Annotated in this window: 212 protein-coding genes, 17 pseudogenes, 2 riboswitches and 1 other annotated feature (2 of these 232 only partly in view); of the genes and pseudogenes, 129 read left to right on the top strand and 100 right to left on the bottom strand. The window is 33.0% G+C overall.

What is annotated here, in order from left to right:
- The 4 genes from ACLBWW_RS19420 to ACLBWW_RS19405 form a co-directional block, all read right to left on the bottom strand.
- Positions 1 to 836: the 5' portion of a GerAB/ArcD/ProY family transporter gene (locus ACLBWW_RS19420; protein ID WP_048546933.1), read on the bottom strand. 268 nt of this gene lie to the left of the window's left edge; 836 of the gene's 1,104 nt are visible here — the first part of the coding sequence; its start codon is at positions 834 to 836; its stop codon lies beyond the left edge, outside the window.
- Positions 823 to 2,331: a spore germination protein gene (locus ACLBWW_RS19415; protein ID WP_098222252.1), complete on the bottom strand. Its 1,509-nt coding sequence runs from the start codon at positions 2,329 to 2,331 to the stop codon at positions 823 to 825. Before ACLBWW_RS19415 ends, ACLBWW_RS19420 begins: the two co-directional genes overlap by 14 nt.
- A gap of 843 nt (positions 2,332 to 3,174) precedes the next feature.
- Positions 3,175 to 4,218: a Fic family protein gene (locus ACLBWW_RS19410; RefSeq protein WP_048546935.1), complete on the bottom strand. Its 1,044-nt coding sequence runs from the start codon at positions 4,216 to 4,218 to the stop codon at positions 3,175 to 3,177.
- A gap of 1,635 nt (positions 4,219 to 5,853) precedes the next feature.
- Positions 5,854 to 6,177: a hypothetical protein gene (locus ACLBWW_RS19405; protein ID WP_048546936.1), complete on the bottom strand. Its 324-nt coding sequence runs from the start codon at positions 6,175 to 6,177 to the stop codon at positions 5,854 to 5,856.
- Between the two features lie 445 nt (positions 6,178 to 6,622).
- On the opposite strand from ACLBWW_RS19405, the pseudogene ACLBWW_RS19400 reads away from it, so the two are divergent.
- Positions 6,623 to 6,915 (top strand): annotated as a pseudogene (locus ACLBWW_RS19400) (ArsR/SmtB family transcription factor).
- Between the two features lie 181 nt (positions 6,916 to 7,096).
- On the opposite strand, the gene ACLBWW_RS19395 reads toward ACLBWW_RS19400, so the two are convergent.
- Positions 7,097 to 8,221, bottom strand: a complete 1,125-nt coding sequence (locus ACLBWW_RS19395) for an alpha/beta fold hydrolase (RefSeq protein WP_048546938.1) — start codon at positions 8,219 to 8,221, stop codon at positions 7,097 to 7,099.
- Positions 8,222 to 8,368: 147 nt separating this feature from the next.
- On the opposite strand from ACLBWW_RS19395, the gene ACLBWW_RS19390 reads away from it, so the two are divergent.
- Positions 8,369 to 8,944 carry a TetR/AcrR family transcriptional regulator gene (locus ACLBWW_RS19390; protein ID WP_048546940.1) on the top strand — a complete coding sequence of 192 codons (576 nt, stop codon included), beginning with the start codon at positions 8,369 to 8,371 and terminating at the stop codon, positions 8,942 to 8,944.
- A gap of 288 nt (positions 8,945 to 9,232) precedes the next feature.
- Positions 9,233 to 10,609 (top strand): lytic polysaccharide monooxygenase, encoded by a 1,377-nt coding sequence (locus tag ACLBWW_RS19385; RefSeq protein WP_447614171.1) that lies wholly within the window; start codon positions 9,233 to 9,235, stop codon positions 10,607 to 10,609.
- A 194-nt stretch (positions 10,610 to 10,803) separates the two neighbouring features.
- Here ACLBWW_RS19385 and ACLBWW_RS19380 read toward each other — a convergent pair whose 3' ends face one another.
- Together ACLBWW_RS19380 and ACLBWW_RS19375 are read right to left on the bottom strand one after the other, a co-directional pair.
- Positions 10,804 to 12,213 carry a phosphatidylinositol-specific phospholipase C gene (locus ACLBWW_RS19380; protein ID WP_048546946.1) on the bottom strand — a complete coding sequence of 470 codons (1,410 nt, stop codon included), beginning with the start codon at positions 12,211 to 12,213 and terminating at the stop codon, positions 10,804 to 10,806.
- Between the two features lie 418 nt (positions 12,214 to 12,631).
- On the bottom strand, positions 12,632 to 13,201 hold the full coding sequence (locus ACLBWW_RS19375) for a hypothetical protein (protein ID WP_002065511.1): 570 nt from the start codon (positions 13,199 to 13,201) through the stop codon (positions 12,632 to 12,634).
- Positions 13,202 to 13,845: 644 nt separating this feature from the next.
- Between ACLBWW_RS19375 and ACLBWW_RS19370 the strand changes: the two genes are divergently transcribed.
- The 13 genes from ACLBWW_RS19370 to ACLBWW_RS19310 all read left to right on the top strand — a co-directional run bounded on the left by ACLBWW_RS19370 (position 13,846) and on the right by ACLBWW_RS19310 (position 26,934).
- Complete coding sequence (locus ACLBWW_RS19370; RefSeq protein ID WP_048546949.1) at positions 13,846 to 14,688, top strand: metallophosphoesterase; 843 nt, start codon at positions 13,846 to 13,848, stop codon at positions 14,686 to 14,688.
- 208 nt (positions 14,689 to 14,896) lie between these two features.
- A complete protein-coding gene (locus ACLBWW_RS19365) occupies positions 14,897 to 15,148 on the top strand; it encodes a hypothetical protein (RefSeq protein ID WP_000548621.1) in 252 nt (83 codons plus the stop codon).
- Between the two features lie 177 nt (positions 15,149 to 15,325).
- Complete coding sequence (locus ACLBWW_RS19360; RefSeq protein ID WP_048546950.1) at positions 15,326 to 16,051, top strand: ABC transporter ATP-binding protein; 726 nt, start codon at positions 15,326 to 15,328, stop codon at positions 16,049 to 16,051.
- Entirely contained in the window at positions 16,048 to 17,067 is a 1,020-nt protein-coding gene (locus tag ACLBWW_RS19355) for an ABC transporter permease (protein WP_098200171.1), read from the top strand. Before ACLBWW_RS19360 ends, ACLBWW_RS19355 begins: the two co-directional genes overlap by 4 nt.
- 24 nt (positions 17,068 to 17,091) lie before the next feature.
- Positions 17,092 to 17,745: a TetR/AcrR family transcriptional regulator gene (locus ACLBWW_RS19350; protein WP_048546954.1), complete on the top strand. Its 654-nt coding sequence runs from the start codon at positions 17,092 to 17,094 to the stop codon at positions 17,743 to 17,745.
- Between the two features lie 4 nt (positions 17,746 to 17,749).
- Positions 17,750 to 18,718 (top strand): YbgA family protein, encoded by a 969-nt coding sequence (locus ACLBWW_RS19345; RefSeq protein ID WP_098049441.1) that lies wholly within the window; start codon positions 17,750 to 17,752, stop codon positions 18,716 to 18,718.
- A 216-nt stretch (positions 18,719 to 18,934) separates the two neighbouring features.
- A complete protein-coding gene (locus tag ACLBWW_RS19340) occupies positions 18,935 to 20,080 on the top strand; it encodes an acyl-CoA dehydrogenase (RefSeq protein ID WP_048546959.1) in 1,146 nt (381 codons plus the stop codon).
- Positions 20,081 to 20,095: 15 nt separating this feature from the next.
- A complete protein-coding gene (locus tag ACLBWW_RS19335; protein WP_048546961.1) occupies positions 20,096 to 21,433 on the top strand; it encodes an acetyl-CoA carboxylase biotin carboxylase subunit in 1,338 nt (445 codons plus the stop codon).
- 26 nt (positions 21,434 to 21,459) lie between these two features.
- Positions 21,460 to 21,675 (top strand): acetyl-CoA carboxylase biotin carboxyl carrier protein subunit, encoded by a 216-nt coding sequence (locus tag ACLBWW_RS19330; protein WP_001987345.1) that lies wholly within the window; start codon positions 21,460 to 21,462, stop codon positions 21,673 to 21,675.
- Between the two features lie 21 nt (positions 21,676 to 21,696).
- Entirely contained in the window at positions 21,697 to 22,608 is a 912-nt protein-coding gene (mvaB, locus tag ACLBWW_RS19325) for a hydroxymethylglutaryl-CoA lyase (RefSeq protein ID WP_048546963.1), read from the top strand.
- Between the two features lie 4 nt (positions 22,609 to 22,612).
- Entirely contained in the window at positions 22,613 to 23,401 is a 789-nt protein-coding gene (locus ACLBWW_RS19320; protein WP_048546966.1) for an enoyl-CoA hydratase, read from the top strand.
- Positions 23,402 to 23,403: 2 nt separating this feature from the next.
- A complete protein-coding gene (locus tag ACLBWW_RS19315; protein WP_075306983.1) occupies positions 23,404 to 24,945 on the top strand; it encodes an acyl-CoA carboxylase subunit beta in 1,542 nt (513 codons plus the stop codon).
- A gap of 48 nt (positions 24,946 to 24,993) precedes the next feature.
- The gene (locus ACLBWW_RS19310; protein WP_048546970.1) at positions 24,994 to 26,934 is read left to right on the top strand and encodes an AMP-binding protein; all 1,941 of its coding nucleotides are present in this window, start codon (positions 24,994 to 24,996) and stop codon (positions 26,932 to 26,934) included.
- A 442-nt stretch (positions 26,935 to 27,376) separates the two neighbouring features.
- Here ACLBWW_RS19310 and ACLBWW_RS19305 read toward each other — a convergent pair whose 3' ends face one another.
- Complete coding sequence (locus ACLBWW_RS19305; protein WP_000358738.1) at positions 27,377 to 27,574, bottom strand: hypothetical protein; 198 nt, start codon at positions 27,572 to 27,574, stop codon at positions 27,377 to 27,379.
- Positions 27,575 to 27,890: 316 nt separating this feature from the next.
- On the opposite strand from ACLBWW_RS19305, the gene ACLBWW_RS19300 reads away from it, so the two are divergent.
- Both ACLBWW_RS19300 and ACLBWW_RS19295 read left to right on the top strand, forming a co-directional pair.
- A complete protein-coding gene (locus ACLBWW_RS19300; protein WP_000237380.1) occupies positions 27,891 to 28,106 on the top strand; it encodes a hypothetical protein in 216 nt (71 codons plus the stop codon).
- A gap of 45 nt (positions 28,107 to 28,151) precedes the next feature.
- Complete coding sequence (locus ACLBWW_RS19295) at positions 28,152 to 28,409, top strand: hypothetical protein (RefSeq protein WP_447614170.1); 258 nt, start codon at positions 28,152 to 28,154, stop codon at positions 28,407 to 28,409.
- A gap of 17 nt (positions 28,410 to 28,426) precedes the next feature.
- On the opposite strand, the pseudogene ACLBWW_RS19290 reads toward ACLBWW_RS19295, so the two are convergent.
- Positions 28,427 to 28,483, bottom strand: a pseudogene (locus ACLBWW_RS19290) (exosporium leader peptide-containing protein); the annotation flags it as partial.
- 197 nt (positions 28,484 to 28,680) lie between these two features.
- Complete coding sequence (locus ACLBWW_RS19285; RefSeq protein WP_048546974.1) at positions 28,681 to 29,049, bottom strand: FtsB family cell division protein; 369 nt, start codon at positions 29,047 to 29,049, stop codon at positions 28,681 to 28,683.
- 798 nt (positions 29,050 to 29,847) lie between these two features.
- Between ACLBWW_RS19285 and exsK the strand changes: the two genes are divergently transcribed.
- The 5 genes from exsK to ACLBWW_RS19260 all read left to right on the top strand — a co-directional run bounded on the left by exsK (position 29,848) and on the right by ACLBWW_RS19260 (position 32,629).
- A complete protein-coding gene (gene exsK / locus ACLBWW_RS19280; RefSeq protein WP_000535565.1) occupies positions 29,848 to 30,162 on the top strand; it encodes an exosporium protein ExsK in 315 nt (104 codons plus the stop codon).
- Between the two features lie 117 nt (positions 30,163 to 30,279).
- Entirely contained in the window at positions 30,280 to 30,819 is a 540-nt protein-coding gene (locus ACLBWW_RS19275) for a GNAT family N-acetyltransferase (protein WP_180236373.1), read from the top strand.
- Positions 30,820 to 30,870: 51 nt separating this feature from the next.
- Positions 30,871 to 31,431, top strand: coding sequence for a hypothetical protein (locus ACLBWW_RS19270; protein ID WP_098068015.1), 561 nt, complete (start codon positions 30,871 to 30,873; stop codon positions 31,429 to 31,431).
- On the top strand, positions 31,424 to 32,164 hold the full coding sequence (locus tag ACLBWW_RS19265) for an alpha/beta fold hydrolase (RefSeq protein ID WP_098067836.1): 741 nt from the start codon (positions 31,424 to 31,426) through the stop codon (positions 32,162 to 32,164). The genes ACLBWW_RS19270 and ACLBWW_RS19265 overlap by 8 nt, the downstream gene beginning before the upstream one ends.
- Before the next feature lie 6 nt (positions 32,165 to 32,170).
- A complete protein-coding gene (locus tag ACLBWW_RS19260) occupies positions 32,171 to 32,629 on the top strand; it encodes a DinB family protein (protein ID WP_048546986.1) in 459 nt (152 codons plus the stop codon).
- Positions 32,630 to 32,687: 58 nt separating this feature from the next.
- On the opposite strand, the gene ACLBWW_RS19255 is transcribed toward ACLBWW_RS19260, so the two are convergent.
- The 3 genes from ACLBWW_RS19255 to ACLBWW_RS19245 form a co-directional block, all read right to left on the bottom strand.
- Positions 32,688 to 33,704 (bottom strand): D-alanyl-D-alanine carboxypeptidase family protein, encoded by a 1,017-nt coding sequence (locus ACLBWW_RS19255; protein ID WP_098977429.1) that lies wholly within the window; start codon positions 33,702 to 33,704, stop codon positions 32,688 to 32,690.
- Positions 33,705 to 33,885: 181 nt separating this feature from the next.
- Positions 33,886 to 35,043, bottom strand: a complete 1,158-nt coding sequence (locus ACLBWW_RS19250; protein ID WP_097890895.1) for a sensor histidine kinase — start codon at positions 35,041 to 35,043, stop codon at positions 33,886 to 33,888.
- Positions 35,033 to 35,728, bottom strand: a complete 696-nt coding sequence (locus tag ACLBWW_RS19245; RefSeq protein ID WP_046959467.1) for a response regulator transcription factor — start codon at positions 35,726 to 35,728, stop codon at positions 35,033 to 35,035. The genes ACLBWW_RS19250 and ACLBWW_RS19245 overlap by 11 nt, the downstream gene beginning before the upstream one ends.
- A 192-nt stretch (positions 35,729 to 35,920) precedes the next feature.
- Between ACLBWW_RS19245 and yqeK the strand changes: the two genes are divergently transcribed.
- The 7 genes and pseudogenes from yqeK (at position 35,921) to ACLBWW_RS19210 (ending at position 42,654) form a co-directional block, all read left to right on the top strand.
- Positions 35,921 to 36,529 carry a bis(5'-nucleosyl)-tetraphosphatase (symmetrical) YqeK gene (gene yqeK, locus ACLBWW_RS19240; RefSeq protein WP_098977430.1) on the top strand — a complete coding sequence of 203 codons (609 nt, stop codon included), beginning with the start codon at positions 35,921 to 35,923 and terminating at the stop codon, positions 36,527 to 36,529.
- 13 nt (positions 36,530 to 36,542) lie between these two features.
- Positions 36,543 to 37,217 carry a DUF3885 domain-containing protein gene (locus ACLBWW_RS19235; protein ID WP_098641864.1) on the top strand — a complete coding sequence of 225 codons (675 nt, stop codon included), beginning with the start codon at positions 36,543 to 36,545 and terminating at the stop codon, positions 37,215 to 37,217.
- Positions 37,217 to 37,954: a phosphorylase family protein gene (locus tag ACLBWW_RS19230; protein ID WP_116442988.1), complete on the top strand. Its 738-nt coding sequence runs from the start codon at positions 37,217 to 37,219 to the stop codon at positions 37,952 to 37,954. The genes ACLBWW_RS19235 and ACLBWW_RS19230 overlap by 1 nt, the downstream gene beginning before the upstream one ends.
- 15 nt (positions 37,955 to 37,969) lie before the next feature.
- A complete protein-coding gene (locus tag ACLBWW_RS19225; RefSeq protein ID WP_098077165.1) occupies positions 37,970 to 38,605 on the top strand; it encodes an SDR family oxidoreductase in 636 nt (211 codons plus the stop codon).
- 102 nt (positions 38,606 to 38,707) lie between these two features.
- A complete protein-coding gene (locus ACLBWW_RS19220) occupies positions 38,708 to 39,556 on the top strand; it encodes a GNAT family N-acetyltransferase (RefSeq protein ID WP_098222237.1) in 849 nt (282 codons plus the stop codon).
- A gap of 108 nt (positions 39,557 to 39,664) precedes the next feature.
- On the top strand, positions 39,665 to 40,039 hold the full coding sequence (locus ACLBWW_RS19215; protein WP_048547003.1) for a hypothetical protein: 375 nt from the start codon (positions 39,665 to 39,667) through the stop codon (positions 40,037 to 40,039).
- A gap of 199 nt (positions 40,040 to 40,238) precedes the next feature.
- Positions 40,239 to 42,654, top strand: a pseudogene (locus tag ACLBWW_RS19210) (M4 family metallopeptidase).
- Positions 42,655 to 42,952: 298 nt separating this feature from the next.
- On the opposite strand, the gene ACLBWW_RS19205 reads toward ACLBWW_RS19210, so the two are convergent.
- The gene (locus ACLBWW_RS19205; RefSeq protein ID WP_098706602.1) at positions 42,953 to 44,179 is read right to left on the bottom strand and encodes an AraC family transcriptional regulator; all 1,227 of its coding nucleotides are present in this window, start codon (positions 44,177 to 44,179) and stop codon (positions 42,953 to 42,955) included.
- Positions 44,180 to 44,748: 569 nt separating this feature from the next.
- Here ACLBWW_RS19205 and ACLBWW_RS19200 point away from each other — a divergent pair.
- The 10 genes from ACLBWW_RS19200 to ACLBWW_RS19155 all read left to right on the top strand — a co-directional run bounded on the left by ACLBWW_RS19200 (position 44,749) and on the right by ACLBWW_RS19155 (position 57,769).
- Positions 44,749 to 46,410 carry a SpaA isopeptide-forming pilin-related protein gene (locus ACLBWW_RS19200; protein ID WP_088110296.1) on the top strand — a complete coding sequence of 554 codons (1,662 nt, stop codon included), beginning with the start codon at positions 44,749 to 44,751 and terminating at the stop codon, positions 46,408 to 46,410.
- 92 nt (positions 46,411 to 46,502) lie between these two features.
- Entirely contained in the window at positions 46,503 to 47,306 is an 804-nt protein-coding gene (locus ACLBWW_RS19195; protein ID WP_176542090.1) for a class C sortase, read from the top strand.
- Positions 47,307 to 47,459: 153 nt separating this feature from the next.
- Positions 47,460 to 49,412 (top strand): MSCRAMM family protein, encoded by a 1,953-nt coding sequence (locus ACLBWW_RS19190; RefSeq protein WP_447614169.1) that lies wholly within the window; start codon positions 47,460 to 47,462, stop codon positions 49,410 to 49,412.
- A 185-nt stretch (positions 49,413 to 49,597) separates the two neighbouring features.
- Complete coding sequence (locus tag ACLBWW_RS19185) at positions 49,598 to 50,158, top strand: class I SAM-dependent methyltransferase (RefSeq protein WP_097890881.1); 561 nt, start codon at positions 49,598 to 49,600, stop codon at positions 50,156 to 50,158.
- Positions 50,159 to 50,428: 270 nt separating this feature from the next.
- Entirely contained in the window at positions 50,429 to 50,908 is a 480-nt protein-coding gene (locus ACLBWW_RS19180; RefSeq protein WP_097890879.1) for an SRPBCC family protein, read from the top strand.
- Positions 50,909 to 50,987: 79 nt separating this feature from the next.
- A complete protein-coding gene (locus ACLBWW_RS19175) occupies positions 50,988 to 54,158 on the top strand; it encodes an ATP-binding cassette domain-containing protein (RefSeq protein WP_098152288.1) in 3,171 nt (1,056 codons plus the stop codon).
- 421 nt (positions 54,159 to 54,579) lie between these two features.
- Entirely contained in the window at positions 54,580 to 54,885 is a 306-nt protein-coding gene (locus tag ACLBWW_RS19170) for a PadR family transcriptional regulator (RefSeq protein ID WP_000338007.1), read from the top strand.
- Positions 54,882 to 55,412 carry a hypothetical protein gene (locus ACLBWW_RS19165; protein WP_048547017.1) on the top strand — a complete coding sequence of 177 codons (531 nt, stop codon included), beginning with the start codon at positions 54,882 to 54,884 and terminating at the stop codon, positions 55,410 to 55,412. The genes ACLBWW_RS19170 and ACLBWW_RS19165 overlap by 4 nt, the downstream gene beginning before the upstream one ends.
- A complete protein-coding gene (locus ACLBWW_RS19160) occupies positions 55,393 to 56,838 on the top strand; it encodes a serine hydrolase domain-containing protein (protein WP_447614168.1) in 1,446 nt (481 codons plus the stop codon). The genes ACLBWW_RS19165 and ACLBWW_RS19160 overlap by 20 nt, the downstream gene beginning before the upstream one ends.
- A gap of 121 nt (positions 56,839 to 56,959) precedes the next feature.
- Positions 56,960 to 57,769: a MerR family transcriptional regulator gene (locus ACLBWW_RS19155; protein WP_097890873.1), complete on the top strand. Its 810-nt coding sequence runs from the start codon at positions 56,960 to 56,962 to the stop codon at positions 57,767 to 57,769.
- Positions 57,770 to 57,865: 96 nt separating this feature from the next.
- Here ACLBWW_RS19155 and ACLBWW_RS19150 read toward each other — a convergent pair whose 3' ends face one another.
- Complete coding sequence (locus ACLBWW_RS19150) at positions 57,866 to 59,092, bottom strand: MFS transporter (protein ID WP_098047560.1); 1,227 nt, start codon at positions 59,090 to 59,092, stop codon at positions 57,866 to 57,868.
- Between the two features lie 221 nt (positions 59,093 to 59,313).
- Here ACLBWW_RS19150 and ACLBWW_RS19145 point away from each other — a divergent pair, with 221 nt between their 5' ends.
- Complete coding sequence (locus ACLBWW_RS19145; protein WP_048547024.1) at positions 59,314 to 59,889, top strand: NUDIX hydrolase; 576 nt, start codon at positions 59,314 to 59,316, stop codon at positions 59,887 to 59,889.
- Positions 59,890 to 59,931: 42 nt separating this feature from the next.
- On the opposite strand, the gene ACLBWW_RS19140 is transcribed toward ACLBWW_RS19145, so the two are convergent.
- Complete coding sequence (locus ACLBWW_RS19140) at positions 59,932 to 60,648, bottom strand: SDR family oxidoreductase (protein WP_048547026.1); 717 nt, start codon at positions 60,646 to 60,648, stop codon at positions 59,932 to 59,934.
- Positions 60,649 to 60,801: 153 nt separating this feature from the next.
- On the opposite strand from ACLBWW_RS19140, the gene ACLBWW_RS19135 reads away from it, so the two are divergent.
- The 7 genes from ACLBWW_RS19135 (at position 60,802) to ACLBWW_RS19105 (ending at position 67,680) form a co-directional block, all read left to right on the top strand.
- On the top strand, positions 60,802 to 61,140 hold the full coding sequence (locus tag ACLBWW_RS19135; protein WP_048547027.1) for a winged helix-turn-helix transcriptional regulator: 339 nt from the start codon (positions 60,802 to 60,804) through the stop codon (positions 61,138 to 61,140).
- A 232-nt stretch (positions 61,141 to 61,372) separates the two neighbouring features.
- Positions 61,373 to 62,236 (top strand): serine/threonine protein kinase, encoded by an 864-nt coding sequence (locus ACLBWW_RS19130; protein WP_098131697.1) that lies wholly within the window; start codon positions 61,373 to 61,375, stop codon positions 62,234 to 62,236.
- A 53-nt stretch (positions 62,237 to 62,289) separates the two neighbouring features.
- Entirely contained in the window at positions 62,290 to 63,042 is a 753-nt protein-coding gene (locus tag ACLBWW_RS19125; RefSeq protein WP_048547030.1) for a class I SAM-dependent methyltransferase, read from the top strand.
- A 194-nt stretch (positions 63,043 to 63,236) separates the two neighbouring features.
- Positions 63,237 to 64,031: a VOC family protein gene (locus tag ACLBWW_RS19120; protein ID WP_048547032.1), complete on the top strand. Its 795-nt coding sequence runs from the start codon at positions 63,237 to 63,239 to the stop codon at positions 64,029 to 64,031.
- A 116-nt stretch (positions 64,032 to 64,147) separates the two neighbouring features.
- Positions 64,148 to 64,900, top strand: coding sequence for an aminoglycoside phosphotransferase family protein (locus ACLBWW_RS19115; RefSeq protein WP_048547034.1), 753 nt, complete (start codon positions 64,148 to 64,150; stop codon positions 64,898 to 64,900).
- A 117-nt stretch (positions 64,901 to 65,017) separates the two neighbouring features.
- The gene (locus tag ACLBWW_RS19110) at positions 65,018 to 65,818 is read left to right on the top strand and encodes an ABC transporter ATP-binding protein (protein ID WP_098047566.1); all 801 of its coding nucleotides are present in this window, start codon (positions 65,018 to 65,020) and stop codon (positions 65,816 to 65,818) included.
- Positions 65,803 to 67,680 carry a hypothetical protein gene (locus ACLBWW_RS19105; protein WP_098047567.1) on the top strand — a complete coding sequence of 626 codons (1,878 nt, stop codon included), beginning with the start codon at positions 65,803 to 65,805 and terminating at the stop codon, positions 67,678 to 67,680. The genes ACLBWW_RS19110 and ACLBWW_RS19105 overlap by 16 nt, the downstream gene beginning before the upstream one ends.
- 76 nt (positions 67,681 to 67,756) lie before the next feature.
- On the opposite strand, the gene ACLBWW_RS19100 is transcribed toward ACLBWW_RS19105, so the two are convergent.
- Positions 67,757 to 68,704: a phosphotransferase enzyme family protein gene (locus ACLBWW_RS19100; protein ID WP_098047568.1), complete on the bottom strand. Its 948-nt coding sequence runs from the start codon at positions 68,702 to 68,704 to the stop codon at positions 67,757 to 67,759.
- A 192-nt stretch (positions 68,705 to 68,896) separates the two neighbouring features.
- Here ACLBWW_RS19100 and ACLBWW_RS19095 point away from each other — a divergent pair, with 192 nt between their 5' ends.
- Positions 68,897 to 69,985, top strand: coding sequence for a helix-turn-helix domain-containing protein (locus tag ACLBWW_RS19095; protein WP_447614167.1), 1,089 nt, complete (start codon positions 68,897 to 68,899; stop codon positions 69,983 to 69,985).
- Between the two features lie 14 nt (positions 69,986 to 69,999).
- On the opposite strand, the gene ACLBWW_RS19090 is transcribed toward ACLBWW_RS19095, so the two are convergent.
- On the bottom strand, positions 70,000 to 71,691 hold the full coding sequence (locus tag ACLBWW_RS19090; RefSeq protein ID WP_447614166.1) for a M3 family oligoendopeptidase: 1,692 nt from the start codon (positions 71,689 to 71,691) through the stop codon (positions 70,000 to 70,002).
- A gap of 17 nt (positions 71,692 to 71,708) precedes the next feature.
- On the bottom strand, positions 71,709 to 72,647 hold the full coding sequence (locus ACLBWW_RS19085; protein ID WP_048547045.1) for a DMT family transporter: 939 nt from the start codon (positions 72,645 to 72,647) through the stop codon (positions 71,709 to 71,711).
- 127 nt (positions 72,648 to 72,774) lie between these two features.
- On the opposite strand from ACLBWW_RS19085, the gene ACLBWW_RS19080 reads away from it, so the two are divergent.
- From ACLBWW_RS19080 to ACLBWW_RS19060, 5 genes and pseudogenes are all read left to right on the top strand, one after another.
- Positions 72,775 to 74,166: an aminotransferase-like domain-containing protein gene (locus tag ACLBWW_RS19080; protein ID WP_048547047.1), complete on the top strand. Its 1,392-nt coding sequence runs from the start codon at positions 72,775 to 72,777 to the stop codon at positions 74,164 to 74,166.
- A gap of 91 nt (positions 74,167 to 74,257) precedes the next feature.
- Positions 74,258 to 74,568, top strand: a pseudogene (locus ACLBWW_RS19075) (helix-turn-helix domain-containing protein); the annotation flags it as partial.
- A gap of 63 nt (positions 74,569 to 74,631) precedes the next feature.
- Positions 74,632 to 75,594, top strand: coding sequence for a helix-turn-helix transcriptional regulator (locus ACLBWW_RS19070; protein ID WP_048547049.1), 963 nt, complete (start codon positions 74,632 to 74,634; stop codon positions 75,592 to 75,594).
- A 74-nt stretch (positions 75,595 to 75,668) separates the two neighbouring features.
- A complete protein-coding gene (locus ACLBWW_RS19065; protein WP_048547050.1) occupies positions 75,669 to 76,301 on the top strand; it encodes a type 1 glutamine amidotransferase family protein in 633 nt (210 codons plus the stop codon).
- A 368-nt stretch (positions 76,302 to 76,669) separates the two neighbouring features.
- Positions 76,670 to 76,873 carry a hypothetical protein gene (locus ACLBWW_RS19060; RefSeq protein WP_048547052.1) on the top strand — a complete coding sequence of 68 codons (204 nt, stop codon included), beginning with the start codon at positions 76,670 to 76,672 and terminating at the stop codon, positions 76,871 to 76,873.
- Positions 76,874 to 76,900: 27 nt separating this feature from the next.
- On the opposite strand, the pseudogene ACLBWW_RS19055 reads toward ACLBWW_RS19060, so the two are convergent.
- Positions 76,901 to 77,143: pseudogene (locus ACLBWW_RS19055) on the bottom strand (hypothetical protein).
- 110 nt (positions 77,144 to 77,253) lie between these two features.
- Here ACLBWW_RS19055 and ACLBWW_RS19050 point away from each other — a divergent pair.
- The 5 genes and pseudogenes from ACLBWW_RS19050 to ACLBWW_RS19030 all read left to right on the top strand — a co-directional run bounded on the left by ACLBWW_RS19050 (position 77,254) and on the right by ACLBWW_RS19030 (position 80,646).
- Entirely contained in the window at positions 77,254 to 78,180 is a 927-nt protein-coding gene (locus ACLBWW_RS19050; protein WP_048547054.1) for an alcohol dehydrogenase catalytic domain-containing protein, read from the top strand.
- A 217-nt stretch (positions 78,181 to 78,397) separates the two neighbouring features.
- Positions 78,398 to 78,565, top strand: coding sequence for a hypothetical protein (locus ACLBWW_RS19045; RefSeq protein ID WP_048547055.1), 168 nt, complete (start codon positions 78,398 to 78,400; stop codon positions 78,563 to 78,565).
- A 214-nt stretch (positions 78,566 to 78,779) separates the two neighbouring features.
- Entirely contained in the window at positions 78,780 to 79,277 is a 498-nt protein-coding gene (locus ACLBWW_RS19040) for a DUF421 domain-containing protein (protein ID WP_048547056.1), read from the top strand.
- A gap of 238 nt (positions 79,278 to 79,515) precedes the next feature.
- Positions 79,516 to 80,145 (top strand): class I SAM-dependent methyltransferase, encoded by a 630-nt coding sequence (locus ACLBWW_RS19035; RefSeq protein WP_098641855.1) that lies wholly within the window; start codon positions 79,516 to 79,518, stop codon positions 80,143 to 80,145.
- Positions 80,146 to 80,363: 218 nt separating this feature from the next.
- A pseudogene (locus ACLBWW_RS19030) lies at positions 80,364 to 80,646 on the top strand (hypothetical protein).
- A gap of 116 nt (positions 80,647 to 80,762) precedes the next feature.
- On the opposite strand, the gene ACLBWW_RS19025 reads toward ACLBWW_RS19030, so the two are convergent.
- Positions 80,763 to 81,173 (bottom strand): hypothetical protein, encoded by a 411-nt coding sequence (locus tag ACLBWW_RS19025; RefSeq protein WP_001013790.1) that lies wholly within the window; start codon positions 81,171 to 81,173, stop codon positions 80,763 to 80,765.
- Positions 81,174 to 81,679: 506 nt separating this feature from the next.
- On the opposite strand from ACLBWW_RS19025, the gene ACLBWW_RS19020 reads away from it, so the two are divergent.
- Positions 81,680 to 82,192 carry a hypothetical protein gene (locus ACLBWW_RS19020; RefSeq protein ID WP_000197227.1) on the top strand — a complete coding sequence of 171 codons (513 nt, stop codon included), beginning with the start codon at positions 81,680 to 81,682 and terminating at the stop codon, positions 82,190 to 82,192.
- Between the two features lie 439 nt (positions 82,193 to 82,631).
- Positions 82,632 to 84,125 (top strand): UDP-N-acetylmuramoyl-L-alanyl-D-glutamate--2,6-diaminopimelate ligase, encoded by a 1,494-nt coding sequence (locus ACLBWW_RS19015; RefSeq protein ID WP_098633813.1) that lies wholly within the window; start codon positions 82,632 to 82,634, stop codon positions 84,123 to 84,125.
- 140 nt (positions 84,126 to 84,265) lie between these two features.
- Here the strand turns inward: ACLBWW_RS19015 and ACLBWW_RS19010 are convergent, their stop codons facing one another.
- Positions 84,266 to 84,967 carry a class I SAM-dependent methyltransferase gene (locus ACLBWW_RS19010; RefSeq protein ID WP_098630512.1) on the bottom strand — a complete coding sequence of 234 codons (702 nt, stop codon included), beginning with the start codon at positions 84,965 to 84,967 and terminating at the stop codon, positions 84,266 to 84,268.
- Between the two features lie 230 nt (positions 84,968 to 85,197).
- On the opposite strand from ACLBWW_RS19010, the gene ACLBWW_RS19005 reads away from it, so the two are divergent.
- Positions 85,198 to 85,368 carry a DUF2197 domain-containing protein gene (locus ACLBWW_RS19005; protein ID WP_000551050.1) on the top strand — a complete coding sequence of 57 codons (171 nt, stop codon included), beginning with the start codon at positions 85,198 to 85,200 and terminating at the stop codon, positions 85,366 to 85,368.
- A gap of 66 nt (positions 85,369 to 85,434) precedes the next feature.
- Positions 85,435 to 85,691: a binding site (T-box leader), on the top strand.
- Between the two features lie 83 nt (positions 85,692 to 85,774).
- A complete protein-coding gene (gene lysS, locus ACLBWW_RS19000; protein ID WP_048547069.1) occupies positions 85,775 to 87,328 on the top strand; it encodes a lysine--tRNA ligase in 1,554 nt (517 codons plus the stop codon).
- A 60-nt stretch (positions 87,329 to 87,388) separates the two neighbouring features.
- On the opposite strand, the gene ACLBWW_RS18995 is transcribed toward lysS, so the two are convergent.
- A complete protein-coding gene (locus ACLBWW_RS18995; protein ID WP_048547071.1) occupies positions 87,389 to 87,817 on the bottom strand; it encodes a cell wall hydrolase in 429 nt (142 codons plus the stop codon).
- A gap of 141 nt (positions 87,818 to 87,958) precedes the next feature.
- Here ACLBWW_RS18995 and ACLBWW_RS18990 point away from each other — a divergent pair, with 141 nt between their 5' ends.
- From ACLBWW_RS18990 to ACLBWW_RS18980, 3 genes are all read left to right on the top strand, one after another.
- A complete protein-coding gene (locus ACLBWW_RS18990) occupies positions 87,959 to 88,801 on the top strand; it encodes an acetamidase/formamidase family protein (RefSeq protein ID WP_098633811.1) in 843 nt (280 codons plus the stop codon).
- A 126-nt stretch (positions 88,802 to 88,927) separates the two neighbouring features.
- The gene (locus tag ACLBWW_RS18985; protein WP_098077243.1) at positions 88,928 to 89,635 is read left to right on the top strand and encodes a response regulator transcription factor; all 708 of its coding nucleotides are present in this window, start codon (positions 88,928 to 88,930) and stop codon (positions 89,633 to 89,635) included.
- On the top strand, positions 89,632 to 90,615 hold the full coding sequence (locus ACLBWW_RS18980; RefSeq protein ID WP_098077246.1) for a sensor histidine kinase: 984 nt from the start codon (positions 89,632 to 89,634) through the stop codon (positions 90,613 to 90,615). Before ACLBWW_RS18985 ends, ACLBWW_RS18980 begins: the two co-directional genes overlap by 4 nt.
- Positions 90,616 to 91,075: 460 nt before the next feature.
- Here ACLBWW_RS18980 and ACLBWW_RS18975 read toward each other — a convergent pair whose 3' ends face one another.
- On the bottom strand, positions 91,076 to 91,702 hold the full coding sequence (locus tag ACLBWW_RS18975) for a DUF6518 family protein (protein ID WP_098077249.1): 627 nt from the start codon (positions 91,700 to 91,702) through the stop codon (positions 91,076 to 91,078).
- Between the two features lie 368 nt (positions 91,703 to 92,070).
- Between ACLBWW_RS18975 and ACLBWW_RS18970 the strand changes: the two genes are divergently transcribed.
- Positions 92,071 to 92,970 (top strand): LysR family transcriptional regulator, encoded by a 900-nt coding sequence (locus ACLBWW_RS18970; RefSeq protein WP_098077252.1) that lies wholly within the window; start codon positions 92,071 to 92,073, stop codon positions 92,968 to 92,970.
- A 72-nt stretch (positions 92,971 to 93,042) separates the two neighbouring features.
- Here ACLBWW_RS18970 and ACLBWW_RS18965 read toward each other — a convergent pair whose 3' ends face one another.
- A complete protein-coding gene (locus ACLBWW_RS18965; RefSeq protein WP_048547080.1) occupies positions 93,043 to 94,032 on the bottom strand; it encodes an aldo/keto reductase family protein in 990 nt (329 codons plus the stop codon).
- 500 nt (positions 94,033 to 94,532) lie between these two features.
- On the opposite strand from ACLBWW_RS18965, the gene abc-f reads away from it, so the two are divergent.
- The 6 genes from abc-f (at position 94,533) to ACLBWW_RS18935 (ending at position 101,375) form a co-directional block, all read left to right on the top strand.
- The gene (gene abc-f / locus ACLBWW_RS18960; RefSeq protein WP_048547868.1) at positions 94,533 to 96,161 is read left to right on the top strand and encodes a ribosomal protection-like ABC-F family protein; all 1,629 of its coding nucleotides are present in this window, start codon (positions 94,533 to 94,535) and stop codon (positions 96,159 to 96,161) included.
- Positions 96,162 to 96,181: 20 nt separating this feature from the next.
- Positions 96,182 to 96,775, top strand: coding sequence for a GNAT family N-acetyltransferase (locus ACLBWW_RS18955; RefSeq protein ID WP_048547082.1), 594 nt, complete (start codon positions 96,182 to 96,184; stop codon positions 96,773 to 96,775).
- A gap of 375 nt (positions 96,776 to 97,150) precedes the next feature.
- Entirely contained in the window at positions 97,151 to 97,651 is a 501-nt protein-coding gene (locus ACLBWW_RS18950) for a DUF3267 domain-containing protein (protein WP_048547085.1), read from the top strand.
- A 304-nt stretch (positions 97,652 to 97,955) separates the two neighbouring features.
- Entirely contained in the window at positions 97,956 to 98,726 is a 771-nt protein-coding gene (locus ACLBWW_RS18945) for an ABC transporter ATP-binding protein (protein WP_048547087.1), read from the top strand.
- Complete coding sequence (locus ACLBWW_RS18940) at positions 98,701 to 100,635, top strand: ABC transporter permease (protein ID WP_447614165.1); 1,935 nt, start codon at positions 98,701 to 98,703, stop codon at positions 100,633 to 100,635. Before ACLBWW_RS18945 ends, ACLBWW_RS18940 begins: the two co-directional genes overlap by 26 nt.
- 68 nt (positions 100,636 to 100,703) lie before the next feature.
- Positions 100,704 to 101,375, top strand: a complete 672-nt coding sequence (locus ACLBWW_RS18935) for a lipoprotein BA_5634 family protein (RefSeq protein WP_048547090.1) — start codon at positions 100,704 to 100,706, stop codon at positions 101,373 to 101,375.
- A gap of 74 nt (positions 101,376 to 101,449) precedes the next feature.
- Here ACLBWW_RS18935 and ACLBWW_RS18930 read toward each other — a convergent pair whose 3' ends face one another.
- On the bottom strand, positions 101,450 to 101,791 hold the full coding sequence (locus ACLBWW_RS18930; protein WP_048547092.1) for a DUF3914 domain-containing protein: 342 nt from the start codon (positions 101,789 to 101,791) through the stop codon (positions 101,450 to 101,452).
- Between the two features lie 276 nt (positions 101,792 to 102,067).
- Between ACLBWW_RS18930 and ACLBWW_RS18925 the strand changes: the two genes are divergently transcribed.
- From ACLBWW_RS18925 to ACLBWW_RS18895, 7 genes are all read left to right on the top strand, one after another.
- Complete coding sequence (locus tag ACLBWW_RS18925) at positions 102,068 to 103,309, top strand: esterase/lipase family protein (RefSeq protein WP_048547094.1); 1,242 nt, start codon at positions 102,068 to 102,070, stop codon at positions 103,307 to 103,309.
- Positions 103,310 to 103,396: 87 nt separating this feature from the next.
- Positions 103,397 to 104,440 (top strand): homoserine dehydrogenase, encoded by a 1,044-nt coding sequence (locus ACLBWW_RS18920; protein ID WP_048547095.1) that lies wholly within the window; start codon positions 103,397 to 103,399, stop codon positions 104,438 to 104,440.
- A 160-nt stretch (positions 104,441 to 104,600) separates the two neighbouring features.
- A complete protein-coding gene (pdxR, locus tag ACLBWW_RS18915; protein WP_098047591.1) occupies positions 104,601 to 106,049 on the top strand; it encodes a MocR-like pyridoxine biosynthesis transcription factor PdxR in 1,449 nt (482 codons plus the stop codon).
- 4 nt (positions 106,050 to 106,053) lie between these two features.
- On the top strand, positions 106,054 to 106,968 hold the full coding sequence (gene ddlB, locus ACLBWW_RS18910; RefSeq protein ID WP_447614164.1) for a D-alanine--D-alanine ligase: 915 nt from the start codon (positions 106,054 to 106,056) through the stop codon (positions 106,966 to 106,968).
- A gap of 72 nt (positions 106,969 to 107,040) precedes the next feature.
- Positions 107,041 to 107,146, top strand: a riboswitch (TPP riboswitch).
- 122 nt (positions 107,147 to 107,268) lie between these two features.
- Entirely contained in the window at positions 107,269 to 107,958 is a 690-nt protein-coding gene (gene tenA / locus ACLBWW_RS18905) for a thiaminase II (RefSeq protein ID WP_098720958.1), read from the top strand.
- A gap of 300 nt (positions 107,959 to 108,258) precedes the next feature.
- Positions 108,259 to 108,588 carry a heterocycloanthracin/sonorensin family bacteriocin gene (locus ACLBWW_RS18900; RefSeq protein ID WP_098067871.1) on the top strand — a complete coding sequence of 110 codons (330 nt, stop codon included), beginning with the start codon at positions 108,259 to 108,261 and terminating at the stop codon, positions 108,586 to 108,588.
- Between the two features lie 368 nt (positions 108,589 to 108,956).
- Positions 108,957 to 109,436 carry a homoserine dehydrogenase gene (locus tag ACLBWW_RS18895; protein WP_170956998.1) on the top strand — a complete coding sequence of 160 codons (480 nt, stop codon included), beginning with the start codon at positions 108,957 to 108,959 and terminating at the stop codon, positions 109,434 to 109,436.
- Between the two features lie 263 nt (positions 109,437 to 109,699).
- On the opposite strand, the gene ACLBWW_RS18890 is transcribed toward ACLBWW_RS18895, so the two are convergent.
- Positions 109,700 to 110,146, bottom strand: a complete 447-nt coding sequence (locus ACLBWW_RS18890; RefSeq protein ID WP_431121800.1) for an exosporium protein D — start codon at positions 110,144 to 110,146, stop codon at positions 109,700 to 109,702.
- A 404-nt stretch (positions 110,147 to 110,550) separates the two neighbouring features.
- The gene (locus ACLBWW_RS18885) at positions 110,551 to 111,279 is read right to left on the bottom strand and encodes a collagen-like protein (protein WP_431121797.1); all 729 of its coding nucleotides are present in this window, start codon (positions 111,277 to 111,279) and stop codon (positions 110,551 to 110,553) included.
- An 846-nt stretch (positions 111,280 to 112,125) separates the two neighbouring features.
- On the opposite strand from ACLBWW_RS18885, the gene ACLBWW_RS18880 reads away from it, so the two are divergent.
- The 6 genes from ACLBWW_RS18880 (at position 112,126) to ACLBWW_RS18855 (ending at position 116,044) form a co-directional block, all read left to right on the top strand.
- On the top strand, positions 112,126 to 112,281 hold the full coding sequence (locus tag ACLBWW_RS18880; protein WP_180226228.1) for a hypothetical protein: 156 nt from the start codon (positions 112,126 to 112,128) through the stop codon (positions 112,279 to 112,281).
- A gap of 440 nt (positions 112,282 to 112,721) precedes the next feature.
- Positions 112,722 to 113,318, top strand: coding sequence for a hypothetical protein (locus ACLBWW_RS18875; protein WP_000122592.1), 597 nt, complete (start codon positions 112,722 to 112,724; stop codon positions 113,316 to 113,318).
- Between the two features lie 554 nt (positions 113,319 to 113,872).
- Positions 113,873 to 114,025, top strand: a complete 153-nt coding sequence (locus ACLBWW_RS18870; RefSeq protein ID WP_157639288.1) for a hypothetical protein — start codon at positions 113,873 to 113,875, stop codon at positions 114,023 to 114,025.
- A gap of 220 nt (positions 114,026 to 114,245) precedes the next feature.
- The gene (locus tag ACLBWW_RS18865) at positions 114,246 to 114,440 is read left to right on the top strand and encodes a hypothetical protein (RefSeq protein ID WP_080000129.1); all 195 of its coding nucleotides are present in this window, start codon (positions 114,246 to 114,248) and stop codon (positions 114,438 to 114,440) included.
- Positions 114,441 to 115,319: 879 nt separating this feature from the next.
- Positions 115,320 to 115,544 (top strand): hypothetical protein, encoded by a 225-nt coding sequence (locus ACLBWW_RS18860; RefSeq protein ID WP_000390479.1) that lies wholly within the window; start codon positions 115,320 to 115,322, stop codon positions 115,542 to 115,544.
- 74 nt (positions 115,545 to 115,618) lie between these two features.
- Positions 115,619 to 116,044 (top strand): phage holin family protein, encoded by a 426-nt coding sequence (locus tag ACLBWW_RS18855; protein ID WP_098259292.1) that lies wholly within the window; start codon positions 115,619 to 115,621, stop codon positions 116,042 to 116,044.
- Between the two features lie 67 nt (positions 116,045 to 116,111).
- On the opposite strand, the pseudogene ACLBWW_RS18850 reads toward ACLBWW_RS18855, so the two are convergent.
- From ACLBWW_RS18850 to ACLBWW_RS18840, 3 genes and pseudogenes are all read right to left on the bottom strand, one after another.
- Positions 116,112 to 116,210 (bottom strand): annotated as a pseudogene (locus tag ACLBWW_RS18850) (WXG100 family type VII secretion target); the annotation flags it as partial.
- 226 nt (positions 116,211 to 116,436) lie between these two features.
- Complete coding sequence (locus ACLBWW_RS18845) at positions 116,437 to 116,937, bottom strand: YxiF family protein (RefSeq protein WP_098577025.1); 501 nt, start codon at positions 116,935 to 116,937, stop codon at positions 116,437 to 116,439.
- An 83-nt stretch (positions 116,938 to 117,020) separates the two neighbouring features.
- Positions 117,021 to 117,092 (bottom strand): hypothetical protein, encoded by a 72-nt coding sequence (locus ACLBWW_RS18840; protein WP_304362916.1) that lies wholly within the window; start codon positions 117,090 to 117,092, stop codon positions 117,021 to 117,023.
- Positions 117,093 to 117,481: 389 nt separating this feature from the next.
- Here ACLBWW_RS18840 and ACLBWW_RS18835 point away from each other — a divergent pair, with 389 nt between their 5' ends.
- Together ACLBWW_RS18835 and ACLBWW_RS18830 are read left to right on the top strand one after the other, a co-directional pair.
- Entirely contained in the window at positions 117,482 to 119,869 is a 2,388-nt protein-coding gene (locus tag ACLBWW_RS18835) for an RNaseH domain-containing protein (RefSeq protein ID WP_098132802.1), read from the top strand.
- A 9-nt stretch (positions 119,870 to 119,878) separates the two neighbouring features.
- Positions 119,879 to 120,331 (top strand): annotated as a pseudogene (locus ACLBWW_RS18830) (N-acetylmuramoyl-L-alanine amidase C-terminal domain-containing protein); the annotation flags it as partial.
- Between the two features lie 69 nt (positions 120,332 to 120,400).
- Here ACLBWW_RS18830 and ACLBWW_RS18825 read toward each other — a convergent pair.
- Together ACLBWW_RS18825 and ACLBWW_RS18820 are read right to left on the bottom strand one after the other, a co-directional pair.
- Positions 120,401 to 120,756, bottom strand: a pseudogene (locus ACLBWW_RS18825) (SMI1/KNR4 family protein).
- Between the two features lie 32 nt (positions 120,757 to 120,788).
- A pseudogene (locus tag ACLBWW_RS18820) lies at positions 120,789 to 121,151 on the bottom strand (hypothetical protein); the annotation flags it as partial.
- A 179-nt stretch (positions 121,152 to 121,330) separates the two neighbouring features.
- Between ACLBWW_RS18820 and ACLBWW_RS18815 the strand changes: the two are divergent.
- Positions 121,331 to 121,857: pseudogene (locus ACLBWW_RS18815) on the top strand (replication-relaxation family protein).
- A gap of 230 nt (positions 121,858 to 122,087) precedes the next feature.
- On the opposite strand, the gene ACLBWW_RS18810 reads toward ACLBWW_RS18815, so the two are convergent.
- Both ACLBWW_RS18810 and ACLBWW_RS18805 read right to left on the bottom strand, forming a co-directional pair.
- Positions 122,088 to 123,008 (bottom strand): CPBP family intramembrane glutamic endopeptidase, encoded by a 921-nt coding sequence (locus ACLBWW_RS18810; protein WP_098222194.1) that lies wholly within the window; start codon positions 123,006 to 123,008, stop codon positions 122,088 to 122,090.
- A 386-nt stretch (positions 123,009 to 123,394) separates the two neighbouring features.
- Positions 123,395 to 124,771 carry an alpha/beta hydrolase family protein gene (locus tag ACLBWW_RS18805; protein ID WP_098132799.1) on the bottom strand — a complete coding sequence of 459 codons (1,377 nt, stop codon included), beginning with the start codon at positions 124,769 to 124,771 and terminating at the stop codon, positions 123,395 to 123,397.
- A gap of 411 nt (positions 124,772 to 125,182) precedes the next feature.
- Here ACLBWW_RS18805 and ACLBWW_RS18800 point away from each other — a divergent pair, with 411 nt between their 5' ends.
- The 7 genes from ACLBWW_RS18800 to ACLBWW_RS18770 all read left to right on the top strand — a co-directional run bounded on the left by ACLBWW_RS18800 (position 125,183) and on the right by ACLBWW_RS18770 (position 134,163).
- Positions 125,183 to 125,311: a hypothetical protein gene (locus tag ACLBWW_RS18800; protein ID WP_255256211.1), complete on the top strand. Its 129-nt coding sequence runs from the start codon at positions 125,183 to 125,185 to the stop codon at positions 125,309 to 125,311.
- 120 nt (positions 125,312 to 125,431) lie between these two features.
- Positions 125,432 to 125,962 (top strand): hypothetical protein, encoded by a 531-nt coding sequence (locus tag ACLBWW_RS18795; RefSeq protein WP_000800120.1) that lies wholly within the window; start codon positions 125,432 to 125,434, stop codon positions 125,960 to 125,962.
- Between the two features lie 147 nt (positions 125,963 to 126,109).
- Positions 126,110 to 126,385 (top strand): hypothetical protein, encoded by a 276-nt coding sequence (locus tag ACLBWW_RS18790; protein WP_001176329.1) that lies wholly within the window; start codon positions 126,110 to 126,112, stop codon positions 126,383 to 126,385.
- Between the two features lie 418 nt (positions 126,386 to 126,803).
- A complete protein-coding gene (locus ACLBWW_RS18785) occupies positions 126,804 to 127,040 on the top strand; it encodes a hypothetical protein (RefSeq protein WP_048547111.1) in 237 nt (78 codons plus the stop codon).
- A 35-nt stretch (positions 127,041 to 127,075) separates the two neighbouring features.
- The gene (locus ACLBWW_RS18780) at positions 127,076 to 127,243 is read left to right on the top strand and encodes a hypothetical protein (protein ID WP_447614179.1); all 168 of its coding nucleotides are present in this window, start codon (positions 127,076 to 127,078) and stop codon (positions 127,241 to 127,243) included.
- A 190-nt stretch (positions 127,244 to 127,433) separates the two neighbouring features.
- Positions 127,434 to 130,250 carry an AAA domain-containing protein gene (locus tag ACLBWW_RS18775; protein WP_098132798.1) on the top strand — a complete coding sequence of 939 codons (2,817 nt, stop codon included), beginning with the start codon at positions 127,434 to 127,436 and terminating at the stop codon, positions 130,248 to 130,250.
- A gap of 442 nt (positions 130,251 to 130,692) precedes the next feature.
- Positions 130,693 to 134,163 carry a chitobiase/beta-hexosaminidase C-terminal domain-containing protein gene (locus tag ACLBWW_RS18770; RefSeq protein WP_098132796.1) on the top strand — a complete coding sequence of 1,157 codons (3,471 nt, stop codon included), beginning with the start codon at positions 130,693 to 130,695 and terminating at the stop codon, positions 134,161 to 134,163.
- 50 nt (positions 134,164 to 134,213) lie between these two features.
- Here ACLBWW_RS18770 and ACLBWW_RS18765 read toward each other — a convergent pair whose 3' ends face one another.
- Together ACLBWW_RS18765 and ACLBWW_RS18760 are read right to left on the bottom strand one after the other, a co-directional pair.
- Positions 134,214 to 134,759 carry a hypothetical protein gene (locus ACLBWW_RS18765; protein ID WP_048547116.1) on the bottom strand — a complete coding sequence of 182 codons (546 nt, stop codon included), beginning with the start codon at positions 134,757 to 134,759 and terminating at the stop codon, positions 134,214 to 134,216.
- A 240-nt stretch (positions 134,760 to 134,999) separates the two neighbouring features.
- Positions 135,000 to 135,284, bottom strand: coding sequence for a hypothetical protein (locus ACLBWW_RS18760; protein WP_053078541.1), 285 nt, complete (start codon positions 135,282 to 135,284; stop codon positions 135,000 to 135,002).
- A gap of 483 nt (positions 135,285 to 135,767) precedes the next feature.
- On the opposite strand from ACLBWW_RS18760, the gene ACLBWW_RS18755 reads away from it, so the two are divergent.
- The 3 genes from ACLBWW_RS18755 (at position 135,768) to ACLBWW_RS18745 (ending at position 137,440) form a co-directional block, all read left to right on the top strand.
- A complete protein-coding gene (locus ACLBWW_RS18755; protein ID WP_447614163.1) occupies positions 135,768 to 136,538 on the top strand; it encodes a DUF3959 family protein in 771 nt (256 codons plus the stop codon).
- Between the two features lie 142 nt (positions 136,539 to 136,680).
- Positions 136,681 to 137,097 carry a DUF3995 domain-containing protein gene (locus ACLBWW_RS18750; RefSeq protein ID WP_431121778.1) on the top strand — a complete coding sequence of 139 codons (417 nt, stop codon included), beginning with the start codon at positions 136,681 to 136,683 and terminating at the stop codon, positions 137,095 to 137,097.
- A 139-nt stretch (positions 137,098 to 137,236) separates the two neighbouring features.
- Positions 137,237 to 137,440: a hypothetical protein gene (locus ACLBWW_RS18745; protein ID WP_048547121.1), complete on the top strand. Its 204-nt coding sequence runs from the start codon at positions 137,237 to 137,239 to the stop codon at positions 137,438 to 137,440.
- 247 nt (positions 137,441 to 137,687) lie between these two features.
- Here ACLBWW_RS18745 and ACLBWW_RS18740 read toward each other — a convergent pair whose 3' ends face one another.
- On the bottom strand, positions 137,688 to 137,900 hold the full coding sequence (locus ACLBWW_RS18740) for a hypothetical protein (RefSeq protein ID WP_048547123.1): 213 nt from the start codon (positions 137,898 to 137,900) through the stop codon (positions 137,688 to 137,690).
- A gap of 229 nt (positions 137,901 to 138,129) precedes the next feature.
- Here ACLBWW_RS18740 and ACLBWW_RS18735 point away from each other — a divergent pair, with 229 nt between their 5' ends.
- From ACLBWW_RS18735 to ACLBWW_RS18710, 6 genes are all read left to right on the top strand, one after another.
- Positions 138,130 to 139,134 (top strand): DUF1835 domain-containing protein, encoded by a 1,005-nt coding sequence (locus ACLBWW_RS18735; protein ID WP_447614162.1) that lies wholly within the window; start codon positions 138,130 to 138,132, stop codon positions 139,132 to 139,134.
- A 149-nt stretch (positions 139,135 to 139,283) separates the two neighbouring features.
- Complete coding sequence (locus ACLBWW_RS18730) at positions 139,284 to 139,676, top strand: hypothetical protein (protein WP_098222533.1); 393 nt, start codon at positions 139,284 to 139,286, stop codon at positions 139,674 to 139,676.
- 158 nt (positions 139,677 to 139,834) lie between these two features.
- Entirely contained in the window at positions 139,835 to 141,070 is a 1,236-nt protein-coding gene (gene cypA, locus ACLBWW_RS18725) for a cytochrome P450 (protein WP_048547128.1), read from the top strand.
- Between the two features lie 267 nt (positions 141,071 to 141,337).
- A complete protein-coding gene (locus tag ACLBWW_RS18720; protein WP_098128320.1) occupies positions 141,338 to 142,621 on the top strand; it encodes an MFS transporter in 1,284 nt (427 codons plus the stop codon).
- Positions 142,611 to 143,240 carry a Vat family streptogramin A O-acetyltransferase gene (locus ACLBWW_RS18715; RefSeq protein WP_098222536.1) on the top strand — a complete coding sequence of 210 codons (630 nt, stop codon included), beginning with the start codon at positions 142,611 to 142,613 and terminating at the stop codon, positions 143,238 to 143,240. The genes ACLBWW_RS18720 and ACLBWW_RS18715 overlap by 11 nt, the downstream gene beginning before the upstream one ends.
- Positions 143,241 to 143,313: 73 nt before the next feature.
- Positions 143,314 to 143,469 carry a DUF1540 domain-containing protein gene (locus tag ACLBWW_RS18710; RefSeq protein WP_000046089.1) on the top strand — a complete coding sequence of 52 codons (156 nt, stop codon included), beginning with the start codon at positions 143,314 to 143,316 and terminating at the stop codon, positions 143,467 to 143,469.
- 102 nt (positions 143,470 to 143,571) lie between these two features.
- On the opposite strand, the pseudogene ACLBWW_RS18705 reads toward ACLBWW_RS18710, so the two are convergent.
- Positions 143,572 to 143,975 (bottom strand): annotated as a pseudogene (locus tag ACLBWW_RS18705) (PadR family transcriptional regulator).
- Between the two features lie 218 nt (positions 143,976 to 144,193).
- Positions 144,194 to 144,715, bottom strand: coding sequence for a DinB family protein (locus ACLBWW_RS18700; protein ID WP_098067886.1), 522 nt, complete (start codon positions 144,713 to 144,715; stop codon positions 144,194 to 144,196).
- 256 nt (positions 144,716 to 144,971) lie between these two features.
- On the opposite strand from ACLBWW_RS18700, the gene ACLBWW_RS18695 reads away from it, so the two are divergent.
- Positions 144,972 to 145,274: a hypothetical protein gene (locus tag ACLBWW_RS18695; RefSeq protein WP_000717613.1), complete on the top strand. Its 303-nt coding sequence runs from the start codon at positions 144,972 to 144,974 to the stop codon at positions 145,272 to 145,274.
- A 568-nt stretch (positions 145,275 to 145,842) separates the two neighbouring features.
- Here ACLBWW_RS18695 and ACLBWW_RS18690 read toward each other — a convergent pair.
- From ACLBWW_RS18690 to ACLBWW_RS18635, 12 genes and pseudogenes are all read right to left on the bottom strand, one after another.
- Positions 145,843 to 146,787 carry an acetyl-CoA carboxylase carboxyltransferase subunit alpha gene (locus ACLBWW_RS18690; RefSeq protein WP_000052085.1) on the bottom strand — a complete coding sequence of 315 codons (945 nt, stop codon included), beginning with the start codon at positions 146,785 to 146,787 and terminating at the stop codon, positions 145,843 to 145,845.
- Between the two features lie 32 nt (positions 146,788 to 146,819).
- Positions 146,820 to 147,266: a MarR family winged helix-turn-helix transcriptional regulator gene (locus tag ACLBWW_RS18685; protein ID WP_000817662.1), complete on the bottom strand. Its 447-nt coding sequence runs from the start codon at positions 147,264 to 147,266 to the stop codon at positions 146,820 to 146,822.
- A 597-nt stretch (positions 147,267 to 147,863) separates the two neighbouring features.
- On the bottom strand, positions 147,864 to 148,601 hold the full coding sequence (locus ACLBWW_RS18680) for an ABC transporter permease (protein ID WP_000609080.1): 738 nt from the start codon (positions 148,599 to 148,601) through the stop codon (positions 147,864 to 147,866).
- A 15-nt stretch (positions 148,602 to 148,616) separates the two neighbouring features.
- Entirely contained in the window at positions 148,617 to 149,360 is a 744-nt protein-coding gene (locus tag ACLBWW_RS18675) for an ABC transporter permease (protein WP_048543663.1), read from the bottom strand.
- Positions 149,357 to 150,283: an ABC transporter ATP-binding protein gene (locus ACLBWW_RS18670; protein ID WP_002160127.1), complete on the bottom strand. Its 927-nt coding sequence runs from the start codon at positions 150,281 to 150,283 to the stop codon at positions 149,357 to 149,359. The genes ACLBWW_RS18675 and ACLBWW_RS18670 overlap by 4 nt, the downstream gene beginning before the upstream one ends.
- A gap of 37 nt (positions 150,284 to 150,320) precedes the next feature.
- A pseudogene (locus tag ACLBWW_RS18665) lies at positions 150,321 to 150,446 on the bottom strand (class II lanthipeptide, LchA2/BrtA2 family); the annotation flags it as partial.
- 139 nt (positions 150,447 to 150,585) lie between these two features.
- Positions 150,586 to 151,218, bottom strand: a complete 633-nt coding sequence (locus ACLBWW_RS18660; protein ID WP_048543661.1) for a hypothetical protein — start codon at positions 151,216 to 151,218, stop codon at positions 150,586 to 150,588.
- Between the two features lie 750 nt (positions 151,219 to 151,968).
- Positions 151,969 to 153,237 carry a helix-turn-helix domain-containing protein gene (locus ACLBWW_RS18655; RefSeq protein ID WP_001020458.1) on the bottom strand — a complete coding sequence of 423 codons (1,269 nt, stop codon included), beginning with the start codon at positions 153,235 to 153,237 and terminating at the stop codon, positions 151,969 to 151,971.
- 622 nt (positions 153,238 to 153,859) lie between these two features.
- Positions 153,860 to 155,716, bottom strand: a complete 1,857-nt coding sequence (locus tag ACLBWW_RS18650; protein WP_447614161.1) for an alpha/beta fold hydrolase — start codon at positions 155,714 to 155,716, stop codon at positions 153,860 to 153,862.
- Positions 155,717 to 155,774: 58 nt separating this feature from the next.
- On the bottom strand, positions 155,775 to 156,341 hold the full coding sequence (locus ACLBWW_RS18645; protein ID WP_141501801.1) for a TetR/AcrR family transcriptional regulator: 567 nt from the start codon (positions 156,339 to 156,341) through the stop codon (positions 155,775 to 155,777).
- Positions 156,342 to 156,525: 184 nt separating this feature from the next.
- A complete protein-coding gene (locus tag ACLBWW_RS18640) occupies positions 156,526 to 157,731 on the bottom strand; it encodes a M20 family metallopeptidase (RefSeq protein WP_372469824.1) in 1,206 nt (401 codons plus the stop codon).
- Between the two features lie 88 nt (positions 157,732 to 157,819).
- A riboswitch (SAM riboswitch) is annotated at positions 157,820 to 157,922 on the bottom strand.
- A 75-nt stretch (positions 157,923 to 157,997) separates the two neighbouring features.
- Positions 157,998 to 160,307, bottom strand: coding sequence for an AAA domain-containing protein (locus tag ACLBWW_RS18635; protein ID WP_141500212.1), 2,310 nt, complete (start codon positions 160,305 to 160,307; stop codon positions 157,998 to 158,000).
- A gap of 111 nt (positions 160,308 to 160,418) precedes the next feature.
- On the opposite strand from ACLBWW_RS18635, the gene ACLBWW_RS18630 reads away from it, so the two are divergent.
- Together ACLBWW_RS18630 and ACLBWW_RS18625 are read left to right on the top strand one after the other, a co-directional pair.
- On the top strand, positions 160,419 to 160,811 hold the full coding sequence (locus tag ACLBWW_RS18630; protein ID WP_001145281.1) for a VOC family protein: 393 nt from the start codon (positions 160,419 to 160,421) through the stop codon (positions 160,809 to 160,811).
- Positions 160,812 to 161,547: 736 nt separating this feature from the next.
- Positions 161,548 to 162,207, top strand: a pseudogene (locus tag ACLBWW_RS18625) (hypothetical protein); the annotation flags it as partial.
- A 123-nt stretch (positions 162,208 to 162,330) separates the two neighbouring features.
- Here ACLBWW_RS18625 and ACLBWW_RS18620 read toward each other — a convergent pair.
- A complete protein-coding gene (locus tag ACLBWW_RS18620; RefSeq protein WP_240514569.1) occupies positions 162,331 to 162,747 on the bottom strand; it encodes a hypothetical protein in 417 nt (138 codons plus the stop codon).
- A 563-nt stretch (positions 162,748 to 163,310) separates the two neighbouring features.
- On the opposite strand from ACLBWW_RS18620, the pseudogene ACLBWW_RS18615 reads away from it, so the two are divergent.
- A pseudogene (locus ACLBWW_RS18615) lies at positions 163,311 to 163,442 on the top strand (DUF6241 domain-containing protein); the annotation flags it as partial.
- Between the two features lie 603 nt (positions 163,443 to 164,045).
- Here the strand turns inward: ACLBWW_RS18615 and ACLBWW_RS18610 are convergent.
- From ACLBWW_RS18610 to ACLBWW_RS18585, 6 genes and pseudogenes are all read right to left on the bottom strand, one after another.
- Complete coding sequence (locus tag ACLBWW_RS18610) at positions 164,046 to 164,351, bottom strand: monooxygenase (protein WP_048543651.1); 306 nt, start codon at positions 164,349 to 164,351, stop codon at positions 164,046 to 164,048.
- Between the two features lie 255 nt (positions 164,352 to 164,606).
- Entirely contained in the window at positions 164,607 to 165,356 is a 750-nt protein-coding gene (locus ACLBWW_RS18605) for a class I SAM-dependent methyltransferase (RefSeq protein ID WP_048543649.1), read from the bottom strand.
- 370 nt (positions 165,357 to 165,726) lie between these two features.
- Positions 165,727 to 166,233 carry a GNAT family N-acetyltransferase gene (locus tag ACLBWW_RS18600; RefSeq protein ID WP_048543647.1) on the bottom strand — a complete coding sequence of 169 codons (507 nt, stop codon included), beginning with the start codon at positions 166,231 to 166,233 and terminating at the stop codon, positions 165,727 to 165,729.
- Between the two features lie 253 nt (positions 166,234 to 166,486).
- Positions 166,487 to 166,603: pseudogene (locus tag ACLBWW_RS18595) on the bottom strand (ABC transporter ATP-binding protein); the annotation flags it as partial.
- A 247-nt stretch (positions 166,604 to 166,850) separates the two neighbouring features.
- The gene (gene cypD, locus ACLBWW_RS18590) at positions 166,851 to 170,048 is read right to left on the bottom strand and encodes a bifunctional P-450/NADPH--P450 reductase (RefSeq protein WP_447614160.1); all 3,198 of its coding nucleotides are present in this window, start codon (positions 170,046 to 170,048) and stop codon (positions 166,851 to 166,853) included.
- 505 nt (positions 170,049 to 170,553) lie between these two features.
- The gene (locus tag ACLBWW_RS18585) at positions 170,554 to 172,032 is read right to left on the bottom strand and encodes a DHA2 family efflux MFS transporter permease subunit (RefSeq protein WP_048543643.1); all 1,479 of its coding nucleotides are present in this window, start codon (positions 172,030 to 172,032) and stop codon (positions 170,554 to 170,556) included.
- 457 nt (positions 172,033 to 172,489) lie between these two features.
- Between ACLBWW_RS18585 and ACLBWW_RS18580 the strand changes: the two genes are divergently transcribed.
- Complete coding sequence (locus ACLBWW_RS18580; protein ID WP_048543642.1) at positions 172,490 to 173,083, top strand: hypothetical protein; 594 nt, start codon at positions 172,490 to 172,492, stop codon at positions 173,081 to 173,083.
- Between the two features lie 274 nt (positions 173,084 to 173,357).
- Here the strand turns inward: ACLBWW_RS18580 and ACLBWW_RS18575 are convergent, their stop codons facing one another.
- The 3 genes from ACLBWW_RS18575 to ACLBWW_RS18565 form a co-directional block, all read right to left on the bottom strand.
- A complete protein-coding gene (locus ACLBWW_RS18575; RefSeq protein ID WP_048543640.1) occupies positions 173,358 to 174,008 on the bottom strand; it encodes a YwbE family protein in 651 nt (216 codons plus the stop codon).
- A gap of 286 nt (positions 174,009 to 174,294) precedes the next feature.
- Entirely contained in the window at positions 174,295 to 174,681 is a 387-nt protein-coding gene (locus tag ACLBWW_RS18570; RefSeq protein WP_048543638.1) for a DUF1259 domain-containing protein, read from the bottom strand.
- A 285-nt stretch (positions 174,682 to 174,966) separates the two neighbouring features.
- Positions 174,967 to 175,128, bottom strand: coding sequence for a hypothetical protein (locus ACLBWW_RS18565; protein ID WP_000441003.1), 162 nt, complete (start codon positions 175,126 to 175,128; stop codon positions 174,967 to 174,969).
- 371 nt (positions 175,129 to 175,499) lie between these two features.
- On the opposite strand from ACLBWW_RS18565, the gene ACLBWW_RS18560 reads away from it, so the two are divergent.
- The gene (locus tag ACLBWW_RS18560; RefSeq protein ID WP_048543636.1) at positions 175,500 to 175,853 is read left to right on the top strand and encodes a hypothetical protein; all 354 of its coding nucleotides are present in this window, start codon (positions 175,500 to 175,502) and stop codon (positions 175,851 to 175,853) included.
- Positions 175,854 to 175,957: 104 nt separating this feature from the next.
- Positions 175,958 to 176,335, top strand: a complete 378-nt coding sequence (locus tag ACLBWW_RS18555) for a hypothetical protein (RefSeq protein ID WP_048543633.1) — start codon at positions 175,958 to 175,960, stop codon at positions 176,333 to 176,335.
- 367 nt (positions 176,336 to 176,702) lie between these two features.
- On the opposite strand, the gene ACLBWW_RS18550 is transcribed toward ACLBWW_RS18555, so the two are convergent.
- The 6 genes from ACLBWW_RS18550 to ACLBWW_RS18525 form a co-directional block, all read right to left on the bottom strand.
- Positions 176,703 to 177,362, bottom strand: coding sequence for a serine/threonine protein kinase (locus tag ACLBWW_RS18550; RefSeq protein ID WP_048543632.1), 660 nt, complete (start codon positions 177,360 to 177,362; stop codon positions 176,703 to 176,705).
- A 327-nt stretch (positions 177,363 to 177,689) separates the two neighbouring features.
- Positions 177,690 to 178,634 (bottom strand): acetyl-CoA carboxylase carboxyltransferase subunit alpha, encoded by a 945-nt coding sequence (locus ACLBWW_RS18545; protein ID WP_000052085.1) that lies wholly within the window; start codon positions 178,632 to 178,634, stop codon positions 177,690 to 177,692.
- A 32-nt stretch (positions 178,635 to 178,666) separates the two neighbouring features.
- Positions 178,667 to 179,113 carry a MarR family winged helix-turn-helix transcriptional regulator gene (locus tag ACLBWW_RS18540; protein ID WP_000817662.1) on the bottom strand — a complete coding sequence of 149 codons (447 nt, stop codon included), beginning with the start codon at positions 179,111 to 179,113 and terminating at the stop codon, positions 178,667 to 178,669.
- 418 nt (positions 179,114 to 179,531) lie between these two features.
- The gene (locus ACLBWW_RS18535) at positions 179,532 to 180,014 is read right to left on the bottom strand and encodes a hypothetical protein (RefSeq protein WP_048543670.1); all 483 of its coding nucleotides are present in this window, start codon (positions 180,012 to 180,014) and stop codon (positions 179,532 to 179,534) included.
- Positions 180,015 to 180,105: 91 nt separating this feature from the next.
- Positions 180,106 to 180,546, bottom strand: coding sequence for a hypothetical protein (locus tag ACLBWW_RS18530; protein ID WP_306472325.1), 441 nt, complete (start codon positions 180,544 to 180,546; stop codon positions 180,106 to 180,108).
- Between the two features lie 478 nt (positions 180,547 to 181,024).
- Entirely contained in the window at positions 181,025 to 181,213 is a 189-nt protein-coding gene (locus ACLBWW_RS18525; RefSeq protein WP_000272493.1) for a DUF4177 domain-containing protein, read from the bottom strand.
- 680 nt (positions 181,214 to 181,893) lie between these two features.
- Here ACLBWW_RS18525 and ACLBWW_RS18520 point away from each other — a divergent pair.
- Positions 181,894 to 182,226 carry a DUF1904 family protein gene (locus ACLBWW_RS18520; protein ID WP_048544830.1) on the top strand — a complete coding sequence of 111 codons (333 nt, stop codon included), beginning with the start codon at positions 181,894 to 181,896 and terminating at the stop codon, positions 182,224 to 182,226.
- A 261-nt stretch (positions 182,227 to 182,487) separates the two neighbouring features.
- On the opposite strand, the gene ACLBWW_RS18515 is transcribed toward ACLBWW_RS18520, so the two are convergent.
- Entirely contained in the window at positions 182,488 to 182,811 is a 324-nt protein-coding gene (locus tag ACLBWW_RS18515) for a PepSY domain-containing protein (RefSeq protein WP_048544829.1), read from the bottom strand.
- 20 nt (positions 182,812 to 182,831) lie between these two features.
- Positions 182,832 to 183,302 carry a lipoprotein gene (locus ACLBWW_RS18510; RefSeq protein WP_048544827.1) on the bottom strand — a complete coding sequence of 157 codons (471 nt, stop codon included), beginning with the start codon at positions 183,300 to 183,302 and terminating at the stop codon, positions 182,832 to 182,834.
- Positions 183,303 to 183,479: 177 nt separating this feature from the next.
- On the opposite strand from ACLBWW_RS18510, the gene ACLBWW_RS18505 reads away from it, so the two are divergent.
- The gene (locus ACLBWW_RS18505; protein WP_048544826.1) at positions 183,480 to 184,154 is read left to right on the top strand and encodes a response regulator transcription factor; all 675 of its coding nucleotides are present in this window, start codon (positions 183,480 to 183,482) and stop codon (positions 184,152 to 184,154) included.
- On the top strand, positions 184,151 to 185,524 hold the full coding sequence (locus ACLBWW_RS18500) for a sensor histidine kinase (protein WP_048544823.1): 1,374 nt from the start codon (positions 184,151 to 184,153) through the stop codon (positions 185,522 to 185,524). Before ACLBWW_RS18505 ends, ACLBWW_RS18500 begins: the two co-directional genes overlap by 4 nt.
- A 178-nt stretch (positions 185,525 to 185,702) precedes the next feature.
- Here ACLBWW_RS18500 and ACLBWW_RS18495 read toward each other — a convergent pair whose 3' ends face one another.
- The 3 genes from ACLBWW_RS18495 to ACLBWW_RS18485 all read right to left on the bottom strand — a co-directional run bounded on the left by ACLBWW_RS18495 (position 185,703) and on the right by ACLBWW_RS18485 (position 189,052).
- On the bottom strand, positions 185,703 to 185,918 hold the full coding sequence (locus tag ACLBWW_RS18495) for a hypothetical protein (protein ID WP_001104093.1): 216 nt from the start codon (positions 185,916 to 185,918) through the stop codon (positions 185,703 to 185,705).
- A gap of 325 nt (positions 185,919 to 186,243) precedes the next feature.
- Complete coding sequence (locus tag ACLBWW_RS18490; protein ID WP_098222048.1) at positions 186,244 to 187,689, bottom strand: L,D-transpeptidase family protein; 1,446 nt, start codon at positions 187,687 to 187,689, stop codon at positions 186,244 to 186,246.
- A gap of 940 nt (positions 187,690 to 188,629) precedes the next feature.
- Complete coding sequence (locus ACLBWW_RS18485; RefSeq protein ID WP_098069109.1) at positions 188,630 to 189,052, bottom strand: hypothetical protein; 423 nt, start codon at positions 189,050 to 189,052, stop codon at positions 188,630 to 188,632.
- Positions 189,053 to 189,154: 102 nt separating this feature from the next.
- On the opposite strand from ACLBWW_RS18485, the gene ACLBWW_RS18480 reads away from it, so the two are divergent.
- Complete coding sequence (locus tag ACLBWW_RS18480) at positions 189,155 to 189,445, top strand: hypothetical protein (RefSeq protein WP_048544815.1); 291 nt, start codon at positions 189,155 to 189,157, stop codon at positions 189,443 to 189,445.
- Positions 189,446 to 189,615: 170 nt separating this feature from the next.
- On the opposite strand, the gene ACLBWW_RS18475 is transcribed toward ACLBWW_RS18480, so the two are convergent.
- The 11 genes from ACLBWW_RS18475 to ACLBWW_RS18425 all read right to left on the bottom strand — a co-directional run bounded on the left by ACLBWW_RS18475 (position 189,616) and on the right by ACLBWW_RS18425 (position 202,415).
- Positions 189,616 to 190,611, bottom strand: a complete 996-nt coding sequence (locus tag ACLBWW_RS18475; RefSeq protein ID WP_001046585.1) for a D-cysteine desulfhydrase — start codon at positions 190,609 to 190,611, stop codon at positions 189,616 to 189,618.
- Between the two features lie 311 nt (positions 190,612 to 190,922).
- On the bottom strand, positions 190,923 to 192,155 hold the full coding sequence (locus ACLBWW_RS18470; RefSeq protein ID WP_098048353.1) for a DUF4073 domain-containing protein: 1,233 nt from the start codon (positions 192,153 to 192,155) through the stop codon (positions 190,923 to 190,925).
- Positions 192,156 to 192,663: 508 nt separating this feature from the next.
- Positions 192,664 to 193,809, bottom strand: coding sequence for a hypothetical protein (locus ACLBWW_RS18465; RefSeq protein WP_098048352.1), 1,146 nt, complete (start codon positions 193,807 to 193,809; stop codon positions 192,664 to 192,666).
- On the bottom strand, positions 193,806 to 195,143 hold the full coding sequence (locus ACLBWW_RS18460) for a F390 synthetase-related protein (RefSeq protein ID WP_098152509.1): 1,338 nt from the start codon (positions 195,141 to 195,143) through the stop codon (positions 193,806 to 193,808). The genes ACLBWW_RS18465 and ACLBWW_RS18460 overlap by 4 nt, the downstream gene beginning before the upstream one ends.
- Positions 195,136 to 195,987: an MBL fold metallo-hydrolase gene (locus ACLBWW_RS18455; RefSeq protein WP_098079600.1), complete on the bottom strand. Its 852-nt coding sequence runs from the start codon at positions 195,985 to 195,987 to the stop codon at positions 195,136 to 195,138. The genes ACLBWW_RS18460 and ACLBWW_RS18455 overlap by 8 nt, the downstream gene beginning before the upstream one ends.
- Entirely contained in the window at positions 195,984 to 196,970 is a 987-nt protein-coding gene (locus ACLBWW_RS18450) for an NAD-dependent epimerase/dehydratase family protein (protein WP_098132394.1), read from the bottom strand. The genes ACLBWW_RS18455 and ACLBWW_RS18450 overlap by 4 nt, the downstream gene beginning before the upstream one ends.
- Positions 196,967 to 198,130, bottom strand: coding sequence for an ATP-grasp domain-containing protein (locus ACLBWW_RS18445; protein WP_141500211.1), 1,164 nt, complete (start codon positions 198,128 to 198,130; stop codon positions 196,967 to 196,969). Before ACLBWW_RS18445 ends, ACLBWW_RS18450 begins: the two co-directional genes overlap by 4 nt.
- On the bottom strand, positions 198,120 to 199,109 hold the full coding sequence (locus ACLBWW_RS18440; RefSeq protein ID WP_048544797.1) for a beta-ketoacyl-ACP synthase III: 990 nt from the start codon (positions 199,107 to 199,109) through the stop codon (positions 198,120 to 198,122). Before ACLBWW_RS18440 ends, ACLBWW_RS18445 begins: the two co-directional genes overlap by 11 nt.
- 501 nt (positions 199,110 to 199,610) lie before the next feature.
- Positions 199,611 to 200,444: a CPBP family intramembrane glutamic endopeptidase gene (locus tag ACLBWW_RS18435; protein WP_048544795.1), complete on the bottom strand. Its 834-nt coding sequence runs from the start codon at positions 200,442 to 200,444 to the stop codon at positions 199,611 to 199,613.
- Between the two features lie 109 nt (positions 200,445 to 200,553).
- Positions 200,554 to 201,348: a MerR family transcriptional regulator gene (locus tag ACLBWW_RS18430; protein ID WP_098048348.1), complete on the bottom strand. Its 795-nt coding sequence runs from the start codon at positions 201,346 to 201,348 to the stop codon at positions 200,554 to 200,556.
- Positions 201,349 to 201,494: 146 nt separating this feature from the next.
- Positions 201,495 to 202,415, bottom strand: a complete 921-nt coding sequence (locus ACLBWW_RS18425) for a class I SAM-dependent methyltransferase (protein WP_098152505.1) — start codon at positions 202,413 to 202,415, stop codon at positions 201,495 to 201,497.
- Positions 202,416 to 202,619: 204 nt separating this feature from the next.
- Between ACLBWW_RS18425 and ACLBWW_RS18420 the strand changes: the two genes are divergently transcribed.
- Together ACLBWW_RS18420 and ACLBWW_RS18415 are read left to right on the top strand one after the other, a co-directional pair.
- Positions 202,620 to 203,213, top strand: coding sequence for an ATP-binding protein (locus ACLBWW_RS18420; RefSeq protein WP_141497595.1), 594 nt, complete (start codon positions 202,620 to 202,622; stop codon positions 203,211 to 203,213).
- 150 nt (positions 203,214 to 203,363) lie between these two features.
- Complete coding sequence (locus ACLBWW_RS18415; protein WP_447614159.1) at positions 203,364 to 204,482, top strand: LPXTG cell wall anchor domain-containing protein; 1,119 nt, start codon at positions 203,364 to 203,366, stop codon at positions 204,480 to 204,482.
- Between the two features lie 64 nt (positions 204,483 to 204,546).
- Here the strand turns inward: ACLBWW_RS18415 and ACLBWW_RS18410 are convergent, their stop codons facing one another.
- Positions 204,547 to 205,218 carry an ABC transporter ATP-binding protein gene (locus tag ACLBWW_RS18410; RefSeq protein WP_000202604.1) on the bottom strand — a complete coding sequence of 224 codons (672 nt, stop codon included), beginning with the start codon at positions 205,216 to 205,218 and terminating at the stop codon, positions 204,547 to 204,549.
- Positions 205,218 to 206,282 carry an ABC transporter permease gene (locus ACLBWW_RS18405; RefSeq protein ID WP_048544788.1) on the bottom strand — a complete coding sequence of 355 codons (1,065 nt, stop codon included), beginning with the start codon at positions 206,280 to 206,282 and terminating at the stop codon, positions 205,218 to 205,220. The genes ACLBWW_RS18410 and ACLBWW_RS18405 overlap by 1 nt, the downstream gene beginning before the upstream one ends.
- Positions 206,283 to 206,467: 185 nt before the next feature.
- On the opposite strand from ACLBWW_RS18405, the gene ACLBWW_RS18400 reads away from it, so the two are divergent.
- Complete coding sequence (locus ACLBWW_RS18400) at positions 206,468 to 207,091, top strand: ArsR/SmtB family transcription factor (RefSeq protein ID WP_000803873.1); 624 nt, start codon at positions 206,468 to 206,470, stop codon at positions 207,089 to 207,091.
- Between the two features lie 69 nt (positions 207,092 to 207,160).
- On the top strand, positions 207,161 to 208,420 hold the full coding sequence (locus ACLBWW_RS18395) for an MFS transporter (RefSeq protein WP_447614158.1): 1,260 nt from the start codon (positions 207,161 to 207,163) through the stop codon (positions 208,418 to 208,420).
- 116 nt (positions 208,421 to 208,536) lie between these two features.
- Here the strand turns inward: ACLBWW_RS18395 and ACLBWW_RS18390 are convergent, their stop codons facing one another.
- The 5 genes from ACLBWW_RS18390 to ACLBWW_RS18370 all read right to left on the bottom strand — a co-directional run bounded on the left by ACLBWW_RS18390 (position 208,537) and on the right by ACLBWW_RS18370 (position 212,893).
- Entirely contained in the window at positions 208,537 to 209,007 is a 471-nt protein-coding gene (locus tag ACLBWW_RS18390) for a DinB family protein (protein WP_000821004.1), read from the bottom strand.
- A 201-nt stretch (positions 209,008 to 209,208) separates the two neighbouring features.
- The gene (locus tag ACLBWW_RS18385; RefSeq protein ID WP_098048342.1) at positions 209,209 to 210,585 is read right to left on the bottom strand and encodes a sensor histidine kinase; all 1,377 of its coding nucleotides are present in this window, start codon (positions 210,583 to 210,585) and stop codon (positions 209,209 to 209,211) included.
- Position 210,586: 1 nt separating this feature from the next.
- Positions 210,587 to 211,264, bottom strand: a complete 678-nt coding sequence (locus ACLBWW_RS18380) for a response regulator transcription factor (protein ID WP_088110328.1) — start codon at positions 211,262 to 211,264, stop codon at positions 210,587 to 210,589.
- A gap of 181 nt (positions 211,265 to 211,445) precedes the next feature.
- Positions 211,446 to 212,285 carry a YitT family protein gene (locus tag ACLBWW_RS18375; RefSeq protein ID WP_000747489.1) on the bottom strand — a complete coding sequence of 280 codons (840 nt, stop codon included), beginning with the start codon at positions 212,283 to 212,285 and terminating at the stop codon, positions 211,446 to 211,448.
- A gap of 338 nt (positions 212,286 to 212,623) precedes the next feature.
- Complete coding sequence (locus ACLBWW_RS18370; RefSeq protein WP_048544779.1) at positions 212,624 to 212,893, bottom strand: 2TM domain-containing protein; 270 nt, start codon at positions 212,891 to 212,893, stop codon at positions 212,624 to 212,626.
- Positions 212,894 to 213,167: 274 nt separating this feature from the next.
- On the opposite strand from ACLBWW_RS18370, the gene ACLBWW_RS18365 reads away from it, so the two are divergent.
- Positions 213,168 to 213,422, top strand: a complete 255-nt coding sequence (locus ACLBWW_RS18365; protein WP_048544777.1) for a SunI/YnzG family protein — start codon at positions 213,168 to 213,170, stop codon at positions 213,420 to 213,422.
- A 177-nt stretch (positions 213,423 to 213,599) separates the two neighbouring features.
- Here the strand turns inward: ACLBWW_RS18365 and ACLBWW_RS18360 are convergent, their stop codons facing one another.
- Complete coding sequence (locus tag ACLBWW_RS18360; RefSeq protein WP_098132389.1) at positions 213,600 to 214,241, bottom strand: ATP F0F1 synthase subunit alpha; 642 nt, start codon at positions 214,239 to 214,241, stop codon at positions 213,600 to 213,602.
- Between the two features lie 469 nt (positions 214,242 to 214,710).
- On the opposite strand from ACLBWW_RS18360, the gene ACLBWW_RS18355 reads away from it, so the two are divergent.
- The 5 genes from ACLBWW_RS18355 to ACLBWW_RS18335 all read left to right on the top strand — a co-directional run bounded on the left by ACLBWW_RS18355 (position 214,711) and on the right by ACLBWW_RS18335 (position 219,032).
- Entirely contained in the window at positions 214,711 to 215,211 is a 501-nt protein-coding gene (locus ACLBWW_RS18355; protein WP_048544774.1) for a hypothetical protein, read from the top strand.
- Positions 215,212 to 215,496: 285 nt separating this feature from the next.
- Positions 215,497 to 216,600, top strand: a complete 1,104-nt coding sequence (locus ACLBWW_RS18350; protein WP_086406982.1) for a tetratricopeptide repeat protein — start codon at positions 215,497 to 215,499, stop codon at positions 216,598 to 216,600.
- Entirely contained in the window at positions 216,597 to 216,884 is a 288-nt protein-coding gene (locus ACLBWW_RS18345; RefSeq protein WP_048544770.1) for a hypothetical protein, read from the top strand. The genes ACLBWW_RS18350 and ACLBWW_RS18345 overlap by 4 nt, the downstream gene beginning before the upstream one ends.
- Before the next feature lie 645 nt (positions 216,885 to 217,529).
- Positions 217,530 to 218,561 carry a S66 family peptidase gene (locus ACLBWW_RS18340; protein ID WP_048544768.1) on the top strand — a complete coding sequence of 344 codons (1,032 nt, stop codon included), beginning with the start codon at positions 217,530 to 217,532 and terminating at the stop codon, positions 218,559 to 218,561.
- Positions 218,562 to 218,636: 75 nt separating this feature from the next.
- Complete coding sequence (locus ACLBWW_RS18335; RefSeq protein ID WP_048544767.1) at positions 218,637 to 219,032, top strand: DUF3224 domain-containing protein; 396 nt, start codon at positions 218,637 to 218,639, stop codon at positions 219,030 to 219,032.
- A gap of 234 nt (positions 219,033 to 219,266) precedes the next feature.
- On the opposite strand, the pseudogene ACLBWW_RS18330 reads toward ACLBWW_RS18335, so the two are convergent.
- The 8 genes and pseudogenes from ACLBWW_RS18330 to ACLBWW_RS18295 form a co-directional block, all read right to left on the bottom strand.
- A pseudogene (locus ACLBWW_RS18330) lies at positions 219,267 to 219,404 on the bottom strand (enoyl-CoA hydratase); the annotation flags it as partial.
- A gap of 72 nt (positions 219,405 to 219,476) precedes the next feature.
- Complete coding sequence (locus ACLBWW_RS18325) at positions 219,477 to 219,986, bottom strand: DUF4303 domain-containing protein (RefSeq protein ID WP_098069122.1); 510 nt, start codon at positions 219,984 to 219,986, stop codon at positions 219,477 to 219,479.
- A gap of 143 nt (positions 219,987 to 220,129) precedes the next feature.
- Positions 220,130 to 221,377, bottom strand: coding sequence for a DUF1015 domain-containing protein (locus ACLBWW_RS18320; RefSeq protein ID WP_098222040.1), 1,248 nt, complete (start codon positions 221,375 to 221,377; stop codon positions 220,130 to 220,132).
- Between the two features lie 15 nt (positions 221,378 to 221,392).
- Positions 221,393 to 222,565, bottom strand: a complete 1,173-nt coding sequence (locus ACLBWW_RS18315; protein ID WP_060486445.1) for a 3-phosphoglycerate dehydrogenase family protein — start codon at positions 222,563 to 222,565, stop codon at positions 221,393 to 221,395.
- A gap of 12 nt (positions 222,566 to 222,577) precedes the next feature.
- Entirely contained in the window at positions 222,578 to 223,660 is a 1,083-nt protein-coding gene (gene serC / locus ACLBWW_RS18310) for a 3-phosphoserine/phosphohydroxythreonine transaminase (RefSeq protein WP_262720876.1), read from the bottom strand.
- A 210-nt stretch (positions 223,661 to 223,870) separates the two neighbouring features.
- Complete coding sequence (locus tag ACLBWW_RS18305) at positions 223,871 to 224,062, bottom strand: DUF378 domain-containing protein (RefSeq protein ID WP_000670803.1); 192 nt, start codon at positions 224,060 to 224,062, stop codon at positions 223,871 to 223,873.
- Between the two features lie 89 nt (positions 224,063 to 224,151).
- On the bottom strand, positions 224,152 to 225,219 hold the full coding sequence (locus ACLBWW_RS18300) for a glycoside hydrolase family 113 (RefSeq protein ID WP_098222037.1): 1,068 nt from the start codon (positions 225,217 to 225,219) through the stop codon (positions 224,152 to 224,154).
- A gap of 363 nt (positions 225,220 to 225,582) precedes the next feature.
- Complete coding sequence (locus ACLBWW_RS18295) at positions 225,583 to 226,461, bottom strand: CPBP family intramembrane glutamic endopeptidase (protein ID WP_048544756.1); 879 nt, start codon at positions 226,459 to 226,461, stop codon at positions 225,583 to 225,585.
- A 361-nt stretch (positions 226,462 to 226,822) separates the two neighbouring features.
- On the opposite strand from ACLBWW_RS18295, the gene ACLBWW_RS18290 reads away from it, so the two are divergent.
- The 3 genes from ACLBWW_RS18290 to ACLBWW_RS18280 form a co-directional block, all read left to right on the top strand.
- The gene (locus tag ACLBWW_RS18290; RefSeq protein WP_262720875.1) at positions 226,823 to 228,148 is read left to right on the top strand and encodes an erythromycin esterase family protein; all 1,326 of its coding nucleotides are present in this window, start codon (positions 226,823 to 226,825) and stop codon (positions 228,146 to 228,148) included.
- Positions 228,149 to 228,501: 353 nt separating this feature from the next.
- Positions 228,502 to 229,080, top strand: coding sequence for a sensor domain-containing protein (locus ACLBWW_RS18285; protein WP_048544752.1), 579 nt, complete (start codon positions 228,502 to 228,504; stop codon positions 229,078 to 229,080).
- Positions 229,081 to 229,194: 114 nt separating this feature from the next.
- Positions 229,195 to 230,686, top strand: the 5' portion of a protein-coding gene (locus ACLBWW_RS18280) for a response regulator (protein ID WP_447614157.1). 296 nt of this gene lie beyond the right edge of the window; 1,492 of the gene's 1,788 nt are visible here — the first part of the coding sequence; its start codon is at positions 229,195 to 229,197; its stop codon lies off the right edge, out of view.

Raw genomic sequence — 230,686 nt, 5'->3', positions numbered from 1 at the left:
ACAATCAAATAGTAAGCGATATATATAATTTCTAATCGTTCTATGAATGAAAAACGAACCCCTTTTAACAAATGAAATACTGGCCAAATTACGTCTTTTATCCCCTCCGGACTAAAGTATATATAAGAAAGAATAGTCACATATAGATAGAAAAACATGGTTCCAGTATTCGCTATTAGTATTCCTTTTATGGCTTTTTGTTTTTTTTGTAAGAACGGATAAATAAAATATGCAATTTCTAAGCCAGCATAAGGGGTAATTGTTTCTTTTGTTGCCTTTACAATAGGGTATAATCCATCTTTAATAATAGGTAGTAGGTGTAAAGGGTTGTAGTTACTCTTTAGTGAAAAAAGAAGAAATAGTGGCATCCAAGTAGTGAAGAAGAAAACAAGCATAGAATAACTAGTAAGAGCCCTTAACCCACTCAGGGCCAAAATAATAAAAGGTAATAGTAATAATATGGTGATTTGATAAGCAGGAGTGGAAGGGAATATCCATACTTTTACAATATCAGTTGCTTTTAATAAAGTATTAAAGCCAACAAAAAATAGATAAAAGGCATATAAAAGAAAAAGAATTGTCCCTATCCATTTACCAAAGTATGTTTTTAAGATTTGTGAGAAATTTTTATTAGGATTTTTTTGTAACATTAATATAATAAATACGCCGATTATAGAAGTAGTTATCCATCCAAGGATGATAGATATCCAACCATCTGTTCCAGCCGTAGTAGCAAGTGGACTTGGCATAATTAACATACCTGATGCAAGTTGCAGTGAATGGATGAAAACAATAAATTCAAATAAAGTTATGTTTTGAAATTTAAGATTCCCCATGCGAACCACCTTCTTTTTTCTTTTTTTGTTTCGGCTGTCCTGTACTCGAGCGGGTGGTGATCATAGAAATAGGAAATCTTACAAAAGAATCTTTTAACTCTTGAAGCCGAAATGGTGCTATTGGCAATCCGTATGGTGAACCATACGAAGTTAGTGAAACAAAATGAGCAAATAAAAGCATTAATCCACTAACAATACCTACAATCCCATAAAAGTATGCCAATAACATCATTGGAAAACGAATAAGGCGAATAGAACTTGATAAGTCATAATTAGAAACAATAAATGATGCAATGGCGGTAATAGATACGATAATAACCATAACGTTACTCACAAGACCAGCTTGAACAGCCGCCTGCCCAATTACAATCCCTCCAACAATTCCAATTGTTTGTCCAATTGGTTGTGGTAAGCGAATACCAGCTTCACGTAGCATTTCGAGTGTAATTTCCATTATAAAAGCTTCCAATAGGGGAGAGAAAGGGACTTTGACTCTTGACGTTGCAATAGAAGTGTATAAATCTATTGGAATGATTTCAAAGTGAAAAGAGACTATAGCAATATAAAATGCCGGTAAAAAAATGGCTATTATAAATCCTGCAAATCGTAATAATCGAAAAAATGATGCAATGAGCCAATGTATATTATAGTCATCTGGAGTTTGAAAAAATCCAATTAAATTCATTGGAACAACCATTGCACCGGGGGATCTATCCATTAACACTGCTACTTTCCCATCAAGTATATGATTAGAAATGGCATCTGGGCGTTCGCTTAAATAAGCCTGTGGAAAAGGAGTCCAATTTTGATCTTTTGTATAATTAGATAGTTCTCCAATGCTCAATACCGCATCCGTTTTAATTTTACAGATTCTAGTTTCTATTTCTTGGACTACATCTGCGCTCGCAACATCACCTAAGTAAATTAAATAGACTAATGAAGTTGCTCTTTCTCCAATCGTCAGCTTTTTGATTTTTAACTCTGTAGAAGGAATATATCGACGAATTAAGCCTATATTTTTTGTGGCATTCTCAATAAATCCATCATGTGAGCCTTTAATAGTAACTTCTGAAATTGGTTCTTGAATTGCTCTTTCTGCCCATCCTTTTGTATTTATTAAAAGTGACCGCTTTTCTCCTTCCATAAATAGAACACATTGACCCTCAAGTAATCCTTCTTTAATTTCATTCCACGTATATACTATTTTGGTATGAGTAGCAATAATATTAGAATTAAATATTTGACTGTCTTCATTCACTTCTTGTAATAATGGTGTAACAACATTTCCTTTTAATGCAACACCATCTGTAAGGCCTTCAAAATAATATAGTAAAATATTCGTGTTTGTTTTTAATTGCAAAGGATGTTCGATTAAATCTGCACTAATATTAAAGATGTTATCTAATGTATTTTTAAGCTCTTTTAAGTTACTTGTTTGGATCTTTTCAATGGTTTTATCTGTCTTTGTTTCTAGGGTCTTTTCATTTAAGGACAAAATTGACACCTCTTTAATATATAACGATTAGTTGTAGTTATTATTTTTATATGTTTGAATTTTATTCACTAATTTAAACGGATTGGGATCAAGAATAACTAAAATTGAAGTACTATATTATAAATTCAATAATTGAGAGTAAAAAAGTAGATGTAATTTGTGTAGAAATCTAAGTATAAAGATAGAAGTGAAATTTGAATGATTATAATAAAAAAAAACCCTTGATAGGTTCTTTTTAATAGTTGGTAAATATGTTGTCAACAATAGATGGCGATAAAGGTAGTAATTTAGATGTCTTTATGTTACTCAGCTGAATTTTGTAGGAAGAATTATTTTTTCATACCTCAATGCTCAATAAAAAAGGACATTTCATTTATTTGGGTGTTTTAGTGTATTTGAATTTTGCACGCTAACAAATTTTGTTTAGGGACAAAATGTGAAGTTTTATTCTGAAATAACAGAAAGTTAATGCTGCAAAATTCCTATTGGTAATTTGGATAGGTATCAAATATTTCTTTGGCCTTATTTTCTTGATATGACCGTACGTTTATATGTTTCTAAGGGAAAGAAATATTTTCATTTTTATTACCATCTATTGTTTGATTAAGATGGTAACACGAAAATGAAACGTTTACAACCAGAAAATAAAGAAAAAACATTAAAATGCGACTTTTTTCGACAAATATTCCTATAAAACGCTTTGTAGGAATTAGAAATAACTAAATTAGTAATAATAGCTTAATATATTAAAGTGAAATTCATTGAATAAGAGTCCAAAGGCATGAATTTAAATGATAAAGTTATAGTTTTCTTTTTTGAACTGTAAGTGTTTTACAAGTATAGTTAAATTTTAATCCAACTAGCATTTCTTCCTTTTGTCACTAGCTTAATATGGCCAAACAATTGCAAGGAATTTAAAGCCTTACTGATTGTACTCTCTGCTATGTCTGGATATGTGTTACGAATACACTCCTTAGTAAAGGGTTGTTTTTGTTTAAGTATAAAATCCTGAATTCTCTCCACTTTAGTATGCTTACATATAGAATCTAGAACTGTATTATGAAGATCTTTGTACGCCTCTAATATAATAGTTAAAAACGTTTTTAACCAAAAGCTACTATTATGTTCCTCGCAGTACCAATTTACCGAAGATTTATAAATCGAATTGTAATATTCAGATTCATTTTTCTTAATGTATTTATCCAGACATACATATTTTACAAATGTATTTCCACTCTTAATTAATAGCAATTGCATTAACATAAGTGCCAATCTGCCGTTACCCTGATTAAAGGGGACTATGCAATAAAAATTAAATATAAAACGAGCTATTAATAAAAGTGAATGATGGCCCTTACTAGAATTTAATGAGTTATATTGATCACATAATTGTTCCATTACTTGTGGAATAAGCTCATGTGGAAGAATGCGGTAACTATTTAAGTGCATTCCGTTTTCAGGAATACCTGGAATAGTAAACGGTTTTTCGCGCCATTTGGCACTGTCAGAGGTAATGTAATGTATTAATTGAAAATGTAATTCCTGTATAGTCTCTGGATTGATTAATAAATCACAGGAATTCTTATGTACAAAAGTAAGTGTTTGATAAAAACAAAAGATAGCATCTTCCGAAATATTTTGAGGTACTATATCATCTAAAATAAGTTCTTTTAATCTTTTATTTGGGACTTTTATATCTTCATAGGTAGTAGTAAAGTTTTTTATGTAATGAAGTGGTATGGTTTTTTCTAAGCTAGTAAATATATCAGGGTTTTGTTCCTGATAAGCAGCTAATTTTCCTTTTAATTCACTAATTTCACTGATTATATTTAATAGTCTCCTTTTTAATTCAATATTTTTATACTTGTCATCGAAAAAATTTCTCATTTTTATTCCCCCTGTAACCCCTTAACATGCTGTTACATAAATCTTTCCATTCTAAAGATAGTTTACAACATTATTTTGAAATAACAATATTTTTATTTTGATTTTGAACTTATTTTAGAATCAAAATTGTTATTTAAATTTGATTAGCGAGTTAGAACTTATAATTAATCATGTTTGAATATACACAGATAGAAAATATAATTTTAGAATTATTATTAGTGTAGTTTGCTGTATTATTGCTGGGAATATACTAGAAAGTAACTAATTTTCACAAATAAAATAAAGAAATTTTAAAGAGGAATCGATAGGATCTAATTTGAATAGGCATAATCCTAACATTAAATGTGCAAATGTACAATAATTAAATGAAAAAAATATGAAAATATCGACTTTTTTCGACAAAATAAATTTAGATAGAAAAACAACCTAATGTAAGAAAATTGTTGCTTTAGATGGTCTCTGCATTTCATAAATTAATATTGAAGGAATTATCAAATGATTTTTACGAGTAATAAAAGAGTAGATATATAGATTAAATTGTGACAATTATAAAGTTAGTATTCTCCATTTTCATTATTTAATTTAACAAATTTAATAATAGTAAGGTAACTTTTCTATATTTAATATAAGTATTTGATGGGTTATGCTCATAAAAAGTGTCATTTTCTATATATCCATGTAGTATTTAGTACTTGTATTGCGAAATATTTTGACATAAGTTAATTTAAATATTAGGTACAGAAACATTTTAAGGAAAAGAGTCAGTATAAAAGTACCCTGAAAAACGTTTCACCCTAAAAACGTTTTTCCTCAAGAGATTTTCTCAGGAGCACTAAAGGTTTTTAATTTGTTTCTGTGCCTTATTAGATAAAAATAATATAATAAGTTATTTAGAAAAGGTGAAAAATTCCCCCATTATAAAATGAACTTTCATATCACTTAAAGTCCGTATGGTCTAGTTAAAGTAGGAATTTAAAGAAAAGGAAAGGGCTAGCCCTAGTTATAATTAGTGCAATAAATAGGGGGCTACTCAAATTTTTTTGTTTGATTTGGTAGGAGTAATATTTACGTTTGTTGGACTAGGTGTATTAAAGTGCATACCTTTTTGATTCAACCGATGAGGCGCTAATCAAGGGTTTAATCATCTAGAATTTAGAAAGGTTAAATGTGGAACTGAATTTTCTACTAAATTAGTAGAGACTAAAACAATCCCCTTAAATTGAACTATTCACTACTTAACGTCCTGATAGATTGTTTGAAGTGTTAGTAGGCAAATCTAAAAATAAAAAAGGATATTCTACTCTTCTTTTATGTATATAAAACAAAGTGTAATGTAAGTTCCAGATCCAAAGTGTTGTATTTAATATTCATTCAATCTCATGCGTACTACTTTTATTTTCTTAAGAGCATGTATTTACGTGGATGCTCTTAAGAGAATAAAATGTCTAAAAAATAAGTATAAGCTTACATTTTAAAAATTGATATATCGTATATTATAAAAAACTCATTGTTCTTCAAATAACGAACAATACAATGTGAATGAAACTCTCAGAAGAATGTACATATAGAATTCACTTTAACTTAAAAAACCACATTTTATGCAAAATTATATTTGCTGCTATAGAAGGGTGGGGGTTAACATGACCAAAACTTGGTGTAGGTTCGTATTCCTTGTAAAATAAGTGATTCTTTACTGTTTTCTCTAGTTGTATCTATTAATGATTCATCAGGTTTCCTTCCAGTGGAAGGGACATAAGTTGTTACTATCCTTGGAAATATATTAATAAACACCCATTCAAATTTGTTGATATTTCTATTTCCAAATTCTAACGTTTCAATTGGCTTAATTGTATTTTCTCTATCAAAAAATTTTATTATGTAAAACCTTTTTGAGAGGTCACTACTATGTTCAATAGTCCAAATTAAATTTTCCATTTTCTTGATTTGCAACAAGTCCATTTTCAAAAATCCTTTCATACATAAATATAGCGAATGTTCCTATTCTATACTAAATATTTTTAAATTTAAATAGTTATCTTGTACGATATTATAAAAAGAAGTTAATACTCTAAAATTTATCTGAGAAAAGGACACACCTACGCATACATATGCTATAGGTGTGTCCTTTTTTAGTTGTTTATAAGTTTCCTACAGAGTTATTGAAGTAAAGTTTCAACAGTTTCACCATAGTGAAGTGAGATTCATTTAAACCGTATAATAAGTTCATATGAATCGTATATTGGAATTGTACAATATGTGTGTAAGGCGTTTCTGGAATTATATTATTTTGAAAATAGAAACTTCAATACACCAAAAAGTAAGAATATTAAACCGTAATAATTTGAGAATATACTTCTAATTAAAAGATGTGCGGAAATGCACCGATAATAAAGGAGAATTTCTTATGACAATGTATAAAAGTGAAATGAAAAAGAGTGTAATAACTGAAGAGGATGTAGATATGTTAAAAATAATGGCACATCCAATTCGATTGCAAATTATAAACGAGTTCATTCAGTATAAAAAATGTAATGTTACACAATTGACGAAGCTTTTAAAAATTCCACAATTCACTGTTTCCCAACATTTATCGAAAATGAGGGGTAAGGTGCTAAAGGCCGAAAAAAGGGTTTAGAGATGTACTATTATATTACTAATCTAAAGGTGAGTCAGATTGTTGGAATTTTAGGTTTGTAAATAAACAAAACTTCACACATTTCATTATAAGTAAAGCACAGAATAATCCCCCACAAATAAGTGGGGGATTTCTTTTATGACCAAATATCAGTTTTTTTGAGGAGTGTCATAATAGTCACCATGTTCTAATGTGTTAGTATATGAAAAATTTTGAAAGTGCTAAAATGCTTGATATTATTCACTAGAAGTTATGTCGCAAAAATCTTTTAATTTCATCAAAAGCTAAGTGACGATGACCAGCTTGACAATGTTGTTCACCACCAGTTTTCTTAGTGAAAACTACAGAAGTGATGGAGGCTGCATTACATAGCTCCGATTCGATTTGTGGTAATCGACTAATTGGAACGTACTGATCGTCTTCACCAGCCAGGAGCAATACTTCTTGATTTATAAACTGACCGATTCCTGCCATCGTATGCTTTTCAAAGTTTTTAAGTAAGTTAAATGGCGTTTTTTCGCCTGTATTTTCCATACCCTTTTTAACTTTCCAGTTCAGGTCGATGCTGGTGGCCATCATTTGTTTAAACATGGTATTAATTTTGTCAGCTTCATTAGTAGCCAGAAGCGTGGTCAATTTATTCCAAATATTATCCGGCATGCGCATCTTGAGTGCATCAAGGCCACTATAAAAAATATTAAAGGCGATGACTTTGTCGATTCGTTTTTCAAAAGCGGCGGCACGCATTGCCAAGTAGCCGCCCCAAGACGCTCCGAGAATACTAACACGGTCAAGTTTGAAATAGTCAATGACTGTGGAAACGGGCTTCTCCCAGTTGTGGATGAATTTTAAGCCGTTTTTCAGTGCTGTTCCTTGTCCAGGTCCATCAAAAACTATAATATTATAATTGATTCCTATGAGGTAGTTCATCATCTTCATCATTTCCTCCATGTAGGAATCGTAGCCTCCAAAGAAAAGTAGTGTATTACATGCGCCTGGTGTCATGAATTTGATTGCAGGAAGATGGGAATCTTCATAAGGAATTTGATAGGTTTCATACTCAAAGTCATGAAAGCCCTTATAAAAAGTTTCACGGTATTTTTGGTACACTTTTTCTTTTTTTAGATCGGATGATTCCATATAAAACTCGGCAGCCTGATAATAAACCGAAGCTAGATCAAAGTCTTTATGGTGCTCCCGCATCGCTGCATATTCTATCCAAGCGTTATACCAGCTGTCCGTGTCTGTAAGTCTTGGGATGATGGCTTGTAAATCCTGATTTGCCCGCTCATCGTCTTGATAGAAATCGTTGAAAAAACGGTTAATTTGCAAATTGAACTGTTCGTTGTTTACATACTGTTTAAACATAAAATCCCTCCTTATATTTGACTACAAGGTAAGGGTAAGCGAAGTATATTAAAGAAACAACGAGCAGGAAAGGATAAGAAGTACGAAATCGAACCATAAGGATATAAACGGTTCGATAAGCAACTTTGGGAAGGAGATTGATTAATAATGGGAGAGGATGTTCGCGTTTATAAAACGAAGAAAAATATTTCTAATACACTTATTAACCTCTTGAACGAAAAAGAGTTTGGTCGAATTACAACTAAAGATATTTGTACACATGCTTTGGTGAGTAAGTCCACATTTTACAGCCATTTTGCAGATAAATATGACCTTTTGGAAAAATTAGTGCAAAATTATGTCTGCTGGTTCAAGGAAGAAATTGAATTTCGTTTCGCATTAATAGAGAATGGAAATGTGGCTCAAGCTATTAATATGATAACCGATAAGATCTCAGCGCGAAAAAAAGAGGTTGCAACTTTACTCCATGTACGTGTTCCCTCAGCGGATTTACGTTTAGAATTAGAATCTATTTTATATAATGCCTGCTATTCCTATTTGAAAGAGAAGCAGGTTGAAGTAAGTGTGCCAATTGACTTTGTAGCTCAGTTGTATACAGCAAACGCAATGGTGTCAATCAATTGGTCGCTGAGCAACGATAAAAATCCAGATGTGGTTGAACTAATCGATAATATGCAGAGATATGTTTTTGATCTGATTTTATCAGGTGGTGAGAGGATGTAATAAATCATGAAACCTGCTTAATAATGTAGCTATCGTGTGGGGTGTGGTTGTAAAAAATTAAGTAATCGATATTTGAATTTTTTGTGAATCTTTATTGTTTTTTTATAAACTCTTTACTACATAATGTTACAAAATAGAATTAATTTGCTTAATTTAGCCCCATATCAGGTTAATAAATAAACTAAATGTGTTTATGTTATTGAACTATTAATATATTAGTGGGTGATTTGTTCGTTTATCCCTATATTGCTATTATATTAGCGTAAACAATATATTGGGGGGACAAGTATGAATTTGAAATTAACATCTAAGTTAGAAAGATTAAGAAAAAGTAAAAAAGGAATTGGTGCTTGTGTTTTAGCTGCAGGGGTGACGGTAATTACAATGATTCCTCAAAGTGCATATGCACATGGGTTTGTTGAAAAGCCGAGTAGTCGTGCTGCTTTATGTAGTCAGAATTATGGAGCATTAAATTTAAATTGTGGAAATGTAATGTACGAACCTCAAAGTCTAGAAGCACCTAAAGGATTCCCAGATGGTGGACCGATTGATGGGAAAATTGCTTCGGCAGGAGGACTGTTTGGAGGGACTCTTGACCAACAAACATCAAATCGCTGGTTCAAAAACACAATAAAGGGAGGAGCAAATACATTTACATGGAAATACACAGCGGCACATTCTACAAGTAAATGGCATTATTACATTACAAAAAAGGGATGGGATCCTAATAAACCATTAACACGTGCTGAATTAGAACCAATTGGAACTGTGAACCATGACGGTTCGGCCGCATCAAATAATTTAACACATACAATTAATGTACCAACTGATCGAAATGGTTATCATGTTATTTTAGCTGTATGGGATGTAGCAGACACGTCAAATGCGTTTTATAACGTAATTGATGTAAATTTAGTAAATAATGAAACTCCCGACACAGTAGCTCCAAGTCAACCAACGGGATTAAATGCGTCTAAAGTTTCTGCCAATAGTGTTGAACTAACATGGAAGGCCTCTACTGATAATATAGGCGTAAAAGAATATCAAGTGTTACGTAATGGAGAAGTAATTGGGACGGTACCAGGTACAACTTTTACTGATAAAAAACTAAAAGCAAATACGGAATATACCTATACAATAAAGGCATTAGACGCTGCTGGAAACATATCAAAAGAAAGTGAAAAACTAAAGGCTAAGACAACAAATGAAATTCCAGATAAAGAGGCTCCAACTCAACCAAAAGGATTACATAGTATGAGTACAACAGCGACAACTGTTGATTTGATGTGGAGTCCGTCTGAAGATAATGTAGGTGTTGACCATTATATTGTATATAGAGAAAGCGCTGGGGTTATGAATAAAATTGGGGCAGCTGATAATACATCCTTTATGGATAAAGATTTGAAGGCTAATACATCGTATAAGTATGTAGTGACGGCGGTTGATTTAGCTGGAAATGAATCTAGTAGAAGTGATGTTTTGAATGTAACAACAAAGTCAGGGGATTCCACATATGAAAAATGGGATGCAAGAAAGGCATATACTAAAGGTGATAGAGTAGTACATGAGGGAAAAGTGTATGAAGCGGTTCAAGATTATCAAGGGAACGGCGACTCAAATTGGATTTTTGCCCTATCACTTTGGAAGCCAGTTTTGAATAAATGATAAGCTGGAAAAGGTAGTTAACATTTTGGGATTTCTTTTTGAAAATTAAAGGTCGTTCCAAATACGGATTATCTAATGGTTTAAATGATATGTGAGTAAATTTAATCACCATCTTAATGTTTACGTAATGAAATCAAAAAAGAACCCCAATGGTATTCCATCAAAAAGGAATTCTATTGGGATTCTTTATTTTTTTAATTTGTAATAGCGTATATTTTCACTGTAAATTTGTTAGTGGCACCAATTGGACTTGCAATATAATATTTAGTATTTGTGTAGGCTTCAGTCCTAGATTCATGTGAAATATTTTTCCAAAGAGTAGAATCTGTACCTAGGGAAACGTCAATCATTACATTGAAAGAAATAGAAGAAGGATAATCTTTTTCTGAAGGTTCAATAACCCATTTTAATTCCTTAGTACCTACAGGTAAACTATCAATTTTAAAGTTTTGACTGGATCGGTTTTTTTGTCCGGATAAAGGACTAGATTCGGATGAAATCTGCGAAATTAATACTTCTTTTTCATTCGAATGTATACCATTTAATTTAATGATACTATCAATTAAACCTGGCCCAGGAAAATCAGCTGCGATGATACCAGAATATTTAATTCCACCTTGTTGCAAGAGTTCGGTCCCAAGTGTATTCATACCACCATAATATACTTGTCCATTTCTATCGCGGGGGAAATCACTCCACGCATTAGTGAAATTCGTTTGAATCAACTTAGGATTACTATCAGTATTTCTGTTCTCTTTTCCACTTGCAACAAACCAAGGATATACATTATTTAAAAATGCAGCTGCACCACCTGTACCGCTAAAATGGTTGAGATATATTTTTCCATTATTAAAGTTAGTATTTGCATTTTGTAGATGGGTTTTTACCGCATTCCATTTTCCATATATTTCGTCTGGACCGCTTCCAATTTCAAATTTATCTTGTATATTCAAACTTTCGTAATCAATACCGTACAATTGAGAGGATGTAAAGTTTTGTAAGATTACAATTTTACCCCGGATATCTCCTAAAGTAGGGTTGTTTCTATCTGAAGTTGGTACGGAATTAGGGTCCCAAAAATATGAAGCATTAACGTTTTTATATTTTAAAAATATCTCCTCAAATGATAGTGATCCACTTTCAGGAGTAGTTTCTTCTTTTAAGCGCATTAAAATTGTTTCTGTCGGATAATCTTTTAAGAATTGAATTGCCTCTTTTAATACATCTTCAAACACTGCTTTTTGGTTTGCAATACCATGGTACATTGCAAAAGAATCTTTTACACGTTTAACACGCATATCTACATATCGAATTCCAGAATTTAATTGTTGGGGTAGACTCATAGTTTGATTTCTTGTCAAATTTTCATCAAGAAAACTTGCGCCATGTAAAGCCATTGTACCGTGAGTCCCTGGAATAGATAATTCACTTAATTTTATTGAATCTGCTACTTTCGACATCCAAGCTGGATTTTGATAGCCTATATTGGATTCATAGGAATAACCGGGATGACTATCAGCAAAAATAGTAGATGGTGTACTTAAACTTACTAGTGTAAAACAAGTGAGGATGCTAATTTTAAAGAAGTTTTTCATTTTGTTCATTTTATCTCTCCTGACCTTAAAACAATAGTTAAAATAAGATGGTTTTTTACTATATTTATTGTTGTCATTCTTTAAATAATGAATTGTTGTATTTGAAAAAATTTAAAAAATAGGAGATGTAAGTTATTTGAGACTTTAATAATTTGTTGTAATGAATTGTACCTAATAGCCAAACGGATTCTTAAAGAATCGAAGTACGGACTCGAAAAAACAACCTTTTATCGTATTGTATACAAACAAAACAGAAGCCTTAAAAAAGACTTCTATTTTGTGACATATAATGAATGATAAGCTGGTTAACAAATCAAGATAATGTGACTGAGTGGTAAAAATCTATTAATAGCTGTTTCAGAATTTCTTATAACAAGGCTACTTAGGAAAAGTGGATCTCTACAATGCTAATAAAAATTTGAAAATTCTATTCATTAAAACTTAAACTAACTACAGTTGCTATAGATTGGGCTGCATGTTCCCAGCTGCCATCTATAACTTTCCCAATCTGCTGACCGAGTGCATTTAAATCATTTGGATTAACTGGAATCCCATTATACGCAGCAAGAATTGATAAAAGTGGAGCAGCAAATGGTGTCCAACCACCTCTATCAATATTAAATACAGGCTTATCTATTACCTTTCCATCTTGCACTGTAAACTCATAATAAAATTGATCATCTGGACGAAAACTTAAATGATGAGAAATTTGTCCCTTAACATATGTTTTACCACCACCTAAATTTACTACTTCAATTGGTTTTACATTAAATTCATGCTCAAATACTTTAATTTTTTTAACTTCTGGACCATTTAAGGCAGCCTTAACCGCTGTTTCCAAATTATTTTGTGCGAATGGTTGAATACTCATTTGTGCCTCTTTTTGTTGGATAGGAGCCTCTTTTTCTGCAGCAAACACCGATGTAGTCGGTAGTGCACCTGTAGCTAATGTAGCTGCAAGTGCTGTCGTCATCATGATTTTTCTTTTCATCTTCATAGTTTTCTTCCTCCCTTAAAGTAATGATATATAATTTTTTAAAGACTGACATGGGGCAATATTTTATTTCATAATGCACGCAAAAACTAGGTTAAGAATTATGTCAGAAAATCAAAATTAATTATATATTCATTTACAATGATATCTATCTACACATGTTTTTTCAATTTTCTAACAAATGGTACAATAATAACTTTTCATAAGGTAATTTAGTGTTTCAATTTTCTCTATGCACGTTTTAAACAAATTAAAATCGGAGTGGTAATAATATATTTACAAGCAAATGTCGTATATAATTTGAGAAAAGTACACAATTTTTTTATAAAAAACTATAGGAATTATCGTTATATCGTTATCAAACTAAGTAAGATAAATAATAATATGATGAAGAGCTTCCAGTGATTCGCTATAAATTCACTGAAAAATGAGCAGGACATCATACACTCATGCACGACAACTAGGATATCAAAGCTCCACTTTATAGCGAATGAGCTAATACGAATGAGATTGAAAAATTTTATTAGTGGCGTATAAAACTATAACAAATACTACAAATCAATTAAAAAATTTCAGTTATTCTGAATGCGAAGGGCACGTAATATTTATTGTGAACTGTAGTACTGATCAAGAGTTTAGGAGGAAATATGAACAAAAAGACTAAAAGAATCATATTACTTATTAGTATTTTAGTAAGTTTTAGTATCTTTTTATATTCACAAAACAATTTAATAAGTAAAACTGAAGTTAATATAACATCTAATAAAATCCCCTCTTCTTTTAAAGGTTTTAAAATTCTACAAATTTCAGATTTACATAATAAAAAATTTGGCGACAATCAAGAAACTTTAATTCAAAAAGTAAAAAGCATAAATCCAGATATTATTGCAATTACGGGTGATCTAATTGACAGTAAATCATACGATGCAGAAGTTAGTCTGGAATTAATACGAGAATTTGTAATGGAGTATCCTATATATTTTGTGACAGGAAACCATGAAAAATGGTCAGGAAAATATAATGATTTAGAGAAAGAATTAAAGAAACACCATGTTACTGTTTTAAGAAATGAACATGTAACGATTCATAAAGGGGAACAAAAAATAAATTTACTTGGAATTGATGATCCGGCATTTGTAGCTGGAAACCGTGATGAAGGAAATGTTGTAAAAGATGAAATTTTAATAGCAAAATTTGAAATGAAGCCAGATACATATAATGTATTACTATCCCATAGGCCTGAATTTCTGGGAGAGTATGCTAATGAGAAAATAGATTTAGTGTTATCAGGGCATGCTCATGGAGGACAAGTTAGATTGCCATTTATCGGAGGGTTAGTTGCTCCGAATCAAGGGATATTCCCTACATATACAACCGGTTTATATGAAAAACAAAATACGTCTATGGTAGTAAGTAGAGGATTAGGCAATAGTATCATTCCGCAAAGAATTTTTAATAGGCCAGAACTTGTAGTCGTACAGTTAAATTGAACTGTACGATTTTTTGTACAGAAAAAATAGGCCATATGCATTTTATACAAGTTAACATTACAGTTTTGTTAAAAATTTTCTACGTTACATAAAGTAACAAAATTTGACCCGGAGAGTTTGTTATAGTGTAAATAATCAAAAAACTTAAAAATTAGTCGAGTGAAAAGTGTGATAAGCAATTCAGTAAAAAACTTAAAGGGGTGTACACATGCATAAAGAATATGAAATTGAAGAGTATACGGCGATTGAGGAACAAATACATTATTATTGTAAATGTTTATTAGTAAGCCATCCTGATCAAATTATAAAGTATTTAGAAAAAAGGTTAGAAAAATATGCAGAAACATTACAATATGCACATTTATATCCTGATACAGTTATTTTACCGTTACAGCAATTAGTTATCGAATATTCTTTAGATGTTGCTAGAATTAGAAAATATATGAATTTAAAAACGTAAAATGAAATATATAATTTAAATGAAACAGAGTCGACTTTAAGAAATGAAATTCTAATGTCGACTCTGTTTCATTGTTTAAGATTGAAAATACATACTAATCAATGAAGTTTGACATATAATTACGCAAGAGTAAAATAAAAGTGAGTACTCACTCATTTTGAAAAGGGGGAAGAATACATGCAGCAACCTGCCATTATTTTACGAACCGTGTCAAAAAGTTTTTGGAAAAAAGAAGTTTTACACAATCTTTCATTGCAAGTTGAAAAAGCAGAGATATTTGGTTTAGTTGGGCCTTCAGGTTCAGGGAAAACGACTCTTATTAAATTGATTGCAGGTATTAATGAGGCAACGAAAGGTGAAGTGCTTGTATACAACACGAACATGCCTAACTTAAATGAAATGAAAAGAATTGGTTATATGGCTCAGGCTGATGCATTATATGAAGAACTATCAGCATATGAAAATGCAGATTTTATTGCAACGATGTATGGATTAAAAGGAAAACATAAAAAAGAAAGAATCGAAGAGGTTTTTGACCTTGTACAATTATCAAAACATATAAGACAGCAAGTGCAGCATTTTTCAGGTGGGATGAAGAAGCGATTATCATTAGCGATAGCACTCCTTCATGAACCTGAAATATTAATTTTAGATGAGCCAACAGTGGGGATAGATCCACTTCTTAGAAAAACAATCTGGGAAAAATTTTATGATTTGAAAAAGAAAGGCACAACTATTATTGTAACGACGCACATTATGGATGAAGCTGAGTTTTGTGAGCGTTTAGGGTTGATTAGAGAAGGAAAGCTAGTTGCGACTGGAACACCTGAAGAATTGAAAAAACGGGTATCATCAGGACGGATTGAAGATGTCTTTTTGTTGGAAGAGGTGGCCCTATCATGAGAGTTACTGGTGTAATCATTCGTATTATTCGCCAATTTTTTCGAGATAAACGTTCGTTAGCGATGATGTTTGGGGCACCAATGTTATTACTTTGGTTATTGTCTCTAGTGTTTACACAAAAAGACTATGTACCGCATATTGCTGTAGTTGATGTGCCTGCTCCTATTGTAAAAACAATGAAAACTCAAGAAGCCTCAATTTATGAATACGGCAAAGAGAAAGCAATTTCAGAGTTAGAACTGCAAAAGGTAGATGCAGTAATTTATTTAGAGAATGGGAAAATGAATCTTTTATTAGAAGGAAGTGATTCATCAAAAAATCGTGCTGTACTTCAAGTTTTACAAAAGAGTTCAGAAAAGAATGATGTATCAGTTATGAAGCCTGAAGTAAATTACTTACATGGCTCTAAAGACTTTACAATGTTTGATGGGCTTGGTCCCGTATTGATTGGTTTCTTTACATTTTTCTTTGTATTTATATTGTCTGGAGTTTCCTTTGTTAGAGAACGTTTAAGTGGTACATTAGAGAGGTTATTGTCCACTCCAGTGAGAAGATGGGAAATAGTTGTAGGGTATATTATTGGTTTTGGAATCTTTGCATTTATACAATCAATTATAATCGTGAATTTTTCAGTTTATATTTTAGACTTGTATGTAGCTGGCTCCATATGGCTAACGCTACTTATTACATGTATGCTTTCTTTAACAGCACTAACTTTAGGGACATTTTTATCAGCATACGCAAATAATGAATTTCAAATGATTCAATTTATACCGCTTGTCATTGTGCCACAAATTTTCTTTTCTGGGTTGTTTCCAATTGAATCTATGAATAAGTGGCTACAAATGTTAGGGAAATTATTTCCGCTCACATATGGAGCTGACGCAATGAGACAAGTGATGATTCGAAATCAAGGATTTACAGAGATTGCGTTAGATCTAACTGTATTACTACTTTTTTCTCTATTATTTGCAATAGGGAATGTATTTGCATTAAAGAAACATCGGAAAATATAATGATGATACAAAGGGGCATTATAGATGAAGAAGGATTGGTTGGATGAATTAATTGCCGCAACTAATACAGATAAACGAAATGAACGTCAAATGCGTATTTTAGAGGCAGCTGTTGATATGTTTGGAGAAAAAGGATATGCATCAACTTCTACAAGTGAAATTGCAAAGCGTGCTGGTGTAGCGGAAGGAACAATCTTCCGCTACTATAAAACGAAAAAAGATTTATTGTTAGCAGTCGTCATGCCGACATTAACAAAGTTTGCTGCACCATTTTTCGTACAAGCCTTTGCAAAGGAAATATTTAAATCGAAGTATGAATCATATGAGGGACTTTTACGAGTTGTCATTCATAATAGATTTGAATTTGCTCAAAAGCACTTTCCTATGATTAAAATATTAATTCAAGAAGTACCATTTCAACCAGAATTGAAAAACGAAATACAACATTTAGTAGAAACAGAGTTACTTTCACATTTTAAAAAGTTGATTGTAAAGTTTCAAGAAGAAGGGGAAATTATTGAGATACCACCATCTTCTGTATTACGTCTGACTTTATCAGCTGTATTAGGTTTACTATTAACACGATTTTTATTATTGCCTGAAGAAAAATGGGATGATGAAGTGGAAATTGAAAATACAATTCAATTTATATTGTATGGATTAACACCAAGGAGGTAATGTGATGCGCCAATTTGCAAAACCAACAATTGTTGTAAGTAAATGTTTAGAATTTGATGCCTGTCGTTATAATGCAGAGATGATACCAGATGTAACAATACGAAATTTGCAGCCATTTGTTACATTTATACCTGTTTGTCCAGAAGTCGAGATCGGATTGGGGACTCCTCGTGAAACGATACGAATCGTAGAAGAAAATGGTGCAAATAGGCTTGTACAGCCGTCGACACGAGAAGATGTAACTGAAAAAATGGAGCAATTTTCAAATGACTTTTTACAAACGATATCTGATGTGGATGGTTTTATTTTAAAGAATCGTTCGCCGAGTTGTGGTACGCGTGATGTGAAAATTTATTCTGGTTTTGAAAAAGCACCAGCAAAAGGAAAGGGATCTGGTTTATTTGGCGGAGCAGTAATAAAAAATTTTTCGCATCTTCCAATTGAAGAAGAGGGTAGATTGTCGAATTTTATTATTAGAGAACATTTCTTTACAAGGCTGTTTACAATCGCGCATTACAAAATGATTAAACATACTAAAAACATAAAAGAACTCGTATCATTTCAATCAGACTATAAGTATTTATTTATGGCATATAATCAAGTGAAACAAAAAGAATTAGGGCGTATTATTGCAAATCAAAAAAATGAAACGATTGAAGTGGTATTTGAAAACTATGAGAAGACTTTATATGAATTATTTATGCGCACACCCCGCTATACATCGAATGTAAATGTATGTGAGCATATTTTTGGATATTTTAAAACTAAGCTGAAAAAACAAGAAAAAGATCATTTTTTAGATTTGATACAAAAGTATATAGAAAAGAAAATCCCGCTTAGTAGCTTACTTGCAATTTTAAAATCATGGGCCATTCGATTTGACGAAAAGTATTTATTAAGACAAACATATTTTGAACCTTACCCTGAAGCTTTAGTAGAAATTTCTGATTCGGGAAAAGGTAGAGATTATTAAACAATAAATTACATAATTCGACAAGAAAACTCCTATGTTGTTGTAGAACAATGTAGGAATTTTTTTGTGCATTAGTACAGAATCTGTTTTAAAATTAAGTTATGACAGAATTATAGCAATTATCTAACTAATATTCGTGTCTTTTAATTCGTAATGTTTGTAGTAGAAACTCGCACGCTGTCGAAACTCAATATTCGATAAGGGGTGTGTAGCGGAATGGAATTTACTCTAACTCGCGAAAAACAAATGATTAAAGAAATGGTACGTGACTTTGCTGAAAAGGAAATCGCACCGAAAGCTGTATATTATGACAAAACTGCGGAATTTCCATATGAAACATTTCAAAAAATGGGCGAACTAGGATTATTAGGAATCCCATTCCCTGAAGAGTATGGAGGTTCAGGTGGCGATACTGTATCGTACGCGTTAGCAGTTGAAGAAATTGGTCGTGCTTGTGGTGGGACAGGATTAAGTTACGCTGCAACAATTTCATTAGGTGCTTCTCCAATTTATTATTTCGGTACAGAAGAACAAAAACAGAAATATTTAATTCCAATGGCATCAGGTAAAACTTTAGGTGCTTTCGGATTAACTGAGCCGAACGCTGGATCTGATGCAGGTGGTACACAAACGAAAGCTGTATTAGATGGAGACGAGTATGTTATTAGTGGTGAAAAGTGTTGGATTACAAATGCAGAGTATGCAAATACAATTATTGTAACCGCTATCAACGGTATTGAAGATAATGGTAGAAAGCGTATTTCGGCATTTATCGTACCGACTACAAGTGAAGGATTAACGATTTCAAGTCCTTACGATAAGATGGGTGTTCGTGCTTCTAATACATGTGAAATCGTACTTGATGGTGTACGTGTACCGAAAGAAAATATTCTTGGTGATGTAAATAAAGGATTTAAACAATTCTTATATACACTTGATGGAGGACGTATTTCAATCGCAGCATTAGCAGTAGGTATTGCACAATCTGCATTTGAACGTGCGCTGCAATATGCGAAAGAACGTCAACAATTTGGAAAGTCAATCTCTAATTTCCAAGCGATTCAATTTAAATTAGCTGATATGGCGACTGAAGTAGAACTTGCACGTAATTTAGTACATAAAGCAGCTTGGTTAAAAGATAATGATAAACCTTTCGGTAAAGAAGCGGCTATGGCAAAACTTTTCGCATCTGAGGCTGCTAGTCGTATTGCAAATCAAGCGGTACAAATTCACGGTGGATACGGCTATATGCGTGAATATGAAGTGGAACGACATATTCGTGATGCAAAACTATTAGAAATTGGTGAAGGAACTTCTGAAATTCAACGTCTCGTAATTGCAAGACATTTAGGATGTAGATAAAAAGGAGGAATCACTATGTTTCAAAAAATATTAATTGCGAATCGCGGGGAAATCGCAGTTCGTATTATGAAAACTTGTCAAAAACTTGGCATTCGCACTGTTGCTATTTATTCTGAGGCTGATGAAAATGCCCTACATGTAAAAATGGCAAATGAAGCTTACTTAGTAGGTGGACCGCGTGTCCAAGAAAGCTATTTAAACCTTGAAAAAATTATTGAAATAGCTAAGAAGACAAATGCTGAAGCAATCCATCCGGGATATGGATTATTATCAGAGAATCCATCTTTTCCGGTTCGCTGTAGAGAAGAAGGAATTGTATTTATCGGTCCATCTGAAGAAATTATTACGAAGATGGGAAGTAAAATCGAATCTCGTATTGCAATGCAAGCTGCAGATGTCCCAGTAGTTCCAGGTATTACTACAAATATTGAAACTGCTGAAGAAGCAATTGAAATTGCAAAACAAATTGGTTATCCATTAATGCTGAAGGCATCCGCAGGCGGCGGAGGCATTGGAATGCAGTTGATGGAAACTGAGCAAACGCTCACCAAAGCATTTGAAAGCAACAAAACAAGAGCACAAAACTTCTTCGGTAACGGAGAAATGTATTTAGAGCGCTATATTGCAGATGCACACCATATTGAAATTCAGCTTTTAGCAGATACACATGGTAACACAGTGTATTTATGGGAGCGTGAATGTTCCGTGCAGCGCCGAAATCAAAAAGTAATTGAAGAAGCACCTTCACCATTTTTAGATGAAGGTACGCGAAAAGCGATGGGGGAAGTTGCTGTACAAGCTGCTAAAGCTCTAGGCTATACAAATGCAGGTACAGTTGAGTTTCTTGTAGATGATCAGAAGAACTTTTATTTCTTAGAGATGAATACGAGATTACAAGTAGAGCATCCAGTTACAGAAGAAATTACTGGTTTAGATCTTGTAGAACAACAACTTCTAATTGCATACGGTGAGAAACTATCATTTACACAAGATGATGTAAAACGTAGTGGTCATGCCATTGAGGCACGTATTTATGCAGAGGATCCGAAAACTTTCTTCCCATCACCTGGGAAAATTACAAATTTAACGCTTCCATCAAATGTACGTATTGATCACTTTTTGGAGAATCAAGTCACGATTACACCTTTCTACGATCCAATGATTGCGAAAGTCATTGCTCATGGTGAAACTCGTGAAGAAGCAATTTCAAAATTACATGATGCTTTAGAAGAATTAAAAGTAGAAGGTATTAAAACGAACACGCCAATGTTACTTCAAGTATTGGAAGACGATGTGTTCAAAAGTGGTATTTATACAACAGGTTTTGTAACGAAACAACTTGTTAAAAAATAAGATTTAACAATATTAAGGGGGAAAAAATGATGACGAAAGTATATGCATCGATGGCAGGAAATGTATGGAAGATTGTTGTAGGAGTAGGAGATACAGTAGAGGAAGAGCAAGATGTCGTCATTTTGGAATCTATGAAAATGGAAATTCCAATCATTTCAGAAGAAGCTGGCACAGTTATGAAAATTAATGTGCAAGAAGGCGATTTTGTAAATGAAGGAGATGTATTACTAGAAATTGAATAGGGAGATATAGGGGGAAGCGAATTGAAACTACCTAATTTTGCTGTCATTAAAGAAGTCGGGCCACGTGATGGCTTACAAAATGAAAAAAAGATTGTTGGCACAAAAGATAAAGTAAAATGGATTCAACTACTTACAGAGGCGGGATTATCGTACGTTGAAGTTTCCTCATTCGTTCACCCTAAATGGGTCCCTGCATTAGCAGATGCAAATGATGTGTTTTCTGAGCTAAAAAGGGAACCAAATGTGACATATGCAGCGCTTGTTCCAAATCAAAATGGTTTGGAACGAGCTTTTTTGCAAAATGTAGATGAGGTGAATGTTTTTTTATCAGCAAGTGAATCTCATAATAAAAGTAATATTAATAAATCAATTAAAGAAGCATTAGTTGTAATTGAAGATATAACAAAACAGGCATTATTCGAAGGGAAAAAGGTAAGAGGCTATGTTTCTACTGTATTTGGATGTCCTTATGAAGGGGATATAAGTGCCACAGCAGTTGACGAATTATGTAATCAACTATTTTCATACGGCATTTATGAAGTATCTCTTGGTGACACGATTGGTGTAGCGAATCCACTACAAGTAGAGCGAGTATTAGAGCATTTATTAAAGAAATATGATGCTTCGCAGTTTGCAATGCACTTCCATAATACGTATGGAATGGCTCTGGCGAATGTAGTTAAGTCATTAGAATATGGTATTACAACATTTGATAGTTCTTGTGGTGGTCTTGGTGGATGTCCATATGCACCAGGAGCATCAGGCAATGTTGCAACCGATGACTTAGTTCATATGCTCCATAAGTTAGGGGTCCAAACGAATATTGATGAAGAGAAGTTATTGAAAGCGAGTCAATTCATTCAAAGTAAATTAAATATCCAATTACCGAGTCATGTGTATAGAGCGCTTCAACATAAAACGATAAGTAGGTGAGAAGATGCTACAACTACAAAACATTTCAGTTAATTATGTAACACCTCACGTTGTAAAGATTTCGTTATATCGTGAAAGACAAGCAAACTCATTATCTTTAGCGTTATTAGAAGAGTTACAAAACATATTAACTCAAATAAGTGAAGAGTCCAATACTCGTGTAGTTATTTTAACAGGTGCTGGTGAAAAAGCGTTTTGTGCTGGTGCTGATTTAAAAGAACGTGCTGGTATGAATGAGGAACAAGTTCGCCATGCTGTTAGTATGATTCGCACTACTATGGAGATGGTTGAACAATTACCACAGCCAGTTATTGCTGCCATAAACGGAATCGCCCTTGGTGGCGGTACGGAATTAAGTTTAGCTTGTGATTTTAGAATTGCGGCTGAATCTGCAAGTCTTGGTCTTACTGAAACTACACTTGCAATTATACCAGGAGCAGGTGGTACGCAGCGTTTACCAAGATTAATTGGTGTTGGTAGAGCGAAAGAATTAATTTATACAGGCAGACGTATTTCAGCGCAAGAAGCAAAAGAATATGGTTTAGTAGAATTTGTTGTACCAGCTCATTTACTTGAAGAGAAAGCGATTGAAATAGCAGAGAAAATTGCTAGTAATGGTCCTATTGCTGTTCGATTAGCAAAAGAAGCAATTTCAAACGGTATTCAAGTTGATTTACATACCGGATTACAAATGGAAAAACAAGCGTATGAAGGTGTAATCCATACGAAAGATAGATTAGAAGGATTACAAGCATTCAAGGAAAAACGCACACCAATGTATAAGGGGGAGTAAATATGTTAGACCAAAAACAACAATCGAATACATTTGAAGAACGAGTTGAAGCGATTAAACAAGGCGGCGCACCAAAGTATCATGAACAAAACAAAGCAAAAGGAAAACTATTCGTTCGAGATCGCTTAGCTCTTTTATTTGATAATGGTGAATATGTAGAAGATGCATTATTTGCAAATTGTGAACAAACAGGATTACCTGCTGATGGTGTTATAACGGCAACGGGTAAAATACATGGTCGTACTGCATGCGTAATGGCAAATGATTCAACGGTAAAGGCTGGATCATGGGGCGCACGTACAGTTGAAAAGATTTTACGTATTCAAGAAACGGCAGAAAAATTACGTGTTCCGTTATTTTATTTAGTTGACTCTGCTGGAGCGCGTATTACAGATCAAGTAGAAATGTTCCCAGGGCGCCGCGGTGCAGGAAGAATTTTCTACAATCAAGTGAAATTATCAGGTAAAGTTCCTCAAGTATGCTTATTATTTGGACCTTCGGCAGCTGGTGGCGCATATATTCCAGCCTTTTGTGACATTGTTATGATGGTAGAAGGAAATGCATCTATGTACTTAGGTTCTCCTCGTATGGCGGAGATGGTTATCGGCGAGAAGGTAACTTTAGAGGAGATGGGCGGAGCTCGTATGCATTGCTCTGTATCAGGATGCGGAGATGTTTTATGTAAAACAGAAGAAGATGCGATTACACAAGCAAGACAATACATTTCATATTTTCCAAACAACTACTTAGAGAAGACTCCATTGGTTACACCTCAAGAACCGAAACAATTCGAAAAAACGTTAGAACAAATCATTCCAGAAAATCAAAATGCTCCTTTCAATATGAAAGATCTCATTAATAGAGTTATTGATGAAGGTTCTTTCTATGAAGTGAAAAAATTATTTGCTCAAGAACTAATTACAGGCTTGGCACGTATTGATGGTAAGCCAGTTGGTATTATTGCAAATCAACCGCGTATGAAAGGCGGCGTATTATTCCACGATTCAGCGGATAAAGCAGCGAAGTTTATTAATTTATGTGATGCATATCATATTCCATTGTTATTCCTTGCAGATGTACCTGGATTTATGATTGGTACAAAAGTAGAGCGTGCTGGTATTATTCGTCATGGTGCAAAGATGATTTCTGCAATGAGTGAAGCAACTGTACCGAAAATTTCTATCGTTGTTCGTAAAGCATACGGTGCTGGTTTATATGCAATGGCAGGTCCAGCCTTTGAACCAGATTGCTGCCTAGCATTACCGACAGCTTCTATTGCAGTAATGGGTCCAGAAGCGGCAGTCAATGCTGTATATGCAAATAAGATTGCAGCTTTACCAGAAGAAGAGCGTGATAGCTTCATTGCTGAAAAACGCGAAGAGTATAAGAAAGATATTGATATTTACCATTTGGCATCAGAGATGGTCATTGATGGTATTGTTCATCCAAACAATTTAAGAGAAGAGTTAAAAGGACGATTCGAAATGTATATGAGTAAATATCAAGTATTTACAGATCGTAAACATCCTGTTTATCCAGTTTAAAGCCCTATTTAGGGCTTTCTTGCTCAAAAAGTCAAGGAGGGGAAAACATTGAAACAAGCAGTTTGGTTTCCAACAGAAGAATATAAAGAAAAAACGCGTTTATATGGTTGGATGAAATCATTGGGCTATGAAGATTATGAAACGTTTTATAATAAATCTATTGAAGAAACAGATTGGTTTTGGGGAGAAGCTGAGAAAGCGGTTGGCTATCAATGGATGAAGCCTTATACAGAAGTGCTAGATTTAGAAAATGGTACGCCGTTTGCACAGTGGTATAATGGCGGAACATGTAACGTTGTAGAATCAGTTTTATCACGCTGGCTTGCAGATGATGAAACAAGAACGCAACCAGCACTACAGTACGAGGGAGAAAATGGAACTTCAAAATCATTTACATATGAAGATCTTGACAACTGGGTAAGTCGCGTTGCAAACGGTTTGAAACATGCGGGTATTGAAAAAGGTGACCGTGTAACAATTTATATGCCGATGATTCCAGAAACAGTTGTTGCAATGCTAGCTGTTATGAAAATCGGAGCAATTATTTCACCAATATTCTCAGGATTTGCGTCTGATGCAGTCATGACTCGTGTACAAGCGGCAGAATCAAAAATGATCATTACTGCAGATGGTTTTTCACGCCGGGGTAAAGTTGTTTCATTAAAAGACGAAGTAGATAAAGCTTGCGAACATTGTCCAACTGTTGAAAAAGTTGTTATTGTTCGTCATGCAGGAAATGATTTTACACCACATAATTATGATTTCCCATGGAGTGCGCTAGAAAAAGAAAAACCATTTACACATGCTGAAGAGATGAATAGTGATGATCCGTTAATGCTCATTTATACATCAGGTACAACTGGGAAACCGAAAGGAACAGTACATACACATGCTGGTTTCCCTTTGAAATCTGCATTTGATGCAGGATTTGGAATGAACATCAAACAAGGTGACCGCGTATTATGGGTAACTGATATGGGCTGGATGATGGGACCGTTTTTATTATTCGGCTCTCTCATTAATGGAGCAACGATGGTTATGTACGAAGGTGTTCCAGATTTCCCAGAAGCAGATCGTTTATGGGAGACCGTTGATAAATATGAAATTACACATCTCGGTATATCACCAACATTAATTCGTTCGTTAATGGCAAAGGGTGATGAGTATGTAAATAAACATTCGCTCAAGAGTTTAGAAGTATTCGCATCAACAGGTGAACCTTGGAATCCAGATCCTTGGATGTGGCTATTTGAAACAGTTGGAAAAAATAATGTACCAATTTGTAACTATTCAGGCGGAACTGAAATTTCTGGTGGGATTTTCGGAAACGTCCTTATTAAACCAATTGCACCGATTAGTTTTAACGCATCTTTACCAGGAATGGCAGCGGTTGTGCTCGATGATCAAGGCAATCCAATTCGTGATGAAGTTGGAGAATTATGTTTAGAGAAACCTTGGGTTGGTATGACGAAAAGTTTCTGGGAAGACGATGAGCGTTATGTGAACACGTATTGGTCACGTTTTGAAAACAAATGGGTTCATGGTGACTGGGTGATTTATGATGGTGAGCAATATATTATTACAGGACGCTCAGATGATACGTTAAACATTGCTGGAAAACGTATTGGACCTGCAGAATATGAATCTATTCTTGTGAAGCATAATGATGTCATAGAAGCTGCCGCGATTGGAGTACCTGATGATGTAAAAGGTGAAGTTTGTCATTGTTTTGTAGTATTAAGGGACAATGTAACATTCACAGGAGAGTTAAAGAAAGAATTAATGAGTTTAGTAAACTCTCATATCGGAAAAGCATTGTGTCCAAAAGATATTCACGTTGTAGAAGATTTACCAAAAACACGTAATTCTAAAGTAATGCGACGCGTCATTAAAGCTGCTTACTTAGGAAAAGAATTAGGGGATTTATCATCACTTGTAAATCCTGAAGTAGTTCCGTTTATTCAGGGGTTACAGTCTAGCAAACTATAAAATTACGAATGAGCTCTATGTAAATAGAGCTCATTTTTAATGTTTACAAAAAGATAAGAGAGAAAAAGTAAATTTGAAGTTAAAAAATCTACTATTAGTGTTAAGTATATGTGTTTGTTTTTAGTTTTTATCAAAATAGGATACTATGGCTGTCTATTCAATGGAGTGATTGAATTTTGTTAAGAATGAAAATTTAGTGAAGAAAAAAGTAAGAAATAAAAGGAGAAATCCCTGGGGGACAGGGATTCAATAAGGGAGATATCATTGTCGTTCAATGTCGAAATTTGGCGTATTCGACAAATTAATATTATCACGAATTTTCAGGAGATTGTGATAGTGGATGTGTCAAAAATGTGTACGGGTTTCATATAAAAGTGTTAATTAAATAGGAAAAGGGAAAAGAATTAAGTTCACTCGTTCTTAAGGTTTTTCCCTTTTAAATTTACTGCTTGTTCGTTGTTCTATATACATCTGAAATTGGTAAATCGTCGCCATGTAAAGCTTGAGTACTGTCCTTTTTGTTTGAATCATGTGCCTCCTGAGATGTTTCTTGCATTTGCTCTTGGGCTTTACTAGGGGTATTCAGCGCATCCGATGACACATAATCAAGCTGTTGACTTAATAGATTTTTTTTATCCATGTTATGTAGCTCCTTTTTGAACTTAGATATAAAAACGAAGTGTTTTTAAATAGTTACGTGGGTATTATGTATCTTTGAATGGAATTATATACATAAACTATATTGAGAATTTAACTAATTATAAAAATCACTTGTGATGACAAGCTGAAGAAATATAAAGATCATTAGTTCTTAATAAAAGTTTTATTTTAGTAGGGTGTTTCGAAATTTCATTTGAAAGGAACATCCCAATGATAAGATGAGCACTGTAAATCAGTGCTCATCTTATCAGAAATTGCTTAGTACTTAAAGATAAAACCATTACGGACAATTCACAATGGTAATAGTGACGCTAGCCATTGTTCCAGGAGAATCAAGAAGTGAAGCAGTAACGGTTACTGTTCCAGGCCCATTAGCGGCTAGAAATACAGCGGTAAAGTTACCTGAAGCATTTGTAATGACAGCAAGAGGAACCATGAAAGCAAGAGAAGGATTACTAAATGAAAAACTGACCACTACTCCTGGAGTAGGACTACCGTTTACTAATACTTGACCCGAAAAAAATAAAGTATTATTTCCTTGAGTGGATACACATGTCGTGGTTTCGTTAGAAGTCAAAGTAATAGATGCAGGCCCAGCAGGAAGATTAAATCCAGTTGGTCCAGTTGGTCCAGTTGGTCCAGTTGGTCCAGTTGGTCCAGTTGGTCCAGTTGGTCCAGTTGGTCCAGTTGGTCCAGTTGATCCAGTTGGTCCAGTTGGCCCAGTTGGTCCAGTTGGTCCAGTTGGTCCAGTTGATCCAGTTGGTCCGGTTGAACCCGTAGCTCCTGTAGAACCGGTGGGACCAGTAGGGAATTGAAAGGGTTGAACAGGTGGAAGTGTAGGTCCAATAGAACCCGGATTAAGTGCAGCAAAAGATAAAAACTTGTCCATTATTTATCACCTCTAAAATCGTATTACTAATAGTAAATGTAATGATAGAGCAAAGTGAAATGGACAAGCGGTTGTATTTTAATAAATTAAACAAAATAGTTATTTGATAGAAAAAGAAATTAGTATGTTTATTTTAGAAATTAAATATAAAAAGGCGATTATCGTCAAATCGCCTTTTTGGGTAATGCAGTGTAATTTTATTCAGTTATTTGAAATATAGTTTCATTCGGTTTGGAAAATCCATACAGTTTCCTTGCGAATTTTAAAACTTCTTCTTCACTACCTGTTAAAACTTTAACATCATTTTTAAGGGTATGACCATCCTTCTTTAAAGAAGATAATTTTTGTTGCCCCGTATTAACCGTGATTTGTTTTTCTTTAATCATTTCTTGCTGGTTATTAAGAGAATATTGAAGGACAAAAATTATAGGTAATATAAAAGCTAAAGTAGTTATAATACGGCGTCTTGTTATTTTATTATTACCTTGTTTGGTGTTAGCGTTCACTTGCTGTGAGGGTATATTAGGATTTGATTGTTGTGATGATATTTTTGGGATGTTTCCCATTAAAATGCCTCCATTACTGATTGTAGAATTTAAACTGTTTAAAAGTATTATAAATGTTCAATGGGAATTTTAGAAGATAGTTTAATATAAGTGAGTTTTGTAAGGTTTAAACAAAATCCTTATTTAAATAAAAGGACCCCCGATTGTCTGCGGGGCTCCTAAGGGTAATCGTCAAGTAATGACGTACTCGACTAGTTAACGATATCATGAATTTTTTGGTAAATATACTGGTAAATGCGTCCAAATTAATGAGAGCATTATTTGAAACAAAAACGCTATTTTAATAGGGAGGGGAATAATGATGATTCCATGGGACAAGCGAGTATACATTGTATCAAGGTGATTATTTTATTACAGAGGGGACAATTTTTCAAGAGATAGTTGAGAGAACTACTGGTTATGATATTAATCAACAAACACTTGTTGAAGGAAACGTTAAGATTTTAAATAATATCTTATCTTGGAGTACGCTTTTCTGAATGTATATTTCACAACAGCAAAGGTACTATATTAATGCAAACAAAGCCTATGTATATGGTATTTGTAAAGTAATAGGAAAAGCTGGGGATTCTTAAAGGAGCTGACTTATAAGAGGTTGTCTAAACTTTAAATTCAGCAGAATTAAATCCAATTCCCCTCATTAAACAAGCTTCAAATTGTTAGAGGCCTGTTTTTATAGTTAATAAAGAAAAGAATGTCTAATACAATTGTTTGTTTTTTCCTTTCTATGTGTTTGTCTCTTACACTTTTAAGCTTGTGGACATACTTTACTAATAGAAAGGATTAGGGGGTGAGGTTTTGGGTTCTCGATTTAATAATTGTAAAAAGAAGTGTACATGTAAACAGGATGATTGTTGGGATGCTTTCGAAGAATGTAAAAAAGAACAAGAAGAACAAAATAAAAAATGCGATTGTTGCTGTGTACAAGGAATTAGAGATGAGCTTAAAAAATTAGTAAACAGAGCCGTGCGAATTACTACAGTAGGAAATAATTATGCAGGAACTGTTTCTTCAGTAACTTGCGATGTTGTAAAGCTTGCTAATAGTGCTGGGGTAGTTACGGTAATTATTTCTGTTTGTAAAATTGAAGCGATTGAACTTTTGTTGACATAGGAAAATAGCATAATTATGCCTTTTTTTGTAAAGCCATTCTTATGAATGGCTTTATTTTAATTTCGTATAAAAGGAGAATATATTCTTTATATAGAAATAGGTTTGAGGCTATAAAGAGTGATGTACGAAAGGAGAATGAGAGTGATTAAATTAGTACCCTTTAAAAGATCTGATTTCAAACAATTAATAAATTGGATTAATTCCGAAGAGTTTTTAATACAATGGTCGGGAAATGCATTTACATATCCTTTAAATGAACAGCAATTAGAGAAATATACAGAATGTGCAAACACATTGGCATTCAAAATAATGGATGAAGAGACTAAAGCAGTTATTGGTCATATTTCTCTTGGACAAATTGACAATATAAATAAATCTGCAAGAATTGGAAAAGTGTTAGTTGGTGATACGAAAATGCGAGGGCGTTCTATAGGGAAACATATGATGAAAGCAGTATTACAAATTGCATTTAAAGAATTAAAACTACATAGAGTAACTCTTGGTGTTTATGATTTTAATACGTCGGCCATCTCATGTTATGAAAAAATAGGATTTGTAAAAGAAGGTTTATTAAGAGAATCCAAAAAAGTAGGAGAAACATATTGGAATTTATGGGAAATGAGTATGTTAGAATATGAATGGAGTGATAAAAAATAATAGTTTTTTATAATTATGTTATGTCAATTAAAAGGGGTATGGTGGGAAGTTATGAATAAAAATACTAAAGTAATTTCAGTTGCAGCTGTTTCAGGAGGAGGTAAAACTACTGTTACAGAAAGTTTAACTCACAAGTTAATGAATTCAAAAGCACTATATTTTGATAGCTATGACTTTGATAATTGTCCTGCTGATATTTGTAAATGGATTGATGATGGAGCAAATTATGATGAATGGGTACTTACGCCATTAATTCATGATATTCAGCATCTTATACGAGAGGCTAATGTAGATTATATTATTTTAGATTATCCTTTTGCATACCTAAATAGTGAAATGCGAGAATTTATTGATGTAACTATATTTATCGATACACCTTTAGATATTGCGATGGCTAGAAGAATTTTGCGAGATTTTAAAGAAGATACAATAGATGAAATACATAATGATTTGAAACATTACATGACATTTGCGAGAAAAGCATATTTAGAGGCAATTCATACTGTTAAGCCGAATTCGGATATTATATTGGATGGCTCTTTATCTGTAGGTGAAATAATTAATCATGCTGTAGAGGAACTTGGCCTGAGAGAATTGATTGTCAATGGTTAAATGTATAGAAGAATATTTACAAGTTGACGATTTTAAAATGTATACGAAAAAGTTCCAAGGAAAGAAGCTGCAGCCAGTTATTATAATGGAGGCAGGTTATGGTGATTATTCAAAGACATGGGATCATATCGCTGAAGAGTTGACGGAATATGGGACGGTACTTACATATGATCGAGCGGGCTTAGGAAAAAGTGGGAAGAGTTCCAAGCGACGTATTAGTTCTGAAATGGTAAAAGATTTAAGAAGTTGCTTAGCGCAACTACAATTGAAACCACCTTATATTTTTGTAGGACATTCTTTTGGCGGTATAAATGCACGTTTATTTGCGACTTCTTATCCCAAAGATTTGCTGGGAATCGTTTTGGTTGATTCGACACCGGAAAATTATAAAGAAGATTTTCTGCCAATCATGTCTCCAGAATTTCAAGAAGCTTACTATAAACAGTTTGTATATGAAAGTTCTTATGAAGAGTTTACATTTAGTTTAAGTGAAGTAGATAGACATTGTAAATCAATGAATGATATTCCACTTGTCGTGTTAGCTGCGGGTAAAAAAGCTTTTTATTCGCCAGATGCACAAATGAAATGGTTACAATTGCAAGAAGAATTATTACGATTATCATACAATCATAAATTTGTAATTGCAGAAAAAAGCGGTCACTATATTCAAAAAGATGAACCATATTATGTAATAGATGCGGTTAAGTGGATTGTTGAGGTAGGGGAGAGATAAATATATATGTACACGTTATTTCAATACAATTGGCAAGTAAGGGATGATTGGTTTAAGTGGTGTGAACAACTTTCAGAGGAAGAATTACTCCGCAAGCGTGTAGGTGGTGTTGGGAGTGTTTTAGAAACATTATTCCATATTGTCGATGTTGAGTACAGCTGGATTAGTGCGCTTCAAGGAAAAGAAGATAATGAACCGCAGTTTAAAGATTATCAATCCATCCAAAAAGTGAAAGCGTTATCTAATTTATATATACGAGAATTAGAAGATTTTTTACAGTTGTGGTCATCTAGCCTAGAATGTAAGATATTAAAAGCTTCGTGGACAGATAAAACATATACATACGGTGAAGTTTTAAGACATGTAATTGTGCATGAAATTCACCATATTGGTCAGCTATCTATATGGGCGAGAGAATTAAATCTTCAGCCTGTTTCAGCGAATTTAATTGGAAGAGGATTATAAATTTAGAAACCGGCTTGCACTGTAAATGCAAGCCGGTTTTTATATAAAAGAAGATTTCCTAGTTGAAATCCTCGGATTTTTTCTGACGTATATGTAAAAACATTAAAATTGTAATGATGAAGAAAATCAACAATGTTTGTATGATCAAATTTTTAAATTGAAGCAAAACTGTCCACGATGTAACAGCATCTTTAAAAGCTTGGAGTGCAGAGTACGAGGAAGGATCAAAACCGTACTGTAGTAACTTTTTTGTTTCAATAAAAGTACTATTTTCTTCATTGGAGTCTAATATTACGGAAATAAGTCTAGTATCTCCTCGTTTTGCTGTACTGACAAAACTATAATTACCATTAGTTGAAAAACTAGTTTGTAAGCCGTCAACACCTTGGAGTTTAATGTTTTTATTAAGAGAATAAATCATTTTATTTGTGTTGAAAACTTTTGAGTCTTTGAAGGTAAATTGGTAAGAGGTTAGTTTCGTAACATTCAATACATCTGGAAAGTCTTTTACTAATTGTGTCGCTAGTTTAGCTACGTCTATAGCTGTTGTAGTTGATTGTTTATTTGTATCGTTATTCATTCCAGTAGCATTTAGAAACGGGGATGGTTGTGATAACTTTAGTTGTTTTGATTTCTCATTCATTAAAAGTGTAAAGTTATCTTCGTTTCCAGCAATGTGTTCTGCAAGGGCAAGTGCGGAACGATTATTCCCTGTCAAAAACAATGCATGAAGTAAATCACGAACTGTCGTTTTATCTTTCGAAGTTACTTGTATAGGACTCGTTTCTGCTCTGAAGACTTCGTTACTTATTTTTACTAATTCATCTAACTGTATGTTTCCTTCATTCAGTTGTTCCATTACGATATACTCTGTCATTAATTTAGATAAAGTAGCAGACTGTATAGGAATTTCTTCATTTTTTTTATAAACAACTTCACCTGAATTAGCATCTATTAAAATAGCTGATTTAGCTTGAATAATTGGACCATTTACATAAAGATAAAAATATAAAACGATAAGTGCTGTAATAACAAAAGATAAGAATAAAATTGTGAACTTTTTCAAGAATTGCATAAGCGATCCTCCTACTATGACATCAATAATACTATTGTAAAAAGGAATGCTTAATTAGGAAGAAAGAAAAGGTAAAGAATTTCTAAAGAATTATAAAGGATTATTAAATTTTGGATTTTAATGGAAAATAAAAGGTCCAATTTCTTATATGGTAAGAAATTGGACCTAAAATTAAGTTGTATTAACATTTATATGGTTGTAGTTTTACAGTGAAAGTTGTTTTTTTATCATCACTATATACTTCAATTGTTCCTTTATGCAATTCCACAATACTTTTTGCAATTGCCAATCCGAGTCCAGATCCACCAGTGTTCGTAGAGCGAGATTTTTCAACGCGATAAAAACGTTCAAAAATATGAGGTAAATCCGTACTAGGAATAGGTTGGCCGTAATTTGTTATATCTATAGTAATCATATTATTGCTTTCATAGGCAGCAAGGTCGATATATCCACCGTCGTTTCCATAAGCGATAGCATTTATAATAAGATTTTCAAACACTCGTACTAATTTGTCTCCATCAGCTAATACCATGAGTTTTTGAGATGGGAAAGAAGGTCGACATTCTATATTAGCTTCTTGAACTTGTATGCGGAATTGAACAGTTAATTGCCCAAGTAGCTCTACAATATCAATGGGAACAGAATATAAACTTAACTCTTTATTTTGAACACGTGTATATTCAAACAAATCATTCATTAATGCGTTAAGACGGGTTACTTTATCGTAAATGACTTGTATATAATGGCGTAATTCGACTTCATCTCTATAATTATCATGGTGGATTAAATTTACGTATCCAACTATAGAGGTAAGAGGAGTACGTAAATCATGCGATACATTTGTAATAAGTTCACTTTTTGCTTGTTCTGCCTGTCTCTCTTCATCTATTGAGACTTTCAACTGTTCAACAATGTGATTAACCCCGCTTGCTAACTCTTCCAGATAATTATGATTTACGATAGAAACTTTATGATTGAAGTTTCCATTTGCAATATAACGAATCTCTTCTATCATTTTTTTAATACAAGTTTCATAATAAATCTTTTTTTCATGACGATAAAAAATGTATAGGTAAGATGAGAAAATAGAAAATAAAAACAAATAAGATACAATCATCATCCATAGAGATTCCTTTATTCCTTTATATTTTTCATATCCAAAAATTCTAATGAATTCTTTTCCGAGCTCGCTTAACGTAAGTGAACTTTCAATTACACTTGTAACGAGACGATATATAATTAATTCAGTAATAGGGGTAAGTGTGATAGCTAACATGAACCAAAAAATTAACTTCCATTTTGGGATATCTTTTAATATATCAAATGCTTCATTTCTCAATTTTATAGCCTACTCCCCAAACAGTATGAATAAACTTCTCTCCATTCATTCCTGTTTCAAGTTTATCTCGTAAATTACTAATGTGAACCATTACAGTTTTATTTGAACCATAACCATCTTCGTTCCATACGCGTTCAAAAATTTCTTCGGAACTAAATACTCTTCCGGTATTACTCGCAAGTAAATATAAAATATCAAATTCAATAGATGTAAGTTTAATATATTCTCCATTTACTTTAACAGTATGATTATGTTTGTGTATTTCAGCAGAACGAATACGAATAATACCATCTTCATTTTTGGAGGAAGTGGCATTTTGGAAAGATGATCTTCGTAACAAAGCTTTCACTCTAGCTACTAATTCTAATGGATTGAAGGGCTTAATCATATAATCATCTGCACCTGTCATAAGACCTAATATTTTATCCATATCTTCTGCCTTTGCACTCAACATAAGAATAGGTACAGTATTATTCTCACGAACCTCTTGGCAAACTTCTAATCCGTTTCGTTTTGGCATCATAATATCCAAAATCATAAGGTCAACTTCATATGTAGAAATCATTTGCAATGCTTCATCACCATCGTATGCTTTATAAATGTTATAGCCTTCATTTCGCAAATAAACAGCAAGTAACTCAACAATTTCTTTATCATCATCAATAATTAATATGTTTTTATTCATTATGTAGTTCCTTTCCTAACAAATCATTAACATTACTATAATATCAAAAATTTATGTATTTTGTAGCAATGAATCGCCATAAAATTTCATGTAACGTATAAAAAGGGGATTAAAACATTCATAACGAATACAAAGAAGAAGGATATTTTAATAATGCATTATACTGAAAGTGAGGAATAAGGGGGATTTGCAATGTTAAATAAAGATATCTATTCATTTACTCCAACTGGAAAAATTGAAAATGATATAAAAGCTTTTCTATTAAAATACAGCAAAGAAGTTACATATAAACATTCAATCCGGGTGGCAAATGAGTCTCGTAAAATTTCGGTTACTTATAATGTAAATGAAGAAAAGGCAGCAATTGCAGGATATTTACATGATATTAGTGCAATCTTTCCGAATAAAGATCGGATTGTAGTTGCTGAGCAATTTGGAATAGAGATATTACAAGAAGAACGAAAATTCCCAATGATTATTCATCAAAAGTTATCGAAAGTAATTGCAAAAGAGATATTTAAAGTGGAAGATGAAGAGATTTTAAATGCAATTTGTTGTCATACTACACTACGTAAACATGCAACGAAAATGGATTTAGTGTTATTTGTTGCTGATAAAATAGAATGGGATCAAAATGGAGCACCACCATATTTAGTAGAAGTAAAAAAAGAATTAGAAAAATCTTTAGAACATGCTGCTTTTGCATATATTTCATATTTGTGGGATAGAAAAGACACGTTGAAAGTTATACATCCATGGCTAGAAGATACATATTGGCAGTTAAAAGAAATTGTAGAGTAGAAAGGAATTAAGAATGCAATTAAAAGAATATATGAATGAAACATTCCCTGGAGTTACATTAGTACCACATATATACTTTCAATGGGAAAATCATTTGCATTTTCATTTTGGGAAAGGGAAAGACCTATTTGTAGAAAGAAACGACGATGTAAATAGGGAATACTTCACTCAGCTTTATACATATAATAAATACTTATTTGAAGATATATTTTCAAAAGAAGATGCAGTCTTTTTAGTAACAAATGTTTATCGATTTAAAAAGGAAAATGTGAAAAATTCGCAGAAAATAAATGTATATAATAAATTTATTAAAAAGAGGGATTTAAAGTTCCAAATAAAACAAAAAACAGTACCTTTTCTATTTGAAGATGAAGAAGCTGATTTATATTGTACATATCAATTTTCACTAAAATGTTTTGCTTGCGATATAAAGTATATACCGCTTATTCAAGCTGCGAATCATGAAGATTTTCCGGGTCTTTATCCTCGTTTTGGACGCAAAAAAGAAATTTCTTATCCAGATGTATTTCTTATAAATGTAACGAAAGATATTATCATGTTTATATACGATGATAGAGGATGTGAAGTAATTTCGAAGAATAAAGAAACAATACGAAATTTATATGAGAAATATAAAGAGTGGATTCCAGATTATGAACGAGAAAGTATAGATAAAGTATTTACATGATAACAATAGGGGAAGTGAAGCATGTAATGAAACGTATTGCAATCGTATCCGCATGGGAACCAGAACTTACGTATTTGCATCAATATTATCCAAGTGAACGTATTGAAAAACGAGCAGCTTGGGAATTTCATTTTCATTATATTAATAATATGGAAGTTATCTCCGTAATAACTGGAGTTGGGAAAGTAAGTTGTGCTAGTTGTGTGCAATTATTAATTAGTGAGTTTCAGCCAGATGAGTTGTTTATGACAGGAATATGCGGAAGTCTATCAAATAAGGTGAAAAATGGACATATTGTAGTAGCCCTTAATGCAATACAACACGACGTTACTGCTGCTGGTTCAGGGGAAGATATTTTTAATTTATATAATGGTAGGACAGCACCTATTGAAACAACAAAGTCACTTGTAAGAAGAATAAAAAAGATACGATCTTATGAACCGATTCATTATGGTACATTTTTATCTGGAGATCAACGTATCCGTAGTTCAGAAATGAGATATTTACTCCATACTGTATATGGAGCATTAGCGGTTGATCAAGAAGTGGCAGCTTTTGCTTATGTGTGTCAAATCAATAATAAACCTTTTCTTAGTTTAAAAGCTGCATCAGATCAAGCAAATGATAAAACGAAAGAGGAACAAAAAATCTTTAAAATGTTAGCGTGTGAACGAGCGTGCGAGCATTTAATTGCTTTTTTACGTGTACATGAGATTAATGTAGTAAATAATAGATAGTAAGAGGGGTTAATATTGGAAAGTACAAATAAAATAGCTATTCTGGGTGCAAACGGAAACGCAGGGAAATTCCTTGTAAACGAAGCGTTAGAAAAGGGATATCAAGTAAAAATATTAACAAGAAATTCTAATAATATCAAAATAACAAATGAAAATTTAGAGATTATTAATGGAGATGCACGTGATTTTGTTTCAATACGCAAATTACTTAAAGGGTGTCGAGCTATAATTAATGCGGTAGGTCAACCCAAAAATGAATCTTATATTTTTAGCACAGTAACGAAGCATATTTTAGAAGCAATGAAAGAATTTGAAATAAAAAGATATATACTAATTTCTGGAGGTTCTTTAGATGTTACAGGAGATCAAAAGGGAATTGTAAATAAAATAGGAGCTACCTTGTTTAAAGTATTTTTATCAAAGATGATGCAAGATAAATATAAAGAATTGCAAGCTATTCAAGGTAGTGATGTAGATTGGACAATTGTTAGATTACCATTTGTTATGGAAGGGAAGAGCATTGGAAATATAAAAGAGAGTTTAGTAGATATGCCAGGAATCAAAATTCAAAATAGTGATATTGCACCATTTGTTATAAAACAAATTAACAGTGAGAGATATGTAGGGAAGTGCCCGTTTATTTCAAATTAAATGGTTTAATTAAAAGTTAAAGAATGATGGGTAGATTGGCACTAGTACATTTTACGTATTTGAATGCTAAGTTTAACACGAGTAAGTGGGGGAGAATTTTATATGATTCAATACAAAAGATGCAGTGAAGTAAGTATAGATTTAGTGTATGAAGCTTTTAAAGATGGATTTTCAGATTACATTATTAAAATGGAAGTTTCAAATGAAGATTTTATAAAAAGGTTTTTGGGACCAGAAGGGAATTCACTAAAACATTCCTTTCTTGCTTTAGACGGTAACAAATCTGTTGGTGTAATACTTGGCGGGATAAAGGATTATGAAAACATAAAAACAATGCGTTGTGGAACATTAGCGGTTCATCCTAATTACCGAGGTATTGGTGTGAGTCAAAAATTATTTGAACTGCATAAAGAAGAGGCGCTTCAAAATGAGTGTAAGCAACTTTTTCTTGAAGTCATTGTAGGCAATGACCGAGCGATTCATTTTTATACGAAATTAGGCTATGAAAAAGTGTACGATCTATCTTATTATAATTTAAAAGATATGACTAAAATAATAAATAAAGATTGTAAGGGAATTGAAGTAAAACAATTAGAATTTCCAGCTTTTAAAGTTGAAATTCAGAAATGGTTACACTTCCATATAAATTGGCAAAATGATATGGATTATATCGGAAAAACAAACAATACATTTTATGGTGCATATGTCGATAATGATTTAAAAGGTTCTATATGTATGAATGAACAAGGTAAAATTAGTTTTCTTTTCGTAGACAAAGACTATAGAAATCGTAGTATTGGATCAAAATTATTACAAGTAGCAACAGAAAACTTAAATGTATCAAGTTTATCAATTGGGTTTCCAAACAACAATTTACTGGAAGGGTTTTTAAAGAAAACTGGATTTGAAAAGAATTCATTAGCACAATATGAAATGTATGTATTATTATAAAAAGCGAAAGGAGTCATTCTTTCGCTTTTTATTTTTGTGCTATATTGATATTTTACTTTGTATAATATTCTTTTTTTATGTAGAATAGATAGGATGGGAGGGGATGAAATGAATAATGGATTAAAGTTTAAGATTTTTGAATTGCATTGTTTCGTTCAAAAGACTTATTCTGATATTAAAATAGCATGTGATATTGCTATTTATCAAGAAAACACTTCTAAATATTTAATTTCATTAGGATTTTTAAATAAATCATTTATGACTTATATAGAAGCAAAAAGATTTTATCGTGAAAATGAAGAACTTATAAGTGTAGAATTTGATAATTTCTTTCATACATATGATAAATTAGAACAAGAATTAAAAAAAGTTATTTCAACTGAAGATAGGAATCCTTCATTGCTACATAGCAGATTTGATCAGTTTCAGCAAAAAGTTGAAAATATAAATGACTTAATAAAAGTATTGCAAAACGCTCGTTAAAGAATACTTTTTCTTTTTCATATAGAAAGTATGCATTAAAAACATATTAGGGATATGACATATTGAAGAGGTGACTTTTGTTGATGACAGAAGTCATCTTTTTATAATACAGTTTTGCGAAATGTGATGTACTTTTTATTTTTGATAGGAATACATTTAAGCAGTTTCATATTTTAGGAAATTATACGAGGAAAATAAAATGAAGAATAAAAAAGAAATAGCTATAGTTGCATTAACAACAGGATTAGTTTTAACAAGTGTAGCACCATACGGAGTAGTTTATGCAGAAGAAACGGGTCAAATGCAAATTGATATAAGAGGGTTCGTTCCGTACAGGTGAACTTACACAACCATCACAAAAGACGCCAGAGAATATAGTGAAAGATGCACTTAAGGAAAAGACGGAGCATGCTTTGTCTCCAAAACAAGTGAGTGGAGACAAAGGGGGAGATTACAAAGTTTTTCAAAAACGTAGTTCTTATGATGGGACTACACTTGTGCGTATGCAACAAATATATGAAGGTAAAGAAGTATATGGACACCAATTGACTGCTCATGTAGATAAAAAGGGTATTATTAAAAGTATTTCAAGAGAAAGTGCACAAAATTTAACACAAGAAGATTTAAAGAATACTAGTAATTTATCAAAAGAAGAAGCAAAACAATTTATTTATACGAAGTACGGAAACAATATTAAATTTATTTCTGAGCCAGAAGTCAAGGAAGTTATTTTTGTAAATGAAAATAATGGACAGGCTAGCAATGCATATCAAGTTACATTTGCCGCTGCAACACCAAACTATGTATCTGGAACTTATTTAGTGAATGCTCATAATGGTGATATGTTGAAAAATATGGTGCAAGAGTCAAGCTTAAAAGTAAGTGAAGAGCAAGTGGAATCTTTAAAGGAAACTAAAAAAAGCAATTCCATATCATTAACCGGAACTGGTAAAGATGATTTAGGGATAACTCGCACATTTGGTATTTCTGAACAAAGTAATGGGAAATATGCGCTTGGAGATTACACAAAAGGGCAAGGAATTGAGACATATGATGTGAATTATAGAGATATTAGTTTTGAAGAAAAATATTATCCTGGTATATTAGCAACTAGCACTTCAACAACATTTAATGATCCAAAGGCGGTAAGTGCTCATTTTTTAGCAACAAAGGTATATGATTTTTATAAAGATAAATATAAGCGTAATAGTTTTGATAATAAGGGGAACAAAGTAGTATCAGTTGTACATGCATGGGATTCTGGAGAAACAGATGATCCTAAAAATTGGAGTAATGCATTTAGTGCTAATGTTAACAATGTTAGTATGCTTATATATGGTGATTCAATGGTTAGAGCGTTTGACATAGCGGGCCATGAATTTACGCATGCGGTTACATCTAGCGAATCTAATCTTGAATTTTTCGGAGAATCTGGAGCAATTAACGAGGCGTTATCTGATATTATGCGAACGGCTATTGAGAAATATATAAATAATGGAGAATTTAATTGGACAATAGGAGAACAAAGCGGATCAGTTCTACGTAATATGAAGAATCCATCTTCAATCAATTTTTTTGATGGAGTACCGTATCCAGATGATTATAGCAAATACAGTGATTTAAACGGAGAAGATAATGAGGGCGTCCATTTCAACTCAAGTATTATTAATAAAGTCGCTTATTTAATTGCACAAGGTGGCACTCATAACGGTGTAACTGTAAATGGTATTGGTGAAGATAAAATGTTTGATATTTTCTATTATGCAAATACTGATGAATTGAACATGACTTCTAATTTCTCTGAATTAAGATTAGCGTGTCTTAAAGTTGCAACAAACAAATATGGAGCGAACTCAATTGAGGTTGAAGCGGTCCAAAAAGCTTTTGATGCAGCAAAAATTAAAGGAACAGTGAAAGAAAACGAAAAAACTGCAGAAAACTAAGTCCCTGAATTAACTGTACCGCTTACAATTACACTGCGTGTTGGTGATACGTTTGACCCGATGAGTAATGTAAAAGCCGTTGATAAAGAAGAGGGTGATTTAACAAATAAAGTAAAACATAAAGGCGATGTAGATACTTCTAAACTAGGTACATACATTGTGAACTACTCGGTCGTTGACTCTCAAGGGGGGAATGCAACGGCTACACAGACTGTAATTGTAAAGGGAAATGGAGAAGTATTAGATTTAAACCCTACATTAACAGTGCCTACTGCAGCGACAATTCATGTAGGAGATTCATTCGATCCAATGGAAAAAGTATCAGCTACTGATAAAGAAGACGGTGATCTTACTTCTAAAGTAGCATATGAAGGTAATGGAGATATCACTAAAGCTGGTACTTTTGAAATAATATATAGTGTCACAGATTCTGTAGGTAATAAGGTACATGCAATACAAAAAGTATTAGTGAAGGATAAAGATACTAGAAAAGCTAAAGGCGTTGCTAATAACAGTAATATCCCGAACAACAGTAATACCGATAAAAAAGAATCTACATATAAAGAGCTTCCCAACACGGGTGCAAGTACAACTAACAGTGCAACAATGGGCATATGGATGATTGTTGTCGGTACAGTACTCACTTTGGTTCGCAAATTTAGACAGATATAAAAATTCATCTAATAATTATTTCTCACACAATAATTATTAGATGAATTTTTTACTTAATAAGATTTTAGTATTTAAGTAGTGTATTTTGCATCTATAAAAATTTGTGCTTGGGCGCTATTTTGCCTACAGACCTACATTACATATAAAGCACGTTACTATTCTCATTCAAATAAAAGAATAGTAACGTGTTTTTTTGATTTAAAAATAGCCTAGATTTAAAAGGTCATGGATGTGGAAGTAATTCTAATCTGCCATTGATAAGTTACTAAAAACACTTTGTTTTAATGAAAGTTTAACTCTATATGACAACATGAGATTTTCGGTATTTACCAGGTGTTTCGTTAGTGAATTTTTTAAAAATTTTAGTAAAATAGCTTTGATCACTAAAGTTGAGCGAAGCACATATGTCTGATAAGGGATAGGTTGTGAAAGTTAATAATTTTTTTGCTTCTTCAATTCGTTCACGTTGAATGTACTCAATTAATGAAATACCGACTTCTTTTTTGAATAATATAGATAAATAATCTGAATTTACGTTTGCAAATTTAGCAAGTTGTTTAACTGATATTTGATTGTAAATATTTTTAAAAATATAGTTTTTGCAAATAGCGATAGTCTTTGAGTATTTCTTTACTTTTTGTGCTTTTACACGGTCTGCAAAAGTACAGAAAACATTTCTTAATAAATCCCAAACAGATTCTGTGTCTTTTAAATCCTCTGTCTTTTGGATGTGTAGATCGTAAATCTTGTAAGCAATCCCGGAAGGAAGTCCTCCTTTTATAGCATATCTAGTAGCAAGTGTGATGGATGAAATACAAATGTTTTTATGACGTCTTAATTGATGGAATGAAGATAAGGATGAAAGAGTCTCTTGTTGGAATTCGTAATAATATTTGAGTACGCTTTCTTTATCCCCGTTTTCTATAGCTCCAAGTAGTTGGTTCTCTATATACAAATTATGACAGATAGATTCGTTTTTTTGCATTGAAATATATACATCCTCGTTTAAGTTATTGCTATGATTTACATGAAATGAGTCACTGTTATTTGAAAAGGTATGTACATCTGATTTTTTTTTGTAGAGAATGTTATAGAACAATATTGCTATATTTACAAAGAAATTTTGATCTTTGACTGACAATGAAAAATAATAATCTCTTGTTCGTTTATAATTCGAAATAAAATTAAGGTTACTATCCGTTTTACTTGTAGAAAAATTTACATGTGTCAAGGGCCCAATAATAACAGTACCGTTCACCATATAATGACTCTTTATGTGAATTAAAATGAAGTGCCCTAAATATTGGTGAGATCTGAAGATGGGCGAATTATTTGAATCATTTTTTTGAAAAAGCACATGTAACTGTTCTATTTTTGATTTATAGAACGAATGTGATTCATCTTTTGATGTAAATTCTAAAAGAATATTTTTATTACAATCTAAAAAACAAACTGGAATTTCAAAAGATTGGAAAAAGATATTACAAATGTACTCTATCTCAACTAGACTGAGCTTTTTATTCATATTATTCCTCCTTACAGTTGTGTGTAATAGTTGAATGTTTATATATTCCTTTTTTTCATAAGTAGAAACGGAAAAACTTTATCTATAAAAATTATAAACTTCTAAGAATAATACCATAATTTAACATGATTAGCACATATTATTTGAATATACAGGTAATAGTTTTAGGGAGTAACGTAAAATATGAATTGTCACACTTATTCGTTGATCATTGTTTATATGTATCAAAAATGATTAAGATTGGATTTTAAATAGGGATAGGAAGGGAGAGATTAATGAATTGAAGTTAAGTAATTAATGAAAATTTGCGATAGAAGTTAATATGTAACGATTTTTGAAGTAGAGATATAAGTGCAATTCAGGGGGAAAACTACATATATCATACGGAGAGACAACGTAATAATAGAAAATAAGAAGAGTGAATAAGTGATTGTAAACAATGGATTGTTGGACGACTATGTTTTAGGTTACTCGTTTAAATTTGGTACTTGGCACACTATTACTTTTAAGAGGGTAATAGTAATAAAGAGATTTTTAAAATGATAGAAGTAGTAAAGGGGATAAGAGAAATGAAAAAAATATTTAGTGTGCTTTTAGTATTTTTCTTAACATTTTCTACATGGTCTAGTGTATTAGTAAAGGCAGCTTCACCATCCAAAGGTACTTTAACGATTCATAAATATGAACAAGAAAAAGATGGCGCACCGGGGCTAGAAGGTGATGGCTCTGCAAATCAAGAGGTACCAACAAATGCGAAACCGTTAAAAGGTGTAACGTTTGAAGTGAAAAGGGTTGCGTCGTTTGAAAAAATTTCAAACGATGGGAAAATCGTGAAAGAAGATGTGAAGCCTGTAATGGGAGCAACTCCAACTCAAGTAGTAACAGATGATAACGGACAAGCTGTATTAAAAGATCTTCCGCTAGGACGTTATGAAGTGAAAGAAGTGGCAGGACCTCCGCATGTTAACCTAAATCCAAATACGTATACAGTGGATATTCCATTAACGAATAAAGAGGGTAAGGTACTAAACTATGATGTTCATATGTATCCGAAAAATGAGATTAAACGTGGTGCAGTTGATTTGGTAAAAACTGGTGCAAATGAAAAAGCATTGGCAGGTGCAGTATTCTCTTTATTAAAAAAAGATGGTACAGAAGTGAAAAAAGAGTTAGCAACAGATGGTAATGGGCATATTCGCGTGCAAGGATTAGAGTATGGGGAATACTATTTCCAAGAGACAAAAGCGCCGAAAGGGTATGTACTAGATCCGACTAAACACGAGTTTTTTATAAAGACCTCCGGAACTATTAACGAAGATGGAACAATTACTTCTGGTACAGTAGTTAAAGTAGAAGTGCAAAACTATGAAGAACCAAATATTGATAAAAAGATTAACGGGAATTTGGAAGCGTTACCAATTAATCCGTTAACTAATTACAATTATGATATCAAAACATTAATTCCAGAAGACATTAAAGAATACAAAAAATATGTAGTAACAGATACTTTAGACGATCGTTTAATGATTCAAGGAAAACCAGTCGTAAAAATTGATGGAGCGGAAGTAAATGCAAGCATTGTAGAGGTAGCTGTAGAAGGCCAAAAAGTAACAGCCACAGTAAAAGATTTCACAAAGTTAGATGGTAAAAAAGAATTTCATTTACAAATTAAATCACAAGTAAAAGAAGGAGTACTATCTGGTTCGGAAATTTTAAATACAGCAAAAATTGATTTTATAAATAAAAATGATGTAATTGGAGAAAAGGAATCTAAACCTGTAGTTGTTGTTCCGACAACTGGAATTATCGAGTTAACAAAAGTTGATGGTGCTGATAAGAAGAAATTAAAAGGTGCGGAGTTTGTACTTAAAGATAAAAATGGAAAAATAGTTGTTGTGGCTGGTAAAGAAGTCACAGGTGTATCAGATGAAAATGGTGTTATTAAATGGACTAACATTCCGTATGGAGACTATCAAATTTTTGAAACGAAAGCACCAATTTATACAAAAGAAGATGGTATAACAGCTTCATATCAATTATTAAAGGACCCTATTGATGTAAAGATTAGCGAAAATAATCAAACGGTTAAATTATCGATTGAAAATAATAAAAGTGGATGGATTCTTCCTGTAACGGGTGGTATCGGAACGACTCTATTTACTGTACTAGGTCTTGCGTTAATGGCTACAGCGGCATTTGTTTTCTTTAGAAAAAAGGTTGCTAATAATTAAGGTTTTAGGAACATGTAACCAAGTGATGTGAAAAGGGGAGAAGCAAAATGCTTCCCTCTTTTCAATATTTTAGTATATGTAGAGGTGGAAATATGAAACGAAATCTTGTTTTAGGAGGTATTTTTTTATTTGGATTAGCTATTTTTTTATATCCTACTATTAGTAATTGGTTGGCGACTCGTGCACATTATTCTGAGATTAGCTCCTACGATAAGAAGATCAAAGCACTACAAAAGAAAGAAGTTGAACGTAGGGAAAAAGAAGCAACCGAATATAATAAACAAGTTCAAACTTCCATGAAAACATTTGCAGATCCATTTTCTGAAGAAAAAAATAATCATCAAGCATATGCTGATGCGTTAAATTTAGGTGATGTAATGGGGTATATTGAAATATCGAAAATTAATATAAAACTGCCAATCTATCAAGGGACCTCTGAGAAAGTATTGAGTCGGGGGGTAGGTCATTTAGAATATTCTTCACTTCCGGTAGGTGGAGAAAATACGCATACTATTTTAACAGGGCATCGTGGTTTACCATCAGCAAAATTATTTACAGATTTAGATAAGTTGAGTGAAGGAGATCTTTTTTATATTCATTCTTTAGACAAAATTCTTGCTTATAAAGTAGATCAAATTAAAGTAGTGTTACCACACGAAACGGACGATTTAAAAATTGTGGAAAAGAAAGATTATATAACATTAATTACATGTACGCCTTATGGAGTAAACACAAATAGATTACTGGTTCGAGGTGAGCGTGTGGAGTTTAACGAGAAAGAAAAACAAAAAATGCGTAAAGAGATATTTATGTTTAATAAGTGGACCGTAGTAGTCTTAATCCTATTATTATGTGTGTTACTAGTCGCAATTTATAAGAAAAAATTAACTCGATAGAATGAATTTATTTATCCTGTATTAATGGGCAGTGGGACCGAAAATCCAGAGATAAGTAAAGAAGGTATATAGGGGATGAAGTAAATCCTCACTGAAAAAAGTTTCACTTTATTCGACTGTAGAAAAAATACGGTAAAGGTGGGAACAAAGGAATTGAGGTTACAATTAAAGTTGGTAAGTATTCATTTTATGGTTTTGTTAATGTTATGTGTAAGTTTTGTCGTATATGCACCAAAAGAAGCATATGGATCCACGACTAACTTAGAAGGTCTAGGGGATATATCGCGTTATAATGCTGTTGTCTTTGGTAACCATATAGCAGTAGGTGGCGACATTGAAGGAGCAATTGCAGTTCAAGGTGATATGGATGCATCTGGTTATACAATTGTAGGTGCAGCAGCGGGAACATCTAATATAGTTGGGGGAAAATGGGATGACGAGGGATATCCATCCTTGTTATTGTCTGGAAAATTTAAAAAGTCAAGAAAGGAATCTTTTATCATTCAAAACGGAATAGTCGTAATGACAAAAGAGAGTGATCCAGATCGTATCATACAATCTTCTTATGATCGTATCGTTTATAAAGAAAAACTAGAAATTAACGCGAAATTTAATGAATTTCACAACATAGTGAACCAAGTTAGTAAAAATGCAGGTCAATATAAAACGAATACCCCAATTCCAAATATGAGTTATGGAATCGGAAAAGATATAAACAATCCTAATATTTATGTTTCATCAGAATTGGTAGGGAAAATCAATTTAGATATAAGAGATGTCTTTTTACCTAATGCTAAAGGAAAAGATTTTATCGTTATGTATTCAGATGCAATAGAGGTTACATTTAAAAATGGTGCTATCTTATATGACACGAACAATATTGGTAGGGCTACAGATATAATTCCTACATCACAACCCTATTCTCCTAATTCACCGTTCACTGAGTTATACGGGAAGGTGATTTGGGTTTTTCCTAATGCAAAAAAAATCACAACAGAGGGATATGGTGTCGTTGGGAGTGTGTTTGCTCCAAATGCTGTATTAGAAACAAAAGGCGGTTCGATTAATGGACAAGCATTTGTCGGTGCTGTACAACAAACTGGTGGATTTGAATTTCACAATTTCAAATTTAATTGGCAACATTGGAACAAGCCTAGTACAGGAAAAGTAAAGATAAAAAAAGTAGATAGTAATAATGATAATAAAGAATTGATGGGGGCAAAGTTTCATATTGAAGATTCAAATAAAAAAGTAGTTGGTGAGTTAGTAACAGATGAAAAAGGAGAAGCGATATCAAAAGAATTACCAATAGGTAACTATACTCTTGTGGAAACAGAAGCGCCTAAAGGTTACGAATTATTAAAAGATAAAATAGCTGTAAAAATAGAAAAAGATGCAGTAGTAGAAATTAAAATAGAAAATAAGAAATTACCAGATCCGATGGGGAAAATGAAGCTAGTGAAAGTAGATACGGGAGATAAAAATAAAAAGCTAGCAGGAGCAAAGTTTCATATTGAAGATTCAAATAAAGAAGTAGTTGGTGAGTTAGTAACAGATGGACAAGGAGAAGCGATATCAAAAGAATTGCCAATAGGTAACTATACCCTAGTGGAAGTAGAAGCACCTAAAGGTTATGAATTATTAAAAGATAAAATAGCTGTAAAAATAGAAAAAGATAAAGTAGTAGAAATTAAAATAGGGAATAAGAAATTACCAGACCCGACTGGGCAATTTGAAATTGAGAAAGTTGATGATAAGGATATTAATTTAAAACTAAAAGGTGCTGTATTTCAAGTATTAGATAAAGAAGGTAAAGAAGTTACTAGATTAACAACGGATGAAAAAGGAAAGGTGATTTCCAACCAGTTAGTACTTGGAAAGTATACGATTAAAGAAATAAAAGCGCCAAACGGATATATGTTACTTAGAGATCCAATAGAAATAGAAATTACAGAAGCGGTAAGGACACAAAAACTAACAGTGAAAAATGTGAAAAATAATTGGGTAATTCCTAATACTGGTGGCAGCGGAACAACAAGTTTTTATGTGATTGGTTTTGTGCTAATGTTTGGTGTGTTATGTTTATATAAGAAAAATCGTATATAAATAGTATAAAAACAGTTGTGTATTATGAACTGATTCCATAAAGTTAGAAAATCGTTTGGTTAGAAAAATTTCCAGCATGAGTTCGGTATTGTACTGGATTCATGCTATTAAATTTGTTGAAGAAGGAAGGATAATAGTAAACATAGAATATATTAATAAATCAAAATGTTTATGAGGTGAAAGTGATGGCAACAAAACAAGATGAAATTAAAGTAGTAGTCGGCGCTGGCGTGTTTAATAATAATCCAGGTTGGATTCAAACACAAGAAGATGAACTTAACTTATTAGACAAAGCTACGTGGGAAGAAAGATTTGAATACAACTCTATTTCAGCTATTTTAGCTGAGCATGTATGGGAACACCTTTCTTTTGAAGAAGGTATAAGAGCAGCTGAAATTTGTTATGAATTTTTAAAGCCAGGAGGGCATATTCGTTGTGGTGTTCCTGATGCATTTTTCCGAGATGAAGCATACCAAAACATAGTTCAAATAGGCGGACCTGGCCCGAAAGATCATCCAGCAGCAAGTCATAAAATTGTTCATAATTATAAAACATTAACGGAAATGTTTAAATTTGCTGGATTTGAGGTAGTTTTACTTGAATATTGTGATGAAAATGGTCAGTTTTATTACAACGAATGGGATGCAAACGACGGTGTTATTTTCCGTTCGAAAAGGTATGATTCTAGAAATAAAGGTGATAAGCTTGGCTTTCCATCGCTAATTGTGGATGCGATTAAGCGGTAAGTCATTCAATAAAAGCAGGGATTAATACTATAATTTCATGAGTCGCAAATGCGGCTTTTTTTATTGGTGCGTAAGTCTATATTTAATAAGGAAACGGATATACATGATAATTATTTTTCAACATTATATAACTCGACTTGGAAAATATTTAAGTTTTTCTCATTACCATTAACTTTAAATTAATACTTCGTTGACATAAAGATTTATTTTATATTTATATTCGTGTAAAATAGAGTGAGAACATACATTCTGTATAAAGGGGCAATCAATATGATAGCTGAAATTGGGAAACTAACTAATGGGTATATTGTAAAATTTGAACGCCGATTTCCAAATACAATAGAGGAAGTTTGGTCTGTTTTAACAGAAAACAGTAAGCTTAAAAAATGGATGTCTAATTTACAAATTGAAAGTCTTAAAACGGGTGGAATAATAAAGTTCGACATGATGGATGGTTCATTTATAAATATTGATATTTTAGAGTGTCAACTAAACACAGTACTAGAATTTAGTTGGGATAAAGATCGTGTCCGATTTGAAATACATAAAGAAGAAAATGGTACTCTTTTACTTCTTAAAGAATACATTCATGAGTTAACAGATCATACACCGAAAGATATAGCTGGTTGGCATATTTGCTTAGATCTTTTTTCTTCCGTACTAGAAGGAAAAGAAAAAGAATTTTCTAAAGATGAATGGCAACAATGGTTTGAAACATATAAGGATAAGATCCTTGAAGTGAGAGGATAATTGTATAAAAGGTTATAGTCATTATGTAATTATTACACTGTAAAAATGATTTTAAAGAAAAATAAGAATAGAGGTTAATATGAAAGTAAATCAATTAATTGCTAATAACATAAATAAATTAGATACAGTGATTCCATTTAATAAGTCGTTTGGAATCGCTGGTTTATCAGGCTCAGGTAAAACAACCTTTTGTCAAACGATTGGTGAAGAATCAAAAAAACGATTAGTTTCTTTATTGCCAAAGGCTGAATATCAATATTTATTTCCTAACATTATGGAAACGAATTTTAGTGCTATTAAGATAGAAGATATGCCTTTAGTTCTTTTTCTAGGAAAATCATCGATTTCTTCCAATCCACGTTCAACAATCGGTACACATACTGGTGTTTTCACAGAGGTACGTGAAAAACTTGCTGATGTATTTCATCTTTCACCTGAGGTTTTTTCGTTTAATAATCAGTTAGGTTGGTGTATTGGTTGTAAAGGCCGAGGTACTACTAAAAATATTGAGTGTGAAAAATGTAAGGGAAAACGTTATAGCGAAGAAATCGAACAACATACGATAGATTTATTTGCTAAACCACATACAATTTCAAATATTAATGATTTAAGTGTTGAGTCTATTCTTTCGTTAGCGGAAGAGTTAAATATTAGTGAAGCAAAGCAACATATACTGCAAAATATAATTAATATGAACATTGGTTATTTAACATTAAATCGAATTATGGGTACGTTGTCAGGTGGAGAGTTAACAAGACTATATTTGGCTGAATTTATGGCAGTAAGCGAAAATACTGTAATTATTATTGATGAGATTTCAGTTGGACTTGATCATGAAACATTATTACAAATATTAGAAGAGATTAAGCAGTTAGGGTGTAAAAATCAAATTTGGCTCATTGATCATTCAGATACAGTACTGGATACAACAGATGAGCAATTGTTCTTTGGACCTGGTAGCGGAAAATATGGTGGACAAATTGTGAAAGAATCGCCAAGACCAAAACCAATACTGTCGGATCTAAATAAAGAAGTACCAACAGAATATTATACATTCCAAGAATTATATTGTCGCAATATCCAAATGGCGGAATTTCAAATTCCTAAAAATAGGCTTGTGACGGTTACAGGAGAGTCTGGATGCGGGAAATCTACACTTGTCAATGAATGTTTAGCTACAGATTTCTTGAAACGATATCCAAAAGATAAACTAGTTATGGTAGGGCAAGATCGCAATCAATCCATTACAAGTCGATCAACTGTAGCAACTTTTCTAGATATTAAAAAGAAACTAACAAAGTATAGTGAAGAAATTGATGATATTTTTGAGCGTTCGATTGAAGATATTATTGATGAACTTCCAAATGAAGATATTGCGTTTAAACGCTTGAGTCTACTAATTAAACTAGGACTTGGTTATTTAACGTTAGAACGAAAAACACAAACATTATCAACAGGTGAGTTCCAATGTGTTCATTTAGTTTCAGAGTTATTTGCAAACACAAGAAATCCACATACGTTATTTATTTTTGATGAACCTTCAAAAGGTTTATCGCAAAATATTTTAAATCAATTTATAGACAGTGTTAGAGGAATATTGCAAGATGAATCAGTATCCATCGTTATGATTGAACATAATAGTTACATGTTAGAAAGCTCTGATTATATTGTAGACTTCGGGAAAAGACAGCTTGAGGCTATCAATCATCTTGAAGTAGTAAGTCATGATGATTATTATCGTCAGAAAACCACTGTGAATAATGTTGAGCAAATCCATATTACTTCAGCGCTTAAGCATAAAAAAGGCGTTCACTATTTAGAAGAAAATCATATTAACTATTTTAAAAATGCTGAAAATGTTTATAAGGGTGGTATTTTAAAAAGTTTATCATCAATGGCGCGTTTAATTTATGGTGAGTATGAATCTAATACAATTGCACCGGTTATTGCTATTGATCTTGAGAGACATTTATACAGTCAATATAGTTTTTTATATGAGGTTGGTGGATTAATTAATCATATTGTAGCTGCTCATCCAACTAATAAAGATACGAGAAGTTTTGATTTCTATTCACAGGACAATCATTGTCCATCTTGTTCTGGACGTCTTCAAATTGAAGTTTTCGATAAAGATATTACAATCCAAAATAAAAACGTTCCATTTTGGGACGGTTTATTTGATCCAGAAATCATGAAAGTATTAAAATTTTATCAATATGAGAAAATAGAGTTTCTATTCGAAGAAATTAAAAATGAACTTGGTCACGATTTGTCAAAGAGCTATAATGATATGTCAGAAGAAGAAAAGCATACGTTTTGGTATGGATATTTTGAAAAATCATTTTATGATAAAAAAGGAAAGACGCGCAGAACATGGGTAGGATTTAATACGATTATTGGTGGATATATTGTTATTTCAAAAGCACCTGTTAAAGAAGAAATTAAGGCTTCTAAAGAAATTGTAACATGTCCAATTTGCGAAGGGACGGTTTTAAACCATCATAAACCACTTAAATTTGGCAACTCAGATATTCGTGAAATTATCAATCAACCAGTTAATGAAGTGTTGAAAATAGTCGGTGATTTACCTGAACTTCATAAATTGAAATATATTGTTGGTGGCAATATGAGATTGACAGAAGATGTTTCTTTATTGCCAAGAAAAGCACAAGTTGCACTAAAAATGTTTGAACTAGAACAGGCAAGCTTTTTAAACTATGAAATGGTGTTACAAAATGTCTTACCATTCTGGGGCGAAATTAAAGGGAATATCGAATCCATTAGTGTTAATAATCAAGTAACTGTTTGTGATTTCCCTAATGTTTATGAAACGAGAGAAAACATAATAGATCAGTATTTCACAAATGGTAAATATAAAAAACTTACGTATGTATACGAAGCGTTTGGATACAAAAAATTAGTTACCCAAATTAATAAAATTAAAAAAAGTGATCCATGTCCATTCTGTAAAGGAAAGAAAGTTATTACTGAAGATAATTTGCATGATGGTGTTTTTAAACTAACAATTCCATGTGTAACTTGTAATGCAAGTGGTATTAATGACGAAGGTCTAAAAGAAGTTGTTGAGGGTGTGGATGTAAAAACATGGTTAACTGGAAAAGTTAGTGATGTTGTGGATGAGAACTTATTAACAGAGGCAGTTGCGCAAATACCAATTTTTAATCGTATTCGTGAATTGGATAAACGAGATATGATGGCGATTTATGAGTGTCTTGAGCGTAATCAGTAAAGTTTTATTAGCTTATGTGTTATTAACATAACTTATATAAAACGTATATTCTTTATAATGTTTATAATAACGCAGTATGAGTATTACAAGGTAATGAAAGAAGATCCAATTTCTTAATGTGAAAATTAAGGAATTGGATTTTTTAGTATTTTTATGTCCCGTATACTATATTTCCAGCTAAGATATGGAGGAGAGATAGAGAAATAAAAGGGACAAACAGTTGATATATTATGTAATTATTATATTATAAAAGTAATTGTTAGGGGTAAAAACAGTTCGCAAGTAATATCTTTTGCTTATAATATCTTCGTTCTGTTGTCTGATTTTTTGGATTTAACAGAAATATATACTTGAATGAAGTATATATTTCTGTTAAATTTATCCTATGGATAGAACGAGTTTAATTAAAGGTCATTTAGAAATGTGTGTATTATCTATTTTGTCGAAAAAGAAAAGTTATGGTTATGAGATTATGAAAGAACTTGAAGTAAACAATTTAAAACTGAAAGGAGTGGGAAGTATTTATCCCATTTTAACTAAGTTGAAAAATCAAGAATGGGTTAATACTTATCAAGTAGTAACAGACAGTGGTAAAGTTAGGATTTATTATGAAATTAATGAAAACGGGAAAATACGTCTTGAGAAAAAAATTAATGAGTGGTTAGAATTGCAATCGGATATTCAAACATTATTAAAAAGCGGTTTGAAAGGAGACCTTCTGAAATGAGGAATAGATTGATAGGTAAAGAAAAGCAATTTTTAACAGACGTACTAAAGGAATTAAAGCAATACGATATAAGTTTAGAAGAAAGGCATAATATTAAGCGACAAATATTAGAACATATTCAAGAATGTCGTGAACATGGTGAAGATAGTATAGATGATTTAGGTACACCTCAATTATTTGTTCAGGATTTTTTAGAAGTAAATGAAATTGATTTAAAAGTTAAAATGAAACAACTTCAAAATGAAAAGGACAAATATAACACATTTATGTTACGTGGCATATTCATCGCAGTTATTACTTACCTCAGCTCACAAACTATATTTTCAATATTTTTAACTGAATCATTTAATCCAACTAATAGTAAAAATGCATTTCAGTATAATCTTTTATATCGCATATCAGAGAATCAATGGTGGAACGCATTATTAATAATGACTAGTTTGACACTCTCTGTAGTAGTATATATTAGCTTAGTAAGTTATAAAAAAAGAAAGCATCTAAAGTATAATGAAGAATACGATCTATAAAGTCTTTCTAATTTGTATTCTTTGTAATGTATTTATGCTATGTATCACACATCCAAAAGTTTACGCTCAGCAGAATGTTAAAGTTACATTAGATAAGTATATTGAAAAATTTATAAAGGAACAGAATATTCCAGGAGCTGCTGTTGCAATTGTACATAATAAAGAAGTATTCTTCACAAAAACGATGGGGGTTACTGGAGAATCTGAAAAAAAGGTAACTAGTAAAACGCCATTTGCAATCGGCTCAATAAGTAAATCTTTAACAGCTTTAGCTATAGTGAAATTAATAGAAGATAAAAAAATAAAATTAGAGGACCCAGTTCAACGATATCTCCCTTGGTTTAAACTAAAAAATCCTCAAATATCCTCAACTATAACAATCCAACAACTACTAACTCATACAAGCGGAATCAACACATATGAGGGCTTAGCATTATCAGATAAGCAATCCAAAAATTCTACAGCATTAAAAGAAAATGTAATGACGCTTTCAAATGTAAAATTAACTGCTCCACCAGGTGAAAAATATCAATATAGTAATGCGAATTATATAATACTTGGTGCGCTTATTGAGGCCGTTACAAATGAAACATATTCATCATATATGGAAAAGCATATTTTTCAGCGATTAAATATGAATGGTGCGGCAGCAAGTAAAGAGACTGCATATGAAAAAGGTTATTTAACAGGTTATCAGTCTTGGTTTGGCATACCGAAAAAAAGTATAGTCGCCTATGATAATGCCGGGGCACCGTATGGCTATATTACTGCAAATTTAGAAGATATGATTCAGTATACTATGTTTTTGAATCGGTCAGAGGATGCTCAATTCTTAAAGCAAGAAAACATGGATCTTTACCTTTCACCACTTTATAAAATAAATTCAGAAAAAAGTTATGGTTTTGGATTAAGAACAACAAATATAAATGAAAGTGAAACGATGATTTGGCATTCAGGATCAACGCCCGATGCTCGTGCAGAAATATTTATTTTAAATAAAAGTGGCTGGGGTGGTGTGATTTTAACAAATAAAAATCATGTTTTAGAAGAATCAGCACTATCGGAATTGAAAAATGGGATTATTAGTATTTTGAATGAGGAAGAACCGGTTGATATCCCTAATAACATACCATTAACACAAATTATTTTGTTGATAGTTACACTTATACTTTTCATAATATCAATTATATTAATTAAAAAGTATAAATATATAAAAACTGTAAAAAAGCTAATTTGGTTATTCACAGGGAGTCTATCCCTACTATTATCCATTATTTTCATCCCACTGCTTACTTATAGTACAAGTTCACCTTGGCGTACGATTAAAATATTTGCGCCAGACGTAGCTGTATTTACAAGTATTATTGTAACTTTATTAGCTGCGAACGGACTAATATCAATTCTTATAGCCTTAAGAAGGAAGTAAGTATAAGGGGAAAGAATGAAAGAAATATAAGTTAAGTGTTAGAAACAGTTGACTCTCACACAATGTCATTGTTTAAGATGAAGTTGAACTTCGAAGTAGATGTAACTTATAGGAGGAAATCATGTTTAAAATAGGAGACTTTTCAAAACTATCTTCCATTAGTATTCGGATGTTGAGACACTACGATAAAGTGGAATTATTACAACCAATAAAAGTTGATGAGCAGAGTGGATACCGATACTATTCAGCAGCCCAATTAAAGAAAGTAAATCAAATTCAAACGTTAAAAAATATGGGATTTAATATCGCTACCATTAAAAAAATAATAGAATGCGATAATATAGAGGGTATTAAGGAGCAATTTTTAAATCGTAGTGCTCAAATTAAAGAAGACATGACTAACCTCAAAAAACAATTACGTCTCCTCGAAGATTCAATGAAAACGATGAGAGAGGATGTTGTTGATATGAATTACCACGTTTCAATAAAAGAAATTCCAGAAAGATATGTAGCCAGTGTTAGAAAGGTTATTCCATCATATAATTGTGAAGGCGATTTATGGACCATGTTAATGCAAGAAATTCATATGAAAAATATTAGTATGGCCCATCCGAGTTATAGTATCGCTGTCTTCCATGATCAAGAATACAAAAAAAATGATGTAGATGTAGAAATACAGCTAAATATCTTAGGAAAGCATAAAAATACAAAAGATGTTTATTTTCAAAAAAAAGAGCCAATCAAAGTAGCTTCTGTAACAGTAAACGGAAGTTATGAACAAATAACAAACGTAAATGAAGCAGCCGCAAAATGGATTGAGACAGAAGGTTACGAATTAGCAGGCCCGATGTTTAATATTTATCATGTGAGCCCAGCGATGGAATTGGATCCTAATAAATGGGTTACAGAAGTTTGTTATCCAGTTAAATGATGATAAAGAAAAAAGGCATTATAATATGCCTTTTTTCTTTATAAACTTATCCATAAATTTTAATTAACCAATCATACATAATTATCTTTCCTTCCATCATAGCTTTCGTATCGGACTACATAGTGCAATAAAAACTTCAAGTAACTTCGTAAAGGCAGCTAAAGCAAATACATACACTGGATTATAAGCTGAAATAATGCCTCCTACTAATGCCCCGAGTGGCATAGCTAATCGTGTAAGTACACGTGAAAATCCTAAAACTCTCCCTTGCATATTTGATGGAACTGTTTCCTGGCGAACGGTGGCTACAATTGTATTCCATGCAATATTGCAAGTCATTGCAACACCGAAAGCAATTCCAGGAGCGAACCAATATGTATTCCAAAGCGCGCAAGTTAAGCCAATTGCTCCAACAAATAGGAGTAAAGGAATTAGTATGCCGCGCTGCAACCTTTTTTCTAAAGGAACTGCAATCAAGCTTCCTAAAAGACCACCTATTCCAATTAATGAATAATTAACCCCACTTTGTTCTGGGGTAAGTTGTAATGTGGATAATAAATAATACATGAATACACCTAAAACCGCACTTGCTCCAAAGTTTCCTATCATAGCTTGAAAAGATAAAGCTAAATTTAAGCGGTCATTTTTGAGCCATGTAAATCCATTAACCAAATCAGATAGTACATTTTGAAGTGTATTTTTATCTTCACATTTTTTATTTGTGTTTTTCATAGACGGTAATAACATCACAGCAACTAATGTTGCAATAAATGAAAGAACATTAATCCAAAGCAACTGAAAGCCGCCAATAAAAGAAATGAAAACCCCAGCTATCATTGGACCAAATAAACTAGCCAATTGATTGACCATTTGATAGAAAGAATTGGCCTTCGTTAAGGATTCTCCAGCAATTTGCGGAATGACTGTAACAGTTGTTACATCAAAAAGCATAGACATAACTGCTAAGATAAAAGTAATTACGTATAAATGCCAGATTTCTAATAGATGTAATGCGTGTAGAATTGGTACGAGACTTACTAAAATAATATTGGTAATATCCGCTATCCAAAGTAATTTTTTTCGATCGTATCGATCAATTATTACACCAACTAAAGGGCCGAATAAAACAATTGGCAATACATTAATAGAAAATAAAGAACTCATAATTACAGCTGAACCGGTTAATTGATAGGCAATCCAAGGCAATGCAAAAGTATATAGTGAATCCCCAATTCGTGAAATGAGTAAACCAAAAATAAAAATCTTGTATTCTTTAGAGAAAGTTGTCTTTACGGTAAATCTTTGTTCTTGTTTAAGTTTCACACTATTTATACCACCTTTATTATAGAGGGATTTGAAAAAAATCCGTTCAATATTTGTTATATATAGAATTCTATGATTCTTTTGTGAATCCTACTTTTTAGATGTATTTTAAAATTTTAAGGAGGGAATAAAAATGAAGGCTTTGGATTGAAGATTATTTAAAAACATAATAAAATTATAGTAAACTATTTTGCGAGAAAGTTGATTAAGGAGGGGAAATATTGATACATATAGATAAAAATGTACGAACATCTGGTGCATATGTAATATACGAGAACTTATTTGTTTTCCAAGTTGGGCCAACGAGTAAAGGAGATACATTAGGTGTAGTAAGGCTCGGCGGACATAAAGAAGATGAAGAAACAGCAGTAGAAACTGCTAAAAGAGAAGTGAGAGAAGAAGCTACTATCGATATTACTATTTTGAGTTCACCAAGTACATATTATAAAGAGAACTGGAATGTGCAATCAAAGAAAATAAAGGTAGCAAATGAGATCAATCCAATATTAATTATTGATAGTCCAGATGAAACTTTATCTATTATGTATATGGCACATTCAGAAAATAAGCCATATACATCTTCTGAAACGAATGGACTTTTATTACTTACTTTAAGTGATATTAGGCTAATTTGTAGTAAGGAAATAACACTAAAAGATTATATTAAGCAAGGTGGAATAGCTATATTGAAAGAAAAAATGGATATAGACTTAATCTTACAACCTTATCCGCAACTTATGTTTTTAGCAGGAATTTTAAAAGAGGATCCTGTATTACTGCAGCAGTTTCTAAATTAGCAACAAAAGCCACCTTAATAAGGGGCTTTTGTTTTAAATAATTTAATGGTATGTGTATCCTCCATCAGGAAACAATACATTGCCTGTAGTAAAACTATTTTGCATTAAATATAGAACAGTATGTGCAATTTCATCATTATGCCCAGGCCTCTTTAGAAGAGAAAGAGATTTATAAGCTTCATAAGCAGCTAGTCTATTTTCGTTTTGTTCATTTTCCCTCCGTATCGTTCCAGGGGAAACAACATTAACTCTTATAGGAGCTATTTCAACAGCTAAAGCTTTCCCTAAACTCTCAATAGCACCATTACAAGCTCCATAAGCAGGTGCTCCTTTAAGTGGTCTTTGACTAAATGCACCGGACATTAATACGATAGATCCGGAGTCTGAAAGAAAAGGAATTGCATATTTTACGGCATAATATTGTGGCCAAAACTTGCCGATAAAGCTGCTTTCAGCAATATCATCCGTAGCAGTAATTGGTCCAAGGGTATAAGAGGCTCCTGGGGTGAACAAATGATCAAAATTCCCAAGCTTTTTGAAAAAATCTTCTAGTTGGTTTTTATCCTGATTATCCAATACATAAGTTTGAAGACGGTTGTTACTTATTATTTCTTGAGCAATCATTAGTTTTTCTTTCGAACGCCCTGCAATAATAACATGTGCTCCTTGTTCGATTGCTTGTTTTGCTGTTGCTAATCCGATACCTGAGCTCCCACCAATGATAACGATACGATTATCTTTTAATGTAGTAATAGACATATTTTAGCCACTCCCTTAATAAAAACTTTAAAATAAAATTGCTATGCTTTTATTATTCGCTAAAAGATAGCGAGTGAAAAGTACGCACTTTATATGTACATAGTCGCAAATTTCGTACTAACCGCTATTCATGTGGATTTGAGAGGTGAAAAAATGGATTTACAAGAACCGAAATTAAAAGGAGTAATAGCGACATTACAAATCATCGGAGGGAAATGGAAGCCACTCATTTTGTTTATATTATTAACTGATGGAACAAAACGATTTGGTGAATTAAAGCGATTAATACCAGATATATCTCAAGGGACTTTAGCGAAGCAATTGCGTGAATTAGAGCAAGATCAACTAATAGAACGAGAAATTTATCAAGAAATACCACCTAAAGTGGAATATAGTTTATCTGAGCATGGAAAAACAGTAAGTACAGTGTTAGATAGTATGTGTGGTTGGGGAAGAAGACATTTAGATTATATAAATAGAAATAAACTATAAAATTATTATGTAAACTATTTATGCACAAGGAATATATTTTCCTTATAACTTGTATTTTATAATATATAATAGAAAGTAAGAATATTTTGGTAGTCGTTGGATGAAGGGACTTTATTTGAAAGGAGTGATGTTTTATGAACAAACAGAAGAAAACAAAGTATGAGGTAAAAATAATTTGAGTATGCGTATCATGCCTCTATAAACTACGTTCGCTCAAAGCTAGGAGCAGCGCATGATAAATATTAAAATTGGAAAAAATGAATACCCAATAACATTAGCTGAGGATCATAATTTTGATTGGTTAAAGGATGTAGAAGTATTTACTATTTTTGATCAGCAAGATTCAGGGAATATTAGTTTTGGTATTATTGAAAATGGAAAACGCTATTTTTTGAAGTATGCTGGTGCACGCAATTTAGAGTACAAAGGTAATGTAGAGGATGCAATCCAGCGATTAATGAAAGCAAAAGAAGTGTATGAACAAATTCAACATCCTTTACTAGTTCCATATATTAATTCGATTCAAATGAAAAATGGATTTTGTTTAAGGTTTCATTGGATTGATGGGGAATGCATGCACAATCATTGGGACTTTACACCGTTTGAAAAGCACCATGCACCAAATTCGCCTTTTGTTAAGTTAAGACAATTATCCGTGACGGAGAGACTTAACATATTGACACAAATTTTTGAGTTTGCAGCCTATGTGGAGTCATTAGGCTATGTCATGGTTGATTTTTATGATGGCAGTATTTTATATAATTTCGAGCAATCAAAATTGACGATTTGTGATATTGATTTCTTTCAAAAAACACCTGTATTCAATGAAATTGGGAAAGATTTTTGGGGGACAGCTCGCTTCAAAGCACCGGAGGAATATGAACTGCATGCACAAATTACAAGCGAAACAAATGTGTATGTATTAGCTGGAATTGCTTTTGCCTTTATTGGCGGAAAAAATGATAAAAGCTATGAAAAATGGGAGAGCACACAAGAATTATATAATATATGTACAAAAGCGCTACATAAAGAAAAAATTAATAGATATCGTACTATTCAAGCATTTTATGAAGCTTGGCTTTCATATATAGAATAAATAATTGATGATTCATTTTAAATTATATGTATTAACAAAGGGGAACACATAAAATGAACGAATTAGAATACAAAAACTTTTATGATAAAGTAGGAAGATTAAATGGATGGGATTTTAGTAAAATAAAATGTGAAACTGTAGGAGATTCATGGGACTTTTATAGAGAGGTAAAAGAAAGATGCAAGCCATCACATATTTTACTAGATGTTGGTACAGGTGGAGGAGAAAATGTACTTAACATAGCATCTTCGGCTAAATTGTTAATTGGAATAGATAATTCTAATGGGATGATTGCTACAGCACATTCTAACTTAAAAAAATCAGGCATACAAAATGTTGAGTTTCTTCAAATGGATTCTGAAGCTTTAGTGTTTCCGCATGCACATTTTGATATAGCTTCAAGTTGTCATGCACCATTTATAGCATCCGAATTAGCAAAAGTAATGAAAAAAGGCGCTTTGTTTTTAACGCAACAAGTTTGCGAACATGATAAATTGAACCTAAAAGAAGCATTTGGAAGAGGACAATGCATAGGCGAAAGAGATGGAACTTTAAAAGAAAAGTATATGGGTGAACTTATAAATGCAGGATTTGAACTCGTGCAAGTACGTGAATATGATGTTACTGATTATTACAGTACGCCTGAAGATCTTATTTTCTTGTTAAAACATACACCTATTATTCCTAGATTTGGAGAAGAGGAAGATGATTTTACTATTTTACAAAAGTTCATTGATGCAAATAGTTCTGAAAAAGGGATTTATACGAATTCAAAAAGATTTATGATAACTGCTGTAAAATCATGATTTGTTTTATTGTAAAGTTGCTTTTCATTTAAGGAAAGGCAGCTTTTTTGTATGGAAACAATGCAGGATAAATTTAAATATTCATACTAAAGTTGTAGCTTTTATATGAAAAAATCCACCCTTCTGTTTGATTTTATCTATTTATAAGTGTAATACAATACGAATAGATAATATGAAACAAGGGGGAATGTAACGTGATTACACATATATCAGATATAAAATTACAAACGGTTTCGATAGAAGGGGTAAAGCAAGTATATAAGGACATATTATCTTTTCCAATAAAAAAAGAAACGGCATCTTTTATTCAATTTGAAGTAACACCATATACAACAATTAGTTTTCAAGAAGTATACGAACCAATCGCACCTGCACATTTCGCTTTTGAGATTCCATATTCAAAATTCCACGGAACAGTAAGATGGTTAAAGGATTCTGGATTACTCATTGTGAAATGGCAAAATGGAAATGTAATTGGTGAAGAGAGTGGTCTATTCAATGTATACTTTAAAGACAGTGATGGAAACCTTCTCGAGATTATCGCACATACGTATGTGAAAGAAGATGTATTAGTTCCGCAGTCACCTTTAAATATTTTATACGTAAGGGAAGTTGGTCTTCCTGTTAGAAGTGTACCCATATTTCGCGAATGGTTGAAATCAAATTTAAATATGAAAACGATGGAAGATGGGGATATTTTCAACTTTGTAGTTGGTGGCACTGCCTATATTGTTGCGACTTGGTGGCAACGACCTTGGATTCCGATTGCGATGAAAGCTTTACCACCGAAAGTGCATGTTTCTTTCGGAACACCAGATCTTGCATTTTTACAGCAAATCCAAATTAACTTTAAGAGAAATTGTGTACCATTTCAATGTAAACATAATGAAGTATCATTTATTGAGCAAGGATATGCATTTTCAATTGTGCATACACCACATTTTCCTTCCGATATTCCTAGTAAATTAAACTTACCACTTTCTATTTAAGGATAGAAAGTGATAAGTTTTTTATATTTTCGTAGAGAAGGGTTTCCGCATAATTACAATGAATGTATAAAGGAGTATAAGGTGTTAGCTTAATTTACAATAAGGAGAGAAATGAATTGAATTTAGGAAATCCGATAGCTAAAGGGAATACAGCGGAAATCTATCTCTATGATAGTAAGGTTGTAAAATTATTTAAAGAATATCTTCCAGATACAGAGTCTATAAATGAAGCAAAAAAACAAAAATATGCTTATTCATGCGGGCTACCAGTTCCAAACGTATTTGAAGTGACAAAGATACAAAATAGGCAGGCAATTATTATGGAATACATAAAAGGAAATAGTATTGGTGATCTCCTGCTAAATAATCTAAATGAGGCAGAGCATTACATAAATATTTGTGTGAATGAACAAAAGAAGGTTCATTCTATTCGTATGAACACAGATGAAATAGAATCAATGAGAGAAAGATTAGAGCGACAAATTAAATCTGTTTATAAATTGGATGAAAAACAAAAGGGAAATATATTGAATAAGCTACATTCAATCAAATTTGAACCAAGATTATGTCATGGGGATTTTCATCCGTTTAATCTAATTTTGAGTAATAAGAGTGTGAATATTATAGATTGGGTTGATGCTAGTTCAGGTGACATTCGCGCAGATGTGTTTCGGACATACTTGTTGTACTCACAATCTTCGGTAGAATTAGCTGATATGTATTTACATATTTATTGCAGAAATACTGGATTATCGAGAGATGAGATTTTTCAATGGGCACCTATTATTATTGCGGCTAGAATATCTGAAAATGTAACTGCTACAAACATTGAATATTTAAGTGGTTTGGTAGCGCAGTATTGTAATTAAAGAAAAGCTCTTCCTAAATTCATTTTTTATTAAATTCGTTCTAACAATGCAAATGGATGAGTAAGGTTATTGAGATTTGTAATCGGGTTTTACATTTGTAAAGAAGGAGTCCATTTTATGAAAACTGGTGAACCAATTTCAATGCATACTGAATTTGAGCAGGTTGCTCCTGCGCTACAACTTTCGAAATTACATAAGCGTTTCGGAGAATTTATTGCAGTTAATCATATTGATTTAATTGTACCAAGAGGATCATTTTACGGAGTTGTTGGGCCTAATGGAGCAGGGAAAACTACATCATTATCGATGGCCGTTGGTTTATTACGACCAGATAGTGGGAGCGCAAAAGTTTTTGGAATTGATGTTTGGAGTAATCAAAAACAAGCTAAAACGCTAATTGGGGTATTACCAGATGGGTTAGCTTTACCGGAAAGACTTACTGGTCGTGAATTATTAACATATATGGGATTGTTAAGAGGAATGAGTGCCAAGGAAGTTGCTCAGCGAACAGAAGAATTACTTACAATATTAGAGTTGAATAATACTGAGGGGACTCTAGTTATTAATTACTCTACTGGTATGCGTAAGAAAATCGGTCTTGCACTGGCACTTCTTCATGCGCCGAAATTACTCGTTCTCGATGAACCCTTTGAGGCGGTTGACCCTATTTCTGCAGCTACTATCAAAAAGATTTTACAGAAATTTGTTAGTTCGGGTGGTTCTGTAGTATTTTCAAGTCACGTCATGGCGTTAGTTGAACAACTTTGTGATCACGTTGCAATTATTTCAAAAGGAAGAGTGCTTTCTTCAGGAACAATGGGAGATGTTTGCGGTGAAGAAACTCTCGAAGACATTTTCGTTCAGTTAGTAGGCATCCCTGCTGTTAAAGGAGAGGAACTGTCTTGGTTAGTGTTTTGATTCGAATGAAGTTATCTTTCCTTAAAAATTCAATGAATAGTGGTAAAGCAGTTCTTTTCATTATTACAGGAATAGTTGGTTTATTGATTGCAATTGGAACCATTCTACTTTTTTCTTTTTATCCTACGGAACATAACGTTTCACATAGTATTCTTTACATTACATTTGCTCTGTGGACAGTAGGGTGGGTTTTGGGTCCAATTATCGCTGGGGGAGATGGAATATTACGTCCTGAATATTTCGCGTTGCTTCCATTTACTTCTTATAAACTTGCTAGGGCGTTACTTGTTGTAGCTTTTATAGGATTAGGACCAATCGTTAGTTTAATAGCCTTCATAGGACTATTCATTTACGCAGCTAGGGTTAGCTTAACTGCAACTATAGTTGCAGTTCCAGCAATTATTTTACAGTTAATATTTGTAGTATTGTTATCAAAAGTAGTAGTTAGTATTATTGGTGAGACGTTGAAATCAAGGATTGGCATGGAAGTGGGAGCAATGCTCTTTGGTTTCATTATAGCGTTTCTAAATGTGGGATGGTATGTACTTCCTGCTATTAATAAGATGACACTTAGTGATTCAACTTTACTTTACATGTTTCCGTCTAGTTGGGCGATGCTCGCTGTAGAGTATGCGATTCAATCCAATTTGCTATTAGCTTTTGTTTTTTTAATGCTTCTAACAATATTATGTGGATTTCTCTTTTTTATATGGACTACATTATTGATGAAAAGTACAGAAACTAAGAAAATCGAGGGAAGGATTAATACTAATAAACATAGAAAAGCTTTACGTTTCTTTTCAGACACGAAAATAGGAGCAACAATTACGAAAGAATTAAAAAGTTGGGGAAGAGATCCACAACGAGGCCGTTTCCTCCGGATGGGTATTTGGATAGGGGTATTTTATGGTATTTTAGCTACAAGCGCTAATATATTGTACTTAATGCCTTGGGCAGGGATAATGATGATTGTATTTACAAGTATGTTTTCCTGTAATATATATGGTTTCGATGGGAGTGCATTATGGTTAACTTTGATGACACCTGACGCAGAACGAATTGATGTGCGTGGCCGTCAATTTGCATGGTTGCTAGCGGTTGGTCCAATTGCGATTATAACAACAATTATTTTCACAATCTCTAGCGGACTTACTTTCATTTATCCTTGGGTATTTGCAGTAATACCAGCATTACTTGGTGGAGCTGCAGGTCTTATTATGTTATTTTCTGTATGTAACTTAGTACCAATAACTGATCCTCATCGCCGCGGGAGAGGGAGTGTTATCTCAGGTGATGATATGAATGCGAGTAAAATGTTTATAACAACGTGGTTAATGATGGTGATGGTACTAGCAACAACTATACCCGCTTTGTTAGTTGTATGGCTTGGGATATTACTACATGTACAGTTCTTACAATGGCTAGGTTTATTGACTGGCATTTGTACAGGAATGTTTTTTGCTTGGTGGTTTGGGCGAATTGCTTACTTAAAACTTGAAAAAAGTGGATCTGAATTGCTATTTGAAATGAAGAATGGCATGAAAATATTGCATGGGGATAACAAAAAGAAAGATAACGGAAAAGCGGTTGAATTACCTAAGAAAAAACTAGCTATTGTTGTTCTTTTAGTATTTATGGGTATCTTTTTTTTGATACATCAAAGTGTAGTCCCGTTAATTTTTGAGATATTTAGTGTAGATGAAAAAGTTCGTCTTTTCTTTCTACCGCGCTATGTTCCACATATTGTTCGTATTCCTATAATCATCCTATTTGCTATATTAGGTACAGCATCTTTGTATAAAGCAATTGTAATTAAGAAAAAACATGGGAAGGAACATCAATTTATAAAAGATGAAATGTAAAATACTGTTTAAAATAATCTAGTAATTATAGGATGTTGTTCAACTATCATTACCATGTAGTTGAACAACACTTCTGCTAAATATTAATGAGAGAACGATTATTTTCGATTTTCATCCTATAAAGATTCATTATCCGTACTTGTTCCTCAGTTAATTCTTCTTTATCCCAATACATATGCATTAAGCTATATTCAAAAATCTCCTTTAATTTTATAAACATAGGCAACTTGTCTATCATCTCTTTAGGTAGTTCATTTTCTTCTTGATACCCTGCAAATAGTGCTTTTGTAATAGAATGCTCATAGTCAACGATATTCCCATTTCCAGCAAATGAATATTCAATCGCACTATAAATAGGAACTGCTAAATCAAATAGGTAAAAATGTTTTTCACAGTCTTGAAAATCAATCATTGTTATATTTGAATTGTTTTCAACTAAAATGTTTTCTAACCATAAATCACCGTGAATTAAGCCGTAATTCGAAGTGGATTTTTCTAACCCCTTTATAGAAGTTAAAACGTCAGAGGCAATTTCTCTTATAGTAGTTTCGTCTTTAGGGATATACTTAAGAAAATTATATTCTTCATTTTCATACCAATCGTTTATATGTTTAACCGGTTTAGTCTTTTCAAAGCTTTTAGAAATACGATGTAATTTTCCAATTTGTTTACCAAGATTTCTAAATATATTAGAATTCCATTCGCACCTTGGTAAATGTATACCTGGAGCAGCTTTATATAATACAGCAAAAATCTCCTTGTCTAATGTTAACTTTTCTATTAAATTCCCATTAAGAGAATGTATTATTGGAGGAACTGCTAAACCATTTTCATATAAAAAGTTCGTATATGTAACTTCTTCTAACTGTTCTTCATATGTTTTGTAGTTTGTAATTCTAATGAAGTAAGTACCTTGTTGTGCGTGACATTGATACATTTCATTCGTTATAGATTTAATGTTAATAAAATTTAATGGATAGCGTTCATTTATTAATTTGAGTAGTTCTTTTTCTAGCTTGTTCATTGTAACGTCCTTTCCAAACTTTAATTTTTCACTTGAGAATGAAAAGATTCTTCATTTACAACATTCGTGTTTTATTTTTGATATCCTTTAAAATGAAGCATGATGTAATGAATGGCTCATTTTATAAAACACAAGAAATATCAAAAGAAAGAAACGAACCTCTTTTATACTTATAAATAAGGAGTGAAGAAAATGAATGAACATATACAGAAGATGATTGATTGGATTGAGAGCAATTTAAAAGAAGAATTTTCATTAAATGAATTATCTCGTTATATGGGTTATTCTCCGTATTACTGTTCTTTTAGATTTCACCAAGTAACAGGCATTAGTATTAGACGCTATATTCTTTTGAGAAGATTGTATTTATCTACGGAGGATTTGACGAATAATAGAAAGATAATACATATTGCATTGGATTACGATTATTCTTCGCAAGAGGCTTATAGTAGAGCTTTTAAGAATGTTTTTGGAATGAATCCAAGAGAATTCCAACTTAACAAAATGCCTGTTCAGTCATTTATTAAACTAAAAATAGAAGGGGAGTTTAAAATGAATGTTTCTAGAAAATTAGAGGTTGAGCAGTTACGAAATGCGAAAAGAGAGCTGTTTGATAAAGATGTACTAAACATATTAAATGGTCAAATGATGTATGAAGACTTTAAAAATGAAAAGCTAATGGGTGATTCTGAATACGCACCATTTAATGAGGCAATGTGTGTGAACCAGGCTACTACACAAGTTTTTAATGAAGAGTTTATTAAAACAAGAGCAGACGGACATAACAGTTCAGTAGAAAGTTATACAAAAAAGGTTATAGACCCGTTAGAAAACCTTTTTACGAAAAAGTATAAATGCATTGTTTTATGGTTTGGTGAAGATATGTTTTGCCAAATAAATCTACTTACTATTCTTTCATATCTTGAACAGTCTTGTTATGAAGGGAAAGTATACTTAAATAGTTTCAGAGAGGATGAATTTAAAGTAAATCAAATTGAACTTGAATTGGGGAATTATTCTTCTATATACAATGAAGTATTAGTAAACCATAAAAAGACTTCTCATAAGGTACCACCTGTAATGTATCAGGCTATAGACTTATATTTAGAAATGCTAAAAGAAGATAATATCGTAATGAAATTCATCTTTAAAAATCAAGGTTTATCAAATCAAGAATTATTAATAAAGTTGTTTCAACTTTTTCCAACAATCGGATATGGTGATACTCAGTACATAAATCTAATAAATAATATAAAGAAGAAAGCTGAACCTAAAATATAGGAACAGCTTTCTTCTTACAATTGTTCAAGTAACGCTAATTCACTCTCTACAAATAACATTAGTTCTTTAATCGTTTCTCCAGAAAAATCAAAACGAATTCCAGCCGCTTCATATACTTCCGTTAAAGATCTAGAGCTACCTAATGATAAAGCCTTTTTATAGTTTTCTATTGATTGTTTAGGATTTTCTTTATATTGTTTATACATTTGTAACGCACCAAGTTGTGCGATAGCATATTCGATGTAATAGAATGGTATTTCGAATATGTGTAGTACAGGTAACCAGCCAGTTGCGATCCAATTTTCATACCCTTCAATATTTACGACGTTTGATTGGTAAGTGTTATGTAATTCTAAATACTTTTCATTTCTTTCTTTAGCGGTATGGTTAGGATTCTCATACATCCAATGTTGAAATTGATCAACGATAAGCATTTGTGGTAAATACTTAACAATATCTTTAAAGAAATCTAATTTTGCTTTTATAAACTCTTCGCTATTTTCATAAAATGTATCCCAATACTCCATCGAAAATAATTCCATCGTCATGCTAGCGAGTTCAGCTGATTCTGAAGGGATCTCTACATATTTTTGAAGTTCTAACTGCTTCATACATTCATTATGAATACTATGGCCCATTTCATGGAGGAAAGTAGTAACATCATAATGTGTATGATTAAGATTCATGAAAATGAAAGATAATTGAGAAGCAGGTAAATATTCGCAAAATCCTCCTGGTCCTTTTCCTTTACGACTTTCTAAATCTAAGCAATTATTTTTATGCATACGGTCCAGCAATTTAGAAAATTCAGGATCTAGTTTGTGTAAAATACGAGAACTTTTTTCGATTAATTCACTTGCGTCTTCGATAGGTTTTAATGCTTTTTGATTTGGTGCGGTTGCTTTTAGGTCCCATGGACGAAGACAATCTACTTGAAGTTCAGATTTTTTCTCACTAAATATTTTATCGATAAGTGGTACTACGTATTTACGAATAGATTCAGCAAGCTCATAGCAGTCATCAGGCGTATAATCAAAACGTTCATGTTTTTTAAACATATAATCACGATAATTATCTAATTGAATGTTTTTCGCCTTTTGGTGACGGATTGCAATTAATTCATTTAATATATGTTGTAACTTATTTTCAACAGATAAAAACTTTTCGGAAATGAGTGTTTTTGCTTTTTTTCGTATATGACGATCCGGATCTTGTAAGTAAGACTGTAGTTCAGTAATTGTTTTCTCTTCACCGTTCCATAGTGCAGTTAAACCACCTGTAATTTCGAAGTACTCTGTTACTAGTTTGTCTTCAGTTATCTCTAAATCAATGTTTTTTTCATAAAATAATGTTTGCGCATTCTTAATTTTTTTATCTAGTAAGCTATACGTTTTTGGATCAAGTTCCATTCGAAAAGGAGACTCTAAATATTTATTATCAAATGAATTTTGATAACGTTTTAAAAGAGGCCTTACAAATTGTTGATCATGTTCAAAAGTATCTTTTATTTTTTTATTATCTGTATTACATTGAAAGGCGATATAGTGCGATCTTAATTGTTCTTCAATTTCCCAAATGAATGTAGATTGTTTTTTTAACCAGTTTTCAAGTTCTAGTTTTGAAGAAATCACTTCATTTTCTAAAGTAGAAAGAGTATTTTCTAATTCTAGAACGTTACTAATATCAATCGTATTTAAGTGTTGCATGAAATATCCCTCACTTTTTATTTATTCATGGAGATATTCTTCTTTTGCATTGCAATTCCTTTTTTACCCCAAAAATTTGTGCCTATTATACCAAGAATAATCATTATTGTACCAATGATATGAAAATAAGAAATTTGCTCGTGTAAAAAAATAACGCCAGCGATAATTGTAATAAGTGTAGATAAATTACTAAAAACACTTATTTTAGCTGCTTCAATATAAGATAAGGAATAGTTTAATAGCAATGCCGTTAGCAAGGAAGATAGTAACCCTAAATATAAAATGGAGATAAGAAATGTTCCATTCGTAAACGGTTTAAAGTATACCATTATTGTACCTTTATTTATATGGCTGGCGATCGCGATTGAATTAAAGCTAATAAAGCCGATTACTGTCATTGTGTAAGTTAAATCCATTAGTTTGAATTTCTTCGTCATTTTTCTAGCTAACACATTATAGAAAGCAGATGATAATGCCGATAGCAAAATAAGAATAATACCTATGAAACTAGTTTCATGAGTCCCTATACCATTCATGATAAATATATAAATGACACCGATGACAGAAATGAGTACAGATATTTTTTGCCATGTATTTGTATATTCTTTTAAAAAATAGGAAGCTAACATCATCGTAAATATAGGAATCGCCGCTTGTATAATTCCGGCTTCGGATGAACTTGTATACACTAAGCCAAATGCTTGGAAAGCAAAAAATAGTGCTGGATAAAATATTGCAAGTGGTAATAGGGCAAGTATATTTTTGAATGACATATTTAACTTTACGAAACCGAAAACAATGGGAATGCTTGCAGCTACGAAAGCAACTGTAAAACGATGAGCAAGTGTATCAAGGGGGCTCGTAACGGTTAATGCTAATTTCACAAACATAAAGGAGAATCCAATAATAAATGAATAGAGTAAAGCTGATAAATATGCCTTTGTTGTAAGTTTCATAATTTCACCTCATAGTAATTGATTTCTTACTGGCCAGTATACGTACATAGTAATCTTTATGATCTAGTGCTACAATGTGAATAATCACAAACTGTACCGGTACAAATTAAATGTTGAGGTGGTAATGATGTATAAGTATTTACATGTTTTCAACGACTTAGAAAGTATGATTCAAAATGGGGAGATAAAAGAAGGAAAGAAACTACCGTCTATTCGGACACTAGTTACGCAATATGAGTGTAATAAGGCAACAGTTATACGAGCGCTACATGAATTAGAAAAGCGTCATATTATTTATTCCGTCCCTCAAAGTGGATACTACGTTGTTCGAAAATCAGGGGCGGTTATAGAAAATAACGAGATAATTGATTTTGCTTCCTCAGCACCAGATCCAGATGTTTTCCCATATTTAGATTTTCAGCATTGTATTAATAAGGCCATTGATACGTATAAAAATGACTTGTTCGTATACGGAACGCCGAAAGGTTTACCGTCTTTAATTCCGGTCATTCAAAAACAATTAGCAAACTATCAAGTCTTCACTAAAGAAGAAAATATTTTTATTACGTCAGGTGTACAGCAAGCGCTAGCGATACTAACTTCTATACCATTTCCAAATGAAAATGAAACGATATTAATTGAACAACCAACATATCATCTATATATTGAATATCTAGAAATAAACAAAATTCCTGTGACCGGTATTAAACGTACGAATAAAGGTATTGACTTAAATGAATTGGAACGTATTTTTCGAACAGGTAAAATAAAATTTTTTTATACAATACCAAGATATCATCATCCACTTGGAACGTCTTATTCTAAAGAGGAGAAAGAAAAAATCGTGCTACTGGCTAAAAAATATAATGTATTTATAGTGGAAGATGATTATTTAGCAGATTTAGAAACGGATTCAAAAGCAGATCCGTTATATAGCTTGGATCATGGTAATCATGTAATATATTTAAAAAGTTATTCGAAGATTATTTTTCCAGGTTTACGAGTTGGTGTAGCAGTAATTCCACCGGTTATTGCGGATGCTTTCCATACATATAAAAAGATTTTAGATATTGATAGCCCAATGATATCTCAAGCTGCTTTAGAAATTTATATAAAGAGTGGCATGTTTGAACGTCATAAAAATAAAATTAAATCGTCCTATCACGATAGATCTAAAAAACTAGCAGAAACATTAGAAAGAATGCATAATGAAAATCAGCTTTTTACATATACAAAGCAAAACACAATTGGAATCCACACTTGTTTAGAATTACATAAAACTAGTATTTCAGAAATACTTTTACAAAGACTAGGTGAAATGCAAATAAGCATTGATACGATTGATAAAAATTATGTGAGAGGTTTTCCGAAAGAAAGACTATTAAAGTTAAACGTATCGAATGTGAAGGAAGATAGGATTGAAGAAGGAATTCGTAAAGTAATGGAGGAAATCAAACAAGTGGAACGTATAACCTTTCAATTTAAAAAAGAAAAAAATGAATTAGGAAGTTTGTTGTGAGTCGCAAAATAATTCTCTTGTTTGTGTGTATCGCTATAATAATTGAGGATATTGTTGAAACTGCATATTATAATAAAGATGATAATTATAATCCTTAAAAGATACATGGGTAGATTTATCAGAAGATAATCCCTACAGCCAATTCTTAATTACGGGGTTATAGCGGGTGTAAAGCAATTAGAACGTGATCTGATCCGTAGGCGGAAACATAAAGGGATTGAACTGAATAAGAAAGAAGGAAAATTTAAAGGTTGGTTAAAGAAATATCATAAAAATCATGCAGGAATGAATTATGCAGTAAAGCTTTATGAAGAGGTAGATATGAATGTAAATCACATTTGTGAAATTACAAATGTGTCTAGGGCCTCATTATGTAGAAAGCTATCGGAAAGGAACAGTTGATGAGTTATACTAAAAATCAGAAATATATAATAAGGGATAAATTCCATAGAGAGGTGGAATTACATGCCTAAAATTGATAATATGTTAGCGATTCTATGGATGCTTCGCTCAGGTAAAAAAATTACTGCAAAACAAATTTCAGAAAAGTTAGAGATGAATATAAGGACTGTGTATCGCTATATTGATACAATTTCAACAAGTGGTGTACCTATAATTTCAGAACCAGGACATAACGGTGGATACACTTTATTGAACAATTTTATTGAGGCTCCTCTTTTCTTTGATTTTGAGGAGCAAACTTCACTATTTCACGCTGCTGTTTTTGCAGAAGAAGCCGGATATTATGGAGGTGAAGCATTAAATAGGGCCATTTCAAAACTAAGTAAATACTCAAATCAAGAGCAGGAAGCAAAGATAAACCGACATTTAAGTAGTCTAGAAGTAATAAGTCGATTTAGTTCATCCTCTATGGAACATTTTTTGAAGGAGTTGGAGCAGGCCGTAACTGATGGGTATTCAGTAAAAATTCTTTATTATAAAAGTGGGAAAAAGCAATTAAATTATAGATTGGTCGATCCGTACAGAATTATCTATTGGAATAATAAGTGGTATGTAATTGGATTTTGTCATCTTAGGAATGATATCCGTAGTTTTAGAGTAGATCGAATTGAAAATTTAATACTAACCGAAAATAAGTTTAACCGGCCAGAAAATTTTTCAGCACGTGACTTTTTTATAAAAAACCTTCTTCCAACTATAGAAGAAAAGGAAGGGATTATTTCTTTGGTTATTAGTGGGGATAAAAGTGTATTGGCTGATATTTGCCAACATTGGTTTTTAGGACATTATTTACAAGTGCGGACTTCAAATAAAGCAGTTTTTCTTCTTGAAAAAGATATGATACATACATATGTACCTTATTTACTTTTACCGTATAATAAATCTATTAAAGTTATTGAGCCAATAAGTCTTAAGAAAAGACTTATTGAAGTTCTGTCGGAATTAATAAAATTTCATGAAGTATGATAACTTCCCTGACGTTAACTGTCAGGGAAGTTATATTATAATATCCATATCAATTGTGATTGGAGTGATATGGGATGCAAACAAAAAAAGTTTTTCTATATGTATTTAATACAATGTCGGACTGGGAATATGGATATTTAATTACCGAACTAAATTCAGGAAGATATTTTAAAAAAGATTTAGTACCTTTAAAAGTAATTACAGTAGGAGCTAATAAAGAAATGATTACTACTATGGGGGGATTGAGCATAAAACCAGATATTTCCCTTGATGAATGTACTTTTGAGAGTAAAGATCTTTTAATTTTACCAGGAGGGACTACTTGGAGTGAAGAGATTCATCAACCTATCTTGGAAAGAGTTGGCCAAGCTTTAAAGTTTGGTACTATTGTCGCTGCAATTTGTGGTGCAACTGAGGCCCTTGCAAATATGGGATACTTAGATACTAGAAAGCATACAAGTAATAATTTAGAATACACTAAAATGGTATGTCCTAACTATAAAGGAGAAAAGTTCTACGAGTTGGGATCTGCGGTATCTGATGCGAATTTAGTTACTGCATCAGGAATAGCTCCTCTTGAATTTGCGATGGAAGTACTGAAAAAATTAGATGTATTTGCACCAGATACATTACATGCATGGTATAACCTAAATAAGACTCATAAACCTGAATACTTCTTCGAGTTAATGAATTCATTAAATAGCTGAGCTGAAAAATCAACTTAGCAGATTTATATTTATTTAAAAAATAACCATGCTCTAGACAATGTCAAAGCATGGTTATTGAATATAACTTAAAAATGGTTATAAAGTAATGAAAATTCCTTAACGTTGTATATTCGTATTTTCCTGATGTTACCTCTATAAAAGGAAATATGATAACAATCATATACCGGAAGTGATAGAACTGAGTTATAAAAAGTAGAAGAAAAGTGTTACGTTAATACTTTTTAGAGCACTCAATTATTGAGTGCTCTTTTTGTTTAGGACATAATTGTTTTAAATGGAAATAAACTACCAATAAATGATATCCTTAAAGTATAGCATTTACTTTGAATAGGAGGGTAATCGAGTCTATGGGGGTACGTATAGTCGATGATTTACAACAATTATCGTTGTTACTTATGTTCTTTAGTACATTTATATTTTACAGATACTTAAAAAAGGTAAGACGAGAGAGAAAATTAAATGGTTTTGAATGGACAATGTATTTTGTCACTCAATTTGCGACATTAATTTGGGCAGTCACTTATTTTATTAAACACTTAGCTGAATCCTAATTTCTATTCATTTCATCTAGCTTCCTGTTATCTATTAGGGATATAAATATAGTCCGTATATAAATCAATGACAACATCGCTCGTGATGACTTCTTGTAGTAATTTTGGAATTTTTTCATAATGGTACTATACACAAAATAAGCTTAGAAGATCTTCATTAGATATCTCTTCATTTTTTACATGTAAATAAATTGTTCTTAATTCGTTTAGAGAATAGTTACGGCCAATAACATACTCATTCATTCTGTATCCATCAAATTCAATTATCATGTTATTACTGTTAGATGCTAGCCAACGTTATAGCTTGAATTTTAGATGAATCTATTATACATTGTTTAAAATCTAGTGAGAATATATTTTTATAAAATGTGAGGTCATAGATGGAACAAAATAAATTAGTTTTAGAAGGACCAAAACGTCTTAAGTGGGAAACATGTAAAATTAAGTCCATGCAGGATGAGGAAATTATCGTTAAAACAATTGCAGGTGCAATAAGTATTGGAGCAGAGTTACCACAGTATAAAGAATCGGATGGTTCAGATACAAATCCTATTTATCCAAGAAAAATTGGATATGAAAGTTATGGTGAAGTTATTCAAGTTGGTAATAAGGTAACAAATTTAAACGTAGGTGATAAAGTAGTCTCTTTTTATGGACATGAAACGGTAGGAATAGTTAAGGGAGATAAAGTAATTCGAGTGCCTAGTTATATAAAATCTAAAGTTGCTTTATTATCTATTCTTTCGTGTGATGCTGCTAAAGGTGTATTGAAACTAAATCCGCAAAAGGATGCAAAGGTACTTATAACTGGAATGGGAGTGATTGGTTTACTCACGTGTTATTTTTTAAAATACTATGTAGGTGTAGAGCAAGTGGATGTTGTTGAACCTAATAAAAATAGAAGAGAATTTGCAAAGAAGTTTGGTGCGAAAAATCTCTTTGATTTGGAAGAGAAAGTTATAAATACGTATAATTACGGTTTAGAATGTTCTGCTACAAATAGAGGGTTTCACACATTGCAAAAGGCTATTAATAGTAATGGGGCGATATGTATTCTTTCTGATGGTAATATAGAAGACCTAACATTAACCGCTGACTTTTATCGAAAAGAATTGCAAATCATTGGTTCAAGTGATGGATATGATTACCAAAAACATGCAGATTGGTTTTTTAGTCAAATAGAACAGACGCCATGGATAGAAGAGATTTTTCAACATGAAATTCATTATACTGCACTTAAAAAATGTTTTGAGGAATTAAGTGAAGGAATAATTACTCCTTTAAAAGTATTTGTCTCATATAAATAAAATGACCATGTACTTATCACGTAGCTCACTTATATTTCGTCACTAATATGATAACAAAACGAGGAGTAGAATGTACGGGGATTTTTAATAGGTACAACGGGTTGTGTAAACAGGGAAGGGGTTTTGCTTTTTCATTATGTACAAATAGTATATTATCTTTCTCAATGTACATATTAAGTAAGGTATTTAATATCATGTACATAAAAGGCGGGGTAATATGGATGAAAATAAGAAAAATGAAGAATTGATTAAATTTAAGAAACAATGGTTTAATGAAGATAATCAACCAGTAGCTGGTATAGAGTTAGCTTTACCGCCTGATATAGGTAGCATGTTAGACTCGAAATCAGTTGATGATAAAAGTGGAGAAAGTAATAATGAATAAGTTTAATCTATACGCATCCATTTGGGTGCTTTTGTTTTTTTTGACATTAGAAGATGGATCATCAAATCCTTATTGAAAAAAGGTTGGGCTAAATAGATCCATTTTCTATATATGTAAGTTTTAATTTTCACAAAAAAGTTTAATTAAAGTTCATTTAGAATGCTATATGAAATGGGAATGCTAATAACATTTACCATTAAAGGATTGGGCAATTATGCATATTATTGTTGAAAGCATTATTTTAATTCTCACTGGGATTCTTGCATTAAAAATGACAGGCAGTAAATCCGTTAGCCAAATGACAAGAGCTGAAATCATTATAGTAGTATCAATTGCGCGTATTATTGTAGAGCCTGTATTAAGTAGGAAAGTAGTCCCATCTATATTTGCAGCTGTAATATTTGCAAGCGTACTTCTTATCATTCATTTCTTTGAACTGAAATCAAGGAAGGCGGAACAATTTCTAAATGGCAGTAGCTTTGTAATTGTTGAAAACGGAGAGATTATTAAAGCGAACTTGATGAAGGCAAAAATGTCTGAACAACAACTTTATATGCAATTAAGAGAAAAAGGAATACATGATTTAAAGAGTTTGCAGCAAGTTACAGCTGAGCCGAATGGGCGTATTGGTTATCAATTAATAGAGAAAGCTCAACCGATAACTTTAGAAATGTTAGAAAAAATATTAGATCAGTACAATACAAAAAGGTAATTTCTCTTGAGAAAAGCTAATACCACAAGGGAAGTATTGGCTTTTTTGTTTTTCTAGAAAAGCATAATGGTTAATAAAAAAGAGTGGATTTTACACCAATCTTTAAATTAGATATAGGCTTATTAATATGCTATATTCAATGGACCTATAGTGACTGTGGTGAAAAAAGCAGCGTTACAATGAATAGGTCTTTCATGTGATATTAAACATGAGATAAAAATAAGGAGATAGAAATATAATGGAATTTTGGGAATCAAGCTTTATTGAGAAACAAACGATGTGGGGATTTGAACCTACAGAATCTGCACTTTTGACAAAAGATTTTTTTGTGGAAAAGAGCGTTAAAGACATATTAGTTCCGGGTATTGGCTATGGGAGAAACGCAAAGGTATTTATCGAAAATAGTATAAATGTAACAGGTATTGAAATTTCGAAAACGGCGATCGATTTAGCAAGAGAAAATGGACTAGAAGATGTTAGTATGTATCACGGTTCAGTAAGCGAAATGCCTTTTGATAATAAACTGTATGATGGGATATTTAGTCATGCACTTCTTCATTTGTTGAATGAGCAGGAAAGAGAGAAATTTATTAAAGATTGTTATAATCAGTTAAAACCTGATGGATATATGGTTTTTACAACTGTATCTAAAAAAGCTCCAATGTATGGAAAAGGAAGACAGTTGGATAAAGATTATTATGAGATAATGGAAGGTATAAAAATGTACTTCTATGATTCTGAATCTATAAAACAAGATTTTAATAAATATGGACTAGTACAAGTTTCGGAAATTGATGAACCAAATAAGAATGTAGAAAATAAACCTTCAATTAATTTCTTAATGATAAAATGTAGAAAAGGCCTGTAAAAAATTAGTATATATTAATTGTATATTATGTATAAATAATAAAACACACAAGAAATTATGAATGAATTAGAAGTCTTAATAGCGATAGGTCTAGAGAAACAAGATTAGATAGCGCTTAAAATATGGGGAAATACAGTGATAAAATGAGAAACAAAATGTGTTTGATATTTTTTGTGGAGTTTTAATGTCAGAAAAAGAAGAAATGGAGAAAATAAAATATGATTTTAGGAATTTCATATTTTGATATTTTTCGTACCATAATTATTGTATTGTTTTTTTTCATTTTCTGGAGATTGAATACTTGGTATAATAAGAAATATAATGTTCCTAAGGTTTTTCAATGGCTTCCTAGAAGATGGGGGGAAAAGAAAAGTTTCAGAGCATTTGTCTCAATTAGATAAAAAGTTAGAAGCTGAAGGTAAAGGTATTTGGGTTACAATCTATGCTATAGATTTGTACATTGTAACTATTCCTTGTACCGTAAAAAAATATAAATTTTAATACATATATATTTATAGAAGGGACCGTTTCTTTTAAAAGATACAGTCCCTTCTATAAATTTGTCAATGTAATTAAGTGATGCGTAAGAACTCGTATCGTTATCCCAAAGTATCGCCTTATATACGTTTAATGAGTTTTATCCCCTCAACAAAGAAAAGCACTAAGTGTATAGTGTTCATTACAAACCATAACATGAGCTTTGAGTTCTTCACAGTTTTCAACTGACTTGATTTTGTATTAGACAATTCTATCTTTAAAGACATTAATATAATAGTATTAGACATAAAACCTAACAATATAAATCCGAATAAAGGTAAGTTTGTAATAGCGCCTATTACCATAATTGCTATGTATACTATAGTTAGCTTTTTAATATACTGTTTATCTTCTTTTAATTTATCTATATTTTTGGTTTTGAACCAGTTTCTTACTATTCTTACAAAAATAATAGTTTGAAATACTAGTACAATTATACTAACAAAGAGAAGGAACAAAGTTCTTAAATTATTTTCCATTAAACCGTTCATTTCGTATGTACCCCTTTTATTTATGTTTATAGTATGAAAATGTAATTTTCAAAGAACCTGCATGTGATTAGTAACGGTACTCGTTCTCTATTTTCATGTTACTCTATCCTTGTTAATTATGGAAAAGGACAAATCTAAGCATTTAACTGTTAGTATGGTATACCCTTTATATATTTTAGGTTAATTTTGATTGTTTGCATATAATTTTATATTGGAATAAGTAATACGTCAAAATGTTTTGTGAAAATTTCGACTATTGATTGCTTGTACAAAAGAAAAAGATTAGTAGGTGGTCATATCGTAATGGGCGAGGTATACCTTATCTGTTGTCTGCTTAAAATGAAGTTTAACCATGTTGAAAATATGATTTTCATTTTGTATTTCTAGAAACAATAATGTGGTTAATTATGGTGAAATTTAAAATGGAGGAAAAACGTTAGACCACTAGAGTGAATATATTCAAAGCCATATCATGTGTAGTGTTTAATATAATTAGGGGGAACTACATGACAAGAAAACAGATAATCATTACCTTATTTTCAATTACAGCATTCATACTAATTTTAGTATCACTTGGTGTTTTTGAGGAAGAACTAAAAGAAACAGATTATAGTGAAGTTGTACAATTCATGGAAGATATGAAAAACAAAGAAGAAGTTGAGATTGATGTAGTTACTTACTATTCAGGTAAGGCCTCTTTAGAGAATAGTGTACTCAAACAACCAAATGGTTGGATTATTTATCGTTTAAAAGCTCGTTATGATAAAGTAACAAATCAAAGTTGGATAGATGTGACGCCTGATCTTAGCCGTTTTAAGAATGTGGAGAAAATTTCTGGGGATCTCATTACCTCGCACCAACAATGCGGCTATATTAATCATAATACAGACGAGAATAAAGGAAAAGTAGGATACATGTTAACAGAATGCTTCCATAAGTGGGAATACGATGTGAAGCCATCAGGGTTTGAAGGATATAGGATTAATTACACAGTATTACCGATTTTAGGTTTAAAATAAATTTAGTATTTGTTTTATCAATTTGTTAATCAATTAGCTGATACTGTAGCTGAACAAGTAATGTATGATATTAAATTTATATTTTAATAATAGTTTTGGCTTATCTTTTTTAGGCTATTTGCAATGAGTTGAATAACCTTTATTCTAAAATAGTAATTAAGGAAATTATTTAGTGTTAATATAAATTCTTATATATTGATTATGCACAAATAAAAAGGACAAGCATATAATAGAAATACCTATTAACTTTAAGTAACCTTAACTTTCGTTAATAGGGTATCTCAAAATCCCCAAAAAGAGCACTTGCGGAAACAAGTGCTCTTTTATTTTTTGTTTATTGAAGATGATTAAATTTCGTCCGACTAATATGGAATTTTAAACCATTATTTTATATAAAGTGGTAAAATAAGTAGGGGGAATTTGTAAGGGGGCGAGGGATTTGAAACTAAAAGAGCTGGCGGATTTGTTTTTGATTAAAGAAACCATTGGAGATATGAATGTAGAAATTACGGGATTAGAAATGGATTCTAGAAAAATAACTAGTGGAAATTTATTTATATGTGTATCAGGTATCGATGGTTTTCTTGAAGATCGACATCAATTTGTTGAAAATGCAGTAAAAAATGGCGCTGTGGCGTTAATTGTAGAAAGAGATGTAAATATTGAAATACCTAAAATAATTGTTAATGATGCACGATACGCTATGGCAGTTATTGCGTCACATTTCTATGGTTACCCGTCTAATAAAATGAAGCTAATTGGAATTACAGGAACAAATGGTAAAACAACCACTTCCTATTTACTTGAAAAAATTTTAACTGATTATGGATTTCAAACAGGGCTTATGGGGAATAACGGAGTGAAAGTTGGTTCGAAATGGTATCCTACTGATATTAATACACAAGAACCTCCAACGCTTCAACGGAATTTGCAAATGATGAAAAATCAAAATGTAGATTATTGTGTTATGGAAGTTACTTCACAAGGGTTACATATGGAGAGAGTTAAAGGATGTAACTTTAAAACTGCTGTTTTCACAAATTTAACGCAAGATCATTTGGATTATCACGGAACATTTCAGGAATATAAGCACGTAAAAGGTCTTCTTTTTTCAAGATTAGGAAATGATTTTTCTACTATAGATCAAAAAATTGCTATTTTGAATGCAGATGATCCATCGGTAGAATACTTTAAAAAAGTTACTTCTGCTGAAGTGATCACATATGGGATACATAATGGAGCAGATGTTCAAGCGAAGAGCATAACTTTAAGTTCAAAAGGAATTCAGTTTTTAGTTTCTTCCTTTAATGGAGAAATAGAAATCAATCTAAATCTAGTAGGCCGCTTTAATGTCTATAATGCATTAGCAGCAATAACAGCTGCATTGGTTGAAGGTATTCCGCTTACAAACATTAGTGACAGCTTATATAACTTAAAGAGCATTGAAGGTAGAATGGAAATTATAGACGAAAACCAAGATTTCCTTGTAATAGTGGACTACGCTCATACACCGGATGCGTTAGAAAATGTCCTCTCTACAATTAGCGAGTTTTCAAAAGGTAAAATCATTACTGTTTTCGGTTGCGGTGGAGATAGAGACGCGAAAAAACGATCTATAATGGGTGGAATTGCTGGAAGTTATAGTGATTTTGTTTTTATTACTTCTGACAATCCACGTTCGGAAGACCCGAAGGCAATAATTAAAGATATTGAAAAAGGATTTTCACAGAATAATAATTTGAATTATAAAATAGAAGTAGATCGTGAACTAGCTATAAATCATGCAATACACATGGCATCTACTAATGATATTGTTTTGATTGCAGGGAAGGGGCATGAAACGTATCAAATTTTAAAAGATTCAACTATTCATTTTGATGATAAAGAAAAAGCTCGACAAGCAATTATTAATAAAATGAATGAATTCAATTAATAGCTAAATAGTATTTCTAATAAAAATAATGTTTTAAATGAAGTTAAAACTAATAACGAAGCAATTTTCCAAGGATTTATAATTGAAAGGTAAGGGTGTTTCTATGAATATAGGAGGAAAAAACCTTACCTTTTATAGTTTTATTTATTAAAAACAAATGTTATAGCATTTGTTTTTAATAAAATGTGTCTTTCGTTTCGGACTATATCATAAGCTAATTCTTTTATTTCAACTTTCATTTCCTTCCAGTCTTCATAAATATTTTTTAATAGATATATCATTTTATCAGTAGGAAGGTTAATTTCAACTAAAGCATCTAATTCTTCATTTGTATGTAAGTCGATTTCTTGTATGTTCGAGTTAATAATTAAACAATTGATACCACCAATCTTTGTACCTTTTTTCATAGAATGGAGCACGTTTTTTAAATCTTCTTCTGATTGAACATGCTCTAAACTTGATACTGCAATGATGTAATCATAAGTGTTAGGGGCAATATAGTAGTTTTCAATAGCTGCTTGTTCTGTTTTTATAACTTCAAATACATCATGTTCTTTGCTATAAGTTTGTAATTTTGTTAAAGCGGAATCCAGTAAGTCCACACAAGTAACAGTGCCGCTACCATTTTTTATTTTTTGTGCAAGTGGAATACTATTTCTTCCAACGCCAGAGCCCAGGTCAAGTACTTGTAAGTTAGTTTGTCCTTCAAAGTAATCCATTAAGTCCATAACGGTTTTAACCGGTTTGTAAAGCCAAGAGCCGGTTTCAAATAGTTTATATTCTTCATAGCAAAGGTCATGATATTTCTTTTCTTCGTTTCTTATGTAATCGATACGGTTCATATAGTTTCAGCTCCAATATTTTCATTCTAACATGGTCTTTCAGCTAAACTTGCTTTCGCATATAAAACTAATTCTATATTACTAATCAAGATTTTCACCTCGCTTTATAAGATATTTATATAATTCGATAAGAATAGAGGTAAACCTTTAGTCAGAGGATATTAAGATTTGTACTATAGAAAACTGATTTTCTTAAGTGATTAAAAAAATGTATAAACATGGAGAGGAAAATGCATATGATGTTTTATGAAATTGTTTGCTTTTCTTGCAAAAATGTATTTCGTGTTTACGAAGGTAGTGAAAAATATAAACGATTTAAAGAGAAACCGAAAGGAACATATTGTTGCGATGAGTGTAGCCACAAAATTCAATTAGAAGCGATAAAGCATTTATTTAGATAGCTTATATATCCGGAAAAGTTTGACAATAAAAGCATTATAAATTATCATATGAAAAAACTAATATATAAAGTGGCATGGAAGAGAAGAGTAGTTAAGAAAGGTTACGTACAGAGAGCTCTGGTTGCTGAGAATGAGCGGTATAAATCTTAATGAAAAAAGACTTGGAGCTGCGCAAGGAACTAATTTGTTTAGGGATGGTGCGACGGGTTCTCCCGTTATAGAGATAGGGTATACGCAAATTTTGCCGTACCTGAAGAGGTTAATATGGCGACATATTAACAAACTGAGGTGGTACCGCGAAGTTAACAACTCTCGTCCTCAAGATGAATAATCTTGGGGGTGGGAGTTTTTTTATTGCATAAAACTGAAAGTGTGAAAACAAAAAATCAATTGAGGTGAATAATATATGCATTGGGCGTATGAAGTAGCACATGAATTAATAAGGAAACATCCAAACAAAGAAACTTTTGTTTGTGCATCTGGAATCAGTCCATCTGGTTCTGTTCATATCGGGAACTTTCGCGAAATAATAACGACTTATTTCGTTGTAAGAGCACTTCAAGATTTAGGGAAAAAGACTTGTTTTATATTTTCATGGGATGATTATGATAGGTTTAGAAAAGTCCCTAAAAATATTGATCTATCTTTTGCAAAATATATTGGTATGCCATACTGTGATATTCCAGATCCATATGGCTGTCATAATTCGTATGCAGAGCATTTTGAAAAAGAGTTTGAGAAATCGCTTCAAGTATTTGGGATTGAAGTGGAATTCATATACCAACATGCTGAATATAGAAGCGGAAGGTATAACAAAAACATATTAGAGGCTTTATATAAAAGAAAAGAAATATATGATATTTTAATGAGTTTTAAAACTGGAGAGTGTAGTGAAGAAGAGCGAGAGAGCTTTTATCCGGTTACGTTATATTGTGAGAGATGCGGGAAAGATGCAACAACGATTACACATTTTGATGAAGTATTAAAAATAGTACGGTATGAATGTGAATGCGGAAATCAAAATGAGTTATCGGTATTAAATACATATAAAATGAAATTGAATTGGAAAATCGATTGGCCGATGAGGTGGATGATAGAGGATGTTATTTTTGAACCGGGTGGAAGAGATCATTCATCAGAAACGGGTAGTTATAATGTATCAAAGGAAATTGCGATGGAAATATTCAATCGTGAAGCTCCTCATTATGTTTCTTATGATTTCATTGGCATTAAAGGGAATCATAAAAAAATGTCTAGTTCCTCAGGGAATAGTATTACACCTAGCGAGCTGTTAAAAGTGTATTTGCCTGAAGTGATTCTTTTTATGTTTGCTAAATATAGACCAAACGCAGCTTTTCATATCGGCCTTGATGAAGATGTGATTCGCAATTATACAGAGTATGAACGATTAAAAGATAGTTATGAAAATAAAACGCTCAAAAATGAAGGTTTATTTGATGCAATTAAACTCTCTAAAGTTGATAGCGGGTTTAAAGAGTACCCAAAGTTTAATCAGGTTGCTGGAACGTTACCGCTATTAAATTTTGATTCATCTATTTTACAAGGTATGTTAGAAAATACAGATAGGAGTTATGCATTAGATGCTATGATAGCGATATGTAACCGTGCAGAGTATTGGATAAGAAACTTTCAATCTGAAAAATTAATTGCGGTAAATCTAGAGAGAAATACAGAGTTTTACAACACATTAGATGAAAGACAGAAAAAATGGCTAGTAGAAGTTTGCAATATACTTCGTTCTAACAAAGATTACTCTAACTTAATGGAACAATTGTATTCGATTTGTCATCATGAAAATAAAAAAATAATGAAAGAAAATCAAAAACAATTATTTATTATTATATATAGGCTCATAATAAATCAGTCTAGCGGCCCACGTATACCGTTATTAATACATGTAGTAGGCATTGAAAAATTCATCACATTATTAGATTTCTAAAAAATAAAGGAAACGCAAGTACTCAGAGATCTAAGCTAAGTACTTGCGTTTCATATTTTGCTACCGTGAATACATTTTCGGACATTCATCACCACGTGGTTCATAAAAACAATGACTTTTAAACTGTCCTACAAACGGCTGATTATACCATTCAGGTGGACAAGCACCAACTGGACGGAAATACCAAAGAGCCCAACGTGCTGGCCAGCGCCATTCACCTTGTAAAACTTTTCTAGCGATATCTTTTTCTGATTCACGAGCGCGTTGATAAAAATATCCGTATTGCACTGCTTCAAATCCGCCAGGGCTTTGATATACTGCATCACGTACAGATCGAAGTTGTTTAAAATCTAAGCAATCACAAAATACACGATTTACTACTACGCAGCCAACAAGTTGTTCACCTTGTCGACCTTCTCCTTCAGCTTCAGCACGAATTAAACGAGCTAGCAAATCAACATCGCTTTCGTTATATGGAATAAGGGGCATAGTGCTACCACCTTTCTTTACCTGTTATAGTAAAGAGTGTATGTATGAAAATAAGCTAGGTGCTTTTCTATATGTAAATTTATTAATTTTTCAGAGGAGCTTTTGTGAAAAAAGCTAATTAGTAATTGTAGACTAATATAAATGGGGAGACGTCTTGTATTTGAAACATATGATTGCTTTGAAAATCAAATTGATTCTGAAGATGTTCCGTTTCAAGAATTAGATTGGAGCCGAATTAATCCGGCGACTGGACCTGTATATATTAAAGGTGCAGAACCTGGTGATATATTAGTTGTAACAATTGAAAAGATAAAAATTGCAGAGCAAGGCGTGTTAACTACAGGTGCAAATCTTGGTGTAATGGGTGAAGAGCTAAATGAAAATACAGTGAAAATTGTCCCGATACATAATGAACATGTTTTATTTTCAAATGAACTGCAAGTCCCGATTAATCCAATGATTGGTGTAATTGGTACTGCGCCGAAAGAAGAGAGCATTTCATGTGGCACACCGCATGATCACGGCGGGAATATGGATTGTAAAGAGATAAAAGAAGGGACAACATTATTATTACCTGTAAATGTTCCTGGTGCTCTATTAGCGTTAGGCGATTTACACGCAGCGATGGGTGATGGTGAAATTGGTGTTAGTGGAGTAGAGGTTGCTGGTGAGGTGACGGTAACTGTTCAGATTATAAAAGGAAAGAAATGGCCACTACCGATGGCGATCCAAAAAGAAAAACTTATGACGATTGCTTCAGAGAAATTGTTAGATGATGCAGCGAATCGCGCTGTACGTAATATGGTGACATTTTTACATAAGGAATTAGAAATGTCTAAAGCAGACGCAACGCTTTTATTATCAGCTGCAGGCGATTTAAAAGTATGCCAAGTTGTGGACCCGCTGAAGACTGCTCGAATGGAACTAGGTATGAATTATGCGGAGAAGCTAGGTTTTAATTTGAGTGAATTTCATATTAAATAAGAATGATAGAAGAAGGATGCTGTTGTATAAAAGTATCCTTTTTTAATTTACGGATGATATAAAAACAGGTAGTATTTATTTTATATAATTGAATATAAGATTGTGGATCGAAAAAGGAGTAAACATATGGTTAAAATTATGATTGTAGAAGACGATATGAAAATTGCAGAACTATTATCAACACATGTCGCGAAATACGGGTATGAAGGAATTATTGTATCGGATTTCCAAAATGTATTAAACATTTTTTTAGAAGAACAACCAGAGTTAGTTTTATTAGATATTAATTTACCAAGTTTTGATGGGTACTATTGGTGTCGTCAAATTCGCGGAGTTTCTACATGTCCGATACTATTTATTTCAGCCCGTGAAGGTACGATGGATCAAGTTATGGCATTAGAAAACGGTGGCGATGATTTCATTTCTAAGCCATTCCATTACGAAGTTGTAATGGCTAAAATTCGTAGTCATTTAAGGCGTGCTTACGGAGATTATGCACCGAAAGTAGAAGAACGTATGGTTGAACAACAAGGTCTTTGTTTATATCCTGAAAGGCTTGTATTGAAGCTTAAGAATCAAGAAATTGATGTAACGAGAAATGAAGCTATTTTATTAGAAATGTTAATGAAAAATTATCCGCGTGTTGTGGGTAGAGAAGTGTTGTTGAATAAATTATGGGATAGCGAATCTTATGTTGATGATAATACTTTAAGCGTAAATACAACTCGTGTGCGAAAAAAGTTAAAAACGTTACAGATTGAAGATGCGATTGAAACGATTCGTAGTGTCGGTTATAGATTACATATTACTTGGGATACTGGTATGGAGAAATGATAAAATTATTTATTCGTGATCATATACCACTTATTTGTTTTACAGCAATCCAATTACTAGCCATATTTCTTGTATATTGGTTTGATGGGCATAACCATATTGCAACGGCATTATATGCAATGTTTTTAGGTGCCTTTTTTATGGTAGGCTATTTAGTATTTCGTTACTTTACTCATCGTACTTTCTATGAACGATTAGCAAACCCGATGCAATCTTTAGATGAATCTGTTCAAAAATCTGATTTTGCAGCTGTGTCGACTGCTCTTCAAGAACTTCTTGAGATGCAATATCGCCATTATCAAAATCAGCTTCAGATGCAAGAGAGAAAAAATAATGATCATTTAACCTTTATGAATCAGTGGATTCATCAAATGAAAACACCTGTATCTGTAATAGAATTAATCACACAAGATGAAGTTGATCCTCGTTTTGAAAGTATAAATGAGGAAGCAGATAGGCTGAAAAAGGGGTTAGAGATGGCTCTGTATGTCGCGCGTTTAGAAGCATTTACACAAGATTTTTATGTGGAAAGAGTGCAACTACATAAAATAGTAAATGATTCCGTACATGAACATAAACGCTTCTTTATCCGGAATTTTGTATATCCAGAGCTTAAAATTGATAAGGACATTAGTGTAGAAAGTGATGCGAAATGGTTACAATTTTTAATTGGACAAATACTATCGAATGCGATTAAATATTCATCAGGTAGTAGAGAAAAGATTAAAGTGAAAGCTTGTAAGGAAGGTAATACAGTTATACTTGAAATTGCCGATAATGGCGTAGGGATACCGAAGCAAGATTTACCAAGAGTGTTTAAACCTTTCTTTACAGGAGAAAATGGCAGAGATTTTAAAGAATCAACTGGAATGGGGCTATATCTTGTATATGAAATTACGAAACAATTAGGACATAGTGTAGAAATCCATTCAGAAGTTGGTAAAGGTACCGTTGTACGAATTAAATTTTTTAATGTGTAAATAAGTGATCTAGGCTAAAGAACTGTGGAGATAAGTTTTTTAGCCTTATTTTATCCCGCTTTAATGGGCAGTAAGACCCCCACTTCAAAATTCAGCGAAAGCAAAGAAGTTAGGTGGGGGTCGGGCTGCCCATAAAAGTCCGATTGGTTCAACTAATAATCAGTGGGGGATGAAGAAAACCCCCATTGATTAAAGTTTCACTTTATAGCGATTACATGAGATGGTAAAAGGTCATCTTAGTATGTATAATGACACGCTAATAAATATGATTTTTAAATTAGAAGGGTTTAATAAAAAGCTGATAAATAGTTTTTGTAAGAAAAAAGCCATCTCTTTGAAAGAGACAGCTTCATGAATCCATCCTATGAATAAGTGTATCAACATTAATAAGTATAATGTTTGAATTCGTGATATGTATTATGGGATTATAATAGAATGAGTCTTTTGTTTTTTCATGATATTAAGCAAACAAACTTAATAATGTATATCCAATTAATCCTAAAATAGTGATAGGAACCATCATTAAGAAAGAAGAAATTCGATTAGCATTAGAGCGTTCTAATACAAGAATCAAGATAATGCCGACTATCACTTCGGTATATCCAACAGGTAACATGTGACTATAGTCTTCAAAATTTAAAAGAATGTGAAGTCCATCCGTTACAAAAACTCCACTAATTAGCGCGCTTCCGAATTTATGAAGTGGATTCGTAGTATCTTTCCATAGAAAACCTGCAGTTCCAAAGATAGTTCCTCCTATACATGCACACACAATCCATACAGATATAAAATAAATAGAGTGAGCTACATTTTTAATAACTATTGCATAACCATAGTAGCCTAATACCATACCGAGTAGTGCAAGGGTGCCAGAAAGTATAGCTGTACGCTTAGAATAACTAAAGCTAGCCACAAAAAAGGATGGAACTAACCAAACGCTTCCTAGATTGGCTAATGAATTCCAATGTCCTGGAAGTATACCTTGCCCTAATTTAGTTAGTATACCAACAATTATCCCTACTATAATCGGGATGAGAAAACTTCTTACAAACATATTAAACTTTGTAATTTTTAATGTACTGTCCATAAATTCAATCCTTACATTAATATTTTCTGTAAAGATATAATAGCTTATTACAGGTAGATAATCAATAAAAATTTATCGAAAAACAATAAGTGGTTATTGGATAACGAATAACATTTTGTTATTTATAATTGGATGAATAAAATATCAAGTACTCGTTACTCAATCAAATGGTAAATCAAATAATACATGCAAGTAATGAAATTGCCCAAAACATGTAATTCAACTTAGTATAAATCTCTCGTATTTTCATGAAATGATTTATGATAAAAAAGAAACGCAAAGGGATTGATATAGTTTCCTCCTGTTTTTATTTATAATTTATTAGAAGGAGGGATTTTTTACTAGTTGTGAATGTTAGGGGGATTGTAATGGATATTCGAAAAATAAAATATTTTATAACGGTGGCAGAAGAATTAAACTTTAGCCGTGCAGCAGAACGTCTAATGATGGCACAACCTCCTTTAAGCCAAGAAATTCGTAAATTAGAAGATGAATTAGGGGTCCAACTTTTTCATCGAACAAAAAGAGTGGTTGAGCTTACCGATGCTGGGAAAATATTTTTAGAAGGGTCTCGGCAAACGTTACTTCAAGTAGAAAGAACTATTAAAGAAACACAGCTTGCGGATGAAGGAAAGATTGGACATTTAATCATCGGTTTTGTCGATTCTACAGAAACGGTTATAAACATATTAAAAACATTTCGAGAACGCTTTCCTAAAATTCAGCTTATATTACGCGAGATGACAACAGACCAGCAAATAAAAGCACTCTATGAAAAACAAATTCACATTGGATTTATTCGTTCTAAGCAGAATAATGAAATATTGTCTTCCGAAGTTTGTTCTAAAGAACGTTTAAAATTGGTTTTACATGAAAATCACGCATTAGTTTCGTTACCTAATATTTCTATTAAAGAACTAGTAGATGAACCATTTGTTTTATTTCCTCGTCATTTCGGTACTAACTTTTATGATTTAATTATTAGTTACTTTTGGGAACAAGGAGTAAGTTTAAATATTGTTCAAGAAGCAATTCAAATGCAGACGATTGTTAATTTAGTTGCAGCAGGAATGGGGATTTCTGTCGTTCCATCATCGGTGGAGAGTTATAAAAAATCGGGAGTCATATATAAAGATATTCAGGAACATACACCGGAAATAAACTTATACGCTGGATGGAGGCAGGATGAAAAGTCTGTCGTGCTCGAGAACTTCTTATCAGTTGTTAGAGAGATTTATACGACTTCACAATTTGAATTTGAAAAGTAAAGGCCCATCTTGATTGGATGGGCAGTAGTGATTTGGGAAAGGTACTATATTTATTGTTAAGTCACTGACGATTTAACCTGTTTTACTTGGGTCATACTCAATGAAACCTTTTAATACACTATCAATTTGACCCATAATTTCAGGTGACAATGTAACGCTAGAAGCAATTACATTTTCTCTTATTTGCTCCGGATCTGAAGCGCCAATAATTGCAGAGGAAACAGCTGGATTTTGTAGTACCCAAGCAACTGCGAGTTGAGATAAGGTAAGATTATTTTCAATTGCAATAGGATTAAGTTTCTGTATAGCAGTAAGTACATTATCACTCATCCAACGTTGTACGAGTTTATTGAAAAATGGTTTTCCTGCATCTGAATTAGCACGTGAGTGGGCAGGGATTGGTTTACCTGGTTGATATTTTCCAGTGAGAATACCTTGTGCGAGGGGAGACCAAACAATTTGGCCAAGTCCTTCACGTTGGCATGTTGGAATCACATCAGTTTCTATAACTCGCCACAACATCGAATATTGAGGTTGGCTAGCGATAAGAGGGATTTTCAATTCTCGTGCAAGTGCTGCACCGCGTGTGATTTGTTCCGATTTCCATTCACTTACGCCTAAATAAAGGACTTTTCCTTGTCTTACAAGATCTGAGAAAGCTAACATTGTTTCTTCAAGAGGTGTTGTTGTATCGAATCGATGTGCATAATAGACATCAATGTAGTCTGTATGTAGCCGTTGTAACGATGCATTACAATTTTCTATAATATGTTTTCGTGATAAACCTCGATCATTTTTTCCAGGTCCGGTCGGATGACATACTTTTGTACAAAGTTCTATACTTTCTCGGCGTGTTCCTTTCAAAGAGCGACCAAGTACTTCCTCGGCAATAGTGTCCGAATAAACATCTGCAGTATCGAACGTTGTAATACCAACATCTAATGCGGCTTTCACACATTCATTTGCGGTATCTTCATTTACTTTTCCGCCATGGTTTATCCAGTTCCCGTATGCAATCTTGCTTACTGTTAATCCACTGTTTCCTAGTTTGCTAAATTCCATTGGAGAATCCCTCCTTAAAAATGATAACTTTATTATAAGAACTGAAATGTAGTCTGTATAATATAAAATTAATCATACAGTTATATAAAAATTATATAAGAGGGCGTGCTTAGAAGGGAATTATTAGGGGAATCTTAAAATAAAGGTATGGTTGTTCAATTTGAAGTTAAGAAATGATAAATAGACCTAGAAGAAAGCAATCATAATAATAGCACATATAATTGCATTTACTCATACAGTACTATCATGGTACAATATGGTTACTAACGACGGAAAGGAATGATGGGTGGACGATGATTAACTAATCTTATTTTTAAATGTTGAAATTCAATAAATTTCAATTTATAAAAAATAGGATTAGTCTGCCCAATTTCCATACAACGGTATTGCTATTTATGTTACGCAATAGCTTATTTGGGTATAAATATTTTAACGACTAATCCTGCCAAATTTATTTGGGAGGATTTTTTTATTCTCCCTTAATGAAAGGGATCGGTATTATGAAAGAACTATTAAAATTAAATGATGTTTATGTTGAAATAAAGGAAAACACTTTGTTAGAGAAAATGAATGTGACAGTAAGACAAGGGGATGTTATCGGGTTAATTGGTAAAAACGGGGCTGGTAAATCAACGTTACTTCAATTAATAGATGGGAAAATTGAACCATCAAAAGGTACTGTTGAATGGATGCAAATGAATATGACAACAGCATATGTTGAACAAGAAAAAGAATCATTTGTTAGTAAGGATATAATTGCAAAAGAAGCGGAACTCCTTGCAAAATGGGGCGTGCCAACGAACGATTTTCTAACTTTAAGTGGTGGTGAAAAGCTAAAAGTTCGATTAGCAAAAGGATTTGCTGAAAATCCTAATGTATTAATATTAGACGAACCGACAAATCATTTAGATGAGATGAGTACGGAATTTCTCATTAAACAAATAAAAAATATGAAAGGTACAGTTATCGTCGTATCGCATGACCGATACTTTTTAGATGTTGTCGCAACTAGAATATGGTCAATTGAGGATAAGAAATTAATTGACCATAGCGGGAATTATACGAGTTATATGAAAGCACGTGAGCATAAAAGAATGACGCAGCAGCGTGAATATGAAAAACAACAAAAGAAGATAGAACAAGTAGAAACTCATATAAAAGAATTAAGTTCATGGTCACAAAAGGCACATGCGCAGTCTACAAAACAAGAAGGAGTGAAAGAATTTTATCGTGTAAAGGCGAAGCGAATGGACGCGCAAGTTAAATCGAAACGAAAACGCCTTGAAAAAGAGCTGGAAAAAACGAAAATAGAAAGTGTGAAAGAAGAGTATTCAGTTGAATTTTCTATTCAAGCGAGTAAAAAAGTAGGAAAACGTTTCTTAGAAGTAAAACAATTGCGGAAAGAATTTAATAAACGAACATTATTTGAAAACGTTAATTTTACAATTCAGCATGGTGAGAAGGTTGCGATTATTGGACCAAATGGTAGCGGGAAAACAACTTTACTGAAGATGATTATGGGAACAGAAACTGTTGAAGGAGAAGTATGGATTTCACCTTCAGCAAATATCGGCTATTTAACACAAGAAGTATTTGATTTACCACTTGATAAAACACCAGAAGATTTATTTTATAAAGAGACATTTGAAGAAAGAGGAAAAGTCCAAAATTTAATGAAACATTTAGGATTTGAATCTTCCCAATGGAAAGAGCCGATTCGACATATGAGTATGGGTGAACGAGTAAAGTGTAAGCTAATGGCTTATATTTTAGATGAAAAAGATGTACTTATTTTAGATGAACCGACGAATCATCTTGATCTTCCTTCACGTGAACAGCTTGAAAATACATTAGCTGAGTATAATGGAACACTCGTTATCGTTTCTCACGATCGATATTTTCTGGAGAAAACAACTAACACAAAACTCGTGTTTGTAAACAATACGATACAAAAGCAACTTGAAGAACCTACGAAAACAAGGGATGAAATTGAAGAGCTACGTTTAACGTTAGAAACAGAAAGACAAGAAGTATTAGGGAAATTAAGCTTTTTAACTTCTAAAGACAAAGAATATAAAGAACTAGATGAACGGTTTATGGAACTTACGAAGCAGATTAAAGCGCTTTAAAGTAAGGAAGGGGGATTAAGATGGGAGAAGAGAGGTTGACTAAGTTATTTAGAATAGATTGTGGTGATATATACCTACGAGAGTATACGGTCAAAGATGCAGAGAGTATTTATAAAATATCAAATCAACCAGAAATAGAAAAGTTTTTACCAGACTGGAAATCAACGAAAGAACAAAGAGTTAATTGGGTTACAAATGATGAAATACCAGAAAACAAAGCGTTTCTTCATGCTGCTAGAACTAGGAATAACATAGATGATCACATATTAAGGCTAGGAATATTTAAGAAAACCACAAATGAATTTATTGGATGGTGCTGCACAGGCATGAAAGATGAACTCCCTGCACCGAACAGAGAAATTATGTATGCTGTTTCAAGTGAATATCATAATAATGGTTATGCAACGAAAGCGACTAAAGGCTTAATCGGCTATTTGTTTGAAAATACAAATGTGGATGTCCTTAACGCAATTGCATTAATTAGTAACGTACCGTCAAATAAAGTTATTGAAAAATGCGAGTTTGCTTATTTGAGTCAACAGACGATAGAAAACCAAATTTATAATCATTATGTATTGAGTAAATCCGAATGGATAAAAAATAGTGCTCTTTAAAAGGAGCGAAAATGAAATGAAATCATAAAAAAGCTTAGAGCTAAAACTCTAAGCTTTTTTACATTTTGTGCTTTTCACCAAAAACAGATGTATCAAGTTGTACAAGCAAGAACCATGTTATAAAAAACATATTCGAAAAGGAATTTGGGAAATTTTGTCGAATGTATTCATCTGTGAAAACACTAAATTTTCACTCGAATTATTCTGTAAATGAATTACTTTAAGCTTTAATAAAAGCATAAAGGGAAAAAAGAGTTTGTAACTAAAATTAACGGTAAAGTTTTAGTGGATTACATTTTTTAAAGTATGAAATAGTTTAAAAGAGGGGGGAGAAAGCGTATTATAATTTGGTTTCGTAACTTACCACAAATAAGTATGGATTTATCAGAATGGAATCCTTTTATACAGAATAATTGGCATAGGAAACATTATATGAAGTTTGTATATGTACTTCAAATCATTATTTTTCTAATTCCGAATTATTTTGGAGCAAGTTTCACTGATCTTAATATATTTTATCTAATCATCATAAGCATTTTGGTCTTCATCATTCATGAATGTCTACATATTATTGTTATAAATAATAAAGGTGATATTAGCTTAACCCGTAGTGGACTATTTTTTTGGCTAAATACGAATGCAATTCTATCCAAAGCGAGATTTTGGATCTTTATGAGTTTACCTATTATTGTACTATCGGTCATTCCAGCCATTATATCATCTTTTGTATCAGGCAATATTAAATCAATCTTATTATTTGTATGTTGGATAAATGCAATAATTTCTGCTTCAGATATATACAATTCTTTGTTAATTGCGATTAAACCGAAGCACTCAATTTTTTGTAGAGGGTATTATAAAGTGAAAGAGAATTAAAATGGTGAGTCAAATACATTTCAATTAAAGGCGTAAGTTAAAAATATAACTTTGGGAAGGAAAAGACCGATAAAGTAATCGGTCTTTTCTTTTTCGTATAATAAAGATAGGATATTGTATTTCCTACCACTATACAATTATTATAAGATAGTTATGCGTTAATTTTAATTTGTAAATAGTGTTATTATCAGTTTTTTTAGAAATCTTACAAGCGTGTAAGATAAATGAAAGATGAATCAATATGAGCTATAAGAGAATTCATTTACACTCTATTGTGAGAAGTGCAAATGAAGGGAGAATAGAAATGGAAATTTTACATGCGAAAAATATTAGTAAAGTATATAAAGGGAAAATACCTTTTAAAGCATTAGTAGATATTGATTTATCAATTCAAGAAGGTGAATTTATAGGGATCATGGGTCCATCAGGTAGCGGGAAAACTACGCTATTAAATATGGTATCTACTATCGATTCTCCGTCTTCAGGAGAAATTTTAATAAATGGTACAAATCCTTTCCAGTTATCATCAGAAGATTTAGCTTTATTTCGTAGGAAACAATTAGGATTTGTTTTTCAATCATTTAATTTACTTAGCACACTTACAATAAAGGAAAATATCGTACTGCCGATGACTTTAGATGGTGTTGCTGTGCAAGAAATGAACAAACGAGTACAAGAAATTGCAGCGAAATTAAATATAACAGATATATTGAATAAAAGAACGTTTGAAATATCAGGGGGCCAAGCTCAAAGAACAGCAATTGCTCGTGCAATTGTTCATAAGCCACAATTATTACTTGCAGACGAACCAACAGGGAATTTAGATTCTAAATCTTCAAATGATGTAATGGAGATGTTAGATACTCTTAATAAGGAAGAAAAAGCTACGATGATGTTAGTGACTCATGATCCGTATGCAGCGAGTTTTTGCAGCCGAGTAATTTTTATTAAAGATGGTCAACTATATAACGAAATTTATCGTGGTGAAAGCAGGCAAGCATTTTATCAAAAGATTATGGATGTCCTTTCTTTGTTAGGAGGGAAAAGGCATGACTTTTCGTCAATTCGCATTTAATAATATTTTTCGTAATAAGCGTACATATGCTGCCCATTTTTTAAGTAGTGCATTTTCTATAATGATTTTCTTTACGTATGCTCTTTTATTATTCCATCCTGATTTACAGGGGGAGTTGAAATCGACAAGTAAAACAATAAGTACATTTGGTACATTAGGATTTGAAGTTTCTCAAGGTTTGATTTTTGTCTTTTCATTCTTCTTCATTCTATATTCAGTGAGTTCGTTTTTAAAAACGCGTAAGAAAGAATTTGGCATTTTAATGATGCAAGGTATGTCAATGAGACAGCTTAAGAAGTTATTGTTAATTGAAAATATGTTAATTGGACTTGGTTCAATTTGTATAGGGGTTCTTATTGGACTTATATTTTCTAAACTAGTTTTATTAATAAGTGCCAGTGTATTAATGATTAGTAACGGCTTACCTTTTTATATGCCAGTGAAGGCGGTATTATTAACTGGCATCACGTTTCTATTCTTATTTTTAATTGTTTCGCTAGTTACTTTTAAAATGATAAAAGTAACAGAACTTGTGGAACTTATTCAAGCAGGGGAAAAGCCAAAGCCTGAACCGAAATCGTCAATTTTATTATCAATTTTTTCTTTATTTAGTATAGGATATGGCTATATTTTAGTATTTCGCTTTATCCCAAGTTATAGTTTTATTACGCTCGGAATGGGTGTTCTCCTAGTAATTATAGGAACGTACTTTTTATATACACAGTGTAGCGTTTATATATTGCATCTTGTGAAAAGGAGTGAATCTTTCTTTTTAAAGAGAACCAACATATTAACATTTTCAGAATTAATATACCGTATGAAAGATAATGCAACAATGTTTTTTATAGTATCTATTATTTCAGCAGTTGCTTTTACAGCAATTGGCACGACAGCAGCTCTTGGAAACAAAGATTTGGTAAGGATGACAAACCCGTATACATTTCTGTATACAGCTCCTGATAAAAATAAAATAACGGATAAACATATCTCGATTATAAAAAAACATCTTGCTGATTCTAATATTCCATATCGAATGGCTTCCACTTCAGATATTTATACAGAAAGTAATGTAAATGTAATGAAGTTAAGTGAATATAACGAACTTGCGAGAGCACTCGGGTACCAACAAGAAACGATTGAAAAAGAAGATGAAATGTTATTAATCCCTGGAGTCGTATCACAAAAACAAGAGTTTAAAAATGGTGATTATAAAAAGAATATTGAAGTCATTCAAGGCGATTGGACAAAGACATTTCATGTGAAAAAAACTGTAGATAATTTAGTTTTGCCACACGATACAGAAGGGATTAATATTGCGATTCAAGATCATGTGTATGATGAGATTCCGCTTAATAGTAATCTAGATTTTGAAAATATTATTCAATATCGAACTTATGGATTTGTTGTAGATGATTGGATAAAAACGAAAGAGATTTCAAACCAATTAAGTGACATATTCGATCAAGATCCTAGAGACATACATTTTGAATTTAGAGCACTAACTATAGAGTTGTTAAGTGCAAAACAAACAAATGGGTTATTACTTATGGCAAGTGTTTTAGTTGGAATCGTCTTCTTTACTTTCGCTGCTAGTTTTATTTATTTCCGGTTATATACTGATTTGGACCGCGATCAGCAGCAATATAAGATGATTTCGAAAATGGGATTAAGTAAACGAGAGTTGAAAAAAGTTGTAACAAGACAATTAGTATTAATGTTCTTCTTACCGATTATAGTTGCAGTGATTCATACTGTGGTCGCTTATATGGCATTACAACAATTAGTCGATTTTTCTATTATGAATAGCTCTATCATAATTTTAATTTCATTTATATGTATACAAGTTTTATATTTCTTTATAACTCGTTGGCGTTACTTACAAAAGCTTTATAAAACTATGGAACAGTAGAGAATGTCAGCAAGTAAGATTGCAGAAAAGCATGTAAAAAAACAATTTGAGTTATGAAAGGAACTGTGATGAAAAAACCACTCTCTATTTTCATATTAAGTATATTAATTTTAATAAGTTTAAGTGCATGCTCTAAAAATGAAAACAGATTTCCAGCTAACGGCGTATTAATCATTGGAGATGAGAATCATACTTCAACAGTTATGAAGCGTTATAAGGAAAATACGAAAGAACATGAAGTTTTTTCGGTGAAAACAGGTAGATTTGATCAAAAAAGGGTTTTGATATTAAATGAATCTACTGCAAAAGCGATGATTACAGCAAAAATTTTTCGTAAAAGAGATCATACATCTCATTCTAAACCTTTAGATACGTTACCGAATTTTCCAAAAGAAAGTTCACTATTATTTATAAATGAAGAAGAAAAGAATATAAAAAGTATTGAAATAGAAGGTAAAGCGATACCAGTTACATATGAAAGTGATGCTTGGCTTGGTAATAATCGAAATTATGGAACACTATGGTATGTAATTGTGGCGAGCAATAGTGTATATAAAGAAATACAGGCAAATGAAACAAAAATGCAACTTCTTCATCTGAAAAAATCTTTAGGGGACGAAAAACCTAAAATGTCGACAGATAATACATTGACTAATGAATATGTAAAAGTAAGAAAGTTAATTAAAGATTTTGAGAAAGAAGTATCAGTTCAATTTGTCACGATTGGAGAAAAATCATAAAAAAGAGTTCAAGGTTGATAGGAATTTTATCAGCCTTGAACTCTTTTTAATTTAGACCATTTAGATAACATAGTTTACATTACTTCATTTAATCGCGTCTCGCTCAGTTCTTCAATCGCATTTGAATTTTGAACTGAATTATTTTGAGATTCTTTTTCCTTACGAGACCTTTGTAGCATTTCAAGTATGATCCATAAAGGAACACCTTTATCTTTTAACATCTTCCATAAATCTAATCCGTTAAATTTATGCTCAGGTTGTTTCATTTCTTTTTCAGATGAACGAATATCAAACTTGATAGGATCATTTACTTTCTTACTTTCAAGTTTAGTAGAAGAGATAGTATTATGCTCAAGAGTAGATGGAGTTATGTTAGTAGGTTGAGATAATGTATGAATATTTGATCCGATTTTCATGCTTTTTCCTCCTTTTCAAGCAATGAGATTAGTTTTCTTATGGTTTTTAAATCTATTTAACATGAGGAAACTATATCTAATTATAAATTCTAATAATCAGATTTACAAGTTGTATTGTAAACAGTAAATGTTTACTTGAATTAATATTTATCAACATTTGTATATGTTTTCTATATATACAACGTATATAAAATGCTTTACATTATGTTTAAGTTATTAAAGCATGCTGTGAATTTTTTTAAAGAAAAATGTAAACGTTTTATTAGGGGGGGAAGTATGGGGAAGTTATTTTTAAAAATATGTTTTTTCGTATTAGTGACTGTATGTTCATTCGCAATGAAAATAACGTACGCTGAAGAGAGACAACAAAATAATTATCCTATCATATTGGTGAATGGATTTGCTGGATGGGGTAGAGAAGAAATGCTTGGCGTAAAATATTGGGGTGGTGTTCATGATATACAGGAAGATTTGAAACAAAGTGGTTATATGGTACATACCGCAGCTGTTGGACCTGTTTCTAGTAACTGGGATCGTGCATGTGAATTATATGCGCAAATTAACGGTGGTACAGTAGACTACGGTGCCGCACATGCTGAAAAACATGGACATAATCGTTTTGGTAGAACTTATAGTGGTTTTGCACCGAATTGGAGTGAAACAAATAAAGTTCATTTAGTTGGGCATAGTATGGGTGGACAAACGATTAGAACATTAGTACAGCTATTAAAAGAAGGTAGTTTTGAAGAAAAGAATTATGTGAAAAATCACCCAGACACCAAAATATCACCACTATTTGAAGGCGGAAAATCATATGTTCATAGTGTTACAACATTAGCAACCCCTCACAACGGTACAACACTTGCGGATGGTAGTCTTCTGCTGCCGTTCGTTAAAGATTTACTCATTACAGCTGCAAGCTTTGGAGGAAACAATAATTTATCGTTATATGATTTTAAATTGGATCAATGGGGTATAAAGAAGAATGCTGGAGAGTCCTTTTTCCAATATAGTAATCGTATTCTAAATAGTTCAATTTGGAAAAATACAAAAGACATTAGTCAATGGGATTTAAGTACTGATGGTGCAAAGGAGTTAAATAATTGGGTAAAGACGCAACCGGATGTGTATTACTTATCTTATAGTGGACATGCATCAGAAGCAGCACCTATAACAGGTTTGCATTTACCTCATATAACGATGAATAAAGTGTTGATGGGGAATGCATTTTTCTTAGGTTCTTATGCGAGATATGAAGAAAACCGTCCGTTAGTTGATACTTCTTGGTGGCAAAATGATGGTGTAGTAAATACAAATTCTATGATTGCACCATCTTCTAATGTTGCTGTAAATAATAATGAGCCATTACAGGTTGGAAAATGGAATCATATCGAAACGAAAGCGAATTGGGACCATCTCGACATGGTAGGATTAAGTGTTTCAGATACGTTAGGTTTTTCTAGCATTCAAGAATTTTATAGAACAATTGCTGAAAAGCTATCACGTTTACCGAAATAGGTAATAATAAAGCGCTCTCGATGGAATTCGAGAGCGCTTTATATTATATTGAAAGAGGGATTTGGTAGAAAAATATGGGGGGATATTATGAAAATTCAAGTTGTATTATCAGGATACGGAACAGTAGGCAGAGAGTTTATAAAATTATTAAATGAAAAGTATTCATATATATATGAAACATATGGGATTCAATTAGTTGTAAGTGGCGTATTAGGGAGAAATATTGCAATACATAATGAAGACGGCTTATCTCTTCATCATTTATTGATGTATGGTGGCGGTACCGCTGCAATTGAAAAATATTTAGAGTATCATCCGAAGGAACGTGCTACAACTAGCATAAGTGGTACTGTATTGGTAGAATCAACAGTTACAAATCTTAAAGATGGAAATCCAGGGAAACAATATATGAAACAAGCGATTGAGAAACAGATGGATATAGTAGCAATTTCTAAAGGTGCGCTCGTTACAAACTGGAGAGAAATAAATGAAGCAGCAAGAAGCGCAAATGTACGAATTCGATATAGCGGTGCAACAGCCGCTGCACTACCGACACTAGATATCGGACAATTTAGTTTAGCAGGTTGCAGTATTGAAAAAATAGAAGGAATATTAAATGGAACAACTAATTATATTCTTACGAAAATGTATGAGGAAGATATTATGTTTGAAGAAGCACTGAAAGAAGCGCAAAGTAAAGGGATTGCTGAAACGAACCCAATATTAGATGTAAGTGGTTCTGATAGTGCGTGTAAATTGTTACTTTTGACAAATAGTTTAATGGGAACAGAAAATACGCTTACTGATATACATATAAAAGGAATCGAACATGTTACAAAACAACAAATTCGAAATGCTAAAGAACAAAATAAATATATTAAATTAATAGCTTCAGCATATAAGGATAAGGACGGTAAAGTGGTTCTTCATGTGGAACCGTACGAAATAGATAAAGATCATCCGCTAGCAAAAGTAAATGGGACAGAAAAAGGAATTACGTTCTTTACAGATACGATGGGGCAAGTTACTACAATTGGTGGTGCTTCCAATCCACGCGGAGCCGCAGCAGCAGCTTTAAAAGATGTAATTAACTTATACCGCAAAGATTTATCCCTTAGTAATAGGCAGTAAAATGCCTGTTACTAAGGGATAATAATCAGTGGGTGATAATCAGCCCCATTGATTAAAGTTCCACTTTATAAGACCGTACCGCCCTTTATAAAAAATACATATGTAGTGGACCTTTTGAGAATGAAATAAATATGCAAAAATGATTGCAGGGGGTAAGGAATTGTTTAAAGATTTTAAAGTTGTGAAAGATCGTCCCGTTTATATTCAATTGAAAGATTATTTGAAAAAGATGATTATGAAAGGTCATTTGCTCGGGGATCAAAAAATCCCTTCAACTAGGGAACTAAGTGAATTACTAAGTGTGAGCAGAAATACTGTACTCGCTGCTTATGCGGATTTAGAGCAAGAAGGACTCATTTATGCAGTTAAAGGGAAAGGGAATTTTGTAGCGAAGGTTGATATATCGAACACTTCGTCTGTTGAAATAGATTGGAAAAATAAACTTAATACCGTTACCTTATTAGCGGATGAATTAGATTTAATGAAACATGGTGTTCGCTGGGAAAAAGGAATGATTGTTTTTAATAGCATTGCTCCGGACGAAAAGCTATTTGATGTGGAAAATTTCAAAAGAGCTTTTCTTACTCGTATGTCCATTGAAGGGGATGTCGTATTAAACTACGGATACGCAAAAGGTTATAGACCGTTAATGAATTATCTACTTCATTATATGGAAATGAAAGGTGTAGATATTTCGAACAAAGATATTTTAATTACAAATGGATTTACAGAAGGATTAGACATCGTGCTATCCTCGTTATCAAAGAAATCAGGGCGGGTTATTTGTGAGAATCCAACTCACCATGCTGCATTGAAGCTTTTCCGTTTACATGGACTTGAAGTTCACGGAATTAATATGAATGAAGATGGCATCGATACGAACGAAGTAGAAAAAAGTTTGCGTGAAAAAGAGTTTGATTTCGCATATTTAATTCCTTCCTATCATAATCCAACCGGTATTGTTACGAGTTCGGAGAAAAGAACGGAACTGATGAGATTATTCTCAAAATATAAGGTTCCTATTATAGAAGATGGATTTAATGAAGAGCTACGTTATTCAGGTTCACATTTAGCACCATTATTAACTTTTGCTGGCGCTGGTAATAATGTAATTTATATTAGTAGCTTTTCAAAGGTACTTTTCCCTGGTTTACGTGTAGGCTGGATCATCGCAGATAAAGAGCTGATTCATCATTTAGAAAGTGTAAAAAGAGCAAGAACGATTCACACATCTACGTTAGATCAAGCTGTTCTATTTCAATATTTACATGAAGGATATTTTGAAAGATATTTAAAAAAGGCAAGATCAGTTTATAAGAAGAAATATGAGTTAGCTGTTGGGGCGTGTAACGAGTACATTCCGTTTCAAAGAATGACCGGTGATGGTGGACTTCATTTATTTATAGAGTTAGAAGAAAAAATTCATGCCCGTAGGCTTTTGCAAAAGTGTTATGAGCAAGGGGTTACATTTTCTCCTGGAGATGTATTTTATTCTGATGGAAGAGGAGCGAACACTTTTCGATTAGGATTTTCACGTCTGAAAGAAGAAGACATAGTTCGGGGAATCAAAATAATTGGTGATACAATAAAAAATGAAATTTGGAGTTGAGGAAATGAGAATTGGCGTTATTATGGGTGGAGTATCTTCTGAAAAACAAGTATCAATTATGACTGGAAATGAAATGATCACACATTTAGATAAAAGTAAGTATGAAATAGTTCCAATTACGTTAGATGAAAAAATGGATTTAATCGAAAAAGCGAAGGACATTGATTTTGCGCTGCTCGCATTACACGGAAAATACGGAGAAGATGGGACAGTTCAAGGCACGCTTGAAAGTTTAGGTATTCCTTATAGCGGGAGCAATATGTTATCTAGCGGTATATGTATGGACAAAAATATTTCGAAAAAGATTTTACGCTATGAAGGTATAGAAACACCCGATTGGATTGAACTTACAAAAATGGCGGATCTAAATCTTGATGAATTAGATAAGTTAGGATTTCCGTTAGTGGTAAAACCAAACTCTGGTGGATCAAGTGTTGGGGTAAAGATTGTATATGATAAAGATGAATTAATTTCAATGCTGGAAACTGTGTTTGAATGGGATTCTGAAGTAGTAATAGAGAAGTATATAAAAGGTGATGAGATTACATGTTCAATTTTTGATGGAAAACAGTTACCTATTATTTCAATCCGACATGCAGCTGAGTTCTTTGATTACAATGCAAAATATGATGATGTTAGTACAATTGAAGAAGTTATCGAACTTCCAGCTGAATTGAAGAAACGTGTAAACAAAGCGTCACTGGCTTGTTATAAAGCATTGAAATGCAGCGTTTATGCAAGGGTGGATATGATGGTAAAGGACGGAATTCCATATGTAATGGAGGTTAATACATTACCAGGGATGACACAAGCAAGCTTACTACCGAAAAGTGCAGATGCAGCTGGTATTCATTATAGTAAACTATTAGATATGATTATTGAAACTTCATTAAAAGTAAGAAAAGAAGAAGGGTTTTAAGAAGCGCTATCATGAATACTTTTGACAGTAACATGAAGTATGTTATGATGAATGCAATACGAAAATTAAATATTTATCCACTAGGGGGGCCTATTATAGGCTGAGATCAAATGAGAATTTGAGACTCTTAGTACCTGATCTGGTTAATACTAGCGTAGGGAAGTGGGAAGACATTACTATTTTATGAATAAATACTGTCAATTTCACTTTCTTTACGTTTGTAAAGAAAGTTTTTTTATTTTACAGATTTAATAACTGTGGGTAAATACTTAAATTTTATACTTTATTGGAGGGATTTAAATGACATTTTCACAATCATTACGTCAAGAAGTAGATTCAATTTGGGAAGCTAGTTTTCATCATCCTTTTGTAAAACAACTTGGTGAAGGAACGTTAGATTTAGCTAGTTTTCGCTATTACGTACTTCAGGATTCATATTATTTGAGTCACTTCGCTAGAGTACAAACTTTAGGAGCTGCAAAGGCTCTAGAATTAGAAACGACAGCTCGTATGGCACATCATGCTCAAAATACATACGAGGCGGAATTATCTTTACATGAGAACTTTGCGAAGAAACTAGGGATAACACAAGAAGAGAAAAATAATTTTATCCCTGCTCCAACTGCATACGCTTATACTTCACATATGTATCGTGCTGCGTATGAAGGACATTTAGGCGATATCATTGCAGCAATTTTACCTTGCTATTGGTTGTATTATGAAATTGGTGAACGTTTAAAAGAGTGTCAGCCAGAAGAGCCAATTTATAACGAATGGATTTCTGCTTATGGATCTGATTGGTTCAGAACATTAGTTGAAGAACAAATTACACGGTTAGATACAATAGCTGAAAAAGTGACAGAGGCAGATCGAAATCGAATGAAACAGCACTTTATTATTAGCAGTCAATATGAATATTCATTTTGGGAAATGGCCTATACTTTAGAAAAGTGGCCAGTCAATACAGAAATAAAAGATGTAATTGGATAATGAGTAGAGGTATTGTTATTCACAGGTATGAATAATACTTATGTATATGATTTCACAAAAGAAGTATCGCAAAAAGACGCATCGATCTAAGTGCGTCTTTTTTCAATTTATAAAAATGAGCCTATGGGAAAAATAACCTAAAAATAGGTATATGAACAAGGTACATTATCTAGTGATAGGTCATACTTTGTAGGTGTACGTATTGAACTTAGTTGATAGCGCTATTTCTACTTAGATTTAACGAACAGAAATATAGGAAAGTATTGAAAAGGTTGAAGTTTATAAACGGAGGTCATGAAAATGAATCAGTTTCAACAAGAACTACAAGCGTTAAGCCTTAATGATTACCAGCCTGGAAATATCGTGTATTGGGACCAACAAAACCAATATCCATATTACTATATTGAAGATGCTGTTCGTCGCTGTGGAGGTTGTGGTGGTCGTTGTGGAGGTTGTGCAGGTCGCTGTGGTGGATTTCGTTGTGGTGGATTCCGTTGTATTGGTTGCTTTGGTTGTTTTGGTTGTGGGGGCTGCGGAGGTTGTGGTGGCTGTGGTAGTTGTTCAAATTGTTTTAGTGGTTTTAATGGTACTACTGATACAACTGGTACTATTGTAACATATGAATATTGATAAGAGAAAAAAGGAATCCATTAGTGAAGCATTATATAATTTTTATTAAAGAATTTAATAAAAACATATGTAGCATTCAAGTGAAAGAATGATATTTAGATTTTTAGTTGTAAATCAAGATAAGATATATAAAGCAATGACTAGACTTAAAACCTAATCATTGCTTTTTTATATTTTTACCATCAAATAAGGAATCTGTTGCTTCTAGTTAGTGGGTAGCAAAAGAAATTATTACAGCTATGTAAGGTTAATGTAATGTTAATCGATAGTAAATGAAGATACTTGAGTGTATTTTAAATAAGATTTAAAAGAACTGTTTATTTTTAAAATATTGGGGTAAGTAAAATTATATTAGGAAGTGTATTAAAATGATTGAACTTAAATCTATTATCCATTCGTACAAACTAAAGAGAAAAATAGCAAGGGATTTATACGGAAACAGAGATGAATTGACACTGTTATTAAATGAATTTAATAAAATGAAACACACAGTAACATGTGAAAAAAAGAAAAATAATATATTATCTCGTTTACAATTAAGTTATCAACATATGAAATTAGATAAACGGTATCCTCTTCCAATTACTTTTAATAGTAAATTATTGGATCAATTAGAAAAAGAATCTCTTTATTCTATTGAGGAAGGTATAGCATGTCTACAATTAATGTTAGATATGAATTATGAGAAAATAAAACAATATGGATCGAGTACAAGTAGGTCATTTGTTCCATTATCGCAGTCTTCCATTTGTCTTGCTGATTGTATTTGCATAACTGGATTTGTATTAGGATTACTAGGTGCAATTACATTTGGGGGATTAGTTTTATCTGTATGTTCAATTACATAAAGGTTGATATTTGCAAGAAGGGCACCGACTTAAGGTATTCTTTTTTAGTTTTAATGTAAAGTTATTGTATTAAAATAAAGATTTTAGGGGTGCTGTATAAGCGATTAAATGTCATTCATGATGAAAAAGATGCTCTTCGAAAAGAGTTAAGTGAAGTATCAAAAAAATGAACAAAATAGTTATTTTAATAAAATAAGGGGAGATCAGGGGAGTGAAAAGAAAAGAACCCTCTATTTAAAGAGTTCTTCTGGTGATTTAATCTATTACTTGCACTCATGGTAATATTCATCGTACGAATCATTCTTATCATTGCAACAGATGCAAAAAGTTTTTTTGACCAAAATATCAATAAAATCAAGGATTTCAGTATTATTAGTGAGGGTAAGACTTTGGAAATCTTCTACTTGAAATACTCTTGTTTCATCTGGGACAAGGGTGGCGATAATTGGTGTGGGGGACCTTCTTGTTCGAATAGTTACTTCAATCGAGCTAACATCACTGGCAACAGATATTTGAATTAATGTTTTATTGTGGTTATTGGTGAAATCTTCAAAAGCAGTTCTTGTAGTGTTAGCTGGTACGTTGAAATTTAAAGCTGTATTCGAACCAGTTATTGTATAGGTTTTGATAAAACAGTTATCTTTTTGATGGTGAGAATACGATTGTTTTTTATAATACTTTTTACCACCTTTATAAAAATAATCAGCCATATGAATTTATAGCTCCCTTCTTTTTGATGTTTATATAGTCTATTTAATAAAGCGAAGTAGTGCTTGTACAAAATTATAAAATTCGCTCTCGTAATTACTTGAAAATGTTATTTGAAAATTAAAGAGCGCCATCCAAGGCGCACTCGGATAAAACCTAATATTGAAAAAGAATACCACATGATATCGTATGTATGCTTCTAAGGGGTGTGCGGATTTAATATAAAATAGATATTTGAATGAAATGAAGAGTAACCCATGTTTATTAATGAATATATATAGTGAGCAGGCTCATAGTTGAGGAACGGGATTTTAGTGATTTCTAATGTGAAAAGAGAGCCAGGGGGCCCCCTTTAATAGTTATTGGATTCGCTAGAAAAACGAAAAGCTTCAGATATATTAATGTATTAAAAATTTTGTGAACATGAAGTACAAGGTCCACCAGTAGGTTGGAATACAACATTATCAACAAAAGCTGTTGCGCCTTCTCCACCCGTAGCTAAGTTTTGGAAACTAATACATGCTGTAGTTACATCAGCAGGTATACACACAACAAGGGTATAATGTTGGAAGGCAGCTTGTTGTTGAGGTGCAACAGGTACAATGTGCGGAATGTTTAATGGTCCAAGTGTTGTAGGGTTAGGAGGACATCCTTGACCAAGTTCTGGAAACGATACAGAAGCAACAAGGAGTGCTCCGTCTCTTATATCCCCAGCAAAAGAAAGGGTAAAGCAACAACCTTCGCCCACATCAACAGATTGGGTCATAATTCCTCCAGGTCCAATAGAAACAGCTAAAGCACTCAAGGTTCCATTTGGAAGAAAACGACCGCTGTGCGCATTTGGAAATCCTACTTCTGAAACATTTCCCGTTACAATCCATCCTGGAACTGGAGTACCTGGTGTTGCAGGTTCATCAAATCCAGGGTTATCAAGAACATTCGTACATGGGCAACATGCCGTAGCAGCTGGTCCTGTAGCCCCGGTTGGTCCTGTAGCCCCGGTTGGTCCTGTAGCCCCGGTTGGTCCTGTAGCCCCGGTTGGTCCTGTCGGCCCAGTCGGTCCAACTTGAGGTGGGGGTACAGGGGGGAGAAAACAATCACATGGAATATGAAATTTCTTTTTAAATTCACTCATTTTTACACCATCCTTATCACTTATTCACCCACTTACACACTACAACTTATGAATTGGTTAACACACAAGTATAAGAAAAAGGCCCTTGAAAATTAAAATAAATAAAAAAATAAGCCCTTATGTCACAAATATAAACCCATTCCATAATATATAAGGAACATGGGTTCACTCCAAAAATCTTTTAATATATATATGAAGATTCGATTCCTGAATCAATACAGTTGAACCTGTTTCTCCTGTTGCTTCTGTTGGTAAAGTGAATGACGAAAAATAGATAGAAGTGTTGAATCGATTAAACTTGATTTAATAGCAGTTCCATGTAAAACAATATTTTCTTCATTCATTCCTTTACCTCTTATGATTGCTCGTCATAGGAGGTAAAGGTAGCAAAAAGCAAATCATGAAGTTGGAATGCCATTATCTAGAAGTGTAAGGATTGTTAAGAGGAATTAAAGAATGTATCGAAGTGAATGAAAAATGCAAGAAGAATTATACGATCATAGTGGTTAGATAATATATGATGGTGAATGGGTTGAAATGGACAAGCAGTTTTATTTTATAAATTAAACAAAAATTTCAATTGATAAGTATTCAAAAATCAAAAAAGAGCACTTAATAAAGTGCTCTCGTGACGAGATTCATTTTGTAACGACTATTTTATAAAGAAAGGAACGCAGAATATTATATGTGCGTACAGTCAATTGAGTTCTTTTTTTACAAACAAAGTGCAGCTAGCAAAAGCTAACTGCTCGTTCTAAAGGTGACAATCTAGATATGTAAATATAGTCTGGCCAAAAAAGGAGAACTATTCAAGTAAGTAGATCGAACGGAGAGGAACCGTATCGTATGAATCAATTGTTATTTTTTGAAGACATCGATGAAAAGGAGATACGAAGACTTGTGGTGAAGGAGCTGAAAAACTACAAAGCATTGTACGTCCGGATGAAAAATCAAGAAGAACAGGCTCGAGCGGGGGGGGCATCGTTCTTTTTCCTAAAATGAAAGGTGACGAAAAGAATCATGAGATACGTGTTAAACAAATTGAACGGACGTTGTAACATCTCTTGATGAAGAGGAACGTAGGATAATTGAAATGAAGTACTTAGGGAATCGAAAGGTTAAAGATTCGTTTGTGTACAACGAATTTATGATAAAGCGTGATCCGTTTTATCATAAAGAAAAAAGTGATATTCAGTTGATAGCTACAGCTGTGGGGATTATATAAACTTAGTTTTGAGGTATCGGAAATGGGATTCTAGTATTTTGTAATGTTGTATAGATTGGTTAAGATGAGGTTGTTCCGCTTTACATGTTATATTATTTCCCTGCCCTGCCAATTGGTAGGGTTTTTTCATTCTATTAAAAATAATAATAGCTCGTCCAAACCTTTTAAATCTATCTTACATAGTATGTAGTAATAAATTTAAAAGGGGGAAACTAGTATGTCTTATTCCTACTATGATCATTGTAAGGATAACAAAAAGAAATATCATGATTGTCATAAAAGTAGTAAGAGTTATGACAAATGTGATAAAAAACATGATGAAAAGCCTTGGGTTAATGTAAAAGTGAATTGTTGTTCTGATGATAACCAATACAATCTTGTAAGAGCATCTGCTTTTAGAGCTGTGAGCACAGTTAATCAGATTGTGCCAGCAAATACTTTTGTAAAAGTCTTATTCCAAAATGAACAATTTGATTTAGCAAATGAATATAACCCTGCAACATCCATTTTTATACCAAAGACAAGAGGTGTTTATTCTGTTATTGGAACAATTGCGTTCATTCCCAATAATCTAAACGTAAACTATAGAGCGCGGGTAGAAATTCGAGTTAATGGAAATCCAGCAATTGCAATAGATAATGATTTTTTTGGTCCAATAAACTTTGCTAATGTTGTTGCCGTTTCATCAATAATTCAATTGAATGCTGGGGATGTAGTCGAGGTTTTTGCACAAAGTAGCGTAGCTGGAGTTATCTCTACTGTAGAAAATAGTACGCATTTTGAAGCTGCAAGATTTCCGTCTCCAACAGAATAAGTGATATGAAATCCATCAGTAATCTTATCTAAGTAAAGTCACTAATTTATATTTGACCTGCATAAATGCAGGGCTTTTTTTCGATAAAAAGGGAACGTTTCCGGGGATTTCTCAAAACAGAATCAATATTACTCTATATCTATACAGTTCTTTGAAAGAAGAATAGTGTGGGGATAGCGTAGCCCCTTTATCAAAACGTTACCGGAGAACGGGCAAGGGCGGTAAGAATCCGCAAGAAGGACGAAAAGATCAATTGAATTTATATAGTCAGCCACGATGTGTGAGTGTCGTGGCTTTTGTGTTTCTTATTGAACCTGGTATATTTGCTGGGGTGATTGGTGATATAAACGTTTGATATACAGGTGCTTTAATTATATATAGGGGATTGCTCTTTTTCGTTTGCCCCTTTACATAAATTGAAGAGTGTAGGACAGGCTCACTCGCTTGTATCTACCTTATTTCAATACTCATAAGAAACTCTTTATCACATTAAGAGCATCTACTGGCGCAGGTGCTCTCTTTTTATTGAACAAAATGGGGGAGGGTTGTTATAAATGATAGGGCTTAATCCACTCCATGAATGGTGGAAGATGAGTAGTTACACAAAATGGTATCACTACTTCTGGTTGACGCCAATAATTGCAGTGTTTCTCGGAATAGCTTGGGTAGTTTTAACAATCGTTGATTCTGTTTTATTTAAGAAATAGGAATGATGCCGAATGATAAGACCTATATCAATTATCGTAGACGCTGCCATGATCTGGTTGGTGTCTTGTTTGTTGTTAAGGAAAGATAAGGGGCGAGGCAGACTTGCAAATTGGAATATTATTAGTGTAAAACAAAAAACATAGGCTAGTAAACAAGCTGTTTTCAACTTTTATTCATAGAATATGATGAATTCTATTTTTAGAGGAGGGAATCATATCTATGGGATGCAACAATAATTTTGGACATTCTCGAGATTGCAATAGATTTTGGGATGATTTAGTATTTTGCGGATGCGGTCGTAGACGCAGAAGAAACGATTTTAACGACTGTCATTGTAGACGTGACTGCGATTGTGATGAGTGTCGTCGCAGACGTAATCATGACCGTGATCGTGATGATCGTCGAGATTGGTAAAGCCTTTTAATAGAGTGCATATCTTTATAGCACTCTTTTTTATTAAGATTTTTAATACTTAATAATTTGAAAGGCGCAGTCTCAATTGGATTTAGCGTTTAACAAAACAAACGAACGAAAAAGAAAAATAAGAATCAAATGATTCCTGCTAGGTGGAGATATAAGATGGATAATCCGATAGTGCTAATAAATTCTGGTGAAATGTAAAAATCTGATTTAAATCCGTTTGGTGTTTTGATTTTAAGGTTCATGTCCCGACTCCCTTAGCTCTTTTTTATCTTACATTGCTATATACAAACCAAAAGGAAGTTCGTAACAAATAAACGAGAAATATTTTTAAATAAAATTTATTTAGCAATCAGCATAAGTAGTGAACTCATGAAAATATAAAAACTTGAACGTGAGGTGACAGGTGAAATGTAGATGGCGAGACAGCGTAGTCCAGACCGTGATAAAGTATTTAGCTTAGTTACATAAAATAGAAGATATGAGTAAGTGAAGAAACGGCATAAAAAGAAGCGTAATTCGTCAAAGGAACATAATGATCCATTACCATCAAGTTAAGAAATTTATTGTTTCCGATTAATAGTAACGTTTTTATGTGATTGTTATTGATTTTAAAAAATAAAAAATCGCCTTATTTAAAGGCGATTCATAATTTATTTATAAGAGATTACATTTATAAACAACAAGATAGCAACGTTAGAAGAGTTAGTTCGAAAATTAATAAATGAGAAATCAGAGCAGCCGTAAGCTGTTTTTATTTTGCACAAAATACGGATTTTGTATGGGATTTCCTGCGATAAATTCACCATGAATAAGGTTGTCTCATATCATGTAAAGATTGCTTTATTAAGATGATAAAAGGATGTGAATGTATTGGAAGATGTTTATGTGAAAATTGATAGTTTAAAAGCAGAACAAAAAGAAATCATGCGAGATATTCGTAATTTAGAAACCCGCACAACAATTAATGAGAAAGACATAGCAACAATTAATAAGCAATTAGAAAAGATTAGCATGAATACAACTTGGATTTTGCGAATTATTATTAGCGCAATCACTATGTCAGTTTTGGGTTTAATATTAAAAGGGATGATTTAAAATATAAAAATAAAAGTACTTATTAAGAGAGGGACAAGCGTCTCTCTTTTTTATTATAAATAAGGAGTGAAAAGATGGATCGTATGGATGTATTACTGAAAGCATTTATAGTTTTATTCGGTGGCTTCTGCGGATACTTTTTGGGAGGACGGGATACAACGTTGAAAGTTCTTGTTATTTTGGCAGCAATTGACTATATTACCGGTGTATTCGCAGCAGGAATTAATGGAGAGCTAAAAAGTAAAGTTGGTTTTAAAGGCATCGCCAAAAAGGTGGTGCTTTTTCTTTTGGTCGCAGCAGCCACACAAGCTGATGCAGTTATGGGAACAAACAGTGCAATTCGTGAAGCGACGATTTTCTTCTTCATTGGGAATGAATTACTTTCACTTTTAGAAAATGCAGGTCGTATCGGAATCCCTTTACCATCAGCTTTAACTAATACGGTTGAAATTTTAGATGGGAAACAAAAACAAACGGAGAAAAAAGGAGTGGATCAATAATGGGACAAATCGTAGACATTTCAAAATGGAACGGAGATATTAATTGGCCAGTCGCAAAACAGTATTCTCCATCCCAAACTCTTTTAATATCATACTCACCAGTTAATTCAACAGAGATATTTCGAGCTAGTTTACCGCTATTAAATCCTTTTTCTCCAGTAGAAGGTCACACATTGAACCTTCTACTGGAGAAAGCTATGTATATATGAAGTGAAAAAGGTTCTCTTAACTGAGAACCTTTTTATCTATCTTCAACGCTATTCTATTTCATTTGAATTAAAGTAGCAGCAGGTATACCAATTCCTTCTAAATGATGATTTTTAGATACAAGCCAATTGTTTTCATCCAATAGGATTGGATTTACATCGTCTGAAGGTGGATTGTTTTATAATTTAGATTTTGGTAATTCCCCACATACTGAATTCATAATGATATTCCGTTCTTTCGATACATACGCCGTATTCTAAATCATCACCAACTAATATAAAATCAGCATACCCAGCTAGAAATCTTGATATGGTTGATAATTCTTCTAAATTATCAAATACTTCAGCAATGTTTAGCTTAACTGCTTCAAATTTACCACCCTTAGAGAAAAAGAGTCTTCCTTGATTAACTGGAAATTGAATAGTTTTAGCTGTTTCTTTTAACAGCGCTATTGATAGTCTTCTGTTTTCTTCATAATCAGTGCTACCAAAATTTTTTATGTTTGAATTTTGTTCTAGCGTATTAAATAATTCTTTACAAAATAAATCATTAGATTCTGCATCCATAAATGAGTCCATAGAAATCGTAACAATATTAGAAAGTTTGTCTATCAGTTCTTTTCTACTAGCGTTTCTTTTTGCTTTCATTTTTAGAATTTCGATTCGGCTTTTATTCATATTACTCAAATTTTTTCACACCTTTAGTTTCTTCATTTCTTCCTTTTTTCTTGTATCCTTCAAAATCTTCCGGATAATGTCCAGAGTGTTGATTATATCTTCTTTTTTTCCAGTGGGTATCCTTTTTCATTATCTGCAGTATGGAAATGGGAACCTCTTCCCATTTTATCTTCTCTATGCTCAATTATATATACTTATTCATTCTTAATATTAGAATAGTGGCCAGTGAATACAGAAGCGAAAAAGGTAATAGGATAGTGAAAAGAGGTTTTGATATACATATGTATGGTCAATACCTCTTTTATAATCTTTTGTAAAATTATTGTAAATCCCAAATACAATACGCAACATATACTGTATAATTCGAATGTAATATAATTACGATTTATGAGGGGGCTATGTATGATAATTTCTTTTAACTTTTATCAGAGTCATGTCATTAATATGTAAGTCAGATAAGCGGTATTTGTTATTCTTTTAGATAATTAGATTATGTGATAATACTTTAGTTTTTTTGTGATCAAGAAAAATAAAGAAAGGAAGTAATCATTTTATGGAAAAATTAAAGTTGTTAACATTTAAAAATATAGTAGAACCTCTTTTAAACGAAAGCGTATCATTTATATATTTTCCTATTGAATGGCTTGATATTGTAGAGATACATTATAAGACATTTTTATTAACGAGTAAGTTGAAACGATTGAATGAAAGATTATATGATATGTTTTCTGATATATTATTTATTCAGCATAATCCATATGTATTAAATGAAAATACCCCATGGATTGTATGTAAAGAACCTATTAGAAAAGAACAACTTGATTATATTTTCCAAAGTTGGTATGAGGTGATTCATGATTGGAAACCTAATAAATTAATAGAATTGCCAAAATATGAATGGCATTACGATTTAATTTCTAATTTAACAGTATTACATGATAATGAAGTATATTCTAAGTGGGTACCCGCTTTAATTTCCCATATTTTTTGTGAACGTCCTATACAATTAGAAAACATAAACGAAGAAGACATATACTTTTCTCCTCTTAGATCACAAAATATTTGTGAGGCTATGTCAGAGCCTATTAAAGATGAAAAAACTCAAGATTATTTCGCCTATGTATATCGGTTTGAATGTATCACGCGCGGAGGCGAAAATATTCCTTTATTAAATGTTTCAATAGGAATTCGGAGGTTTTATCAAGAATATAACCATCCAGATATTCCTTTGCTTTTGAGAAGAAAACGAGGCATGATTTTAATTTCTACTCCAGAATTTGCATCGAATAATAAAAAAGTTCGGTTTGTAAAACTAAAAGTACAGCAAGCTACAAACGGTATAAAGTGGATAAAGATATTTAGAAATTTAAAAGATGATTTTCATATAGGAGGAGAAATTGAATTAGAGCATATTCTTCAATATCCGAAAGGTTATATGCTAGGAACAAATATTAGGGTGTTACTTCCATACAATGAGAGAATATATAAAGTTCAAGGTACTAAAATAAAACCTGGTATAAAAGTAAAGGAAAGAGAGTATCTATTTAAAGGGTTTCAGCAAAAATTCTCTTATTTCACATTACTACCAGAATGTAAAAAGATAGCAACAAATAATGAAAATGAATTATTCCCTTTAATTGCACCAAAAGGATTAGAGACTATAACGTTAGAAATATGGTCTGAAAAAATATTGATGGAAGTAGAACAAGCGTTAATTGAAAGTGAAATTGTGTTAGCTCAAATCAGTGAGTCATCATATGTATTAAATGCAGATTCTCCAGTATTGTTAAAAATAGTAAGATATAATATTGAAAAAGTATTACAAAATCCATATAAAATGCAATATTGCCAGAAATACAAAACAAATTTAGTAGAGGATGTTATGAAAGCGATTTATGCTACTGCAGGTGAGCGCAATGATGCGACATTGGCGTTAATCGCAATGGAAAATTGTGATGGGCGTGAAAAAATTGATCCAAAGCAAATCGTTAGAGAAGGGTTTGCACGAACAAACCGTATTTCGGCATTTATTAATTTATTTATTGGCGAAAGTGTATCTCGTAAAACAATTATTAATTGTATTTTTAGTTTATTAGAACAAAGAGGATTTTTGAAACGTAGTTGGAATAAGATAAATTTACCTTGTACATATGTTAATTTATCAATTGAGCGAATCTCGAAATTTGATTTCTTACCTATTTTTTCACAAATAAAAGGAAAAGAAATTTCATATAAATTATACGGGAATACAGAGTGGCAAACGATTGATCGCTTATTATTAAATATAAATAAACATAATACCTTTTTACCGCAACCTTCAAAAAGAAATGATATGGGAATTCAGTTTAAACAATTTGTTTCTGAAACATTAACAGGAATTTTACAACATGCAAAAGAAAAAAATGAACAAGTATATTTTATTATTGATGCAAATTTAAGAAAACATTGGATAAAAGAGTTACAAAATAAAAAAATCGATATAGATACTGTCCCTTACTTTGTTCCAGATGTGTTAAAAGTCCCAAACTTAAATATTATTAGGATAAATACATCTTTTGATGTACCAAAATACGGTGCAATAGAATGTGAAGATGTACTGGATGGTACGAGTTTATATGTAGATGAAAAAGGAATGTATTATAGCACTGGTGAATATTCGCTTAAGGGTAGTGAAACATTGCAGCGATACATACTTGAAATTTTACCGCTAGGTGTAAAAGCAGTAGAAAGGAATTATATTGCCAAAATGATACATTACATGTGCTGTAATACAAGTATGCTTTTGGAAAAGGATGTACACATGCCGTATTCCATGCATATGGAGAAAGTAATAAAAGGCTATATGACGGATATAGATGCAAGAGAGTTTAAAGAGTTTGATGATGAACTGGATGTAGATATAATAAAGATAGAAAAGAAAGATTCAATTATTCTACTTTAAATAATAGACAAATCGATGGAGGATATGAGAGCCGGCATATAAGCCTTTATCGATGAGTTATCCTATTTAGGTGCTAAGAAAGTTGGTTTATATGTCGGTAATAAGCCAGCATATCCTTGCGATTTTTGGCAGTACACGGAAACAGGAAATGTACCTGGTATCGGTAATTGTGATTTAAATCAATTGATAGGAGGCAAGCTGCTTTCTTGGTTTACTGGAGCAGTGCAAGAGCAAGAGCAAGTTCAAGCAACTAAACTAAATATCATCCAATCAGGAGCATTTTCAAGAGAGTATATTGAAGAGGTTATGGGAGCATTGACATCGTTAAAAATGACAGTTAAATTCATTTTACAACCTGATGGATTAGCATATTTTATTTCTGATCCAACTTCAGATGCTCAATTAAATGCGATGAAGGAGTACCTTGATCGTAGAGATTGGTGGTATGAGCATTTGAAGTAAAACAAAAGGATAGCTTAATCAAAAATAACAGCCGACTCAATATAAATGAGTCGGCTGTTATTTTTTTAACTATGACAACAATTCCTCTACTCCGACACCATCTATTAACAATGCTTTTAATGAAGGAGCTATTTTAATTGCTTCTTCAATATCTAAATCTCCAAAATCCACTGTATATAATCCGAATCCTTCTTTTTCATCTACATATAATAATGCTTTTCCGCCTTCATCATCACCGATTGCCAGTGAATTTGGTATATATTTTTGAATATCATGTGCTTCATTCATCTCTATGCAATCAGTAGGGCCCCAAATACGTATGTAAAGTTCATTTTGTACATTAATCTCTGCGTTTGTACAATTTTGGATTACTTCAAATAATCTAATGGTACATCTATTGATGAGAACTTTTGTAATTCTTGAATGGCCTCTTTACTCGTTGGTGATTCCTGAGCTTCTAATGTGAAGGCAAAGTTTCTGAAATGTTTTCTTTAGAGAATCCGGCGCGTTCAAAACCAGATACTAGATTTTTTAATTCATCTTGTAAAGTAGAGCTCCATTTTCCATTGCCTGAACTTAAACGCTCATCACGCCTTAGATTCTGTGCATTAGAAATAATGGTGTGAGGTAATCCTTTTCCGGTTTCAATAGTCACTGTTGGTGCGAGCTTTGGATCATATCCTTTTGTTTGAGGCCTTGTGTGTAACTCGATTTGGTATTTACCTTTATCTAAGTAAGTGTGATAATCTCGCCCACTTGCTTTTTTGGAAGGCATTGCTATAACATCATTAATTTCTTTATCTAGACTAAGATCTGAATTTTATGAAGGAAAACTTCACTGTACTGCAAGTGCCATATATCGATGACAAGGTCATGTGGGAACATCTAAAAGAATATGAGGTGGAAAAACAGAACATCCAGAGTCACATGAAAATTAACCGTCAGATGGCGATACTTGCGACGATTAGGAATTTGCAGTTTGCAACGAGAAGACATTTGATGAGTGTGCATAATATGGGTGGTATCCGAAACGCGAATCGTATTATGGGAGATTTAAAGCAATACGTGAGTAAAACGATGCAAGGTAAGGAGTACGTGTATTATCTCAATAAAGAAGGGCATGCCATGTTTGGTGATGACGGTAAGGTTGTTTCGAGAGGAAAGCTTGCGCATGCATTATTACGTAATGAAGCATGGTTACATTTATTCTGTCCGGACGATTGGCAGATTGAAACGGATATACGATATAAAAAGAATGAAGAAAGAAGATTGTCCCAGATGTAAAATTTCGCGATGAAGAAGGGATACTCCATGCAGTTGAGGTTGATCGTTCGCAGAAAATGAAAGTGAATGAAGAGAAGCTGAAAAAGTATGAAGAACTTACGCAAATTTATAAACAGAAGCATAACGGGAAAATGCCAGTGATTCATTTTTTTACTGTCACAAAATATAGGGAAAAGAAATTGGAAGAGTTAGCAGCTAAGTATGATGTATTTGTGAAGGTTTATTTGATTGCGAGTATATAAGGGCGAAATAAAAAATAACAGTCCTTCTAAGGTGACATATAGCATTACAACTCTTTAGAAAACAATTCTAGTTCATCAAAAATCGATAAGTTCATATCAAAAACGCCATCCTTTCCTATGGTTCTACAGAAAGAATAGCATTTTTTCATTTTATGGATACTAATTTACATTAGCTTTATAGCGATGTGGTGTTACCCAATTGCCATCAACCTATTTTATGGTTTTCGTTTCTAATTACGTATATTTTCATTGTTACTGAATCCTATCACATTAGTAATTTGTCTATATCCAAGGCTGCCTCGTGTGAAAATAAGAATAAGCAAAGCAACAATGCCCAATCCTATCCCTACAAATAAATCTGAATTCTTTAAAACAGGGTTGGTGGTATTAGTTTGTACCAAGCTAAACGTATTTACACTCGCATGAACTAGCATGACAATAAATAAGTTACCGCGATTGCAGTTATAGACCCAAGTGAGAATGATTGAAATGGGCAAACACATCAAAATGAAAATTGGTAAATGAATATATAGGATAGAAAGGTTAGAACCTGGTCCGCCCTTTTGTGCAACAGTTAAGAAATGCGGAAGATGCCAAAAAGCCCATAGGACGGCAAGTAGTAATGTTGCTTTTAACGCTCCAAACTTCAATTGTAACCGAGGGAGAGCGAAACCACGCCATCCGATTTCCTCAGGTAAAGGTCCACCGAAAAAGAAAGTAACTACAAAAGAGATGAGATAGGTTATAAAAAACCTAGAAGTAAGGTCATCGAAAGTAGGTATCCCTCTATTTAAAATCACCATACCCAGAAACATTGCAGCAGGGATAACAATGAGAGTAAATAAGTACCACTTCAAACCGACTTTAGTAGATATGATGCTTTTTCTAACTTTTTTCCATGAATCTTTTCCTTCAAGAGTTCGAATCATGATATATGCTGCTAACATAGGGCCTACAAATGCATTGGCAACAAAGAAAATATCAAACGCTTTTGTTTTAGGTAAAATCCCCCATTGGGATAAGATAAATGGAATTAATACAACCCACGAAAATAAATATGCCATTACAAAGAATGAAGTTAACGGATAGGATTCCAAATACCTTCTCAGACCTGATGATGAGTTTTTTGATTTTGTTAAATACTCCAACATAATCCCCCCTTCAATTATAAAGTACTGCGATATATTCTAATTCTATAAGTTTTCATAAAGAACCTTTTTGATGTGATAAAGTTAAGGTTTTTGTAAGAAAGAAGCGATACGTTACCAACGAAATGTAGAAATTTTTATAACAGTTTTCTTTATTTCTGTATCTATCTTGAGTTCATCTGGGGATAGCACCACATTGCTATCAAGTTAAAAAATCTGTTGTTCACCAAAACGATAAAAATAAACTTCATTGCTATAAAAGACTCTAATTTTTCGTTTTGGGGCAAATATTATATTAAATGATGTTGAAAATAATAGATATGTTTGAATCACTAGTTTCAAAAAAGCCTTGACGCAATGATGATTGCATGAAGGCTTTTGATGTTTTCTTATTTTTTTGTCTCATTGACCCATGTAATAATGTCCTGGATGACGTACTCGGGAACATTTGCAGGGATTTCGTACTCACTTGGAAGACTCAATTCCCCGTCCCCCTCCGTGAAGAAATGATTTAATTTCGGATATTCTTTGAACTGAACATTCCCGCGGTTTGAAAGTCCTTCCTGCCATTTTGTATAATCTTCTTTTACTGTTACTTGATAATCGCGTGCCCCTTGCAGAATCAGCAAAGGCTCTTTTCGTGATTTTGCCTCCTCAACTGGACGCCACCTAGTAACATCATACATAAAATGAGGAGACGGAAACGGAAAATTGTAGCCAGCTGGCGGATGGTCAGGATCGAAAGTAGGATCCAGGATAAAAGCGAACTGTCTTTTTAGTTCATCGATTACTTCCTTTGGCGCCCCAAGGTATTGACTCACATCAATGGCAGTGTCAGTCAAAGGGCGTGCAGGTGGTGCGAGTAAGATACTTCCTCGCACAAGTGAGGAAGGCGCTTTGCTCAGTATTCGCGGCATTGTGCCAGCTCCTTGGCTATGTCCGAGAATGAAAATATTATTTGGATCAATGCCTTCCTGCTGCGCTGCTGACTTTGCTGCATATATGGCATCATCTGTAGTGTCACGGTCTAACGTAACAGGTTCTGCACTCATCTTTAATGCATGTTCTAAGGTACGTTTTTCATAGCGTAACACTGCAATTCCGTTGGATGAAAGGCCCACCGCAAGGTCTCGTAAGATTTTTGTTCCCAAATAGGTAGCATCGCGATCATGGATGCCAGCACCATGAACAAGAACAACAACGGGTACCTTTTCACCAGGCTTATGTTTCGGAACTGTTAATGTGGCTGGTAATGGATAAGTAGAATTTCCAATGACGATTTCACGTTCTTGATACGAAGCAGGTTGGTCATATCTAGGATGCGGAATGTAAGATTCCTGGGGCGGCCTTTCTCCAACTTCATCTACTTTCCCGCCAGGTGTGAATTTAATGAGTAGCGGTATGGTAGTTCCTTCAATAGCTCCTGAAATTTCCACCGTCTGATGGACCAAGTTTCGTTCTTTTATTACAGGTGTTCCCATGATTTTTATCCCACTTTGTGTCCACCAGTTTTGTAATGTGTTTGCTGTAAACTTGGATTGAAAAGCAGCAGACGTCAACTGAAGTGCCTCTGCATACTTACCTTGCTGGAGATATTCAAAAAATAATGATGTCCGCTCCGTTAAAGAGATTTGTTTCTTTTCTGCAGATTTCTCCTCACGTGTATCTGCGTGAATAGCTGTTGTAAGCGGGAAAGATGAAACGCCTAAAGAAAAGAGTAGGGTAAAGGTAAGTACTGATTTTTGTATTTTCTTTTTTTTATTCATGTTTTAACCTCCAATATGTGATGGTAAAAAACAGGTATGGTAATTAGGGTTCTGGTGCAAAAACTTCAAAATATTTGCAAGTAATCTCCAAAACTTTGACATACTGATATTATTACTCTAAAAAACCGTAGATTTCTCTTTTTTTCACATGCATATTAACCCCAGAAACAACCTTTCTTCCTTCACTTTATATTTTAATTATAAGAAACAAAGCTCTCGTTTTTCTTACTTGATACTTACAAATTCCTTAAGTGTTAAAAATCTTAGCTTGATGGATATGTGGCGGTACCCCATGCCCATCAAGCTAAAATTTTATAGTACCCCCAGAACGAAATTTTGTACTAACTTGTAACAAAATGCTCATTTTTTTCGTTTTGAGGTATTTGTATTTCTTAGCTTGATGGTGATGGAGTGGTACCCCTACTAGAAAAATTGTCTCCGCGTGAACGTGAAGAACTTGAAAAATTTAAAAAAGAAGCAATGGAAGAACCACCGGATTTCTTTGAATATATTCAGTCTACCGAAAAAGATAATAAATGATACATAATACCTCCAACAGAATATTTATCAAATTGATAACATATGTATGTATTCCTTTCAATTTTTACAGAAATTGTAATAATATAAGTATATGCATATAGAAGGGGAGGCATAGATTCTATGAAAAATGTTAAGTTTTATGGGTTAATTCTAGCATTCATCTTGCTACTGGCAGCTTGTAGTAGTAATTCCTTTGAAGGTTATACATCAAAAGCTGATAAGAACATTAAGGATAAAAAGTATAGCGAAGCTATAAAGAATTATCAAGAGGCTTTGAAGTTGAAGGATGATAAGAAGATTAGAAGTAAGTTAGAACAAACCGAAAATTTAAAGAAAGCGCAAGATGCTTTTGATAAACATGAAATCGGGAAAGCTATGAATAATGTTCAAAAGGCAAAAAGTGAAGAAAATAATGAATTAACAAAGCAAGCCAATGCATTGCAGGATAAGATTCAACAAGAGTTTGTAGCTACATTTAGTAAGTTGAGCATGAATGATATTACTGGAGATGTAAAAGAAGCTCGTAAATCTTTAGATGATCTTAAAACTTGGATTCAACAATCTGACCTATTGAAATCTCAAAAAGATTTAGTTGATATGTTACCTAAAAAAGAAGCAAGTATTTCTAAATTAGAGGAAAGTAAAAAATAAAGAAAAGAGGTTGCCCAAAGGTAACTATTCAGCTACTTTTGGGACAACCTCTTCTTTTCGTTGTGTACTTTCAAGAAAATTTAGAATAAAATAAAAATACAGTCATCTACCTATTATTCACTAATGAAAAGAAAAGGGGGTAGCGAAATGCAACTGAAGTATGGGAAGCACATTAATATATTATCTATTGTTCTAACTTTGTTCTCTTTTTTAGCAATTGTAAGTTTCTCTACCTGGTTGAGTGAATATTCAATTCCCAACCTTTCTAATATGCTTAAGGTAACGATGTTGAGTGCATTTATTCTTGGAATTATAGGGTTTAGACAAGAGAAAAGCGCACTAGCGATTATAATTATGGGAATATGTGCCTTTGCTCTAGTCGTTCTATATATTTATGCAGTTATAAGTTTTCTTGAGCATTGAACACCATGAAAAAGAAACGAACATTTTTGTTCGTTTCTTTTTTTGAGGATGATTATTATAAAATAGCCTCTTCTAATGATTGAGTGCTGAATCCAAGAATTGATTTTTGAGTGTTATTTTCATGATCTTTTACAATGATATATGGAACGCCCTATACGTTAAAGGAATTATACTTTTCTTTTCCTTCTGGGGTATTAGGGGTACCACCACACATCCATCAACTTAAGATCTCATAATACCCTCAGAACGAAAAACTTGTACATTTTGCCCGCTTTTTATTGTTTTGGGGTAACTCATTCTTTTTAGCTTGATGGGCATGGGGTGGTACCACATGCCCATCAAGTTAACATGTTATAGTGCTACTAGAACAAAACAAATATAGGTATCTTGGTATTTAAAAATGAATGGAGTGAAACATATGTATTGGAAAAAGGATAGAGATTTTCCACCAATGAAGTTTGAATTGGGGGAAAAAGTATCGTTTAAATTTGGAAATCAGATTCTCATAGGAACAATTGATATTAGAGATTTTGGCGGTTCAATTGAACACCACTATCATTCTTATGATATTCTTGTCAAAAAAGAAAACATGTTATACAAACACATTCCAGAGCGTGATGTTTTCAAACTTACACATTCGGAAAATATCCACTAGGACAAATAATTCACTACAACCGCAGCAAATTATTTTTGGGAAAAGATAAAGAAAAAATCATGATTCCTACCGAACAATATGATGGTATTCTTTGGTTAGAAAAGACTTCGCCTTCTAATTTGAAGCAAAAAAGAGCATTTTTACTGCATAAGGATGATCTTTTTCCTGTCATGATGGTGCGTAAACAACATTCCATTGGATAAATTTAAATACTAACAATCAAACAATGTATTCATTATAGGGAGAATACCACATCTCTATAGATTGTGAAATTATTACAAATAAAAAACTAGTGTTAGCCCCTTATAGGGGGGATTAGAAATAATGTGACTATATTCCGAAAAAATTGGTATAATTTAGGTGGAAATATATTTTTAACAAAGGAGATTAATAATGAGAGGTTTAAAGAAAGTATTTTCTTTAATTTTTAATAGTAAAAAGAAAGAAATTAAGAATAACACCCATAAAGAACTAGCCTCAAAAATAATGAACTATTTTATTGAACTAGAACATTTTAACTTTATGAATTGTGATAAAGAATCATTAAGCCTTTTTAATTTAAAAAATTATTTTCATAGAGAACCTACTATTGATTACTTTGACTTTATAAGGCCTAATGGTTCACCTCAAAATTATATGCAAATATTTCTACAAAAAAAGAGAGAAAGTGCAAAAGGTAAGTATTTAATGGATGCAAAAGCATCGTTATTCTATTTACCTGTTGCAAAAGAAGAAGTTCTAAGATACTTTTCTAATGAATTTGATAAGAAAATTAGTTTTACTGATCTTCAAGGATTCCCCAATAGTTTTCTTATTCATATTCAATTAGATCATATGCTTAAGCCAATAAAGGATACAACGATAGAATCCAGTGTAGTAGTTAGTCCTATAATTAAGTATTTTCTCCGACCTGGAAAAAGTTTGAAAGAATTAGAGGTGGATTTAATAAGTACAATAACGTCAGTAATCGAAAGTGGGAAGTATAGTAAAATAAGTAATGATTTAGAGTTTGCTGAGTCTGAAGAACACATAGAATTGGCTAGGGCTATAAAATTTATACATGTTAGATATAAAAACTGGTTAGAACTTTCTCGAAACATTCAAAGCACTTTGAAATCATACATAAAACATAGCCACTTCGATAAAGAGGGGGTTTTCCGATTTTCTAGTGATAAGAATTACGAGAAGAATATTCGACTTACATACAAAGAATATGTTGGAGTAAATAGTTTCTATATTGAAGATTTAAAGGAAGTAAAATATAACATTAAGCATGAAAAGATAGGTAAAGCATTAAAGACATATTTAGCCTTAGATAACTGGGAAACATTAAAAAATTCAGGAGAAAGAGTAGACTTTTTTGATAATAAGAGTGTTAGTGAAATAAAAAGGATTTTACGAAACATCCCAAAAACGAGATGGCCTTCAGGTTTTCCTCTAGGACTTATGCAGCAGGTAGCTTTAAATCTTATAATTGAAAATTCAAAGGAAAAAGAGGGTTTTATTTTTTCTGTAAACGGTCCTCCCGGTACTGGTAAAACTACATTATTAAAAGATGTGTTTGCAAATATTATTTTTGAAAAAATTAAGTTTTTAAAGGAAACACAGGACTTATTTACAAAAATACAATTTTCTGAGGGACAAGAGGATTATTATTATTCTTTTCATTCAAAGCTTAAAGAATACCGTATTTTAGTAACATCAAATAATAATGCTGCTGTTGAAAATATAAGTATGGATTTGCCTAAAGATGAGGACTTAATGAAAAACAATTACAAGTTTTTAGGATATAGTAAGGTTGAAAGTCGCTGGGGGAAAATATCAGCCGCAATGGGGAAATCAGCAAATATAAAGGAATATTTTCAAAATATTTCAGATGAGCTTAATGATCTGTGCAATATACATGAAAATGCTGAGTATTCCTTTGATAGTTTAGAAAAACAGATATCAAGTATGATTAAAACCGCGCAAGTAATAGATGAATTTGATGATATAGATGACGAAAAATGGCAATCATCAAAAAAACAATTTGTTAATATTGATGGTGATGATGAAGATAATCGTATTAATTGTGTTCGGAGTAAGCTATTCAAAACAATGATGGAAGAATATTGTACTTTCCTAATTAAAAACCAGGACAAAATAGAAAAAAATTTAACTTTAGCAAAGGTCTATTTTTTAGGAGGGAAAGAAAAAACAAATCTTGATTCCCAAATTAATGAAAAGCAAAGGGAAGAATTCATTCAAGCAATGTTTGATACCATATTCCTACTTACACCTATAATTTCTTCAACATTTGCTTCTGTTTCAAGATTTTTAAGGGATTTGAAAACGGAAGATATTGGTTGGCTGTTTATTGATGAGGCAGGTCAAGCTACACCACAATCTGCAATTGGAGCCATTTGGCGTGCTAGAAATGTTGTGGTGGTAGGTGATCCATTACAAATACCTCCGGTTGTAACGTTGAGTGATGATCAACTCAAATTAATAGCAAACGAAAGTGCTGGAATTACGAGTGAAAGCTCATTTTTCCATCATTTAACTAGAAGTGAAGTAAGTGTACAAGAATTTGCTGATCTTAATAACAAATTTGGTGGAACAATGAGTGACTCCAAAAATAACACAAAGTGGTTGGGCTCACCGCTTCGTGTTCATAGACGTTGTGACAGCCCCATGTTTGAGATATGTAATAAAACAACATACCAAGACAAAATGTTACATGCGACTAAGAACAAAGATATGGTACAGGATCCAATGTACATGAGTCAATGGTTGAATATTGGAGGAAGAACTACAGGTTCAGGAAATCACTACATTTCAGAGCAAGGAAAAAAAGCAATTGAGATCGCCAATAAGTTTACGCAAAATAATCCAGGGAAAGATTGCTATATTATTTCGCCTTTTGTAAGTGTGGTTCAAAAGTTAAAACAGTTAAACAAAAATTCAGTAGAAAACAAAAAAATAGAAATCGGAACGGTTCATACTTTCCAAGGCAAGGAAGCTCCATTAGTTATTTTAGTTTTAGGAGTAGATGATCAGCGAACAGGACCGTTAGATTGGGCATCCAGCACTCCAAATCTATTAAACGTTGCAGCAAGCAGAGCAAAAAAATATTTTGTTGTAATTGGGAATTCAGATACTTGGGGGAAAAAGGAATATTTTGATAGAGCTTTTAAATATTTATCGAAAGAAACTGTAAAGATAGAATAAGGACGTTACCTTATTTTTTTCTATCTTGATTCTATTGAAGTTGCTAATTAATTTGGTATAAGAGATATAAAACTAAGAATCTTATAAAATAAAAAAGAGATGTAGAATAATCTACATCTTTTTTGTGTCTTACATTGCCACGTGGGTATTATTTCTTTATATGTTATTAGATGAGTTATTTTATGATTGGTAGATTAAGTGATATCTATTTTTCTAAATGTATCATATTATATATAATCAGTTAATTCGAAATATAATTTCACATAAGTTACCACAAGGTATATTATTTACATATAATACTAGATTTTAATTTGGAGGTGTTGTATATGAATTTTATTTCGAAATTAATTAACTAGGTTTAAGTTGTACGAATTTTGTTATTTGCCAAATTTTTAATCGGTATTCTTCAATGCAATACAATAAATTAGGGGTGAGAAGAATTATGAATAAAAGATGGTATACATTGTTGATTATATTTATATTATTACTATCTCAGTTAAGTTGGATACCGCAATTACAGGTGAAAGCCGGGCAGACTACAAATTCTGCCGCAATACATAAATTAATGCCGAAATATTTAGTTACTAATTTTAATTTCGATATGACTGCTGCTACTGTTACATTGGATAAAAATAATTTTTATGTTGCAGGTAATTTTAGAACAGGAAAAGATTTGGTAGGTGTAAAGTGGGAAACACAAGATAATTATAGTCATCCAGATTTGAAATACCCCACCAAACCTGACTTTAGCAACGTTACGCTAGAATATGATTATACTATTGAAGGTTTTACTAATTTAATGGATAGTGGGCTAGCGCCTAGTTTAACTATTGAAACAAATAGTGGAGAAGTTCATTACGTTCGTCTCTGGAACTATGTTACAAATCGCCCGAAAGAATCTTGGGAGATTGGAGCAACACGAGATTTAGGAAAAGAGATTATGTTCCCCGAAAATCGAAAAGAGGGAAATGCGAATGGTAACAAGGGACAGATTAAACTAGATTTTAATAACTTATATTCAGGTTGGACCCCATATACCTATGATATGAAGCAAGGCAAATATGTGCCAGACCCTAATTGGAGAAAGATTCCTGTTAATGATATAAAATCAATAATGTGGTCAGTAGTTCCCCAGGGCTATCAATCTTCGGGTGAAGGGAAAAAATTAGGGGAATCTAAGAAATTTAAAGTGCAATTTAATAATTGGAAAGTTTCCGGTAATACCTTTTTAATGAATGAGCCTCAAGGTCTTCCTAATCATAGCGTTCGAATGACAGATGATTACGACGATACATACAATTTAACACCAGAAAGAGTTGTAGGTGATTATAAAAAGTTAGGTTATAACAAACTAGTTAATTTTTATATAGGTGCCTCACATTATTATGATAAAAGTTTAACGGATTCAGGTGTTAAGATGGATACGGAATATCCGTTTAACCAAGGGTTTGAAGAATGGTATCGGAATTATGCCAAGCGTTTAAAAGAAAACAATATGGAGCTAATCCAATCTATTTCGATGGAATCGGTGGATGCTCCGGAATCATGGTGGCAACGGACGTGGAATAATGTACCAGGTACTACGGGTTGGACTCCTACACCACATCTTTTGAGTTTTACAAACGAAGAGGTCAAGGCATTTTATAAAAAGTATACGTTGGGGCTGGCAAAAATAGCAAGTGATGCAGGTCTTGTACCAATGGTTCAATTAGGAGAACCGTGGTGGTGGCATAAAGAAGATCTAGCAGGGAAGCCACCATGCTTTTACGATCAAGCCACTAAGGATTTATTTGAAAAAGAAAACGGTTATCCAATGTATGAATTCCATGCATCTGATGAAGATATAACAGGACATGAGGAAATGCTAGAGTGGTTAAGTGATAAGAATGGTGAGTTTTCATTAATGTTACGAGATACATTAAAAAAATCCTATTCTAACGCTAAATTTACTGTTCTATTCTTTACTCCGTCAGTAATTGATAAAGATCGAGTACCGCTTATGATGTCTACGGTGAACTTTCCAAAGAGACAATGGAAATATCCAAACCTCGATTTTTTCATGATTGAAGATTATGATTATTTGATTGATGGTCATATGGATAAGCATAAAGAAACACTTACCTTTGCGCAAGAAAATTTAGGTTATCCAAGTGAGAAAATACATTATTTTTCAGGTTTTGTTTTAAATAAAGAACAAAGTCATGTTTGGACAAATATAAATGAAGCGATTAATGATGGTTTTAATCAAAAATTAGGAGAGGTATATATTTGGGCATATGCACAAGTAATACGTGATGGATGGAAAACGCCTAATTTATTAAGTGCCAATTACGCCTCTGGAATATATGGAAATTCAATAGATTTAAAATTTTCTTCAGAAAATGCAGATAAAATCATTTACACATTAGATGGGACTGAGCCATCTTCTAATCACGGTTCTACTTATATGGGAGCTGTGAAGATCAACTCTAATACGAAAGTCAAAGCAATTGCCCTAAAAGGGGATAAAATATTAAATCGAGCGACTCTGAATTATACAATTACAAATCAGATGTCACTTAAAAATCTTCAACCGGTCGATATTAGTGAGAATCAAAGTTCAAAAGACTTTTCTTTTACACCTGATAAAACAGGGGTATATAGATTCTTCACTATGCCTTATAAAGGAAAAGAACAAGGAACAGGGAATGAGTTGAAATTATATCAAGGCGATCAGCAACTTGATAGTAATATAGATTCTAATGGACCTTATGGTGAACATTATGCGAAGGTTGAGTATAAGCTACAAGCAGGGACAACGTATCGTTTAAACTTATCAAATCCTTCAGGAAACAATACGTTAAAAACAACATTGATGGTAGAAAACGATTTTAACGGAACGAAACAAACAGCAGAAACTACAAGCTGGGATAAAATAAAGGATCATAGTTTAACGTCGCTTTATGATGTTGATTATTATAAAGTGACTCTTACGTCGTTGAATGAACAAAAATTAAACTTAACTAATAATGCCGCAACTATAGAAAATGAAAATGGTGATATTGTTAAAACGATGTTTCCTGGGAATGCATCAAATAGTTTTAAAGTCACTAAACCGGGAACATATTATATTAGACTTTGGAACAATAATAACATGAATACAGATCCAGATTTAATGAAGAAATTAAATCAACTAAACAAGGATACCAATACAGATACAGTATTAGAAATGCAACGAAATCTTCAAAAAATGAAATTTTACTTTGGAGATTTAACTGGATTTTATAATTCTGATTTTTATATGTCACTTATTTCTTATAAAAAAGTGTTGAACAAATGGGATTCAGGAGTTGCAATTAGTGGTCAACTCTTAACAGAGGATGCTAATATTGATGACCGTATTCGTTATTATGCGAAACGGGATGTTGATTTGGGGAGAGATGCTGAGGGTGGTATCTACGAAACCCTATTTGCCGGTGATCTAGTGATATTACAAGCACTTCCAGTTCCTGGGGAGTCGGTATTAATGTTAGGATTAACTAAAATTGGCGGTTCTTTTGTACTCAAAGAAATCCCTGCCTTAAGTAAATTGGGAAAACTAACATATGATAAAAATAAACGCTCTTGGTTATCGTCAGGCGGATTAGAATATACACAAGGTAGTGCACATGGTAATCGGGTTAAGCATGTATTAGATCATACTAAACCGAATCCTAATAAAACTACACACAGTGTATTTAATACTGGAAAAACTAACGTACTTGAATTATTAGATCAGGCATGGCTAAAAAAAGGGTCTCCACTTCCAAACGATCCATCAGCCTATATTATTCCTATGGGTAAAGTAGTAGGAACAGAGGGAGAAACAGCTATTAGATTAGTAGTGCAACGTGGAACTAATAAAGTAATCACGGCATATCCGGTTAAACCATAAATGAAAAAGGATACTTTTAAAAGTATCCTTTTTTATTTGCAATATTTATATTAATCTGTATCAGTCATACAAATAATCCATACCATACTTTCTTGTTCATCAAAAATAACCCAAGTACTATCCCAATTAACATCGTAAAACCAATTAGTCCATGGTTTTTGGGAATAAAATATTTTTATTCCCAAAAATCTATTTTGAAATATTTGTTCGCAGAGCTGCGAACCTAATTTTTTTGCTTCCATTGGAGTACCTTTGAAATCTTTATAAGCGCCACCTTTAATTAACCTGATGGCAAATGCACCATCAAGAATTAAAGAATTAATATTTTCTAATTCTATTGGAACTTCAATAGATTTGGGGATGTTTAATTCGGGAATGTTTTTTATAATATCTGGTGAGGTAAGCATATCCTGTATATAATTATTGTATTTTTCATGTTCTAACCAAGGTAAATTTTTAAATACACTGTGATCATTGACCTTGAAACAAGATACAATAGTCCCACCATTTACATTCATAGCATCTGAAATTTTAATGAAATCATCTATAATAGGATTATTTATTTTTATGGATTGAAAAGTTTTTTCTTTGTACAAAGTTAGACTCGCTCCTTTATTTCGATTTAAAATCTATTTAATTATTGGTTACTACTATTATAATGGATTATTTATATAAAAAGAAAGGAATACTACTGTGTTCAAACACATGAGGGGATATATGCGGTTCTGATGCAAAAAGATGATAAATAAAAAGAACAATGATTGAATTTGGAGAATCCATACCGGAGTTGGAAAAATAAAGAGGCATCGCTCCTTTCAATGGGAATAGATGCCTCTTTATTTTTCTAATGATTCTTTTGCTGTAATATAATTTAAGATAGTTGGAATTTCTTTTTTAAAGTCGTGATATAAATCCTCAAGTCTTAAAAAAGCATCTATCAAGTCTTTATTCCCAAGTTGAAAAATCCCTTTGTATTCATATAGGTAGGATTCAAAAAGTTTATTAAGTAATTGTTCTTTTTTAAAGGAACTTTCTTCTCTTTTTATAATTTTTATATTTAAAAATAAGGGCTCAATGACAGTTTTTAAATTATTTTCACTTTGATTAAAGAAGCGATTCACTTTGTTTGTTTTTTAACCAACTATGTAACCTATCACAGCAGTTAATATAGGTATTATAATAGGAATAAATTCTTTTATAGTACTCATTTTACTCTCCTTTAATATTTCATTTAACATATAGATAAAACGATTATTCAGATTGATATGATTAATTCATTAATAACAAGAAACTGCAGCATTTAATAATGATTTTATTTGTTTTTCTTTTAATAAAGATTGAATAAATAAAAGTACCTTTATTTACTATTCATTTTTATTTGATTTAATATTTGCTATTTTTCTAAATTCGTTATCCTGCTCCTTATATCGATCAGGATTTGTCATTTTTTCATGTAAATAAGGATATCATTTGTCATGTATCTGCTATTTTACGTATTTACTTTATTTGCATACAGGATTAAGATGTTTTTTAGTAATAAAAACATTTTATTTGGAAAAGTAATATGAATTGATTCAAAAGAAATTTGAAAGGAATGAGGAATTGTGAAGAAGTTGGATGTGCTATTAATGCTATTGAGCGGCCTCTTTCCAGTTGCAGGAATTATGAAGCAAATCCCACTAGAACAATCTTTATATATTGGAGGCCTTTTATTTTTTACTAGTTTTGGTAGCTATTTTGCGAAAAAAATATATTCACGTATATGTAGCTGGATAGCTTATGCGCCATTTATAACATTACTGTTAGTAATTTGGCATCAAGATATTTCAACAAGTTCAATAATAGGGAATGCGAAAATCGCCGCTTGTGTCGCTTTAATTCCATGTTTATTCCGTTTTCGTACATATGGACTTACTTTCGGTTTATTCTCATTATGGGCCGCTTTACTTTGGGATATTAAAGAAGTACAGTCGTTAGTCATACTTGAACGTATGTCGAGTTTAATGATAAGTAATTTCAAATACCTTATGCTTTTAGTTGGCGGGCTTATATTAGGCGGGTTAATTGCCATGTTATTACACCGTAAAGAGGAAGATAATAAAGAAAATATAAATCTATTTCAACAAAAAAAGAAACGCAAAAAGCTATCATTTAAGATTCCACTTCCAAAATTACCGAAATTAAAGATGAAATTATATAAGTTTGGTGGAAAAGGATCAAAACGAAAAACACCAGAAAAAATACGTGAGCATAATTACGAAGAACCAGCTCCAGCTGCAACATATGAAATAAGCGAGAAAATAGATCAATATCAAGAAGGTACTGCTAAAGGACAAACGAGGATGGAACGTCGTAGAAATAGGTATAATGCGTAGTAAAGTGAAAAGCCCCTTAATGATTAATCAATTTTACGAAAAATCATTAAGGGGTTTTTATGTTATTAAATATAGATTGCTAAGGTGGAATTTATAGCATACTCTGAAGTTGAAGACTTAAATAAAATAATAGGAGGACAAAATGCTTATTATTACATATATTTCTGTCTGTATATTATTTTTAGTTAGCTTTTTACATGTTTACTGGGCTTTCGGAGGTAAGTGGGCGACAAATAGTGTCATTCCAACAAAAGCTGGAGAAAAGGCGTTTATACCAAGTGTAGGAATGACATTGTTTATTGCTTTATTATTAAGTACGGCCGCAATAATTTTATTACAACAAACAAATCTTGTTCATTTCGCATTTCATAATATTATTGTTCGAATGGGATCTTGGGTTTGTATGATTGTGTTTTTCATAAGAGTAATTGGTGAGTTTCGTTATTTTGGTATTTTTAAATGCGAAAAAGATACACATTTTGCTAAAATGGATACTGTTTTATTTATACCACTTTGTGCATTTCTATCTTTATCATTTTTACTCGCAATTATAATGTGAACATAAAATAGTAACTGCTTTTTCTAAAATAAATAAACGTGAATTAGCAAGGAGTAAAAGTGAGAAATCTAGTAGTAAATAAAAAGGATGTAAGCGTCTTCTTGTCGAAATATAGATCATTATGAAAGGCGGTGACACTATGAAGTATGTTAAAGTCTGTATGAATGGCGGAAGTGAATATAAATTCTCGATGACTTTAGATCGGTTTGAAGAACTTATTACTACAGAGAATGGACTATTAGAAAATAAATTAGTTAGTATTGAAAATGTAATGATTAATCCTACTAATATATCTTCTGTAGTTGAAAAAATTGGTGTACCGGCTAAGTTTATGGAAGCTTAAAAATTGGTACATAAAAAACATCCATAGGGATGTTTTTTATGTGTAAATATAATAATTATGCAATTAATAAATGAGCAGAATTTTTAGCAATACGTATACATTTGATGTTTAATAGATGCACAATAAAATAAGTACAAGCATATATTATATTGTAGGACAAGACCTTCGTGTCCTACTTAATACTCAGAAAAAACCTCTATCACATGAGAGCATCCGATTGCAGGGTGCTCTTTTTTTATCCGGCTCTTTAACTTTCAATTTTAAACATATCTTTGATGCTCATAAATATTAAAAATAAAATAATAGCAAAAATTAAGTTAGATAAATAGAAATCTTGATGAAATAGTAATTCAAAGATGACATCGAAAACATATAATAAGGCGATAGTAGGTAATATACAAATAAATATAAATCTCCAATTTTTCAAATAATGTTTATAAGTAGTAATCGCTTTCTCCATACATATAGCTCCTATATTATTTATTTTCTATATAATTATACATTTAAATAAAAGGATTTACAAAAGAATATTTAGTAATTAAGAATTGTAGGAGAGATTTTGTTGAAAATGTGGATAGCTGTAGCAATCTGAATAATAAATGCTTTTACTTAAAAAAAACTTTAAAAGAATGATACTAAAATGATACACTATAATATACGTTATTTATGAAATGAATAGAGGGATTTGTATGATAGATAATATCAAAAATATTGTAGAGGATATGTACGAAGATGAAGCAAAACATTTACTTCAAAGTATTCTTATTCAGTTGAATTTATTAGAAGAAAACTATAGTGAAGATGCAATTGAAAATTTGATGGATATTCCTAAGCAACTAACGGGTAATACATCATATATAAGAAATGTAAAAGAAAGCACACACGTACATATTGCGTTTGATGATTCAACAGCTGGATGTTTAAAATATATGCTTAGTCAAGAAGAACAATTGGAAGAGAGGGTTGTCGCTTTTTCTGAATTCTTTTCAATTGGGCCGATAAACAAGCTACATATGAATGAGGGACAACTTGCAAGACAGAAATGGTTAGTAAACAATTTAACTGCTTATGATAATTATTTTGAAGAAGAGTATTTACCAAGGTTTTTAGAAACTATGGAAGAACTACACACTATTCCTATTGAAACACCTATTACAATTTGGAAAGCTAATAACGCACATGAACATGTAGGCTTATGTTTTGTAATGGCGCAATTAAAAGATAAGAAAAACATTCGCGTTATTAATACGTCTGAAGCAAGTAAAGAAATATTAAAAAAAGAGTATGCTATTCGTGGAACTGGAGAGTTAGCACCTGAAAGTTTAGCTTTAATTCAAAAAAGTTTTGTAGAATTTCCATATTTAACTGTAGAGAAACGTATGCAGTTTGAACATGAGTGGGATAGTCTATCGAAAAGTACGGAATTTTTAAGAGTTTGGACAGACAATGAAGTGCGTTCTGTACAAGAAGATTATTTTGATCAATTTATTATTGAATGTGCGAAAAGTATAGGTGCTGATCGAGAATTCCTAAAAGCCCCTAGGGTAATTGGTGAAGCACTTGGTCATGTAGAGCAGTTAGTTGGCGATACGTTTTTAGAATATCGCTTAAAGGAATTAATTAAACAAGAAGTATTTGAATTTGAAGGTTCGTTAGATGAAATGCGTTTTTATAGTGTGAAATTAAGAAAATAATACATCTATTCCGATTATGAAGAAGCTCGTATTTTTAAAATACGAGCTTTATTTTTTTGTTGAATTTAGGCTATACATAAGCTTCCTATAGAGCGCTTATCACATATGAATGTTAAAGGTACTGAATGAAAAGTAGGTGAGTTGTTAATATGTATAACCAGCAAAATTACCCATATGATTATAATCCACAAAACTACGGGTATGAATCTGTAAATGAAGTGAGAGATATGGAACAAGAGGATTATAGACCAGATGATGCGGAAGATGCTCCAACGTCACCACCACCGTCACAAGCACCGTCGTTACCGTCTACATTTGCTTCTCCAGCTCAAACAGGGAATATGAAATCATGGATGTGTAACTGTCTAGGAAGATGGGGCTACTTACGTTTGCATCGTCCTGGACCTTTCGGAAGAGACTTATGGTTCTTCCCGACTGAAGTGAGGAGAAATGGGGTTTCAGGTTACACTTGGCAAGGTGGTCGCCGTCGTAAAGTAAGTTATCGCTATCAACAAATTAGTAATTTCATGTGTTTTGCGTAAAGAAGAGTGAGAGAGTAGAAGGATTTTACTCTCTCACTTTTTATTTTTCAATATGCGAAGTAAGATTTTAAATGAAAATTTACAATTTTCGCGTTTTTATTAGAGTATAATGCATATGTTGGTTGGTTTTCAAAAACAAATGAGAGTGAGGGAATACAATGTCAATGAAAAATAAAGTTGGGCTAAGAATAGAGGATGGTATTAATTTAGCTTCAGCTCAGTTTAAAGAAGATGCATATGAAATTTATAAAGAATCTCGAAAAATGCAACCTATCTTATTTGTGAATAAAACGGAATTGGGTGCAGAGTGGCTGATTACGAGATATGAAGATGCGCTGCCACTTTTAAAAGATAATCGCTTAAAAAAAGATCCGGCCAATGTATTTTCTCAAGATGCATTGAATGTGTTTCTTACTGTTGACAATAGTGATTATTTAACGACGCACATGTTAAATTCAGATCCACCTGATCATAATCGTTTACGATCACTCGTACAAAAAGCTTTTACGCCGAAGATGATCACACAATTGGAAGGAAGAATACAGGATATTGCAGATGATTTGTTAAGTGATGCCCAGCGAAAAGGTTCATTAAATCTTGTGGATGATTATTCGTTCCCTTTACCGATTATTGTTATAAGTGAAATGCTAGGCATTCCTAAAGAAGATCAAGCGAAATTTAGAATTTGGTCTCATGCTGTCATTGCTTACCCAGAAACACCAGAAGAAATAAAAGAAACTGAAAAGCAACTATCTGAGTTTATTACATATCTCCAATATTTAGTTGATGTTAAGAGACAAGAACCAAAAGAGGACTTGGTGAGTGCTTTAATACTTGCAGAAAGTGAAGGACATAAACTTAGCGCTAGGGAACTATATTCAATGATAATGTTACTAATTGTGGCGGGACATGAGACGACGGTAAATTTAATAACAAATACGGTATTAGCGCTTCTTGAAAATCCGAATCAACTACAGTTATTAAAAGAAAATCCAAAATTAATTGATGCAGCTATTGAGGAAGGGTTACGATATTATTCTCCAGTTGAGGTTACAACTTCAAGATGGGCGGCTGAACCTTTTCAAATTCACGACCGAACAATCGAAAGAGGAGATATGGTTGTCATTGCATTAGCTTCTGCAAACCGTGATGAAAATGTATTTGAAAACCCAGAAGTATTCGATATTACTCGGGAAAATAATCGCCATATTGCCTTTGGTCATGGTAGCCATTTCTGCTTAGGAGCTCCACTTGCTAAATTAGAAGCAAAGATTGCTATTACTACTTTGTTTAATCGAATGCCTAATTTGCAAATAAAAGGTAACCGTGAAGACATTAAATGGCAAGGTAATTATTTAATGCGTTCTTTAGAGGAATTGCCTTTAAATTTCTAGAATAGTTAAAAGGAGACATGCATACATCGAAAATGATTTACATAGAGTATGTATGTGTTATTTAAATTTGAAACGGAAGGGTGAAAACATCCCAATGATCAACTAATTCTATTTGTAAGAGATCTTCGTTAAAAAACGAAATATTCTTCTGAATAGGATTAGTCTGTACATTTATAGAAAAGGGATGTATTTCGCTCTGCGAATATATAGTCTTTTTATATGATTTGTGCTGCCTCCTGTTCAGAACATGAAATAGGGGGCTTTTTTATGTCGACAAATGTAGTAATGAAACAAAACAATGGGGTATCACAAGTACTAAAAAATCGGTTTGTGCAAGGAATTCTTGCATCAGCATTATTTTTACAAATTGGAATATGGGTTCGGAACTTTGCGGTATTATTATATGTAATGGAAATGACGAAAGGTGATGCTTTTGCTATTTCAATGATTTCGGTTGCTGAGTTTGCTCCAATTTTCATCTTTTCCTTTATAGGTGGAACCTTTGCTGATAGGTGGAAGCCAAAGAAGACAATGATTTGGTGTGAAACGTTAAGTTCCATTTCAGTATTCGCTGTATTAATTACACTTATGTTTGGAACATGGAAAATCGTGTTTTTTGTCACGCTTATTTCTGCAATCCTTTCGCAGTTTTCTCAACCATCAGGTATGAAATTGTTTAAACAGCATTTATCAACGGAACAAATCCAATTAGCGATGTCTATATATCAAACAATATTTGCGATTTTTATGGTGCTAGGACCGATTCTTGGAACATTTATCTTTCATAGTTTTGGAATTTATATTTCAATTATAATAACAGGTATCGCTTTTTTACTGGCAGCAGCTGTATTGTTATTTCTTCCGAAAGATCTTGAGAATGATATTGAGAAGAAAGAAATCACGCTATTACAGGAGATGCTGGATGGTATTAAATATGTGAAAAAGAAAAAAGCATTAACTTTGCTTGGGCTTTGTTTTATGGCAGCAGGACTAGGTATAGGATTGATTCAGCCATTAGGTATATTTATTGTGACTGAGCAGTTAGGGTTACCAAAAGAGAGTTTGCAATGGTTACTAACAGTAAATGGTGCGGGTATGATTGTTGGCGGAGCTTTAGCGATGGTATTTGCGAAAAACGTAGCTCCGCAAAAGATGTTAATTGTAGGGATGCTCGGTCAGGCGATCGGCATTGGTATTATAGGTTATTCAACGAATTTATGGGTGACACTTACAGCACAACTTTTTAGTGGGTTAGCTCTCCCATGTATCCAAATAGGTATTAATACGCTCATTATTCAAAATAGCGATACTGATTTTATCGGTCGTGTAAATGGCATTTTAAGTCCACTATTTACCGGTTCAATGGTAGTAACAATGAGTGTAGCCGGTTCATTAAAAGAGGTGTTCTCATTAAGTACGATGTATGAGGGCACAGCTTTACTATTTATAATTGGATTATTATTTATTTTACCTATATACAATTTAAAGCCAGTAATAGCGGTAGAAAGTGAAATAAATGGTAAGGGAAGTGCTGTACAACATGAATCCTAATCCAAATGTTAAATATCCTATTGAAGGAAATCAAAATGTCCATTTTATAAAAAATACAATAACGAAAGCTAATATACTTGTTGGTGACTATTCTTATTATGATGCGAAAGATGGAGAAACATTTGAAGATCGAGTATTACATCATTATGAATTTCTTGGAGATCATCTTACTATTGGAAAGTTTTGTTGTATTGCAAATGGAGTTACCTTTATTATGAACGGAGCGAATCATCGGATGGATGGATTTTCGGCATATCCATTTAATATATTTGGAAATGGGTGGGAGAAGTATACACCTAATTTGTCTGATTTACCTTACAAAGGGAATACAGTTATAGGAAATGATGTATGGATTGGTATGGATGCAACGATTATGCCTGGAATAAAAATAGGAGATGGTGCAATCATTGCAGCTAAATCTGTTGTGACTAGAGACGTCGCACCATATACAATTGTTGGCGGAAACCCTGCAAATAAAATAAAGGAACGATTTACAAGTACAATAGTAGAAGAGTTATTGCAAATTCAATGGTGGCATTTTGACATTGAAAAAATAACAGAAAATATAGATGCTATTGTACAAGGAAATATTAAACCATTAAGAAAGCTAAAAAGGTAATAAAAAATGCGTGACAAAGAGTATCATACCTCCGAATTTTGTTAATGATAATAGAACAAGGAGGTGTGATACTATGGCACAAGACGTTTTATGTGAAGTAAACAACTGTAAATTTTGGGCTAACGGCAATAAATGTAGTGCAGATGCAATTTATGTAGTAAGTCATAAAGGGAAACATGCATCAACTACGGAAGAAACAGATTGCAAAACTTTTGATCCAGAAGTATAAAATTTTTGAAGGGTAGCCAAATCGTGGTTGCCCTTTTATTAATTATAGTATTGATAATAAATCTCATTTTCATTCATTATTTTTAACTTTTCTTGTTAATTTTTATATTTTCTTCATAAGTGATGTAATCCAGAGTAATTCGTGTTCTATACGTGATTTACTAAATTCAATAACTTCTGTAATAAAAGATGAGCTAACATGTAAAGATTGAATAGCAGTAAGCTGTTTATGTAGTACGTCTTGGCGTATTGTTAAAATTTCTTTTCTAGCTTCGTAATCAAGTTTTTCAAATAGCGCGATACGCACAAGGAATTCAGCGTTATTTGTCGCAATTTTTTCAGGAAACTCTCTTAACATCTCTGAAAAAATTTCTTCACCTGTTTCAGTTATATCGCACATATTTCGATTTGGTTTTCCGACTTGTTTATGTATTTTTTTGTTATAGCACCTATATTTTGGAAGTGCCAAAGAGCGGGATACAGTGTATTATGGGGTTCAGCCGAGATACGTGTAAAAACGGGTCATAATATGTGATATATTTCCATTATTGGTTTTTTAGTTAAAAATATCTACCTCATGATTAACAAAAAGCTGATTACCTATGCGCTATAAATGAACTGCCCCCAATTGTTAAACAAAACCTAGCAATTGGGGGCAGTTCATAGTTATCATTTGACTCTTCTAGTGACTTTTTCAAGTAAAGCACCCTTTGGTTGAATAAGATTTATTTATTCATTCCCATCAATCGCTTAATTGTTCTTATTTGTCCACGATGATTAATTTCGTCTTCCATAACGTGAAACCACAAGTAGTAATTATTATAAGGCACACCATTATCCCACTTATTTTCCTCGAATAACCAGCTATCTTGTTTTGATTTCAGATATGTTATTGTATTTTCTCTAACTTGTGATAATTCATTCAAATAATAATCTAAAGATTGCTTTTTTATTCCTTCCCTTGCTTTGTCTCCAAGTTCTAAAGAAATTCGCCACTTTAGATATTCACTTTCAGTTAAATCTCTTTTTTCAAACGAGATAACTTGATGAACAAACTCCATCGCTGCAATATGTGATAAGAGAGAACCAATAGTGTTTGAACTACCGTTTGGTAAGAAATCTAAATCACTTTGGTTTAAATTGGAGATTTCGCTCAATGTAACATCTCTTGTATGTTCAAGCATTGTTACAAGCTCTCCAATCTTATTTGAATAGTTTTCTCTTGAAATTATTCTATAATCTATCATATATATCCCTCCAATTCATGCTAAGCATAAGTTTACCAATAAAATAAAAAAACAAATTCTGGAAATTCATGTAAAATAATGATATAATTTAATTGAATATATAGAAAAAGGAAACCTGTTTTTATCAGTGTTACCTTATCCAAGACTAAATTTTACCCATACATCATTTTTTTGATGTAGCTCTTGAAGATAAAAACTATTTAATTTTCAAGGAACAGTTATTAACTTAAAACTTATTATACGAGGAGGGTGTATCATGAAAAAAATATGCTTTGTATTAATTGTCGACGCTGGTATAAATTATGGTTCAATATTTTCTCTACCATTTTTAAGGAATCAGGATGATTTGAAGGAATATTTTTCTAAGTATTATGATGTTTCAATTAATTATATTAGGGATAAAAACTCAGTTGACTATTTGGTAGTTCCCAAACCGTGTCCACCTTTTGATAATGAAAATAATCTTCCAATAATTGAAGTACCAGCAATCTTATTTATGGAAAAGGATTTTGAAAAAATAAAGACTTATATAGACAATTATTTTTCTAATAACCCATAAAGAAAATAAAAGTACAGTAAAAAGAAGTCCAATAAAAAACGAGTGGCGTAGAATATTTCTATTAATCATTCGTTTTTTATTATATTTACATATATTTTTTAAAAGAGGATTATAGACGTTCTGAAAAAAATTAATTATAACAAGAACAGTGTTCGTACCCCAATAAGAGGGGTTTACTTTACTTCCAATAACGAGAATTATGTAAATAAGCTGTCCATGTGGACAGCTTATTGTTTTTTTGCTTAGCGTGCAAAATTCGCGTCTTGTTGGCGGTACCCCATTGCCATCAACCTAAGCTTTTGAGATACTCCCCATAACAAAATTCCCGCATCTTTACAGTTATTTATGAGAATTCAGCTCATTTTTTCGTTTTGGGGAACAATCAATTTCTTAAGTTGATGGGTATGTGATAATGCTTCCATTTGAACAAATTTTCCTTTTCCATACCGATCACACACCTTTTGTAGAGTAATAGTATCAGCATATCCCAGTTTAAGAGGTTACTTACAAAATATTTAAATTTTTTTTGCGAGAATCCTCCGAAATGTAATACGGACTTTAAATATTTTCATTTATAATTCTCTATTTGTCTATACTTTTCATACCGCTGTTGTATAAGCTCTTCCGAGGATAATAGTATCAATTTTTTTAGAGATGATTCGATTACAGATTCAATCATTTTTGCCTGTGATTTTATATCATTTTGTGCTCCACCTTTAATTTCAGGAATGATTTCATCAATAATTCCTAAATGTTTTAAATCTTTTGCTGAAATTTTCATATGTTCAGCAGCTTCTGGAGCATACTTAGCGTCCTTCCATAGGATAGATGCTGCTCCTTCTGGCGAAATTACCGAGTACCATGAATACTCTAACATATGGATATGGTTACCGACACTAATGCCAAGAGCTCCACCACTTGATGCCTCTCCAATTACAATACAAACAATTGGCACTTTAAGTGTAGTCATTTCAAATAGATTTCGAGCTATCGCTTCAGAAATTCCACGTTCTTCAGACCCTATCCCTGGATAGGCGCCTATTGTATCAATAAATGTAATAATAGGGCGATTAAATTTATCAGCTTGTTTCATAAGTCTTAGCGCTTTTCTATAACCTTCTGGATGTGCCATTCCAAAATTTCTTTCTATACTTTCCTTTGTATTTCTACCTCTTTGATGACCAATAACCGTAACGGGCATTCCTTTAAATTTTGCAATACCACCTATCATTGCTTTATCATCACCATATAATCGATCACCATGAAGTTCGAGAAAGTTTGTAAACAATAAAGGTATATAGTCCAATGTCGTGGGTCTGTTACGTAGCCTTGCAATTTGAACTCGTTGAAAAGGTGTAATATTAGAATAAATTTTATCTTGCATTTTATTTAAACGTTTTTCTAATTCATGAATTTCTGACGATAAATCTACATTATTTTCTTTCATAATTTTCTTTAATTCATCAAATTTCTCTTTTAATTCAATAATAGGACGTTCAAAATGCAAACTCATTTTATCCTCCAAATGTTATGACTTACCTCACTCTAATCAAAAGGCTTAGAAATAGAATCAATAAATAATTCAAAACCATCCACAACTATTTTTTGTTCTGATTCTGATAAATTATTGAGAATACTTTGATAAAATGTAATGGATTGCTCTCTTAAGCAATTAACAGTTATGTGACCTTTTTCTGTGAGGTGCAGAAAAAGTTCTCTTCTATTTTTTTCATTTACTTCACGATAAATAAGCCCCTTTTTTACTAACTTATCTACCAATCTACTTACAGTTGAAGTCTCTAATCTAAGTTTATTGGATAGTTGCCAAACAGTTAATTTTTCCACCTCTAGTTCCTCTAACGCCATCATTTGAGAAGTTGGTAAAGGTTTTTCAAATGGTCCATTGGGCAAATTTTGAGATTCAAAAACCCCAGTTATTATAATCATTTTCTTAATATCTGTTCTTAGTTTTAAGGCATCTTCTCTTTTCAAATAGGTCACCCTCCTACAACTAATGTATCATACATCAATTGTATTATACATGAATATGTTTTTTTCACAAGCTTAACGTAAGCCAATATTACAACATGGACGAGATATTTCTTCTTGTTAAAATGGTATAAGTGGATTGTTTTCTACAAAAGGCAGAACATCAATTATGTATCAGGGGTCTTTATGAGGTACCGCTCATCGCAATCAAGCTAAGAAAATAAAACTACCCAAAAAGAGAAAAATAAGCTTCGATGCTATAAAAATACAAAATTTCCATTTAGGGGGTACTTTAAAATCTTAGCTTGATGGGTATGTGACTCTACCCCTATATGGTCTTTTGTGAGAGTGATGGCAATCTTACATGTCAGCACGAGCGTCGCCTTTGGTAGCAAGAAGTCCACTGGCGTTAGCCAGCTTGCCCCTTTAGAGGTAGGAGTGTCAATTCTTCTGTATATATTTGAAAAGATTGGCCTTTTTTCGCCATAAAAAATCTCCAGGTAAACAACAAAAAAAGAGTCCATCATACCAGATGGACTCTTTTTTTGTTGTTTACCTAACTGTGATACTATCAGGTCCCTCTAAGGGCGATTTCTCTTTCTATACTGTCTTTCTCAATAATTTTACATAACGTACTGTAATTAAAATCATACCTATAGTAAATGCAACTATTGATACCAATAATATAGTAATAGATAATATATCTTGATCAACTAATTCTGTAGACTTGAATGGTAAAGACCATAAATATCCAAATCCCCACTTTGCTTCTGAAAAAAGAAATAAACCGATTAAAGATAGGATTATATTAACAAATGTAAAAGTGATAGATGTTTTTATAAATAAGAATAATAGGAGTTGCACTATTATAAGAGGAAATGTCGCAACAACAGAAATTAAAAATACTTTAATCATAAATTCTAAAGGAAATGGATCTGTAAAATCAAAATACATTCCTGATACATACAAGCTCATTAAAACTATTAAGTGTATTGCAGAAAATAATAACACACTAGATACAAATTTAGATAAAACAATTTTAAAATTAGTATTTGGAGATAGATGCATTATTTTCCAATTAGTTTTGTTTTCAAACTGACACAAGAAGGCTGTTACCATCCCTGAAATGACAGGGAGAAAAAAACCAACATAGAAAAAAGATATAAACATCCATACGCCCATCCATGAATTATCCAAACCGTGATTATACTCTCCTACCACGAATTTAGTATACATAATCATTGAATATATAATCGGACAAAGTGCTAAGATGAAAAATGTAATTTGTTGTGGGTGTTTTCTTATTTTTATCCAATCAGAATAAATTAAATTTATCATTTGAGATCTCCTTTGTTAGTTTTTATTATCCATTTTAATAAATAAGATGTATCCAATTCCTAAAATAAGAATAGTAATAGGAATTCCTGCTAGCATGTACCATTTATCGTATGACCATAACGTATTAAAAACATCTAGATTATTCACATAATTGATTGGGAAATATAAGATTTGATATGAAATAGGAAACCACCAAAGCTTAGTTGAGCTTAATATATCGCCGAAAAGATACGAAGCTAGAGCTAGTGCAACGATCACTGATTGATTCGATACATTGATGGATATAATGAACGCCAAAGCGCAAAATGGGATGCTAATAAGAAATGGATATAACGTAAAAACAAACACATGCTGCATGGAAACCGCATCTAAAGAAACACCTAAACCTGGAAGTAATAACACTGTACAAATCATATGTATTACGGTTGTAATAATAAGAGCAACCATAACAACAAGGAACTTATTTATATACACACTAAATTTCTGTACTGGATACGTAAATGTTCTTTTCCACGTAGAATTTTTATATTCAACATTGTTTACACTAGCTATAATAAACACAATAAAAAAGTTTAATATGTATTTTAAAATTTGCAAGTTTATACCGAATATAGTTTCTAATTTAATAGTATGAGAATTACTATAGTAATTTAGTCCAGCAAATTCACCTAATGCAAGTATAATAGGTCCTAAGATAACCAAAAACCAAAAATGACTTTTTCTATATTTTATATACTCAGTGGCTAATACATTTCTCATACACTTACAGCACCTTGTTCAACAATATCTAAATATGCTTCCTCTAAATTTTGCTTTTTGGTTTGGAAAGATTGAATAAAAATCTGATTCGTTACTAATAGTTGTTGAATATCATTCAGTGATTTTTCATCGTTATATTCAATACTAAAGATGTTATTATTTACATTGAATGTATAATTGGATTGTTCAAGTAATTTATCAGTAAGAGTCATATTATTAACACTAATTTCAACAATATTTAATGATTGTTTATTTTGTAAAGAAGATAATAAACCTTGGTACTTTATTTCTCCATGATGAATAATCCCGATATGATCAGCCATTTGTTCCACTTCACTTAAAATATGACTTGAAAGGATTATGGTAGAATTAAACATTTTTGGAGCTTTTTTTATTAATTCTTTCACTTCATAAACTCCCTGTGGATCTAAGCCATTAGTAGGTTCATCTAATATTAATAATTCAGGGTTATTTATGAAAGCAGCAGCTAATCCTAAACGTTGTTTCATACCAAGAGAATATTTTTTAAAAGCACGATTTCGATCCTCATATAGTTTAAATAAATTCAAAAGTTCTTTTATATGTTCTTTATCATGAACATTTTTCATTTTAGAAGCAATTAACAAGTTTTCGTATCCGGATAAATGCTCGTAAAAGGTTGGAGCTTCAATTAATGAACCTGTTTTAGATAAGATTTCTATTCTATTCTTTTGTATATCCATTCCCAATACTTCTACAGTTCCCTCATCAGCCTCTATCAATCCTAAAATGATTTTAAAAAATGTAGATTTACCAGCGCCATTCGGGCCTAATAATCCAAATATTTCACCCTTTTTTATAGTTAAATCAATCCCTTTTAAAACATGTTTGTCTTTATATTTTTTATGCAAACCTTTAATGTTTAAAACTTGATTATTCATCATATCAACCACCTGACGTTAGAATTTTAAATCAATTACACGACTCTGGAGACACATCTCCGGCACCCGCTATTTTTTTCAATTCATCTTCATCGATTGCACCAATTAATTTTTTTGTATCAAATTCTTGATTACGTAATTTAGCTAATTTTTCATTTTTAGACATAGTAACCATCTTTTTAGAATGTTCAGGAAACAAATATTAGAGTACTTCAAATTTCATTAACAAAGATTGGTGACAGGTTTAGATGTTATAGAAGGTAATTTATGTTGCCTTCTATAACATCTAAACCTTTTTTATTCCTTTAATATAAAGCTGTCTGTTTAATCCATTGTAAGACGATTAAAGGCATCATTATTTTCTTGAAATCAAATGATAGCTGAATTTGCTCTTCTAACTCTCCATGTATGGGCAATTGCTTTTGTAAGGCTAACATACACTCTGTAGTTTGGTCCTGTAACTTTGGATACATAAATTCTTTTGAATGCTGAATGCTTTCGCTTTGGTTTATTATATATCCAATAGCTATAGGTCCTTTTTCTTCACCTATTCCAGCCTTAAATTCTTGAACATTGATGCCTTTTAAATGAATAAAATAATCATTATAAAAATCTATTGCATAAGCACCTGGGGTAGATATACCAGTTACAATATTCGGTTGAAAAACAAATAGAATAGGTGCCAAAGCTGTAAATATTTGATTGTGAAATGCTTCATATAGAATTTGTGCTAAAGTATTAATATGAATAAACGGTTGAGCTAGACTAATCGATTCTTTTTGGGATGCTTGTTTATTCAATTGCTGTTTGTAAACATGATATGGCAATACGTCTTGTTCATTTGAAAAGTTTTTTAAACGTTGATTATTTTTCCCACCAAGATCCAAATGATAATTTATATTGTTTATCATATCTATAGAACTTTTTGTCTCTAGCATCAGATTAACCACCTCCTTGCTGTTTGACTTTCTGTATCTAAAATATACGTGTTAATTTATGTTAATAACAATAAGTAAAATTCAGTTAAAAATATTTAAAATTATTGTTGTTTTTTTCTATATTATTTTACATGTTTTGTAATTCAGGAAAGTTTCTATAGGATTTAACCTTGTACAAATAAAAATATTGCTATTGTTGAAAATAAAATTAACTACTTAGTTTCGTTTAAAGCAAAGTTAATATAATAAAAAAAAACAGGTGGAACTTACTTTCCGCCTGTTTTTTATCTATGGATTATTTAATAAGGGTATGTATTTGAAGGAAATCTTGAATATGGGGGGATTAATTAATCAGCACCTGGTTGATTGAGATGTCTTCTATACTAGTTTGTGCAGCTACATTTTGTGTAGTATCTGTAAGAAATACCGGATAACATAATAGCTGTAGTAAGAATGACATAAATTTTTTTGATTTTCATAATTCCAACCTCCAGTAGTAGTTGCTTTGTTAATTTAAATACTAATGGATGTCCTTTGTTACACGGAATTAGTAAAAAATTTTGATTTATAATTCCTTTTTTTATAAAAACAAGTTACCTATTTAACCAATTTTATTTGTGATTTATCTTATGTTAAATTATATTAATCCAATACCTACTATTACTGCAGAATCACATAGAGGGGATATTGCGGATATCATTACCAAGATCCTTGATTAATCTCCCTCTATCTATGTATTTTTAGTTTGTTTTAATTCGTCGAATTTTCAATTGATATTTTTAGATATTTTGCTGACATTTTATAAGCGCGATTATCAAAAAAATAGTCTCCTAGTTCATGAGCCAGTTCACTTACTAAAGGATATTGTTTCTTTTCTAAACCAATTTCAATTGCTTTTTGCATCTGTTTTTCATATCCATAATCATCTCCTCTTAATCTAGATATCTTCCCCTTCAATCCATATAGTTGAACATTAGCGTAAGGTACATCAAAAATTGATAATAAATCAAACGCTTCATCCATAAATTTATTAACAGTTTTCCAATCTTTAAATTCTATATGAATCTCTATTAAGCTTCGTAATGCGTATACCTTTTGATGTTTTTGTTCGAGAAACTCACTTAATTGCAAACATTCTTCATAGTACTTAATAGCATTAGTATAGTCTTTTAAACCTTGATAAATTTTCCCATAATTATACGAGATTATAGGTGAATACATAGAATCTCCTTTATCTTCCAACCTACTTTCTGCCTGCTGTAAGCATTCAAGAGCCCTGTCATATAATCCATCTAAATCATACAGTATTGCGAGCATTAACAAAGTATCTATTACTTTATTCTTTATATTAAATCTCAAAAATATTTTGTAAGCTTTCTGCGCATACAAACGACTAATGCTTTTATCTTTATACAGCGCTTTATTTACAAGACACAGATTATAATATACACTGGCGTGTTGAGTAGTTTCTTCTAGATCAAGTAAACTCTCTATCTTCACGTAGATTTCATGTGCAGCCATATAATCTTGTTTATTATAAAAATAATAACCTCGAGCCATTAAATAATATATATAATCTTCGGTATACTGGAGGTCTATTTGATTTGGAATAACTTGCACAGCCTGATTTACAATTGCTTCTACATATACTAAGTTATTATTTCGGGAATGATAGTATATTAAAACACCATAAGCCTTTAATAATAAAAGAATAGAGTCTATATCACGAACATACAGTTCTAAAGAAGATAAATCTTTTTCACTTATAATTTTATCATTTTTATACTTATTACATATTCCAAGGAGCATAGGTTCTATATCCCCATAATCTTCATCTACAAGAAAATTGTAATCAACTTCCATCTTTTTAGCGACCTTTTCTAAAAAAGAAACAGAAGGTTTAATTTGTCCATTTTCAATTCTGCTTAAATACGTTATAGAGCATATTTCTGATACTAATTCCCCTTGCGTAAATTCTTTATGTATACGGATTTGTCGAATACGTTCACCAATATTCATATTTCCACTCCTTTCTTCGAATAACCTGGTTTGATTATTTTAGGGCAATATAATAAGAATAACGCCTATATTATCTATCATAGTATGTGTATAGTTTTATGTTCAGAGAGGGAAATGTTATTAATACTTATTTGGATGCCCGATTTACTAATACCGGATTTTCCACCTTCTACTTATATTACTACATTATACCAATTTACTCATACTTACGCCTAACAAAATTTATCTTTTATACCTTCAGATCTTTAAAATAAAAGTCTTCTGTCTAAAAACGATAAAATAATTAAAGAACCTTATATGTTGCAGAAACTATCTCAAATCACGAAACATGTAAAACAATACAGAAAAAACTATAAAAAATTCACAATTTTTTAATTAAATTTTACTAATTGTTATTAACGGGGTACAGTCCCATCGCTATCAACCTAATAAAACAAAATACCCCCTAAAATTAAAAAATGAGCTGACTTCTCAAAATAAATAACTATAGAGAAAGAAAATTTTCATTTAGGGGGTACTTCAAAACCTTAGCTTGATGGTGATGGGGCGGGCTCCCACACAGTACGATTTTATTTCAAAGACACAACGATCTTACTACAAACTTTTTATTTATCTCACACTCTCATCCGATAGTATTACTATTTTTTATTACTAATGTTGCCGTTTCACTCGGATGGCTAAGAGGAAAATGATGGCCATATGGAACAAAATCAACCTTACCAAGATGCGATGGAGCAGAATAACCTCTGTCATAATCCCCCCAAATAATGTGAAGATTATACTTTGTTACTTCATTGAAATCACCTTGATCGTTTTTCAGTAGTAAACTGTTAAGCTGAACTGTAGTATTTAATATTCTAGGAGAAGTAAAACTGTTACTTATTTTTTCGATATAATGTTCAGGGATGCTCTCCATACTTTCAAACAAACCATTACTTAATAAATAACGCCCTATCAAATTAGTAGTTGCCAATTTTAATGTCCATTTGTTCATAAATTGGGGAACATTTAGCGATTTAGGATTTTTTTTAGCAATAGGCGGCTGAAGTAAAGTGATTGAATACTTCTTATCTATGTACTCTTGTACCAATGCTTCCAGAAGAATAAACGCACCGAATGAATGACCAATTAGATGTGCACCATTAGTAGCTTTCTCTAATAACTTTTTCACTACATTCAAATAGATATCTAGAAGATTTTTCTCTCGTTTAAAAGGAGAACGTCCCAAACCTGGAAGATCCAAGATCCATACAGGTTGACCAGTTTTTTCATGAAGCTCTTGTGCTAAAGGAAATAAATCCTCTCCATCACTCAATAAACCATGTAATAAAATAAACGGTTTACCCTCTCCTTGTAATTGGTAAAGGGTAATGTTATCACATAATGTTCGTTTAAATAAATGATTATGCTGGCCATTTTGATGCATCATTCGATAATCCAAATCAGCTACTACGGCAGGGAAAAATTTCATTACACTCGTCTCCTTAAACCAATCTCCTCCCATAATTTTTTTCGCTGAAACATTTGAAAATTTTCGTTTTGTAATAAAATTCAGTCCATCAGAAGGAATTTTTGTTATTTTACTTACTCCACTATTCATAATTGCTTTCATAAGTGGCATTGGGACAGAGATTTTTGGTGCCCTCATATTCATACTTTCCGACATAATACTTAATAATTCAGCAATGTTCTGATCGTGCTGTTTTTCTTCAACAAGTGTATATGTTTGAATAGTCGGTTGCTCCAATCTGAAAACCTGCACAATAAACTTCGCAAGCTCATCGTTTGAAATAAGTGGTAACCTATATCCCTTACCTCCAGGAATCACTGGCATGAGCCCTCTTCGCATACTCATCACCAGCAAACCTAATCCTGCTATCTGCTCTGTACTCCCTGTTTTACTACTACCGACTACAGTTGGCGGATTAATTACAGAAAGCGGATAACCTACTGCTGATGCCTGCTGACGGATATAGAGATCTGCTAAAAATTTTGTTCTCTCATATGGATTTTTTATTTTCAAATAATTGTTTCCTTCTTGAAACACATCAATTGCAATCTTGCTATTTTTATCATCAAAGGGACTCATATAACCTACAACATGAATAAATTGTTGCAAGCCCTTCAATTGATGAATGCTTTTAGCTAATTCACTAATATGTTTTGCGCCATTTAAAAATACGGAAGCTGCCTCTTTACTTGTCGCTTGAATATCCATGGGGCCTCCTGCGTGAATAATCACATCCGTTTTCAATACCCTCTCCTTATCTTCAGCACTTAGACCTAAATCTATTTTCGTCAAATCACCTTCAATAAAGTGCATAACTGCCTTTTTTAAGATGCCTCTTTCTTGAAAAAGGCGTATTGCTTTACTTTTCGACCTTACTAAAAGAAGAATTTTAACATCCTCTTTGGCTAATTCTTTCACTAATTGCTTTCCAATAAAGCCTGTTCCACCAATTAAAAATACTGTTCTCATATAAGATCTCCTTTTTAGTACTATTCAGTACTAATCTGATGTAAAAAAAATGCTTCTTTTATCGAAGCAATTTTAAAAAATGATCTGCTGTTTTCGTGATTACAGTTGCATCTTTCAATGTTTCTGAAATAAATAACGCTCCTTCAAGATTTGTAATAAAAAGTGATGCAACCTCATCAATATGAATCGTATTTCTGAATTCTCCATTCTCTACCCCTTGTTTAAGTAATAGAGAAACTTTCTTTTGTAATCCTGTAAAAAAAAGACCTATTTTTTCTTTTATTTGCGTGGCCTGTGTAGGACTTTGAATATAAAGAGTAATAAATGGACAGCTCCCCCTATACTCTCTCGACTGAACTCCTTGTGATAATTGCTTTAAAAACAGTTGGATACGATCTTCAACTAAAAATTGGCTCTGAGAAATTACGTCATCAATTGCAGATTGATACATTTCAATCCAATAATCAACGACCCCTTCTAATAATACTTCCTTATTAGAAAAGTGATAATACACATTAGACTTTGAAACTTTGCTTACACGTACTAATTCATCCATACTTGTATAAGCAAATCCTTTTTCTAAAAATAATGTTGCAGCTACTTCAATCACACGTTTTTGATTCATTAATTTTACCTTTGTCATAACTAGAACTATATAGTACTAGTTTAAACATTGCAAGTATTTATGTTCATTTAGAAAAAAGTTTGATTAAAAAATTCTACTAATATTGATTTTACTGCAAAAAAATCTTAGCATCAGTGTTACGCAAAAAAGAAAAGGAGTGGATCCCCCCACTCCCTTTAACCATCTACCCCTGATTCCTCTGCGCCTCTCTAAACTCTTCCTTCACCTTCTCTAACAGCCCTTCTTCCGTAATTAATCGATACGCTGTATGTGCTAGTGCTTTTGCGGATGTAATTAATGCTTTATCTCCTAATTCTGAACGTGCTGCTTCTCTAAATTCATTCGTATGCGCAATTAAATCGTCTGGACCGATTTTAATGTACGGATGAATGGTCGGTACGACTTGGCTTACGTTTCCTGCGTCTGTTGAGCCAATGCCAAATCTTTCTTTCCGATTTACGTCTTCACCTTGTAATTCTAGTTCTTCGGCTACGACGTCATTAAATGTTTTTGTTACGAGTAGTTCATCGATTTCATTTTGGAATTGATGAATTTTCACTTTCGTACCTGTTGCTAACGCTGCTCCTTGGGCGATATTTTTTACTTTTTTTGTTACTTCCGCACATCTTTTTCTCGTCGCTGCGCGGATGAAGAACCTTGCTGCAGCGTAGTCAGGAATAATGTTAGGTGCTTTTCCGCCTTCTGTAATAACGCCATGAATTTTCACATCTGACGGAAGTTGTTGGCGAAGTGCGTTAATGCTGTTATACAGCTGAATAATCGCATCTAATGCGTTAATTCCTTCTTCCGGTGAAGCTGCGGCATGAGCTGTTTTTCCGTAAAAATGAAAATCAAGTGGATCGACTGCTAATGAAGGGCTCGTTGGCGCTGTTTTTCCGCTCGGATGAATCATAAGTGCCGCATCAATATCTTTAAATAAACCCGCTTTTACATAACTCGCTTTCGCACTACCATTTGGTCCGCCTTCTTCAGCTGGCGTTCCAAACACGACAACTTCTCCGCCAATTTCTTCAAGCGTTTCTGATAATGCGATTGCAGCCGCAACGCTAATTGTGCCAATTAAATTGTGACCACACGCATGACCTAGTCCTGGTAAAGCGTCATACTCAGCTAAAAATGCGATAACTGGTCCTTGTTTTCCTGAACTTTTTCGCGCGATAAAACCTGTTTCATGTCCAGCTATATTGTGTTGTAATTGAAATCCTGCACTCCCTAGCAATAAACTTAACGTTCTTGATGCGTAAAACTCTTGGTTACCAATCTCCGGATTCGCATGAATATCGTGACTTGTTTCTATGTACTTTTCCTTATTTCTTTCAATACTCTCTTCAATTGTTTTTCTTTGTGACGTTACTCCAGTCGCTCCCATTTTTCTTCCCCCTTATATTTTCACGTAAAAAAGCCTCTTTCTAAAAGATAGAAAGAGGCTTCTGCATATACAGTCAAAATGAGCTTCTTTCTTATCTTTCAAGTTACCTTGCTGGAATTGGCACAGTATTCATAAAAGAATCCGCTGCCGAGGTGTCATAGGGCCAGTCCCTCAACCTCTCATGATAAGAATTTTCATAAGATTATATTAAATTATATTCATTCTATGTTCATTCCGATTAAAAGTCAAGGAATTCCTATCCGAATTTACCGAATATCTAAAAACCCTTTTAATACACCAATTGTTTCTGGTGCTTGCAGTCTTGCACATACGTATGGAAATTCGGTACTACCTTCAAACATCATTTGAGATGTGAGCGGTGCGCCTGCCCAGAAGATTTCATCATCGATTACGATAAACGGGAATGCTTTATTTTGTCTTTGTAACTTTACATTTTTTAATGGAACTGGTCCATCACTATACACCGTTACTTGCGCATTCGTACGCATTAATACTTGCCATACTCGTTTATCCACTTGCTTTGTACTCGGAAGTGAAATAATAATTTTTCGTTTTGCCGCTAAAATATCTTTCAATAATCCTTTTGGCTCTTCAAGATTCATTTCCATAAACCAGCGTAAACGTTTCGAAATTTTTCGTTCCCATAATTGTCTTGATGTTGTACGATCATACACATCTCCGTGACGTTCTATATGAGCTGTTAATTGTGATAACGCTTGTTTTCTCGAAAGGTTTTTACGCATATAATGACAATCTGATAATTGAATGAACTTCCCTCTCGCCCTTGTCACTGCAACGTTGACGAGGCGATGATTTTTATGGTCAAAGAATAACACGCCAGGTCGTTCTTGCGGATAACTATCAACCGTATCAAATATCATCATATCTCTTTCCGAACCTTGGAATTTATGAACTGTTGCCGCTAAAACTGGTATGTTTTGATATTTCGTTCTCTGCAACATTTCTCTAATACACGTTGATAAAAAGCGGGATTGTGCCCTGTAAGGTGTAACAACACCGATCGATTGTACACCATCTAACAGTCCGATTAACATCATTTGCATCGCTACTAAACCAGACATAATGTTAAATCGAGAACCAGAAGCAGCGTCCTTTAACGAAAAAGCTCCCATTAAGCTCGTATCAAATAAAACACTTGCCTCATTTGCGAACGGTTGCAATCGCGCAAGTTCCTTACGCTCTGAAACAGACGGATGGTCGTATACTCTATTTTTATAAATAAATGAGTTTGTAAACTTCGATATATCCGCATGCATACGCCTTTGTTCCTGCAACATAAATAGGTTCGGATGTGCTTCTGATTTATTGACAGAATCAACAATCCCGGCATGGTAAAACATATCTTCCCCGAGCCATTTTCGAACGAGTTCATGGTTCGCCATCGCAATTGGAGGTAACTGTAAAAAGTCCCCACAAACGACGATACGTTTTCCAAGTGACGCAGCTAATGCAATTTGCGGAACATATGCCATACTCACTTCATCTACGACAACTAAATCAAATGTACGCTCATAAATAAGTGAATCAATGGCACATTTCGATAAAGTTGCGCCAATTACTTTTGCATTTTCAATGTATTCTTTTTCTACTTCTTTAATTTTCGCTTTTTGCTTTCGAAGATCACTTTCAATCTCTTGTATACGCTTCTTATCAGCAGAAGTCGCTTTATATGATAAAATCTTTTCACGAAGATCTTGTCGTGTTTCCTCTAAGTAGAGTCTTTCTTCTCCCCATGATCCGTTCGTCGTTTCAACTAACTTAGACGCAAGTAACGTTTCATGATTTCGTATATGTTCATGTTGACTATAACCGTAGCGAACAATTTCGCCAGGCGTCCATTTCTTTTTCTTCTCAATTTGCTTCGTTACTTCACTCATTAATACGTCCACTGCCGCATTACTATGAGCTAATACAAGTACCGATTTTCCTTTTTGATAATGCGCCGAAATAATACGTGATAAATTGTAAGACTTCCCTGTTCCAGGTGGTCCCCACACGTACGTTGTCGGATTGTAAAACGAACGATACGCCAATTCATTTTTCGGATTTTTCATCTTCTCAATATGTTTCGGACTGCTCGTCCCATCAACAAGACGCTTTATACGATTACGTTTTAGCTTATCTTTATGTGCCTCTTTCAATCGCTCTTGTAGTTGCTCTAACAATTGCCACGGTTCACTGTATAAAACAGCTTCTCGTATTTCACCTTGTATATAATCATTTAATTTCAGTTCTATTTCTAATCCATGTACAGATAATACTTCTCCTGTCGCTTCCTCACCATCAAACTCAATTCGAATTGGTGAACCTTCCGGTAAGCTTACTTCCGATATGAGCTGAAATACGTATACTGTACTTTCATAATCTGTATATAAAAAACGACCGTTCATGATAGAAATTTTACTACCACCTATCGTTTTCCAATGTTTAATTTCATACGCTAATGCATAATGCCACTCTTTCATCGTTGCCGATAATGAAGGAGTTTGAGTAGGTGTATTCATCGTATAATCTCCTTCCTTCTCCCCAAACATACTTTCTCACTATACCATATAACACGCTAAAATTTGTAAGGTTTTTATCTTGCTTATTTTCTTAATTTTCAATAATATATTGTATATAATTTTCAGAAAGAAGGAATCTACATGCCAGTTAGAAGAATCGAACACGTTGGACTTATGGTTGCAAACTTAGAAACATCTATTTCATTTTATGAAGAAGTAGTTGGCTTACAGCTCATTAAACGTATGGGGCACCCGAATCCAGACTTAAAACTCGCTTTTTTAGGTGTAGAAGAATCGAAGGAAACGATACTCGAACTCATTGAAGGTTATAACTCTTCTCTTCCGGCAGAAGGAAAAGTACATCACATTTGCTTTAAAGTGGATTCATTAGAGGATGAAATCGAAAGACTAAAGAAACAAAAAGTAACCTTTTTACTTGGAGAAGAAATTGAAACATTACCAGATGGAACACGTTACATATTCTTCGCTGGTCCTGATGGAGAATGGATTGAGTTTTTTGAAACGGAGAGATAAAGTGGGACTTTAGGATAGAAAAAGAGCCGGAATTCCGGCCCTTGTTTTTAACCAGTAACAATGAAACATACCTCTAACCTAAGAATTTATCAAGATTAAAAACACAATCATTTTGTTAGGAGCAGAGAATGATTAATACAATCTATATTATTATTTTTTGGATCCTTATACTCTTTCCAATCCTTTATGTAATCAAGATAAAGCATTGGAATTTAAAAGTAGTTGCCGTATTTGTTGGATTCTTCTTGGTTGATAGTAGTATAACATTATCATGAGTGCTTTTAAATGCTATTATGCATATATATAACTTTTATTATATCAAGTTTGTAGCTATGTTTTTTCTTCTTATATATGGTGCACACCTTGAAATTGTATAATGTCCTTCCATAAATCCTCCCTCATTGAAGTAGAGCGAACATCTATACTAGGAAAGAAAAAAGGAACATTTTAATAATAGAACTAGATTTTATAGTAAAATAGATACCATCGTATGAATGTACATTTTAGATATGGGCCCAATGAACCATGTGCTTATAGAATTGAGAAAGACCTTAAAATAAATAAGTTGTTTATTTTAATACTGTAATGCTTCAAGCAGTATAGTTGGGAACGTCAGGAACTTAAATGATTCAATAAGATTCAAACTATATAAAAGTTAAAGTATACGACTCAGGAAAAGAAGGTTTTGTAGTGTGCTGCACATTCAAGAATTAATTCTTACGTAGGGAGTGCTTATATGAAAAGATTGAAACATGTAATATTACTAGTATTATGTTTCTTATGTCTAAGTGGTTGTAATCAAGAAAATGGAGCTGAGGTACAAGATTATATAAAAAAAAAACACGGTATTGATGTTGTTGTAACAGATTGGAGCCCGATAAATGAAAATAATGGTGGTAATACATACCATACTGTGCAAGAAAAAAATAACAAATATCTAAAATTCCGAGTAAAGGTACAAGGTCTCCTCTATTCATATCCAGTAGGTGATGAATACCAATATGGAAAAAAAACATATGAGGAATATAAGGAATTCAAACCAACACTAGAAGAAATGAAAAAATTAGGCTACGTGGAATCTGAAACGGAAAATGCTCTTCAATATATTTTAGATAGTAAAGATCCAGATGAAGGAAAACCAACTAATGAATTATTATTAACTTTGCAAATGAGTAACGAGATTGACTTTAGCCAATTGGATTCAGTAGAATTAGATCGTTTATATGCTCTATTTCAACTCATTCAGGAGGGTAATAAAAAGATAACAGAACTAGAGATTAAGGATCAAAATGGTGAATCTTTAGGCGGACCTTTTAAAAATGTACAAAAAATAATAACAAAAGAAGAACTGTTACAAACAATGAAATCTACGATGTCAGATGCCATAAACAAATATTAAGGATAGTTTATAGAATAAAAATTATTGTATCTACTCTATTGATATTTTTATATTTGGAGAGTAGATAGTAAATGGTTGAATGTAAAAGGGAGATTTCAAATTGAATTCTCCCTTTACATTTTACTTGAAAAATAATGTCCCCTTATAAGTTTCGATATAGATGCGTCCTTCTTTTTCTTCTTTTATTTCGCTATCAAAATATTTTATCCAATCAACAATCCCTCGATCACTTTCTGTGACATTTTCTCTTACATATAGATATGAATGAATTGATTTATAAAAAGTATAGTTAGTTAAAAGTCTTTGACCAAGAGAAATAGGAGTATCTGAATTTGGAGTCTCTTGAATTATATATGGAGATGGGAGAATGTTATTACTGTTAACATGTACATAATATTTGGATTGATTAATGGCCCATTTTAGCCATATTATTTGAACTATTATTATAATTATGGTTACCGTTTTTTGTGTTTTTTTTAAATTTTGTCCTGTAAAAGAGTAGTAGATAAAAATCGGAATAGTAAATAAACCAACCAAAGCTACCCATTTGTCTATTGGTGCACAATTTGTTCAAAGTCCCACCTCTTTTCGATGTTTTAATATAAATAAAATGTTAATTCTACTCATAGATTATTGTATTCATTAAAGATTTGTATAGGAAATTTTGCTTTGGAATGCTAAAATGGTTTCTATTTTATATTTATTTAAAATAGAAAATCTGAAAAAATAAATCCAAGCTATAAATATCCTTCTAGTACAAGGATACTATTCTTTACAATTCAATATCTTAAAGTTTCTCTACGACTAGCTTTTTCAATTTTAATCTATACGTATTTTTATATAAATGCACGGATGCTAATAATCTTGATAAACGAGTAAAAATTAAAAACGTGTTTTGAAAAAAGATTGAACAAATCAACCTAAGATTCTATTCTATATTTTTTTAGCTGCGTAATCACCATAAAAGTAAGTGACCCTTAACTCATCGTATTTAGGAGTAGCAATTATAGTGTATTTGCCATTTTCATCGACTTCAAACAAAGCTATGTTACTATATTCCGAACCCACAATATGATCTAGATTTGAATCATCTACTAACCTCTCAATCCATTGAGGAGCATAATTTATTTTGGGAATGGGACAATAACAGCACTGGTAAGGCATACAAATTAGCGACACCGGAACAAGAAGAAGCATACATTCTAGAACGAGCGAAGTCTGAAAAACAATAAAGGGGTATTGTCACATCGGTATCAAACTAATAAAAAGAGATGCCCCTAAAATAAAAAAACACGCTACTCTTTCTGTAGATTGATAGGAAAGGATACCGATGAGATATTCCCTCTATTTGTCCCGTATCGATACGCCAAAGCAATAACAAAAACGGACCTGTTATCAGGTCTTTTCTTGCATTTTCTCTGTTATACCCCTTTAAAAACTACTTAAGTCATCTACCTTTAGTTACCTCTGGTTACTAATTAACAGTTATGTTCATAAATCTGCAACACGTATAGACAGGTATATATGTTATAATTTCTTTAGCAAATTAAAATAAATTTGCATTTCCTGTGCCCCTTACCTCCCAGTAAGGGGCGTACCCTTTTATACATAATTATTTCAATACAACTTTTTTCACAGTACTTTCCCGTCAATTTCACAAATATAAGAACCCTCATATGTTAGACTTAGTACAACCTTTTCTAAGGAACTATATGCCGATACACAAATCCTTATTTATATAGGGATTTTTTGCATAAAACATAATAAGACATAAAAGAAGAATTCAAAAAAAGAAGGAGATTATCCCCTTCTTTTTTTGAATTATGTTTCCCTCATTATTTACTATAACCACGATTCAGTTTCGTTAACTTTTCATTGATGTGAAAAATTCTTACTCTAATATCTTTAACACCAGATGCTTGAAGTCTATTCTTGTGCATTTCTCCATATTTTTCAGCATCTTGTTTTTCTTCAAATACATAGATACCTCCAGCTTCTTTCGTTTCTTCATTCTCCGTCCATATTTTCCAATGGAATCCTTCTTCTTCATTAATACTTTTTGCTAAATCCAAAAATGCTTTTTCCATTTCTTCACCAAAAGGACCTTCAAACGGAAAATCAACTTGCAATAAATATGCCATTTTCACTCACTCCTATGTTCAATATTTTCAATTCGAACGCAAATAATATCTTAAATGAGTACTGCTATTATTCCTGCACTCATTTGAAATTCCACCTGCATTTTCACAACCCTTTTTATAAAATAATTACAAAATGATAACAACTTGAACGCATACCGTTTAGCGGCCTTAGGTTATGTTAAAAAAACAGCCATCCCTTAGTGAAACGGCTGTTTTCGTAATTCAATAAACGCTCCCAGATTGCGGTATATATTTTTAAATATTATTTTGTTTTTTTGACTTGATTATAATAAAAGATGGACTTCGCGATTCGTTTATTAAATCTGGCATTTTCTCTATCCCTGCCAAAGTTGATTGTGGTTCGATTATTTTATCCAGCGAAAACCCGTGTTCAATTAAAGTATTTATTAATGTGGCAACTGTTCGATGATAAATAACCACACTATCGTCAACAAACCAGTTGTGTACTCTGATTCCTTCTTCTTGATAATTATCTAATGCCCAGTGTGATTTATTACCATCCTCAGTTTTTATCCAATGGTTGCTCCCTTTGCGAGCTGTTGCTATTGGGTGTTCGGTTGAAAAGATAAATTCACCACTGCTTTTTAATAGTTCATTAATCTTTTGAATCATTGCCGAGTAATCTTCAATGTAATGTATAGAGAGGGAACTTATAATCAGATCAAACTTTTGATTGGTTAGTCCCATATCCTCCATAGGAAGACACATAAATTCTATGTTATCATCCTGATTTAACTTTTTAGCACGTTCAATCATATTTTTGGATATGTCTACACCTACTACGTTTTTTGCACCATTTTCTATACAATACTTTGAAAAATGACCATCACCGCAACCCAAGTCTAATACCGATTTTCCTTTCAAACACAGAATTAATGATTTGATTGCTGGCTGTTCTATGAAGTCATTAGCGTTTATTCCACTTTCACGCAACGCTGTGTAGTTTTTGAAGAAATTCGGATTATCGTAAACATTTTGTTTCACTTACATCACTCCTCTGATAAGTTTTTCATAGATTAAGCTGACTTCTGTTTCCAAATTATCATACTAACCATAAAAATTTTGTCATCCTTTTATTATAGTAATGTTTTTTAGGAAGATATCTCGAACTCAATACTTTCACAATCTTGCCCGTTTGCTGAATAAACTGCTGTAGATACTATACTGTATTAAGAAAACTAACCTTTATTTTAATTTTTAAAAAAATCTTACATGAAATTAAACTTATATAATGTTAGCTTGATGGGCATAGAGCACCGCCCAGATTTTAATTATTTTATAGACCAAGCAATTCTCAAAAAAGGATAGCAAAATTTTAATTATGATTTTGATTTAAACAATGCGTTCTGAGACACTACTCTTCTTCTAAAATAGCGTAATAATATTCATCCCACCATTCATTTCCATGGGGGATACACTTCCTGAAATATCCTTCTCTTCTCATTCCAATTCTCTCCATTAATCGATATGACGGGGTATTTTGTGGCTGACATGTAGCTATAATTCTATGTAATTTCATTTCCTTAAACCCATATTTTAATGTAGCTTGTGCTGCTTCAGAAGCATATCCTTTATTGAAATATTTAGGATTGAATACCCACCCAATCTCATAAGTATGCTCACCAAAATATTTATGAAAAACAATATGACCAATCAGAATATTTCCATCTACCAGTATCACAGGAAAGTTCTCTGCATTTTCACCCATATTTCTATTTACAAAGTTTCTTGTATCTTCTTCAGTAAAAACTCCTTCGGGTATGTATTTCATAACATTGCTATCTGATGTATACTCATGGACAGCTTGCCAATCTTTGAACTCAAAATTTCGTATTAATAATCTTTCTGCTCTTATAAACATTTACTTTTCTCCTCTCAAAAAATCGTTTCTTTATTTCAAATCCACATTCAACCCTTAAACTAAAAAGAACTTGTAGAAATCTCTGCAAGTTCTTTTTAGTTTAAGGTGAATATATGGGACAGACAGACAAACTATCTTACAGATTCATTATAGAAACTACAGGAATAGTACTTTGACAAACATATCATATAACAAATATTAACATTTGTATATTTCAAAAATTATGTTAATTGAGAACAAAAATAGCTTTTTCTTAACTATTCTTAATTTCGTTTAATACTAACTTCATTTTACTTAAATAAAATGCTCGATCTGATTTTTTTGCAACTTCTTGTGAATGAGTAACAACAATTACGCATTTTGTTGATTTTAAATTAAAGTCTATTTCTCCCTGATGGTTCCCCTTTTTATTAAGTCAAATCTACCATGTTGTGTATATAAAGCATAAAGATTATTGGATTTTGAATCAACATATACATCCCTTTTATTTAAAAATAAGAAAACCCCATATTCAATAAAAAATACAGGGTTTTTATAAATCAGTTTATTTTGTTTAAAATTATACTTGGTCGAAAAAAGTTCGTGAATGAAATAGTACTTATCTAATTAAGAAGAATTTAGATTCCAGCCCAAACATCTTTTCCATATCGCCCTTCGTCTTGCACACGTTCCAACCAATCCCTTGCTTCTTTTTCACTGACTTCATGAATTTCTTGATATGCTTGACAAAGGGTGTCTTCTACGTCAGGAGCCATTTTACTTCCATCCCCGCATATATAAAGATGAGCCCCATTATCTAATAACGAAATTAAATTGATTCTATCTTGTTTTATTAAATGTTGTACATATGTTTTAGGATGTCCTTCTAAGCGAGAAAAAGCTGTGTGTAACGAGATTAATCCATCTCTTTCATCATTTTCTAGTTCTGTACGATAGAGATAATCCTTTTCAGGATGACGACAACCAAAATATAGATGTGCTTGTCCTAAGTTAATACCTTTTTGCTTTTGAACACGACGCGCTTGCAAGAATCCACGGAATGGTGCAATTCCAGTACCTGGTCCAACCATGATAATTGGTGTTTCTGGATTTTCAGGTAATTGAAAGTTTGATTGTGGCGTTCGAATGAAACAAATAATCTCATCTTTATTATGACGCTGAGCTAAATAATTAGAAGCGACTCCCTCATATGTCCCTCCCCCACTCCATGCAGGTGCATTAACAACACCAACCGTAATGCTCAGACGATTCTGTGCAACGAGTGGAGAGCTTGAAATAGAATAGTAACGCGGTTTGAGAGCAGGAAGAAGTTCTAAAAAGCGTTCAAATCGGATTTCACAAGCCTCATACTTTTCAAGAAGATCCAACATTGACATACGTTTCTTTAATATTTGTTCATGATAAACTCCCTCTTCCAATAATGATTCCAATTCCTTTTTATGAGGAGGGCATGCTGTGAATGTCACCATTTCTCTTATTTGTGCTCGAGTGGCTGCTTCTTGCACTTCTACACTATAACTAAGAAGGTCAAATATACTAACAGGACTGTCTAAAGGTATGTGATTTACACTTCGTCCACTTGCACTCAATATGACTTGATCCTTCCCATTTAATCCAAAGCGTTTTAAAATTCGATTGACATTTTTCTCACTATTAATTGGCAGCACACCAAGGTGGTCACCTTCTTGATACGTAGCGCCTTCTGGCAAGGATATCTCAATATGTCGCGTGCTTCTTTCACTGCTAGATGATTGAAGTTCACGATTTTCTAGTATAGACGCATAAACTGCTTCATATGTTCGCGCCAGAGGAGATCCTCCAAGACGACTAACAAATTGTAAACTTAATGTACTGCGTTCTCTCTCAATGTTTTTGTTAAGTTCCAATCCAAATGCCTTCATCGCATCAGACCACATACTTTGTTTCCATTGCTCGAGCTGTTCCTCGAAATCACCACTTGCATCCGCTTCTCCACGTGTAGAAAATCTTGTTGCTCCTTTTTGAGCCATTTGCTCATCAATGTATCTTGGAATTCGCTGATAAGTACTAGCCCAATTATGATCTCCACAACCAAAAACTGCGTATTGAACACCTTTTAGCTCATCCGGTTTTAATTCTTCCAACCATTGCACAAACTGCCCTGCATTACTTGGTGGTTTTCCGTTATAAGAAGAAGTTACAATAAGAACCGCCCCTTCTTTTGGCAGACTTCCAATTCGATCGTTAAGAGCTACCACTTCCGTTTGAACACCTTCTAAACTAGCTGTATCTGCTAGTTCTCTTGCAATACCTTCTGCTACCCCTGTATCCGATCCATATAGAACAAGAAGTGAAAGATTATCGGCCCCAATAATAGAAGGAGTCTTCTGAACTTGCTGCTTGGTTTCATGGTTTTTCAGTTTCTCCTCTATAGGCGCAAGAACAGTAGTATGGCTAATAGTTTGATTTCGGGGTAGAATCCTAATTTTAAAATCACCAGGCTTTAACGTTAATGTTTGTTTTACATCCAGCTGATAGTCTTGATAATCAATGAATTCAAAATGTTGAAGAAGCATTCCCATTACGAGTGTAGCTTCATGAAGTGCAAACTGCATACCGATACATGCCCGTTGACCATTTCCAAATGGCTTATAAGCATGATGAGGAACCTTATCCAGATCTTCAAATCGTTCAGGTTGGAATTCTTCCACGTTGTCTCCCCACGCGTCTTTATCCCTATGTAACTGTGGAATAAGAACAGAAATACGATCTTCTCCTTTCTTAATTGGATATTTCCCACCAATCACTGTATCTTCTTTTGCATAGAGACTGAATGCTGGAGCAGTAGGCCATAGACGTAGCGATTCATTTAAAATCATCCGTATATACTTAAGTTTCATAACTTGTTGGTATGTTGGAGTAGGATCTGTCAAAACCCGATCTACTTCTTCATAGGCTTTTTTCAATTTATCCGGATTCTTTAATAAAAAATAGATTGCAAAAGATAATAATCCACTTGTTGTTTCATGCCCAGCTATTAAAAAAGTGATAATTTGGAAACGAATATTTTCATCATCTAATTTTTCACCAGTTTCCGGATCCTGCACATTTAACATACGGGAAAGCAAATCATTTTCTTCCTGATTTCCACTACTTTTACGTTCGGCAATAATATTATCCACTAAGGAAAACATAGATTGAATATCATGCTGAAATTGACGTTTCGTTCTCCACATAAGTTTGTCTTCTATATCCAGCCGCTGTAATTGGTGCATCGCCTCATCTAGAGCACGGCTCATGCTAGTAATAAAAGGATGAGGGGTCTCACGATAAAAGCTATTAAATCGATAATTAAAACCACATAGACCAATTGTATCCAATGTAAGGCGAGTCATATCCTCCGGTACATCTACGCTTTCATTCGGATTAAGCCGTGCCCATTTTTGAACGAGTTGTACGGCAAGATCGACCATCATAGCATGATAATCTTTCATTGCTCGTTGGCTGAATGTAGGCATCAAAATATTATGAGCTTTTTTCCAGTTAGGCTCATGAGTCTCGCTTGTAAATAATCCATCTCCAGCAAAGGCGCGAACTTTCGCTAAAGCACCCTCTATACTTTTATCAAATCTTGTTTCGTCACAGATTTCTGCTACCAGTTCATGTCCAGAAACGACAATGATGGTATCACTTAAAGTTTGAATTTGAAAAATGGGACCATACTCTTCCGCTATCTTGATAAAAGATAAGGTCGGTTTATCTTTATCAATTAATGGGAGATTCCCCAGCAATCCATATGTTTTCGGTTGAGGAATGGCAGATACTTTTTTATCCATTAAAAACACCCTTTCAAAAAAGCATAAAATAAAATATCCCATTCAATAAAAAGAAGATAGCAATGAATTGCCTGGGATAAAGATATGTAATTGATTACCTTATTTTATCTTTTCCCTAACTATTCACGATTATGATATTGCTTATAAGGTTGTTAATCTAAGTTGTTTGTCTCTATTACATTTATAACTTGCAGAAAAAATACTAAATAAAAATGAAGCGTATTATTATAATGTTTATCAGAAATTGAGAGCTAAAGATTGTAGTATTAGGAAAAACAGTAGTTTCTAATGTCAATTCAAACAAATACGATAAGTAAGTATACTGTGTTGCTAATGAAAAAGGATCTGATATGAATATCAGATCCTTTTTACTATATATAATTATTTCACTGGTTCTTTTCCAAATTTAAATACCAGCGCCTTAGCAGCAGAAATTTGCATTTCTTCATAGTCTAACTAAACAGTAAAAACTTATAGGAGTCATGATCTAAAGTTTTATTTTACTCTACCGATTTATCCTCTCGACAGCTTCCGCGCTTGTATCTACACGTTTAACGAAAAAAACTAATAGTAGTGCAACAATATTCATGCCAAGCGCTACATAGAATGAATATTGAATTCCGGATAATAAAGCCTTCTGAGTTAACATTGCCTTCGTAGCTTCTGTGAAGGTTGTTGGATCTACATCAGCCATTAAACTTTCAGCTTTTGTTTTTGTTACAGAATTCATAATCGTAACAAGAATAGCAGTACCAATTGAACCGGATACTTGTTGAGCTGTATTATTAACAGCTGTACCGTGCGGATTTAAGCGAGTTGGCAATTGATTAAGGCCATTTGTCATAAGCGGCATCATCACCATCGCCATCCCAAACATCCGCAGTGTGTAAATAAGAATAATATGTGTGTGACTAGAGTCGAGTTGCAGGTTTGCTAACATATAAGTTGAAACGGCTGTAATGGAAAGTCCTACTATACCAAGAATACGAGGGCCATATTTATCAAATAGTTTACCTGTAATTGGTGACATAATTCCCATTATTACCGCACCTGGAAGCATCATCAGCCCAGAGCTCAGCGGTGAAATACCGCGGACGTTTTGTACATAAGCTGGTGTTAAAATCATACCCGAAAACATGGCCACTGCGTTAACAATCGCAATTACAGACGCAAGTGCAAACATTGGGTACTTGTAAACACGTAAATCCAATAACGGTTCATTCATTTTTAATTGACGGATAATGAAAGTAATTAGGGCAATAGCGCCTATAATTAAGGTTGTTAAAACAACTTTATTCGTCCAACCGTCGGAGCTTGCAGAACTGAATCCATATAACAAACCGCCAAAACCGACAGAAGATAATAGTAATGAGAGATAATCAAGTTTTGCATTTTTGTTTTGTCTCATGACATTCTCCGATTTCCAAACCCCTAACAGTAAGCTAATGATTGCTAACGGTAAAATCATTTCAAAAAGCAAACGCCAGTCATAATATTCTACAATATAACCCGATAGTGTCGGTCCAATTGCTGGAGCTGTAATCATAACTAATCCAAAAATCCCCATCGCTGTTCCCCTTTTTTCTCTTGGAAAGCTTACTAGCATAATATTCATTAATAAAGGCCCCATGACTGAAGAACCTGCTGCTTGAACCATCCGGCCAGTAAGTAATAAACTAAAGTTCGGTGCTAAAGCCGCTAAAGCCGTACCAAGAATAAAAATCAACATAGATGTAATAAATAAGCTCCTATTGGAGAAGCGGGTTATTAAAAATGCTGAGGCCGGAATTAATATACCACTTACAAGCATATACCCTGTAGAAAGCCACTGAATCGTTGAATAATCTTGAATGTCTAAATCCTTCATTATTGATGGCAAAGCTACGTTTAAAAGCGAGTTATTTAGAAATGAAACAAATGCCCCAATAAAAAGGATTACAAGCATTAAATATGGTGGTTTTCTTTTATGTAATGTTTCACTCATATATTCATTTACCCCTTCATTATAAATTCCATTAATTTGTTTAAATTGTTTTCATATCTGCACAACAATACATGATCCTTGCAGTATTTTGCCATACTCTTCAACTGGATATTCTCTTTTTAGTAATTCTACTTGCTCGACATAAAATGTTAAAATTTTTTTACTGATTAAACCTTTATAAACACGTTTGTTAACCGAAATTAAATTAGGCTGAATTAAATAAAAGGAGCAATTGAAAATACCCTTAAAATAAAGTGAAACTTTAATCAGTGGTGCTTTTACTGAATTTTGAGGTGGTGATGTCTTATGGCCCACAAATTGCGGGATATATCAACAAGTCAATACACCTATTCCTTTAAATACAGGCTTGTAAATCTAGTTATGTAACCATCCATAAAAAGGAATATTACATAGGCTAAGTCTAACATTACATTTTTAAAGTGAGGGGAATAAACTTATGCACCAATATTGGTATTTGAATTCAGAGGGAAATGGAGAGCAATATAATAACCAAATTGCAATGTCATCATTATATTTACAGCCCCAAATAGCTAAAGCTAAGGGAATGAATGATGTGAAGATTCCTGAGAATTGGAGTTGTCGAGTCTATCCATTTGGTTGGGATTCACCAGCCAACTATACGGGTTTCAATCCCGAGCCCCCTCCCTTCTCTTTAGGTCAGCCAATCCATTATGCAGGGATGATGCCCCAAGGACATCCTGCTAATTGGACTCCATTACCAGGCCATGCAGGTAATTTCCAAAAACCTCCCTTACCCTGGGCTCAACCATTCAATCATACAGGGATGTTCGCACAAGGTCATCTCGCCGCTTTACTATCGCCACCAGCTAAAGCTTTTAATTTTAATACCAATAATAACTGGGGTATTTTTGGAAACCCTCCAGGATGGGGAGGACAGGTAAGTCCTATGGGATGGGGGAATAACGGTCAGCCAGGAATGCTTGGAAACTTACTGACAGTAGGAAAAGGCACCATGAATGGAATTGGAATGCTTAGTAGTCTAATCGGTATGGGAAAGTTCTTCTTTTAGTTAATTAGAACAGGCGAATAAGTCCATAACCCAGAACAAAAAAACATTTCCTTTAATCTTCTCAAACATACTCCCTCCAAGTTCGCTTCCTCTCCTTTCAAATCATAAAAAACATCTATTACCTTGTATGTGATAACTTGATAGAGATGTGGTGACATGAACAAAACGCAAATTTCGTACGCTAAGCAAAACGCTACAAAAAACCGGTTCCTTTACGAAAGAACCGGTTTTTTGTAGCGTTTATTTATTTAAAAAGTAGTCAAATCTTTTTTCACTAATTAACACTTTGAACACGGCCAATTTGTCCATCTTGTAATCGAACTTTAATGCCGTATGTATGTGTTTCACTATGTGTTAAAATGTCTTTCACAACACCACTTACAGTTTTACTATAGTCATTATCTAATTGAATAACTACATGTGAACCAACTGAAATTTGTGATCTTGTTGGTTTCCCACCTGTTGCTTGTGTTGTTTTTTCTTGTTTTTGTGTTCTCTCTTGTTGTATAGACTGTTGTTGCTGAGTCTTCTGTTCTTGTTGTTTACGTTTTTCTTCTTCTACTCTTTGTTGCTCTTCTTGTTTACGCTTCTCTTCTTCTACTCTTTGCTGCTCTCCTTGTTTACGCTTCTCTTCTTCTGCTCTTTGTTGTTCTTCTTGTTTACGTTTTTCTTCCTCTGCTTTTTGTTGCTCTTCTTGTTTACGTTTTTCTTCTTCTACTCTTTTCTGCTCTTCTTGTTTACGCTTCTCTTCTTCTACTCTTTGTTGCTCTTCTTGCTTACGTTTTTCTTCCTCCGCTACTTTTTTATCTTCATCTATTTTTTGCTCATCTGATGCCACTTTTAATTTTTCTTCATCACCTTTACAGGCACTTAAAGACATTACACACAAACTCAAAATTACAAAAAATAACAATTTCTTTAACATTAAAAAATCCTCCTATATATACATTACAAATCAATAACTTTCATAGCATAACAAAAATATAAGCCTTTCTTTGTCAAAATTTGTCGTATATTTTCATTTTCTACTAAAAGACTGACTCTACAATAAAAGCGGAAATTATTATATCGATTCGTGCACAGGAATTACGTTCGTTTGTTAATCAAGTGAACTTAATTAATGAAATACACGGAAAAACCTTCATCTTATGTATGAAAGGATCTTTCAATTAAAGATCCTTTTATATCGCTCATTTAACTAAATAAATTAGTTAATTACATAACGCTTTTCTAACTTTCCTTGCGAAGCTTAGCGGATCATCAACGTCTTCGATATTAACGTAAATTAAATTCGGATCATCACATAACCACTCATTGTGTATAGACGAAACGATTATTCCTTGTTTAATAATTGTAGCAACAAACCCATTGACTTCTCTTTGCAATAGCGCTACCCGGCCTAAACATAATGCTCGTCCAGTTTTATTATCTCGCGATTCGAATGAGAAGGAAGTTGTTACTCTAAAACGTTTTCCTAAGATAGTTGCTTGTATTTCATCCCGATTTATTGTAGCCACGCATTTTCCACCGGCGAACCCTTCTTGGCCACCGATAATTCTTGCAAACTGTTGACAAACTAATTCATCATTAAACGCCATACCTTGAATCATCCCCTTTTATTATTAGGTTATGAATGAATACTGAGGTCTGAAACGGTAATGAATCTATTCTATTACAAAAAATATTATCGAAGTCTATTATATGGTAAGGCATTTTTAGAGAACACAAAAAAAACACCCTAAGGTGCCATCCTCCGACTTGAGAATCATATCTATGTATGGAGAAATTTAAAAAAGAGAAGGTTCTAACTATAATTTATAAAGCTATTATGCCATGAATTACATACATATTTCCTTATTTACTGGGAGCAGAATCCCATTATATTACTTTCTGATCAGTCTCGTTAAAGCCATCCCAATAAATCCAGCCCCCATCCCTATTAGCCATCCAGCATGCGTATCGCCTAATATAGATCCCACTCCTCCACCAAGAAACATGCAGCCAACAAATACTAATCCTCCAATTCCCCAATTCGGTCGTTCCATATTTCAATCACATCCCTTCAATAAAACATATGCGATTAACTAGCCTAACTTTCTTGCATAGGATGGTTAATTTTTTCACTTAAGTTTAGCATTATCAGGGAATTCATAAGATGCGAAGATTGAACCATTTGAATGAATTGCAGAGGGTGAATTTCATTTTTTCATATTATAATAACTTAGGAATGTGTTCCACAATCTATGACTCACCCCACCGCTATCCAGCTCAGAAAAGAAAGCAAAAACGAAAATTATATGCATCATTGACTACTGTTCATGAGACGTTACGTTAACCTCACATGAAGACCCTATCCATCCAAATTTACACAAAGTTATCCTTGCTGATGGTACAATTAAAATCATGGAGGGATATTATGGGGATTTTTGTGATAACACTACTTCTTATAAACGGCACTGCAATATTCTTATTTTTCTTGTCTGTTTCACCAAAAATTAAGGCTAAAAACCTATCTTCAATAATGATCTGTTTAGGGATAAATTTAATCATAATTCCAGCGGCTTTTCTTATAGGTGGGATAGCTGATTATGCAGGTGTAGCGGCTAATTATGGGGCTTATTTCGCGGGTGAGTCGGAAACGGCCCCTCCTCTAGTTAGTCGTGCGCTTTATTTTTTCGGAGGATTTCTCTTTATTCAGGGAATACCGCTGCTCATACTACTTGCAGCTTTTTGGAAGTTTGCTAGAGCAAAGAAAATAAAACAAGTATAGCAGGATGAGTGGATGCCTTTTTAGAGTAGGGATCCGCTTTTTTCTTACTACTAATAATAGGATTTCATGTCATACGATAGAGTTCATATTAGAAAACTGTGAGGATGATTACGTTGATAAAATTTGTAATTAGTTATGCTGCAAGTCTGTTTGCTTTTATTTTTGGATGGTTCTTGATTTCATATATTTCTCATCCTAGCTTTATTCACCCGAACGTTGTATTAGGATTCATTAAAACGATCGTCACTTATGGTAGTATACCGGCTCTTGTAGCTTGTCTAATTGGGGAAGTGTTATACAGGAAAGTCAAACGATGTAGAGAATTTCAATTCGGAATTCCTGTATTTATAGGACAAGCAGTTATCTATACACTTATACCATTTCTTTTTCTTTTTCCTTTTAATTTCTCTCATTTCTTTGATTTCGTTGCACCTGTTATTATGGGGGCCTTATCTTTTTATTTCGTACGTAGAAAAATATAATTAACTTCAAAAGTGTGACAGAAAGAAGCTGGAGTGAATAAAACCACACTGTATAACCATACAGAGCTCAAAGAACGCATCAATTCTTGCGAAATAAACAAGAAAAAGCTCTAGGTTTAAACAAAACGAGAACAATCAAAATGCCGTCATTTCTTTTCTTGAAAGAAGAATTGAAAAGATAGAGTAAAAAGTATAGAGGGCTTGAAGAAAAAATAAGTAATTGTGTGAAAAAGGAAATATAAAGCTTACTGATTACTTCATGAAGTTATAAAATTAGGACCGTACATATTAGACATAACTAAAATGTACGGTCCTTTTGTTTACTATTGGTTCACTTATCTAACTTAAAGATAAGTATGTGGTCTTTTTACAATTTGAATTTCTTTTTAAGCTTTTTATATTTTCTATACGAACGTCTAACAATGTTTAACATAAAATACGGTATTTTAATAGGGAAAGGAAATTTATAAATGAAAGGCAAATAAAATGTAAAATATGCCTTTTCTAGGTCTCTCCACTTACTATCTTCTTTTGTTTTCAAGAAGTCAGATACATCGACTACATACCCTCTTCCGTTTTCCATCATCACATTTTTCCCGTGAACATCACAAGGAGTTAATCCTTGTTCTCTTGCATACTCTAAGGCTTCATTGATATCAAGGATCACCTGCTTAGGAATTTTAATCCCCTTATGAACAGCATCGTATAAGGTAATTTCTTTTAAACGTTTCAATACTATGAAATTTTCTCCTTTATATATAAGCTTCGAATAAGAAGGATGATTTCCGATTCTTCGGTATACTTCTGACTCTTTTTCAATTCCTTCTCCTTCTCGTGCGTAAACTTTCACTACCCATTTTTTGTATCCTTTATGCATAAATACTGCGGCATAATTACCTATCCCTAAACACTTCCAAAGTCTAGGAATATCTTTAACTACTACAGGCTCGAATTCATCCTCACTTCTAATGCTTACCTCTTTTAATAATTCGTCCTTTATTAATCTCACAAAATTGTTTATACTCATCATTTCCACTCCGGTTTTGCTAAAAAGGGGCCCACCCCATTGCCATCAACCTAAGCTTTTGAGATACCCCCCATAACGAAATTTTCACCTTTTTACAGTTATTTATGAGAATTCAGCTCATTTTTTCGTTTTGGGGAACAATCAATTTCTTAAGTTGATGGGTATGTGATAATGCTTCCATTTGAACAAATTTTCCTTTTCCATACCGATCACACACCTTTTGTAGAGTAATAGTATCAGCATATCCCAGTTTAAGAGGTTACTTACAAAATATTTAAATTTTTTTTGCGAGAATCCTCCGAAATGTAATACGGACTTTAAATATTTTCATTTATAATTCTCTATTTGTCTATACTTTTCATACCGCTGTTGTATAAGCTCTTCCGAGGATAATAGTATCAATTTTTTTAGAGATGATTCGATTACAGATTCAATCATTTTTGCCTGTGATTTTATATCATTTTGTGCTCCACCTTTAATTTCAGGAATGATTTCATCAATAATTCCTAAATGTTTTAAATCTTTTGCTGAAATTTTCATATGTTCAGCAGCTTCTGGAGCATACTTAGCGTCCTTCCATAGGATAGATGCTGCTCCTTCTGGCGAAATTACCGAGTACCATGAATACTCTAACATATGGATATGGTTACCGACACTAATGCCAAGAGCTCCACCACTTGATGCCTCTCCAATTACAATACAAACAATTGGCACTTTAAGTGTAGTCATTTCAAATAGATTTCGAGCTATCGCTTCAGAAATTCCACGTTCTTCAGACCCTATCCCTGGATAGGCGCCTATTGTATCAATAAATGTAATAATAGGGCGATTAAATTTATCAGCTTGTTTCATAAGTCTTAGCGCTTTTCTATAACCTTCTGGATGTGCCATTCCAAAATTTCTTTCTATACTTTCCTTTGTATTTCTACCTCTTTGATGACCAATAACCGTAACGGGCATTCCTTTAAATTTTGCAATACCACCTATCATTGCTTTATCATCACCATATAATCGATCACCATGAAGTTCGAGAAAGTTTGTAAACAATAAAGGTATATAGTCCAATGTCGTGGGTCTGTTACGTAGCCTTGCAATTTGAACTCGTTGAAAAGGTGTAATATTAGAATAAATTTTATCTTGCATTTTATTTAAACGTTTTTCTAATTCATGAATTTCTGACGATAAATCTACATTATTTTCTTTCATAATTTTCTTTAATTCATCAAATTTCTCTTTTAATTCAATAATAGGACGTTCAAAATGCAAACTCATTTTATCCTCCAAATGTTATGACTTACCTCACTCTAATCAAAAGGCTTAGAAATAGAATCAATAAATAATTCAAAACCATCCACAACTATTTTTTGTTCTGATTCTGATAAATTATTGAGAATACTTTGATAAAATGTAATGGATTGCTCTCTTAAGCAATTAACAGTTATGTGACCTTTTTCTGTGAGGTGCAGAAAAAGTTCTCTTCTATTTTTTTCATTTACTTCACGATAAATAAGCCCCTTTTTTACTAACTTATCTACCAATCTACTTACAGTTGAAGTCTCTAATCTAAGTTTATTGGATAGTTGCCAAACAGTTAATTTTTCCACCTCTAGTTCCTCTAACGCCATCATTTGAGAAGTTGGTAAAGGTTTTTCAAATGGTCCATTGGGCAAATTTTGAGATTCAAAAACCCCAGTTATTATAATCATTTTCTTAATATCTGTTCTTAGTTTTAAGGCATCTTCTCTTTTCAAATAGGTCACCCTCCTACAACTAATGTATCATACATCAATTGTATTATACATGAATATGTTTTTTTCACAAGCTTAACGTAAGCCAATATTACAACATGGACGAGATATTTCTTCTTGTTAAAATGGTATAAGTGGATTGTTTTCTACAAATGGCAGAACATCAATTATGTATCAGGGGCCTTTATGGGGTACCGCTCATCGCAATCAAGCTAAGAAAATAAAACTACCCAAAAAGAAAAAATGAGTTGAATTCTCAAAATAACTAATTGTAGAGAAAGAGAATTTTCATTTAGTGTGCACTTCAAAATAATACCATTTAAAATACCGGTTCTAATAAGAACCGGTATTTTAAATGATATTAAGCTTTAGGATCCATTAATTATAGGATAGCCTATAGATTTAACACACTCCCCTATAGTTAGGATTTTTTCAATTCTTTATTTGCTTTATCTATTAACTTAGAAGCAGTCTCTAATCTTTCAACCCCACCATCAACTTCATATTCTTTCCCCTTATCTAAACCTTCTTGTATGATTTCCACCCCATCTTTTACATGAATCATCGCTAAACCTACATTATGTTGTACTGGGTGATCTTTTACTTCATACTCTAACTTACTTATTTTTTCCACTAACTCTAAATAAGGTTTAGATACTTCTTTTAACTCTTCTGACTTTTTCTTCATTGACTTGCTACTTTTTACAATACCGTCTATTTCTTTAGATTGTTCGGAGAAATCTTTCATTAAATATGCTAGGTTCTTATTGAAGTCTTCTTTTTTATTCTGTTTAACAGAAGCTTCCATTGCTTCATCTTTCTTAACCTTAGTCTCACATCCAACCCCGGTTAACATTAACATTGGAACTACTAAAAAAGATAAAATCTTACGTTTCATTGACATATACCCCTTTGTTTTAGAATGCTTTTTCTATTCTTCCCACTTTTTTATTTGTTTCCATTTTATTCGGCACTACGAATATCATTTATTTTACCTATTTTCCTATTGTTTCAGCAATGTTTTCAATCTCTTTTAAATATATATCGTTTACATCACTTATCCCCTCTAAATACTTGTCAAATGGTTCGTTCATACCGTCTGTAGCTTCTTTAAGTTTGGTTGAATCTTCTTTTTTAATGGCGTCTAATTGCTTATTAAAAGATTTATCTAACATTGTAGTTGCTTGAGATACCTTTTTATATACATCTTTATATTTTGAGCTTGGTGCTAATCTTCTCATTTGTGCTGTAACTGACTTTGCTTGTTTAAATTTCTCTTCAAACTCATCTTTGGATGATTCAGAACTATCCCCCTTTTCCTCAGCTATAGCTAGATCTTCAATAATAGTGTTAAACTCTTTATTTAATTGGATTAGGTTACCTGCATAAATGTCTTCCTTTGTAGTACAACCTGCTGCTCCCCCTGCTACAAACATAAGTGAAAATGCTAATAATATTAGATTCTTTACCTTCAAACCCCTACACCCCTACACCCCTAAAAAATTGTAAGTAATTAACATATGAAACCATAACATAAATTACGTAAATAGACTATAAAAAAATAGCGATTCTTACGATAAATTTTGAGTGTTCTAACAACCTTAAAATATGTATCACAATTATAAAGTATCTGGCTCCATATACTTTTTTAATAATCCTTTATTCAACTTCTAAAGTTTAATATTTTGTTGCTTTTTATGCTCCCTAGGATACCGTCAGCATTTTTCAAAATAATCTATGCTATGCCGAAAAATAAAATCATCTGTCCATGTGGACAGATGATTTACATAATTATCGATATCGGAAGTTGATTAATATTAGCTTATTTGTCTTATAAGTTAAATCGAGAACAATTAGATCCTAAAATATCCCAGTTATTTTTGTATGTTAGTTAAGGCAAACCTCTTTCGTTTTTTAAAGAAGTTCTTTGGTTCGTTTGAAGATAATCTCCAAAGAAGTCGTATATCCTGCGAGTGTTAGCGTAAGGACTTGAACAAATTCCCAACCATCCTCAGCATGTTCTATAATAATACGCTTATAATCTTCTTTGGGTTGCCCTTTCCATCCATCAATTTCGACTTTCACAAATTTATAATCATACATATTCTCCCACCCCTTTTTCCCTAATTGTACCATTTAGAAGAAGCGATGTATTGTACTTTTTTGACTGTATACTCTATACATATGCAGTTAACATAACGCATCATTATCAGTAGCAAGGACAAGGAGGCATCTTCTCCTTACAAGGGAACCTCCTTTCTTTGTTCTATCGATCTATGCATTTTTTTATACATTCCTATCCCGGCACGGTTTTAGGATTCTTTTTTGTTGTTGGATAAATAAAAAACTGTATTACATCTTGCATCCTCCTAGGTGTCACTATATATGAACACTACGTATTTGACTTTCTCAATGACCAACATTACTTAACATAGTAAAATAGTATTCGGATGGGAATCCAATGTTATTAAAATTAAAGTGGTTATCAAGTCGAAGGAAGGCACCTTAGGGTGTCTTTTCTTTTTAAAATATATAAGCGCACTATCCCTTTCCTAACAGAGTCCTCCCCTCATGCCTCCTTACAGGGAGAATGATAAGGCTTTTTTTATTTACCCAATTACTGAGCTCTCAAATGTTTTAAATAGTTACAATACATGTATTGATTCAATAACATATGATCATTCTTAAGAATGTCATTGAAATGTACCAATAGATGTTAGTGCAGTAAAATAAATTGTGTTATGATGTGAGCAAATATAAAGCTATTTAACGGAGGGATTCATATGCCACATGTTGTATTTCGTGGAATTACTACTGAACAATTAAAACGCATAAGCAAGCCATTAGTAGAAGAACTCGCAGAGATTTGTGAGTGTGGTACGGATAATTTTACGTTGGAACTACTAAGTTCTACGTTTGTATTCAATGGAGAAGAAATAGAAGCGTTTCCTCTTATTGAAGTGAAATGGTTCGAGCGCGGACAGGAAATTCGTGATCGATTTGCCAAGGCCATTACTACATATGTAATGGATTTTGGACTTCCAGAAGTAGAGGTTGTATTTACGGTTTTCACAGAATCAGCGTATTATATTAACGGGAAGCATTGTGCAAGTTAGAGCTATTTAAAAGATTTTTGTAACATTTATAAGGGGTAGAACCACATTGCCATCATGCTAAGAAAAGCGAATATCCAAACACAATAAAATGAACTCAATTCTCATAGACAACTAACTGTGAAAAGATTAAATTTTTGTTTTTGGGGACATCAAAATATTAGCTTGTGTTGTAGCGGTCCCCCTTTTAAAATAGTAGAGTATAAACATGAAAAAACTCCTAACAAATTTTGTTAGGAGTTTTTTCAAATATGCGATATTTTTTTAATCCTCATTATCGATTTCTATTGTACCTGTTCTAGCACTAACTTTTAAACTATTTAACAGATTATCAGGTGTTTTGATTTCCACTTCATATTCAAATGTAGATTGCGCTAATTTGTCATCTTCTAATTCGAATTCTTTTTTCACATTAATAATTTCTCCATTTGTATGAGCTAAAGCAATTTCACGAACTTGTTTCTCTGTATAGTTTTCGTTCTTTTTGGCATAATTGTAACCCATGCCATAATATCCACCAACAATAGCAATACCACTTACTAAAATAGCAATTACACTTATAATTATTTTCTTTTTATGTTTTAACATTTTCATCCACTCCTTCATGATTAATCATCTATTCCGAATCTTGCTTCAAGTGCATTTTCTGCTTGCTCTAATTGATCTTCTAGTATATCGTGTTCTCTTTCTTGCGTTTCATATTGTTCAACAGTTATCGTTCCAGCACGATAATCTGCTTCAAGCTGATTATCAGATAGATCTATATTGTCATCTAATTGATCAATTTCTTTTTTTGCTGTTAAGTACGTATTTAAGTTTTCTTCTTTAGCTCCAACTGGTTTCGTGTTATTTGCCTTTTCAACGATAGATGTGACTTCGTTTTTAAAATCTTGTATTTGCTTCGTATCATTCACAGCAGGCCCTGTTTTGTGTAGTTCTTGTTGTAGTTGAGAACTTTCTTTTTGCAATTTATCATTTTCCACTTTCAGTTGTTGTACTTCTGTATTGTTATCAGCTTGAGTAGAACAAGCTGTTAAGAATAAACAAGACATTGCTCCAATCAACATCCACTTTCTCATTCTGTTTTCCTCCCTTTACATGTGCACCTTATCCTTGCCTTTATATTACTGAATAAACATTAAAGGAAGATTAATGTACAAAAAAAATAAAATGATATAATTAAATAGTTTCTAATCTTTCTTTAATGTTTTGGAATTATAGTGATACATATTAATAAGAAGAAAAGGAGAATGTTAATGCGAGTTCTTATTGTCGAAGATGAACAAGACTTACAAAATATATTAGTAAAACGATTAAATGCAGAACATTATAGTGTCGATGCATGTGGGAATGGCGAAGATGCCTTAGATTATATAAACATGGCTACCTACGATTTGATTGTGCTTGACATTATGATTCCTGTAATAGATGGTTTACAAGTATTACAAAGGTTACGCGCGGATAATAATACAACTCCTGTCTTGCTTCTTACAGCTAAAGATACAATTGATGATCGCGTAACAGGACTCGACTTAGGTGCGGACGATTATTTAGTAAAGCCGTTTGCTTTTGACGAACTACTAGCAAGAATTCGAGTGTTAATGCGAAGAAATACAGGAAACACATCTAATGTGTTTGAAATCGCTGACCTAGTGGTAGATTGCAATATGCATAAAGTAACAAGAGGAGGCCAAGTTATCACTCTTTCCAGTAAAGAATTTGCTATTTTAGAATATATGATTCGCAATAAAGAAGTTGTGTTGACACGAGATAAAATTGAGCAACATGTGTGGAATTACGACTATGAAGGTGGCTCGAATATTATTGATGTTTACGTCCGCTATCTTCGTAAAAAAATTGATAGCCAGTTTGAAACGAAGTTAATTCATACAATACGAGGAACTGGTTACGTATTGCGAGTAGAATCATGAAAAGACTATCAATCAAAATGAAAGTAACCCTGTGGTATACAGGGCTAATTGTAATTATTATGGCACTCGTGTTAGCTTTTATTTTAACTTCTTCAGATAAAGTTTTGCTTTTTAATATGAAAGATCAATTGAAGAGCACAGTAAAAGAAAGCATGGAAGATATTGAATATAAGCATGGACAATTAAAGATGGACGATGATTTTGAACCCTTAGAAGATGGAGTAAATATCATTATTTATAATAAACAAGGTGAGCTGCTGGCAGGAAATAGTCCAACAAGCTTTAATAAAAAGATATCGCTTAAATCCGATGAAATACAAACCATTACAGACGGTAATAAAGAATGGATTGTATATGATTTTCTCCATAATGCAGGCGGCGATGAGCAAGTCTGGGTTCGTGGAATTATGACCATGAATCAATTATCATCAACGATGAATACGCTTATCGTGGTAACACTCATCTCATTTCCATTACTTATTCTCATTGCCGCAGTGGGAGGATATTTTATTACGCAAAGAGCGTTTCGACCTGTGCAACAAATGAGTGATTCAGCTAGTAAAATTGGTGATGGTAAAGACCTTTCCAAGAGAATTCGTTTACAAGGTTCACCGAAAGACGAAATGTATCATTTGGCACAAACCTTTGACAAAATGTTTGAGCGATTGGAAACATCATTTGAAAGTGAAAAACAATTTACATCTGACGCATCTCATGAATTAAGAACACCAACATCTGTTATTATTTCACAATGCGAATACGCTTTATCGCTGAGGAATAATCCGAAAGAAATGGAAGAATCGTTAGAAGTAATTTTAAAGCAATCACGTAAAATGTCCGCGCTAATCTCACAACTCTTATTATTAGCAAGAGCTGACCAAGAAAACCATAACACTTTCCAATTTGAATGTATCAATATGAGTGAATTAACGGAAATCGTTGTAGAAGAGCTTTCATTAATGGTTCAAGAATCTTCGATTGATATAATAACTCATATAGAGGAAGACCTGTTTATGAAAGCAGATCAAACATTGATGATGCGTTTATTAATGAATTTACTAACGAATGCGATTGCTTATAGCAAAGCGAACGGCACCGTGAATATGCAATTGTTCCGCGATGGAACCAACATAATAGGTAAAGTCTCCGATAATGGCATAGGCATCAGTGAGCAACATATTACGAAAATATGGGACCGCTTCTATCGAGTTGACGCAGCACGAACATCTTCAAGCACCGGAAACACAGGTTTAGGATTGTCGATGGTAAAATGGATTGTCGAACTACACGGAGGAGAAATTACGGTTGAAAGTAAATTAGGAGAAGGCAGTACGTTTACATTTAAACTACCAATGGAAAAAAGAGCATAATTTATAAATGTTTGTAGCCCCAGAATAAAGATTCTTCAATCCTTATATAAAAGTAACCGACGCATTTTAAACAACATCGATTTTATCATTTTGGACAACCTTTTCTGTTAAGTTGATATACATGTAGAAAAAACTATCGAAATAAAACCCCAGAAATCCAAAGGTCTCTGGGGTTTTATTATATATTTAGCTCTTTTTGCTTTTTGTTTTGTTTATGTTTATACAGCAATTTTCGGCTTATGAGAGAAATCAGTAATAAGATCAGTACTAGTGCGAAAAGTTGCATAAATGATAAATTAAAATATTTAGCACCTGTAACGATTAACAGTGTAGAAATCGTACCTTTTACAATGAAAAAAATAATGATCCATAATCCGCCTTTTTTCCAGTTCATTTTTATATTACCCTTTCCTACGTTTAAATTCTTTAATGGGACACCTTATTAAAAATCTATTATATTAATAAAAAAGTCATGTCTAATTAAATGCAATGATTCTATAATAAGTGAAAATGATATTCAATGTCAATTTTATTGACTATTTGAATACCTGTTTCTTCATCTCAATCTCTTTCTACTTTGTTTCTTATAAGCAATGAACTCTTGTTTTCAAACAAAAAAACCTCTTGAATTTGCATGCGAATTCAAGAGGTTTTTTTTCATATACATCAAGTAAGATTTCTTGCTTTGTTTATTCGTTTATGGTCTTAATACATAGCTATTAGTAAACAATAACTGGATCATATGTGTTCAAACTATCATACACAGTTTTTGCAACGTTAGGAAGAAGGTTTACACACCCGCCTGATCCTCCTGTTAAATAAGCATTATTTCCCCAGTCTTTTCGCCAGCCTGCATCATGGAATCCTTGACCGCTATTTGTGAATGGAACCCAGTAATCTACTTTAACTGCATAATCAGCTTTACCTACTGCACTTCCTTTAAGCGTGTATGGTGTTCGTTTATATAGAACGTACCACACACCTGGTGATGTATCTTCACTCGTGCTATGTTTACCAGTTACTACATTTGTTGTGACAACTAATTTCCCATCTTTATAAATCCAAATTTGTTGATCTGCAATGGAAACTTCTGCATATGTGTCTCCGATGCCATTATTCGATGTTGTTTTATAGCCGATCCCTTCCTTCTCCCAACCATTCCCGTGAATATTAGAAGCAGAAAGCGATTTTTCGCCTTTTTCAAATGCTTGTTGAACTTGTTTTGTTTCTTTTTCCACATCTAGTGCCCAGCCGTATCCTTGTCCCTTTACTGAAATAACCGAGCCAGAATGTGTTTTAAAAGCGAAGTCTTTATGTAATGTAGATTTAGCCTTATTAATTTCAGCAACCTTATTCTTAATTTCGCTCGCATCGATTGTTACTTTCATATCCTTTGACATAGTAGCATTTTGAATTAAATCTTTCGCTTTTAATGAATACACTTCATCCTGCACTTTATAATCAACAGACTGCGTAAGAAGATTTTGTAATGCTTTCTCTTCTTTTTTAATAATCGGATCGTCTTCTTTAATAGGCTGTATGTATGCAGACTTTAGATGAATTTCGCTTTTATGCTTCTGCTTGTCGTAATCTTTTAGTAGATTCGTAACGTCATACTGTTTTCCATCAACGCTCTTCGCAATAACAACTTTTCCTTGTTCGAGCTTAGCCATAGCATCTTGAGGCGCTTTTAATTTTTCATTCATAGAGACAAGCTTTTCTTCTACAAGTTTTTTCATCGTTTCACTACGATACTGATCCGCTTCTTTCGGTAGCAATGAATAATCTTTTTCCTTTGTGGAAGGGAAAAATGTCCACTGACTTTTTAATAGCTTCTTAACTTGTGGCAAGTCTTTTTCCGTCAGTTCCGTTTTTGTATCTTGTTCATCTAAAATTTGTTGTTGATCAATATAGACTTTGTTTGCTAGTCCAGATGTTTTTAATTCCTGTATTGCCTGATCAGCGCTCAAACCACCGACTTTTGTATCGTTAATCGTAACATTCGAATTGAAGTGAGTTGCTTGATAATAGCTCATTCCTCCAATAAGAAGTGCAATGAAACCGCCACCCGCTACGATTAGCTTCCAATTTGTAAAGCGTTTTTTTGATCTTACCCGTTTTTTCCCAACTTCTTCAACAGATTCATTTACTGTATTGTTGTTCATCAATCTTTCCCCCGTATACATTAACGTCAATCGATTTTAAACCAAAACCATTGAATAGTGTACCTTATTTTTCCTGAAATTTCATTATTTTTAACAGATTTCATTTCATTTAATCGATTAAAGTTAGATTTTTTAATAGAAAGATATATAAAGATGGTAGATAAAGTGAAAAAGGCCCACACCAATCGAGTTATTATGAGCCCCTCACATTCACTGAATTTTGAAGGGCGATACTCTCTATAAACATTTTAACCTAGTAAAATAATTTTTAGAAGGTTAAAGTTAGAGGCAGGCACATTAGAATGTCTTTTATCTATGAAAAATATCCACAAAAAATGGCCTACATGTAGACTCTTTTGTGTGAATATTTTATTAATTTAAATGCGAGCTATGCTTCCCGCTTTTTACCCGGTTTCACAGCCTCTACTATCGGCCTAACAAATTTCACCTTATGACCTTTATCATCAACAATTTCAAGTTTCTTTAAAACTATTATATATGTTTGTACCACGCTTTATTAATACGATTAACCTTTTCAGGTGTTGAAGTTTTAGAATCATTCTTTGGTGTAATCCTATTATTAGAACATCCTGCAATGGTGAGACAGCATGTAGCTAATAAAACTAATAATATTAACTTCTTCAAATAGCCACTCCTATATAAGGAAAATATTATATTGAGAAAATTAAACATAACATCGAATCTTTGTAAAAACAATATATTTCCTAGCATTATTATTCAATGGCGGATTAATGGACACCTTAATGTTCATTAATCTGCTTATAAGCGGAGCACCTCATGCTCATCAAGTCAATGTCCAATTTCCATTTTATCCGATTCTCAATATTTATTCCAATATAAAAAGATAGCTATTTTTGTTGAATACTAATTATCTCCAAAATGAAAAATACGAGCTGAGTTCCTATAACCCTATATACGTTTATTCAACTAGTTTCTCCCCTGTAACAATCTGAAACAAAGTGGCTGCATGTTTCCCTTCTAATTGAGCGTACCGATTATCCCCCTTCTTGATTTCTATTTTATCCTTATTAGGGCTTACCCAAATTTGATACGACACAGCTTTCGCCTCTATTTTCGGATTTTTAAATTGAAAAATAAAGTGATAATCAGCTGGACGAGACATTTCCACTTTTTTATTTTCAAAAGTAATATCATTTAATATTTTCTTTACTTGCAACACTTCATTATTATCTTTCACTACCTTAAAATCTTCATATTCATTATCACCAATATGTTTTTGCACTTGGATTCTTTGATCTTCATTGCCTGATATATTTGAACAGCCGGTTATTATGAGTATACAGATCGCAATAAAGACTAGAGACCAATTTCTAATTTTCATATCCATACCCTTTTTTCAATACAAAATATTTTAATTTGTAAAATAAAGGTAATTAATTTAAACTTAAAAATATAAATAATAAAGAGAAAGGAGTATCGTTCCATGCAGTTACAAACATACACTTGGAAAAGTTATACGTTTCTCATTGTAAGTATATTCGTTACTATTAATCTCTTTCTATTCTCACCTATTTTAGACAGAGTTGGAGTAGAATATGTCGTGCCTTTCGCCTACTTCATATTAGCTTCCGCTGTTATAGCGATTCTATTAGCGGTCATCTCTTTTTGCAGCCAATCTGAGAAAAAAACTTTAGCCATTATCGGTTTATGTTTTACTCTATTTAACATCGCAATTATTTTATTTTTCCTTTGGTTTGGTTACCATTTCACTTAATTGAAATATAAATAAACTCCATAAGCCACAAATAAAATTAGTAACATAGAAATGCTAAGTACCGTATATATGATTCATTTTACATTTGAACTCATATAATCTCCCTTCTCATTTCATAATAATTCCAGTATATAACAAAAAAGCATTGGATACCCAATGCTTTTTTACACTTACGCAAATAAAGATGTATTCGCATATAACGCTGGTGAACCACCTGAATGTACGAATAAAATGTTGTCTTCTTTATTAAATGTACCTTTTTTAATTAAGTCGATTAGTCCCGCTACTGCTTTACCTGTATATACTGGATCGAGTAAAATACCTTCAGTTTTCGCAAGTAATTGAACTGCTTCCACCATTTCTGGTGTTGGTAACGCGTAACCTGGTCCTACATATTCATCAAAGCATGTAACAGCTTCGCGCGGGATAAAGTTCGGAATACCAACGTGAGCTGACGTTTCCTCTACAAGTTTTGCTACTTTCTCTTCTTGTTCTGCTTTTCCTCTACTTACGTTGATTCCGATTACAGGAATGTGACTTTGTGTTCCAGCAAAACCAGTAATTAAACCAGCGTGCATACCAGCACTACCACTTACACAAACAACTGTACTGAAATCAATTCCTTGGTCAAATGATTGTGCCATAATTTCTTGCGCACAAGCAACGTATCCCATTGCACCAGTAGGATTTGATCCACCAACTGGTATGACATATGGTGTATTACCTTTTTCACTTACTTCTTTCGCTACTTTATGCATCTCTTCCATAAGATCTGCTCCGTTTGGTACAACAATTACATTTTCAGCACCTAGTAAATGATATAAGAAATAGTTTCCGTTAAAGTCTGGCTTCTCTTCTGGCTCAAGCCCTTCTTCTAATACAAGAATACATTTCATTTTTTCTTTTACCGCAGCTGCAAGTGTTAGACGGCAATGATTTGACTGAATACCACCAGCTGTAATTAACGTATCTGCACCTTTTGCCTGTGCATCTGCAACTAGAAACTCTAACTTTCTCGTCTTATTACCACCAGCTGTTAAACCAAGTAAATCATCTCGTTTAAAATAAATAGTCGGCCCACCAAGTGCTTCAGAAAAATTGTTTAATTTTTCAATTGGAGTATATGACTCTGTATATTTTTTTCTCGGGAATTTAGCTAAATTCATTAATAACGCTCCTTTTGTACTTCTTTCACAATGTATGTAACGATACTATTATTACATGTAAAAATGTTGAAGTCATCTTTCTGGGTGAAAAATGTGTTGGAATTTGGTTTTTGTGAATGGAATTGTATTAATAATTTTAACCTCAATACGGTACGTGAAATTACATTAATAACTTTCACTTTATTTCGGTACATGAAGTTTATATGAACGATTTTTTCAAATATATCGTCCATAACTTGAAATATATCGACTTACCGATAAAAAACGACAACACAAAAGAGCCCACTTATTAAAAAGTAGGCCCTTACTAATCACTTATTTGCCGAAAACCGAAGAAGCTGTGTTAATCCTGGCTCTAAATTCATTTCACCTTTATGGCGTACGTATACAGTCTTGTTCCCATCAAATTTTGGTGGGTTTCCTGGATTATACGTATTCCACTCACTCGTTCCTTCTACAGAGTACTCCATATATTCCGTTGCACCGACAATTACATTTTTACTATCGTCAGCTGTTACATTTGGTGCCATTTGTGCGACTTTCGCATCACTAATTAATAGCTTCTTTATATCCTTATCACGTTTATAATCGTAAGCTGTTACCATTACATCGTTACCATATGCTTTCACTTGTAATCCTTGTTTAAATGAATATCCATCTGGAGCAGTCTTCTCTCCGCCATTTGGTCCAGCTGACATCCAGCCTGTTTCAATCCCACCCGTATTTACAACTGTAAATCCTTTTTCATCTCCGCCTGCAATTTTCTTTTTACCAGCCCAGTCTGGTAAGTTTAAATCCCAATGCGTATGACTCGTGAAGAAAACAACTTGCGGATAGTCTTTTAATATATCGTACAATTTATCCACGTTTAAATAGTCATTTAAATACGGTGATTGTCTCGATCCAGATACTGTATCAGGTAAAACGTGATGAGAGAAAATGAAGATTGGCTTATTTTTATCTTTTTGACTGTACTCTTCTAAATTTTGTTTTAACCAACCTAATTGCTCATCACTCATAAATACTTCATCCCACATTTTTGAATCGTGGTATTTCATATATTTTTCAGTTCCTAAAAATAAAAGCGGATAACCGTCTAATTCTTTTTTATGATATACCTTTTCTTGCCCGCTAAATTGTAAGTAGCGGTTAAATAGCGTTTCTTCCGTTACACCATTTGGCCATGTATTTTGAGAGAGCTTTCCATCAGCTGTCCATTTACCAGCGTAAAACTCATGATTCCCAACAGTTGACCATACATTTTCTGGGTGCTTATTTTTGTTTAACACACGCTTCACATCATCGTATTGTGATTGTTGTCCCGTTGGCGTTATATCCCCATTCATAATAAGCGCTCTAGAAAGTGGCGTCACTTTGTTCATATCTTTTAACACATGATCAAAGTCTCCTAAATCCCCTTGAATATCACTAATAACGTTAAAAGTTGTAGCTGATTTTCGGGTTTGCTCTTTCCCTTCCGCATGTACTGAAAATGTCGGTAATAATGCCGCCATAACAGCTAACGAAGCAACTGCCTTTTTCATACAAATTCTCCCCCTAATAATAGAATGTATAAACTGACATGTTCTGCTTGCTCTTAGGTGCTTGTCCAATTCACATTATAGGGAGGGATTGTAAAGATAGATGACGTTAAAAGTTAAGTGTTTTTTAAGAGATTTTGTCGTTTTTTGCAAACCACAATTAGCGATTTACGCCAATCTAGCTTTATAGCTTTTAACATTACATAAATGTAAATTTTGATGTTAAATCTTTTCGTTTCATACATTGTTTTTTATTACTTCTAATTTAATGATTGACTAGTACATCTGCTAATTTCGATAATCTCTGCTTCACTACACCTCTCACCCTTTCATTTCCGTTTCAAAAACTGAAAAAAGAGAACTACTCTTTTAAGCACTTCTCTCTTTCATCCAAACGATACATATAAAATAAATTATTAAAAATATACTATATAAACCCCATAACATAGGTAGTGCAGCTACACTTAAATAAAGAGTTCCAGGTAACAAGCAATCCTAAAAGTCTTTTTGTTTAAAAGCGATGTTTTTTTGCCATCGGTTCTATATATGTATTTAATATCCACATTAATACTTTCCATACCTTTTGTTGGCTAGGTGGTAGATGATCGTTATATACATAACTGTATTCAATCTCCTGTGTTGCACCACGATTTCGTTTGAACTCTCCAGCCCCAGCACTACAATGGCAAATTAAATCTTTTTCGATAGAATCCATTGTAATAAGGAGGGAAAGTATACGGTATAAACCTTGTTGCTGGTCAGAGTTTGTATTATAGCCAAGGATCGGCGTTGTCATAACTCCATCCCGAATAAAATAAGCAATAACACCATCAATTGTATCCCCTTTTTTTATGGCCTTTATCTCAAATAAACGATGCTGAAGAGCATTCCATAAATAAGCGGGTGTAAACATTGGGTTATGGGCGGAATATTTTTCGATATATAGTTGGTTGTATAAATGGGAAATTTGTAAAATATCCTCCTTTGTTAATTCTTCATTCGTAATGATTTCATAATTGCTTTTCTCTAATAAGCTTTTATCGTTTAATAAGTCTTTTCGTTTTTTTCGATTCATTTTTTTATAGTGTTTCGGATCAAATAAGTATATAGAACGAGACATAATTTTCTTGTAACCTACTGTAGATAGTGCTTCTGTCGTTACAGGATATAATGCATTATTTAAAGAGCGAAATAAAATTGTATGCTCTGGAAATTTCTCAACAAATAGATTTGTAATTTGTTCGATTTGTCGTTCGTTGATAGAGTGATAAAGGTTTGTTGAAAGCATCCAATTATTTACGACAATTACTTTATTAATATTCGTTTGTCGTAGCCAACTTCCCATAAGATGAATCGGATAGGTTAATAGCTTCTCTAGCCACGGTTTTTTCAACTCCCATAGCTCTTCTAACGCATAAGATACGTAATGTGTATAAGGAGAACATACATATGAATTTTCGAACTCTGCGTTATTAAGAGTAACTGGCAAGATGAGATCATCGATTTCTAATAGAAAGAGCTCCGTGTTAACATTTTCAATACATGCTGTAACGCCCTTTTGAAAAAGAGGCAGGAAACTATCTCGCACATATGCCCCATCTTTTTTTGATTCCCAATCAATGCTATGCAAGGAATGAACATCGTGTAACTGAATCATTTATGTTCACCACGCCTTACAAGACTTTCTATTCTTTTTAATTTTTTATCATATACTTGAATATCGTAATGGGAAAAGAAAAAATGTGGTATCGCACACTTTTTAGTAGACCATAGTGTATGTAACTCTTTCATTACATTTGATTTACATAATTCCAGATTTTCAGGTAGTGCTTTAAGTTTAATTTCAATTTTGTCTACGCTATGCTGTATTACTTTAAATTCTTGAATATCACTAGATGCAAACAAAATTGCTCTTCTAATGAAATCTGGAAAAATAGATATTTCTTTATTATCCAATTCACTTATTCCAATAAATATATCGTCACATCGACCATCAATTCGTTCTAGCGCTAAAAAAGGTGAACCACAGCTGCACGGCGTTTTCTTCTCAATTAATATGTCATTGAGACGATAGCGTATAATCGGCTGTGTTTTCCTCATGAAATCAGTAATAATGGGAACGAATATCCCTTTCTCTTGATCTAAGTATTCTTTTTCAATATGAACGAGATCTTCATTAATGTGTAACGTCCCCTGCTTGCAGGTGGTAGCAAGAAAACCTTCTGTACATTGGTAAACTTGGTGTACTGTTTGCTTAAAAGTTGCACAAATAAACTCTCTATCAATATCTTCAAGCACTTCTGCTACAGAGATAATTTTCTTAGGACAAATCGTAATGAGTCCTTCTTGCTGCCAGTCAGCAATGTTCCGTAACATAGACGGGGGTGCAATTAAAATAGAGGGCTGTATTTCATTTAATCGCGTGATATGCTGCTGAAACGAATCTAGTAAATCAAAAAAATGAAATGAGATTCGCTTATTTTTTGTCGCTTCGTATAAATTGCTATTTGCACGTAAGAAAAAAGCAATCGTGTGTTTATGTAGAATGCTAGAAGGAAGCACCTTTCCAATAATCGAGCCAGCCCACAACGTTTGTTCTTCCTCAGAAACGAGAAAAACCCCACGATTTCCACTAGTACCTGATGATAAACCGACAGTTATATTACGAATGGTTGGTGAGAAATTCCGGGTCTTTTCTGCTTCAAATGCTACATGAAACGCTTCTTCCTTTGAAATATGGGCTGTATTTAATGTATCAAAATGTTCCATCATTACTTCTTTATCAATAATAGGAAGCGCAGCCAAATTCCCCTTTTGAATTTCATTTGAAAACGGCGTATATAATTGGCGATAAAAAGGAGACGCCTCTATCGTAAACAAAAGATGTTTTTCTATTTGTTGTTTATGAAACTGTTCCAACTGTTTACGATTTGAAAATCTCGAGCCATATTTTGTTTTCAAGTATTGCTTGAGAATTCGTAGTTTATTCATAGTACACCCCTGCTTTAATTTTATCCCATGTATGTTCACAATGAGTTGGTACAATTTCAATCTCAGGTGATGTTTGTGATAAATGGTGTAACTTCTCAATATTCTTTCGGTAAGATTTTGGATCGCTCGTTAAAAGGTTGGCAATCTTACTAGGAAATACAAGGTTTTGATACGTTTTACTTAGCCACACTGCGTCTGCACAAAGAAAAACAATTTTATTACTCTGCAAATGGACGAATATACCAAATTGACCAATTGCATGTCCTGTTAAGTCAACAGCAAATAATGAGCCATCATCAAATACATCATACCCCTCTTCAAACTTTCCATATGTAGAAGGTAAGTTTTGCGGTGGAGTTTGATCAATGAATGACATCCTCTTCTCTAAATCCACCGGCAGTGTATCTTTTAGACACCCTTTTAATAGAGCACCAAATTTACTTCTCTTTTTAATATCCTCATAAGCTTTTGCGAAGGTTAATATTTTCGCTTTTGGAAAGTCAGGTAAACCAGCTGTATGATCGCCATGAAAATGAGATAGAATAATATATTTAATTTCTTCTGGCTGAATACCATCAAGAAGAAGTTGCTCTTTAATAGATTGCTCTTCCGTAAAATGAACAGGCGTAAGTTTTGCATATACAGAGTAAGGGAATTTTTTTGTCGCCTCTTTAAAATGTCCCGCATATCCAGTATCAAATAAAATATATCCTAATACTGGATGCTCGAGTAACCCTACTGTAGCAGGAAAGCATATTTGTTTCCAACTGCCCTTGGAGTATGCAATTTTTTCTGGATGTGTGCAATATCCTGTATCATATAGCTTTAAAGATTTGATTTTCATTGTATTTTCCACCAGTCTACAAATTTTGTAATTCCTTCTTCTATACTGATCTTTGGAGCATATTCTAGTTCTTCTTTAGCTTTATCAATATTTAATGTCTGGCTTTTTGAAAGGACACTAACAGTATATTTTGTGAGAATAGGTTCTTTTCCGAATAAAATAGTTTTTGAGATTCCTTCTAGTATAGCAGCTAGTGAAAAAGCGGTTTTGTAGGAAATTTTTTTATATTTTACTTCCTTATCAAGACGCTTCATTACATTTTCTATAACCTCATATAAATTTACACGCTCGTCATTTGTTATATTGTACTTTTGCCCTAATGTATGTTTTGGGGAATGCATACAAAGAAGTAAAGCATCTACAACATTCTCAACATACGTAATATCAACAAGAACATCTTCAGTACCAATTCTCGGTAAAGCACCCTTTTCACATACTTTAATAAGACGCGGAAGAATCGCATTATCTCCTGGTCCGAATAAAGCGCGCGGGCGTATTGTGATAACTGGTAAACCATGCGCGAAAGCTTGATCAATAGCTTGTTCAGCCATGTGCTTCGTTGTTGCATAATGATTTACAAATGTATCAGGAAGTTTCGCGTTTTCAACTACATTTTGTCGCTCATCATAATAGAAATAAATACTTGGTGTTGATACGTGGATCAGGCGTTTTATACTGTACTTTTGACACCCCTCGATAATATGTTTCGTTCCTAACACATTCGCATTATAAAAATCTTCATATTTGCCCCAAGGGGAAGAAAGTGCGCCGCTATGAAAGATGTAATCTTTACCTTTACAAACTTGTAGCACACGATCCCTGTCTTCAAGAGGACAATGAACAAACTCAATTCCATTTTGTTCTAATACCTTACCGATTGTTTTATTTCTTCCCGTTGCCGTTACTTCATGGCCCATATTTTTCAGTCGAAAGGCGAGTTTTTGTCCTAGAAAGCCCGTTCCACCAGTTACTAGCATTTTCATAAATCTTCACCATCCCACGATATGTCATATGTTGTTTGTTCTAAAATAGTCCGTTCCTGTTTATAACTTTCACGCCACAATTTATACATGCTAAAAAACTGATAAAAAAATGGTTTCCAATCATTGTGGCGATAAACGATATCTGGATAAGAGCATAGAACTTTTAACCATCGCTTACGTTTTTGTTTACTTTTTAAATAAGGAAATCCATATAGAAGCATCGCTAACCGAATTGCACACTCAGAGTTTGGTCTTGGAATGAGTGTATTGTTTACCTTTTCATGAAAGAAGGCCGGCAATATTTCCTCATCGAATAAATGTAATCCACTTGTAGTACGTGGATTACATTCAATCGGAATCACATCTCCATCCTCTGTAACGATAAAATCAAAAGCAATTTGTCCTGAGAAATTTAGCTCTTTTACAATATGTCTCACAAACTGATCAATTTTAGGTTGATTCATATGCTGAAACGCAATGGTAGCACCTAAGCCTGCCGTAAATTCCGTTTTATACGTAGCGTGAGCTAATACTTCCCCAGATTGTGCGATACTGTAAGAACAATGCTGCGTTCCTCGTATAAACTCTTGCATAATATAATTCGACTTATCTATCATGCTTTCTTTTAGAGCATCCTCTTTTGTAATAAATTCCACTTTATCAGAAAAACGGGAGAAAATCGGCTTTCGTACAAAAGGAGTATGAGCTGGCGTTTTGTGCATCATTGAACGTATCGCTTCTTCATCATCTATTCTATATGTTGCAGGTACTTGCCACCCTAAATTCGCTACGAACTGAATAAATTCCCACTTATTATGCAGTAATGATAGCTTTTGAAAATCATCTACTAATACATGGCAAAATGCGCTTAATTCTTCTCTATATTTAGATATATAAAACACTTCTTCACAAGTAGGAATAAGCAAATCCACATTGTGACGTTTAATAATGGATAGTAGCGCACGGATACTTTCTTTTGTTTTCCACTTTGGAGAAGGAATTTCATAAAAGTAATCCGTACTCTTTGAAACTTTACTTAATGGATACGGAATACTATCTGCAATAATAACGGTATGTCCAGCGTTATGAAACAGTCTGCATACATGCAGAGTTGCTGGTGCACGTGCCCCTGTAATTAATACTGTTTTCTTAGTATTCAAGAAGGATGCCCCCGATTGAAAGTCCTGCAGAAGTACCTAATAGTAGTATTTTATTTCCACGTTGCACTTTCTTTTGCTTAATCGCCTCGAAAAGAGCGACTGGAATAGATGCGGAAATCATATTACCGTAGTCTTCAAAAATGGTCATAAAGCGTTCTTCATCAACCCCTAATTTTTTACGAATGAGTCTCATAGCTGGTCCACTTGCTTGGTGAGGAACAATTAAATCAATATCGGCTAGCGTATAACCAGTATCCATAAGTAGCCTGTCAATAAACTTCAACAAATACTTAGAAGATAGTTTAAAAATGGCTCTTCCATTCATATCGAACAAGAAGTCTTCTTTTCGTTCCTCACTATACTCGCGAGGATGAATCATCGTTCCACCGCCACGAATTTCTGATAAATGCGCACCAGAGCTATATGTTTCCATATGGGAAGCAATAATAGAAGATGTATGATCGCCTTTTGTTATAACAACAGCTGCCGCACCGTCACCGAATAAAATACTGCTTTCATTTTGTCCCCAATTTAATCCAACAGAAGAAATTTCAGAAGAAATAATAACAACATTTTTGTATCTCCCGCATTCCATTGCGTAAGAAATTGTATCAAGTGCTGTTATGAAACTTAGACATGTTGAATTGATATCAAAACATGGAATACCAGAATGCTGTAGCCCGAGCTGTTCTTGAATAAGTGATGCTGTAGAAGGAATCGCTTGTTGAATCGTTCCGCTTCCGCAAATAATACAATCGATATCATCCCAAGTTAACTTCGCATCTTCTACAGCTTTTTTTGCAGCTTCTGCCCCCATATAAGAAGACGTTTCCCCATCAACAAAATATCTTGTTTTTACCCCAGCTTTTTTTAATGTCCAGCCTTCTGGCACATGTAGCATACGATCTATTTCAAAAGAATCTACCTTTCGTTTTGGAAGATATGTGCCAATTCCTTTTATACTAATATACCTTTTCATTCTCTATCGCCTCTTAATCTTTTTATAAATTTAAAAATCAGATACATCTAAACATTGTTGTGGATACATACAGAAAGTATTTTTATAAAATCCTGCTATCCCCTTATGTACTTCTAATCATATTTCTCTTCAAAAAAGAGCAAGCTCTCTACTTGAGAACTTGCTCTTTTTGCATGAGAATTCTTCAAATACATACTCTAGAAAAAAACTTTTATAACAATTTAATTATATTATAACAATTATCCGAAAATATTTAATAGTATTTTTTGTAAATAAAAGTGAAAATGTGGTATAAACTTACGTGAGAGGATCGTTTATTGAGCAGCAAATATACACATATGGAGTGTACATACAACTCATTTCAACATCTTCTTTTCCCTTTTTGTTTCCATAAAAAAATAATTTATATAATTAAATTGGCGGAGCTTTAAGTGATACTGCATAAAACAAACATATCTACCATCACTAAATTTGCTTTCCTTGTCTTTCATAAATGCATCACTATGTCCTATAATACTTTCCATTCCTGCTATTTATATCTTCCGCTCCATACAGAGCCCTCTTTGGATTTATAATAATCAGAAAAACTGCAACTACTAAATAAAAAATCGCGTTATACATAATTAAATCGTTTAAGTTTCCTTTTATAATCCCAATAAAGAAATTAAAAAATTGATGAATGATGATTGGGATAATTAAATTCTGATTTAAATTATAAAATGCAGTCATAACGATTTTTATAGATATGATAGAGATCATAAAAAATAGAATATATTTAATTAGGTCCATGCCTACAAATCCTGTAGTAAACCAAATAGGTAGGTGCCACATTCCCCACCAAAACCCTATAATTAGCGAAGCTATTAATGGTGAATACCTCTTTTGGAGTTCAATTTGTGCAAAACCTCTCCATCCTATCTCTTCTCCCAATGGCCCCGCAAGAAAGTTTTTAACAAAGAAATAGATTAGCATTCCCCGTGAAGTGACAGTAAAAATAGAGTCTACTTCACTATTTTTAGACACGACAAATAAAATCATTAAAAATATGAAAGTTTGAATCACACTCACAACAAGTATTACAGAAACTTTAAGTTTATTTTTGAACTTGTCTTTTACAAATTGTATAAAGCTCTGCCCTGGATAGATTTTTTTAAATAGTACGGCAAAAGCAAAAGTTGAGGACCAAGACGATATACAAAACATTACATCAAAAATCCATGTAGGAAATTCCAACATACTTATAGCACCTACAAGCAAGAAAAGCGGCAAAAAAATGATATTGGTTAATACAATAAAACTCGCTACTGGTTTTGTTAGTTTCTTTTCTCTATTCATGCACAATCCCCATTTCAAACTAAGTATTTCGTAAACATAATAGTATTTATATTTACAGATACTTTCAGCTTAAACCTGGGGGTTACTCACAGGTCAATACATGTCTGCATTATTTTACAGGTGCATAAATTTCTAAAAATATACGTTCAAGTTCCTCTTCATATGTGGTAAGTAATATATTTATATACACTAGACCAAAAAGTTCATACCCTTGTTCTATCGCTGCTTTTCTTAAACTGGATTCCACATTATAATCAATACTTTTTCCACCAGTTGACCATCTTCCATCTTCAATAACTGTATAAATACATTTTGGATGCGATAGAATTTCCCCTTCTAATTCTTTATCAAAGTCTTCTACTTTTCTTACGATTATAAATTTATCTTCTATAATACCTTCTTTATTAAAACTTATAACTCTTCGTAAAGATGTTAAAGTAACTGCTTTTTTTAAACTATCCGTATTCTTTTTCAAAGATTCATATTCATCATACGCAGTAAAATGCTCTATTTCTCCTTTTACTTCTAAAGGTTTCATTTCTTTTATTACGTATTCCCCTAAAAATTTCTTTATTTTTTCACAATCTTCTTGTACAATTTGAACCTTTTTTAAAAGAAGCTTTTTATATTCTATCTCCTCTAAAACTTCTTGTTCTTTCTCTTCCAACAATGATTTTATTCCCTCTATACTCTTACTTTTTCTTAATTCCTGAATTTTTTTTATTTCGATATCCATTTCCCTATAGAAATTGACCGTTGTTATATCATATATATCAAAATGATTATATTTTCTATATCCATTTTCAACATTTTGCTTCGGCTTGACCAAATCCTTTTCCTCATAAAACTTCAAAGTATCCCTAGATACACCTAAAAATTTCGCGACTTGTCCAATTGTGTACATTACGTTCTCCTTTAGCATACTACTTAATTTATTACATTCATACTTCATATTCTTTACATTATCGAATTTCCCTTCCTAGTTAATATTTCCCCCTTGTTCTCCCACAAAAAAAGACACAGAGATTCCTCCCCATGCCTACTAAGCCTCTACTTCTTCACCGCATGCACATAATGTACCGTCTCAAAAGCTTTTAAATAATCGTTTCGTCCTTCAAAATATAATGTATTTATGTCTTCTGGCGATAAATGCTCATAAATGAGTAAGCCCGCCTTCTCTAACAGTGCTTCCATTTCGGTATACGAAAAACACGATTTCATCGGTTCTCCACCTACTGCAGCCATTTTTACCATATTTTCAACTCGATTGGACAGTCCCTTTTCTGTAAATAAGTTTTCATCCGGATAATCGAATACGATAGAGCTCCCCTCTGGAACCATCTCGAATAAATTTTTTATTAAACTAGAAAGCTCCTCCTTCGTTAAATAGTACGTAACACCTAATAGGCTAAAGAAAGTCTTTTTATTTTCAAATCCTTCATTTACTAATTTTTGCTTCGAGAAATCTTTAGTGAAATCCATCGAAATAAAATGAAGGTTGTTTGGAATTTCATACTCTATTTCTTTCACTCTTTGTATTTTAAACGCTTGCGTATAAGGGTGATCCACTTCAAATATTTCAATTTTATTTTCTAATTCTCGATGTCTAAAACTAAATGTGTCTAAGCCCGCACCGAGTATGATGTATTGCTTTGCACCTAATGCAATTTCATGTAGTAATACTCTTTCACAATATGCTGCGCGTGCCAAAGGTGTTGGTGATAATTGAACTTGTGTAATCCATTTTAATATTTCTTTCGGATTATCTCGAAACCGCTCAGCAATGTCTGTATTGAAAAAACGGATCCCTTGAACCATATTCGTTTCAATATCGTTACGTTCTTTTTGTGAAATAAAATCTTTAGCTACATAATCATCAAAGATTTTAGGACGATCAAATTCACTATGATACGCCCTTCCGAATGCTGATACTAACGACGTTACACTTGCTTCACCTTGTTTCACGCACATACACTCTCCTTCATTTTCACAACAAAAATAGGGTTCCCCTGGCCAGGAGAACCCTATTATACACTTTATTTTCACATTGGTAAATTATAGCATAAATAAGTTTTTTTGTCAAGTTTTCAGCCTACTAGCACTCCGAAACTTTGTATATTCTCTGGCAGGAAAATTGTCGATTCACACCGAATATCCCAAATGATAACAATACATATGGAGGCCAATATGAAACGATTAGTGATCATTACCGTAGGAAAAACACACAGTGGAAAAACTACATTTGCTAAAGAACTAGAAAAAGAGTTACCCAACTCTTTCGTTATGGATCAAGATAACCAAGCTGAATTTATCAACACACATTACGAAAAATTACAGCCGGATGAAGGCACTAATACATTTAAGCACGGTCTTTCGAAATTCATTGTTGATTATGCAAAAGAACATACGAGTTTACACCTTATTATTTGCAACTCAAATAGAAGTCGAAACGGCAGGATGTATTTACTCAATGAATTGTTTCAGAAAGATGACTATGTACGCATACTCGTTCATTTTGATATTCCAGATGATGTCCTTTACGAAAGAGTAGCTCGAAGCACGCGAAGTACCAATATTTTTAGAGGTGGTTATTCTAGTTTTAAAGAAGTACTCGATCGACAACAGTCTGAATCACTTCACGAAGATGTGGTAAATCCTATAGAAAACGAGGCTGATTATTTGTTTGTTATTCGTAATCGTAAGGATGTAAACTCTACTATAGAAGAAATTGTTCATCTAGCTAAAGATCTCTCCCCTACCCAAAAATAATAGACTATAAGTATTACATAATGATAGATTATTATGCAAATACTTCCTCTAGACATCGTACATGGTATATAATGATAAGATAATCTACTTCTATATGCTCAATTTTACACAAAACAGTTCATGCATATGAAAGAAAAGAGGTATAAAAATATGAAAACAAAACAAACAATCGCTGCGTCTACACTAGCTTTAGCAATGATTGCTGGCGCAAACTCTGCTCATGCAGAAGTAACTGATGCTACTCCTCAGCAAAGTACGGGAGATCGATTAGCTGAAATTAAGCAACATAGACAAGAGTTAGATGCGAAATTGCAGCAACACAAAGAAAACGTGAATCAAAAGTTGAATGAACTTAACCAAGTTAAGGAAAATGTTGATACGAAGGTTAATGAACTACATGAGCGTAAACAAGTTGCTGATGAAAAAATTAACGAAATGAAACAACGTAAACAAGAGTTAGATGCAAAACTTCAGCAAGACAAGCAAATCGCCGAAGATAAAATCGCTGAAATTAAAGAGCATAAAAAACAAGTAGAAGATAAAGTTGCTGAAGTGAAAGAACATAAGCAAAATATCGATAATAAGGTTAATGAGATTAAAGAACATAAACAAACTGTCGATGAAAAAGTGAATGAAATTAAACAACATAAAGAAAATATCGATCAAAAGGTTAATGAACTTAAGGAAGTTAAAAAACAGGTAGATGAAAAATTAGCTGAGTTAAAGAAAGCAAAACAAACTGCTGAGGACAAACTTGCTGAACTAAAAGAAAATAAGCCGAATACTGGGAACACGTTAGAGGAACTTAAGAAAATTAAAGGTAATTTAGATAGTCTTTCCGCTAACTTAGAACTAGCTAAACAAGATGTAAAAAACAAACTAGCTGAATTACAAGAAACTAGACAAGATTTACTAAATAAAATTAACGAAATGAAACAAGCGAAACAAACTGTTTCAGACGATTTAACAAAGAAAAAACAAGACTTAGATATTAAAATTAACGACTTTAAACATACTGAGAAAAAAATTGATGACAAATTAGCTGAGGTACATACAACGAAGCAAAATGTAGATAACAAAATTAATGAAGTATCTCAATCGAAACAAACTGAAACAAAGACTGGTACTACAAACACAAACAATAACACTAGAGAACTTCCTAACGCTGGTAGTGAGCAATCAAACAATATGGCTTTAGGTATGTTATCTGTCTTAGGCGGCGTTTTATTAGTAACACGAAATAAAATTAAAGCGTTATTCTCAAAATAAGGCCCTTATAACTATATTTTATAAAAAGGACAACCGCACATTTATGTGCGATTGTCCTTTTTCTTTATATTAACTTCCCATCTCTAAGCGTCAATATACGATCACATACATCAAGCATTCTTTCATCATGCGTAATCATAATTGCTGCTTTTTGACTTTCTTTCACTTCACGTTTCATCATTTCTACAACTTCACGTGCGCGTTTTGAGTCTAAGCTTGCCGTTGGTTCATCCGCTAATATTAAATCTGGGTTGTTCATGAACGCGCGAGCGATTGCTACCCTTTGTTTTTCTCCACCAGATAGTTGATTTGGATAATGATTTTTTCTTTCTCCTAATCCAAATGCTGCTAATAAGTGATCCGCGCGCTTTTCAGATTCTTGTTTGTTTTCTTTTTTCAGCTTAGCAATGTAAAGTAATTGTTCTTTTACATTTAAATATGGAACAAGATTTGCGAATTGGAAAATGAAACCGATTTTTTTCAAACGAATGTCTGTCATTTCCTTTTCTGATAACTTCGTAATATTTTGCTCACGAATGTAAATATCCCCTTTTGATGGTGATAATAAAGCACCCGCGATTGATAATAATGTACTTTTCCCTGATCCCGAAGGACCGACGATTCCGATAAACTCTCCAGCTTTCACATCAAGCGACATCGGATGAAGGGCTGTTACTTCCGTATTCCCTTCTCCGTACACTTTACTTACTTTGTCTAATTTTAATAATGAAGTCATTACATCCCGCCTCCAATTGCTTCTAATGCATCAACTTTTAATACTTGATATAACGAAATCAGTGTTCCTAAAATACTAATGACGATAAAGATTGCTGCATATTGTGCAATCATCGGTGTTGTTAATAAGAACGGCATACCTGCTGGTAAAATTTGTTCTAATCCTTGTACAAGAACAATGCTGATTACCATCGCCACAACTGATAAGAATAACGCCTGTACGACTAAGCTATTTGCTAAATAAGAGTTCTTTGTACCGATTGCTTTTAATACACCTAATTGCTGTGTTTTTTGCAGTGTAATGACGTAGAAGAATACACCGATTAGTAACGCAGCGATAACAAGTAAGAACGCAATAATCATCGTTAATGTTCCTTGCTCTTCTTTAAATCCTGGAATACTTTGTAATACTTCTTTTTTGTCGATAACATGTGCATTTTTAATGTCTTTATCTGTATTCAGCGCAATTGCACTATAATCTTTTTGGTTTGGTTGTGAAATAGCACCCCATACGTCTTCATTTACATAAACGACTGGTGTATGGCTAAACATTTGATCTTTCGTAAATCCAACGATTTTAAATTCTTTCTTTGAAACAGGATCGATAATTGTATCTCCAATATCGATTCCTTTTTCTTTAATTGATTCATCAGCAACCATTTCGTTGTTTGCTGTACCTAATTTCTCACCTTTTACAATTTTCGGTTCTAAAAATGAATCGCGTTCACTTGAGAAAATAGCAACATCCACTTTTTTCGAACTGTCTTTCTTTTCATACGTTGAAACTTTCACACGAAACGGTACCGCCTCTTTCTCGCCTACTTGATTGACTACGTTATCTACATCGTCTTTCTTAATTTGTGAACGAAGTAATTTATTTTCCGCATCATCTGCTAAGACGAACTTATTTGCCTCCATATTTTGAATCGATGAAGCATTATCATATGATAATCCATTTGCTAATCCTGAAATAACAAGAACTAAAAATGATAATAACACCATAATCAGTCCGATTAATCCGTATCTTAATTTTGATTGTTTTAATTCACGCAGAGCTAAAAACATTTCGCTCGCTCCTTCCTCTTTCTTTCTATGCACTCATCATAAAAAAGAAATATGAACGGAATATGAACAGAAGATTACAGAGGATAAGATTAAATTTTCAGAAAGTATTGAAAATAATTTGAATCCTTGATACAATTCAGTCAAATAATATTGACCGAGTAATTTTATTTGAGGAGTTGATCATTTTGAAGCCCATGTTAACACTAACTACTTATAGCCAACTAAAAGCAATAAGCGATCCACTACGTGTCGAAATGATGATGCGTCTATGCGAACGACCTTATACAGGACAACTACTATCTGAAAAATTCGGCATTTCAAGGGCTAAAATTCATTATCATTTAAAAGAATTAGAGAAGAATGGTTTTATAGAAATTGTTTATACAGAAGAAAAGAATGGCATCGTTCAAAAGTTTTATCAATCTGTCGCTAGAGGTTTTACCCCTGCTGCTGAACTATTACCTCATTTAGAAATATTAAGTGAATCAGGTCGCCAAATCTTTTTACAAATGACAGAAAGAACGAAAAGCCATATTCTCGCTGCACCAGAAGAAGCTTTTACATTACGAAAAGTAAGCGAAGATCCAGCTGAGTGGAATTACGTTTCGTCTTGCTGGGAGTTTGATGCAACGCCAGAACAATTTCAAGTATGGGTGAAAAAGTTTCATGAATTAATGGCTGAATTAAATGAGATTGCAAAAGACGCAGATAAAGATCCAAATAGTAAATCTTATTACATTTCTACTACTGCACTACAAATCGATGAACGAGCAATGCAGCGCTTTGTGAAAAAAGAAGAAAAATCGTAATACGATTTTTTTTACACTAACGGTCAAATTTATTTTACCGAATAATTTTTTTATAAAGGAGTAGATTAAATGGACATATTAAAAAACCGGAATTTCCTCTTATTATTTTTAGGGAGAATTTTTACAAACATAGGAGATAGCTTGTATTATGTAGCCGCGATGTGGCTCGTATACAAGCTGAGTGGTAATCCTTTTTATTCTGGATTAGCTGGTTTTCTTACGTTATTACCTTCTACACTTCAATTTCTTACCGGTCCATTCGTTGATAGATGGTCAATCAAAAACACCCTCGTCATCACACAAGTTTTGCAATGCATTCTTATTTTAATCATTCCTATTACACACTACTTCGATCTATTAACAGTTCAACTACTACTCATCATCATGCCCATCGTAGCCTTTATCGAACAATTCGCCTATCCCGCACAATCAAAAGCTTTACCACTTCTACTTCATAAAACACAACTATTAAAAGGAAATTCACTCTTTTCATTTGCGTATCAAGGCATTGATTTAATTTGCACGACGATTTCTGGCATATTAGTAGCACTACTTGGCGCAATCACTTTATATGTAATTGACTCTATTACATTCGCGATTACTGCCCTTTTGTTCTTTTCACTAAAAATGCCAAAGCAAGCAGAAACCAATACATCGCTATCAACTAAACAATATTTCACTGATTTAAAAGAAGGTTTTTCGATCGTCTTCCGTTCATTAATGGGCGTATTCTTAATCGGTTCAGTAGTCGCTAATTTTTCAATCGGTATGACGATGGCGATACTCCCTTCTTTCGCTGATTCTTTAGGAGGCGTGAAATCATATGGCTTCTTTTTAGCCGCTATATCAGCCGGCAGTTTTATTGGAGCATTATTCAGTTCATGGGTTGGTAAACGTAATGTTGGCCGTGTCTCTATTATTGGCTTTGCGACTGGTGCTATCTTTTGGTTTCTCTCTACGATCGTACCGTTTCAATGGCTATCTATTTTCTTATTCGGCATAGCTTGGATTCCAATTGGTGCGACCAACATATTATTTGCGACAATTAGTCAAATTGTAATTCCAAATCAATATATTGGACGCATCAACTCAGTTATGCGCAGTATGGGCACAATTGCTATGCCGCTTGGTTCTTTAATTGGCGGATACGCCGCAAATGTATTTAGTAGCCAACTCATTTTCGCGCTCGCTAGCATCGGTATTTTATTTATTTCTCTCGTATGGCTACTTCATCCAAAATTACGAGCATTGCCGAAAGCTGATGAAATTACAGCGGATACTTTTGGAGTTCATTTTAGGGAAGAGCGCGGGAAAGGTACAGCTTTATAGCAGGAACAAACATAACCCCGTTCTAGATTTGGGACGGGGTTAAAATGTAGTTATTTAATTTTGGATATAAAATACTTCACTAAAAATATAACAATAGCACCAACTAAAACGTTCAATTAACGATTTGATGGCCAAGACCCCTGCATTTTCCTTAATTGAATAATTTGGCCTGTATGATAAGCATCATGAAGCATGATATCTAGTAATTTCCCCTCAAGTGAATTTTGTTCAAGCTCTTTTTCAGAAATTGCACTCAATACATGTCTTAAATTACGCTGAGCATTTTCAGAACGTTCAACAACTTTCTTCCATTCCTCATCATCATTGGATTGCTCAGTAAGATAAAAGGTGTCATTACCGTCCAGATTGTGTTTCCATTCACGGCCTTCTAAGTTTGCAGCAAGCCTCTCTTTGTAATAAATGAGATGATTAACGCTCTCCCAAATGGTATTCGTTGCCTCACCAGATGGTTTCCACGTAGCCTGTTCGGCTGTAAGTCCTTCTATAGCATGTTTAAACGGTGCATACCAACTCTCTTTATCGAATGTTGAATCTAGTACGTTTAATAACAAGTCAATTCGTTTCAAAGTAATTTCCTCCCTACACGGTTCAAGTTTTAATACAACCCTTATAACTCTGTAGAGATTCTACATGTTTAAATAAACTTCCTCCTGAGCTCACTCCACAAACTCGTCCGATTATGTAATGACAATGACTCACATTTTTTCACTTTACACGTATACTAGAAACCAAAAAAGAAGAGGCCCTTCCGTAGCAGCCTCTTTCATCTATTTCGGAAGCTCCACCTGAACAGTCGTCCCTTCCCCTTTCGTACTATACACTGAAACTTTTCCGTTATGCAGTTCCACAATTTTCTGCACGATTGCTAATCCTAAGCCACTACCTTCTACGTTTCTCGCTCTTGCAGTATCTACTTTGTAAAAACGATCAAATATACGGTCCATTTCTTCTTTTTCCATACCAATTCCGTTGTCTGATATAGAGATCATCACACTTGATTCTAATTCTTCTACAACAAATTCAATCGTTCCAGCGTCGTTTGAAAACTTAATGCTATTCGTAAAAATATTACTCCATACTTGATGAAGTAAGTTTTCATCGCCTTGTATTGTAATATCCGGCACATCAAATTCAACGGCGATATCTTTTTCACGCCATTTCCATTCGAGCATAAAAATGACGTCTTTAATTTGCTTTTGTAGATTGAATTCTTTTATTTGTAATACTTTTTCTTCTTTATCTAAAGAAGCGAGCGTAAGTAACTGTTTACATAAACTAGACATTCGCTTACTTTCGCCCTCAATAATTTGCAAGTAATGGTTTCTTTCTTCCCCACTCATCTCTTCTGACTGTAACGTTTTTGAGAACCCTTGAATAGAAGAAAGCGGCGATTGGAATTCGTGAGAAACGTTAGAAACAAATTCTTGTCTCATCTCATCTAATTCTTTAATACTTTTCGTCATCTTTTGAAAATTAGTTGCTAATATACCAATTTCATCTTTTCGATTTCCATCTAATTCGATATCATATTCACCACTTGCAATCTTTTGCGTCGCTTTCGTAAATGTACGAATGGGACGAACGATATAACCTGCTGCAATCGCAATAAAAATAATACTTAATAAAACGATAAACCCTAGTAATACCGCTAGAAAAATTCGCATCTCACCAAATTGTTGCTGAATGTCAGGACGAATGAATAAAGCGTACTGTTTATCACCGTGTTTTACCGGCACACCGACACTATTAATTAATTCATTATCGAAAAACCCCGTAATAAAGAGGCGTGTTGGATATGTAGAAACGCCGTTAAACGTTTCCCCTTGCAACACTTTATGAACAGTATCATCGCTAATAGAAGTCTTACGAAACGCATTGCCAATACGCTTTCCATTCTTTTGATCATCGACAATATATATTTCATATCCTAATTTCGCGATAGACTGTAAGTACGCCTCTTTGTTTTCTTCACTTTGCTTTTCATATAACGCTTTAACTTCTTCCGCATACATTAAAATCTTTTCACTATTGTACGGTTTTAACTTCACTTGATAGTACACATTCGTTAATAAAAAACCGATAATACTGCTAAGTAACATGATTCCAACCGTCATAAAAACAAATCTAGAGTATAGTGATTTCATTTTATTTCAACTCCAACTTATAACCAAGTCCGCGTACTGTCGTAATTTGAAAATCATCTGTTCGTTTTGAAAAACGATCTCTCAGTCGCTTCACATGGACGTCAACCGTTCGTTCGTCTCCTTCAAAATCCATTCCCCATACTAATTCAATTAGTTCTTCTCTTGAAAATGTCCTTCCAGGATAACTAGCCAGTTGCGATAACAACTCAAATTCTTTTAATGGAAGCAGAATCGTTTGACCGTTACACTTCACTTCAAACCCTTTTCGATCAATAGTCGTTCCGTGCAGCGTAATCATATCAGCACTCAGCATTTGATAACGGCGCAATAAAGCTTTCATACGGAAAATGACCTCAGCTGGCTCAAATGGTTTTACAATATAATCGTCCGTACCAGAAATGAATCCTTTTTCTTTATCAACTAACTGATCTTTCGCAGTTAATAAAATAACCGGTATATCATGATACTTCCGGATTTCTTCACATAACGTATAGCCATCAACAAACGGCATCATAATGTCTACGATCGCAAGGTGAATATTCTCTTTCTCTAATACGTCTTGCGCTACCTTTCCATCTTCTGCTTCAAAAACTGTAAACCCCTCTTTTTGTAAATGGTAATGTAACAACTCTCTAATATGCTTATCATCATCAGCTAATAAAATATGTATCATCTTCATTAAACCCTCTCTTGTTCATCCTTCTACATTTCTTACATTAAGAAACAATTGGTTTTTTTGCAAGAAAAAGAAAAACAAACCAACATTTTAAGATAAATAAAAAGAATCTATTTTGAAAAAAGATTATTCAAAATAGATTCTTACGTTTTAGTATTAAGATTATTTTAATGAAAAGTAATTTCTATGCTTTAGAAATATCAACGAATCCTTCTCCAAATACGTCACGAACATCGTGTATAGCAATGAACGCAGCCGGATCTGTAGTTTGAACAATCCGTTTTAGCTTGACTACTTCTTGCTTATTAATAACAACATAAAGAATTTCCTTCGGAGTTTTCGTGTAATAGCCATGACCTGAGTACACAGTAACCCCTCTGCCCATTAAGGTAGTTACCTTCCCGGCAATTTCATTCGGGTTATCAGAAATAATCGTAATGGCTTTCTTCGGATTTAAACCTTCAATTACAAACTCCATCACTTTTGTTGCTACATATAGCATAATAATTGTTATCATCAGTTTTTCTGCACCAATGATGAAATAAGATGAAAACGCAACGATTAAATCGAAGAACAATAAACCATAGCTAATGCTCCATCCTAAATATTTATGCGTCATCCTTGCTAAAATGGTAGTACCTGCTGTTGTTCCGCCAACTCGAATAATAAGACCAATCCCGCACCCAATAAATATTCCTCCGAAAATGGCATTTACAAGCATTTCATCCGAAGTAATCGTCCAACCTTCTGTCAAATGAAGAAATAGCGAGTTCGTAACTACAGCGATAATCGTATAAATTGTTGTAATCTTATTTAAAAATTTATAACCAGCTATTAACAAAATCGCATTTAAAATTAAGTTAACTAAGCCTGGTGACCATTCAAATAAATAATACGTAATAATCGTGATACCAGTTACTCCACCCTCACCAAACTCGTTCGGGATAACAAACAAATTGACACCTAACGCAAAAAGAAATGCACCAATAATAATAAAAATAATGTCTGTCGTTCTTTTTTTCATACAGTACCTCACTTCTTATGTAAATATTTATTCTGTCATAAACTCTCACCATTATATCGTGGAATATTCAAATCGAACAGTGGTTTATTTTTATTTTAATATAGGATGATAAAACAACTTTATCCTATATCCACATGTAATTTAAAAAGTAAAACAACTGTATTTATTATGTACTACAAGTAAAGTTTTGATTTCACATGCAGTTGATGCTAAAAAATGAATATGAACACTCACTCGTACAAACTTCGAATACAAAACAAATAGGCGAAGCTATAGAATAGACTTCGCATCAAACATGTTATCACAGAGATTTATATTCATACATTCCAGAAATAAATTTACTTATCTTTCTCCATATATTCTTTAATCTTTCGTTCTTCCCACTCTTTTCCGAATATCCCAACTGGAAAAGTTGTCAAACCATGTATAACGATACCGATTCCCCAACCTGCAAGTGGATATAAAAACCACAATTTACTGGAATCAGAGATTATATTTATAATAAAAAGCATTACGTTCACTAGTATATAAACCGTTAAATGAATGTAAAACGCTTTTAAATTCTCCACCCTTTTTTTAGCTCGTAAATAATTCTCATCTTGCTCCATATATAAACACCTCTTTCATTATTATATTTTTTAAATTCGCTCCGATTTAAACATCATATTCTAATCAAAAATCTCTTATTCTCAAAAATTCACAAAATAAAAAAGATCGTCTTCATTTCAGGAAGATTGCAGGTGCTAGTGGATACCCTTTTTTGTTCGTAGTACGATACCTTGTGAAAAAATTGAAAAATCAAACTTCACAATAGAAATAAACCCTTTAAATCTGTATAATAAAATTAATAGCCATATTTTAATACAGGAAGGTTTTGGTAACATGCTAGGTATCGATATCAAAAAAACAGATGGAGAATTAATTATTTCATGGCAACTAGCTAAGATTCAAATTCCATTAAGTGAAATTATTGAAGTTACAGAAGATGAAACCTATGCTGGTGTAGAAGAAGAAAACGTAATCCGAGTTGGAACAGCATACGCTACAACAGACCGGATTTTAATCAGAACAGTAAAACAAAATTATCTATTATTTACGACCAATAGAGTCTCAATTTTGAATAAAATCAATGCATAAGCAATAGGATAAAATACTTGTCTATATGGGTTTATTCGATTCAACTGTATACCCGCATTTTAAAAATTATTATAGATACAATGATGTAAAAATAAACAAAAAGTACCCAGCAAATGATCATGTGTATGACAATTTGCTGGGTACTAAGGGATATATTTGTTAATTACAGAATTCTAATTAAGACCAAATCCAAACATCATCATTATTTTCAACGTTGCTCTTTACCTCATGAACTTTTTCAATATTGTCCGTTGTGTTCCAGTTAATAGAACTTCCACCCCAGCCCACATACTTCATATCAATTTTTACTTTCTCACCCGTATGAAACACTTGTCCCTTCGTTAAGAAAACATCAATAATAACTTTTTTCCCGTTTAGCGATGGATACTCCACTACGACATATTTAGTAGAACCTTCTCCCCCATCTTCCATCGTTCCTACTTTTGATACTTCCCCAATCACGTAATCAGGAGAACCATCTTCTTTCATGTGCATGCCTAACTTGTTTGTTGTATTTTCAATTGCAGTTGCAACCATATATTCCGTAAAATTACGCATCATAGATCCAGTAGCTTTAACCTCATCTCCTACTTTCACATTTGAGAAAGTATCCATGTATACACTAACAGGTTCTTCGTATTGCTTAGATTTCACAACAATTACACCGTTATCTACTTCTACTACTCGTCCTTCTAACGTCAAGAAGTTCGATTCAATAGAAGCTGCACTCGCTTTTGTTACTTCTAATCCTGGTAAATTTGTTCCTGATAATGCTGCGATACCTAAAGCACCTGCTAAAATTATTTTTTTCATACCCATTATGAAACATCTCCATTCATGATGATTTTATTTTTTTGATTGGATACGACCAACCTGTAACTATTATAGTTACAGGTTATGTAAAATAGCAACCCTCTTTCTTATGCAATGTTGCATACTGTAACTTTTAAATATACAGCAAGAGGGCTAAATTCTCGAATTATAATAGTTAATTTAATTCAAAGCTAAAATAACCTTATGAGCACGGTATAAAGAAATTACGAACTGCTTTCGGTCCTAAGGTTAGCAAATACCTTTATAGAAGCTCGATTAAAATCTGTTCAACTAATCGAAAAATGAACGATGTCGAATTTTATTTTTTAAAATTCAAATTTCAAGGAGGTTTTACAAAATATTACACAGAATTATTCGTATATCGTAATATAATTGGTAATTTTTTACGATTTATTTCATTTTATCTACCACGTTTAGACAAAATGGAAAACCATAGCAAAAGGAGAGAGATAGATTGAAAAGAAAAATTAGTACAGCTGTTGTAGGGTTATCAGTGTTTAGCTTTGGTCTTTTTGGTGTAAATATTGGGGACGGTGGCGTTGTAAAAGCTGAGCACGGTGAAACTTTTTCTCCGAAATTAGAAAGCCATGCTGATTTCGCTGCTCCTAAACTAGAGACACATGCTGATTTAAGCTCGAAATTAGATTCACATGGCGACATTTGGGCTCCTTCTTATAATAGAGGCGACGGTGGCGCTCCTGCTTATGATCATGGCAGACCTCCTATTTCATCATACAATAAAGGAGATACTTGGGCACCTTCTTATACAAATACTCATGGAGAAGGAATGACTCCTAAAAAAGAGAGTCACGCTGACTTCTTTGCTCCTACGTTAGAAGCGCATGGTAATACTGGCGCTCCTGCTTTAAATGTAGGCGATACTCCTGCTCCGAAGCTTGAAGGGCACGAGCATTTCCCTGCTCCGAAACAAGAAGCTCACGGTGAGACTATTTAACACAAAAATCCTAGCTATTGTAGCTAGGATTTTTACCTTCTTACCCTATTCACACCTCATGCATACTTTCTCAACTTTTATTTCAGCATTGTGCATGTGGCATCATTTCATTAAGATTCTATAGTCAATTGTGTCCTTTTCTTCATAAAAACACATGGACTGACAGGTTTTACCGACCTATATAATTCTGAATATTTTTTATCAACAATAAATTCCATATAATTACTTTCAATCGTGTTACCATTATAGTTACAATTATATAAAAAAATATACAAGGGGGCTAATATGAACATTTCATTGAAGGGACATACATATACAACAAAACATTTAGAAGCTTGGTACCATGCAATCTTAACGCAAAACGTTAAGGAAGCACAAATTCAGTTTCAAGAAGCTAAAAAAGAACATGAAGAAATGCTTTTGAAAGAAACAGAAACAATTCCACTTTATCACTTATATTACGCATTACTCCAATTCCGACATACAGCTCTGACAGATGGACTATCAATCACGAAAGATAGTTTTCAAATCATAGAAGACCAAGAAAAACCAGAAGATAAACACTTATCTTATCTATATCATTATTATAAGGCGATTCATTTTGCAGCAATTAATCATTATCAAGAAGCAGAAGAATGTTTCTTAAAAGCACAGGCACTTTTATCCGGACATAGTCAAATTGAACAAGCTGATTTCTATTACCGATATGCTGCTTATCATTGTCACCAACAACAACCAAGTTTTGCGATTGTAAATGCTTCTAAAGCATTAGAATTTTTTGAAACGCAACACGGATGTGAAAGAAATATTTCATCCTGTTTAAGTGTACTTGGTGCTTCTTATGTAGACGTAGGACATTTTGAACAAGCTGAGGAAAGCTATAACAAAGCGTTAGATATTCTCCAAAAATTAAATGAAGAATCATTACAATTGTATGTGCGCGGTAATCTAGGTCATCTATATGCTAGCCAGAATCTTTCTGAAGAAGCGATCCGTCACTTGACACAAGTTGTTGAAAAAATCCCATCTCACTACAAAGCTATATTCTTACTTGCACAAGAACATGAAAAATTAGGACTTATCGACAAAGCAAACCACTACATTAAAATAGGGAAACAACTTATTTCTGAACTTGGTAATGAAGAGCATAAACATCACTTTGCTATATTAGAAGCTTTCACGAATCAAACTGAATTAGACAAAATTGAACCGATTGTTTTAGAAGGAATTGAATACTTTAATAAAGAATCTTTATATATCTATGTTTCTGAGTATCTTGAAAAACTAGCTCTTGCATTTTATAACAAACAACAACATGAGAAAGCAAGTTTATACTTTTTTAATAGTACAGTAGCAAAAAAATCAAATGAAAGAGGGTTAAAGAAATGAAAAGAACAATTGGTAAAATCGCTGTAGGTATTGCATTTACGGGTATTGCTGCATTTGGATTAAATGCAGGTTTCACAAATCAAGCTGGACATACTCACTTCCCGTCTCCTCCAGCTCCTTCTTTTTCTGAGGGCCATACTGGCGGGGCTCCTGCATTAAACATCGGTGACACTGGTGGAGCTCCTAAACAAGAAGGGCATGCACATTTCCCTGCTCCAAAAGTTGAAGCTCATGGACATACTGGCGGGGCTCCCTCTAACACTGAACATGGTACAGATATTTAAGTTACCCAAATTGAAATCTATTTAGTTTACCATTTTCATATATTTACAAGGAAACCATTCGATGTAACGAATATTATGTATATACATGATTTCTATTGTGATACACTCTACCCAAGAGAAATTTTCAATACATATGTGGTTTTCAAATCTAAAAAATACACCTAGTAATTAGGTGTATTTTTCATTTTATCTGTCTATCTAATAATTAAAAAATACTCCCCTAAAAACCCCAACAAAAAAAACGAAGAAACTCCCTATACTTCAGACACTTAAAGTACCACGAACGTTGCAATTTTTAGTGCCACTCCAGATCCAATCCCACTTTCATCCCAAGTGCCTAAAGGCAATAGCTTTCTTGTTCAGGAAAAGCTATCCCCCTCTCCATTCATGATGATTTTATTTTTTGGATTGAATACGACCAACTTATAATCATTACAGTTACAGATTGCAGAAAATAGCAACCCTCTTTCTCACACAATATTGCATACTGTAATTCTCAAGTGCAATTCAACACTAAGACTGAATTCTTGAATACCAGCAGGTAAACAGATTGATGATGAAGAAAATAATGTGATGCATCATATTTTTTCAAAGCTACAGTTTGTACAGTCGTAGTCCATTACATTATGTAGGAGTGGAGTTAACATGTTAATAAAACCAAACAGATTACAACCAGGTGATATCGTAGCAACAGTAAGTCCTTCATGGGGAGGCGCAGGTGATTCTGAAATAAGATGGCGTTATGAACAAGGAGTTAAAAGATTAGAAGAAGTTTTCGGTCTTACCGTTATCCCAATGCCAAATAGTTTAAAAGGTAGCGAATTCATTTATAACAACCCACAGGCTCGTGCGGAAGATTTAATGACAGCTTTTAAGGATACGCGCGTGAAAGCAATTATTGCGAATATTGGCGGTGAAGATAGCATTCGCTTACTTCCTTATATAGATTTTAATGTAATACGTGAAAACCCGAAAATTTTTATGGGGTACTCTGACGTTACCATTTCACACTTGTTTTGTCATAAAGCAGGAATTTCCTCTTTTTACGGTCCAGCAATTTTAACTGATTTTGCCGAAAATATAGAGATGGATCCATATACGGTTGAAATGGTAAATCGGACTCTCTTTTCAAATGAGACAATTGGCGAAATTCAACCAGCTCATGAATGGACGAGTGAGCGTTTAGAATGGATAGAGGTAAATAAAGATACAAGGCGTACGATGCAACAAAACAATGGCTATGAACTACTTCAAGGCTCTACTACCTTACAAGGACGCTTAATTGGTGGTTGTATAGAAGTATTGGAATTTGCAAAAGGAACAGAACTTTGGCCTGAGAAAAAACATTGGGAGGATAGTATTATCTTCTTTGAAACTTCTGAAGATCATCCAGAACCAAGTTATATAAAGTATTGGTTACGAAATTATGCAGCGCAAGGCATTCTCCAAAAAGCAAAAGGTATCATTTTTGGTAAACCAAAAGACGAAATGTATTATGAAGAATATAAACACGAAATACTGCAAGTTATGAAAGAACATAACTTAGAAGATTTGCCGATTCTTTATAATTTAAATTTTGGTCATACCGAGCCGAAGTTTATTTTACCTTACGGTGCGATGGCAGAAATTGATTGTGAAAATGGGTCTTTCTCTATTTTAGAGAGTGGCGTGGAATAAATAAAAACACTCCTATGAGATATGACTGTGAATTGATACTTTTTAAAAGTATATAATTGGAGGGAGATTACGTGTATGGAAGTAACATTTACAGTAAGTAAATGGGATGAAAAACTAATCGATGATACTAGAAAAGATTTCCCTATTAATATTGCCCATGTTGAATATGAAATTGATGGTGAATTAAAAGGAAAAGCTTTTGTTGAATATTTATTATATTATTTAGATTCAAATATAAATGATGGTCACTTGGCTACTGCTAAAATTTCTGGATTTTTACACTTTGAAGGAATTTATAAGGGGCAACAAGGAACATTTACAGCTATAGAGCAAGGAATATTCGATAAAGGAAATCTAAATTCCCCAGGAACAATTATTAAAGCTACTGGTAACTTAGAAAATCTGAGAGGGTCCTATAATTATCAATTTACAGGTCAAACTAGTAAACTAATTTTAGAGTTTGAATTTTAGCAAAATATCCTATAATTTAGTGGAAAGGACATTTCTTGTAATACTAGGAATGTCCTTTTTTTGTTGACAAGCTTATTCAACTATTCTTCTATTAGCTAAGAAAAGAACAGAGTATATTACATAACGTCTTATTATCAGTATCCAGCAATGCATAAAATTTTCGTTATGGGGGGAATTAAAAATCTAAGCCCGAGAGGCATGTGCCCCCCACCTATTCATTACTTTTCCTACTAACTAAAGAATAATCCCAGAAAAACTCCCCTGCATAACTTCTTTTTCAAGTTGATTCCTACATATAAACATCGCAATAATTTTTGTACGATTTTTTTCATCGGGCTCAAATTGTTCAATAGTTACGTCACAACGAATCGTTACTATTAATTTGTGACTTTTGATTAAATGAAAATCGCCTCTTATAGAGCGCAGTTTTACTTATATTCATTCTTATGCAAATTCTGAAGCATATTCTTCGTATGTCTTTAATGTATTAAGCAATCGAGCTGATTCAATCATGATTTCGTTCGATGAATCAGTTACACAAATGACAATAAATCGATTATCATCTCTGTCTCCAAACAAGCCTTCTAATTCAAGTTCCATTAACACATTTAACGTTTCTTTCAACAGTGTATTTACTCGTATGTTAAAGTCATCTTCGACGATATCATGATATTTCTTGATAATTTTGTGCACTTCATCAAACATTTCAAAATCTTCCCATTCGCTCCACTCAACAGCTCCGTATCTATAATAATTGTATAAAGGGTCCGACTTATTAACTTTGATTAGTCTTTCTTTATTAGCCACTGGTCCAATGCTATTGACACAATCGTCTGTTAATATGGAGTACCCATATATTGTGTCAACACCGCAACTAGTTATAATTTCGTTATAATGACAACGAATTGCATTTTTCAACTCAACATAAAAACTTTCTTGCAGTTGCATTTTCATCGTATTTCCTCCGTTTTTTGTAGCGACCTGTCGTTACATATTTCAATCTTAACATGAAAATCAACATGTAACGTTAACTGAGTCAAAATAAGAAAAACCGAAACTATAATCATTTCGGTTTTTCAATCTAAAGAAGTCTATATTTACTTTAAAGAATGTACAAACAACCCACTACGCAGTTTCGGTTCAAACCACGTTGACTTCGGCGGCATAATTTCTCCAGCGTCTGCGATTGATAGTAAAGCTTCCATTGATGTCGGATATAATGAAAACGCTGCTTTATATTCACCGCTATTTACAAGGCGTTCTAGTTCTTCTAATCCGCGGATTCCTCCGACAAAGTCAATGCGTGAATCAGATCGCGGGTCGTGTATTTCAAGTACTTGGCTTAATAAATGATCTTGCAGAATAGATACATCTAAACCTTTAACGAGATCATTCGCATCAAACGTTTCCTCTTTCACTGTGAGTCTATACCATTTCTCGTTTACATACATACCAAATGTTTTTGGCTCATTTGGTTTATACGGAGAAACAGTTGCTTCTTCTACATAAAAGTATTGCGTGATTTGCTTTAAAAACTGTTCTTCTGATAAGCCGTTTAAGTCTTTTACAACTCGGTTATAGTCCCAAATGGATAATTCATCGTGAGGGAATAATACAGATAGGAAGAAATTAAACTCTTCTTCTCCTGTGTAATTCGGATATTGTTCTCTTCGCATGAGCCCTACTTTTGCTGCTGATGCTGAGCGATGATGCCCATCTGCAATATAAAGATTAGAAATATCTTCAAATAAGTTTACTAAAGTAGCAATTACATCCTCATCAACTATTTTCCAGGCAACATGCTCCACGCCATCTTCTGCTGTAAATGTATAGATTGGCGCATGTTCTTCTTTCCAGCTGGCAATGAAACGCTTTATCTCTTCTTTTGTACGATACGTTAAAAAGATAGGACCCGTATTTGCGTCACACACATCTACGTGACGAATACGATCTAATTCTTTTTCGTGACGCGTTCTTTCATGTTTTTTAATTGTATCATCTTCATACTCATCAATAGATGTACAAACGACAAGACCTGACTGCGTTCTTCCTTCCATCGTCAGTTCATAAATGTACAGTGATGGCTCTTCATCTTGTATGAATACTTCTTCTCGTATAAATCGATTTAAATTTTCACCCGCTTTTTCATATACACGATCATCGTACGGTGAAAGTGCCGGGTCTAAATCAATTTCTGCTTTATCAACGTGTAAGAAAGAATACGGATTCCCTTTTACAACCTCTCTTGCCTCTTTACTATTTAATACGTCATACGGTAAAGCTGCAACTTCCGCTGCTTTTTCTTCTACTGGACGAATGGCCCGAAACGGTCGGATTTTTGCCAAGTTTTCCTCTCTCCTTTACACAATCATTCGAACGGCTACAACACCTGTAATTTTGCTTATATTTTCCACAATGTTCTCTTTTATTATATCATCAATTCCGTTATCAATATCAATCATTGTATACGCCCAAGAATGTTTACTACGATTAATCATATCCGCAATATTAATATGATGTTCTGCTAAACATCCTGTAATTTGTCCTACCATGTTCGGAACGTTTTGATGCATGATTGTAATACGTTTCTTTCCGATATAAGGGAGTTCGACGTTTGGATAGTTTACTGAATTACGAATATTTCCTGTCTCTAAATATTCACGTAATTGGCGCGCTGCCATGATTGCACAATTTTCTTCTGATTCAGATGTAGATGCACCAAGGTGAGGCGTCGCTGTTACATTTTTCATCTTTATCACATTTTCATTGGGGAAGTCTGTTACGTAATGCGTAATAACATCTTCTTCTAACGCTTTTTGAAGAACATTTTCATCTACAAGTTCTCCTCTAGAGAAATTGAATAAACGCATACCTTTTTTCATCTTCTCTACAGCGTGTTCACCAATAATTCCCTTCGTTTGATTCGTAAGAGGAATATGAAGTGTAATATAATCACATGTTGCGAAAATTTCATCTAAACTAAATGCTCTTTGTACATGTGTAGAAAGGCGCCATGCTGTTTCAACTGAAATGTAAGGATCATATCCGACAACGTCCATCCCTAAAGCTAACGCATCGTTCGCAACTAAAGCACCGATTGCGCCGAGGCCAATTACACCTAGACGTTTCCCTGCAATTTCTGATCCAACGAATTGTTTTTTTCCTGATTCAACAAGCTGCGGTACTTCTTCACCCTCTAAATTTTTCGTCCAGCTTACACCGTTAATAATGTTACGTGAAGACATAATAAGGCTGGCGATAATAAGTTCCTTTACTGCATTGGCATTCGCTCCTGGTGTATTAAATACTACAATCCCTTTTTCTGTACATCGCTCGACAGGAATATTATTTACACCAGCACCAGCTCTTGCAATCGCCTTTAAGTCTTTTGAAAATTCTTCTTGGTGTAAAGAATAGCTGCGAAGTAAAATACCATCTGGGTGGTCCATTCTATCCCCTACTTCATAACGCTCTCCGTCAAAAACTTGCAAACCCTTTTCCGCAATTTGATTTAACGTTTGAACACGAAACATATCCCCATCTCCCTATCTATTCTCAAGCTCAAATTCCTTCATATAATTTACTAATTGCTGTACACCGTGTACTGGCATCGCATTGTAAATACTAGCGCGCATACCACCGACTGAGCGATGGCCTTTTAGCGTAACAAGGCCGCGTTCTTTCGTTTTTTGTAAAAACTCATTGTTCAGCTCTTCTGACGGTGTTGTAAACGGAATGTTCATAAGTGATCGATACGTAGGATCAACTGGTGAAGTAAATACTTTTGATTCATCTAAGAAATTGTAAAGAAGTGAAGATTTCATTCTATTCTGTTCTTCAATCGCAGATACCCCGCCTTGCTCTTTCAACCACTCTAGTACAAGTTTCGTTACGTAAATACTAAAGGATGGCGGTGTATTATATAAGGAGTTATTTTTGCTGTAAGTTTCATAGTTTAACATCGTAGGACAAGAGCGATCTGCTCCCCCAATTAAATCTCTTTTTATAATAGCAATCGTTAAGCCCGCTGGCCCTAAATTCTTTTGCGCTCCCGCATATATAAGACCAAACTTCGTAACATCATATTGTTCTGATAAAATATTTGAGGACATATCCGCAACGAGCGGTACTCTATCTAAACGTGGAATGTCTACATATTTCGTACCCTCAATTGTATTGTTCGTTGTAATATGTACATAATCTAGTTTTTCATCATTTGGTAAACCATCCAGTTTAGGAATTGTAGTAAACTTCTCTTTTTCAGAAGAAGCAAGCACTTGTACTTCCCCTATTTTTTCAGCTTCTTGCATCGCCTTTTTAGACCATGAGCCAGTTAATACGTACCCTGCTTTTTTGTACGTATTCATTACATTCAGCGGTATCATAGAGAATTGTAATGACGCACCGCCTTGTAAAAACAGTACTTCATACTCATCAGGAATGTTCATTAATTCACGAATTAGGCTACTCGCTTCATCTATAATACTTTGAAAATAAGAAGATCGATGACTCATTTCCATAATAGACATGCCTGTCCCGTTATAATTTACAAGCTCCTTTTGCACTTTCTCTAAAACTGGCAAAGGGAGTATTGATGGTCCAGCTGAAAAATTATATACTCTCTCCATCACCCTGATAACCTCCCTATTTCTTATTTTTATTAATTTTTAAACTTTCTGAATTATAACCTGAAATATAATACGTGGTCAATTTGTTTTCTATTATTACGGCGTAAGACGCAGTGGAATCGCTTGCATGTGCAAACTACTTTTTATAAACATACAAAAAAGTGTTAAGTACATAATCGTACTTAACACTCTAGTAATAAAGTATAATTGCTAATTGTCCGTGAAGAATCGATCAAAAATTTGATAAATAGCAGAAAGACCAATGAGCCAATAAATAGTGTCCACAAGCGCCGGCATAGAACCAAACCATTTCTCAACTACATTGTAATCTAACGCTACAAACAACCAATTCAAACCGCCAAGAATCACCAAAATTACTGTAAGGTAAGACAAAAATTTCATTATGATTGCCCCCTAGGTGATAAGATGGTGAAAGGCCTTTCACTAGAAATATATGTGGTAAAATTCAAAACTTACCTACTTTATAAAAATTATTTTCGGTACCAGCCGTTAATAACTGCCTCTGCTTCTTTACTATGTATTTGATACGCATGCGTACTATTATGAGAGCCAATAAACCAAATTGAAAAACCTTTAAAATACGGTTTCGTTTCTAATACATCTCGGTAAGCACGCCATCCGTTTAATTGTACGTCCTTTGAAAACACATTAGATACATCTGGATTCCACGGATTTTGTAGTCCAAGTTCACGCGCCGGAACGTTAAATCCACCAAAATAAACGGGCTTTCCTGTTGCTTTATGTAATTGTTCCAACTGCTGCACAACATTTTGCCCACGATTATACACTGTCGTCGCAAATAAACTTTTCTTTACTTCTTCATATGTTGGATTTCTTTTTCCTGAAACTTCAAACCAACTATCAATACTTACAATATCCACCTTTTTTAAATACGGACGACTGATTTTCTCTTTAAACTTCGCTTCATAAGAAGGATCAAAGCTTGCTGTTAACCACCAATTCATTTGATACAAAACATTTCCTTTATACTGCTGACGGACGAAATCAATCGTATCGCTCCAATATCCTTCTGCATATTCCATATTCACAAAATTAGAAGCAATCTTGAGCCCGTACACATTGTATTTACTTGTAATTGAATTAAAGATGTCTTGTAGAATAACCGTTTTCCAATTCCAGAAGAAATCATTAATATTACTCGGATTCCATTCCGTTTCCCCAACATTTCCTTGCTGAATATATGGGAACGGTTCCACAATAACTTGAATATTACGCTTTAATAATTCTTGAATTAAAAGAATAGCCTGTTGCTCTTGCGCTTGATTAATTACCATGTTCGTAGAAGTTACATTCGGAATATCTACCTGAATCGGTACATTTACTGTATTTAAATTTAAGCGCTCTACATCAGCTAACACTTTCGCCACATTTCCAACTTCCCATACCGTTACATTCCCTGACTTTATCTTTCCTGATTGAACAGTATTCACATCTGCCTGTATATTTCCTTGAAAACAAAAAGAAAACAACATAATAAACACTCCTAAAAAACTTATTAAACTCTTATTTTTCTTCACAACTTTCCCCCTATAATTTTTGGCATTCTTGCTTATTCTATACAATGTTTCACATATATTCCACAAGAATATTTAATGAAATTTCATCAATAAAAATGCTATTCACCCTTTATCCATATCTTATTCATACTAACCTCCTAAAAATAGTAAGGTAAATAAAAAAAGAGCGTATTTCCGCTCCTTTCTTATCTTTTTACAATTAAAGTTATTTAATTTTTTCTGATACCCTAACTGAATCTGCTTTTTCGTATAATTAAATTTTTATCTATATTCGTTTTTTGTTTGTATTACTTTCATGTCTTTGAACATTCATAATTGTGCCTCCTCATATTTCACTAATTGAATTTAAAACACATCCGTATGCTATTTAGTGAAATTTACTATTCGAGACGTAATTATTGCAGTAATTAAGATAATACTAGCGGTTATCAAGCCAGATTCTCCAATCCAAATCTCAGTTTGATATCCTGTACTTGCACGTGCGAAAGGTCCTTGAATAATGGCATTCCAAGTAGCATGGATGATAACCGAAGGCCAAATGCTACCTGTGATAAGTCGTAAATAAGCTATAATATAACCGAATGGCACAATACAAAGATAGATACCAAGTACTGAAAGAACGACAGATGGTCCCGCTACATATAGACCAGCAATAACTATTGGAACATGCCACGTTGCCCAAATCAATCCACTAATAAGGATGGGCCGTGAAAACTCTGCATCGACTAGTCTTGTGAGCATATAACCTCGCCAACCCATTTCTTCTCCCAAAGCTGGGATTAAGCTAAGCAAACTTCCGAAAATGCCGCTCAATACTACTAGATAAATGAAACTGAATGGTGCCGTTACATACTGCAGTCCAAACATATTGTATATCGGTTCTAACATACCACCTTCGGGATGCTGAAACCTCGCAATTCCGCTCAACCAGGCGATAGAATAAGTAATTCCACAAATAATCATAGGTATTAGCAGAGCAAAACCGATCCCCTTCCATATCTTTAAGTTACCGAGACTAAAAGATACATCTTTAAACCCTTCTTTCAGTATTATGCGAGTCAAAATAGAGGAAATTGCTGGGGTAAACATATATACCACAATAAGCGGCATACTTTTCGTAATTATTACTACTACATTTAGGATAATAGAAGTAATGATTAAAATACTCAGAAAGAGTTGAAGTCCTATTTTAGCACGTTGGATTTTATCTTTATTGTGGAACGATTTTACGTTTAATATCATTGTAATCCGCCCTTCCCCTTTTATTCACTTGTTTATCGAATTTACTTCTTATCATTTCCACAGACACAACTTAGAATAAAAACATTTTGGCATACAGATTAATCCATCTTTAAAATCCCTCCCAAATTTATAATCTAGTCTTACTTACGACTCATCAATGTAATTATTATTTATAAGTTGTCATAGCCGATAGTACAAAAATGTAATGATTAGCAAATGACCTGTGTCAATTAACCTTATGACAATATGTAACTAGAAAATATGATATGGAATAAATAACAATTGAATTAAGGCAATTGATTCGTGCAAGTACAATGAATCAATCTTGCTTTTACAAATAATTCAATTGAGGTGGAAAAAAATGAATAAGAAAAGAATCATTGCAATGGTTAGTACAGCTTTATTAGTCACAGGATGTGTAGAAGTAGGAAAGGCTCAAACAGTAGCAGTCGAAAATTCAGGTCAATCCATACAAAAAAATATAGTTAAATCAATACAATCACAGGCTTACCCATTAAAAACGATAGAGCCGACAAAATCATTTGAGGATTTAAAACCACTTAAGAAAATGATTGGGAGCGCACAATATGTAGGATTAGGAGAGAATACTCATGGAAGCTCTGAAATTTTCACTATGAAGTTTCGACTTGTGAAATATTTAGTTACTGAGATGGGTTTTACAAATTTCACAATGGAAGAAGATTGGGGAAACGGCTTAAAGTTAAATGAATATATCCAAACAGGAAAAGGAAATCCTAGGGAATTTTTAAACTTGTTATATCCTACTGATGAAATTATAGCCATGATTGAGTGGATGAAAGATTATAATGCTAATCCATCCAATAAAAAAAAGATTCAATTTATTGGGCTTGACTTTAAGGAGTTGGACCAAGGTTGCTTTAATAAAGTAATTGATTATGTAAGGCTGCATCGACCAGATTTGCTGGCAGAAGTAGAAGAAAATTATAAAGAATTGTCGGCTTTTAATGGAGGTTTACAGGAATATATGAATCTTGCTCCTGAAATAAAAGAAAAGTTCAAAGCAAACGCTGAGAGAGTAGTCCAATTACTAAAAGATGAGAATGGGCAAGCCAAAACAGAATTAGTTTCACCTGAGTACATCTGGGCGAAAGCAACGGCAAGTGTAATAGAGAAATATACCACAATGCTAATTCCTAACGACTATCCAAGTATGTTAAAGCTACATGAGCAATACTTGGCCGATCATGCAATGTGGGCACAAGAGACATTGGGTGGTAAAACGATGGTATGGGGACACAATATTCATATAGCTAAAGGAATTATCGATGAGAAATTATACCCTTATGTTGCGGGGCAGTATTTGAAGGAACGTTTAGACAATAATTATGTCACAATTGGCAGTACAACTACGGAGGGGAATTTCACCTTATACAATGACACCGGAGATAAGATTATAACGGATCCGATTCCACAAGATGTAAATAGTTTCAATTATACCCTCGGAAAAGTACCATATAAAATGTTTTTATTGGATAACCGTCACCTTAAAGGACCAGCAAAGAAATGGGTTAAAGCAAAAAGACCATTACTAAGTATAGGGGCACGACTCTTACCGAACGAATCGGCATACTTTGATACGTCATTGCTTGAGCAATTTGATATTATTTTTCATATTCGAAAAACAAGTCCATCTCATATTAAATAAAGTGAAACTTTAATCAGTGGGGATTTTCTTCATCCCCCACTGATTATTAGTTGAACCAATCGGACTTTTATGGGCAGTTGATCCCCCACCTAAATTCTTTGCTTTCGCTGCATTTTGAGGTGGGGGTCTTACTGCCCATTAAAGTGGGATAAAAGTACAAAACAATCCCTTCTTGCATCTGCAAGAACGGGATTGTTTTATGGTGATTCATATAAGCATCTTTTTTAACCAGAAGTAGGTTACTCTCCCCTTTTTAGCATCATTTAGAAATGTCATATGACACTTTTACACTAGTGAGCATGACAAAAAAAGCAGTACAATTCGGTTATTACATAGATAGGAGCGAGAACTTTATGAAATCAAGATTCATCCAGAATGGTTATTTTTTATTGCTAACTTTCGTTACAGGATTGTTTTATTTTTGTTTTTATCTAATAGCTCTGCTATTCAGTTTCACCCTTTCATTTACGGTAATTGGGATTCCACTAGTTATACGCGTACTACAGACTACTACACCTTTTATCCAATTCGAGCGCATACAGACGAAAATTTATACAAATATTTCAACAGACTCTTATGATAGAAATATAACAATAGATACATCGAACTGGGCTCAGGTGAAATTAGTGCTTACTGATCGTCGCACTTGGTCTGCTGTCTTTTGGCTAATGCAGAAATTAGTAATTGGTATTTTCAGTCTCATTAGTGCAATCATTTTTTATGTAATGCCACTTATGTTGCTGTTGGCACCACTACTGTATCACTACATCGAAATGAATATTATATTCATACAGATAGATACTTTTGCCAAGTCACTTTTTGTAATGTTTATGGGTATAGTATTTACCGCCATAAGTATTAGAATAGTAGACCGTTTGACAAAGAAAATTGGGGGCTATACACGTAGTATGATCCGGCAACTAAATCAATAGAAGTTTACCTTCTATGAGAGAATTGTAGTGTAAAATTAAAAAGTACAACAATGTATGAAGGATTAATTTATAATATAGGAAGTAAAAAGGTAGGCTATTTAGGGGGTAAATGACTTGTTAGATATGGTTAAGTATTGGTTTTGGTACGATTGGATTATGTTAGGAGTCCGTATACTTGTTAGTGTCTCTATCGCCATAACCACATTTGATTTTCAGGCTAGTTTAACATTGCCACTTTGGATTATTATTTTTTGGGAGGTTGTTGCCTTCTCGATTCCATGGGTAGCCTTATTGTTCAATTACAAATATTACTTGTTCACAGAAATACTGCTATATGGTGGACTGTGTATATATTTAACTTCTTTATTTCCGGGAGCTAACGTTACATTTCTTATATCTGTTTTTCTGATTGCTGCGAATAGTCAGCACTTTTCCTATTATTGGACAGCTCCAACAACAGTTTTTATAACAACTGGAATTCTCTATGCGGTTGCGCCAAGTAATAGTTATTGGATTATGGTTACCTACTATGGACTTGCTTATGTAATGGGCTTCGCTTTCCATTTATTAATCGTCAATCATAAGCAAAATGAAGCGATTCGTAAACAAAACGCGGTACTTGAGCAATATATGTCTCAGATTGAACGTATTACACTGGCAGAAGAACGGAACAGACTGTCGAGCGAGCTTCATGATACAGTTGGTCACGCTTATACTTCTATTATTATGGGGATGGAAACGTTGCGTACCGAACTTGCTACTGAAATCGGTATACAGAGGCTAGATTCTTTGCTTGAAATGGGACGTAAAAGTATTGAGGACGTGAGAGGTTACCTACATCAAATGGATTCTCCGTGTCAATCGCCTTCCTTGATTCAATCTCTACAAAATCTTGGAGCCAAGTTTCAGGAGCACGCTCAGGTAAATGTAAGTTTTAGGATATTCGGAGAGGAATATCAACTATCTCGGCAAGCGAAGATAGCCTTCATTCGTTGTTTACAAGAGTCCCTTACGAATGCAGTACGTCATGGTCAGGGAACTGAAATTATAGTTTCATTGCAGTTTGAACAACAATATACGAGGTTAGAAGTTCAAGATAATGGAAAAGGAAATGTAGAATGGCAGGAAGGCTTCGGTATGAATGCGATGAAAGAACGGGCAATGAATTTACAAGGTCATTTGTCTGTATATACAAAGCCAGAGGAAGGAATGCTTGTTACATGTACCATACCGCGACAAACTGAAATAAAAGATGGACTTATTCGTTTGTTAATTGTAGACGATCAACCATTTGTTCGGGAAAGTTTGAGGACACTACTCGATAGATATGAAGATTTAAATGTAGTCGGCTTGGCTGAGGATGGCAATCAAGCCATCGATTTGTGTGGGCGCCTTCAACCCCATGTTATACTTATGGATTTAGATATGCAGCACATGGATGGAGTTGAAGCAACCAAAAAGATTAAGCAACAATGGCCACATATCCGCGTATTGATTTTCACAACTTTTCAGGATACCGAACAGGCGTTGGAATCACTTCGCAACGGTGCGGATGGTTTTTTGCTCAAATCTATTGAAACGTTGGAGCTAGCTAATACAATCCGAC

The sequence above is a fragment of the Bacillus sp. M5A3_1b genome (assembly GCF_053345335.1).
This window is presented reverse-complemented; position numbering and strand designations above follow the sequence as displayed.

What these genes read in the sequence shown, in the direction of transcription:
- ACLBWW_RS19410 (WP_048546935.1), bottom strand. Translation starts at nt 4,218, where the DNA reads ATGAGAAATTTTTTCGATGACAAGTATAAAAATATTGAATTAAAAAGG.
- ACLBWW_RS19405 (WP_048546936.1), bottom strand. Translation starts at nt 6,177, where the DNA reads ATGGACTTGTTGCAAATCAAGAAAATGGAAAATTTAATTTGGACTATT.
- ACLBWW_RS19395 (WP_048546938.1), bottom strand. Translation starts at nt 8,221, where the DNA reads ATGTTTAAACAGTATGTAAACAACGAACAGTTCAATTTGCAAATTAAC.
- ACLBWW_RS19390 (WP_048546940.1), top strand. Translation starts at nt 8,369, where the DNA reads ATGGGAGAGGATGTTCGCGTTTATAAAACGAAGAAAAATATTTCTAAT.
- ACLBWW_RS19385 (WP_447614171.1), top strand. Translation starts at nt 9,233, where the DNA reads ATGAATTTGAAATTAACATCTAAGTTAGAAAGATTAAGAAAAAGTAAA.
- ACLBWW_RS19380 (WP_048546946.1), bottom strand. Translation starts at nt 12,213, where the DNA reads ATGAACAAAATGAAAAACTTCTTTAAAATTAGCATCCTCACTTGTTTT.
- ACLBWW_RS19375 (WP_002065511.1), bottom strand. Translation starts at nt 13,201, where the DNA reads ATGAAGATGAAAAGAAAAATCATGATGACGACAGCACTTGCAGCTACA.
- ACLBWW_RS19370 (WP_048546949.1), top strand. Translation starts at nt 13,846, where the DNA reads ATGAACAAAAAGACTAAAAGAATCATATTACTTATTAGTATTTTAGTA.
- ACLBWW_RS19365 (WP_000548621.1), top strand. Translation starts at nt 14,897, where the DNA reads ATGCATAAAGAATATGAAATTGAAGAGTATACGGCGATTGAGGAACAA.
- ACLBWW_RS19360 (WP_048546950.1), top strand. Translation starts at nt 15,326, where the DNA reads ATGCAGCAACCTGCCATTATTTTACGAACCGTGTCAAAAAGTTTTTGG.
- ACLBWW_RS19355 (WP_098200171.1), top strand. Translation starts at nt 16,048, where the DNA reads ATGAGAGTTACTGGTGTAATCATTCGTATTATTCGCCAATTTTTTCGA.
- ACLBWW_RS19350 (WP_048546954.1), top strand. Translation starts at nt 17,092, where the DNA reads ATGAAGAAGGATTGGTTGGATGAATTAATTGCCGCAACTAATACAGAT.
- ACLBWW_RS19345 (WP_098049441.1), top strand. Translation starts at nt 17,750, where the DNA reads ATGCGCCAATTTGCAAAACCAACAATTGTTGTAAGTAAATGTTTAGAA.
- ACLBWW_RS19340 (WP_048546959.1), top strand. Translation starts at nt 18,935, where the DNA reads ATGGAATTTACTCTAACTCGCGAAAAACAAATGATTAAAGAAATGGTA.
- ACLBWW_RS19335 (WP_048546961.1), top strand. Translation starts at nt 20,096, where the DNA reads ATGTTTCAAAAAATATTAATTGCGAATCGCGGGGAAATCGCAGTTCGT.
- ACLBWW_RS19330 (WP_001987345.1), top strand. Translation starts at nt 21,460, where the DNA reads ATGATGACGAAAGTATATGCATCGATGGCAGGAAATGTATGGAAGATT.
- ACLBWW_RS19320 (WP_048546966.1), top strand. Translation starts at nt 22,613, where the DNA reads ATGCTACAACTACAAAACATTTCAGTTAATTATGTAACACCTCACGTT.
- ACLBWW_RS19315 (WP_075306983.1), top strand. Translation starts at nt 23,404, where the DNA reads ATGTTAGACCAAAAACAACAATCGAATACATTTGAAGAACGAGTTGAA.
- ACLBWW_RS19305 (WP_000358738.1), bottom strand. Translation starts at nt 27,574, where the DNA reads ATGGATAAAAAAAATCTATTAAGTCAACAGCTTGATTATGTGTCATCG.
- ACLBWW_RS19300 (WP_000237380.1), top strand. Translation starts at nt 27,891, where the DNA reads ATGGTAATAGTGACGCTAGCCATTGTTCCAGGAGAATCAAGAAGTGAA.
- ACLBWW_RS19285 (WP_048546974.1), bottom strand. Translation starts at nt 29,049, where the DNA reads ATGGGAAACATCCCAAAAATATCATCACAACAATCAAATCCTAATATA.
- ACLBWW_RS19270 (WP_098068015.1), top strand. Translation starts at nt 30,871, where the DNA reads ATGAATAAAAATACTAAAGTAATTTCAGTTGCAGCTGTTTCAGGAGGA.
- ACLBWW_RS19265 (WP_098067836.1), top strand. Translation starts at nt 31,424, where the DNA reads ATGGTTAAATGTATAGAAGAATATTTACAAGTTGACGATTTTAAAATG.
- ACLBWW_RS19260 (WP_048546986.1), top strand. Translation starts at nt 32,171, where the DNA reads ATGTACACGTTATTTCAATACAATTGGCAAGTAAGGGATGATTGGTTT.
- ACLBWW_RS19255 (WP_098977429.1), bottom strand. Translation starts at nt 33,704, where the DNA reads ATGCAATTCTTGAAAAAGTTCACAATTTTATTCTTATCTTTTGTTATT.
- ACLBWW_RS19245 (WP_046959467.1), bottom strand. Translation starts at nt 35,728, where the DNA reads ATGAATAAAAACATATTAATTATTGATGATGATAAAGAAATTGTTGAG.
- yqeK (WP_098977430.1), top strand. Translation starts at nt 35,921, where the DNA reads ATGTTAAATAAAGATATCTATTCATTTACTCCAACTGGAAAAATTGAA.
- ACLBWW_RS19235 (WP_098641864.1), top strand. Translation starts at nt 36,543, where the DNA reads ATGCAATTAAAAGAATATATGAATGAAACATTCCCTGGAGTTACATTA.
- ACLBWW_RS19220 (WP_098222237.1), top strand. Translation starts at nt 38,708, where the DNA reads ATGATTCAATACAAAAGATGCAGTGAAGTAAGTATAGATTTAGTGTAT.
- ACLBWW_RS19215 (WP_048547003.1), top strand. Translation starts at nt 39,665, where the DNA reads ATGAATAATGGATTAAAGTTTAAGATTTTTGAATTGCATTGTTTCGTT.
- ACLBWW_RS19205 (WP_098706602.1), bottom strand. Translation starts at nt 44,179, where the DNA reads ATGAATAAAAAGCTCAGTCTAGTTGAGATAGAGTACATTTGTAATATC.
- ACLBWW_RS19200 (WP_088110296.1), top strand. Translation starts at nt 44,749, where the DNA reads ATGAAAAAAATATTTAGTGTGCTTTTAGTATTTTTCTTAACATTTTCT.
- ACLBWW_RS19195 (WP_176542090.1), top strand. Translation starts at nt 46,503, where the DNA reads ATGAAACGAAATCTTGTTTTAGGAGGTATTTTTTTATTTGGATTAGCT.
- ACLBWW_RS19185 (WP_097890881.1), top strand. Translation starts at nt 49,598, where the DNA reads ATGGCAACAAAACAAGATGAAATTAAAGTAGTAGTCGGCGCTGGCGTG.
- ACLBWW_RS19180 (WP_097890879.1), top strand. Translation starts at nt 50,429, where the DNA reads ATGATAGCTGAAATTGGGAAACTAACTAATGGGTATATTGTAAAATTT.
- ACLBWW_RS19175 (WP_098152288.1), top strand. Translation starts at nt 50,988, where the DNA reads ATGAAAGTAAATCAATTAATTGCTAATAACATAAATAAATTAGATACA.
- ACLBWW_RS19170 (WP_000338007.1), top strand. Translation starts at nt 54,580, where the DNA reads ATGTGTGTATTATCTATTTTGTCGAAAAAGAAAAGTTATGGTTATGAG.
- ACLBWW_RS19165 (WP_048547017.1), top strand. Translation starts at nt 54,882, where the DNA reads ATGAGGAATAGATTGATAGGTAAAGAAAAGCAATTTTTAACAGACGTA.
- ACLBWW_RS19160 (WP_447614168.1), top strand. Translation starts at nt 55,393, where the DNA reads ATGAAGAATACGATCTATAAAGTCTTTCTAATTTGTATTCTTTGTAAT.
- ACLBWW_RS19155 (WP_097890873.1), top strand. Translation starts at nt 56,960, where the DNA reads ATGTTTAAAATAGGAGACTTTTCAAAACTATCTTCCATTAGTATTCGG.
- ACLBWW_RS19140 (WP_048547026.1), bottom strand. Translation starts at nt 60,648, where the DNA reads ATGTCTATTACTACATTAAAAGATAATCGTATCGTTATCATTGGTGGG.
- ACLBWW_RS19135 (WP_048547027.1), top strand. Translation starts at nt 60,802, where the DNA reads ATGGATTTACAAGAACCGAAATTAAAAGGAGTAATAGCGACATTACAA.
- ACLBWW_RS19130 (WP_098131697.1), top strand. Translation starts at nt 61,373, where the DNA reads ATGATAAATATTAAAATTGGAAAAAATGAATACCCAATAACATTAGCT.
- ACLBWW_RS19125 (WP_048547030.1), top strand. Translation starts at nt 62,290, where the DNA reads ATGAACGAATTAGAATACAAAAACTTTTATGATAAAGTAGGAAGATTA.
- ACLBWW_RS19110 (WP_098047566.1), top strand. Translation starts at nt 65,018, where the DNA reads ATGAAAACTGGTGAACCAATTTCAATGCATACTGAATTTGAGCAGGTT.
- ACLBWW_RS19100 (WP_098047568.1), bottom strand. Translation starts at nt 68,704, where the DNA reads ATGAACAAGCTAGAAAAAGAACTACTCAAATTAATAAATGAACGCTAT.
- ACLBWW_RS19095 (WP_447614167.1), top strand. Translation starts at nt 68,897, where the DNA reads ATGAATGAACATATACAGAAGATGATTGATTGGATTGAGAGCAATTTA.
- ACLBWW_RS19090 (WP_447614166.1), bottom strand. Translation starts at nt 71,691, where the DNA reads ATGCAACACTTAAATACGATTGATATTAGTAACGTTCTAGAATTAGAA.
- ACLBWW_RS19085 (WP_048547045.1), bottom strand. Translation starts at nt 72,647, where the DNA reads ATGAAACTTACAACAAAGGCATATTTATCAGCTTTACTCTATTCATTT.
- ACLBWW_RS19080 (WP_048547047.1), top strand. Translation starts at nt 72,775, where the DNA reads ATGTATAAGTATTTACATGTTTTCAACGACTTAGAAAGTATGATTCAA.
- ACLBWW_RS19070 (WP_048547049.1), top strand. Translation starts at nt 74,632, where the DNA reads ATGCCTAAAATTGATAATATGTTAGCGATTCTATGGATGCTTCGCTCA.
- ACLBWW_RS19065 (WP_048547050.1), top strand. Translation starts at nt 75,669, where the DNA reads ATGCAAACAAAAAAAGTTTTTCTATATGTATTTAATACAATGTCGGAC.
- ACLBWW_RS19060 (WP_048547052.1), top strand. Translation starts at nt 76,670, where the DNA reads ATGGGGGTACGTATAGTCGATGATTTACAACAATTATCGTTGTTACTT.
- ACLBWW_RS19050 (WP_048547054.1), top strand. Translation starts at nt 77,254, where the DNA reads ATGGAACAAAATAAATTAGTTTTAGAAGGACCAAAACGTCTTAAGTGG.
- ACLBWW_RS19045 (WP_048547055.1), top strand. Translation starts at nt 78,398, where the DNA reads ATGGATGAAAATAAGAAAAATGAAGAATTGATTAAATTTAAGAAACAA.
- ACLBWW_RS19040 (WP_048547056.1), top strand. Translation starts at nt 78,780, where the DNA reads ATGCATATTATTGTTGAAAGCATTATTTTAATTCTCACTGGGATTCTT.
- ACLBWW_RS19035 (WP_098641855.1), top strand. Translation starts at nt 79,516, where the DNA reads ATGGAATTTTGGGAATCAAGCTTTATTGAGAAACAAACGATGTGGGGA.
- ACLBWW_RS19025 (WP_001013790.1), bottom strand. Translation starts at nt 81,173, where the DNA reads ATGAACGGTTTAATGGAAAATAATTTAAGAACTTTGTTCCTTCTCTTT.
- ACLBWW_RS19020 (WP_000197227.1), top strand. Translation starts at nt 81,680, where the DNA reads ATGACAAGAAAACAGATAATCATTACCTTATTTTCAATTACAGCATTC.
- ACLBWW_RS19010 (WP_098630512.1), bottom strand. Translation starts at nt 84,967, where the DNA reads ATGAACCGTATCGATTACATAAGAAACGAAGAAAAGAAATATCATGAC.
- ACLBWW_RS19005 (WP_000551050.1), top strand. Translation starts at nt 85,198, where the DNA reads ATGCATATGATGTTTTATGAAATTGTTTGCTTTTCTTGCAAAAATGTA.
- lysS (WP_048547069.1), top strand. Translation starts at nt 85,775, where the DNA reads ATGCATTGGGCGTATGAAGTAGCACATGAATTAATAAGGAAACATCCA.
- ACLBWW_RS18995 (WP_048547071.1), bottom strand. Translation starts at nt 87,817, where the DNA reads ATGCCCCTTATTCCATATAACGAAAGCGATGTTGATTTGCTAGCTCGT.
- ACLBWW_RS18990 (WP_098633811.1), top strand. Translation starts at nt 87,959, where the DNA reads ATGGGGAGACGTCTTGTATTTGAAACATATGATTGCTTTGAAAATCAA.
- ACLBWW_RS18985 (WP_098077243.1), top strand. Translation starts at nt 88,928, where the DNA reads ATGGTTAAAATTATGATTGTAGAAGACGATATGAAAATTGCAGAACTA.
- ACLBWW_RS18980 (WP_098077246.1), top strand. Translation starts at nt 89,632, where the DNA reads ATGATAAAATTATTTATTCGTGATCATATACCACTTATTTGTTTTACA.
- ACLBWW_RS18975 (WP_098077249.1), bottom strand. Translation starts at nt 91,702, where the DNA reads ATGGACAGTACATTAAAAATTACAAAGTTTAATATGTTTGTAAGAAGT.
- ACLBWW_RS18970 (WP_098077252.1), top strand. Translation starts at nt 92,071, where the DNA reads ATGGATATTCGAAAAATAAAATATTTTATAACGGTGGCAGAAGAATTA.
- ACLBWW_RS18965 (WP_048547080.1), bottom strand. Translation starts at nt 94,032, where the DNA reads ATGGAATTTAGCAAACTAGGAAACAGTGGATTAACAGTAAGCAAGATT.
- abc-f (WP_048547868.1), top strand. Translation starts at nt 94,533, where the DNA reads ATGAAAGAACTATTAAAATTAAATGATGTTTATGTTGAAATAAAGGAA.
- ACLBWW_RS18955 (WP_048547082.1), top strand. Translation starts at nt 96,182, where the DNA reads ATGGGAGAAGAGAGGTTGACTAAGTTATTTAGAATAGATTGTGGTGAT.
- ACLBWW_RS18950 (WP_048547085.1), top strand. Translation starts at nt 97,151, where the DNA reads ATGGATTTATCAGAATGGAATCCTTTTATACAGAATAATTGGCATAGG.
- ACLBWW_RS18945 (WP_048547087.1), top strand. Translation starts at nt 97,956, where the DNA reads ATGGAAATTTTACATGCGAAAAATATTAGTAAAGTATATAAAGGGAAA.
- ACLBWW_RS18940 (WP_447614165.1), top strand. Translation starts at nt 98,701, where the DNA reads ATGACTTTTCGTCAATTCGCATTTAATAATATTTTTCGTAATAAGCGT.
- ACLBWW_RS18935 (WP_048547090.1), top strand. Translation starts at nt 100,704, where the DNA reads ATGAAAAAACCACTCTCTATTTTCATATTAAGTATATTAATTTTAATA.
- ACLBWW_RS18930 (WP_048547092.1), bottom strand. Translation starts at nt 101,791, where the DNA reads ATGAAAATCGGATCAAATATTCATACATTATCTCAACCTACTAACATA.
- ACLBWW_RS18925 (WP_048547094.1), top strand. Translation starts at nt 102,068, where the DNA reads ATGGGGAAGTTATTTTTAAAAATATGTTTTTTCGTATTAGTGACTGTA.
- ACLBWW_RS18920 (WP_048547095.1), top strand. Translation starts at nt 103,397, where the DNA reads ATGAAAATTCAAGTTGTATTATCAGGATACGGAACAGTAGGCAGAGAG.
- ddlB (WP_447614164.1), top strand. Translation starts at nt 106,054, where the DNA reads ATGAGAATTGGCGTTATTATGGGTGGAGTATCTTCTGAAAAACAAGTA.
- tenA (WP_098720958.1), top strand. Translation starts at nt 107,269, where the DNA reads ATGACATTTTCACAATCATTACGTCAAGAAGTAGATTCAATTTGGGAA.
- ACLBWW_RS18900 (WP_098067871.1), top strand. Translation starts at nt 108,259, where the DNA reads ATGAATCAGTTTCAACAAGAACTACAAGCGTTAAGCCTTAATGATTAC.
- ACLBWW_RS18895 (WP_170956998.1), top strand. Translation starts at nt 108,957, where the DNA reads ATGATTGAACTTAAATCTATTATCCATTCGTACAAACTAAAGAGAAAA.
- ACLBWW_RS18890 (WP_431121800.1), bottom strand. Translation starts at nt 110,146, where the DNA reads ATGGCTGATTATTTTTATAAAGGTGGTAAAAAGTATTATAAAAAACAA.
- ACLBWW_RS18885 (WP_431121797.1), bottom strand. Translation starts at nt 111,279, where the DNA reads ATGAGTGAATTTAAAAAGAAATTTCATATTCCATGTGATTGTTTTCTC.
- ACLBWW_RS18880 (WP_180226228.1), top strand. Translation starts at nt 112,126, where the DNA reads ATGAATCAATTGTTATTTTTTGAAGACATCGATGAAAAGGAGATACGA.
- ACLBWW_RS18875 (WP_000122592.1), top strand. Translation starts at nt 112,722, where the DNA reads ATGTCTTATTCCTACTATGATCATTGTAAGGATAACAAAAAGAAATAT.
- ACLBWW_RS18870 (WP_157639288.1), top strand. Translation starts at nt 113,873, where the DNA reads ATGATAGGGCTTAATCCACTCCATGAATGGTGGAAGATGAGTAGTTAC.
- ACLBWW_RS18865 (WP_080000129.1), top strand. Translation starts at nt 114,246, where the DNA reads ATGGGATGCAACAATAATTTTGGACATTCTCGAGATTGCAATAGATTT.
- ACLBWW_RS18855 (WP_098259292.1), top strand. Translation starts at nt 115,619, where the DNA reads ATGGATCGTATGGATGTATTACTGAAAGCATTTATAGTTTTATTCGGT.
- ACLBWW_RS18835 (WP_098132802.1), top strand. Translation starts at nt 117,482, where the DNA reads ATGGAAAAATTAAAGTTGTTAACATTTAAAAATATAGTAGAACCTCTT.
- ACLBWW_RS18810 (WP_098222194.1), bottom strand. Translation starts at nt 123,008, where the DNA reads ATGTTGGAGTATTTAACAAAATCAAAAAACTCATCATCAGGTCTGAGA.
- ACLBWW_RS18805 (WP_098132799.1), bottom strand. Translation starts at nt 124,771, where the DNA reads ATGAATAAAAAAAAGAAAATACAAAAATCAGTACTTACCTTTACCCTA.
- ACLBWW_RS18795 (WP_000800120.1), top strand. Translation starts at nt 125,432, where the DNA reads ATGAAAAATGTTAAGTTTTATGGGTTAATTCTAGCATTCATCTTGCTA.
- ACLBWW_RS18790 (WP_001176329.1), top strand. Translation starts at nt 126,110, where the DNA reads ATGCAACTGAAGTATGGGAAGCACATTAATATATTATCTATTGTTCTA.
- ACLBWW_RS18785 (WP_048547111.1), top strand. Translation starts at nt 126,804, where the DNA reads ATGTATTGGAAAAAGGATAGAGATTTTCCACCAATGAAGTTTGAATTG.
- ACLBWW_RS18775 (WP_098132798.1), top strand. Translation starts at nt 127,434, where the DNA reads ATGAGAGGTTTAAAGAAAGTATTTTCTTTAATTTTTAATAGTAAAAAG.
- ACLBWW_RS18770 (WP_098132796.1), top strand. Translation starts at nt 130,693, where the DNA reads ATGAATAAAAGATGGTATACATTGTTGATTATATTTATATTATTACTA.
- ACLBWW_RS18750 (WP_431121778.1), top strand. Translation starts at nt 136,681, where the DNA reads ATGCTTATTATTACATATATTTCTGTCTGTATATTATTTTTAGTTAGC.
- ACLBWW_RS18745 (WP_048547121.1), top strand. Translation starts at nt 137,237, where the DNA reads ATGAAGTATGTTAAAGTCTGTATGAATGGCGGAAGTGAATATAAATTC.
- ACLBWW_RS18740 (WP_048547123.1), bottom strand. Translation starts at nt 137,900, where the DNA reads ATGGAGAAAGCGATTACTACTTATAAACATTATTTGAAAAATTGGAGA.
- ACLBWW_RS18735 (WP_447614162.1), top strand. Translation starts at nt 138,130, where the DNA reads ATGATAGATAATATCAAAAATATTGTAGAGGATATGTACGAAGATGAA.
- ACLBWW_RS18730 (WP_098222533.1), top strand. Translation starts at nt 139,284, where the DNA reads ATGTATAACCAGCAAAATTACCCATATGATTATAATCCACAAAACTAC.
- cypA (WP_048547128.1), top strand. Translation starts at nt 139,835, where the DNA reads ATGTCAATGAAAAATAAAGTTGGGCTAAGAATAGAGGATGGTATTAAT.
- ACLBWW_RS18720 (WP_098128320.1), top strand. Translation starts at nt 141,338, where the DNA reads ATGTCGACAAATGTAGTAATGAAACAAAACAATGGGGTATCACAAGTA.
- ACLBWW_RS18715 (WP_098222536.1), top strand. Translation starts at nt 142,611, where the DNA reads ATGAATCCTAATCCAAATGTTAAATATCCTATTGAAGGAAATCAAAAT.
- ACLBWW_RS18710 (WP_000046089.1), top strand. Translation starts at nt 143,314, where the DNA reads ATGGCACAAGACGTTTTATGTGAAGTAAACAACTGTAAATTTTGGGCT.
- ACLBWW_RS18700 (WP_098067886.1), bottom strand. Translation starts at nt 144,715, where the DNA reads ATGATAGATTATAGAATAATTTCAAGAGAAAACTATTCAAATAAGATT.
- ACLBWW_RS18695 (WP_000717613.1), top strand. Translation starts at nt 144,972, where the DNA reads ATGAAAAAAATATGCTTTGTATTAATTGTCGACGCTGGTATAAATTAT.
- ACLBWW_RS18690 (WP_000052085.1), bottom strand. Translation starts at nt 146,787, where the DNA reads ATGAGTTTGCATTTTGAACGTCCTATTATTGAATTAAAAGAGAAATTT.
- ACLBWW_RS18680 (WP_000609080.1), bottom strand. Translation starts at nt 148,601, where the DNA reads ATGATAAATTTAATTTATTCTGATTGGATAAAAATAAGAAAACACCCA.
- ACLBWW_RS18675 (WP_048543663.1), bottom strand. Translation starts at nt 149,360, where the DNA reads ATGAGAAATGTATTAGCCACTGAGTATATAAAATATAGAAAAAGTCAT.
- ACLBWW_RS18670 (WP_002160127.1), bottom strand. Translation starts at nt 150,283, where the DNA reads ATGATGAATAATCAAGTTTTAAACATTAAAGGTTTGCATAAAAAATAT.
- ACLBWW_RS18660 (WP_048543661.1), bottom strand. Translation starts at nt 151,218, where the DNA reads ATGCTAGAGACAAAAAGTTCTATAGATATGATAAACAATATAAATTAT.
- ACLBWW_RS18655 (WP_001020458.1), bottom strand. Translation starts at nt 153,237, where the DNA reads ATGAATATTGGTGAACGTATTCGACAAATCCGTATACATAAAGAATTT.
- ACLBWW_RS18650 (WP_447614161.1), bottom strand. Translation starts at nt 155,716, where the DNA reads ATGAGAACAGTATTTTTAATTGGTGGAACAGGCTTTATTGGAAAGCAA.
- ACLBWW_RS18645 (WP_141501801.1), bottom strand. Translation starts at nt 156,341, where the DNA reads ATGAATCAAAAACGTGTGATTGAAGTAGCTGCAACATTATTTTTAGAA.
- ACLBWW_RS18640 (WP_372469824.1), bottom strand. Translation starts at nt 157,731, where the DNA reads ATGGGAGCGACTGGAGTAACGTCACAAAGAAAAACAATTGAAGAGAGT.
- ACLBWW_RS18635 (WP_141500212.1), bottom strand. Translation starts at nt 160,307, where the DNA reads ATGTTTGGGGAGAAGGAAGGAGATTATACGATGAATACACCTACTCAA.
- ACLBWW_RS18630 (WP_001145281.1), top strand. Translation starts at nt 160,419, where the DNA reads ATGCCAGTTAGAAGAATCGAACACGTTGGACTTATGGTTGCAAACTTA.
- ACLBWW_RS18610 (WP_048543651.1), bottom strand. Translation starts at nt 164,351, where the DNA reads ATGGCATATTTATTGCAAGTTGATTTTCCGTTTGAAGGTCCTTTTGGT.
- ACLBWW_RS18600 (WP_048543647.1), bottom strand. Translation starts at nt 166,233, where the DNA reads ATGTTTATAAGAGCAGAAAGATTATTAATACGAAATTTTGAGTTCAAA.
- cypD (WP_447614160.1), bottom strand. Translation starts at nt 170,048, where the DNA reads ATGGATAAAAAAGTATCTGCCATTCCTCAACCGAAAACATATGGATTG.
- ACLBWW_RS18585 (WP_048543643.1), bottom strand. Translation starts at nt 172,032, where the DNA reads ATGAGTGAAACATTACATAAAAGAAAACCACCATATTTAATGCTTGTA.
- ACLBWW_RS18580 (WP_048543642.1), top strand. Translation starts at nt 172,490, where the DNA reads ATGCACCAATATTGGTATTTGAATTCAGAGGGAAATGGAGAGCAATAT.
- ACLBWW_RS18575 (WP_048543640.1), bottom strand. Translation starts at nt 174,008, where the DNA reads ATGTTAAAGAAATTGTTATTTTTTGTAATTTTGAGTTTGTGTGTAATG.
- ACLBWW_RS18570 (WP_048543638.1), bottom strand. Translation starts at nt 174,681, where the DNA reads ATGGCGTTTAATGATGAATTAGTTTGTCAACAGTTTGCAAGAATTATC.
- ACLBWW_RS18565 (WP_000441003.1), bottom strand. Translation starts at nt 175,128, where the DNA reads ATGGAACGACCGAATTGGGGAATTGGAGGATTAGTATTTGTTGGCTGC.
- ACLBWW_RS18560 (WP_048543636.1), top strand. Translation starts at nt 175,500, where the DNA reads ATGGGGATTTTTGTGATAACACTACTTCTTATAAACGGCACTGCAATA.
- ACLBWW_RS18555 (WP_048543633.1), top strand. Translation starts at nt 175,958, where the DNA reads ATGATTACGTTGATAAAATTTGTAATTAGTTATGCTGCAAGTCTGTTT.
- ACLBWW_RS18550 (WP_048543632.1), bottom strand. Translation starts at nt 177,362, where the DNA reads ATGAGTATAAACAATTTTGTGAGATTAATAAAGGACGAATTATTAAAA.
- ACLBWW_RS18545 (WP_000052085.1), bottom strand. Translation starts at nt 178,634, where the DNA reads ATGAGTTTGCATTTTGAACGTCCTATTATTGAATTAAAAGAGAAATTT.
- ACLBWW_RS18535 (WP_048543670.1), bottom strand. Translation starts at nt 180,014, where the DNA reads ATGTCAATGAAACGTAAGATTTTATCTTTTTTAGTAGTTCCAATGTTA.
- ACLBWW_RS18530 (WP_306472325.1), bottom strand. Translation starts at nt 180,546, where the DNA reads ATGTTTGTAGCAGGGGGAGCAGCAGGTTGTACTACAAAGGAAGACATT.
- ACLBWW_RS18525 (WP_000272493.1), bottom strand. Translation starts at nt 181,213, where the DNA reads ATGTATGATTATAAATTTGTGAAAGTCGAAATTGATGGATGGAAAGGG.
- ACLBWW_RS18520 (WP_048544830.1), top strand. Translation starts at nt 181,894, where the DNA reads ATGCCACATGTTGTATTTCGTGGAATTACTACTGAACAATTAAAACGC.
- ACLBWW_RS18515 (WP_048544829.1), bottom strand. Translation starts at nt 182,811, where the DNA reads ATGTTAAAACATAAAAAGAAAATAATTATAAGTGTAATTGCTATTTTA.
- ACLBWW_RS18510 (WP_048544827.1), bottom strand. Translation starts at nt 183,302, where the DNA reads ATGAGAAAGTGGATGTTGATTGGAGCAATGTCTTGTTTATTCTTAACA.
- ACLBWW_RS18505 (WP_048544826.1), top strand. Translation starts at nt 183,480, where the DNA reads ATGCGAGTTCTTATTGTCGAAGATGAACAAGACTTACAAAATATATTA.
- ACLBWW_RS18500 (WP_048544823.1), top strand. Translation starts at nt 184,151, where the DNA reads ATGAAAAGACTATCAATCAAAATGAAAGTAACCCTGTGGTATACAGGG.
- ACLBWW_RS18495 (WP_001104093.1), bottom strand. Translation starts at nt 185,918, where the DNA reads ATGAACTGGAAAAAAGGCGGATTATGGATCATTATTTTTTTCATTGTA.
- ACLBWW_RS18490 (WP_098222048.1), bottom strand. Translation starts at nt 187,689, where the DNA reads ATGAACAACAATACAGTAAATGAATCTGTTGAAGAAGTTGGGAAAAAA.
- ACLBWW_RS18485 (WP_098069109.1), bottom strand. Translation starts at nt 189,052, where the DNA reads ATGAAAATTAGAAATTGGTCTCTAGTCTTTATTGCGATCTGTATACTC.
- ACLBWW_RS18480 (WP_048544815.1), top strand. Translation starts at nt 189,155, where the DNA reads ATGCAGTTACAAACATACACTTGGAAAAGTTATACGTTTCTCATTGTA.
- ACLBWW_RS18475 (WP_001046585.1), bottom strand. Translation starts at nt 190,611, where the DNA reads ATGAATTTAGCTAAATTCCCGAGAAAAAAATATACAGAGTCATATACT.
- ACLBWW_RS18470 (WP_098048353.1), bottom strand. Translation starts at nt 192,155, where the DNA reads ATGAAAAAGGCAGTTGCTTCGTTAGCTGTTATGGCGGCATTATTACCG.
- ACLBWW_RS18465 (WP_098048352.1), bottom strand. Translation starts at nt 193,809, where the DNA reads ATGATTCAGTTACACGATGTTCATTCCTTGCATAGCATTGATTGGGAA.
- ACLBWW_RS18460 (WP_098152509.1), bottom strand. Translation starts at nt 195,143, where the DNA reads ATGAATAAACTACGAATTCTCAAGCAATACTTGAAAACAAAATATGGC.
- ACLBWW_RS18455 (WP_098079600.1), bottom strand. Translation starts at nt 195,987, where the DNA reads ATGAAAATCAAATCTTTAAAGCTATATGATACAGGATATTGCACACAT.
- ACLBWW_RS18450 (WP_098132394.1), bottom strand. Translation starts at nt 196,970, where the DNA reads ATGAAAATGCTAGTAACTGGTGGAACGGGCTTTCTAGGACAAAAACTC.
- ACLBWW_RS18440 (WP_048544797.1), bottom strand. Translation starts at nt 199,109, where the DNA reads ATGAAAAGGTATATTAGTATAAAAGGAATTGGCACATATCTTCCAAAA.
- ACLBWW_RS18435 (WP_048544795.1), bottom strand. Translation starts at nt 200,444, where the DNA reads ATGAATAGAGAAAAGAAACTAACAAAACCAGTAGCGAGTTTTATTGTA.
- ACLBWW_RS18430 (WP_098048348.1), bottom strand. Translation starts at nt 201,348, where the DNA reads ATGTACACAATTGGACAAGTCGCGAAATTTTTAGGTGTATCTAGGGAT.
- ACLBWW_RS18425 (WP_098152505.1), bottom strand. Translation starts at nt 202,415, where the DNA reads ATGTGCGTGAAACAAGGTGAAGCAAGTGTAACGTCGTTAGTATCAGCA.
- ACLBWW_RS18420 (WP_141497595.1), top strand. Translation starts at nt 202,620, where the DNA reads ATGGAGGCCAATATGAAACGATTAGTGATCATTACCGTAGGAAAAACA.
- ACLBWW_RS18415 (WP_447614159.1), top strand. Translation starts at nt 203,364, where the DNA reads ATGAAAACAAAACAAACAATCGCTGCGTCTACACTAGCTTTAGCAATG.
- ACLBWW_RS18410 (WP_000202604.1), bottom strand. Translation starts at nt 205,218, where the DNA reads ATGACTTCATTATTAAAATTAGACAAAGTAAGTAAAGTGTACGGAGAA.
- ACLBWW_RS18405 (WP_048544788.1), bottom strand. Translation starts at nt 206,282, where the DNA reads ATGTTTTTAGCTCTGCGTGAATTAAAACAATCAAAATTAAGATACGGA.
- ACLBWW_RS18395 (WP_447614158.1), top strand. Translation starts at nt 207,161, where the DNA reads ATGGACATATTAAAAAACCGGAATTTCCTCTTATTATTTTTAGGGAGA.
- ACLBWW_RS18385 (WP_098048342.1), bottom strand. Translation starts at nt 210,585, where the DNA reads ATGAAATCACTATACTCTAGATTTGTTTTTATGACGGTTGGAATCATG.
- ACLBWW_RS18380 (WP_088110328.1), bottom strand. Translation starts at nt 211,264, where the DNA reads ATGAAGATGATACATATTTTATTAGCTGATGATGATAAGCATATTAGA.
- ACLBWW_RS18375 (WP_000747489.1), bottom strand. Translation starts at nt 212,285, where the DNA reads ATGAAAAAAAGAACGACAGACATTATTTTTATTATTATTGGTGCATTT.
- ACLBWW_RS18370 (WP_048544779.1), bottom strand. Translation starts at nt 212,893, where the DNA reads ATGGAGCAAGATGAGAATTATTTACGAGCTAAAAAAAGGGTGGAGAAT.
- ACLBWW_RS18365 (WP_048544777.1), top strand. Translation starts at nt 213,168, where the DNA reads ATGCTAGGTATCGATATCAAAAAAACAGATGGAGAATTAATTATTTCA.
- ACLBWW_RS18360 (WP_098132389.1), bottom strand. Translation starts at nt 214,241, where the DNA reads ATGGGTATGAAAAAAATAATTTTAGCAGGTGCTTTAGGTATCGCAGCA.
- ACLBWW_RS18350 (WP_086406982.1), top strand. Translation starts at nt 215,497, where the DNA reads ATGAACATTTCATTGAAGGGACATACATATACAACAAAACATTTAGAA.
- ACLBWW_RS18345 (WP_048544770.1), top strand. Translation starts at nt 216,597, where the DNA reads ATGAAAAGAACAATTGGTAAAATCGCTGTAGGTATTGCATTTACGGGT.
- ACLBWW_RS18340 (WP_048544768.1), top strand. Translation starts at nt 217,530, where the DNA reads ATGTTAATAAAACCAAACAGATTACAACCAGGTGATATCGTAGCAACA.
- ACLBWW_RS18335 (WP_048544767.1), top strand. Translation starts at nt 218,637, where the DNA reads ATGGAAGTAACATTTACAGTAAGTAAATGGGATGAAAAACTAATCGAT.
- ACLBWW_RS18325 (WP_098069122.1), bottom strand. Translation starts at nt 219,986, where the DNA reads ATGAAAATGCAACTGCAAGAAAGTTTTTATGTTGAGTTGAAAAATGCA.
- ACLBWW_RS18315 (WP_060486445.1), bottom strand. Translation starts at nt 222,565, where the DNA reads ATGTTTCGTGTTCAAACGTTAAATCAAATTGCGGAAAAGGGTTTGCAA.
- serC (WP_262720876.1), bottom strand. Translation starts at nt 223,660, where the DNA reads ATGGAGAGAGTATATAATTTTTCAGCTGGACCATCAATACTCCCTTTG.
- ACLBWW_RS18305 (WP_000670803.1), bottom strand. Translation starts at nt 224,062, where the DNA reads ATGAAATTTTTGTCTTACCTTACAGTAATTTTGGTGATTCTTGGCGGT.
- ACLBWW_RS18295 (WP_048544756.1), bottom strand. Translation starts at nt 226,461, where the DNA reads ATGATATTAAACGTAAAATCGTTCCACAATAAAGATAAAATCCAACGT.
- ACLBWW_RS18290 (WP_262720875.1), top strand. Translation starts at nt 226,823, where the DNA reads ATGAATAAGAAAAGAATCATTGCAATGGTTAGTACAGCTTTATTAGTC.
- ACLBWW_RS18285 (WP_048544752.1), top strand. Translation starts at nt 228,502, where the DNA reads ATGAAATCAAGATTCATCCAGAATGGTTATTTTTTATTGCTAACTTTC.